Annotated in this window: 202 protein-coding genes, 2 tRNA genes and 1 pseudogene (2 of these 205 running past the window's edge); 124 read left to right on the top strand and 81 right to left on the bottom strand. The window is 55.5% G+C overall.

Features of this window, described 5'->3' with window-relative positions; genetic code table 11:
- The 6 genes from BHW66_RS12560 to BHW66_RS12535 form a co-directional block, all read right to left on the bottom strand.
- Nucleotides 1-8126, bottom strand: partial view of a hypothetical protein gene (locus tag BHW66_RS12560; protein ID WP_286689077.1) — the beginning only. It extends 8785 nt beyond the left edge of the window; the window shows 8126 of its 16911 coding nt (coding positions 1-8126); it begins with the start codon at nt 8124-8126; its stop codon lies beyond the left edge, outside the window.
- 19 nt (nt 8127-8145) lie between these two features.
- Nucleotides 8146-10200 carry a hypothetical protein gene (locus BHW66_RS12555; RefSeq protein ID WP_286689076.1) on the bottom strand — a complete coding sequence of 685 codons (2055 nt, stop codon included), beginning with the start codon at nt 10198-10200 and terminating at the stop codon, nt 8146-8148.
- A 32-nt stretch (nt 10201-10232) separates the two neighbouring features.
- The gene (locus BHW66_RS12550) at nt 10233-10571 is read right to left on the bottom strand and encodes a hypothetical protein (RefSeq protein WP_102727183.1); all 339 of its coding nucleotides are present in this window, start codon (nt 10569-10571) and stop codon (nt 10233-10235) included.
- Nucleotides 10568-11371: a hypothetical protein gene (locus BHW66_RS12545; protein ID WP_286689075.1), complete on the bottom strand. Its 804-nt coding sequence runs from the start codon at nt 11369-11371 to the stop codon at nt 10568-10570. Before BHW66_RS12545 ends, BHW66_RS12550 begins: the two co-directional genes overlap by 4 nt.
- Before the next feature lie 20 nt (nt 11372-11391).
- Entirely contained in the window at nt 11392-11952 is a 561-nt protein-coding gene (locus BHW66_RS12540) for a hypothetical protein (RefSeq protein WP_102727185.1), read from the bottom strand.
- A 71-nt stretch (nt 11953-12023) separates the two neighbouring features.
- Nucleotides 12024-12410, bottom strand: a complete 387-nt coding sequence (locus tag BHW66_RS12535) for a hypothetical protein (RefSeq protein ID WP_102727186.1) — start codon at nt 12408-12410, stop codon at nt 12024-12026.
- A 271-nt stretch (nt 12411-12681) separates the two neighbouring features.
- Here BHW66_RS12535 and BHW66_RS12530 point away from each other — a divergent pair, with 271 nt between their 5' ends.
- From BHW66_RS12530 to BHW66_RS12375, 32 genes are all read left to right on the top strand, one after another.
- Nucleotides 12682-12987: a helix-turn-helix domain-containing protein gene (locus BHW66_RS12530; RefSeq protein ID WP_286689074.1), complete on the top strand. Its 306-nt coding sequence runs from the start codon at nt 12682-12684 to the stop codon at nt 12985-12987.
- Nucleotides 12980-13435 carry a hypothetical protein gene (locus BHW66_RS12525; RefSeq protein WP_286689073.1) on the top strand — a complete coding sequence of 152 codons (456 nt, stop codon included), beginning with the start codon at nt 12980-12982 and terminating at the stop codon, nt 13433-13435. The genes BHW66_RS12530 and BHW66_RS12525 overlap by 8 nt, the downstream gene beginning before the upstream one ends.
- Before the next feature lie 26 nt (nt 13436-13461).
- Entirely contained in the window at nt 13462-14538 is a 1077-nt protein-coding gene (locus tag BHW66_RS12520; protein WP_286689072.1) for a hypothetical protein, read from the top strand.
- Nucleotides 14535-14936 (top strand): helix-turn-helix domain-containing protein, encoded by a 402-nt coding sequence (locus tag BHW66_RS12515; RefSeq protein WP_286689071.1) that lies wholly within the window; start codon nt 14535-14537, stop codon nt 14934-14936. Before BHW66_RS12520 ends, BHW66_RS12515 begins: the two co-directional genes overlap by 4 nt.
- A gap of 7 nt (nt 14937-14943) precedes the next feature.
- Nucleotides 14944-15435, top strand: a complete 492-nt coding sequence (locus BHW66_RS12510; RefSeq protein WP_284709698.1) for a terminase small subunit — start codon at nt 14944-14946, stop codon at nt 15433-15435.
- Nucleotides 15436-15569: 134 nt separating this feature from the next.
- Nucleotides 15570-16580, top strand: coding sequence for a DUF2971 domain-containing protein (locus tag BHW66_RS12505; protein ID WP_286689070.1), 1011 nt, complete (start codon nt 15570-15572; stop codon nt 16578-16580).
- Nucleotides 16581-17017: 437 nt separating this feature from the next.
- Nucleotides 17018-17251 (top strand): terminase small subunit, encoded by a 234-nt coding sequence (locus tag BHW66_RS12500; protein ID WP_250714915.1) that lies wholly within the window; start codon nt 17018-17020, stop codon nt 17249-17251.
- Between the two features lie 269 nt (nt 17252-17520).
- Nucleotides 17521-18183, top strand: a complete 663-nt coding sequence (locus BHW66_RS12495; protein WP_286689069.1) for a hypothetical protein — start codon at nt 17521-17523, stop codon at nt 18181-18183.
- Nucleotides 18184-18196: 13 nt separating this feature from the next.
- On the top strand, nt 18197-18982 hold the full coding sequence (locus BHW66_RS12490; RefSeq protein WP_286689068.1) for a hypothetical protein: 786 nt from the start codon (nt 18197-18199) through the stop codon (nt 18980-18982).
- Nucleotides 18979-19698, top strand: coding sequence for an N-6 DNA methylase (locus tag BHW66_RS12485; protein WP_286689067.1), 720 nt, complete (start codon nt 18979-18981; stop codon nt 19696-19698). Before BHW66_RS12490 ends, BHW66_RS12485 begins: the two co-directional genes overlap by 4 nt.
- 131 nt (nt 19699-19829) lie before the next feature.
- On the top strand, nt 19830-20540 hold the full coding sequence (locus BHW66_RS12480; RefSeq protein WP_286689066.1) for an HD domain-containing protein: 711 nt from the start codon (nt 19830-19832) through the stop codon (nt 20538-20540).
- Between the two features lie 225 nt (nt 20541-20765).
- A complete protein-coding gene (locus BHW66_RS12475) occupies nt 20766-21737 on the top strand; it encodes a PA14 domain-containing protein (RefSeq protein WP_286689065.1) in 972 nt (323 codons plus the stop codon).
- Between the two features lie 88 nt (nt 21738-21825).
- Complete coding sequence (locus BHW66_RS12470; RefSeq protein WP_102729293.1) at nt 21826-22389, top strand: hypothetical protein; 564 nt, start codon at nt 21826-21828, stop codon at nt 22387-22389.
- A gap of 188 nt (nt 22390-22577) precedes the next feature.
- Nucleotides 22578-23141, top strand: coding sequence for a hypothetical protein (locus BHW66_RS12465; protein WP_286689064.1), 564 nt, complete (start codon nt 22578-22580; stop codon nt 23139-23141).
- Nucleotides 23142-23301: 160 nt separating this feature from the next.
- Complete coding sequence (locus BHW66_RS12460) at nt 23302-25401, top strand: hypothetical protein (RefSeq protein ID WP_286689063.1); 2100 nt, start codon at nt 23302-23304, stop codon at nt 25399-25401.
- Between the two features lie 6 nt (nt 25402-25407).
- Nucleotides 25408-26181: a hypothetical protein gene (locus BHW66_RS12455; protein WP_286689062.1), complete on the top strand. Its 774-nt coding sequence runs from the start codon at nt 25408-25410 to the stop codon at nt 26179-26181.
- Between the two features lie 54 nt (nt 26182-26235).
- Entirely contained in the window at nt 26236-27081 is an 846-nt protein-coding gene (locus tag BHW66_RS12450; protein WP_286689061.1) for a hypothetical protein, read from the top strand.
- A gap of 25 nt (nt 27082-27106) precedes the next feature.
- The gene (locus BHW66_RS12445; protein ID WP_146019393.1) at nt 27107-27739 is read left to right on the top strand and encodes a hypothetical protein; all 633 of its coding nucleotides are present in this window, start codon (nt 27107-27109) and stop codon (nt 27737-27739) included.
- 23 nt (nt 27740-27762) lie between these two features.
- Nucleotides 27763-28830 (top strand): hypothetical protein, encoded by a 1068-nt coding sequence (locus BHW66_RS12440; protein ID WP_286689060.1) that lies wholly within the window; start codon nt 27763-27765, stop codon nt 28828-28830.
- Complete coding sequence (locus tag BHW66_RS12435; RefSeq protein ID WP_286689059.1) at nt 28827-29609, top strand: hypothetical protein; 783 nt, start codon at nt 28827-28829, stop codon at nt 29607-29609. The genes BHW66_RS12440 and BHW66_RS12435 overlap by 4 nt, the downstream gene beginning before the upstream one ends.
- Nucleotides 29610-29633: 24 nt before the next feature.
- Complete coding sequence (locus BHW66_RS12430) at nt 29634-30086, top strand: hypothetical protein (protein WP_102727207.1); 453 nt, start codon at nt 29634-29636, stop codon at nt 30084-30086.
- Nucleotides 30087-30134: 48 nt separating this feature from the next.
- Nucleotides 30135-30608, top strand: a complete 474-nt coding sequence (locus BHW66_RS12425) for a hypothetical protein (protein ID WP_286689058.1) — start codon at nt 30135-30137, stop codon at nt 30606-30608.
- A gap of 30 nt (nt 30609-30638) precedes the next feature.
- Nucleotides 30639-30872, top strand: a complete 234-nt coding sequence (locus tag BHW66_RS12420; RefSeq protein ID WP_102727209.1) for a hypothetical protein — start codon at nt 30639-30641, stop codon at nt 30870-30872.
- A gap of 2 nt (nt 30873-30874) precedes the next feature.
- A complete protein-coding gene (locus BHW66_RS12415) occupies nt 30875-31459 on the top strand; it encodes a putative peptidoglycan-binding domain-containing protein (RefSeq protein ID WP_286689057.1) in 585 nt (194 codons plus the stop codon).
- A gap of 23 nt (nt 31460-31482) precedes the next feature.
- Nucleotides 31483-31773, top strand: a complete 291-nt coding sequence (locus BHW66_RS12410; protein ID WP_286689056.1) for a hypothetical protein — start codon at nt 31483-31485, stop codon at nt 31771-31773.
- 28 nt (nt 31774-31801) lie between these two features.
- A complete protein-coding gene (locus tag BHW66_RS12405) occupies nt 31802-33469 on the top strand; it encodes a portal protein (protein ID WP_286689055.1) in 1668 nt (555 codons plus the stop codon).
- Nucleotides 33470-33500: 31 nt separating this feature from the next.
- A complete protein-coding gene (locus BHW66_RS12400; RefSeq protein ID WP_286689054.1) occupies nt 33501-33800 on the top strand; it encodes a hypothetical protein in 300 nt (99 codons plus the stop codon).
- On the top strand, nt 33787-35424 hold the full coding sequence (locus BHW66_RS12395) for a DNA cytosine methyltransferase (protein WP_286689053.1): 1638 nt from the start codon (nt 33787-33789) through the stop codon (nt 35422-35424). The genes BHW66_RS12400 and BHW66_RS12395 overlap by 14 nt, the downstream gene beginning before the upstream one ends.
- Before the next feature lie 28 nt (nt 35425-35452).
- A complete protein-coding gene (locus tag BHW66_RS12390; protein WP_102729308.1) occupies nt 35453-36229 on the top strand; it encodes a site-specific DNA-methyltransferase in 777 nt (258 codons plus the stop codon).
- 16 nt (nt 36230-36245) lie between these two features.
- Nucleotides 36246-36782 carry a DNA N-6-adenine-methyltransferase gene (locus BHW66_RS12385; protein ID WP_286689052.1) on the top strand — a complete coding sequence of 179 codons (537 nt, stop codon included), beginning with the start codon at nt 36246-36248 and terminating at the stop codon, nt 36780-36782.
- A gap of 37 nt (nt 36783-36819) precedes the next feature.
- Nucleotides 36820-37623 (top strand): hypothetical protein, encoded by an 804-nt coding sequence (locus BHW66_RS12380; protein WP_286689051.1) that lies wholly within the window; start codon nt 36820-36822, stop codon nt 37621-37623.
- A gap of 157 nt (nt 37624-37780) precedes the next feature.
- Entirely contained in the window at nt 37781-38179 is a 399-nt protein-coding gene (locus BHW66_RS12375) for a hypothetical protein (RefSeq protein WP_286689050.1), read from the top strand.
- 589 nt (nt 38180-38768) lie between these two features.
- Here BHW66_RS12375 and BHW66_RS12370 read toward each other — a convergent pair.
- Nucleotides 38769-39200, bottom strand: a complete 432-nt coding sequence (locus tag BHW66_RS12370; protein WP_022197567.1) for a copper resistance protein NlpE — start codon at nt 39198-39200, stop codon at nt 38769-38771.
- Nucleotides 39201-39576: 376 nt separating this feature from the next.
- Here BHW66_RS12370 and BHW66_RS12365 point away from each other — a divergent pair, with 376 nt between their 5' ends.
- Both BHW66_RS12365 and BHW66_RS12360 read left to right on the top strand, forming a co-directional pair.
- Nucleotides 39577-39858: a hypothetical protein gene (locus tag BHW66_RS12365; RefSeq protein ID WP_046437022.1), complete on the top strand. Its 282-nt coding sequence runs from the start codon at nt 39577-39579 to the stop codon at nt 39856-39858.
- A 58-nt stretch (nt 39859-39916) separates the two neighbouring features.
- A complete protein-coding gene (locus BHW66_RS12360; protein WP_143246985.1) occupies nt 39917-40897 on the top strand; it encodes an Amuc_1434 family mucin 2-degrading aspartic protease in 981 nt (326 codons plus the stop codon).
- Between the two features lie 109 nt (nt 40898-41006).
- Here BHW66_RS12360 and BHW66_RS12355 read toward each other — a convergent pair whose 3' ends face one another.
- Nucleotides 41007-42329, bottom strand: coding sequence for a UDP-glucose/GDP-mannose dehydrogenase family protein (locus BHW66_RS12355; RefSeq protein ID WP_046437026.1), 1323 nt, complete (start codon nt 42327-42329; stop codon nt 41007-41009).
- Nucleotides 42330-42513: 184 nt separating this feature from the next.
- Here BHW66_RS12355 and BHW66_RS12350 point away from each other — a divergent pair, with 184 nt between their 5' ends.
- From BHW66_RS12350 to BHW66_RS12330, 5 genes are all read left to right on the top strand, one after another.
- Nucleotides 42514-43503: a malate dehydrogenase gene (locus tag BHW66_RS12350; RefSeq protein ID WP_012420473.1), complete on the top strand. Its 990-nt coding sequence runs from the start codon at nt 42514-42516 to the stop codon at nt 43501-43503.
- Nucleotides 43504-43646: 143 nt separating this feature from the next.
- Nucleotides 43647-45797 (top strand): hypothetical protein, encoded by a 2151-nt coding sequence (locus BHW66_RS12345; RefSeq protein WP_065528877.1) that lies wholly within the window; start codon nt 43647-43649, stop codon nt 45795-45797.
- An 18-nt stretch (nt 45798-45815) separates the two neighbouring features.
- Nucleotides 45816-47726 (top strand): NPCBM/NEW2 domain-containing protein, encoded by a 1911-nt coding sequence (locus BHW66_RS12340; RefSeq protein WP_183164164.1) that lies wholly within the window; start codon nt 45816-45818, stop codon nt 47724-47726.
- A gap of 79 nt (nt 47727-47805) precedes the next feature.
- Nucleotides 47806-50193, top strand: coding sequence for an LPS-assembly protein LptD (locus BHW66_RS12335; RefSeq protein WP_102733568.1), 2388 nt, complete (start codon nt 47806-47808; stop codon nt 50191-50193).
- Between the two features lie 344 nt (nt 50194-50537).
- Nucleotides 50538-51185, top strand: coding sequence for an NAD(P)H-dependent oxidoreductase (locus tag BHW66_RS12330; RefSeq protein WP_102733566.1), 648 nt, complete (start codon nt 50538-50540; stop codon nt 51183-51185).
- A 13-nt stretch (nt 51186-51198) separates the two neighbouring features.
- Here the strand turns inward: BHW66_RS12330 and BHW66_RS12325 are convergent, their stop codons facing one another.
- Nucleotides 51199-51975 (bottom strand): RluA family pseudouridine synthase, encoded by a 777-nt coding sequence (locus BHW66_RS12325; RefSeq protein ID WP_102732510.1) that lies wholly within the window; start codon nt 51973-51975, stop codon nt 51199-51201.
- Nucleotides 51976-51989: 14 nt separating this feature from the next.
- Nucleotides 51990-52682, bottom strand: a complete 693-nt coding sequence (locus tag BHW66_RS12320; protein ID WP_102732261.1) for a pseudouridine synthase — start codon at nt 52680-52682, stop codon at nt 51990-51992.
- A gap of 136 nt (nt 52683-52818) precedes the next feature.
- On the opposite strand from BHW66_RS12320, the gene BHW66_RS12315 reads away from it, so the two are divergent.
- From BHW66_RS12315 to BHW66_RS12305, 3 genes are all read left to right on the top strand, one after another.
- Nucleotides 52819-54201 carry a tetratricopeptide repeat protein gene (locus BHW66_RS12315; protein WP_022197556.1) on the top strand — a complete coding sequence of 461 codons (1383 nt, stop codon included), beginning with the start codon at nt 52819-52821 and terminating at the stop codon, nt 54199-54201.
- A gap of 34 nt (nt 54202-54235) precedes the next feature.
- The gene (locus BHW66_RS12310; RefSeq protein WP_128220526.1) at nt 54236-54436 is read left to right on the top strand and encodes a hypothetical protein; all 201 of its coding nucleotides are present in this window, start codon (nt 54236-54238) and stop codon (nt 54434-54436) included.
- Nucleotides 54437-54604: 168 nt separating this feature from the next.
- On the top strand, nt 54605-55120 hold the full coding sequence (locus BHW66_RS12305) for a zeta toxin family protein (protein ID WP_022197554.1): 516 nt from the start codon (nt 54605-54607) through the stop codon (nt 55118-55120).
- 129 nt (nt 55121-55249) lie between these two features.
- Here BHW66_RS12305 and BHW66_RS12300 read toward each other — a convergent pair whose 3' ends face one another.
- From BHW66_RS12300 to BHW66_RS12290, 4 genes and pseudogenes are all read right to left on the bottom strand, one after another.
- Nucleotides 55250-55999, bottom strand: coding sequence for an amino acid ABC transporter ATP-binding protein (locus BHW66_RS12300; RefSeq protein WP_102733564.1), 750 nt, complete (start codon nt 55997-55999; stop codon nt 55250-55252).
- Nucleotides 55992-56642: an amino acid ABC transporter permease gene (locus tag BHW66_RS12840; protein ID WP_042449055.1), complete on the bottom strand. Its 651-nt coding sequence runs from the start codon at nt 56640-56642 to the stop codon at nt 55992-55994. Before BHW66_RS12840 ends, BHW66_RS12300 begins: the two co-directional genes overlap by 8 nt.
- 120 nt (nt 56643-56762) lie before the next feature.
- Nucleotides 56763-57377 (bottom strand): annotated as a pseudogene (locus tag BHW66_RS12835) (transporter substrate-binding domain-containing protein); the annotation flags it as partial.
- Nucleotides 57378-57912: 535 nt separating this feature from the next.
- Nucleotides 57913-57989 (bottom strand) — tRNA-Pro (locus BHW66_RS12290).
- Between the two features lie 102 nt (nt 57990-58091).
- Between BHW66_RS12290 and argC the strand changes: the two genes are divergently transcribed.
- Genes argC through BHW66_RS12275 form a run of 3 tightly spaced genes read left to right on the top strand, consistent with a single transcriptional unit; the run spans nt 58092 to nt 60934 of the window.
- Entirely contained in the window at nt 58092-59135 is a 1044-nt protein-coding gene (gene argC, locus BHW66_RS12285; RefSeq protein WP_102733562.1) for an N-acetyl-gamma-glutamyl-phosphate reductase, read from the top strand.
- A 9-nt stretch (nt 59136-59144) separates the two neighbouring features.
- The gene (gene argJ / locus BHW66_RS12280) at nt 59145-60422 is read left to right on the top strand and encodes a bifunctional glutamate N-acetyltransferase/amino-acid acetyltransferase ArgJ (protein WP_232051399.1); all 1278 of its coding nucleotides are present in this window, start codon (nt 59145-59147) and stop codon (nt 60420-60422) included.
- 11 nt (nt 60423-60433) lie between these two features.
- Nucleotides 60434-60934: a YkgJ family cysteine cluster protein gene (locus tag BHW66_RS12275; protein WP_022197548.1), complete on the top strand. Its 501-nt coding sequence runs from the start codon at nt 60434-60436 to the stop codon at nt 60932-60934.
- A gap of 83 nt (nt 60935-61017) precedes the next feature.
- Here BHW66_RS12275 and BHW66_RS12270 read toward each other — a convergent pair whose 3' ends face one another.
- The 5 genes from BHW66_RS12270 to BHW66_RS12250 form a co-directional block, all read right to left on the bottom strand.
- Nucleotides 61018-62205: a tetratricopeptide repeat protein gene (locus tag BHW66_RS12270; protein ID WP_022197547.1), complete on the bottom strand. Its 1188-nt coding sequence runs from the start codon at nt 62203-62205 to the stop codon at nt 61018-61020.
- A gap of 130 nt (nt 62206-62335) precedes the next feature.
- Nucleotides 62336-63361, bottom strand: coding sequence for a hypothetical protein (locus BHW66_RS12265; RefSeq protein ID WP_022197546.1), 1026 nt, complete (start codon nt 63359-63361; stop codon nt 62336-62338).
- Nucleotides 63362-63533: 172 nt separating this feature from the next.
- The gene (locus BHW66_RS12260) at nt 63534-66035 is read right to left on the bottom strand and encodes an excinuclease ABC subunit UvrA (protein WP_102733561.1); all 2502 of its coding nucleotides are present in this window, start codon (nt 66033-66035) and stop codon (nt 63534-63536) included.
- Nucleotide 66036: 1 nt separating this feature from the next.
- Nucleotides 66037-66675 carry a polymer-forming cytoskeletal protein gene (locus tag BHW66_RS12255; protein ID WP_161994084.1) on the bottom strand — a complete coding sequence of 213 codons (639 nt, stop codon included), beginning with the start codon at nt 66673-66675 and terminating at the stop codon, nt 66037-66039.
- 70 nt (nt 66676-66745) lie between these two features.
- The gene (locus tag BHW66_RS12250; RefSeq protein ID WP_232051400.1) at nt 66746-67333 is read right to left on the bottom strand and encodes a polymer-forming cytoskeletal protein; all 588 of its coding nucleotides are present in this window, start codon (nt 67331-67333) and stop codon (nt 66746-66748) included.
- A gap of 208 nt (nt 67334-67541) precedes the next feature.
- Between BHW66_RS12250 and BHW66_RS12245 the strand changes: the two genes are divergently transcribed.
- Nucleotides 67542-68555 (top strand): hypothetical protein, encoded by a 1014-nt coding sequence (locus BHW66_RS12245; RefSeq protein ID WP_128153882.1) that lies wholly within the window; start codon nt 67542-67544, stop codon nt 68553-68555.
- A 50-nt stretch (nt 68556-68605) separates the two neighbouring features.
- On the opposite strand, the gene BHW66_RS12240 is transcribed toward BHW66_RS12245, so the two are convergent.
- The gene (locus BHW66_RS12240; protein WP_128153510.1) at nt 68606-69115 is read right to left on the bottom strand and encodes a hypothetical protein; all 510 of its coding nucleotides are present in this window, start codon (nt 69113-69115) and stop codon (nt 68606-68608) included.
- Nucleotides 69116-69187: 72 nt separating this feature from the next.
- Here BHW66_RS12240 and hisA point away from each other — a divergent pair, with 72 nt between their 5' ends.
- From hisA to BHW66_RS12210, 6 genes are all read left to right on the top strand, one after another.
- Complete coding sequence (hisA, locus tag BHW66_RS12235; RefSeq protein ID WP_215489852.1) at nt 69188-69973, top strand: phosphoribosylformimino-5-aminoimidazole carboxamide ribotide isomerase; 786 nt, start codon at nt 69188-69190, stop codon at nt 69971-69973.
- On the top strand, nt 69970-70260 hold the full coding sequence (locus BHW66_RS12230) for a DUF167 domain-containing protein (RefSeq protein ID WP_022197539.1): 291 nt from the start codon (nt 69970-69972) through the stop codon (nt 70258-70260). Before hisA ends, BHW66_RS12230 begins: the two co-directional genes overlap by 4 nt.
- 134 nt (nt 70261-70394) lie before the next feature.
- A complete protein-coding gene (locus tag BHW66_RS12225) occupies nt 70395-70949 on the top strand; it encodes a nucleotide exchange factor GrpE (protein ID WP_022197538.1) in 555 nt (184 codons plus the stop codon).
- A 24-nt stretch (nt 70950-70973) separates the two neighbouring features.
- On the top strand, nt 70974-72131 hold the full coding sequence (gene dnaJ, locus BHW66_RS12220; RefSeq protein WP_046437058.1) for a molecular chaperone DnaJ: 1158 nt from the start codon (nt 70974-70976) through the stop codon (nt 72129-72131).
- A gap of 22 nt (nt 72132-72153) precedes the next feature.
- On the top strand, nt 72154-72891 hold the full coding sequence (locus BHW66_RS12215; RefSeq protein ID WP_046437061.1) for a 16S rRNA (uracil(1498)-N(3))-methyltransferase: 738 nt from the start codon (nt 72154-72156) through the stop codon (nt 72889-72891).
- 20 nt (nt 72892-72911) lie between these two features.
- Nucleotides 72912-73904 carry an HAD hydrolase-like protein gene (locus BHW66_RS12210; RefSeq protein WP_022197535.1) on the top strand — a complete coding sequence of 331 codons (993 nt, stop codon included), beginning with the start codon at nt 72912-72914 and terminating at the stop codon, nt 73902-73904.
- Nucleotides 73905-73916: 12 nt separating this feature from the next.
- On the opposite strand, the gene BHW66_RS12205 is transcribed toward BHW66_RS12210, so the two are convergent.
- The 5 genes from BHW66_RS12205 to BHW66_RS12185 all read right to left on the bottom strand — a co-directional run bounded on the left by BHW66_RS12205 (nt 73917) and on the right by BHW66_RS12185 (nt 80070).
- Complete coding sequence (locus BHW66_RS12205; RefSeq protein ID WP_180975789.1) at nt 73917-75707, bottom strand: right-handed parallel beta-helix repeat-containing protein; 1791 nt, start codon at nt 75705-75707, stop codon at nt 73917-73919.
- A gap of 84 nt (nt 75708-75791) precedes the next feature.
- On the bottom strand, nt 75792-76727 hold the full coding sequence (locus BHW66_RS12200) for a phytoene/squalene synthase family protein (protein ID WP_012420501.1): 936 nt from the start codon (nt 76725-76727) through the stop codon (nt 75792-75794).
- A 39-nt stretch (nt 76728-76766) separates the two neighbouring features.
- The gene (gene lepB, locus BHW66_RS12195; protein WP_180975790.1) at nt 76767-78050 is read right to left on the bottom strand and encodes a signal peptidase I; all 1284 of its coding nucleotides are present in this window, start codon (nt 78048-78050) and stop codon (nt 76767-76769) included.
- 55 nt (nt 78051-78105) lie between these two features.
- Nucleotides 78106-79482 carry an FAD-binding oxidoreductase gene (locus BHW66_RS12190; protein ID WP_046437067.1) on the bottom strand — a complete coding sequence of 459 codons (1377 nt, stop codon included), beginning with the start codon at nt 79480-79482 and terminating at the stop codon, nt 78106-78108.
- Nucleotides 79483-79485: 3 nt separating this feature from the next.
- Nucleotides 79486-80070 (bottom strand): DOMON-like domain-containing protein, encoded by a 585-nt coding sequence (locus BHW66_RS12185; RefSeq protein ID WP_022197531.1) that lies wholly within the window; start codon nt 80068-80070, stop codon nt 79486-79488.
- 92 nt (nt 80071-80162) lie between these two features.
- Between BHW66_RS12185 and BHW66_RS12180 the strand changes: the two genes are divergently transcribed.
- The gene (locus tag BHW66_RS12180; protein ID WP_128153884.1) at nt 80163-80816 is read left to right on the top strand and encodes an alpha/beta hydrolase; all 654 of its coding nucleotides are present in this window, start codon (nt 80163-80165) and stop codon (nt 80814-80816) included.
- Between the two features lie 15 nt (nt 80817-80831).
- On the opposite strand, the gene BHW66_RS12175 is transcribed toward BHW66_RS12180, so the two are convergent.
- Both BHW66_RS12175 and BHW66_RS12170 read right to left on the bottom strand, forming a co-directional pair.
- Complete coding sequence (locus tag BHW66_RS12175) at nt 80832-81554, bottom strand: EpsI family protein (protein ID WP_022197529.1); 723 nt, start codon at nt 81552-81554, stop codon at nt 80832-80834.
- Nucleotides 81555-81568: 14 nt separating this feature from the next.
- Nucleotides 81569-82519, bottom strand: a complete 951-nt coding sequence (locus tag BHW66_RS12170) for an exosortase/archaeosortase family protein (RefSeq protein WP_046437069.1) — start codon at nt 82517-82519, stop codon at nt 81569-81571.
- A gap of 82 nt (nt 82520-82601) precedes the next feature.
- Between BHW66_RS12170 and BHW66_RS12165 the strand changes: the two genes are divergently transcribed.
- The 3 genes from BHW66_RS12165 to BHW66_RS12155 all read left to right on the top strand — a co-directional run bounded on the left by BHW66_RS12165 (nt 82602) and on the right by BHW66_RS12155 (nt 85638).
- Nucleotides 82602-83531, top strand: a complete 930-nt coding sequence (locus tag BHW66_RS12165) for a ribose-phosphate pyrophosphokinase (protein ID WP_012420508.1) — start codon at nt 82602-82604, stop codon at nt 83529-83531.
- Nucleotides 83532-83664: 133 nt separating this feature from the next.
- Nucleotides 83665-84270 (top strand): 50S ribosomal protein L25, encoded by a 606-nt coding sequence (locus BHW66_RS12160; protein ID WP_012420509.1) that lies wholly within the window; start codon nt 83665-83667, stop codon nt 84268-84270.
- A gap of 141 nt (nt 84271-84411) precedes the next feature.
- Entirely contained in the window at nt 84412-85638 is a 1227-nt protein-coding gene (locus BHW66_RS12155) for a hypothetical protein (protein ID WP_046437071.1), read from the top strand.
- 97 nt (nt 85639-85735) lie between these two features.
- Here the strand turns inward: BHW66_RS12155 and BHW66_RS12150 are convergent, their stop codons facing one another.
- On the bottom strand, nt 85736-85924 hold the full coding sequence (locus BHW66_RS12150; protein WP_031931029.1) for a hypothetical protein: 189 nt from the start codon (nt 85922-85924) through the stop codon (nt 85736-85738).
- On the opposite strand from BHW66_RS12150, the gene hisB reads away from it, so the two are divergent.
- Both hisB and hisH read left to right on the top strand, forming a co-directional pair.
- Nucleotides 85923-86513, top strand: coding sequence for an imidazoleglycerol-phosphate dehydratase HisB (hisB, locus tag BHW66_RS12145; protein WP_012420511.1), 591 nt, complete (start codon nt 85923-85925; stop codon nt 86511-86513). The genes BHW66_RS12150 and hisB overlap by 2 nt on opposite strands.
- 5 nt (nt 86514-86518) lie before the next feature.
- Nucleotides 86519-87127, top strand: a complete 609-nt coding sequence (gene hisH, locus BHW66_RS12140; protein ID WP_046437073.1) for an imidazole glycerol phosphate synthase subunit HisH — start codon at nt 86519-86521, stop codon at nt 87125-87127.
- A gap of 413 nt (nt 87128-87540) precedes the next feature.
- Here hisH and rpsF read toward each other — a convergent pair whose 3' ends face one another.
- The 4 genes from rpsF to BHW66_RS12120 all read right to left on the bottom strand — a co-directional run bounded on the left by rpsF (nt 87541) and on the right by BHW66_RS12120 (nt 89980).
- The gene (gene rpsF, locus BHW66_RS12135; protein WP_012420513.1) at nt 87541-87825 is read right to left on the bottom strand and encodes a 30S ribosomal protein S6; all 285 of its coding nucleotides are present in this window, start codon (nt 87823-87825) and stop codon (nt 87541-87543) included.
- Nucleotides 87826-88259: 434 nt separating this feature from the next.
- On the bottom strand, nt 88260-89129 hold the full coding sequence (pdxA, locus tag BHW66_RS12130) for a 4-hydroxythreonine-4-phosphate dehydrogenase PdxA (RefSeq protein ID WP_022197523.1): 870 nt from the start codon (nt 89127-89129) through the stop codon (nt 88260-88262).
- A gap of 19 nt (nt 89130-89148) precedes the next feature.
- The gene (locus BHW66_RS12125; protein WP_046437075.1) at nt 89149-89409 is read right to left on the bottom strand and encodes a hypothetical protein; all 261 of its coding nucleotides are present in this window, start codon (nt 89407-89409) and stop codon (nt 89149-89151) included.
- A 160-nt stretch (nt 89410-89569) separates the two neighbouring features.
- Nucleotides 89570-89980, bottom strand: coding sequence for a hypothetical protein (locus BHW66_RS12120; protein WP_046437077.1), 411 nt, complete (start codon nt 89978-89980; stop codon nt 89570-89572).
- Between the two features lie 173 nt (nt 89981-90153).
- On the opposite strand from BHW66_RS12120, the gene BHW66_RS12115 reads away from it, so the two are divergent.
- Together BHW66_RS12115 and BHW66_RS12110 are read left to right on the top strand one after the other, a co-directional pair.
- Nucleotides 90154-91125: a serine hydrolase gene (locus tag BHW66_RS12115; RefSeq protein ID WP_102733555.1), complete on the top strand. Its 972-nt coding sequence runs from the start codon at nt 90154-90156 to the stop codon at nt 91123-91125.
- 44 nt (nt 91126-91169) lie between these two features.
- Nucleotides 91170-92249: an ATP-dependent 6-phosphofructokinase gene (locus tag BHW66_RS12110; RefSeq protein ID WP_012420518.1), complete on the top strand. Its 1080-nt coding sequence runs from the start codon at nt 91170-91172 to the stop codon at nt 92247-92249.
- Nucleotides 92250-92323: 74 nt separating this feature from the next.
- Here the strand turns inward: BHW66_RS12110 and BHW66_RS12105 are convergent, their stop codons facing one another.
- Nucleotides 92324-93478 carry a DUF805 domain-containing protein gene (locus tag BHW66_RS12105; protein ID WP_286689097.1) on the bottom strand — a complete coding sequence of 385 codons (1155 nt, stop codon included), beginning with the start codon at nt 93476-93478 and terminating at the stop codon, nt 92324-92326.
- Here BHW66_RS12105 and BHW66_RS12100 point away from each other — a divergent pair.
- On the top strand, nt 93370-93597 hold the full coding sequence (locus BHW66_RS12100) for a hypothetical protein (RefSeq protein ID WP_286689049.1): 228 nt from the start codon (nt 93370-93372) through the stop codon (nt 93595-93597). The genes BHW66_RS12105 and BHW66_RS12100 overlap by 109 nt on opposite strands.
- 70 nt (nt 93598-93667) lie before the next feature.
- On the opposite strand, the gene zupT is transcribed toward BHW66_RS12100, so the two are convergent.
- The 4 genes from zupT to BHW66_RS12080 are packed head-to-tail and all read right to left on the bottom strand — an operon-like array spanning nt 93668 to nt 97050.
- Nucleotides 93668-94480 (bottom strand): zinc transporter ZupT, encoded by an 813-nt coding sequence (zupT, locus tag BHW66_RS12095; protein ID WP_046437080.1) that lies wholly within the window; start codon nt 94478-94480, stop codon nt 93668-93670.
- Nucleotides 94481-94530: 50 nt separating this feature from the next.
- On the bottom strand, nt 94531-95550 hold the full coding sequence (locus BHW66_RS12090) for a thioredoxin family protein (protein WP_046437082.1): 1020 nt from the start codon (nt 95548-95550) through the stop codon (nt 94531-94533).
- A gap of 13 nt (nt 95551-95563) precedes the next feature.
- On the bottom strand, nt 95564-96568 hold the full coding sequence (locus tag BHW66_RS12085; RefSeq protein WP_031931038.1) for a hypothetical protein: 1005 nt from the start codon (nt 96566-96568) through the stop codon (nt 95564-95566).
- Nucleotides 96569-96588: 20 nt separating this feature from the next.
- The gene (locus tag BHW66_RS12080; protein ID WP_012420523.1) at nt 96589-97050 is read right to left on the bottom strand and encodes a hypothetical protein; all 462 of its coding nucleotides are present in this window, start codon (nt 97048-97050) and stop codon (nt 96589-96591) included.
- A gap of 108 nt (nt 97051-97158) precedes the next feature.
- On the opposite strand from BHW66_RS12080, the gene BHW66_RS12075 reads away from it, so the two are divergent.
- From BHW66_RS12075 to gmk, 3 genes are read left to right on the top strand one after another with little or no spacing between them, the layout of a single operon-like run.
- Nucleotides 97159-98433, top strand: coding sequence for a valine--pyruvate transaminase (locus BHW66_RS12075; protein ID WP_102758524.1), 1275 nt, complete (start codon nt 97159-97161; stop codon nt 98431-98433).
- A gap of 20 nt (nt 98434-98453) precedes the next feature.
- Nucleotides 98454-99329: a YicC/YloC family endoribonuclease gene (locus BHW66_RS12070; protein WP_046437084.1), complete on the top strand. Its 876-nt coding sequence runs from the start codon at nt 98454-98456 to the stop codon at nt 99327-99329.
- Nucleotides 99330-99334: 5 nt separating this feature from the next.
- Complete coding sequence (gmk, locus tag BHW66_RS12065) at nt 99335-99928, top strand: guanylate kinase (protein WP_046437236.1); 594 nt, start codon at nt 99335-99337, stop codon at nt 99926-99928.
- Nucleotides 99929-100454: 526 nt separating this feature from the next.
- On the opposite strand, the gene BHW66_RS12060 is transcribed toward gmk, so the two are convergent.
- Nucleotides 100455-102329, bottom strand: coding sequence for an SLC13 family permease (locus tag BHW66_RS12060; RefSeq protein ID WP_102737778.1), 1875 nt, complete (start codon nt 102327-102329; stop codon nt 100455-100457).
- 131 nt (nt 102330-102460) lie between these two features.
- On the opposite strand from BHW66_RS12060, the gene gluQRS reads away from it, so the two are divergent.
- Nucleotides 102461-103306 carry a tRNA glutamyl-Q(34) synthetase GluQRS gene (gene gluQRS, locus BHW66_RS12055; RefSeq protein ID WP_046437240.1) on the top strand — a complete coding sequence of 282 codons (846 nt, stop codon included), beginning with the start codon at nt 102461-102463 and terminating at the stop codon, nt 103304-103306.
- 56 nt (nt 103307-103362) lie between these two features.
- On the opposite strand, the gene BHW66_RS12050 is transcribed toward gluQRS, so the two are convergent.
- From BHW66_RS12050 to BHW66_RS12035, 4 genes are read right to left on the bottom strand one after another with little or no spacing between them, the layout of a single operon-like run.
- Nucleotides 103363-103842: a hypothetical protein gene (locus BHW66_RS12050; RefSeq protein WP_046437086.1), complete on the bottom strand. Its 480-nt coding sequence runs from the start codon at nt 103840-103842 to the stop codon at nt 103363-103365.
- A 5-nt stretch (nt 103843-103847) separates the two neighbouring features.
- Nucleotides 103848-104279 (bottom strand): hypothetical protein, encoded by a 432-nt coding sequence (locus BHW66_RS12045; protein WP_046437088.1) that lies wholly within the window; start codon nt 104277-104279, stop codon nt 103848-103850.
- Nucleotides 104280-104319: 40 nt separating this feature from the next.
- Nucleotides 104320-105246, bottom strand: a complete 927-nt coding sequence (menA, locus tag BHW66_RS12040; protein ID WP_046437090.1) for a 1,4-dihydroxy-2-naphthoate octaprenyltransferase — start codon at nt 105244-105246, stop codon at nt 104320-104322.
- Nucleotides 105247-105265: 19 nt separating this feature from the next.
- Nucleotides 105266-105973 carry a type I 3-dehydroquinate dehydratase gene (locus tag BHW66_RS12035; RefSeq protein WP_102732195.1) on the bottom strand — a complete coding sequence of 236 codons (708 nt, stop codon included), beginning with the start codon at nt 105971-105973 and terminating at the stop codon, nt 105266-105268.
- Nucleotides 105974-106302: 329 nt separating this feature from the next.
- On the opposite strand from BHW66_RS12035, the gene BHW66_RS12030 reads away from it, so the two are divergent.
- The gene (locus BHW66_RS12030; protein WP_146023910.1) at nt 106303-107127 is read left to right on the top strand and encodes a hypothetical protein; all 825 of its coding nucleotides are present in this window, start codon (nt 106303-106305) and stop codon (nt 107125-107127) included.
- Nucleotides 107128-107333: 206 nt separating this feature from the next.
- Here BHW66_RS12030 and BHW66_RS12025 read toward each other — a convergent pair whose 3' ends face one another.
- Nucleotides 107334-108254, bottom strand: coding sequence for a phage capsid protein (locus BHW66_RS12025; RefSeq protein WP_128153512.1), 921 nt, complete (start codon nt 108252-108254; stop codon nt 107334-107336).
- Nucleotides 108255-108479: 225 nt separating this feature from the next.
- Nucleotides 108480-109169, bottom strand: a complete 690-nt coding sequence (locus BHW66_RS12020) for a polyphenol oxidase family protein (protein WP_046437096.1) — start codon at nt 109167-109169, stop codon at nt 108480-108482.
- A 188-nt stretch (nt 109170-109357) separates the two neighbouring features.
- Between BHW66_RS12020 and BHW66_RS12015 the strand changes: the two genes are divergently transcribed.
- The 3 genes from BHW66_RS12015 (at nt 109358) to BHW66_RS12005 (ending at nt 113786) form a co-directional block, all read left to right on the top strand.
- Nucleotides 109358-110047 carry an outer membrane lipoprotein-sorting protein gene (locus tag BHW66_RS12015; RefSeq protein ID WP_215712055.1) on the top strand — a complete coding sequence of 230 codons (690 nt, stop codon included), beginning with the start codon at nt 109358-109360 and terminating at the stop codon, nt 110045-110047.
- Between the two features lie 146 nt (nt 110048-110193).
- Entirely contained in the window at nt 110194-111156 is a 963-nt protein-coding gene (locus BHW66_RS12010; protein ID WP_102734511.1) for a polysaccharide deacetylase family protein, read from the top strand.
- A 248-nt stretch (nt 111157-111404) separates the two neighbouring features.
- A complete protein-coding gene (locus tag BHW66_RS12005) occupies nt 111405-113786 on the top strand; it encodes a protein translocase subunit SecDF (protein ID WP_012420538.1) in 2382 nt (793 codons plus the stop codon).
- A gap of 286 nt (nt 113787-114072) precedes the next feature.
- Here BHW66_RS12005 and BHW66_RS12000 read toward each other — a convergent pair whose 3' ends face one another.
- From BHW66_RS12000 to BHW66_RS11990, 3 genes are all read right to left on the bottom strand, one after another.
- A complete protein-coding gene (locus tag BHW66_RS12000) occupies nt 114073-115209 on the bottom strand; it encodes an EF-hand domain-containing protein (protein ID WP_022197508.1) in 1137 nt (378 codons plus the stop codon).
- 279 nt (nt 115210-115488) lie between these two features.
- A complete protein-coding gene (locus BHW66_RS11995; RefSeq protein ID WP_022197507.1) occupies nt 115489-116604 on the bottom strand; it encodes an A24 family peptidase in 1116 nt (371 codons plus the stop codon).
- Nucleotides 116597-117721: a TIGR00730 family Rossman fold protein gene (locus BHW66_RS11990; protein ID WP_161994089.1), complete on the bottom strand. Its 1125-nt coding sequence runs from the start codon at nt 117719-117721 to the stop codon at nt 116597-116599. Before BHW66_RS11990 ends, BHW66_RS11995 begins: the two co-directional genes overlap by 8 nt.
- 209 nt (nt 117722-117930) lie before the next feature.
- Here BHW66_RS11990 and BHW66_RS11985 point away from each other — a divergent pair, with 209 nt between their 5' ends.
- The 3 genes from BHW66_RS11985 to fabD all read left to right on the top strand — a co-directional run bounded on the left by BHW66_RS11985 (nt 117931) and on the right by fabD (nt 120573).
- The gene (locus BHW66_RS11985) at nt 117931-119055 is read left to right on the top strand and encodes a DNA-directed RNA polymerase subunit alpha (protein ID WP_012420541.1); all 1125 of its coding nucleotides are present in this window, start codon (nt 117931-117933) and stop codon (nt 119053-119055) included.
- Nucleotides 119056-119091: 36 nt separating this feature from the next.
- Complete coding sequence (gene rplQ / locus BHW66_RS11980) at nt 119092-119502, top strand: 50S ribosomal protein L17 (protein ID WP_012420542.1); 411 nt, start codon at nt 119092-119094, stop codon at nt 119500-119502.
- Between the two features lie 144 nt (nt 119503-119646).
- Nucleotides 119647-120573 carry an ACP S-malonyltransferase gene (fabD, locus tag BHW66_RS11975; protein WP_031931055.1) on the top strand — a complete coding sequence of 309 codons (927 nt, stop codon included), beginning with the start codon at nt 119647-119649 and terminating at the stop codon, nt 120571-120573.
- A 463-nt stretch (nt 120574-121036) separates the two neighbouring features.
- Here the strand turns inward: fabD and BHW66_RS11970 are convergent, their stop codons facing one another.
- Complete coding sequence (locus BHW66_RS11970) at nt 121037-121732, bottom strand: HAD family hydrolase (RefSeq protein WP_087393177.1); 696 nt, start codon at nt 121730-121732, stop codon at nt 121037-121039.
- Nucleotides 121719-123113: an LptF/LptG family permease gene (locus BHW66_RS11965; RefSeq protein WP_022197502.1), complete on the bottom strand. Its 1395-nt coding sequence runs from the start codon at nt 123111-123113 to the stop codon at nt 121719-121721. The genes BHW66_RS11970 and BHW66_RS11965 overlap by 14 nt, the downstream gene beginning before the upstream one ends.
- 251 nt (nt 123114-123364) lie before the next feature.
- Between BHW66_RS11965 and BHW66_RS11960 the strand changes: the two genes are divergently transcribed.
- The 5 genes from BHW66_RS11960 to BHW66_RS11940 all read left to right on the top strand — a co-directional run bounded on the left by BHW66_RS11960 (nt 123365) and on the right by BHW66_RS11940 (nt 130198).
- Nucleotides 123365-124477: a hypothetical protein gene (locus BHW66_RS11960; RefSeq protein WP_046437103.1), complete on the top strand. Its 1113-nt coding sequence runs from the start codon at nt 123365-123367 to the stop codon at nt 124475-124477.
- Nucleotides 124478-124506: 29 nt separating this feature from the next.
- The gene (locus tag BHW66_RS11955) at nt 124507-125910 is read left to right on the top strand and encodes an OmpA family protein (protein WP_180975793.1); all 1404 of its coding nucleotides are present in this window, start codon (nt 124507-124509) and stop codon (nt 125908-125910) included.
- Nucleotides 125901-126776 carry an HAD hydrolase family protein gene (locus tag BHW66_RS11950; protein WP_102758529.1) on the top strand — a complete coding sequence of 292 codons (876 nt, stop codon included), beginning with the start codon at nt 125901-125903 and terminating at the stop codon, nt 126774-126776. Before BHW66_RS11955 ends, BHW66_RS11950 begins: the two co-directional genes overlap by 10 nt.
- A gap of 144 nt (nt 126777-126920) precedes the next feature.
- Complete coding sequence (locus BHW66_RS11945) at nt 126921-128864, top strand: M60 family metallopeptidase (RefSeq protein WP_179219155.1); 1944 nt, start codon at nt 126921-126923, stop codon at nt 128862-128864.
- 83 nt (nt 128865-128947) lie between these two features.
- The gene (locus BHW66_RS11940; protein WP_046437108.1) at nt 128948-130198 is read left to right on the top strand and encodes an MFS transporter; all 1251 of its coding nucleotides are present in this window, start codon (nt 128948-128950) and stop codon (nt 130196-130198) included.
- Nucleotides 130199-130346: 148 nt separating this feature from the next.
- Here the strand turns inward: BHW66_RS11940 and BHW66_RS11935 are convergent, their stop codons facing one another.
- Together BHW66_RS11935 and BHW66_RS11930 are read right to left on the bottom strand one after the other, a co-directional pair.
- A complete protein-coding gene (locus BHW66_RS11935; protein ID WP_046437110.1) occupies nt 130347-131984 on the bottom strand; it encodes a SpoIIE family protein phosphatase in 1638 nt (545 codons plus the stop codon).
- Between the two features lie 130 nt (nt 131985-132114).
- On the bottom strand, nt 132115-132801 hold the full coding sequence (locus BHW66_RS11930) for a sigma-70 family RNA polymerase sigma factor (RefSeq protein ID WP_022197496.1): 687 nt from the start codon (nt 132799-132801) through the stop codon (nt 132115-132117).
- A gap of 123 nt (nt 132802-132924) precedes the next feature.
- On the opposite strand from BHW66_RS11930, the gene BHW66_RS11925 reads away from it, so the two are divergent.
- From BHW66_RS11925 to BHW66_RS11845, 17 genes are all read left to right on the top strand, one after another.
- Entirely contained in the window at nt 132925-133935 is a 1011-nt protein-coding gene (locus BHW66_RS11925; RefSeq protein WP_102758530.1) for an endonuclease/exonuclease/phosphatase family protein, read from the top strand.
- Between the two features lie 308 nt (nt 133936-134243).
- Entirely contained in the window at nt 134244-134954 is a 711-nt protein-coding gene (locus BHW66_RS11920) for a prepilin-type N-terminal cleavage/methylation domain-containing protein (RefSeq protein WP_161994092.1), read from the top strand.
- Nucleotides 134955-135001: 47 nt separating this feature from the next.
- Nucleotides 135002-135787, top strand: a complete 786-nt coding sequence (locus BHW66_RS11915) for a prepilin-type N-terminal cleavage/methylation domain-containing protein (protein ID WP_046437118.1) — start codon at nt 135002-135004, stop codon at nt 135785-135787.
- A 30-nt stretch (nt 135788-135817) separates the two neighbouring features.
- Nucleotides 135818-136888, top strand: a complete 1071-nt coding sequence (locus BHW66_RS11910; RefSeq protein ID WP_102737770.1) for a prepilin-type N-terminal cleavage/methylation domain-containing protein — start codon at nt 135818-135820, stop codon at nt 136886-136888.
- A 91-nt stretch (nt 136889-136979) separates the two neighbouring features.
- Nucleotides 136980-137720, top strand: coding sequence for a lipoate-protein ligase A-like protein (locus BHW66_RS11905; RefSeq protein ID WP_022197491.1), 741 nt, complete (start codon nt 136980-136982; stop codon nt 137718-137720).
- A gap of 15 nt (nt 137721-137735) precedes the next feature.
- Nucleotides 137736-138725 (top strand): aldo/keto reductase, encoded by a 990-nt coding sequence (locus BHW66_RS11900; RefSeq protein ID WP_046437122.1) that lies wholly within the window; start codon nt 137736-137738, stop codon nt 138723-138725.
- Nucleotides 138726-138856: 131 nt separating this feature from the next.
- The gene (locus BHW66_RS11895; protein ID WP_180972160.1) at nt 138857-141085 is read left to right on the top strand and encodes a sodium-translocating pyrophosphatase; all 2229 of its coding nucleotides are present in this window, start codon (nt 138857-138859) and stop codon (nt 141083-141085) included.
- Nucleotides 141086-141328: 243 nt separating this feature from the next.
- Entirely contained in the window at nt 141329-142360 is a 1032-nt protein-coding gene (locus tag BHW66_RS11890; protein WP_102737768.1) for a hypothetical protein, read from the top strand.
- Between the two features lie 3 nt (nt 142361-142363).
- Complete coding sequence (locus BHW66_RS11885) at nt 142364-143284, top strand: hypothetical protein (RefSeq protein ID WP_128804820.1); 921 nt, start codon at nt 142364-142366, stop codon at nt 143282-143284.
- A gap of 16 nt (nt 143285-143300) precedes the next feature.
- A complete protein-coding gene (locus tag BHW66_RS11880; protein WP_046437128.1) occupies nt 143301-143588 on the top strand; it encodes a hypothetical protein in 288 nt (95 codons plus the stop codon).
- Between the two features lie 247 nt (nt 143589-143835).
- A complete protein-coding gene (locus tag BHW66_RS11875) occupies nt 143836-145242 on the top strand; it encodes an anthranilate synthase component I family protein (protein ID WP_164907719.1) in 1407 nt (468 codons plus the stop codon).
- Nucleotides 145226-146818 carry an anthranilate phosphoribosyltransferase gene (trpD, locus tag BHW66_RS11870; protein WP_215489869.1) on the top strand — a complete coding sequence of 531 codons (1593 nt, stop codon included), beginning with the start codon at nt 145226-145228 and terminating at the stop codon, nt 146816-146818. The genes BHW66_RS11875 and trpD overlap by 17 nt, the downstream gene beginning before the upstream one ends.
- A complete protein-coding gene (locus BHW66_RS11865) occupies nt 146808-147593 on the top strand; it encodes an indole-3-glycerol-phosphate synthase (RefSeq protein ID WP_012420569.1) in 786 nt (261 codons plus the stop codon). The genes trpD and BHW66_RS11865 overlap by 11 nt, the downstream gene beginning before the upstream one ends.
- Entirely contained in the window at nt 147590-148237 is a 648-nt protein-coding gene (locus tag BHW66_RS11860) for a phosphoribosylanthranilate isomerase (protein ID WP_215489870.1), read from the top strand. The genes BHW66_RS11865 and BHW66_RS11860 overlap by 4 nt, the downstream gene beginning before the upstream one ends.
- Nucleotides 148234-149406: a tryptophan synthase subunit beta gene (gene trpB, locus BHW66_RS11855; protein WP_215489871.1), complete on the top strand. Its 1173-nt coding sequence runs from the start codon at nt 148234-148236 to the stop codon at nt 149404-149406. The genes BHW66_RS11860 and trpB overlap by 4 nt, the downstream gene beginning before the upstream one ends.
- Nucleotides 149407-149428: 22 nt before the next feature.
- Nucleotides 149429-150208 carry a tryptophan synthase subunit alpha gene (gene trpA, locus BHW66_RS11850; RefSeq protein WP_286689048.1) on the top strand — a complete coding sequence of 260 codons (780 nt, stop codon included), beginning with the start codon at nt 149429-149431 and terminating at the stop codon, nt 150206-150208.
- A 381-nt stretch (nt 150209-150589) separates the two neighbouring features.
- Complete coding sequence (locus BHW66_RS11845) at nt 150590-160105, top strand: autotransporter-associated beta strand repeat-containing protein (RefSeq protein WP_215833417.1); 9516 nt, start codon at nt 150590-150592, stop codon at nt 160103-160105.
- Nucleotides 160106-160226: 121 nt separating this feature from the next.
- Here the strand turns inward: BHW66_RS11845 and BHW66_RS11840 are convergent, their stop codons facing one another.
- The 3 genes from BHW66_RS11840 to ykgO all read right to left on the bottom strand — a co-directional run bounded on the left by BHW66_RS11840 (nt 160227) and on the right by ykgO (nt 162250).
- Nucleotides 160227-160637 carry an OsmC family protein gene (locus BHW66_RS11840; protein WP_215833418.1) on the bottom strand — a complete coding sequence of 137 codons (411 nt, stop codon included), beginning with the start codon at nt 160635-160637 and terminating at the stop codon, nt 160227-160229.
- 198 nt (nt 160638-160835) lie between these two features.
- Nucleotides 160836-161999, bottom strand: a complete 1164-nt coding sequence (locus BHW66_RS11835) for a homoserine O-acetyltransferase (protein WP_046437137.1) — start codon at nt 161997-161999, stop codon at nt 160836-160838.
- A gap of 86 nt (nt 162000-162085) precedes the next feature.
- A complete protein-coding gene (gene ykgO, locus BHW66_RS11830) occupies nt 162086-162250 on the bottom strand; it encodes a type B 50S ribosomal protein L36 (RefSeq protein WP_065529996.1) in 165 nt (54 codons plus the stop codon).
- Between the two features lie 287 nt (nt 162251-162537).
- Between ykgO and BHW66_RS11825 the strand changes: the two genes are divergently transcribed.
- Nucleotides 162538-164463: a hypothetical protein gene (locus tag BHW66_RS11825; protein WP_046437140.1), complete on the top strand. Its 1926-nt coding sequence runs from the start codon at nt 162538-162540 to the stop codon at nt 164461-164463.
- Nucleotides 164464-164563: 100 nt separating this feature from the next.
- Here BHW66_RS11825 and pflA read toward each other — a convergent pair whose 3' ends face one another.
- Both pflA and pflB read right to left on the bottom strand, forming a co-directional pair.
- Complete coding sequence (gene pflA / locus BHW66_RS11820; RefSeq protein ID WP_022197052.1) at nt 164564-165343, bottom strand: pyruvate formate-lyase-activating protein; 780 nt, start codon at nt 165341-165343, stop codon at nt 164564-164566.
- A gap of 16 nt (nt 165344-165359) precedes the next feature.
- Nucleotides 165360-167627: a formate C-acetyltransferase gene (pflB, locus tag BHW66_RS11815; RefSeq protein ID WP_046437142.1), complete on the bottom strand. Its 2268-nt coding sequence runs from the start codon at nt 167625-167627 to the stop codon at nt 165360-165362.
- 738 nt (nt 167628-168365) lie between these two features.
- Between pflB and BHW66_RS11810 the strand changes: the two genes are divergently transcribed.
- Together BHW66_RS11810 and BHW66_RS11805 are read left to right on the top strand one after the other, a co-directional pair.
- Nucleotides 168366-169106, top strand: coding sequence for a GDSL-type esterase/lipase family protein (locus tag BHW66_RS11810; RefSeq protein ID WP_237970317.1), 741 nt, complete (start codon nt 168366-168368; stop codon nt 169104-169106).
- A gap of 84 nt (nt 169107-169190) precedes the next feature.
- A complete protein-coding gene (locus tag BHW66_RS11805; protein WP_046437144.1) occupies nt 169191-170978 on the top strand; it encodes a sialidase family protein in 1788 nt (595 codons plus the stop codon).
- A gap of 10 nt (nt 170979-170988) precedes the next feature.
- Here BHW66_RS11805 and BHW66_RS11800 read toward each other — a convergent pair whose 3' ends face one another.
- Nucleotides 170989-172341, bottom strand: coding sequence for an ankyrin repeat domain-containing protein (locus BHW66_RS11800; RefSeq protein WP_180975794.1), 1353 nt, complete (start codon nt 172339-172341; stop codon nt 170989-170991).
- Nucleotides 172342-172827: 486 nt separating this feature from the next.
- On the opposite strand from BHW66_RS11800, the gene BHW66_RS11795 reads away from it, so the two are divergent.
- The 5 genes from BHW66_RS11795 to BHW66_RS11775 all read left to right on the top strand — a co-directional run bounded on the left by BHW66_RS11795 (nt 172828) and on the right by BHW66_RS11775 (nt 177673).
- Nucleotides 172828-173727 (top strand): Cof-type HAD-IIB family hydrolase, encoded by a 900-nt coding sequence (locus BHW66_RS11795; RefSeq protein ID WP_022197045.1) that lies wholly within the window; start codon nt 172828-172830, stop codon nt 173725-173727.
- 617 nt (nt 173728-174344) lie between these two features.
- Complete coding sequence (locus tag BHW66_RS11790; RefSeq protein ID WP_012420587.1) at nt 174345-174725, top strand: NADH-quinone oxidoreductase subunit A; 381 nt, start codon at nt 174345-174347, stop codon at nt 174723-174725.
- 220 nt (nt 174726-174945) lie between these two features.
- Entirely contained in the window at nt 174946-176106 is a 1161-nt protein-coding gene (locus BHW66_RS11785) for an MFS transporter (RefSeq protein WP_046437149.1), read from the top strand.
- Nucleotides 176107-176474: 368 nt separating this feature from the next.
- Entirely contained in the window at nt 176475-177170 is a 696-nt protein-coding gene (locus BHW66_RS11780; RefSeq protein WP_237970316.1) for a hypothetical protein, read from the top strand.
- Nucleotides 177171-177208: 38 nt separating this feature from the next.
- Nucleotides 177209-177673: a site-specific integrase gene (locus tag BHW66_RS11775; protein WP_237970315.1), complete on the top strand. Its 465-nt coding sequence runs from the start codon at nt 177209-177211 to the stop codon at nt 177671-177673.
- Here the strand turns inward: BHW66_RS11775 and BHW66_RS11770 are convergent.
- Entirely contained in the window at nt 177642-178799 is a 1158-nt protein-coding gene (locus BHW66_RS11770; protein ID WP_146018668.1) for a hypothetical protein, read from the bottom strand. The two genes, BHW66_RS11775 and BHW66_RS11770, sit on opposite strands and share 32 nt — an antisense overlap.
- 311 nt (nt 178800-179110) lie before the next feature.
- Between BHW66_RS11770 and BHW66_RS11765 the strand changes: the two genes are divergently transcribed.
- The 3 genes from BHW66_RS11765 to BHW66_RS11755 all read left to right on the top strand — a co-directional run bounded on the left by BHW66_RS11765 (nt 179111) and on the right by BHW66_RS11755 (nt 181635).
- Nucleotides 179111-179431 (top strand): transcriptional regulator, encoded by a 321-nt coding sequence (locus BHW66_RS11765; protein ID WP_046437260.1) that lies wholly within the window; start codon nt 179111-179113, stop codon nt 179429-179431.
- Complete coding sequence (locus BHW66_RS11760) at nt 179424-180689, top strand: HipA domain-containing protein (RefSeq protein WP_046437155.1); 1266 nt, start codon at nt 179424-179426, stop codon at nt 180687-180689. The genes BHW66_RS11765 and BHW66_RS11760 overlap by 8 nt, the downstream gene beginning before the upstream one ends.
- 133 nt (nt 180690-180822) lie before the next feature.
- Nucleotides 180823-181635 carry a TIGR02391 family protein gene (locus tag BHW66_RS11755; RefSeq protein WP_046437157.1) on the top strand — a complete coding sequence of 271 codons (813 nt, stop codon included), beginning with the start codon at nt 180823-180825 and terminating at the stop codon, nt 181633-181635.
- Nucleotides 181636-181710: 75 nt separating this feature from the next.
- Here the strand turns inward: BHW66_RS11755 and BHW66_RS11750 are convergent, their stop codons facing one another.
- Genes BHW66_RS11750 through BHW66_RS11730 form a run of 5 tightly spaced genes read right to left on the bottom strand, consistent with a single transcriptional unit; the run spans nt 181711 to nt 183699 of the window.
- Nucleotides 181711-181842 (bottom strand): hypothetical protein, encoded by a 132-nt coding sequence (locus tag BHW66_RS11750; RefSeq protein ID WP_257227946.1) that lies wholly within the window; start codon nt 181840-181842, stop codon nt 181711-181713.
- Nucleotides 181829-182311, bottom strand: a complete 483-nt coding sequence (locus BHW66_RS11745) for a hypothetical protein (RefSeq protein WP_046437436.1) — start codon at nt 182309-182311, stop codon at nt 181829-181831. Before BHW66_RS11745 ends, BHW66_RS11750 begins: the two co-directional genes overlap by 14 nt.
- A 23-nt stretch (nt 182312-182334) precedes the next feature.
- The gene (locus BHW66_RS11740; RefSeq protein WP_215833372.1) at nt 182335-182493 is read right to left on the bottom strand and encodes a hypothetical protein; all 159 of its coding nucleotides are present in this window, start codon (nt 182491-182493) and stop codon (nt 182335-182337) included.
- Between the two features lie 9 nt (nt 182494-182502).
- Complete coding sequence (locus BHW66_RS11735) at nt 182503-182802, bottom strand: hypothetical protein (RefSeq protein WP_215833373.1); 300 nt, start codon at nt 182800-182802, stop codon at nt 182503-182505.
- Between the two features lie 45 nt (nt 182803-182847).
- Nucleotides 182848-183699 carry a DUF932 domain-containing protein gene (locus tag BHW66_RS11730; protein ID WP_286689047.1) on the bottom strand — a complete coding sequence of 284 codons (852 nt, stop codon included), beginning with the start codon at nt 183697-183699 and terminating at the stop codon, nt 182848-182850.
- 433 nt (nt 183700-184132) lie between these two features.
- Here BHW66_RS11730 and brxF point away from each other — a divergent pair, with 433 nt between their 5' ends.
- The 7 genes from brxF (at nt 184133) to BHW66_RS11695 (ending at nt 198413) form a co-directional block, all read left to right on the top strand.
- Nucleotides 184133-184648 (top strand): BREX-3 system P-loop-containing protein BrxF, encoded by a 516-nt coding sequence (brxF, locus tag BHW66_RS11725; protein ID WP_102758536.1) that lies wholly within the window; start codon nt 184133-184135, stop codon nt 184646-184648.
- Nucleotides 184645-188373, top strand: coding sequence for a DUF6079 family protein (locus BHW66_RS11720; RefSeq protein ID WP_102758537.1), 3729 nt, complete (start codon nt 184645-184647; stop codon nt 188371-188373). The genes brxF and BHW66_RS11720 overlap by 4 nt, the downstream gene beginning before the upstream one ends.
- A 22-nt stretch (nt 188374-188395) precedes the next feature.
- Complete coding sequence (locus tag BHW66_RS11715) at nt 188396-191179, top strand: DNA methyltransferase (protein ID WP_102758538.1); 2784 nt, start codon at nt 188396-188398, stop codon at nt 191177-191179.
- Between the two features lies 1 nt (nt 191180).
- Nucleotides 191181-192683 (top strand): hypothetical protein, encoded by a 1503-nt coding sequence (locus tag BHW66_RS11710; protein ID WP_046437432.1) that lies wholly within the window; start codon nt 191181-191183, stop codon nt 192681-192683.
- 83 nt (nt 192684-192766) lie between these two features.
- The gene (locus BHW66_RS11705; protein WP_046437431.1) at nt 192767-195664 is read left to right on the top strand and encodes a helicase-related protein; all 2898 of its coding nucleotides are present in this window, start codon (nt 192767-192769) and stop codon (nt 195662-195664) included.
- Nucleotides 195661-197652, top strand: coding sequence for a BREX-3 system phosphatase PglZ (pglZ, locus tag BHW66_RS11700; RefSeq protein ID WP_046437429.1), 1992 nt, complete (start codon nt 195661-195663; stop codon nt 197650-197652). Before BHW66_RS11705 ends, pglZ begins: the two co-directional genes overlap by 4 nt.
- Nucleotides 197652-198413 (top strand): hypothetical protein, encoded by a 762-nt coding sequence (locus BHW66_RS11695; RefSeq protein ID WP_046437427.1) that lies wholly within the window; start codon nt 197652-197654, stop codon nt 198411-198413. The genes pglZ and BHW66_RS11695 overlap by 1 nt, the downstream gene beginning before the upstream one ends.
- A 197-nt stretch (nt 198414-198610) precedes the next feature.
- Here the strand turns inward: BHW66_RS11695 and BHW66_RS11690 are convergent, their stop codons facing one another.
- The 4 genes from BHW66_RS11690 to BHW66_RS11675 all read right to left on the bottom strand — a co-directional run bounded on the left by BHW66_RS11690 (nt 198611) and on the right by BHW66_RS11675 (nt 202094).
- A complete protein-coding gene (locus BHW66_RS11690; protein WP_102758539.1) occupies nt 198611-199480 on the bottom strand; it encodes a PD-(D/E)XK nuclease family protein in 870 nt (289 codons plus the stop codon).
- Nucleotides 199481-199483: 3 nt separating this feature from the next.
- Complete coding sequence (locus BHW66_RS11685; RefSeq protein ID WP_146023914.1) at nt 199484-200065, bottom strand: hypothetical protein; 582 nt, start codon at nt 200063-200065, stop codon at nt 199484-199486.
- A gap of 460 nt (nt 200066-200525) precedes the next feature.
- Complete coding sequence (locus tag BHW66_RS11680) at nt 200526-200984, bottom strand: hypothetical protein (protein WP_146018665.1); 459 nt, start codon at nt 200982-200984, stop codon at nt 200526-200528.
- A 51-nt stretch (nt 200985-201035) separates the two neighbouring features.
- A complete protein-coding gene (locus BHW66_RS11675; protein WP_164917447.1) occupies nt 201036-202094 on the bottom strand; it encodes an XRE family transcriptional regulator in 1059 nt (352 codons plus the stop codon).
- Nucleotides 202095-202302: 208 nt separating this feature from the next.
- Between BHW66_RS11675 and BHW66_RS11670 the strand changes: the two genes are divergently transcribed.
- Complete coding sequence (locus tag BHW66_RS11670; protein ID WP_102737716.1) at nt 202303-202530, top strand: DUF2188 domain-containing protein; 228 nt, start codon at nt 202303-202305, stop codon at nt 202528-202530.
- A gap of 310 nt (nt 202531-202840) precedes the next feature.
- Here the strand turns inward: BHW66_RS11670 and BHW66_RS11665 are convergent, their stop codons facing one another.
- The 5 genes from BHW66_RS11665 to BHW66_RS11645 all read right to left on the bottom strand — a co-directional run bounded on the left by BHW66_RS11665 (nt 202841) and on the right by BHW66_RS11645 (nt 205821).
- Nucleotides 202841-203347: a hypothetical protein gene (locus BHW66_RS11665; RefSeq protein ID WP_286689046.1), complete on the bottom strand. Its 507-nt coding sequence runs from the start codon at nt 203345-203347 to the stop codon at nt 202841-202843.
- Nucleotides 203348-203374: 27 nt separating this feature from the next.
- Nucleotides 203375-204280: an ankyrin repeat domain-containing protein gene (locus BHW66_RS11660; RefSeq protein ID WP_102758540.1), complete on the bottom strand. Its 906-nt coding sequence runs from the start codon at nt 204278-204280 to the stop codon at nt 203375-203377.
- A 37-nt stretch (nt 204281-204317) separates the two neighbouring features.
- Nucleotides 204318-204902 (bottom strand): NINE protein, encoded by a 585-nt coding sequence (locus BHW66_RS11655; protein WP_102739270.1) that lies wholly within the window; start codon nt 204900-204902, stop codon nt 204318-204320.
- A 94-nt stretch (nt 204903-204996) separates the two neighbouring features.
- Nucleotides 204997-205236, bottom strand: a complete 240-nt coding sequence (locus BHW66_RS11650; RefSeq protein ID WP_046437183.1) for a hypothetical protein — start codon at nt 205234-205236, stop codon at nt 204997-204999.
- Between the two features lie 51 nt (nt 205237-205287).
- Nucleotides 205288-205821: a hypothetical protein gene (locus BHW66_RS11645; RefSeq protein WP_146023915.1), complete on the bottom strand. Its 534-nt coding sequence runs from the start codon at nt 205819-205821 to the stop codon at nt 205288-205290.
- A gap of 139 nt (nt 205822-205960) precedes the next feature.
- On the opposite strand from BHW66_RS11645, the gene BHW66_RS11640 reads away from it, so the two are divergent.
- From BHW66_RS11640 to BHW66_RS11630, 3 genes are all read left to right on the top strand, one after another.
- The gene (locus BHW66_RS11640) at nt 205961-206317 is read left to right on the top strand and encodes a hypothetical protein (protein ID WP_046437188.1); all 357 of its coding nucleotides are present in this window, start codon (nt 205961-205963) and stop codon (nt 206315-206317) included.
- Nucleotides 206318-206321: 4 nt separating this feature from the next.
- Nucleotides 206322-207422: a serine/threonine-protein kinase gene (locus BHW66_RS11635; RefSeq protein WP_046437189.1), complete on the top strand. Its 1101-nt coding sequence runs from the start codon at nt 206322-206324 to the stop codon at nt 207420-207422.
- A gap of 117 nt (nt 207423-207539) precedes the next feature.
- Nucleotides 207540-208715 (top strand): hypothetical protein, encoded by a 1176-nt coding sequence (locus tag BHW66_RS11630; RefSeq protein WP_046437191.1) that lies wholly within the window; start codon nt 207540-207542, stop codon nt 208713-208715.
- Between the two features lie 194 nt (nt 208716-208909).
- Here BHW66_RS11630 and BHW66_RS11625 read toward each other — a convergent pair whose 3' ends face one another.
- Nucleotides 208910-209995, bottom strand: a complete 1086-nt coding sequence (locus BHW66_RS11625) for a virulence RhuM family protein (protein WP_046437193.1) — start codon at nt 209993-209995, stop codon at nt 208910-208912.
- A gap of 248 nt (nt 209996-210243) precedes the next feature.
- Between BHW66_RS11625 and BHW66_RS11620 the strand changes: the two genes are divergently transcribed.
- A complete protein-coding gene (locus BHW66_RS11620; protein ID WP_046437195.1) occupies nt 210244-211413 on the top strand; it encodes a Fic family protein in 1170 nt (389 codons plus the stop codon).
- Nucleotides 211414-211597: 184 nt separating this feature from the next.
- Nucleotides 211598-212419, top strand: coding sequence for a hypothetical protein (locus BHW66_RS11615; protein WP_146018663.1), 822 nt, complete (start codon nt 211598-211600; stop codon nt 212417-212419).
- A 42-nt stretch (nt 212420-212461) separates the two neighbouring features.
- Here the strand turns inward: BHW66_RS11615 and BHW66_RS11610 are convergent, their stop codons facing one another.
- The 4 genes from BHW66_RS11610 to BHW66_RS11595 form a co-directional block, all read right to left on the bottom strand.
- Nucleotides 212462-213205 carry a VWA domain-containing protein gene (locus BHW66_RS11610; protein WP_180975800.1) on the bottom strand — a complete coding sequence of 248 codons (744 nt, stop codon included), beginning with the start codon at nt 213203-213205 and terminating at the stop codon, nt 212462-212464.
- Nucleotides 213206-213264: 59 nt separating this feature from the next.
- Nucleotides 213265-214209 carry a hypothetical protein gene (locus tag BHW66_RS11605; protein ID WP_215833422.1) on the bottom strand — a complete coding sequence of 315 codons (945 nt, stop codon included), beginning with the start codon at nt 214207-214209 and terminating at the stop codon, nt 213265-213267.
- Nucleotides 214210-214737: 528 nt separating this feature from the next.
- Nucleotides 214738-214822: transfer RNA gene (locus BHW66_RS11600), tRNA-Leu, on the bottom strand.
- Between the two features lie 281 nt (nt 214823-215103).
- Nucleotides 215104-215484, bottom strand: coding sequence for a hypothetical protein (locus BHW66_RS11595; RefSeq protein WP_012420590.1), 381 nt, complete (start codon nt 215482-215484; stop codon nt 215104-215106).
- 86 nt (nt 215485-215570) lie between these two features.
- Between BHW66_RS11595 and BHW66_RS11590 the strand changes: the two genes are divergently transcribed.
- The 6 genes from BHW66_RS11590 (at nt 215571) to BHW66_RS11565 (ending at nt 223510) form a co-directional block, all read left to right on the top strand.
- On the top strand, nt 215571-217718 hold the full coding sequence (locus BHW66_RS11590) for an excinuclease ABC subunit UvrB (protein ID WP_022198714.1): 2148 nt from the start codon (nt 215571-215573) through the stop codon (nt 217716-217718).
- A 517-nt stretch (nt 217719-218235) separates the two neighbouring features.
- The gene (gene rpmI / locus BHW66_RS11585) at nt 218236-218445 is read left to right on the top strand and encodes a 50S ribosomal protein L35 (protein ID WP_012420592.1); all 210 of its coding nucleotides are present in this window, start codon (nt 218236-218238) and stop codon (nt 218443-218445) included.
- A 149-nt stretch (nt 218446-218594) separates the two neighbouring features.
- Entirely contained in the window at nt 218595-218978 is a 384-nt protein-coding gene (rplT, locus tag BHW66_RS11580) for a 50S ribosomal protein L20 (RefSeq protein ID WP_022198715.1), read from the top strand.
- A gap of 618 nt (nt 218979-219596) precedes the next feature.
- Entirely contained in the window at nt 219597-221042 is a 1446-nt protein-coding gene (gene rseP, locus BHW66_RS11575) for an RIP metalloprotease RseP (RefSeq protein WP_046435797.1), read from the top strand.
- Nucleotides 221043-221074: 32 nt separating this feature from the next.
- Nucleotides 221075-222460 (top strand): DUF6056 family protein, encoded by a 1386-nt coding sequence (locus BHW66_RS11570; RefSeq protein ID WP_046435795.1) that lies wholly within the window; start codon nt 221075-221077, stop codon nt 222458-222460.
- Nucleotides 222461-222721: 261 nt separating this feature from the next.
- Entirely contained in the window at nt 222722-223510 is a 789-nt protein-coding gene (locus tag BHW66_RS11565) for a PEP-CTERM sorting domain-containing protein (protein ID WP_046435793.1), read from the top strand.
- 212 nt (nt 223511-223722) lie between these two features.
- Here BHW66_RS11565 and BHW66_RS11560 read toward each other — a convergent pair whose 3' ends face one another.
- The 4 genes from BHW66_RS11560 to BHW66_RS11545 form a co-directional block, all read right to left on the bottom strand.
- Nucleotides 223723-226887 (bottom strand): UvrD-helicase domain-containing protein, encoded by a 3165-nt coding sequence (locus BHW66_RS11560; RefSeq protein WP_046435791.1) that lies wholly within the window; start codon nt 226885-226887, stop codon nt 223723-223725.
- 1 nt (nt 226888) lies between these two features.
- A complete protein-coding gene (locus tag BHW66_RS11555) occupies nt 226889-229762 on the bottom strand; it encodes a PD-(D/E)XK nuclease family protein (RefSeq protein WP_046435789.1) in 2874 nt (957 codons plus the stop codon).
- Nucleotides 229763-229983: 221 nt separating this feature from the next.
- On the bottom strand, nt 229984-230412 hold the full coding sequence (locus tag BHW66_RS11550) for a DMT family transporter (protein ID WP_237970201.1): 429 nt from the start codon (nt 230410-230412) through the stop codon (nt 229984-229986).
- On the bottom strand, nt 230391-230686 hold the 3' portion of the coding sequence (locus BHW66_RS11545) for a DMT family transporter (protein WP_219723605.1). The gene runs 271 nt beyond the window's last position; 296 of the gene's 567 nt are visible here — the last part of the coding sequence; its start codon lies beyond the right edge, outside the window; its stop codon occupies nt 230391-230393. Before BHW66_RS11545 ends, BHW66_RS11550 begins: the two co-directional genes overlap by 22 nt.

Genomic DNA, 230686 nt, shown 5'->3' with positions numbered 1-230686 from the left:
GCGTAGGTCGTGCCGTTTTTGACATCTTCTTCCAGGATGTCGATCCATGTCTCCGGGGCGAGGTCGTTCTTGCTCCAGGAGAGGAGGCCTCCCTTTTGCGCAGGGTTCCCGGCTTTCCGGGAGGCGGCTTTAAGCGAGGTGAGGATTTTTCCTGTGATGCCGTTCGTACGGAAGGGGTGTTCCATGTGCAGGTAACAGGCGTAGACGCCCGGTTCCGTGTAGTCCGGGTCCCGGTACCAGGGAGCGATGGGAAGATCCAGTTTTGACAGTACGTCCAGGAAACGGGCTTCCTGTCCGAAGAGGGTGGCACTATCCAGCCAGTGGTAGACGAGGGCGCGCAACGCATTGCCGCGGGCCTCCTGAAGATGGAAACGGAAGCCGCCGTTGGCCTCGTCGGCGGACGGGTCCAGGATGATGGAGTCGTCCCCCTCCCAGTCGGTGCGGATGTGGCCCGCGGTGCGGGCGATGCGCTGGCGCTCCTCCGGGGAGAGGTAGTTCCAGTACCGTTCCAGGGGGATGTCTCTCCCGGAAGGAAGGGTGACGCGGAACTGCCGGTGGTAGTCATGGTAGTCCTCCTCCTCATAGTCGATGCTGGTATCGGTCTTATTCCTTGAATAGTTGGAGGCGATTTCCGGAGAATCCGTAAAGAAGGCCATGGGGCCGGAGGTGGCGCGCTCCGGGCGAAAGACGGTGCCCACCCTGTCCTTGCGGGCTGTGCCGTGGTAGACGATGACTGGTTCTCCGTGGGCGTTGACAACCTTGGATTGGCCGAACCATTTTTTGAAGGCGGCGGAGTTGACTTGCAGCCACTGGCGTTCCGTCAAGGCGGTGGGCGTGCCGTCCGGGGCTCGCAGGAAGGTGTCTTCCACCAGGGCCTGGGCGGCGGTGCGCTGTTCCCGCGGAGTGAGGGCGAAGGTGATGTCCGACAGCGTGATGTCGTAGGAGCCGCAGTTGCCGACGGCGGACTTGGCTTGTCCCGGGCGGAAGAGGCCGTAGGTCATGACGCCGCTCTCCTCCGTCATCACGGAGTCGTACCCGAGGCTGGAGAGAATGTCCTTGAGTTCCCGGTGACGCTCCCAAATCTTAAAAGCCTCGGTTTCTTCCGTACCTTGGAGGAGGGTTTCCAGCTTCCGGGAGGCCTCCTGAAGTTGTTCATCCGAAAAAAAGCCAAGTGCCCTGTCCTGCTCCAGTTGCCGCCGGATGTTTTCCCGGAAATATTCCGGACTCTGGCGGGTGAGGCTGTCGGGAAAATGGAACGGACGGCGGGTGGCAACGAAGAGGTCCAGCACGGTGCCGCCCGCGGCGTACTGCTCGCTCAGTTCCCGGCTGGAAGAAATCCAGGTGTAGTTTCGGCGCACGCCGGGGTTGTACGACTGCTTGAGGCCCCGGTAGCAGACGCGTGGCTCCCCGTTGTCATCCAGCACGACGGAGGAAGCGGACGGATCACGAAGCCAGTCTCCGAAGTAGCGCATGAAAGGCGCCGTGCGGACAAGATGCCACTGGTCCGGCGCGAGGCGGGAGGGCTGGCCGTTGGGAGCGCGGAAGGCTTCCGCGCCGCCCTTGTCAATGAAGTTGACAAATTGCTTGAGGGAGAGTAGCGTACGGACAGGGAGCGATCGCCCAGTTGCCCGACGGGTTGCACCGAAGTCCACCTGGGAGGATGCGCTCCCTGTTTTGTCGAGAGCTGCCGCCGCCGCTGTTTCCACTCCTTCCAGGTAGCAGCCGCGCGTATCTTCCCGGAATGTGAAGAGGACGTAGCCGGGACCGTGGAGGCTGTCCCTGATTTTGGCGAGGTAGTAGTGCCAGGATTTTGTCTGATCCGGCGAGGCGTTGTCGAACTCCGGGACGGAGTACATGTAGCGGGCCGAGGCCAGGAGCGGTTCCAGAGCGCCGATGGCCGCCAGGGTACGGGTCTCGGGAGAGGTTGCCATGATGTGCTTCCAGCCCCGGTTGCTCAGGTAGATGCGGCGGCCATCCGGCATGAGGAGAGGGGGCTTGAGCTGTTCCGCGGTTTTTTCCCTGCCATTGGCAAAAAGGGTGCGCTGGCGCGTTTTCTCCCGCAGGGCCGTGAAGGCCTGGCGGGCAAGCTTGGAGAAGCCCTGGGTTTTGTCTTCCCGTGCGGAGGCCGGAATGGCGAGCGTGACGGGGGAAGCCTGTTCAACGGCGTGGAAGGAGGAGGAGAGACGCACGGGGCTCAGGGCGAGGGGAAAGTCCGGCGAGGGAGAGGAGTGCGGCAGGAAGGCAGAGGGATCGTCCCGTTCTTCCGCACCGGAGAGGGAGAAGGAGATGTCATGGACCTCCAGGAAGCTGCGGATGGCTTCGTTGCGGCGCTCGTCCACCTCTTCCCGGAGCCAGGAGGCTTTGGCAAGTGTCCACGGGTTGCTCAAGGTGAGGGCTTCTTGCTCCGTCAGGTCATAGGTGTGGATGGGGACGTTATATTTTTCCAGCTCCGAGCGGAGGGATGGTCCCAAACTGGAAGGAAGGATGAAGCCGGAGAAGTCCGAGGGGAAGAGCCAGCCTCCGGGGGCGGCCTCGTAGTAGATTTTGGCGGAGGTGCGGCAGGCGTCGAGAAAGGCCCGGACTTCTTCGGCGATGTCGTCGTTGGAGGATTGCAGGTCATTGTATTCTTCCGGGTTTTCCTCCTCGTCGTAAACCGTGTCCGGGTCATCGAGGAGGCCTTCGCCGATCAGGGCATTCCGGACGTTTTCATGAGAAATATCCCGCCACCAATATCCTATCAGAAAATGTTGGAGGGAGCGGGGCTCGAAGTAGCAGGAGCCGAGCAGGGTTTTGAACTGGTCTTCCAGTTGCCGGGTGGCGGTTTCCGCTTCATGGCGGTCAAGCTGGAGGGAGAGGTTGTCCGTGCGCAGGGCTTCCTTCAGGCTGGGGAATTCGGCGGCGTAGGCCTGGGAGGCCATGATGATGGGAAGGGCTGCGCCGTCCGTGCCGTAGTTGTCGAGCACTTCGTCCGGGGTCATGTTATGAGGCAGGAAGGACTCCAGGTGCTTGGCTTTCATGTAGGCGTCCAGGTTTTCCCGGTTCCATTCCCGGAGGTCTCCGTGTTCGTCATAAAACCAGGGGATTTCTTCCGGACCGTGTTCGTACCCTTCCCATGGGTCGCCGTCTTCGGAGATTTTTTCCGGCATCTGGCGCGTCCAGGCATCGCCGCGCCAGATGCGTGCGCCGGGGGTTTTGGCAGGGTCGATGCGGTCCGGGTGCAGGATGCAGGCGATTTCCGCATAATAGGTGGGGCCGGAGTCGAGGTCCGCAATCTGGATGGCGGGGTTGGGCATGCCGCCGAGTTCCAGGACATGGCGCATTTTTTCTTCCGACAGGGTGTGGATGGCGACATGGGAACCGTTCAGGGAAAAGCTGACTTGCCCCCTGGCGTTGAGTTCCCTGGCCGCCTGGCCCCAGAGGGAGGGGAAGGTTGTTTCCAGGTCACGGGAGGGGGTTAGAGAGAAGGTGAGTTCGGGGGTGAGGGCTTCCGAGGCTTTGCGGTTTTCCTCATTCTCCAGGGCGGCGGCTTCCTCTTCCGCGCGGGCGCGCTCCGCCTGCATGTCCAGGCGGTGGTCCCCTATGGGGTCGGGCGGGGTGTGGCCGTCCCAGGTGAGGGCGCGGACACGGAGGTTTTCGTACAGGCCGATTTTTTCATACATGGCCTTGAGGAGTTCCAGCTCTTTCAGACGTTCGGCAGGGTCGGCGGAGAGGCCTGCGGTGATGCCTTCCGTGGCGAGGACATTGCCTTTTTTGGAGATGGTGCGCACGCCTTTGATGGCGTTGATGTGCTCGTTGATGGTCGTGATGCAGAGGGAGACGTATTCCGCCGCCTTTTCCATGTCCGCCTCAAAGGATTCCCCGAAGGAGATGAGGCCCTGAACCATCTGGCCGTCCGCCGAGGCATGGGCCATGAGCTGGATTTTTGCAGCGACGAATTCCAGGGATTTCCCCCTGGCGAGGTCGTTGGCCGCCGCCGTCTGCATGGCGTCGATGCGAGCCTTGTCCTGGATGTGCTGCGTCAGCAGGCAAATGGCTTCCGCGTCCTGCGCCCGGATGGCGCCGGACTTGAAGCGCGTCCAGAGGTCTTCCCGGGCTTCCCGCCCGATGAGGAGTCCGCGGCGGGATTTGGTGCCGGAGCGGGTGAGGCCGCGGCGGGTGAGTTCGGCGTCCGTGAGGTTGGTTTCCCTGACGTAAATGGCCGCCGTCAGCTCATCGGCTTGATCATCCTGCATGTTTTGCTCGTAGTCCAGGAGGCGCGCCCACTTGGCGTCATGGGCGGCGTCTTCTTCGTACACGTAGGCGGGGATGTTTTTTGTGCCGGTGCGCTGGGCGAGGTCGAGGCGGTGGCGCCCGGAGACGACTTCCAGCCTGCCGTTTTTCCGCTTCCAGACGTAGATGGGGGGAGCGTCCGCCCGGTAGTCTCCGACCAGGGGATTGACCACGCCTTTTTTGCCGGAGTTGACTTTGACCTGTGGGACTTCCGGGGAGAGGTGCAGCTTGTCCACGGGGACCATGCCAAGCCAGGTTCCGGCGTCGGGATTCCAGGAAGCGCCGTTGGCGAAGACGCCCTGCATGGAGGAGGGGGCCTCCGGCAGGGAGATTGTTTCGGGATGCCGGTAGACCTCCTTGGGAACGGAACGCTCCTTGCCTTTGTCCCCGGTGGTAATGTGCGCCTTTTCCTCCTCTGCGTCTTTTTGCTGCCGTTCCCGGATTTGTGAGGCGGTGGGCGTGCCGGACGGGTCGCGTCCATCAATAATGGCGCGGGCGTCCATGACAGCCTGGATGTCCGCCTGTTCGATTTTGGCCGAGTCAAAGACGGTATGGACCTCATGGCCGAGGTCGCGCAGGATGTCGGCCATGTCCTGCGTGATGGTCCCGGCCTTGCGCCCGGCGTTGTAGGCCTGGCCGATGTGCAGAAGGTAGGCGGCGTCCCCCAGGGTGTTGACGTGGTACTGGAGGAGGTCTTTCTGCCACTGTGGCAGCGGCAGGGAGTCCGCATTGGAAAGCATGTCCGAGAGGGCGAGCTTGGACATGGCCTCGACGATCTGCATGTCCGAGAGTTCCCCCTTTGGCTCCACGAACTGCCCCTTGAAGCCGAGCTGCCGCATGGAGGCCTGGGTGTCGCGCAGCAGGGAGGCGATGGCCTGAAGGCGGACCGGGTCTTTGAGCGTGATCTTGCCGAGCTTCCACTCAAAGAGGTCTTCCAGCAGCTCACGGCTGCCGATGTTGCCGCGAGCCAGAAGAAACAGGGTGTCCGCCGGGGTGGTGCCGGGAGCGGTACGCATTTTGAAGAGGCGCGTATATTTAAAATTTTCCTCTCCCGTGGTTTTGGCCCCAATGCGGAGCCGCTGTCCGAATTCCTGGTCGAGGGCCATGATGGAACTGAGCGGGACGTAGGGGGACAGGGCCGCAAACGGGGTGGCGGCGGCCTCCTGCTCCGACATGCCCGAGTCCGTGCGGCGCCTGTATTCCTGAGTGGCGATGCGGGTGAGGTGGGTAAACGCCGTCTGGGACATGGCCCCGATGGCGCGTACAAATCCGCCAAGTGTGGTCAGGGAGGCTGCCGTTTCTGTTTCCGTTTTTTGCGCCGGGGCGGAGTCTGCGGCGGCAGTCTCCTGCGTGTCCGTAGTGGCGGGGGCCGGTTTTTCCTGCTGTGCGGGTGAGGGAGTGTCCTGGACGGGGGCTTCCGTTCGTGGCTGCCGGGGAGTGGAGGCGTTTTCTGCTTCCGGCTTCCGCCCGTCTTTGTTGTTATCCTGTCCCCACTGGAGCATGTCCTGGGCCTGGATCTCACCGGTGGCTTCCGCCGCCCGAAGAAAGGCGTTGGCGGCGAATTCGGATTGGGTGCGCCGGACTTCCATCTGTTCCGCCCGGCTGAAGTACTGGCCGAAGAGTGCGACGAGCTGGTCGCCTGTCATGTCCTGGGTGAATTTTTTCTTACCGGAATCGCGGTCGTAAACGGTAACGGCATAGGTGCCGGGCTTGTCCAGCTTTTCTTCCACGAGGGGGAGGTGCATGGATTGCTGGAAGTATTTATAGGCCTCGGATTCGATGGTGGCCTGGACTTCTCCCAGATGGCGGAAGGCGGCCATGCCCGCCTTGGCATTTTTGAGAGCCTGGTCATGGTTTTCCCAGGCTTTGCCCCGCGCCTGCCGGGCGGCGGCGATGCGCTCCTTGTCGTTTTCAATGGCGGCGATGCGCCGGGCTTCCTCCTTCGGGATGCCCTGGGTCATGAGCATTTCCTCGTTTTTGGAGTAGGTGATGAGGGAGCGGTGGAGGGAGGGGGCCTGCATTCCGGCCAGGCCGCCGACGAAGAGGGCGGTTGCGGCAAACTGGTCGGGCGAGAGCATGCCCTGGAGTTCCTGCCAGTAGTTGTTCCAGTCGTAGTTCCCGCCGACATTGAGATTGACGAGGGGGGCCAGGTTGTTGCGGACAACCCACTGGATAATGGCCTCGGCGGTGGGCTCCGCGACGGTTTCCTCCGCGATCCCGGCCCCGGTCTCAAAAAGGACGTGCTTCCAGAGCGAATCCGTGAGGGCCTGCCGGGTTTTGTTCATGAAGGGGAGCTTGCCCATGAGCCAACCCGCGCCGGAGAGGCGCCCTATTCCCCCGTAGGAGATTTTTTCCACGGCGGTGGAGGCGGCGGCGTCTATGAAGGCGGACCATTCTGCCGTGCCGGGGGCCAGCCCTGCGTAGTAGGCGCGGTTGCGCTTATCATCAAAAGCCTCGGCCAAGGCGACTCCCCAGCCCGCATACGGAATAAAGAAGGGGAGAGTCTGCCCGGTGACGCTGCCCAGGCAGTTGACCGTGCGGGCGGCGAAAGAGGCCCGGTCGCTGGCCTGGTTGCCCAGGTCCTGCCCGGTGGAGAGGAGGCCCAGCACGCGGGCGTTTTCTTTGTCGTTTTTGACGTAGGTTTCGTAGTCCCGGACGGTTTGGGCCATGAGGCCGAACACCTGCTTATTGTGTTCCCTGGCAAAAGGGACGAGGAGGTCCTGCTGGCCGGAGAGCTGGAGGGCGGTTCCCAGGGTGGCGTCCCTCTTGATCGCGGGATTGAATAGCGCAATCTTGAGATTGTGGAGGAATTGGTACTTGTCTCCCGTTTCTTCCTTGACTTGTCCCATGAGGTTTTTAAGGGAACCCTCAAAAAGCTGGAAGGCCGTCTCGTTGATCATGAGCTTCCCGGAACCGTCGTCATCCGAGAGGGCGGAGGTGATCTTCATGGCGGTGCGTTCCGAGACCATGCGGCGCAGGCCCGCGTCCGGAGTGTCTGAGAAGGCCTGTTTCAAGAAGGAGAAGGCGGCGTGGGCTTTTTCGATAGCGGTGGTGTCAAATTCCTTTTGGTAGACGCCGAGCTGTTCCGGCGTCAGGCGGGCGGTCAGGTCGGAAGGAGACCAGAGTCCACTCACCACATGCGCCACGGCTTCCTCAACTTGCGCCCTGTTGTTCTGGTAGGCGGCGCGCCTCTTCCTGTTCTCCTGATACTGGTTTTCCAGCACTTTGGCATAATGGTCGTACACGGCGGCATAGGCCTCCTGCCGGGTGGCTGCCTCCGGAAGTTTTTCTTTCAGGGCCAGGAAGTAGAACCCGGGTTCCCCGGCATATTTCTCCCCCGCTATTTCCCGGAGGATCTGCTGGCCGAGCAGGGCGCGTGCGGGCATGGAGCCGTCATCCAGAGCGGCCTGGGCGCGGAACGCGGGATTGCGCTCCAGCAGGGCGGCAAGCTCCGGGTCCTGTTTGTTGTGGAGGATGAGGGCGTGGAGTTCTTCAATCCGCTGCGGGTCGGGCTTGTAGGCCGAAGCGGACGGAGCGGACGCGGGAAGGAGAGGACGCGTCAGGAGGGAATCGAACAGGGAACGGGGATGCGCGGGGGAAAGAGGCGTGGCCGACTGACGGGGAAACGCGGAGAAGAGGGAGTTTTCCCGGTCTTTTGCGTCCGTCGCGTCCTGGACGTTCCCGAAGGCTCCGAGGAGGGGGGCCGTTTGCTGGGCTTCCGCTCCGGGAGAGAGGAGGAACGAGGCGCGGGAGTCCGGTGCAGGGGGCGGCCCGGAGGCGGCCTCCGCGGAGTCTTGTGTTCCGGAGGGAGAGGGTGGCGGAACGTCTTTCCAGGCTTCTGTGAGGTTCAGGGACATGAATGAAAGGTGGCGAACATTAGAGAGGAGGCAGAAGACCTGCTTCACTGGCGGGAGTGGCGGTTTCCGGCTCTTCTCCCCCTTCCAGGGGGAGGAGGCCGTCGTCCGGTGAAGGGCAGGAAGCGTTGAACGGCGGCGGCAGGGAGGGAGCCTCTTTTTTCCTCTTCTTTCCTTCCACGTACTTTCCGCGTTCTTCGGCAGTAAGTATCTTGCTCTCTTCCGGGCGGCGGAAGCGCACCTCAAGCCCGTCAACGCGCCCTACGACGCCAAGCTGGCCGTGGCGCGCGCCGCGCGTGAGAAGAACCCCTTCCCCTTCGTGCCAGCCCAGGACAGGTACGCGGCAGCAGGAGCGACGGGAGCCGGTGCCGGGAAGGACGCCAATGAGTTCCGGCTTGTCTCCGTAGTATTCGATGACTTTTTCATAATCGTCCTTGGAGAGGTAGGCTCCCGGCTGCTCTTCCGGGATAGGGCGTATGTCCGTTGCCATGACGGCGGGGAGAGTGGGAGAGACTGTCTCTGTTTTTGTCTGCTGGGCGGTAGAGATGGACTGAGCGCGTTTTTCGCGGTGGGTTTTGTTGCGTTCCGCCTGGAGTTGGAGCGCCTTGTTAGCTTTTTCCCGCGTTCCGTCTCCGTAGGTGTGCTCCATATACTTGAACATGAGATCGTCCCGGGAGACGGCGTTTTCATCGTCCAGGCGGGAGGCGCTGGAAGCGATCAGGGCGCATGCCTGGCGGTATTGCTCATAGTAGGTACTCTTCGGGTGGCTCTGGCGCCAGAAAAGGTAGGCCGTGTAGGCGTCATGGCGGATTTGTCCGGCCCTGGCAAGGTATTCCTGGGCGGCGGAGCCTTCTTTTTCCTGGCGTCCCTTGTCCGTCCAGTACCAGGTCTCAGCCTTGTCCCGCCAACGCTGGTAGTAGACGGGGGCGATGTCTTTGGGATCGACAGCCTGAAAGAATTCGGAGGCATTGAGGTTGTCCTGAGCGGAGGAAAGGGAGAGCATGCTGGCAATCCTCTCTTCCGCGGCCAGGGACAGGAGCTCCAGATTGACGTCAAAGCCCGTCTTTTCATCGCACCATGTATGGATGAGGTTGTTCTTCCATGCGTTATACTGCGCGGCGGTTTTAAGGACGGGGGCGTTGTAGACATCCTCCTGCCAGGCGGCGTCGATTTCCGGCTTGTACTTGTGGAGCATCCCGAGGTTTTTTGCCTGGCGCCAGGCGACCATTTGCTCGGTGTCTCCGGGCTGGCGGTCGAATTTGGGACGGACGGAGACGCCTTTTTCCAGAAGTTTCCTTTCCTCTTCGGTGAAGGGGATTTGGCGCACTTGCTGGCGCAGGGCGGTTTGCAGTTCCCGTTCCAGCTTGCGGCGGGTGTCCGGGGCGATGTCGTCGTAGAGGCCGTCCTCGTACTGGGCGGCGGTGGCGAGAGGGTTTTCCTGGAGGTTGGACTTGAACTGCTCGATGCGGTCAAGCTGGTTGTATTTCCAATCCTCATATTCGTACTGGTTCTGGGAGATGACCTGGTTCTGGCGGGCGCGGCGCGTGATGTCTCGGGCCGAGGCGTAGTCCTTGCGGTCCAGGGCGGTCAGGAGGTTGTTCTGGTAGGCCTGGCGGGAGGTCTGGATTTCATGTTCCGCCGCCTTGCCGAAGGCGCGGATGCCGAGCTGCTGGCGGGTGTGTTGCAGGAGGGCTTCCGTCCGGAGGCGGGAGTCCGGGCTGATGTAGCCGGGACGGATGTCGGCCAACTGGTTGGAGTAGTCTTTTACCAGGGCGTCCAGGTGGCCGCGGTGGAGGCGGCCGTTTTCATCGTACAGGGCTTCTTCCGTTCCCGGCGCCAGGGAGGCGCGGCGGGTGAATTCTTCATCGAAGTCAGAGGTTGTCTGATGGATCAGTCCCTCAATGCGCTGGTCTTCCCCGAAGTCCTGGATGGCCTCGAATTTGCCGATGGCTGCGTCCAGAGCTTGTGCTCCGCGCTGAATGGCCTGCCGGGACGCCTCCCCGGCAAGGGTGGGCACGGAAACGGGTTGGGGCTGGGAAAGGCTGGCGCGCGCGCCCTGGTAGAGGGGAGAGTCCATGCGGGGGAGAGGGGGAAAAGTGAAAGGGGCTGTCAGGAAAGCCTCCGGGCGAGGGAGGATTTGGCAAGGAAGCGGTCGATGGGAAAGCAGTGTTCCCCGTAGTTGTTTTTGAAGTCTCGGCGGAAGCGGACGTGGGTGAACTGAGGGCGGTACATGCGGGCCAGGCGCCAGAGGGCGGAGAGGCGGGAACACTGGAAGATGATGTGGACGGTACGGGGGGATTCCTCATCCGGAACGGCCAGGCAGAAGCAGTCCGGAGCGGCGTGGATGATCCCGTCGTGTTCCAGGGTGTAGCGGATGAGGGAGGCGTAGGAACCGGGGGCGATTTGCTCCAGGTACTCGTAGGCCAGGGTGGTGCGGTTGTCGGTCATTGGCGGCGGGGAGGTGTGGTGCTGGAAGGAGAGGCGGACTGGCCGAGGAGGGCCACGAGAAGATCGTTCAGGGCGCTGCCCGCGTTGGTGGAAGATGCCCTGCTGGAGGAGATGGTGCCCGGAGACCATTGGAGGAAGTTCCCGGAAAGGTCATAGGCGGACTGGCCCGAGGAGAGGGCGCCTGTGAGCCAGGAGGGGAGCGTGGTGCCAGCCGTGGCCGCCCCTGCCGAAGCTCCGCCTCCAGCCGTCGCCTTCCCGCTTGTTCCCGCCGTGGCGGTGGGGGCTGCCGTTTCTTCCGGAGTGGCCGCGATGCCTCCGGCGGCGGCGGAAAGGAGGGTGGAAGCCCCCTGAATCCATGCGGCGTTCCGGGCGGATTTCGCCAGACGGTTGTATTGCCCGGCCTGGGCGTCCGCCTGCATCATGGAGAGGCGTCCCTGCTGGCGGGAGGCCATGGCTGCGGTGCGTTTACCGGAATCGGAGAGAGCGTTGGAGAGGGCCATGTCCGCAATGGATTTTTCAAAGACATCCGCCAGGGCGAGTTCGTTCTGCATGGAGGAACCTTCCGCCGCGAAGCCGGAGGAGGCTTGCCGGACACGGGCCGATGCCTGGTTGGAAGCCTGGTTTTCCCTCATGCGGGACATGTTGAGGGCAGCCAGGCGGGAGTCCGCCCGGGCTTCCTCCTCCAGGTTGTTGGCCTTGAGATTGTAGGCGGCTTGCTGGGCGCGGCCCTGGGAGCGGGCCACGGAAGCCATAGTCCTGTAGTTGCCGGAGGAAAGGGCGTTGCCGATAATTTGTCCCATGGGAAAAGGAAGGAAAAGGGTTATCCGACGATGGAGAGGCCGAGGATGCGCTCCAGGGGGTGCTGGTCATTGGAGTGCTGGGCGAGGGCGTCCTTGTGGAGAGCTTCCGCCAGGGCGGAGTTGGCCGCCTCCTCCAGCGTGAAGGAGAGCTGGGGCTGTCCGGTGATTTTGGGGGCCATGCGGGCAGCCAGCAGAAGAGACAAACCGCGCAGGAAGAGGGGCTGGGAGTCCGGCAGAATTTCAGCCTTGCCGAGGGCGTTGGTGATGTAGGTGAGTTCCAGCCCGTTGTCCGGCTCCGGCTGGTAGGTCGTGTGGAGGAGGATGTCCCGCCCGATCAGCTCAAAGGAGGAGTGGTTGATTTTCAGGGGGCGCAGGCAGTCCTCCGGCAGGCGGTAGACGCCGGGGGAGACGGGAGGGAGGATGCGGCGCAGGGTGGCGAAAGACCAGGAACCGAAGTTGAGGGCTTCCGCCAGGACGATGGGGAACCAGAGGTCGCATTCGCGGCCCGTGGGGCTCTCCCGCTTGTATTCCCGGTCCCCGAGGATATGCAGGGATTGTTCAAAGAGTGTTACCTTGTCCATCAGGGGGACACGGTAGCAGGAAGAGGAGAGTGTGGGAGGTGCTTACGGAATGAAGGGGGATGGGGAAAACATTATTTTTCCGCTTCTTCCAGGTTGCTGCATATGTCATTGCAAACTGAGTACACGGCCCATTTCAAAAAGGAACCCGGCGTCATGTCGCGGATGCTGGCCGCCAGGCGGATGGTTTCCCACTGCCGGGGCGTGAAGGAGGAGGGGCCGAGCTTGAAGCCGTTAAAGAATTCCAGGGATGGATCTGATGGTTCGGAGGCCGCCGCGAGGCGGTGTTCCAGAATGAGCACGCGGAGTTGCTGCTGGCGCTTTTTCCCGATTGACTTGTTGGAGCACCAGCCGTCCACCGTGCTTTTGGAAACGCCGAGGAGATCGGCCAGTTCCCCTCTGGAAAGGGCGAGAGAGGAGAGCAGGTTTTTCAGATCGTTGGGTGTTATTGGAGAATCCACGGGAAAAGAAATTTAGTAATTTCTAAATGATTTCTCAATGTTTTTTTGAGTCTATATGGTTAATTTGGATTTTTTATTGACCGTTTCTTCTTCAAGGAAAAATAATGCGAGAAGTATGCAACAGGCACCTGTTCCACCTGACAAATACAAGGATTGCGCTTTTTTCAGCGGACGTTTCATCCGAATCATGTCGCGTTTCCTGATCCGGAAGATCTTTCAGGGAGCGTGTTTGAAATACGCCAGAAACATCATTTCTGAAGAGGGGCGAGGGATGCGTGAATTCCCGCATCCCGCCAGAAAAGACAACCAGCATGAAACGATGAGCAGAAGGTTACAGCCGACAGAACGCAGGGAGTGGTATTCAACCAAGGATGTAGAGGAAGTGTATGGGATTTCCCGCAAGACCCTGGAGCGCATCCGGAAGAATGCCAAAGATGAAGGAAAGCCGATCAAGGTAAGCAGACTGCCTTTTCAAAACGGTTCCGAGACGACGCGCAGGAGGCCGTTTATCCGAATTTCAAAGAAGTCCCTGGATGAATACATGAACTCTCACGCGGAGCAGGACGACGATGAATAACGAGTATTTGACCGTAGTTCTGCCCCATGGGCCGAAAGTCCTTTCCGCTAACGCTTCCGTTCCTAAGACGGCCAAAGGACTCCAGGTGGCCGCCCGGAAAAAACAGAAGGCGAAGCGGACGGCCCGGACCCTGGCCTGGGCCCTGACCCTGCAATGCCTGGGAGGACGCAAGTTCCGCCCGAACCGCTACCTGATCCGCTGGTTTTACAAATACGGCGAGCCACCGGACGATGACAATGCCGTGGCACGATGCAAGGCCTACCTGGACGGGGCGGCCAGCGCCATGGGCATCAATGACGTGGTGTTGCGCTTGAGAGGAGTGGAGCGTGTCAAGGATATGAAACGATGGAAGGAGCTGGAACTGGTGTTCTGGTACGAGGAAGGGGACGGAACGGTTTTTCATGAAAAACCGGCACGGAATTGTGAGGAAAAAGAGAAGGAAATCTGAATGGAAAGCGAGGAAAAAGCATGCCAGTGCCGTGGATCAAAATTGAGGTGATTCTTCCCGATAAACAGGAGGTTGTTACGATGGCGCACCTGCTCAAAATGAAGGACCCGGACACGGTGGTGGGCAAGTTGATCCGGCTGTGGGCATGGGCGGACCAGCAGACTGTAAGCGGCGATTGCGTGGGGATTACTTGCGCGTACATCGACCGGCTCACTTTCTGCAAGGGATTTGCAAAGGCTTTAATGTCAGTTGGATGGCTCGGGGGAGAGGATGGCGCTTTACAATTCCTCAATTTTGCCCGCCATAACGGAGAGACGGCCAAGGCCAGGGCGGAGTCCGCCAGGAGGATGGCAAAATCCCGTGCGGACAAAGAGCAACAGAACGGCAACAGGAATGGGGCGCAGGACGCAACGGATGTGACGGAAAACGGGAACGGCTGTGCGAAAAATGTTGCGCTAAAAGCGCAACGAAAAGCGCAAACAGAGGGAGAAATAGAATTTAATAGGAATAAAGGAGGTGGGGGGAGAATTCCACCGTTTAGGGAGAAGGAGGCTCCGGGAGGGATTGCCCCCCCGCCCCCGGATGTTCAGGAATGGGAGGCAAGAAAAGATCCCCCGGATTTTGACGCATTTGTCCGGTGGGTTCAGAGCCTGCGGCCCGGCTGGGACGTGGGAGGCCTCAACGCCAGAGAGCGGCAGGCCGCCTTGAGGGCGTTTGGTGGGTTGAGAAGGCCCGTGAGCGATACGGAAAAGACCGCCCTGAAGGAGTATTTGAGCCACGAACCCGAGCGGAGCAGCAAGTTTGACTATCCACCTGACCGTGAGTTGTTTTTCACGATTTTTCAGGAGGTCGTGCAGAAGGCGATGGCGTGGTTCCGCCGTACGGGACGTAAAACGCCCGCCGAGAAGGAATTTGCCCGGAAACAGGCCGCGGAACGACGGTGGAAGGAGGAGGAACGCTCCGTCAGGCAACGGGCGGAAAGGTTCCGCAGCGGACCGGAAGAACTTATCGAGGAATTAACCGCCCTGCGCCTGGCGCAGGGTGTAAAACCATTGACAGACAAAGAACTGGAAAAAATAAGACAAGGAGACTACACACAATGAACCAGACTGAAGACATGGAAGAACTGGACCCGGTGGGCATGATCCATCAGTTGGCCTGTTGTTTCACCCAGCAACGGATGATGGCATCGCAGGTGGCGGTGTTGACGGCGATTGCCAAAAACCCGGCGATTACCTCCGGCCCTATCGTCCGAATGACCGGATTGAGCGTGCCCAACACCGGGCGCATCCTCAATTACCTGGCGGAGGTGGGGGACGTGACCTTTGTACGGGAAGAGCCGCCAAGGCCGGATTATCCTTCCACCCGGCGACATTTCTACATTACGCCGGAAGGGGTGGGCACGGTGAAGAAGCTGGTGCATCACCTGGGCTGGGGGGAGATCAACCGGTTCCGCATCGTGAAGGAGAACGATTCTTCCCAACTTTACAAGTTCCTTTGATAATGGCATGGCCCAGCGAGGATTAACGGAAAAACAGCGTGCGTTCGCCAGGTATTGCTTCAGCGGCATGAGCCAGCGGGAAGCCTACCGCAAGGCTTTTCCCAACAAGAAGTTGAAGGATGCCTCCTGCGACGTGCAGGCAAGCAGGCTGTTAAAAAATGTTAAGGTGCAGGAGTACCTGGAAGAATTGCGCCAGCAGGCGCAGAGCGACGCCGTGCTGACCAAGCGCGCCCGGATGGAATGGTTGAGCCGGGTGGTGACGACGGCTCCCAATGCGGTGGACGGGGAATCCGACCTGTGCCAGGAGATGACGACGAGCGAGTTCGGCGTAAAATGCCGGATGCCCGACAAGCTCCGAGCCGTGCAGGAACTTAACAAAATGGACGGGGCGTACACTCCGGAAGAGGTGAAGGTGACGACGGAATGGAGTTTCAGCAGTTTGCTCAAGGAGCTGAAGAGCAGTGAGCTGGTGAGATGGAAGAAGGAGAGTGGAGCATAAGGCCAGCCGGGAAGAAATTGGATGTGCAGGGCGGACGTGAAGCGGCTCTGTTGTTTGACGGGGCATGCAGGAACGGGCGGACAAGGGGGCTTCGACTTGTCAAGCTTGCCTGCGGCGGTTATTATTCTCTCTAGATGGCTTTTATTGTTTATAAGCGTGACGGGCTGGCAATAGCTTTGCTCGAAGGTCTGGCGGAAGATGAATTCCCCCAAGTGAGAATTAACCAGGTTGATGAGTTTTCTGACTGGGAGCTTGATGATTCGCAGTGTGAAGGGGAAAACTGGAAGGTATGGCCCGAAGAAGTGGTTTTTTACGAACTTCTGCCTTTGATGAGGGAGGTGGTGGAAAGGGTATCAATGTATAATTCATACGAGGAGTCCATTATAGGAAATAGTACAGGTGTGATGCTGATGAAAAAGGCTGTGGATGTTTGGGAAAAGAGAATGAGGGAAAAACGGGGGGTGCCAAGCTGCCTCCTTAAATGTTTTTCCGTTGAATCCGCCAAGGCTACCCTGAATTCCAGAAGAATCAGATTTTCCCATCCGGATGCCTACAATGATTTGATGGAAGGCCAGTGCGTATGGCAAAGAAACCCTGACGTTAAAGATGAACAGAAGGAACTGGACCGCGTTGTTGAGGAACATAAGAAATATTTGAACAGAGCCCGTATTTGCTGTTTTTCCGAAGGGGGAGCAGGGAGCATGCTGCCGCAATGGGCATATTATGCAAACGATGCAAAAGGTATCATGCTGGCGTTTAATGTCGATGCCGTCCTAAAAAGGTTTGCTCCCGGCGAGGGGAAGAAAGAGGCCATCGCCAAGAGGAGGGTATGGTATGTGAATAATGTGCAAAAGGAAGAATGCTTTCAAGACAACCTTCTTGATTTGTATTATGTTAAGCATGCTTCTTGGAGGCATGAACGGGAATGGAGGGTCGTGCTGGATGCAGAGGAGGATGTAAAAAGGCTTAGGTTGGATGTGAAGGCTGGGAATAATGAAGCTGGTTTTCCCGTGATGGATGTGGCCTTTGAGATGAAGGACGTAAACGCTGTATTCCTTGGGCCGCGGATGAGACCTTCTGATGCCGAGGAAATTTTCAAAATAATCCAGGGGGGTGGCGGGGAACGTGAAGGTGTATGTTATTGAAGTTGAACGACATGAGACTTATGGAAATTTCCGACCCTTTCCGATTAAGTCTTTGGAGGAGTTAAAAGAATTTTATGGTTGTCATGCTCCTCAGATGTGATTTTTGTGGGATGTTACAAACCGGTTTTCTGCTTTGGCAAGGAGGATAGACTCGTTCTTTAAATCTCGCCATTGGCAAGCGTGTTGCCAAAATATGCGATGCAGGGAGACTTTTCAATGGATGTCTGCACCGGAAGGATGTGTTTATTCCCCGTTTTGACGGAGAAAGGATGTGGTTGTTTTGTTCATTGGATGCGGGATGGGGTTTCCCCCTGCATTCCGTGAGGGGTTGGCCCATGGGCGAAAAGAGGGTTGTATAAAGGCCGACAAGGGAATGAAAGGTGTGCAAAAGCGTGCCGGACGTTTCCTGCAAGCAAAGTAAACTATTATTGAAACCAATGAACGAACAACGCTTTAAGACGAGAAGGGAGATTGCCGATGTGTTCGGCGTCGGGGTCAGGATGATCAGCCACTGGATGCGCGAGGGCTGCCCCGTCATTTATACGGGGAGAGTTCACCGTCCCGGCAAGGGATGCCACCCTCGTTTTGTCGTGGAGGATATGGAGCAGTGGTTGCGCAAACGCTCCGAAAAGAAAGGGGATATCATGGACTCCTTTTTCAAGAAGTCCTGATTTTTCGGAAGGAAGGCCGCTTCGTCAAGAGACACCGCAGGCGGGCCGGAACCCGCCCGCGGCGCTCCTGGACGCTTATTACTAAGTATAACAAGCGGCGGTACTTTAACTGATAAATTCCCAACTGGAAGAAAGGCAATGTGTCATATTGTGGAGAGAGCATTTTTATTTTTCTTGAATTGGTAAAGCATCTTTACTACAAAGGAATTGTTCACACAAGATTGGACGCCTTGTGCGGATTGATTAAAAAAACTAAGTATAAGAAGTATATGAATTATCAAACACCTCATGGTGCGATTGTCGCCAGACTAGATGAGAGAGTCAAAATATCGGGAGTTGCCGATGTGGAGCGCATGCGCAAACGGCGCATTTGGCAACGGAGGAATTTCACGGGCTTTCCCTCCCCGGAAACGGTGGGGGAAACCAATGCCCTGTACGTCTCCTATCCGCTCACGACTCTGGAAACCAAAAGGGAGATTGAAGCTTTGCTCATAGGCCTGGCGGAAATCATACGCCCGATTGCCGGTTACGAAGGATGTTTTATCCAGTTCGACCTTGAGGAGAAGAGGATCGCTGCCATTTTGCCGGACCATGCCGCCTTCAAGAATGAACTTCCCCGGACTGCACCGATGCGCTGGGAGTTGAAGCTGTGGGATCTCTATTGCGTAGCCACGGTACGGCTGGAGAGCTGCGAGCCGGAAAGGAAGACGCGTGCCGGGGCGACGGTTCTTTTCGGCTGGGAAGAACTGGTGTTGGAAGGCTCCTTTCAGGAAATGAAGGAACAGCTTGACCGGAGGATGCGGGAGAAGGCGGAAGTCTTCGGGGAAGGGGCAGCCTATGAGGGATGCCGGGAAGGTGAAGAGGGAGGACTGGATTTCATGTTTATCCAGGGAGCCAGCTTCCACATTTTCCATGTGGACGTGAACAATTAACGGAGGATGAACCATGCAGGATATTGTTTTGGAAAAACCGTGCGGGGATGGTGAGCGGAAGACTCCGGATTCTCCGTACCTTGACGACATCAGCCAGGAGGAGGCGCGTTCCGCGTTCGTCCGCAACAGTTCCAACCCCGAACGGTTCGGGGAAGGGCTGAGGAGGGCGTATGTGGAGGATCTGGAATTCTTCCTGGCCTCCATCAAGAAATGGATGGTAGGGAAGAACGCCTCCCGGATTCAGTACGAGCTGGAGGTTTTCCGGCAGGGATTGAAAAAGAGGCATCTTGATTACATCCATGCGAATGCCAGGTGCGGGAATTTTGTGATTTCCGACTCACCGGATCACGAGAAGGAAAGCCGCAAGCTGCGGATTGCGGAAGCAAAACGCAGGGAGATTCTGGATTACATGGAGCGAAAGCACGACGAGGTTTTCAACAAGTACCATAACAGGCCTTATGCGTGGCTGGAGCCTTACGGAGGGGAAGAGAGGAGGGAGCTGGAGTACAAGCTTGCCGTACTCAAGCGGATGCACCATTATATGCTCGACGTCAACGCCGCGCTGAACAGGGCGAAGGGCGACTGGAGAAAGCGGGAAGAGGAATTGAGAGCCATGGGGCTTTCCGAAGCGGAAATGGAGCCGCTGCTGCTTCCGGACGTACGGGGGCGTGTGGGCTTTTCCCCGGAAGGGCTTGCCAGAAGCAGGCGTTATATCCGGAAGACGGAGAAGTTGCTGATGGGTTTGATTGCTTCTGAGGAGAGCACGGGGGCTTCCGTCCATGGAAAGGAGGGCGCATGAGCAGCAGGAAAAAGAACCTCCCCTCCCCTGGCGAACGGAAAGGAGAGGCTTTCTGGCGGGAGTTGAACTCAGCGGACTGGGACGGGAAGTCCTGCTCCCAGGTGTTCGAGGAGTTTGTGGACGTTATGTTCTGTACTCTGAGTGCTGGGAAGGTGGAGTACAAGGGGCGCGCGATGTTCCAGAAAGACCGTGACCGGAAGATTGGAGTCTTCCAGCGCGCCATGCTCCTGCTGGGGGAGGAGATGGAACGGGAGCCGTACCGGGATTTGCTGGGCAGGGTGTACCAGGATGTTGCCGGAACGGCGGGGAAAAGAGCTCTTTCCGCAGTTTATACGCCCGATGCCATCTGCAAGATGACTGCCGGGATGGGAATGGACATTGAACTTGTCAAGGCCCGTATCAGGCGGGGGGAAACGGTTTCCCTGTACGAACCCGCCTGCGGGGCGGCGCGGATGGTGCTGGCTGTGGCGGAATTGCTGGGAGAGCTCCGCATGGGGCTGCGCGTCACCTGTGAAGAGATTGATTTGGTCGCATGCAAGATCGCTTACGTCAATCTCAGCATGTGGGGCGTGCCTGCGGTGGTTTACCATGCGGATTCCCTGTCGCGGAAGTGTTGGGAAGGGTGGAAGACCGCCGCCCTGGTTTTGATGGAAGCCCGGGAGGAGGAGGTGAGGCGTCTGCGCCGCATGGTAGAGATGATGATGTCGCTGAAATGAAACCGATTCCGTAGCTTTGAGGGAGGGCGTGCTCCCGCAGGAGGAACCCGGCAGGGAATGCCTCCTGCGGGAAGACCGGAAAAAAACCATTCGCAAAAAGATAAAAACAGCCTATATTGTCCAGAGATTGGATGACTGACATGACTCCTGAAGAATTTCTGGCATGGGCCCGGCACAAGCCCTTTGGCGATCCCTTTCCCAAGACGCAGACGGTCACGTTCCTGGTGCCCCTCCTTGGTGTAAGCCGGACGAATATTTTTACATGGATCTCCGGAAAAGTGAATCCCAGCAAGACGAGTCTTTTACTCATGGAAGCCCTGAAACGGGAAAACCGCATCCGCCTGGTGGAACGGGCGGAGGATTTTGCCCGGCACAAGCACGAGGGACAAACGAGAAAGTACACCAACGACCCCTACGCGAACCATCCGGAGGCGGTCGTTGGCCTTTTATCAGAGTACACGGATGACGAACGCTTGCTGGCCGCCGCATGGCTGCACGATACGATGGAGGATTGCGGCGTGAGTTATGGGGAACTTTCCGCCGAGTTTGGCCCGTATGTGGCGACTCTCGTGTATTTGCTGACCAATGACGAGGAGGAAAAGGAGAGGCTGGGCAAGGCCCGCTACATGAGCAAAAAACTTGCGGCCCTTCCACCGGACGCCCTGACGATCAAACTGTGCGACATGCTCAATAACATGAACGGTACGCGTTCCCGAAGGCAGGCGGAAACATATGTGGAAATTTTAAGGAGGGTGCGGGAAAAGAAACCCTCCGTCTGGAACGGGACGCATGAGGCCTTGGCGGAGAGGATCATGGAAACCTACCGGCAAAAGATTTTCTAAAGAGTAGTTAGTTTCCCGTTGTTTTCCCATGCCCGGCAGAGCTTGCACCTGCCGGGTTTTTTGATGCCCCGGTTCTTCCTCCCCCCTCATTCCATGAGCACTCCATGGGCGGAGTTCTTCCTGTTACCTTGCTGCCGATGGGAGGGCAGCGGCCCCCTCCGTGCGGAGACCGGGAAGAACCAGCCGCCGTCCCGTCACCAAAACATATATACATTAAATAACATTATGGCTATATCAACCAAACCGTTCCACCCGTTGGACGCAGAAAACAACCGCCGTTACAAGGTCAAGAAAAAAGACGCTCCCAAAATTGACTGGCATAAGACGGAGGAAACCGGGGCACACGACTGGGAAGGCTATATCCGCATTCCGGAAGATGGAACCTACAATTTCACGATTCAGATTGACGACAACGGCTATCTGGAGATCAACAGTGAAAAGGTAGTGGAACTGACTGGAAGCAATTCTTCCAAGAAAGCAACTGGAAGCAAGGAACTTAAAAAGGGCTTTCACTATGCGAAACTGCATCATGAAAACCTGGAAGTCCCGGAGGCTATTGCTCCTTATCCCAATGCGGAGGAATTTGTTCCTCAAATGGACGGAAAAGACCTGGAACTCTGGGAAATTGACGCACCCAAAAATCTGATGAAGGCTGCGGATGCCCAGAAGCTGCTTGGTTACTACAATGTCGTGGACTTTGCTACTATGAGCCAAGATCAAGTGTGGAATCATATTGGCGGGTGGTTCAATGAACAGCATCTGGCCGGTGTTGGAATTTACCAGGACAGTTGTGCTCTTCGTCTGAGTATTGCTTTCTGCTGCAAGGGTATTTCCCTATCTGGCGTGAAAGATTCCAGTGGTAAAACGGCTGCCAACAATATTACCCTGGTCACTCCCCCCGGCAATCTCTCAGCCCTCAATCCGGGAATGACGGGACAGGAAGATCCTTCTACACTCCAAAAGCACGTCGTTTTCAGCGCCGCCGCCATGAGCTTGTTCCTGCATAACACCTATGGGGAATCTGACTATGCGGACAAGGACGCGAAGACGGGGTACTGTACTCCCCAGGAGGGAGATATTGTTATCTTTGGACAAACCGGTCACGTCGGCATGGCTCCGGGAAATAATATGGAGAAGATCGGCAATTATGGAGGTCAGCCGATTTGGTTGCTCTATCGTTCGACTTTGGATGATTAAAACTCTTCCTTAGCATTCTTATGATTCACAAGGCGGATATGATTATATCCGCCTTGTTTTTTTGGAAGAATAGGATATAAAAGGGAACATGAACAAGCATGGGGTTTTTGAACGAAACATTTTCTTCATCCTGGTATTCCTGATTGCAGCGGGCACATGGGGCGCCATGGCGGACAGTCCGGATGCTCCGCTCATGGACAGCGAGCAAATCAAAGCTTGCCAGCAGGGGCATATGGAAGTCCTTTCATCCTATCTGGGTTCCGGGAATACGGTGGTCATGGCCTGCTCGTACAAGGCGGAATGGGAGCCGCCCGCTTCCCTAACCGGCAAGGGTATTCTGACTACGTATGCCGTCATTGTCAGGTCGGAACATCAGGATTTTCCTGTGGGAACCAAAGTGAAATGGGTAAATTATATCGAATCCCCCGGTTCCGTTGCCCAGGAAATCATCGACCGCTGGAAGTCACCGGACGGCGAGCTTGTTTATATCATTAACCCCATAAAAGGAAGTGATGGGGAAGGAGAGGACATCGCCAAGGTAAAAAATGACATTCCGGAACTCCTCGACTGTATTAGGTTTTCCATTGCAAATAAGAGTTTTTATAATAATTTACGAGCCATGCTTGATATTCCGGTTCGGAGGGAGCAATGATTCCCATTTCCCTTTCTCCTGGGGGCATTCTTCGTGTGCTTCGCTGAAGGTGCGCAGGGCGTCGGCGGTGTGGGAGCAGACATCATGGAGGGGTTCCGTTTTTTTGAACATGATGGACAAATGGATTATCTATTATTTCTATGGTAAAAATATCTCTCCTTTGTTGTTTTCTATCCGGTCTGCTAGCCGTGGCACTGCATGCTCAAGAGCCTTCCTCCTCCTCTTCTTCTTCTCACTGTGTAGCCACGCAAGAGGAGATTGACAATGACCATGATAACTTCCTTCGCGGAACGGCCCGGAAATTACGTCAGAACGACGTTGTTCTGGCGGTTATTCCCTATAAAACCGTAAAAACTGACCAGGGAACGGTGCATTATGCCCGTGTCGTCCAGTCATTGAGGGGAGATATTCCGGTGGAAGCCCTGGTCAAATGGCTCAATCTCTATAGTAAACTGCCTGCGGGCGGTAAACCGGAAACCAAATTGTTGTCCGGCAGTTCGTTCATGTATGTACTGGCCCCTTCAAAGAACGTCAAAGAACTGGGGAAAGATCCGGAAGACTTCACCCCTGCATCCACCGTATATTCCTCACAGGTTCTGCTGGGGGCTTACGACCTGGGTGATCATGTTGACTATTTTCCGATGACGGAGAGTGACCCTGGCCGAGCCATGAAAAAGCTCCTGCATATCGAGCCGGCAAAAATCACCGCCGAATCGCAAGCAGCCCGCTTTAAACCGGAATCCGGCAAGTAACCTGGTTTTCTTCCTTCTCCTTTCTTTTTGATTCACCAGGGGCTGTCTCACGAAAAAGAGGCAACCCCTTCTTCTTTTGCGCCCCCTGCTCATAACCTGATACTTCCCCTTCATTCCACAAGCCCTCCCCGTTTTTTCCGGATGGTTTTAGCATGCGGCCATGCTCAACTTTTTGGGAACCACGGAGAACTTCGCCGTTATCGAAAACATCCCGTATTCGATGACATGGAAGTTTTTTGATGCCTGGACCGGGGAACCGATACCGCTGGACGGCGTTACCTTCTCCGGGCGCATCTTCGTGGGGGAAAACGGGCGCGAACTGGAGCTGGACATCGCCAAGGGTGAAGAGTCCCACCTCCTTGTCGTCGGCTGTTCGGGCCTCCCGGAAGGCCGCTGGCCGTATGAAGTTTTTTGCGTATCGGACGAGGGGCTGCGGGAGCGCATGCTATCGGGCTGTATCGGCGTGATCGGTTCGCTGGATGCCAAAACTGTTCTGGATGCACGTCCCACGGCGGACCGGACGCTCTCCGTCCGCCTCCCCGGAGACACGGCCCGCGCCCTCAAGCTTGAATGGCTCTCCTCCTCGCTGGCCCAGACTGCCGCCGCTTCCGCCTGGAATGCCTGGGAGAAGACGAAGGAAACCGCCGACAACCTGAAGGAAGCGGACCGGAAACTGGACGGCCTCATGGAAACCACCCAGGAAGCCATGGACCGGCTCGGCCAGGTGGACGGCCTCATGGAAGGCATCCACGCTGAAGTGGAAAGCGCCCACCAGGCCGCCCAAAAAGCGCAGGACATCCTTGAAAGCGGCATCCTGCAAGGGGAAAAGGGAGACACCCCCGTCATCGGGGAAAACGGCCACTGGTGGATTTCCGGCCAGGACACCGGCATCCGGGCAGAGGGCCGGGATGGCCTCACCCCGCATATCGGCGCCAACGGTCACTGGTGGATCGGGGAGGAGGACACGCAGGTCCAGGCGGAAGGGACGGACGGCATGGACGCCGACTTCATCCGCCGCATTTATATTTCTTCCGCGGAGGAACTGCCGGAGGAAGGAGAACGCGGCGTCTTCTACTACATCCCCAGCCCAGACGGCAATTACGACGTGTACGCCTGGGTGGACTTCCCGGACGGGGACTCCGCCTGGACGCCCATCAGAGAATCCACCCTCCAGCAGGCTACCGTCCGCGCCCACGGCACGGTCCGTCTCAGTACGGGCACCATCCTGACGAACGGCGGCATTGTCGGCGTCAATGAGGCCGGGCAGCTTCTGGTGCGTGAAGCCCGGACGGACGTTCCCGGAACAGTCAAGCTCTCCTCCTCCAAGCCTTCCCTGATCTCCCCCGGCCTGGTGGGAGTCAATGCCAGCGGCCAGCTCATCGTGCCGGAGGCCACAATCAACCAGGCGGGAACCATCAAGATCAACAACTCCAAATCAGTCGAACGCGGAGCCCAGGTCCAGACGAACAAGAACAATCTCGCCATGGTCCCCATCGCGGGAAACCGCTCTTACGGAGTCGTCGCCACGGGCACCCAGTTTCCCGTCATCCCGCATGAACGGCCCTACATCGTCTCCCTTCCCATTGCTTCGGATGACACGCGCCTCAATTCCGCCGCCCTCTACGGCACCCTGACCATCAACCTCCACCGCAGGGGATTTCTACGTTATACCTCTGGAGCCAATGCTGAAAACGGACTGGACTTTGCCACGGGCCGCTATCTGTCGCTGGATTATGGCACGGGCCTGGAATCGGAAGAATACACCTCAACCATCGAGGGGTTGACGGACACCCGCTGCCGCCTGGCCGTCCATCGGTACGGAGACATCGTTTTCCATGACTCCTACGCCACCCCGGACAAGGGCGGCTCCGTCAAGCCCGGCCCCTCCTTCACCATGTCCGGTAAAGGAGTCCTCTCCCTGCTTCCCGCCGCGCCCGGCACGCTGGGAGGCATCAAGGTAGGAACGACGCTCTCCATTGCCAAGGATGGCACGCTCGACATTCAACTGGATACGGAAACCTTCCACGAAGCCAGCCCCCGCCCGGCCAGTTCCGCCGCCACCGCCGCCTGGATCAGAGGGAAGAACTTCGTCTCCCAGTCCGATTTGCAGGGCAAGGGCTTTGTTTCGGAAATCCGCGTCAAGGAACTGCTGGGCGGCTATCAGCCCCGCATGGGCATAGACGACCTCCTCCCTGTCACCCAGGAACAATACGAAGCCCTCCCCTCCCGGAGTTCCAAAACCCTTTACATCATTTACTGATCCCGCATGAAAATTTCCTATCACTCCATCACCGCCAGGCAGGTCTATGACGCCCGCCTGGGCGAGAACAAGGTAAAGGCCATCTACCGGGGCGACGTGAAAATCTATCCGGACAACGCGGCACGCATCAGCCAGATCAGGCTGGACATCTCAGCATGGTCGGGCACGCCGGACGGCTCCTTCTGGGAGCAGGCCATCGAGGCCGTCTCCGTCTACGCTTCTACTTCCCGCTACATTAAAATGACGGCGGACCGCACCTACATGGTCGGCAGCACATGGGGGAGCTACCCGCTTGCCTCCTACCGAGGAGCGGGACTGTTCGAATTCGCATACAACGAAGGCCCTCTGCTCCAGAACGTCCGTCTGGGGGACAGCGCATCCCTCCAGATCAAACTGCCTTCGCTGAAAAGTTTTTCGATTGGCGGCACGCAGGAGTTCGACCAGCCGGTCAGCCGCGTCTATCCGGCATGCCCTTCCGGCACGGAAGTCCGGGGGTACTTCGGCAAGGGCCAGAAGCGCGTTTCCACGGGAGTGCGCATCGTGATCGTGAGCCTCCCCTCCGGGCAAGTCCTTCTGGACCGCCATCAGCAGCAAAACGGCCACTGCCGGGGCAGCTATGACTGGAACTACGGCTGGGTCGGCTCCGTCGCCGGGGACACGCAGGCCCGGCTGGAGGTCTACCCCCACCAGCCGCGCGGAGGCTGGGGCGGGTACTTTATCTATCCTGCCGCTTCCTGTTCCCTCACTGCCCGCATCATCCAGATCGTCCCGGAAGCCTGAAACTTATTCCCCTCTCCCTCTACGATTAACTCCTCACTTTTGATGACCTCTGCCATGCAAATAGCCACCATCCCCGGAGAAACCTATGCCGTTACGGTCACCTCCCCCTGTACGGTCTGTGCCGTCATGCCCAAATCCTCTCCCCTTCTTTTGATTACCATTGAGGACCCCGGCCAGTATCTCGTTGTGGCTCCTACCACAGCCCTGTACATCGACGACGATTCCGCCCTTGTCACCCGGTCTTTTAAGTCCGCCCCCGTGGGGATGTTTTCCCGCAAGGTTCCCTCCGGGGGCGCCATCGGCCAGGAATCCATCGAACTTTCCCTGGCTCCGGACGGCCCCAGGGACAACCTCAACTCCTGCGGCTTCGCGTTCGCCGTGGAAGAAGCGGGCATTCTCCGCTCCATAGCCATTGAAGGCCGCACGGGCTACGAATTCCACAAGAATCCAGTGTGGATGAAGCTCTGGCGCGCCGTTCCGGGGGCGGTCCCGGTGTGGCTGGCCGTTTCCCTTAACTCCGTCATCCAGCAAAACGACGCCCTCAACACCTGGGAATTTGAAGAAGGAGTGCCGCTCCGTGCCGGAGACCGCCTCGTTGCCACCACCCACCGGGAGGAGGGGAAGGAGAGCCGGGAGTTTTCCGTGGACGGGACGGACGGCAAGCTTCTTGCCCGCGTGTGCGCCATCCCCGCCACAGAAGGTATCGGCTGTCTGGATGATTCCGGCAGCGTCGCCTGGAATTACCTTCCATCGGGAACCATCACCCTATCCAGGGAAGCCAACCTGGCGGATTACGCGCAGGTGGCCGTTCTTGATGAGTCCGTATTCGGCTCCACCCGCAAACGCCCCCAGACACTTTATGTCCTCCGGGCGGCCTCATCCCCTTCCAACTACCCGTAACCGCTAACCAAAACCATATAACACCATGGCTTCAACAACAACAAAACTCTATTTGGGCTCCACCCTCCTCGTGGACCTGACGGCCTTTGCCCTGGCAAGCAGCCTCACGGCTCACGCGGACAACGGTTCCATCCATGTGACTGACGGGGAACGTTCTTCCTGGAACGCCAAGCTCGACGCTTCGGCGCTGGCTTCATACGTCCAGTCAAGCACTCTCACAACCACCCTTGCCTCTTATGCCACGCAGGACTGGGTAACGCAACAAATCGCGGCAAAATCCCATATCCGCATTACGCCGGTGGAAACACTTCCCGCCGAAGGCGTACCGGATGTCATCTATCTGGTTCCCCCTGCCGGTGCGGGAGACTCCCATCTCCGGGAGCAATACGTCTACCTGAACGGAGAGTGGATCAAGGTAGGGGACACAGGAGTTTCCCTGGACGGCTACGCCACCGAGTCGTGGGTGAAGGGCCAGCTTGAACCCTACGCCAAATCTTCCGACGTGACGGACTCCATCGCCACGGCGAAGGAGGAAGCCGTTTCGGAGGCTGCCACCCATGCCGAGGGCATCTACGCCAAAATCACCTCCATCACTCAGAGCGCCTATAACGCCCTGGCGGCAAAGGACATTCACACCCTCTACGCCATTACCGACTAACGATACTCCCTTTCCCCCCTTCCATGATCCGTGAACTCAAACTGGGAGACATCCCCCTGCTGCAACTCGCCTCCGGCATCACCGCTTCAGAGCCGGGTCTCGTCTCCGGCCAGCAGGTTGTTTCCTATGTCGAGGGGAGGCTTTCCTCCCTCGGCACCGGAACATGGAATGGGGGCACCGTTTCCAACGCCACCACCTTTGACGCCCCTGTCTGCATCAACTACGGAAACTGGCTGACTTACGGCAACTCCTCTATCCCGTGGTCTTCCATCCCTGCCGCCGCCGCGCCCAGCAAGCGCCAGATTGAGAGCTACACAAGCGCGGCTGCTCTCGCGCGTCCGGCCACCGGCCAAATCGGACAGGTTCTCCACCTTACCGCCAGCGGTCCCGCCTGGACGGATCTTCAACCCTCCGGAAGCACATCTTCTGCCGGGCCCAGCGTTCACCAGAACAGTCTTTTTCTGCTTACGGACTGGCACAGGTCGGAGAGCCTGCCTCCCGGATGGTACAAAGTGGAACTCGTTCTTTTTGCTTCCAGGGCTGCCACGACTCTCGGCTTGCTTGACTCGCAGGCCGTCCAAACAGGCCGCGTCAAAAACGTGATGGGCATGGCGTGGCACAACGAGTCCATCCCTTACCTCTCCCTAACGGGGACATCCTGGCTTGGCTACCAGGGCTCCCCGCAAGAGGGCATCTTCGCCTGCGTCCTTCAGATGAGCTTCTTGTATGAGCACATCCCGGGTGAGGCGGCATGGATGGGCTCCGGCCTGGTTGAGGGCAAGGCCGGATGGATAAACGGCTCCCTGCGCTACACCTCAATCCAGAAACCGGAGGAAGTACACAACGCCACTACCCTTCTTCCGGACGACCCTCCCACGGAACCGCCTACGGAAGGTCCTACCGATCCTCCTACGGAAGGCCCCACCGAAATACCTACGGAAATACCTACGGAAGTACCTACGGAAGTACCTACGGAAATACCCTCGGAAATACCCTCGGAAATACCCTCGGAAATACCCTCGGAAATACCCTCGGAAATGCCGGAAGGCTTCTCCCATAATCTTCTTCACCCAGCCACTGACGCGCCATGATTTACCTGCATTATTTCACTTACCGCGGCCACGCCGACCTGCTGACCTGGACGTGCCGTGCCACCCTGGAAACCCTTGCCCATTCCCCTTATGTCCTTGGCAGGGATATTTCCATCGTTGTCGTTGACGATGCCAGCAATCCGTGTCCGGAAGCAGCCGTCTCGGAACTCAAGGCCATGGGTGCAACCTACCGCACCTCCACCTTTAAACGCAGAGGCAACCTCAACGGCCAGGACTGCATCATGGGGATTCTTTCCGAATTCAAACGCTCCATGCGCCGCAAAAAGGATATTGCCGTCAAGCTGGACTGCGACACATTGCTCCTCGGCACCACCTGGCTGGAACAATTCGTGAAGGACAGCTCCGCCCTCGTCACCGGCGCGGATGACCGGGGGTGCATTTACGGCATGTGCTATGGGCTCAAGGCCGTCCTCATAGACGCCCTCATCGACCTCTTCACTCGTTGCCCCGTCGGGGACCGGTCTCAGGAAGACATCTACCTCGGCTACCGCGCCCGCAGGCTTGCCCAATCCCTTTCCGGGGACGGAAGCTTCCTGCCCATCCCCATCTGGCTCAACAGTCCGGACACTCCCGGCGACAACGGCCCCCACGGCCAACTCATCATCTACAACTGGTCGCGCGGCCTGGACATCGCCCCTCTCTATACAGGCTTCCAAGTCATCAACGTCTGTAACGGCATACACCAGGGCAAAACCGCCATGGCGGATGTGCGGAAGCTGGTTGAGCGCCTCGTCTCCGGCAAATTCTCCGGTTCCTGATCCCATCTCCACCTGTCTTTGACCATGAAAATTGCGACGCTTACCGGCCACTCCTACGCCATTACCGCTTCCCGGCCCTGCACGGTTTCCGCCGTAGCGGGGGACGGTTCCCTCATCCCGCTGCTCTCCATCACCGTTCCCGGCCAGTACGTGCTGGTGGCCCCTTCCACCATGCTGGACATCAACGAGGATCACACTCTGGTGACTCCCATGAAGGGCCGCACCGGCATCACGGGGGGATTGCTCCAGGCCTCTCTGGGCATGCTGCAATCCCATTTTGAGGATAACTACATTCACGTCAACCGGGGAGACCGCAACAAATGGGACGACACGATCAGCTCACAGAATTTCGCCGACCATAAATACAACATGGACCTCCACCTCTATTCAGAAGAACACGCGTCCCTCAAGCAGCTCCTCGCAAACAAGGATGCCCTTCTGGCCCTCCTCAACCCGGACCAGACGCAAACGGCCTGACCTCTCCCTTTCCCCTTCTCCTGATTAACCCAAACCAAAAACAAAACCATGAATAATGCAACCAATACATGCAACCACCACACGGAAGAAATCGCCCACGCGATTTACAGCCAGCACCACAACGAACTCAATCCCGGCATTCCGCCGGACTGGGACGCCTTGCCTGAAGAAGAAAAACAGGCATGGCGCAAGGTTGCGGGCAATATCCTGCCCACGCTCGGGCAGCACGCCTTGGGCGACCTTCTGGCTTACGCCAAAAGGAAAATAAAAGAATCCTCCTCTACAGGGAAAAAAATCCTCTGGGGCCTTGTCAGCGCCGCCGTCCTGGCCGCCTTGAGCTGGCTGGCCTCCCTCGGGCTTACTTCCTGCGGTCACACGGTGGATATTTCCCAAGAAGGAGCCGCCATTTGCAAAGACGGAACCTGCCTGATCGTCAAGGACGGCCACGTCATCTTCAGGCCCGCGCCGGAAAAGGCTTCCCCCCGGGAGGAAGAAACTGCCGTCATCCGCCAGCAGAAATAATAACCTCCGAACCCAAATAACCGCCGCGATATGTGCCAGCCCTACGATTGGATTATCCGCCTCGTCAACACCCTCAAAGTCGTCTTTGCGACCAAGGACGGCGTGTTCGCTGTTCTTATTGCCGTGATGCTCGTGAGCATGGGCGTCCTCTACCACGACATGCGCCAGTACATGACCGAGCAAACCCGCGCCCAGGTGGAAACCGTCCGCGTGCTCACAGAACTCAAGGCGGAAATCTCCTCACTCAAACAAGCAGCCAAATAACCATGACCTCGACAGAACAAAAAATCGCCGCCCAGATCCTCTATCTGGAGGACAACCGCGCCACCGGGCCGGACTCGCTGCGCGTCACCCGCCTCCCCGCCGCCGACAAGGGCGGCGACTGGGAGATCTGCGGCATCTGCGACGGCATCGAACCCGCCGTATTCCGCCATCTCAAGTCCTTGCTTGACGCCGGGAAAAAGGAAGAAGCCTGGGAAGCCTCCCTCCAGTACGTACTGGACAACACGCAGGCCGTCCGCACCTGGCTCGGGGCGCAGGACTGCCCCGCCGTGGAATTCTTCCTGCGCGACTTCTTCTTCAATGCGGGGATCAAATCTGCCTCGCTTGCCGTCCAGCGGGCCGTCAACGCCCGCAACGGCTCATTAAAGGAAGACGGCATCGCGGGCCCCGCCACGCGCTCCGCGTTCCAGGCGGCTCTCACCGCCAATGGGGAAGCCGTCATGCTGATGCTCCTCCACCGGTTCCGTGAACAGCACTACCGTTCCTGCAAGCAATGGGGCGCCTTCGGCAAAGGCTGGATCAACCGCCTGGACGCCGCCGCGAGCTTCGCTGCCGGTCTTCTCCGCTAACCATATTCCCACCGACACCCGCCATGGCTACCGGAGCTCTCATCGCTGGCACTCTCGCCTCCATCGGTTCGTCTTTCTACCAACAAAAAAAGGCGGCTAAGGAACAAAAGCAGGCGGCGGCAGCCATGGCCTCGGCCATGGAAAAACAACCCACCGTCCAGGCTGCGGATATAGCCGCCCAGCAAACGCAGGACACCCGGGAACAAAGCGAGCAGGCCGTCAACGTGGCGGCTAAACGCCGCTTCTCGCTGAACCGCACCGTCAATCCCTCCGCCGCGTCCTCCCTGATGGGAGGGCGCAAGACGCTGGGCTGATATACCACCAAGCATACCCTGCATCCTCATGGTCCGTCCCAACACACGCCTTGCCGCCCGCTACATCGACACCGCAGAAGCCCTCCTTGGAGACATGAGGGGGTACAGCGGAGACTGGGACTGGCTGCGCAAGCACATCATGCCCCGCACACAGGCCGGGGCGGACCGTGAGGAACGACCGTCCCCCACCGCCAAGCGGCTGCATTCTACTGTCGCTATCAAATCCCTGCGCATCCTGACGGGTGCGCACATCATGTACATTACTCCGTCCAACCAGCGCTGGTTCTCCCTTCAGAGCGGGCTTCGCGGCAAGGAGAAATCCTCACGCGTGGACGAATGGTTTGCGGAATCCACGGAAATCATGTTTGCGGAGCTGGGACGCTCCAACTTCTACACGGAAATCCATGAAACATTTTTAGACCGCTGCCTGACGGGAACCGGGTGCCTCTTCTGTGATACTTTGCCGGATGGCCGGTTGAACTTCCGGCATATCCCCTCCGGCACGTATGCCATCGCGGAGGGGGAAAACGGCCAGGTCAACACGCTCGTGCGCCAGTTCAAGCTGACGCCCCACCAGGCGGCGGAAAAGTTCGGCTACAAAAAACTCCCGGAAAGCGTCCGCAAGGACTTTGACGACCCCCGGAAGCGCTTCACCATGCGGCATGAATTCCTCCACCTGGTCTTCCCCCGGCAGAACTGCGACTTCGGGCATGATCTCGTGAATGCCAAGCGCATGAAATGGGCCTCCGTCTACCTCGCCTGGGGAGTGGAAAAACAAGTCATCCGGGAGGAGGGCTACAACGAATTTCCTTTTCTTGTTACTCGTTTTTTGCGCTATGGCGACGGCCCCTACGGCTACGCTCCCGGCCTGGATGTCATGGAGGAAATCACCGCTACCCTCAAGCTGGAACGCGTCATGGACGTACTGGCGGAAGTGGCCGCTTTCCCGCGGATTATTCAACTGGCCGAACAGGTCGGGGAAGTAGACTTGCGGGCAGGGGGCGTCACCACCGTCAAGGCGCAGGCGGCCCGTGAAAAACTCCCCCGCGAATGGGCTACTTCGGGCCGTTACGATGTCGGCAAAGACCGCATTGCCGACAAGGAGGAAAAAATCCGGGAGGCCTTCTTTGTGGACATGCTGATGCCTCTAGCCAACGTGGATCGGCAGATGACGGCAACCGAAATCAACGCCCGCCAAGAAGAGCGCGTCCTCTCCTTCTCCCCCTCCCTGACCCTCTTTATCAGCGATTGCAATGTTCTCATGCACCGCATCTTCTCCATCCTGTTCAGGCAGGGCAAATTCCCCAAGGACGACGTGCCCGCGGAACTCATCGTGCCGGACATGGGAGGGAGTGAAAACTATGAAATTGAAATCCCCAACGTCCAGTACCTCGGACGCATCTCCCAAGCCATCGCCAACGCCCAGCAGCAGGGACTCGAATACTTCATGCAGGTTGCCATGGCTTATACCCAGGCAACCAAGGACACCTCGATGATCGAATACGTCAATCCGCGCAAATTCGCCCAATTCCTCTACGAACGCACCGGGGCTCCCACCAGTTGCCGCCGCACCGCCCGGGAACTTTCCGAGCTCGACAAGCAGAAGGAGCGAGACGCCGAGATGCAGCGCAAGCTGGCTGCCGCAGAGGGCGCACGGAATCTTGCCGGAGCCCAGAAAGACCTGACTCCCGCCTGACGCACCGGCACGCACGCCATTCCATTTTCTTATGCAACCCATAGAACAATACATAACAACCGAACAGGAGCTGGCCTACAAACGCTATGTAGAACGCCGCCGTTCCCACCTGGCCCGCCAGATTACGCCGGAAACCCTCGCCTACATGGAGGAGGAGTTCCAAACGGAGCTTCCATGCTACCAGACCCGCGATCCCATGACCGGCCAAACGCTCAAGCCCGATCCCATCCTCGCCGCCATCCGGGACGGACAGAGGGAAGTCGTCCTTTGGCTGCGGCGTGAAATCGCCCTGGGCCTCCAAGCCGCGAAACAAAACGATGAAGACGCCTGAACAACCGCCACGATGGGGGAGCGGTCCCCCTTTTCCCCGAACCGGGAAAAAGCTCTCCTACCTCTCCGTCTGCTCCGGCATTGAAGCCGCCAGTGTCGCCTGGGAGCCCTTCGGCTTCCAGCCGGTCGCTTTTTCTGAAATTGAACCTTTCCCTTCCGCTGTGCTGGCCCGGCACTATCCGGACGTACCCAACATGGGCGACATGACTCAATATGCAACCTGGAACATCCCAGCAATCGACATTCTGGCCGGAGGAACGCCCTGCCAGTCCTTCTCCGTCGCGGGCAAACGCGGCGGCCTCTCCGACGAACGCGGCAACTTATGCCTCACTTTCTGCCAAATGGCCGATCACTTCGATCCAGCCTGGGTACTCTGGGAAAACGTACCCGGCATCCTTAGTTCAGTGGATAATGCGTTCGGATGCCTGTTGGGAAAACTATGTGGCTTTGGTTCCCCCGTCCAACCGGCAGCAGGACGGAAACACCAGCCTTGCGGCGTGGTGGCCGGACCCAGGCGAACCGTGGCATGGAGGATCATGGACGCCCAATGGCACGGAGTACCCCAACGCCGCAGACGTGTCTTTGTCCTTGCTTCAAGAGGTGCTGGAAACTGGGCCGCTGCCGACGCGCTACTTCCTCTCGGAGACCGCCTGCCAAGGCATCTTGAGGCGCGCCGCAAAGCGCGGCAAAAAGCTTCCTCCGGCTCTCGAACGCGCCCTGAAGGCTCGCATTGGGACGGCGGCCCCCATCCCACCCTCGGAGCCATCGCCACCGGCATCGGCATGAGCGACCAGGAACTCTTCGCCCAGCGCGGAGCCAACCTCGTCCCCGGCATCTCCCCGACCGTTACATCCAAATGGGCCAAGGGCACCGGAGGACCGTCCGGAGACGAATGCCAGAACCTTGTCATCCAGTCTCTCCCCGGCTACGTCCAAACGGGGGACAAAAGCGTCCTTTCCACGATTTGCTTTGGCCTTTATGAAAACCATCCGCAGGATTCCCGCGTTACCGGTCCCCGTGAGGTAAGTCCGGCCTGTACGGCCCAGTGGGGAACGGGAGGGGGCAACACCCCGCTCGTTCTCCAGTCCGAAGCCCCGGAAACCTTCCTTTCTCAATCGTCCAACACCGTCCAGTCCTGCTGGTGCATGCCTATCGACATGCGTTCCCTCTGCCGCAGGGATTCCGCCCCCAATGCGGGGCACGGCCTGGGGGATGACGGAGATCCGTCCTGCACCCTTACGGCACAGGGTCACACGCCCGGCGTCTGCTATGCCATCCAGGGGGAAATGGCGGACGGTCGCCGCCTTTCCCAGAATGGCTTGGGAATTTCGGAAAACCTCTCCTACACCCTTGCCACCTCATCGCCTCCCGCCGTCTCCTGGACAGGAGCCGTCCGCAGGCTCATCCCCGTGGAGTGCGAACGCCTGCAAGGTTTCCCGGACGGCTGGACCGCCATAGAAAAATCCCCCGGCAAGCCCTATGCCGACTCCCACCGCTACAAGGCGGTGGGCAACTCCATGGCCGTCCCCGTCATGTGCTGGCTGGGCCGCCGAATCCTGGAAGTAACCGCCGACTGTGAACTCCGCCAGGAAGAAGAAGACGCCTTGCGGGCACTCCAGTCATAACATACCTCCTCCTGACATTCTTCCCGCCATGAAACAGAACACCATTTATACAGGCGATTGTCTGGAACTTATGAAGGACATTCCGGAAAAAAGCATCGGCCTTGTCCTGTGCGACCTGCCGTATGGCATCACGCACAATTCATGGGATAAGCCTCTTGCTCTGGATGTTCTCTGGGATGAATACCGCCGTATCGTATGCCCTTCCGGCTACGTTATTCTTTTTGCCCAGGGACTCTTCATTGCCGATCTCATGGCTTCCAATCGCAAACAATTCTCCCACAAGCTTGTCTGGGTTAAGAGCAGGCCCCGTAGTTTTCTCAACGCCAACAGGATGCCGCTTAAACAGCATGAAGACATTCTCGTTTTCCGTATGGGGACAGGCGCCCCCTATTATCCCCAATACACCTTCGGACATGCTCCTTACACAGACAGACACATCGGGATTTTTCCTTCGTTCAACTATGGCAGACATGAAGTCACGAGGGGAATTCCCCTCATCCACCATAATGACGGAAGGCGTCATCCAGTTGATGTCATCCAGGTTCCTGCCTCCGTCTGGGATAAATCCCCCATTCATCCTACCCAGAAACCTATAGAGCTGGGACGTTACCTCATCCGCCAATACTCCAATCCCAACACCGTTGTTCTCGACAACTGCTGCGGCTCCGGTTCCTTCCTGATCGCCGCCATGCTTGAAAACAGACCTTTTATCGGCATTGAGGCCGATCCTTCCTTCTCCTCTGCCGCCTTTCAAAGAAAGGAATCTATCCGTCTTGAATTGGAAACACATCTCATCCAACCCTAACCCCAACTCCAATCCTATGCTGAACTTCAACACCAACACCATCAACAAAGACGAATGGCTGACCCCTCCCTGGCTTCTCTCCAGGCTCGGTTCCTTCGACCTTGATCCCTGCGCGCCTGTCAACAGGCCCTGGCCCACCGCCTCCCGCCACTACACCGTTCTGGATGACGGCCTTTCCCGGCCCTGGAAGGGCCGCATCTGGCTGAATCCTCCCTACGGCAGGGAAACCTTCCGCTGGATGGACAGGCTCGCCGCCCATGACGGGGGCGGCATGGCACTCGTCTTTGCCCGGACGGAGACGCGCGGATTCGCCCGCTCCGTCTGGAACCGTGCGGAATACGTCTTCTTCTTCCACGGCAGGCTTCGTTTCTGGACGGTGGAGGGGAAAGAGGCCAACGCCCCTTCCTGCCTGGTTGCCTACCGCAGGGAAGAACGCCCCTTTCTGACCGCCTTGCAGCAGGATGGGAAAGGAATTCTTGTGGAACGTGCCCGTCCCGGCTTGATGTCCCTGGAAACCGATACCTTGTTCCAATACCAGCCTTTGGCTGCCTGACCACCACTTCCAACCAACAAAAATAACAACAACAAACATGAACACTACATTATTCAATCCATTCCTACGCATCTGCCGCGCCGCCGCCGAAGAAACGCCGGAAGGGGGCGGACCTCCCGCCACCCAGCAGCCGGAAGACACGCCTCCGGCCCAGCCGCCCGCTCCCGGAGAAGAACAGGCTCCGCCCAATCCGGACAATCCGGGGGAGGCCACTCCGGAATCCGGCGAGGTTGACTTCTCCCTGGATGCTCCACCTCCGGACGGAAAAGAGCAACCCGGGGACGAAACTGAACCAGGCGATACGGAGGACAGCAAGGAGCCGGAAAAGCCCTATGAACTCGAATTACCAGATGATCTGGACGTAACGGACGACTTCAAGGCTACCCTCAAGGAACACGCCAAGGCTTCCGGTCTGGAAGGCAAGGCGGCGGGGAAATTCGTTTCCGGCGTCATCAAATCCATGCAGGAGGCGGAACAGGCCAACATTGCTGCCACCACGAAAGAACTCCGGGAAGACTGGGGCAAAAATTTCAACTCCAACATGAAATCGGTGAAGGAATTTGCGGGCAAGCTCAAACAAAAGTCCGGCCTCACCACGGAGGACCTGGCGCCCCTTCAGTCGCCCAAGGGCTACCGCCTTCTCTACGCCTTGATGAAATCAGTAGGGGAAGACTCCTTCGTTTCCGGGAAGGAAGCGCAGCCGGAAGACCCGCAGAAGGAGGCACAACGAATGCTGACCGATCCGGCGCACCGCTACTTCCGAGCAATTCAGGACCCCAACGACCCCCTCTTCAAGGAAGCCAACCAAGAGTACAACCGCCTTGTCGGTTTTTCGCAATAAAGCAGGCGGAAAACACAGCAGCCTCCGCTTCTTCAATCCCTTTCCGGCATCTTCCGGAAAGGGATTTTTTGATGCTTTTTTTCCCCGAAACGGACCGACAAAAGACTTACTTTCCGGAAACCGGAGTGCTAACATCCCGCCCATGCCCTCCTTCTCCATGTCCAACTCCGATGCCAATTCCCTGGAAGCGGAACGGCTGATGGAAGCCTTCGTTCCTTACGTCCGGGAAGAACAGGAACGCCGCCATCCGGGATGGGCGGCCCTGGTGGAGAAAGTCAAAAAGGCAACATCCCTCCTCAAGCACTACGAAAACCGCACGACCTGGAGCGGCCTTGGAGTCGTGGAATATGCGGACTGGTGTTTTTACCCGGAAGAGAACGGGGACATTTGCCGACTAGTGATTCATGCGGACTTGCTCCCGGCCCGCACCCCATCGGACCGGGCTTCCCATGACAGGATGCTTCAAGAGCTACAAGAAATTCTTCGTCCTCTCCAGTACACCATGAGCCAGGAAGAATACACCCTCACCATCCTGATTCCCCTTTCTGAAAATTGATCGGAAAATCATAAAAAGATAAATTTTCACCGTGTCACATTGCACGAGAAAAGACTTTTTCGTTGTTTCTCATTGCACCCCATTGTTTATATGACACATTTTTCTTTCTCCCCCTCAATCTCCATAATTGCTATACATATTACAAAGCATACACACCTTAACTCTTTAATTATAAATCATCAAAATCCTGTCTTCCCGACCATTTTAAAGCCTGTGGATCAAATGATTTACGGGTTTTGTTTTTTGAGCTGTTCCCTGGTGGTTGTCCGTAAAATAGATGGAGTGGAAGCGGGGTATGCCTGGAAAGATGAAAAACACCCCTGTTGCGGCGGGGCGGCCGAACCTGCAGCCAGTTAAAAAAGCCGGAAATCTTTTGTGTCCGAAACAACGCGGACAGAAAGGCGATGCAAAGTTCTTGTAACACCCGTGTGCTGACGAAAGCCTGGTCCCGGCGGCCCGGATTTTTTCTGACGGCGGGGCGGATGAATAAGATTTGTTAATGTGCCGGGCTGAAAAACGGTGTAAAGAAAACCGCCGCGGGGTGGGAGGTGCGGCGGAATGGAGAAAATGATAGATGATAGAAATAGTTTTATTTCTTTTTTAGTATATAATATTCGGCCAGGACGCCCTGATTGACTGTGCCTTCTTTGTCTGACAGCATTACTTTGCTTCCATCAAGTATTTTATAATAAGATTTTTCATTGGAAGAGGATTGGGCCAGTTCCATCAGGCGGCCATTGATGAAATGATAAGAGCCTTTTGATTCGAAAATAGCGTCTTTTTCTCCTATGTATTCGCTTCTCAACACATAAGTGTTATCGTTGTTTAATGTTAACGCCGTCCTGATTCCTTCACAATCGGCAGCAGGAAGAATTCCTTCATAAGTGCCGTAAAAATTTAAATTCTCCAACTGTTTTTCTGTTTTTGTTTCGCCGCTCTCAATTCGAGAATGATGATTTTGGGGGGAATCACAGCCGGTTATGGCAACTAAACATGCGGTCCATAAAAAATTTATTTTCATGACAAGTTTTTTTCAGCTGGTGGTTTGTGACGTGCGATGCTTGATCCAATGGGGCAGGGAAGGGAGTACGTTCGTTTCCTGTTTTTCCGGTTTTGCCGTAATATAATGAAAGTCTATGGAAGGGGCAAGATATTTTCTTTTCATGGAGCCCGCGAGTATTGATGAATGCCGGATTAAGTAATTTATCCCGTTTTTATTCAACTTTGCCGGAAGAAGAGTTTTCCAACCGGGATTGAGTGTTTTGCAGTCCGTTTTGCGAAGATGTTGTTTTTTTTGAGGGGAGCCGAGTGTCTGGGGAAGCCCCCTCTTTGCAGATATTGCCGAGAAGGCTGGATTTTTTGCTTGAGATTAGGAAGAAGGATTGCAGAGTGGCTTGATGAGGCCCGGCCGACAAAAGACATTTTCCGTTTCCTGGCTGGCGGGGTTGGGGTGGTCGTTTGGCGGGTATGTGACGGGAACACTTCTGGCGGCGGGTGCGGGGGCGCTGGATTTTCCCTTGCTGGCGCAGGTGATGCTTTTGGCCGCGGCGGTTTGTTTTGCTGCCTCTCTTGTTTGTGCGGGAGCGTGTTTCCGGGGCAGCAAGATTGCCCGGTGGTACTTGCTTCTTGTCCTCGTGATGATTATGGTTGCGGTTCTGTTTGGGAATGGAGGCGGTTAATTAGTCATTTGTATATCTTTTGATTGACCGCGTGCGCGCGTATGTATACTTTCCGGTCATGCTCCTTCGATTCTTATCGAGTCTCTTTTTTGCGTCCGGCATTGTTTTGACCGCTCAGGCGAATACCCAGCCTTATCCGGATTCCGATTCTTCTGACGGATACGATACCGGTTTTTATGCAGAGGCTTATTCCGGCGGCTACGACAGCGCTCCGGCTCCGGCGGGGGAATCCGCCTCCAGGCCTGTTTTCCCCACGCAGTCCTATTTTGAATTGCTTGGCCCCATGGATTCCAGAAACGGGCGCGGAAGCGTGGATATCCAGAATTGGATGACGGATTTGAATTTGTGCAGGATGTCCAGCGGTTCCTGGAATTTTTCTTCTACGGCGGCCTTGCGTCTGAGCTGGTTTAATGGAAAAGGAGCGGATGAGATGGATGTGGACCGGCTGTACACGATTTGGCTGAATGTGAACGCCTCCTATGCCATCACGGGGAAGACGCGCCTGGTTTTCGGTGTGACGCCCCAGATTTCCACGGATTTCGATACATGGACGAGCCATAATATTTTCTTGGGAGGCCATGTTCTTCTGGCAGGCCCCTTGAACGACCGGTTCAGCTATGGAATCGGCATCGGCTGTTATCCGCAGCTTGGGGATTATCCTTTCCTGCCCCTTATCCAGTTTAAATGGGAAGCTTCCCGCAATTGGACGCTTCAGCTGGAAGGGGCCCGCCTTTCCTATATCAACAAGGTGAGCGATGGGTTGAAGTGGGGACCCTTCGTTTCCGTGGCGTCCGGCACATGGACGATTCACCATGACCGCCGCGTCCGCCAGTTTGCATGGATTTCCGGCGTCGCCGGCATAGGCGCCGATGTGGGGTTGGGTCACTGGGGCAGCGTGCGCCCCAGGCTGGTGGCGGATGTCGGTTTTTCCTTCGGGAATTCCGGCACTATCAAGACAAGCAACGGAAGCCATGATTTGGAAAAGTACCATTATGACCCCGGTTTTTATTTGCGTGCGGGGCTGCTATTTGAGTTTTGACCGGCCAACAGGATTAGCGAATACATGACAAAGGCCTCCGGTGCGTTGAATGTGCCGGAGGCCTTTTACATATGGGGACGTTTGAAGCCGGGACGGTTCCCGGAGGCAGTCAGGCTTCTTCAACGGAGGGTCTGCCCACGGAGTGGTATTCAAATCCTACGGCCCGGAGGTTTGCCGGGGAGAGGATGTTTCTTCCGTCAAAGATGATGCGGTTGTGCATGACTCCGGCGAGTTTCTGCAGATCCGCATTCGCATATTCGCTCCATTCCGTGGCGATGACCAGAACTTCCGCATCCCGGGCGCATTCGTACATGTCTTCCACCAGTTTGACCCCCATAGGGTTCAGAATGGGGGCCGCCGTGTGCATGGCTTTGGGGTCCGTAGCGGTGACAATGGCTCCTTCCCCGCAGAGTTTTTCACATAGTTTCAGGGCGATGGATTCCCGGACGTCGTCCGTGTTCTGTTTGAAGGCAAGGCCCCAAACGGCTATCTTTTTGTCCTTGAGGACCCACAGGCGGTCCCGAATTCTGTCCAGGAAGTGGATATGCTGGGTATCATTGATGTGTTCCACTTCCTCCAACAGGGTGAAGGGAATGCCCAGCGTGCGGCTGATGTTGATGAAGGCTTTGACGTCTTTCGGGAAGCAGGACCCGCCGTAGCCCAGCCCCGCGTTGAGAAAGTGGCGTGAGATGCGTTTGTCCATGCCGATGCCTTCCGCCACCAGTTCCACGTCTGCGCCCGTTTTTTCACAGACCTTGGCGACAGCGTTAATGTAGGAAATTTTCAGAGCCAGGAAGGAGTTGGCTGCGTGCTTGATGAGTTCCGCGGAGTTGACGTCCGTTTCCAGAATGGGGGCATGAATGGGCTGGTAAACGCGCTTGATGACGTTCATGGCCTGTTCCGAGTTGGCTCCAATGACAATGCGGTCAGGGTGCAGCAGGTCGTCCACGGCGCATCCTTCCCTCAGGAATTCTGGATTGGAGACAATGTCGAACTGAACATTCGGCCCCGCATAGTGCTTGATGGTCTGGCTGACTTTTTCCCCGGTTTTGACGGGTACGGTGGATTTGTCCACAATGACCTTGTATCCCATTTCTGGTTGGAGCGCCTGGGCGATTTCCCTGGCCACTTTTTCAATGTAGGTCAGGTCCACGGAACCATCCGTATTGGGCGGCGTGGGCACGGCGATGAAGATGACTTCGCTTTCCGCAATGGAAGCGGCGATGGAAGGGGAAAATTCCAGCCGCCCCACGGCTACGTTTTTTTTCACGAGCTCTTCCAGCTTGGGCTCGTAAATGGGGATGGCCCCGGATTGAAGAGTACGTATTTTTTCCGTATTATTATCCACGCAAATGACGTGATGGCCCATTTCGGCAAAACAGGTGCCTGTGGTCAGCCCCACGTAACCACTGCCGATAATTGTTAAATTCATAGTGTTAGCGTAAATATTGGTAAAAACTTAACTGTATGGAAAAGTAAGAGCAGTCAACCCCTGAGCATTATGGGATAGGGAATTTTTTCTGTCAAAATAAAAAGTTCCTGATTGAGCGCCTCCTTTCCTTGTGGTATAACCGTGACCAGACAGGAAAATATCTGTTTATTTTAATTTGAACGTTATGAAAACACCTATCACCGTTACCGTTACAGGAGCCGCCGGCCAAATTGCCTATTCCCTTCTGTTCCGTATTGCCTCCGGCAGCATGCTGGGGCCGGATCAGCCGATCAACCTGCGCCTGCTGGAAATTCCCCCGGCCATGAATGCTCTGGAAGGGGTGGTGATGGAGTTGCGTGACGCCGCGTTCCCGTTGGTTAATGAAATTGTCCCGACCAGCGATCCTGATGAAGCGTTCGCCGGCGCCAACTGGTGCCTGCTGGTAGGCTCCGTTCCCCGCAAGGCCGGTATGGAACGCAAGGACCTACTGGATATCAACGGCAAGGTGTTCATCGGCCAGGGGCAGGCCATTGCCCGCAGCGCCGCCAAGGATGTGCGTGTGCTGGTGGTCGGCAACCCCTGCAATACGAATGCCCTTATTGCCATGCACAATGCGAGCGGCGTTCCCTCCGACCGCTTTTTTGCCATGACTCGCCTGGATGAAAACCGTGCCAAGAGCCAGCTTGCGGAAAAGGCCGGCGTCCATGTGACGGAAGTGACCAACATGGCCATCTGGGGCAATCATTCCTCCACCCAGTACCCTGATTTCACCAACGCCAGGATTGGCGGAAAGCCTGTGACGGAAGTCATCAAGGATACGGAATGGCTTAAGGGCGATTTCATTACCACCGTGCAGCAGCGCGGTGCCGCCATTATCAAGGCACGCGGCGCTTCTTCCGCCGCTTCCGCCGCTTCCGCAGCCGTGGATACCGTCCGCAGCCTGGCTACCCAGACTCCGGAAGGCGACTGGTATTCCGTGGCCGTTTGCTCCGACGGTTCCTACGGCATTGAAAAAGGTCTTATCTGCTCCTTCCCGGTCCGCACCACCAAGGATGGCGGCTGGGAAATCGTGCAGGGGCTGCCGGTTGATGCGTTCTCCCGTGAAAAAATTGACGCTACCGTTAATGAACTGAAGGAAGAACGTGACGCTGTTTCCTCTTTGTTGAAGCATTAATGTTGATTTGCTCTTGCGCCGGGTTTCCCGTTTTCGGGAAGCCCGGTTTTTTATGTCCTGAAGATTCCATAAACCTCATTTTCTGCGGGACAGAAGTTTTCTTCCGTGTTAAAAAAAACGATGGATGCAGCATCCGCTAGTTTATGGATCAGGACCGCATATTATACAGAGGAGAGGCTTTTACGCTGACCGGAAATTCCTTGCGCCAGGATGCCGCGCATTGGGCGGAGGTACAGCCGGACGGTCAGGTGAAAACCATGAAAAACGGCCGCTATTCCGAGTGGAGCATTGTTTCGGAAGCCGGGAACGCCCCGCATTACCGGGGAAATTTTGAAGTGCTTAATCAGGCTTACGGCCTGGCGTTGCATGAGGCTGGAGCCCTGCTTAATGAAGAAGGAACGTTCCGGACGGGAGCCAACTGGCCTACTGTGTGGACCCGGGATATTTCCTATTCCACCCATCTGGGATTGGGGTTGTGGAATGTCCGTGCCTGTATGAACAGTCTAAATGCACGGGTCCGGAACGGGGAGGTGGAGCAGGATACCGGCACGGGCGGTTCCTGGCCCATTTCTTCCGACCGTGTGGTGTGGGGGATGGCTGCGTGGGAAGTTTACTGCCTGACGGGGGATGCCGACTGGCTGTCCCTTTCCTGCCGAGTGATGGAAAAGACATGCATGAGGGATGAACAGGTGCTTGCGGCCACGGGCGGCTTGATGAAGGGGGAATCGTCCGTGCTGGACTGGAGGGATCAGAGCTACCCTGCGTGGATGACTTCTGCCGATATTGGGGATTCTTGCAGCCTGTCCACCATGCTCCTGCATGCGGAGGCCCGCAAGATTCTGGCGCGGATGTTCCGGGAGCTGGGGCTGGAGGAGAAGGCCCGGGAGTGGGAGGAGAAGAGCGTTTCCCTGGCCGCGGTTATTGAGCGTTTTTTCAGGATTCCGGAACATGTCCTGTACGGGCAGTACCTGTACGGACGCGGGTATCCCGTACTGTCGGAGAAGGTGGATTCCCTGGGCAATCTGCTTTGCGTCCTTCTGGGGCAGGCTGGCGGTTCCCATGCCGCCGGGATGGTTGCCTCCCTTCCTCATGGCGTTTATGGCATTCCCTGCATCCATCCCCAGATGCCTGATAGCGTGCCCGCCTACCATAACCGCGCCATGTGGCCTTTCCTGGAGGGCTATTATGCGCAGGCCGCGGCGGCGGTGGAGAATGAATCTGCCCTGGCGCTGGCGGTCGCCTGCATGGTCCGTGCCGCCCTGTTGTGCGGCACGAACAAGGAAAATGTCCTTCTGGAAACGGGGCTGGATGAGGGGCTGCTGCTCAGTTCGGATAGCCAGCTCTGGAGTATTGCCGGCATGCTGGGCTGTTTTTACAAGGGATTGTTCGGCATCCGTCTGTCTCCGGATTCTCTGGAATTCCGTCCTTGCGTTCCAAAGTCTTTTGAAGGCGTTCATGAGTTGTCCGGGCTGGAATACCGCGGCATGACGGTAGATGTGTTTCTGCAGGGCTGCGGGCACCGGATAGCGCGGTGCCTGGTCAACGGGCAGGAGGCCCCTCCCGTCCTTTTGCCGGGCATGAAGGGGCGCGTTTTTGTGAAATTGGAGCTGGACGGCGGAGAAGAGGATGAAGGGGCGGTGAATTTAACCCGCATGGGCAGCAGCCTGGAGTCTCCTGCGTGGAAGGCGGCGCGCCATGGTATTGCATGGGAGTCTGTGGAAGGAGCCGATTATTACCGTGTTTACCGGAATGGCATCCCTGTATCTCAAACGGAGTACTGCCATTATATCCCCGCACCCGGCCGGGGGGACGTGTCTTTCCAGGTGATGGCAGTCGCTCTGGATGGGAGGGAGTCTTATCTTAATGAACCCAATGATTATCCTTCTGCGGATTCCCGCATGGAGACGCGCCCCTGCGGCTTGAGCGGGGATGAAGTCTGGTTTTCCCGCGTCACGGAATCCCCGGACGCTCTTTGTTACAATGTCAATATAGATAAGCCCGGAGTGTACCGGGTGGACGCCTTTTTCGCTAACGGCACTTATGATGTTTCAGACGGGAATACCTGCGCCCTGCGCAGTCTGTACCTGAACGGCAGGCGCGCAGGCACGCTGGCTTTCCCCCATACGTCCCGTTCCGGAAACTGGGAGTATTTTATTTATTCAACGGCAGTGGAAACGGTGATGACGCCCGGTCCCTGCCGTGTGGAAGTGGTGTATGATTCCTTTTCCGAAAATATGAATCGTCTGGTGAATGATATGGTGATAAAACACCTTCGGTTTACCCGTATATCCTGATATTAGTTCATGAATGTTATGTCGAAACGTTTTTTTGCCTTGTTGCTGATCCTGGGGTCCGGGATATGGAGTGTTCCTGCCATGGGGATGGATGAGGAGTCAGCTTCCAGGGCATCTGTTCCTGCCTCCTCGGACAGGGAGGGAGCGGAGTTTACCCGTCTGCCCGTCAGCTGGACGGTTAATCCCAGGGATGCCGCCAATGCCCGTGCCGCCTGGAAAACGCTGAGCGCCTATCATCGGGGCAAACCGAAGTCTTCCAGAAAATTGCATGTGGTTTACGTAACGTTCAAGGACAGGCCTGCCCTTGAAGGATACCGGGAACGGTATGATCATATTCTGAAGAATATTCAGGCATATTATGCGGACCAGATGCAGGCCAACGGTTTCCCTCCGCTCACATTCCAGCTGGATTTGGATGAACGGGGCAAGCTGGTTATTCATGATGCCTATGTGGATAAACCCATGAGCGAGATGAGCGTGCAGAGCTCCGGCCCCGTCTCCCGGGAAGCCGCCAGGAAGGTGCTGGCTTCCAAGGGGATTGATATTGAGAAGGAACATGTGCTGGTCGTTTGCCAGCTTCCGGACGGCGTGGGTCCTTATTACGGCGGCGGCTTCAGCCACCAGGGCACGGGGTGGACCTGTGACCAGGAAGGGCTGGATCCCGCCAGCTTTCTGGATACGGAAATGATGCAGGGCGGCCGTTTCAAGGTGACCAGGGGAAAGAACGCCACCATTTACATAGGCGGTACGGCCCATGAATTGGGGCATTCCTTCGGCCTTCCCCACACGGGCGACGGATGGAATTACCCCGACGCCGGAGCTTCCCTGATGGGCCATGGCAATTCCACCTACGGCGACGAGCTGCGCCATGAAGGGAAGGGCGCCTATTTGGCGCCGACGGATGCTTTGAAACTGGCCAGTGTTCCCCTGTTCAACGGGGTGGAGACGGAACTTCCCGCAGACGCCTCCTTCGGGCGTATGCTCGGCAAGTATGTCCCGGGGTCTTTTGAACGGCTGGAGGCCATTCCCGTTAAAGACGGATTGCGGCTGAAAGGGAGGGTTCATCTGACGCGCCCCGCGTATGGCATTGTTGCCCATTTGGATCCGCCCGGAGGTTCGGATTATGATTCCAATGCCGTGGGCGCTTCTCTGGATGAAAAGGGAGAGTTTGATCTCACCATCTGCAGGCCGGGATATAAGGGTGGTTTTATAGAAATGCGGGTGGCCGTATTGAATTGCGACAGCACGCGCAGCATGATTACTCTGCCCGTGTGGATGGATGCCCGGGGAGCCAAGGCCCCTTCTCTGGCCCAGATCGTTTATTTCGGGGATGTTCAGAATCTGTGGATACGGGGCCGCACGGAAGAAGCCCGGAAGGCGCTGGCGGAAGTGGAACGCAGGCATGGTTCCCGTTCTGAAGTGAAAGAATGGCTCCCTGTCTGGAAGCGCGCTCTGGGGCGCCAGGAGCCCGCGCTGGAAGTTGTTCCGGCGCAGATTCCTGCGGCAACCGCCAGTATCAGCCTGAATGACTGCAAGCCTTCCGTAGCCCAGGTGGGGTGGGCCGTTCCGTTGTGGGATGTCCTGTTCCCGTCGGATTTGGGGCCCGTGCCTTTCTTCCGGACAATCGGAAGGCCGGAACGTTTCATTCTGGCTCATGCCCCGGCTGTTTTTGCCTATGACCTGGATGGGCGCTGGAAAGAGTTCCGCGCTGATGTGGGGCTGCCCTTCGGCTCCCGCGGCAGCGTCAAATTCAGCGTGTATTTGGACGGCAGGAAGCTTATGGAATCCCTTGTGCTCAAGGACGGGGACTCCATTCCCGTGAAGACGGCGGTAGAGGGCGGCAGGAAGCTGGAAATCCGCGTGGATGACGCCGGAGACGGCAATGCCGCCGATTGGGGCATTATAGCCAACGGCATGCTGACCCGGTAAATTTTCTGCCCCCACTGGCGGAGAAATGTGACATTAGGCTTGTCTTTTGCCCTTTCTCATAGTGTTCTGTGGGCTAGCCATGATTGGGACGATTGCAAAGCTATGGGGTGCGGCGGCGCTGGTTGCCGGGGCTTCCCTGTTTGCAGAAACGGCTGCGGAGCAGCCGCCCGTCCCTTCCTCTGAAACCGGGCAGGAAAATGCCGGAGGGAAAATGGCGGGCAATCTGTTTTCCGGCACTCTCATGCCGCAGATTCCCTCCAATATTTCCATTACCAATGAAGGCGCCATCAGGGTGGAGGAATCCAGGAAGGTTATTTTTGAAGGACCGCATGTCCACATGGTGACGGATACCGGGGTGGAGGTATTTGCGGATTATGCCCAGGCGGATATGGACCAGGGCAAGGTGTTTCTGAAAGGGAACCTGGCCATTTACCAGAGTGACGGCAGGACAAGGACCAACAGCCTGGTACGCGCCGACAGCGCGGAGTTTGACTGGGAGAACGAAGTGCTTCTTACGGATGCCATCCGTGCGAAGATGGAGGGATTGATTCTGCGCAGCGGAAAGTTTGAATCCCGGAAGGATGCCGCCGGCAACACTTACCTGGAAGCCTGCAATGCCTCCGTCACGGCGGAAGACATCAGCGAGCCTCTCACCTGGATTTCCGCCGACAGGATACGAGTGTATCCGGAAGACAGGTTTTCTTTCAAGAACCTGACCCTTTATTACGGTGGCGTTCCCTTCTTTTATTTCCCCTACCTCAGCCATTCCCTTAATCCGGAAGTTGGCTATCTTCCCATCCCCGGCATGCGCTCCATCTGGGGGCCTTACCTCCTGAATGAATACGGGTTCCTGATGGGGAAAAAATGGTCGGACAACGGCATGCCTTCCGCGGATTACCTGGGAACCCTGCATGCAGATTACCGCACCCGGCGCGGTTTCGCCTACGGATTGGACATCCGCGACGTGCTGCTGGAAAAGGATTGTCCGGACATGACGGGGCTGTCCTTTTACAAAACCCATGACAAGGGGGTGAAAATCAACGCCGGTGATGATGAGTACCGTGAGCATCTGGACCCGGACCGGTGGAGGTTCGCGCTCCAGCAGATGTGGAGCCACAGGGTGAATCTCCGCACGGACTGGCGGTTGAAGGCCAACATCAACATGTTGAGCGACGAGTACATGCTCCGCGATTTTTATCCGGAAATTTATCAGCGCAATTCTTCTCCGGACAACACGGTGCTTCTTTCCCGTACGGACGATACGAATGATTTTTCACTGTTGCAGCGTTTTGTCCCCAATAATTTTTACATAGCGGACCAGCGGACGGAGTTCAGTTATGAGCGCATCAAGTCTCCCGTATTCCGTTCCCCCGTCATGTATGAAAGCCGCACCAGCTTCGCTTTCCTCAAGCAGTACGTTCCTCCGTTCATGCGGACGGAAATCCGGAACATGCTGGACGGGATGGACCCCGGAACTTCTTCCTATGATTACTGGGCCCGAATGCTGATGACGGACAGCTACAGCAGGTTCCACTCCTTCCATGAGGTTTCCGTTTCCAAGAAAATCATGGGATTCCTGAACCTGACCCCCAAAGTGGGCGGAGGCTATACGGGATATTACGGCGTGGAGGACTACAAACCGCTCAACCAGGGAATTTTTTACGCCGGAACGGATGCCGATTTCAAATTCTCCCGCCGTTATTCTTCCGTATATAGTGATTCCTTTGGGCTGAACGGCATGAACCATATTGTTCAGCCCCATTTTACGCTGGCGTATGTCAAAACCAACCGCCTGAGCGAGCTTTATCCCCAGATTGACGGCGATACCCCCACGACCAATCCCCCATCCTTGAGCATAGGCAGATACACGGAGATTGATTCCCTGTCCACGGGGCTTGTCTTCCGGTATGGATTGCGCAACATGCTGATGACCAGCCGGGATGCTAATTCCCACCGCTGGTTTTCCTGGGATGTGTTCATGGATGCCTATCTGCATGATCCCGTCAACCGTCGGGATTTTTCCAACCTTTTTTCGTTCATGCGCTGGAATCCCGTTCCCTGGATGGAATACCGGTCGGAAATGCAGGCTCCCGTTTTGGGTAAGGACAAGATTTCCGGCTGCCGTGAATACAACAACTCCCTGCGTTTCATGCCATGGCGTTCCACGGAACTCGTCGTGGGGCACCGTTATTTGAACCAGCATTCCCTTCTGGAGGACAGCAGCCAGCTGGATTTGCGTATTTTACAGCGCTTTTCGGAAGCCTGGGCTTTCAGCGGCAAGTGGCGTTTTTCTCTGTTGGACGGCAAGCTGGACATCCAGGAATACAATGTGTACCACAATATGGGATCCTGGTATTTGGGCGTGGGCGCTTTCGTTCGCAAGAACGGGAACAAAAACGAATTCGGGCTGGGCATCAGCTTTACCATCCAGCAGACCGGGGATTATATGCCGGTCAAATTCCTTTGATATCCGGAAAGGACACGGTTTTTTGCGGGGTTTTTCCCGGAAGCTTTTTCCTTTTTCAGAGGATTCGCGTTTTGAGAATGGGTTCTGCCCGGTGTGGGGTGTTGTTCCGGAGATGGAAAGATATGTAGCTGGTCAGCAAGAGGCGGAAAGGCTACGGTTGGAAGGATGGAGAGCGGCCTGTTTCCGGCGTGCCGGACAGGAAGAAAGGAAGAAGAGGTAAGGAGCCGCTGCCGCGTTTGTGCCGGAACCTTGGCTTGCATTCCGGCAGGGAAACGGGGAAAATGCCAGGGCATGGAGCAAGCTGCGGCGGAAAACCGTCCGGCTTCCTGCACGAATAATCATACATGAATATGAACGCACAGGAATTGATCGAGACGCTGGAATGGCGTTACGCCACCAAGGTATTCAATCCGGACCGCCGCATTCCGGCGGAGGACTGGGAAGCCCTTTTGGAATCCCTGCATTTGAGCCCTTCCTCCCTGGGGCTTCAGATGTGGAAGTTCCTTGATGTCCGGGATCCCGCCGTGCGTTCCCGGCTTCGGGAAGTTTCATGGGGACAGCCCCAGGTTACGGACGCTTCCCATCTGGTGGTTTTCTGTGCCCGCAGGGATTTCAAGCCGGAAGACGTGCAGCGCTATCTGGAACGTATTGTGGAAGTGCGCGGTGTTGCCATGGACTCCCTGGACCAGTACCGCGCCCGCATTTTTGAACTGGTGGATTCCAAGTCTCCGGAAGTGCTGAAAGCCTGGCTGGAACGGCAGGTGTACATCGCCCTCGGGTTCATGATGAGCTGCGCCGCGGATCTCCGCGTGGACACCTGCGCGCTGGAAGGGATGGATCCGGCCGCCTATGACCGCATTCTTTATCTGGAAAATTCCCCTTATTACACGCTTTGCGCCCTAGCTCTGGGTTACCGGAATGAAGAGGAGGATAAGTACGCCCGTCTGGCGAAAGTACGTTTTGACCGGGATGAAGTCATTCCGGTCATATGACGAAGTTTTTTTACTAATCCCCGGTTTCAAGCAGTCGCCGCATGTCTTCCGGCAGGGGAGCTTCCGCGGTGAAGGTTTCTTCATCAAACGGAAATTCCAGCCGGCAGGCATGCAGCGCATGGCGCGGCAGAACCAGCTGCTCCTCCAGTTCCCGACTCCATCCGTGCTGGATGTATTCCAGATAGCAATGTTCGGACGGACCGTAAATTTTGTCACCCAGGATGGGATGTCCCAAGTGCGTCAGATGTACGCGTATCTGGTGCATGCGTCCTGTTTCCGGAATGCACCGGACCAGCGCCAGGGGGCCCCGGCGTGTATTCCATGTCCGTTCTTTTCGGAAAACGGTAGTGCATGCTTTTCCGGCTGGGTGCACGGCCTGTTTGACCCATATGCGGCTTTCCGCGACTTCCCCCTGTCTTAAAATGGGGGCGGTGCATGCTGTTTCCGTCCATTCAGGCCATTCCTGCACGATTGCCAGATATTCCTTGTGTATCAGGCGCCGCTGCATGGCTCTTCCCAGCTCCCTGGCCGCCCTTTTGTTTTTGGCGACCAGCGTCAGACCGCTGGTTTCCCTGTCCAGTCTGTTGACCAGGGAAAGGGCGGCTCCGTTGGCTATTTCATAGCTTAGCAGGGCTTCCACGCCTTCCAGGAGGCAGGGTTCCTTTTTCCCGTTGGACGGGTGGACGATGAGGGGCGCTCCCTTGTCCACCACAATCCAGTCCCCGGATTCCGCCGCCACCTCAAAGTGCGGAAAACAGGCAATTGGTGCTTCGGAAATGGGAATCCACATGGCGGATGGGTGGTTTACAGCGCATCCGGACGGATAGGAGCCCATTCCCCCGGTTTCAGGTTCAGGCTGTCCAGATGCAGGGAGCCGATGGAAACACGGCACAGAGATAAGACGGGAGCGCCTACGGCAGCCAGCATGCGGCGAACCTGGTGGTATTTTCCTTCCGTAAGAGTCAGCAGGGCGCGTCGCGGTTCCCGGATTTCCAGCAGGGCGGGGGCGCAGGGGCGGGTTTCCCCGTTCAGCGTGAGGGTTCCGGAGGCGAACAACTCTACGGCTTCTGTCGGAATGTCCTCCTCCGTGACGGCTTCGTAAACTTTGGCGACGTGATGGCGGGGGGAGGTCATGCGGTGGATGAATTTTCCGTCGTCCGTGAGGAGAAGCAGGCCGGAAGTTTCCTTGTCCAGCCGTCCTACGGAAGAAACCGCAGGGTTCCTGTTCCGCCACTGGAAGGGCAGCAGGTCGTAAATCAAATCCCCCTCCCCGTCGTCATGGCTGCAGGTGTACCCTTCAGGTTTGTAAAGGGCGGCGTACAGGCCGTCCGGGAATTCCACAGGTTCTCCGTCCAGTAGGATGCCTTCCGCCTGCACCTTGTCCGTGGGGGAGGAGCATGGTTTTCCCTTGAATGTAATGGAGTGGCGTTTGATCCAACCCGGCGCTTCCCTCCTGGAACAATATCCGTAGCGGGATAAAAGGGCATCCAGTCTCATGCGGCATATTTTTTCCTAATGGGAACAAAAAACAAGGTTGAAGTATGCCTCCCCGGCTGATAGCATTAAACTATTACATGCGGGGCCGCCCTGGTGGGGCGCTGCCGTTGTTCACCATTTACGCTTATATAGTTCCATGATTGAAACGATTACAGAAGAACAGTTGACTCCCCAGCAGGCCGAATTTTGGGTGCGCGCCCGCCAGGCGGTGGACATGAACAATTATCCCTATGCCGTCAGCTTGCTCAAGGCCCTGGTAAAGCAGCTTCCCGGTTTTCTGGAAGGCCGCAAGGCGTTGCGCGCCTGTGAAATCAAATTGAATCCGGAGGCCAAGAGAGGGGGGCTGTTCAGCGGCATGAAAATCAGCACCAGCAAGCTTACTTCTTCCAAAAAGGACGCGGCTACCCAGCTTTCCGCTTTGGAAGACGAATTGGAAAATGATCCTTACAGCATTCCGGTAAACGAGGCCCTGTACACGGCTGCCATGGAAGTAAATTTCCCAGATCTGGCCGCTTTTGCTCTGGAGACCGTTCGCCAGGGGCATCCCGGCAACAAGAAAATGCTCCACATGCTGGCCTCCCATTACGTTTCCCGGGATATGCCGGCCCAGGCTGCGGAAGTGTACCATGACCTTGTGAAGCTGGATCCCACGGACAGTGTGGCCGTAAAGAGCGAAAAGGACTGCATGGCGCGCGCCACGATGCAGCAGCAGAAGTGGGAGGAGGCTAAAAGCTTCCGGGACGTGATGAAGAACTCGTCGGAAACGAACACCCTGGACAAGAGCGACAAGAAAGGGCTCACCCGTGCGGAACTGGAAGAGCGCCTGGGGCTTCTCTCCGCCCGTTACGCCCAGAACCAGCAGGATCTGGCCGTCGTGCGCGACATTGCCGGCGTTTATGAACAAATGGAAGATTGGGCCAATGCCTATTCCTTCTATAATTACGCGTTCAGCCTCAGCAACAATGATATTTCCCTGGAAAACAAGGCCTCGGAAATGAATGAGCGATGCCGCAAGGCCCAGGTGGAGGAAATCCGCCGCCGCGCTGCCGCGGAGCCGGATAATAAGGAACTTCAGGAACAGCTTGCCCAGTTTAGCAAGGAAGCTGCGGAGCAGCAGGTGGCTTTGTGCCGCCAGCGTGTGGAAAACAACCCCACGGACCCGCAAACCCGTTTTGAGCTGGGCCAGGCCCTCTTTGACTGCGGCAATTACACGGAAGCCATTCCGGAACTCCAGCGCGCCCGCAACAACCCCCATATCCGCATCCGCGCCATGCTGTTGCTCGGCAAGTGCTATGACGCCAAGAACATGCATGATATGGCCCTGCGCCAGCTGGAGGAAGCCAATAAGGAATTAATAGAAATGAATGACACCAAGAAGGAAATCCTTTACATGATTGGCTTGCTTTATGAAAAGCAGGGCAAGAAGGGGGAATCCCTTGCTGCATTCCAGCAGATTTACGACGCCGAGTACGGCTACCGCGACGTAGCCAGGCGCGTGGAATCCTCTTACGGCAATTAGGGCGGTTCCCGTTTTGTGCCCGTAATGGGACGCCGTGTTCAAAGCCTTTGCCGGAAACGGCAAAGGCTTTGCTGTAGGAAGGTTATTTTTATTTCTGCGGACGAGAACCGTAACAGCTTTTATTCCGGCGGGCAACGGAGAGGGGCGGGAGACCTTGTGTTTTTTCTTGTCCGTTCCGGAAGGAACTGAAAAAATGAAGAGAGAGCAAGCTGATGCAGGCATTGCTTACGATTGATGTTCAAGGTGATTATTTTACGGAATGCACTGCATGCAGAGAATCCTGTGAGTATGTTGGCAGCTGGTTAAGTATGGATATCACCAACGAATATGAGAGGATGCCGGATATTGGCTGCATGGGAAAGATTGGGGTTCTTTCTTATGAAATGCCAGGGAGGGAAGTCTTATGATTCTTTTGATTGGCGGCAGCACGCATACAGGGAAAACACTCGCGGCGCAGCGGGTGCTTGAAAAATATTCCTATCCCTATTTATCCATTGACCATTTAAAGATGGGGTTGATACGCAGCGGGATATGCCCTTTCTCCCCTGAAAGCCCCGATGAAGAGCTGACTCCCTTCCTCTGGGGCATTATCAAAGAAATAGTAAAGACCGCGATTGAAAACGGCCAAAATTTAGTGGTGGAAGGTTGCTATATTCCCTTTGACTGGAAGAAGGATTTTACGCAGGCCTGCCGGGAACGGATACGGTATGTATGCCTTATTTTTTCAGAAAATTATATTCAAAGGCATTATCATGATATCCTGAACCATGAGAATGCGATTGAACGGCGCATGGAGAGTTCTCCCGTTACGCAGGAAGAGTTGCTGCGTGAAAACAGGGACAATCTTGAAAAATGCAGGTTCTATGGCTGTGACTATCTGTTGATTGACGAGTCTTATAACGTGGAGATCATGTTGTAGAGAACAGAGGCTTCCCGTTGTCCGGGGAAGGAAAGAGAAGGTTATTCTAAATTGCTTGGTTTATAGGCGCAGGCGGTAAGAGAGAGGTTCTTCCTCTCTTCCTCTGTATTTTTTCCAGAACTGCCCGTGTCAGAGCACCTTGGAAAAAAACTCCTGCAGTCTGGGATTGGCGGGGCGGTCGATAACGCGGTCCGGAGGCCCTTCTTCCACAATTTTCCCTTTATCCATGAACAGGACGCGGGAAGCCACCTCCCGCGCGAACCCTATTTCATGGGTAACCACTACCATCGTCAGTCCTCCCTGCGCCAGCTCCTTCATCAGGGAGAGCACTTCTCCCACCATTTCCGGGTCCAGGGCTGATGTCGGCTCGTCAAACAGGATGACATCCGGATTCATGACTAGGGCGCGCACGATGGCGATGCGCTGCTTTTGGCCTCCGGAAAGCTGGAGGGGATAGGAGTGCCTCTTGCCGTACAGCCCAATGCGCTGGAGAAGGGTTTCCGCCTGGTCTGCTGCCTCCTTTCTGCTGGAGCGTCCCGTTTTAACCGGGGCGATGGTGATATTTTCCAGAATGGTCAGGTGCGGGAAAAGATTGAAATGCTGGAAAACCATGCCTACATGCTGGCGGAATTGATTGACGTCCGTTCCGGGAGAGGTAATCAGCTTTCCCTTGAAACGGATTTCTCCGGAGGTCGGTTCCTCCAGCAGGTTCAGGCAGCGCAGGAAGGTGCTTTTACCGGAACCGGACGGGCCTACGATGAAGACCACTTCACCCCGGTCAATTTTCGTGGTGACATCGTTGACTGCCGACACGGAGTTGAATTCCTTAACCAAATGGCTGATTTGGAACATGGGAGTGTTTCCAGGATGTTCATTCATTGTTTTTCAGTTTTCTTTCCAGTTTGCCGAGCATCCAGCTGAACAGCATGACCACGGAGAGGTAAATCAGGGCCACGGCCGTCAGCGGCATGAAGGCGGTATAAGTCTGGCTCCGGATGATGTCGCCGCCCTTGGTCAGGTCCTGGAGGGCGATATAGCCGGAGACGCTGGTCTCCTTCAACAGTACGATAAATTCGTTTCCCAGAGAGGGAAGTACATTTTTAAAGGCCTGGGGCAGGATAATGTAAATCATGGTTTGGGCATATCCCAGGCCGAGACTGCGCCCGGCTTCAAATTGTCCTTTGTCAATGGACATAATGCCGCCTCTGATGATTTCCGCTACATAGGCTCCTGAGTTGAAGCCGAAGGCCACCACGGCCACCAACACTTTGCTGACATCCACGGAGCCGAAGATGACAAAATAGATCATGAGCAGTTGAACGACCACCGGCGTGCCGCGGATGACTGTCAGGTACAGTTTGCAGAGGGCATTCAGGAAACGGAGATTGCCCGTTTTGTCATGCGTGGCGCGGATGACGGCCACCACAAAGCCCACCAGAATGCCCAGCAGAACGGAAAAGAAAGAGACCTCCACCGTCACCAGAAAGCCGTTGGTCAGGTATTTCCAGCGGCCTTCCTGCATGAAATTGACATAAAAGGATTCTTTCAGGTCCAGCCATGTATTTTCCAGCCAGCCTCCTCCGGAAGCGTGTTGTTCGGGACCGGCAGCGGATTTAACCTGCATGGCCGCATAAGCGTTCCGTATTTCCTCCAGCTTTCCGGAGGCTTTCAATGCTGCAATGGTGTCGTTAATATCCTGAAGGAGAACCGTATCTCCCTTGCGGACGGCAATGGCGTAGGATTCGGAAGTGAGGGGTTCCGGCAGAATTTCCAGCCGTTCATTGCCCGCTACGTACATTTTTGCCGGATCCTGGTCAATGACGGCGGCGTCCACCTTGCCTGCCGCCACGGCGGCCACAGCCAGCGCTCCGTTAGGGAAGCGTTCCGGCTGCTGGATGTTCCGTGTGACGTAAATGTCTCCCGTGGCCCCGTGCTGCACTCCGATTCTTTTGCCGCGGATATCTTCCCGCTTCCGGATGGGAGAACCTTTGGGAACGATGATAACCTGAGCGGCTTCCACATAGGGAATGGAGAAGTCCACTTTCCTCCTGCGTTCCGGCGTAACCGTGATTCCGGAGGCGGCTACGTCCGCCTTCCCGGAAACTACAGCCGTAATCACGGAATCAAAGCTCATGTCTTCAATGACCAGCTCCCTGCCGGTGCGCCGGGCTACCTCCCGCATGATTTCCGGGTCAATGCCCAGGATGGTGTTTCCGTCCCGGAATTCGTAGGGAGGGAAAGTCGCTTCCGTCACCATCAGGATTCTGCCGTTTTCCGCCGCTGGTGCGCCGCAGCATAGGAGAAGCCAAAGCGTCAGCAGGGCTCCGAGATGATTCAGAAAGGAAATGGATGGCATGAAAGCAAGGGGGAAAAGGTGAAGTCTGAACCGGCGGGGTATATGATTTACCTGCCTGCAACGCAATAAAAAACTGTTTCTTCCCGGTTCCGGTTTGTCCTGTCTCACGGCAGGGAAGCGGAGTAGCGGGCCGGTCGGAGAGGAAATGGCAATGAATATGAATGGCATGAACCCGGCAAATACCCAGGATTTTTTTGTTTATTAGCAAGAGGGAGGAAATGTATCTTGTGATAATTTTCCCGATTAATTTTTCCAAAGGGAGGGAGGATCAGACTTCCTGCTTTGAGGGCGGTGTATGTTTGGTTTTGGAAAATTGTCATGCATTCAGAATGTGATGCATGGCAGAACCATAGGACCGGGTGGAATACCGCGCAGAGCAAAAAAGTTTGAGGCCTTGCAGAATACTTCATTCTGCAAGGCCTCACGAATGGGAAAATGGTCGGGTTGACAGGATTCGAACCTGCGACCCCCTGCACCCCATGCAGGTGCGCTACCAGACTGCGCTACAACCCGATGAACTCGGACCGACCGGGGTCGTGTCGCGTGACGGCGAGGTGTATATAGGAAAACTTTAGTGTTGGCAAGAGTCTTTTTTCATAGCATACCTTTTTTGTCATGAAGCAAGTTCAAGTTGCAGTCGTCGGGGCCAGTGGCTACACCGGGCAGGAATTGTTGCGCATCCTGCTGAACCATCGCGGGGTGAAGCTGGTGTGCGCTACTTCCCGCCAGTATGCCGGGCAGCCGTTGTGGGAGGTTTTTCCCCGTTTCCGTCAGGTTCCGGGTTCCGGTCTGAAGTTTACGGATTCCGATGTGGAGGCGATTGCCGCTACTGGGGCGGAGGTCGCTTTTCTGGCCCTGCCTCATGGCGTGGCTGCTTCCTATGCCCGCGGCCTGGTGGACAGGGGCCTGCGCGTGATTGACCTGAGCGCGGATTTCCGTCTGGACAGCCCGGAGGTGTACGAAGAGTATTACGGGAACCCCCACCCGGATACGGCCCTGATGCAGGAAGCCGTGTACGGCTTGCCGGAGTGGCGCCGGGAGGAGATTGCCCGGGCGCGCATTGTGGCTTCTCCCGGTTGCTATCCCACCAGCATTCTTTTGCCTCTCATTCCCTTGTTCAGGGCGGGCATGCTGGAGCCGGAGGACGTGGTGGTCTGTTCCGGCAGCGGCGTGAGCGGAGCGGGGCGCAAGGCGTCCATTCCGCTGCTGTTCTGCGAGTGCAATGAGAGTTTTCATGCCTACGGAGTGCCGAAACACCGCCATTTGAGCGAAATTGAACAGGAGCTTTCCCATGCCGCGGGGGAAACGGTGGTGATGTCCTTTACCCCCCATCTGATTCCCGTTAATACGGGCATCTGCTCCACGATTACGGCCAAAGTGAAAAAGGGGGCGGACCCTGAATGCGTCGGCCGCCTGCTGGAAGAAGCTTATGCCGCGGCCCCGTTCGTCCGCCTTCTGGGGCGCAACCAGCCTGCGGATACCAAGAATGTAACGCGGACGAACTGTGTGGACATTGGCTGGGCTTATGATCCCCGCACGAACCGCGTGATTCTGATGAGCGCGGAGGATAATGTGGTGAAGGGAGCGGGGGGCCAGGCCGTTCAGTCCTTCAATATCATGTGCGGATTTGATGAAACGGAAGGCTTGTGGGTTCTGTAGCTTTTTGATATGTTGAAAGACACTTTCAAGACGATGAATGATTCATCCTATATTCCGGTTGACGGGGGCGTTTGCGCGCCCCGGGGATTTTTGGGGAGCGCCGTAAGCTGCGGCATCAAGAAGCCTACAGACACGCGTCTGGACCTGGCCCTGATTTATTCCACGGAACCCTGCGTGTCCGCAGGAACGTTTACGACCAACCGCGTGCAGGCCGCCTGCGTGAAGGTGAGCCGGGAGCATCTCCGGAAAGGAAATATCCGCGCCATCGTAGCGAACAGCGGGAACGCGAACGCCTGCACTGGAACCCGTGGGGTGGAGGACGCCAGGGGCGAATGTCGCAGCGTTGCGGAGCTTCTGGGGCTGAAGCCTGCAGAAGTGGCCGTATGTTCCACCGGCGTGATTGGCCTGCCAATGCCTATGATGCGCATTTACCCGAAGTTTCCGGAATTGGCGGGGGGGCTTTCCCGTGACAAGGGGCATGAGGTGGCCCAGGCCGTGATGACCAGCGACACGAAGGAGAAAATCATTGCCATTGAGTTTGTAGTGCAGGGTAAACCCGTGCGCATCGGCGCCTGCTGCAAGGGGGCGGGCATGATCAATCCCTGCATGGCGACCATGTTGTGTTTTATCACGACGGATGCGGGCGTTTCCCGCGATGTGCTGGAGCTGTGCGTCCAGTCCGGAGTGAAGAGTTCTTTTAACTGCATCACCATTGATGGAGACATGAGCACGAATGACACGGTTCTGGTGATGGCGAATGGGGCATCCGGCGTGAAGCTGGAAACTCCGGAAGATATTTACGCATTCCAGCAGGCTTTGGCCCATGTGATGCTGGAACTGGCCAAGCACATCGTGCAGGACGGAGAGCGGGTGACCAAGTTCGTCACCGTGCATGTGACGGGAGGCCGCACGGAGGATGAAGCTAAAAAAGCGGCGGAAGCCGTAGCCAAGTCTTCCCTGGTGAAGAGTTCCTGGAACGGGAACGATCCCAACTGGGGGCGTATTATTCATGCTGTGGGCTACTGCGGAGCAAAGGTGGACGAAGAGAAGATAGACATCGACATCGCCGGTTTGGCCGCCTGCCGCGGCGGCGTGCAGGCGGATACTCCGTCCGACGATTTGCGGCAGGCCGTGCAGGTTCCCGCGTTCCAGGTGGATATCAATTTGAATCGGGGCGAGTTTTCCCATACGGTGTATACCACGGATTTGTCTCCGGAATACGTGGATTTCAACCGTTCCGAGTATGCGTACTGGAACCAGGCGAAGGCGGACGGCCTGACCTGTTAACCGGTTCAGTCATGGCGCGTGGCAAATGCCGCCAGGGAAAGGCGGGGGGAATGGCTCCCTCCGCCGGGATGCTGATGGAGGTGCGGCGCCTTCTGGATGAAGGCGCTTTCCGCGCTTCCCGCGCCCAGCGTTTCTGTACCGGCGCTGCGGATTGCTGCCGGTTCCGCCTGACCGGGGAGACGCCGCATGTAACGCTGGGTGAGGCATGGGTGGCCTGGAAGGCGTGGCGCGCTTCCGGACGTACCCGGCTGGAGCTGCCTCCGGACGGGAGCTGCCCTTTTTTAAGCGGGCAGAGAAAATGCATGATTTATGAAGGCAGGCCGTTAGCGTGCCGCACTCATTTCTGCGTGCCGGCCGGGGGCGCCTTGCCCCGCCGGGAGGTCATTGACCTGATTCATGCGCTGGAAGATATTGACGCCGCGCTGGGCGGCGATGGCGCGTCCCGGCTTCCGGAGGCCGTGGAACGGCTGTCCCGAAAAGGCCCGGCGGACGGAAGGAAGAGGCGGCGATGACTGTCCGGGGTTTTGACGGCTGTCAGGTATCTATTTCCGGGCGGGGACATGTTTTCCCGCATGTGTTGATGACCGGATCCACGTCAAGGAGATGGGATTTCCCGGGGAGGCAGGCAGGAAAACGACTTTTCAGTCCTCCGAGTCCGTTTTTTCTCTTTTTCCTGTTTGGAAGCCAGATGGCGCAGGGCGCTGGCGGCCTTTTTGTTGCCGTGCCGGACGGCTTTCAGATACCATTCTTCCGCCTGTTTATCGTCCTGCTCAATGCCGTAGCCGTGGGCGTAGCAGTTGCCCACATTAAACATGGCTGTGGCGTTGCCCTGTTCTGCCGCCTTAAGGTACCATTTCAGGGCTTCTTCCCGGTTGACGGGCGTTCCTTTTCCGTTCAGATGGCACCACCCCAGGTTGAGCTGGGCTGTTGTATGCCCCTGTTCTGCGGCTTTGGTGTACCAGTGGACGGCTTTGGCCATGTCCACTTCCATGCCCCGGCCGTTGCCGTAGCACCATCCCAGCGTGTATTGGGCCGTAATCTGGCCCTGAAGGGCTGATTTGTGATACCACACCAGCGCTTTGTCCAGATCCGGCTCCACGCCGAAACCGTTTTCATAGCACCAGCCCAGATTGTATTGGGCCGTAGCGTGGTTCTGCATGGCGGCTTCTTCATACCAGTAAGCGGCTTTCCGCGGGTTTTTGGGGGTCCCGCTTCCGTTGCCATAGCACCAGGCCAGGTTATACTGGGCGCGGGGGTCTCCCTGTTCCGCGGCCTGCTTGTACCAGTATACGGCCTGTTCCCAGTTTTTCCGGCTGGGGCTGTTGGCATAAATCCAGCCGAGGTTGAGCTGGGCTACCGCATGGCCCTGTTCCGCCGCTTTTTTGTACCACCCGATGGCCTGGTGTTCGTCTTTTTCCACTCCCAAGCCGTTGACATAGCAGAACCCAAGGTCAAATTGCGCGGTGGGGTGCCCCTGTTCGGCGGCTTTCCGGTACCAGTAAAAGGCCTTGTCGTTGTCCTGAGGGGCGCCGATGCCGTTGGAATAGGCCCATCCCAGATTGAGCTGGGCGGTAACGTGACCCAGTTCCGCCGCCTGCTGGTAGCAGTAGAAAGCTTCCTGCTGGTTTTCCGCCACCCCGCGCCCCTGTTCGTAGTTGATTGCCAGCTGGAACAGTGCCTGGGCGTCTCCTTTCAGAGCTATTTGCTGAAGGGTTTCTACGTCGACGGAATAGGTGGAGACGGTGTTTTCCTGCTCGCCGTGGTTGTGGGAAGCGTCATTCATTTCACAGGTAACCGCACTGGGGAACACTGGGACAATTTTTGCTCTCCTGAACTTGTGCGCTCGCCGATTCTGCACATTTCCCCCATAAGAATCAAGACCCGTTTTTATTGGGGCCGGAGTTCGGAAAGCGTTACCGTCCAGCGCGCCTGCGGCGGGACAGGGCAAGGAATGAACCGCAGAGGAAGAGGATTCCGGCGCCGGGTTCCGGGATTCTCAGATCTCCCAGCGGAGCGGTGAAGCTCTGTATTTCCCCCAGGCGGATGCCCGACAGTCCCGCTTCCTCGTAATTATAACTGTACACGTCGTTTTCTCCATCCAGGCTGGTCAGATAAATATCGCAGTGGGAGGAGCCGTATTCGTCCGTATAGTCGTTCACGACTACTTTCTGGCGGAACATTTCCACAGCGTAGTCGTCCGAATCCGTCAGGTAGATAATCAGATTGCCGTCTTTGTCCGTGTCGTAGCCCCACATGGTGATGGCGTGGCCTCTCCCTTCTTCCCCGACGGTCAGCGTGGTTCCCCAGTTGTTGTTGATGCTGTTTGTCAGTTTCTGGTAAACGCCGCTTCTGGTGTCTCCTTCCCAGAAGCTGTATGCGGAAAATAAGGGGTTGTCAACAGCTCCTCCGCTTGAGGACTGCGGGACTGTCAGTCCCAGCTCTTTCCAGTATCCTCCGGGAGCTGTCGTCGTAGAAAGGCTCGGATAGGCGGTGGTATCCAGCATCCCGCCGTTGACCCACCAGTTGTAGGCCTGTTCCACGGAGCCTCCGCTGTTTGTCCAGTTCGTGGAGATGGTTTGGTAAATGGCCAGCTGGGCGACCTGCGGCATGACATCGTAAGTGGCGGATTTCCCGTTGGGCGTGGTGGATTTCAGGTCGCTTCTGGTATCCTGCCACCATTGGAGAACGTTGGATGCCGCCGCCGCCCAGCAGATATTCTGGTCATAAGGAAGGTACAGCCATTCTGTGGGCCGTGCGGAAACCGGAGGATTTAACGGGTTGGTGGGGTGGGGCTTGGTCCCCCATGTCCATTTGGTTTTTTTATTGCAATCATACCATCCGCCGGATTCGGAGACGTTTTCAAGGAATACGGGCGCGGCATGAAGCGTTCCGGGAAGTAACAACGCCGCCAGAGCCGAAGAGAGGAAACGGAGAGTCATAGGAAAAAGGAATACGTAATTCCTTTTTTTGTTAAAAAACAGGGAGGTCGTCAAGATAATAAATAGGGGAAGGAGACGAATAAACTCCGGGAGGCAGATTTTTTCCCGAAGACGCCGGGAACGGGATGTCCGGAGGACAGGACAGATGAGTGATTTTCAGGGGCTGCCGTTGTTAACGGGGGACGAGCCAGGGAGAAGTGGGCGATTCCGGATTGGACGCTACATCTGCGGGGGAGCCCTCGGCCACGATATTGCCGCCGTGCCTGCCGGCTCCGGGGCCCATGTCCACCAGGTAGTCCGCGGCATTGAGCAGGTCCTTGTGGTGTTCCACGCAGAGGATGGTGTGCCCGGCATCCCTCAGACGGAAAAGGGCTGCCAGGAGAAGGGCCACTTCATTGAAGTGAAGGCCGCTGGTGGGTTCGTCCAGAATGAACAGGGCCCTTTTCCCGTCTTCCGCCAGTTTCCAGGACGGGGCTTTGGCCAGTTCCGCAGCTATTTTTATGCGCTGGGATTCTCCGCCGGAAAGGGTGTCCGCCCTGCGGTTGAGATTGAGGTATCCCAGCCCTACGTCCTGCATGCTTTTCAGGATGGCGGCGGCTCTGGGCAGGGAGGAAAAGAATTCCGCCGCTTCGTCCACGGTCAGGGCCAGCGCCTGGGCAATGGATTTCCCTTTCCAGGTGACTTCCAGCGTTTCCCTGTTGTAGCATTGCCCGTGGCAGGCGTCGCAGGGCATGGCCACATTTCCCAGGAAGTTCATATCCACTTCAATCATGCCCGTTCCCTGGCACCGTTCACAACGGCCTCCGCGAATATTGGGGGAAAAGCGCGCCGCCGTGTATCCCCTCTGCTTGGAAAGGGGGAGCTGTGCGTAAAGGGGGCGCAGCACCTGGAGCAGGCCGGTAGCGGTGGCCGGCGTGGAACGCGGCGTTTTGCCGATGGGCGACTGGTCGATGACTACAAGGCGGTTGAAGTGCTCCGTTCCCTGCACGCGGCGCGGAATATCCTTTTTCCCGGAAAGGGCTTGCCTGACCGCGGGGATGAGACAGTCCCGGACAAGGGTGGATTTCCCTGAACCGGAAGGGCCGGAGATGCAGGTCAATGTACCAACCGGGATATTCAGAGTGACATTGTTGAGGTTGTGTTTGTCCGCTCCGGTCAGGACCAGACGCTCCGCAGGAGCTGTCTTGTGTCCGGAGGCGGGCATGCTCCGTTTGCCTGAAAGCCATTCCCCAGTGGGGCTTCCGGCATTTTCCAGTATTTCCGCAAGGGAGCCCTGCGCCAGAATACGGCCTCCGTTGGTCCCGGCTCCGGGGCCCATGTCCACCAGGTAATCCGCCGCGGTTAGAATTTGCTCATCATGCTCTACGACCAGGACTGTGTTGCCCTGGTTCCGTAGCGTCCGGAGAGCGCGGAGCAGGCGGTCCGTATCGGCGGGGTGCAGTCCGGCCGTGGGTTCGTCCAGGATGTAAAGAACTCCGGAAAGGCCGCCTCCCAGCTGGGAAGCCAGGCGCGCCCTTTGCAGTTCGCCTCCGGAAAGGGTGTTTGCCTGGCGGTCCAGAGACAGGTAGGAGAGCCCCAGCTCATTCAGGAAGCGCACGCGTTTGTTGATTTCCTCCATGAGCGGGTTTAATGCCGCCGCCAGGGAAGGGGGCGTTTTCAGGCGTTCCAGTTCTCCAGCCATATCTTCCAGCGGAAGAGCCGTCAGTTCCGCCAGATTGTAGGCCCGGTCCGGCGCAGACATGGTGACGGCCAGGGCCAGAGGGGAAAGACGCTTGCCTCCGCAGGCGCGGCACGGACCGTTTTCCTGTTCATTCAGGCCGGTTCCCCGGCAGGAGGGGCATGCCCCCAGCGGGGAGTTGAAGGAAAAATGGCGGGGAGTAAGCTGGGGCAGAAGGAAGCCTGTTTCCGGATTGCGGTAGCGGGTGTGGAAGGCCCGGGTTGAAACTTCCTCTCCCGGTATGGTGATGATGGCCCGCACCTCGTCCGGATTGATACGGAGAGCTGTTTGCAGGGAATCCGCAATGCGCGAGGCCGTATTTTCTCCTCTGACGATGAGGCGGTCAATGACCAGGGCCGCGTCCGGAGGCGGGGGGGCGGGGGAGCTTATTTCTTCAATATCCCGCATTTCTCCGTTCCAGTAAACCCGTAGGAAGCCCTGCCGCTGGAAGTCGCCAAGCGTTGCTGCGGGGTCCTGGGACAGCAGGTTTTCCGCCGGAGCGGCCAGAACCAGGCGCGTGTGTTCCGGCAGGGAAACGAGTTCCTCCGTAATCCGGTCCGGGCTTTTGCGTTCCAGTTTCTTTCCTGTCTCCGGATCATGGGGCGTGCCGGCGGCTGCGTAAAGGATGCGCAGGTAGTCCAGAATTTCCGTGATACTCCCCAGCAGGGTGCGGGAACTCTGCTGCCTGGCGGATTGCTCCAGGCACAGGGCCGGGGGCAGCCCGGTAATGCTGTCCACTTCCGGTTTTTCCGGTTGATCCATGCCCTGTCTGGAGCGTGCCGACAGGCAGTCCAGAAAACGCCTGCGGGATTCGGAAAAAAGCGTATCGAACGCCAGGGATGATTTTCCGGAGCCGGAAGGGCCGCAGAATGCGATGAGCTTGTTGGACGGAAGGTCCAGATCCAGATTCCGGAGGTTGTGCTGGCGCGCGCCGCGGATGGAGATGGGAAGATTCATGTTATGCAAGGCGTGTAAAGGCTCCCTGGTGTGAGCCGCCTTCCTCAATGATGAGACGGCGCGCCGTGATATCTCCCAGGAATTTGGCGTGCCGGTGGATGGTGACGGTTTCATCCGCCCTAAGCGTTCCTTCCAGAGAACCCTGTATCCAGATGTTCTCCACGCGGATGGTTCCTGTGACCAGCACCGTCGTCTTTTTTTCCACCACCATCCTGCGGGCGGAGATGGAACCGGAGATGTGCTGGTCCGTTTTGATTTTGCAGACGCCGCGGCACAGGAAATCACCGGATGCCCTGCCGTATAAGACCATGTCACGGCATTCGATGTTCAGCCCTTTCAGGGCTGCATTGGCCTGTACGGTAACGCTTCCGCAGGTTTGCACCTTGGTCCGGTGCGTTCTGCTGTGTAAAATGACGTCGTCCAGTTTGATATACGCGGAGCAGTGGCCGCACCTGGCGGAAACTGCCGTGGCGGGGACGGAAGTGATTTTGCGGCAGGAGAAGCATTCCACCTCCCGGGCAGGCGCCGGGTTGCTTTCCGCAGTTGGCGGGAGTGTCCAGGGCGGCGCCGGGGAGGGGTGGCTGATTTTCCCAGAGGGCGCGGCGCTGATCCGGGGGACGGGATGGAAGATGGGGTTCATGGAACAAAGAGGGCGGCAAAAGAACGGACCGTTCTTTTGCCGCCCTTGAAAGTAGCAGGCGGAGAGTTTTTTATTCCGCGTCAATATCCAGCGTGCTCTGGCTGGCCGGAGCAGGGGGGGCCGGCTCCGGAGCGAAGGCATGGACGGAAGCCGCCTTCTTGGCGGCGGAAGCTCCTGTAGCTCCTACCGTGGGGGCGCCTACGGTAGAATGGCCGATGAAGATTGCACCGCCTTCAATAGCCAGGGAGGCGGCCTGGATGTCACCTACGAGTTCCGCCGTGCTTTTCAGTTCCACGCGGTCCGTGACTGTTACATTGCCGATGACCTTGCCGTGGATGATGACGGATTTGGTGTTGATTTCCGCCCGGATGACGGCGTTCTGGCCTACGGAAAGCACCCCTTCGGAGGAAATGTCGCCTTCCACGGTGCCGTCAATCAGCAGGTCATCGGAAAAACGCAGAGAACCGATTACCTCCACATCGGAGTTCAGCACATTGCGGGTCAGCTGCTGGACACGGGTGGTGGGGGCGTAGGAAGGCACGGCTTCCGCAACCGGTTCGGGAATGTCCTGGCTCTTGGCTACATCCATCCAGCTGGGGGTGGATTCAGGATTTTTATTGCCCTTGGGGGCGGGAACGGTAGTGAATGATCCAAACATGGCGTTAAAAAGAGGGGGTGAAAGGTAAGATGGGAGCTCTTGAAACTCGTCCGGTTTAATGTACATCACCCGCATGTGGATGTGAAACAATTTTCTCCGGCAGGGATAAAAAAATGTGTCTGTTTTTTATCGTTGCGCTGCCTTGGGCGTTCCGGTAGTGTGTGACCGTCTTTCCGCGATTGTTTTCTGTGGATATTTCCGTTTTGAAATGAGTGATTTATTTGAAAAAAAGCTGTTCCTTTCTCCGGCCGCGCGCAGGCGCGGCGGAAAAGCGGGCTTTGCGCTGGGCCGCATTCTTTCCGTCATCTTTTTCGTGATCGCGCTGGGAATGTTTTTCGGCGGTCTTTTCTTCTGGCTCCAGAAGCGCCAGGCATCCCTGGATTCCGGAGCGGCCGCGCGGATTTGCGCCACGCCGGAGATGTTGTCCGGAGAATTGAAAGCCGCTCTGAAAGACAGGGTGGACTATAGTTTCTGGCCTCCTTATCACATTTCTCCGATGGAAAAGCAGGACCTGCTGCGCAACTGCCTGGCGGAGGCACAGAAATATCTGAGCGCCGCGGATGTGGTGCAAAAATCCTCTTTTGTGTGGAAGTCCCTGCAATCGCTTCCTTTAATGGTCAGGCATTACGCCATGTCTCCGCCTGAGGCGATTGTCAGCAGGCCTAAGGGGCCTAAAAGCTTTGCCGTGTTTGAGGTGGAGGGGCATCCCTGCGCCCAGCTCCTGGTTGGTTTTGAAAAGACTCCCGATATGGAATTCTGTTTTTTCAAGGATGAACAGGATGGTTCCTGGAAGCTGGACTGGCAGCAGTTTGCCCGCTTTCAGCCGATGAACTGGGAGGATTTTGTACGGGGAAAAGGGGAGGATATTGCGGAATTCCGCGTATGGATGGTTCGGGAGCGCATGTCGGAAAATAAGGATGACTACGCATTTAAGCTGATTGCTCCCGGGATGAACGGTTCCGAAGAGCGCAGCATTGCCCGGCCCATGGTGTATGTCCCCAGAAAATCGGAAATGGGCAAGCGTTTGTTCATGTTGTTTAAGATCAATGAGGAGATGGAACATTCCCCATACCGGGTGTTGAACGCCAATGACGAGGCTGACATGCTCCGCGCGCGGGTTCTCCTTTCCCGCAGCAAAGAGCCCAACCGCAAGGGGGAATATTCCTTTACGCTGGTCAGGCTGCTGGGGGAAGGCTGGTACGGCCTTTCTTTCCCGGAATAAAAAGGAAGGATTGGGCCGGCCTCTTGCTTTGCGGAGGATGGGGATGCGTTTTACCGGCGGTGGAAACGGGGAGGGGGCCCTTCATGTGGGCGCCTGGGGCGGTGGGGCCGGAAAGGGGGCGGGCATGGCGTAAGGCGTGCGGCATGATGTCTGCGGCAGACGCCCGCCGGCCAGAAAGGGCCGTGGTAATGCGGCCTGGGGTTCCATGCAGGAACATGGCAGCCGCGGTAGATGTCCCTGATGACGTAAATGGTTGCGCCTGCAGGGGTATAGGCGTAAATGGGCCGTCCGCATGGGGAATATCCCCAGATGGGGAATCCGGAGGGGTCATACAGGAAAACGGCCTGCCCTGCCGCAGGTACGCGGATTTCGCCATGCAGGTGAATTCCGGCTTCCGCGACGGGGGAAGAAAAGGCCAGGAGGGCAGATATGGCGCTTCCGGCGCAGCAGGCAAGAAGATGGTTTCCGGCAGGGTTGTTGTTCATCGGTTTTTTGAATGGTGGTTGACGGCAGTTATCCGATAGAGCGGAGTCCCCGTCCCGTTTTGTGTAATTTTCCATGCCCGTCATTCAGGGAAGGGGTAAAGGGAATACCGTCTTGACCTGGAGGGGCGCCCCGGGCAAAGTGACCGCGTGACGAGATTCAGACCATGCATTGATTTACACGGCGGGCGCGTGAAGCAGATTGTGGGCGGAACCCTGACGCAGGATGGCGTTTCATTGCGCACCAATTTCGTCTCCGACCGCGGCGCGGCATGGTATGCGGATTTGTACCGCAGGGACGGTCTGAGCGGAGGGCATGTGATCAAGCTGGGCCCAGGGAACGACCATGTGGCGCGGGAGGCCCTGGCGGCATGGCCGGGAGGCCTTCAGGTGGGCGGCGGCATGACGCCGGAAAACGCGGAGGAATGGATTTCCTCCGGGGCCAGCCATGTGATTGTTACTTCCTGCCTGTTTGATGCGGAGGGAACGCTGCGGATGGACAGGCTGAAGGATCTTGTTTCCGCAGTGGGCGCGGAACGGCTGGTGCTGGATTTGAGCTGCCGCAGGGTTCAGGGAGGCTGGGCCGTGGCCATGAACCGGTGGCAGACTTTGACGGAACTCCGGGTAACGGCGGAGACGCTGGATGTTCTGGCGGAATATTGCGCGGAGTTTCTTATTCATGCGGCGGATGTGGAAGGGCTCTGCACCGGCATTGACCGGGAACTGGTGGAAATGCTGGGAAACTGGCGCCGCCTGCCCATGACATATGCCGGAGGCATCAGCCGCATTCAGGATATTGACGAAATAGATGCTTTGAGCGGCGGAACCATGGATGCCACGGTGGGGAGCGCTTTGGATTTGTTTGGCGGCGGTTTAATCAGGTATGGGGATCTGGTGGTCAGGCAGCACGGGAAGTCCGGCATGGAAACGGTATGAAACTGGCTCTGAAAGTTATTCCCAATGCGAAGAAGAGCGAGGCCGTGGGATGGGAGGAAGATCCCCGTGCCGGCCGCGCGCTGAAGCTGCGCATTGCCGCGCCTCCCGTGGAGGGAAAGGCGAACAAGGTCGTCGTCCTTTTCCTGTCCGCATGGCTGGACATTCCCCGTTCCTCCATCAGCCTGCTGCGCGGGGAATCCTCCCGGCTGAAAGTGGTGGAACTGCCGGACGGATGCGAGGGAAAACTTGCCCGGCTGCTTTCTGCGGAGGATATTTCCGGAGCTTAGGAAAGCCGGGCGGAAGGCAGGCATTTTCTTTATGCGTAGAAGGGTTGCATCAGGCGCGGTCCATTACGCGTCAAACGTCATCCATGTCTTAGCAGGCCGTTGACGCATCCGGTAAAAGAATTTACATTGCCCGCATGAGCGACGAAGAGAAAGAGAAAAACGCGGAAGCGGAAGAGCTGGAGGTGCAGGAACAGGTGCAGGATGCTCCTGCCGAGGAGAAGGTGGCGGAACCTTCCCTGGAAGAGGAATTGCTTAAATGGCGGGATACCGCCATGCGCACTGCTGCGGAATATGATAACTACCGCAAGCGCATGGTGAAGGAAAAGGAGGAATGCGCCAAGTTCGCCAATCAGCGCCTGCTGGAAGAACTTCTACCCGTCATTGATAATTTTGAAATGGGCATGGCCGCCGCCAGCGCAGATGCCTCCTCCATGATTTACATCGGCATGAGCATGGTGAAGAAGCAGCTGGACGAATTTCTCGCCGGCAATGGCGTGAGCGCCGTGGAGCCTGTGGTGGGAAGCATGTTTGACCACGCCACGGAGGAAGCTCTTCAGCGGGAACCCTCCGACCAGCCGGAAGGCACCGTTCTGCGCGTTATCCGCAAGGGGTATATGCTGAAAGACAGGCTTCTGCGCCCGGCGAACGTGGTTGTCGCCCATACTCCGGACCCCGAACCGCAAGTCTGACCGTTTTTTTAACATTCACGCCACATGGCTAAAAAAGATTATTACGAAATTCTCGGCGTTTCCAAGGACGCTACTGACGATGAGATTAAGAAGGCCTATCGCAAGCTGGCCTTAAAGTACCATCCGGACCGCAACCCGGACGACCCGTCCGCAGAAGAAAAGTTCAAGGAGCTGGGAGAGGCCTATGAGGTGCTTTCCGATGCGGACAAGAGGGCTGCCTACGACCGCTTCGGCCATGCCGCCTTTGAACAGGGCGGTCCCGCTGCGGGCGGCGGTTATGCCGGGGGAGGGTTCCAGGATCCGATGGATATTTTCGCCCAGATGTTTTCCGGAATGGGCGGTTTTGCGGATATGTTCGGAGGCGCCGGCCGCGGCGGCCAGAAAAGGTCCACCAAGAGACCCGGTTCCGATTTGCGCTATGATTTGGACATCACGCTGGAAGAGGCTGCGAAGGGATGCACCAAGAAGCTTGAGATTGAGCGTCTGGTGACTTGCAAGACCTGCCACGGTACCGGGGCCAGGGATGGAAAGGAAGCGTTCAAGTCCTGTCCTACCTGCCAGGGGCGCGGCATCATTACCCAGCAGAGCGGCTTTTTCGTCCAGCAGTCCACCTGCCCCACCTGCCACGGCACCGGGGAAATCATCTCGGACCCATGCCCCGTCTGCCGCGGGGAAGGGCGCGTCAGGGAGGATTCCCACATCACCATCCGTATTCCTGCGGGCGTTGCCACGGGCAGCCAGCTCCGCATCGCCGGGGAAGGGGATGCCGGGGTGCATGGCGGCCCTACCGGGGATCTGCACGTGTTTATTGACGTCAAACCGCACGATATTTTCCAGAGGGAGGGCAACGACCTGAGCTGCACGGTTCCGGTTCCGCTTTCCCTGGCTGTTTCCGGCGGCAGGCTGAAAGTGCCCACGCTGGAAGGCGCGGCCACCATCAAGCTGCCGGAAGGAACGCAGAACGGCATGATCTTCCGTCTGCGCGGCAAGGGGGTAAAGGCCCTTCGCGGTTCGGACGTGGGGGATATGCTGGTGGAGGTGGAGGTGGAAATCCCCTCCCGGCTTACCAAGGAGCAGGTGGATAAGCTGAACGCGTTTGCCTCTGCCCTGGATGAAAATCGGAACCAGCCGGCTTGCGTGGAGTTTGCCGACAAGGCGGCGCGTTACCTGAAGGGCAAATAAGGTCCGTTTCCCTTTTTCAGACATGGCCCGCTTTTTCCTCCCGCCTTCCGAATGGGCTGCTCCCGCCTGGGAGCTGCGAGGGGATGAAGCGCACCATGCCGCCAAGGTTCTGCGCCTGCAGCAGGGTGACTCCTGCATCGTGTTTGACGGTTGCGGCCGTGCGGCCCACGCTGTGGTGGCGGAACCTCCGCGCAGCTCCGGCGTGCTGCTGGTTCCGGGGGAGGAATGCCCTCCTTCTCCCCCCGTGGCCCATTTGACGTTGTGCCAGGCTGTTCCCAAGGGGGCCAACATGGATCTCATTATCCAAAAGTCTGTGGAACTGGGGGTTTCTGCTATTGTTCCGCTCGTGACGGACCGCACGATCGTGCGCCTGAATGCCCGGGAGGCTGAGGCCAAAAGGCAGAAATGGCAGCGCATCGCCTTGGAGGCCTGCAAGCAGTGCGGCCAGAACACGCTGCCGAAAGTGGCGCTTCCCGTTCCCTTTGCGGAATGGCTGCGCGGAGGAATTCCGGAAGGACTGAATATTATCGCCTCTCTGGCGCCCGGAGTGCGGCCGGTCAGGGAAGTGCTGGAGGCCGCTCGTTCCCGTTCCGTCCGTCACGCTTCTCTGCTGGTGGGGCCGGAGGGGGATTTTACGGACCGGGAGACGGCCATGGCGTTGGAAGCGGGGTTTGTTCCCGTCACGCTTGGCCCTATCGTTCTCCGGGTGGAGACGGCCGCCTTTTTCGGCCTGGCCGCCATGCGGTACGCCCTGGACTGAGTTTTTTCATACGCATTCCCATGTTTAAAAATATCATTTTCGACTGGTCCGGCACCCTGGTGGACGACTTGGCCCTGACGTTGGACGCCTCCAACTACGTCTTTTCCCAATACGGGAAACCCTGCATGAACAGGGATGAATTTCGCGCGGAATTCCAGCTTCCCTATCCGGACTATTATGCCCGGGTGCTCCCCCACGCGGATCTGGATGAACTGGAAGACCATTTCCGGTACGCCTTCCGCGTTTCCAATGCTCCGGTGGAAGTGCTGCCGAATGCCCGGGAATTCCTGGAGTTCTGCCGCGCGCGCGGCGTGCGCTGCTTTATTCTTACCAGCGTGGACGCCAAGGAGTTTGATACCCAATGCAGGGAGCTGGGCATGATGGAATATTTTGAAGCCATTCATGCGGGCATCCGCCATAAGGATGCCCACATTCATACCCTGCTGGCCCAGCATGGGCTGCATGCCCATGAAACCGCATTTATCGGGGACATGCAGCATGATGTGGAAACGGCCCATCACGCAGGCATCACATCCATTGCCGTCCTGACCGGCTATAATGACGCTGCGCAGCTTTCCAAGGCCAAACCGGACATGATTGTTCCGGACCTGCTTGTTCTGCGCACGCTGATGCGCCGTTACGCGCTCCCTTCCGATACGCAGGATTCCATTAACATCAACGGTCTTGAACTGGATACCTTCATCGGCGTTCCGGACGAGGAGCGCGCTTCCATGCAGACCCTGAAAGCGGACATCACTTTTTATCCGGAGGAGGCCTTGTCCGGACTGAACGATGATTTTTCCAGAACCGTCTGTTATGATTCCATGGCCCGTGCGCTCCGGGCGGAGGCCATGGCGCGCCCGCGCAAGCTGGTGGAAACGCTGGCGGAGGATATGGGAAAGGTTTGCCTGAAGGAGTTCGGCGCGCGGCACGTGGTTGTTACTCTGCGCAAGTTCATCCTGCCGCGGACGGACAGCGTTTCCGTAACGGTGCATGTTTCCCGTCACCGGTAGGAAAGAGGTTTTCTACCGGATATCCACCGCCTTTTCTTCAGGGATCTTTTTTCCGTCTTTGGTGAAAGTGTTTTTCTCCGCCTTGACGCTGCCGGTATGGCGAGTGCGGATGGCGGTTCCGTTCTTGAGGTCAAATGTGTTTCCGGTAATGGTGATGTTCCGGTGAACTTCCCCTTCCGGCCGTGGGGCGTGCGGCACGATCTGGATGACGGCTTCTCCGCATTGAATAAAGGTATTGCGGGAAATGGTCATATTCCTGACCACGCCGGATTCATACCAGCCGGAGGCGTCATCTTCCACCAGGATGGCGGGCATGCCCGTTTTCTCAAACCGGCACCGTTCAACCAGCACCGGCTTCCTGGTGGTAAGCAGGAAGCCCCGGGTGGGAATGTGGCGGCATACCGTGTTGCTGATATGGACGGATGGCGTCCATGTGACGTTTTCCACAACATCATCAGGCTGGATGTTTCCGGGATTGGGATGTTGCAGCGTAAGTTCTATTTCCTTTTCATTGAGTTGGTTGACGCCGGAAACGGTATTGGATGCATAAGGCACCAGCGTGTTGCTGGAAACATAATCGATCCGGTCTCCTGGGGCAAAGGCGTCAAAGCCGAAGGTCTGGGGATGCATGAACCGGACGGTGATTTTGTTGGGGGCCGGCCTGCCTACAATGCGCAAGTGGGTGCCATGAACATTGATGGCGTCGTCATGGGAGGCTCCCAACACGCAATCCTTGACGATGATTTTTCCCCTGCATCCGGAAAAGTGCAGATTATCCGCCCAGGAGGAGCTGGTGCGGAGGGAGCGGGGGCGCGGAGCTATGTTCAAGTGGCTGAACATGATGTTCTCGCAGAACTGGGAAACGACGCCCATGCCGTGCATATAGTAAATATGACAGTTATTCCAGAGGATGTTTTTGCTTCTGTATTGAAAGAAGCCGCAGCAGTCCCTCCGGGTATTGCGGTTCTGGTAGGATTGGCCCGGTTTCATGGTTGGGGAGCCTTCCTTGAACGTGACGCTGATTTTTCCGGGAGACAACTCTCTGATGACTGTTTTCCCGGGGTCGAAACGGCCCTGGAAAGTGCCGGAGGCGGAATCAAAAACTTTGGAATACCCTCCCATGCGGAATTCCCATCCGGGTCCGTGCCAGGTCAGGTTCCCATCCTTCACTGTGTACAGGATTCCGTCCGGAATAGTTGCTTTCATGGTATCCCCTTCAACTTCCGTGACCAGAAATTCCCCCATGGTCGGATGCAGGTAATCAAACCCCAGGCCGTTCAGGGAAACGTTTTCCGCATGTTCCATGCAGACAAAGATGGCTTTTCCTTCCAGCAGGATGTCGGTGGCTCCCGGCTTTCCCTCCAGGCGTATGTTTTTGGCTTCCATCAGGCGGATAGCCATGGCCTTGGGCTCGTTGGGCGCATCGTTGGTGTTGGAAATCTGCGGTTTTCCGGTCATCAGGGCACCGTGTTTGAAGATATGCCTGCCGGGCATGAACCGGATGGTGACCGGGGCCTGTTTGGAACCTTCCCCCATCAGCGCCAGGGAGACGGCATGTTCCCCCGGATGGATGACGAGCGTATCTCCCCGCGCCATGATGAGACGGTTGGCCGGCGCCATGCTTTTCCACGCCGTGGATGGGGCCGTTCCCGGATTGCCGTCATTTCCCTTGTCCGGGTCTATATGCCAGACATGGTTTCCTGCGGATTGCGTGCGCTCCGTCCGTTCCGGATAATCCGCTGCCGGGCATGGCCCTGTCAACATTGCGAGAATAAAAAGCAGGGAGGCCACGGGGTTTTGCATGCTGCAACTCCTACAGGAACACGGTTTTCGGGACAAGGATAATTCTTGCAGGGCCGGGAGAAAAATCCGCAGCTTTTCCATGGCTCACCTGGGAGGCCCCTGTTTTTCATCCTTTCTGCCGGGGCGGGAAAGAAAGCCTACCAGCTTGTCATAATACGCTTTGGATTTGTCGTAGTAGGATTGAGGGTCAATATCCAGTTTGGTGCGGAACAGGAGCCAGAGCTTGTGGAAGGTGTTGACGCGGTAGCGGATGTCGAAAATACGGAAGCCGCTCGCCTTCATTTTGTCCAGAATGGTATGGTAAATGAGCGCCATGGCCTGCGCCGGAATAAGGGCGGCTTTGTCTTCCGGGCTGAGAAGGTTGTATTCCCTCTCCGCTTCCGCAAAGAAAGTTTCCGCCAGATCCGCTTCATATTTCAGCAGCTCCTGAAGCCGGGGGGAATACACCCTGCAGCGCAGGTCTTCCAGGGTGTATCCAAAGCGGTCCATATCCTCCTTGGGCAAATAAATGCGGTTGGACTTGCCGCAGTCTTCCGCCACGTCCCGGATGATGTTCACCATTTGAAGGGCATGCCCCAAGGCAATGGCGTACGGATAGGAGGCTTCTCCCGCCCCCATGATGCGGGCGGAGGTGAGGCCCACGCAGCAGGCTACGCAGTAGGTGTAGTCCAGCAGTTCATCGCGGCTGCGGGGCTGCTGCTGGCAGATATCCGAACGGCAGCCTTCAATCAGGTGCAGCATGGGAGTGGTGTCCAGCTCCAAATCCTGGATGAGGGCTATGATGTCCTCCTCCAGTTCCGTCAGTTCCAGGCCTTCTCCGCCGTTGATGACCTCCACCCAGCGGTTCAATGCGTCGTGGCGTTCGCGGGGAGTCATGCCCGGTTCGTCCACGATATCGTCCACCGTGCGGCAGAAAGCGTAAAATTCCGCCATATGGCGGCGTTCTTCTTCAGGAAGATCAATGAGGGCAAAGGCCAGGTTGGACTTGGCCTTGCTGGTGATGGTTTGGGCTTGAGTCATGTCTTGACGGAAAAAACGTGCCTGCGAAAGGGATAAAAATCATGGAATAAGGCCCCAGTGGGAAGTAAAGGGCCACAGGCAGAAGCTGGCGGGGCCTACGATGTTGTACTGGCGGACGGGGCCCCAGTACCGGGAATCAAAGGAATTTTCGCGGGTGGAATTGTCCCCCAGCGCCACGTATTCACGCAGATAGGGGCGTTTGCTGTCGTTGGACAGATGAACGGTTCCCCCTTCCGTGATGTAAGCTCTGCCGTCCAGCAGGCTCAGGGGGGCGGGAAGGGCCACGTAGCCGCAGGGCTGGTAGGGGGGCTTGCCGGAAGCGACCCTCTGGATAGTCCATTCCGTGGCTGGTTTCCCATTGACGATTAGCTGGGAGTTCTGAATGGAGAGGGTATCTCCCGGAATGCCGCAGAGGCGTTTGACGTAGTGGGTTCCTCCTTCCTGGCCGGTGCTGCTTCCCTTATTGGCGATGCCTTCGATGCCGCGTGTATCAAAGACGAAGACTTCCCCTCGTTCCGGCTTGCGGAAGTGGTAGGCCATTTTATTCACCACGATTAGGTCCCCGGCGTCAAAACGGGCATTGACGATTGTGTCTCCGGGCAGGTAGCTTCTGAACGGGGTGTGCCGTTCGGCTTCAAAGCGCGGTTCCTGATTGAGGAAGTAGCGGCGCGTTTCCGCTTCCGCTGCCGGAATTTCCAGCTTGGAGCCGTCATCGAAAATCACGTTGGTCACCGTGAGCAGAAGATACTTGGTGGCAGGTTCGAAACGGACGATTTTCTTTTCCTTGGAGGCCGTTTCGTGCACATAGGAGCCGCCGTACAGGATCATGTCCCCGATTTTCTGCATCAGGGTAGGATCCCCTTCCTGGGGAAGGGCGCGGATTCCGTTCAGGGAGGGCTGCATGGAACCGGTCGGGATGCGGAAGGGCTGGACTACATAACAGCGCAAACCCAGGAAAATGGCCAGAATCACGAACAGAACTTCCACGTTTTCCGCCAAGGCGGAAGGAACCGCTCCGGGGATGGATTCCAGCGTGGATTCCAGTTTGGCGGTAATGGTTTCCGCCTGCTGCCTGTCACCCCGGTAAAGGGCCGTTTTCAGCAGGTCGCGGCTTTCTTCAAACTCCGCCAGGCGTTCGGGAGGCAGAAGATCGCGATTGTAGTTGATGTAGCGGCGCACTGCTTTCAGGGCCATACGTCCTTTCCGGCGCCATTTGGGCGTGAACCAGGCCAGAGGATGATCCAGAAGAAACACCAGAACGGCGTTTGCAGCCGGAAAGCAATCGTAAAGGGCAGCTAGGATGGACTTGTGCGGGCTATTCATGAAGTACGGCATTCATGATGCCCCGTCCGGAGGCGTCATGGAAGTTTATTTTACGTTACGGAAGCCCCATTTTTCCAGGATTCAGCAAATTTTTTGGGTCCAGGGCGGATTTGACCAGTTCGTGCAGGTGGTAGGCGCCTTCCCCCACGGCTTTCCGGAACCATTTGGCCTTCGCCAGGCCGATGCCGTGTTCCCCGGTAATGGCGCCTCCGTGTGCCAGCACCCAGTGGAACAGCCTGTCCACACAGGCGTCCGCCAGGGCTTTCTTCTCTGGATTCGCATAATCGTCCACCATGATGTTGGTATGGATGTTGCCGTCCCCGGAATGGCCGAAACACGCGATGTCCAGCCCTGTTTCCCGGTTCAGGGCCTCACAGAATTCCACCAGGGCCACCAAGCGCGATCTGGGGATGACGATGTCTTCGTTGAGCTTGGTCATTCCGGTTGCTTTCAGGCTGTAGGAAAATTCCCGGCGGAGTTGCCAGATGGCTTCCGCCTCCGCTTCCGTGTCTGCGCGCAGAATTCCGGTCGCGCCGCATTCTTCCAGCAGGGTGCATAGGGAATCCAGTTCCTCACGCACGGCGGGCCGCCTGCCGTCCACTTCCACAATCAGGTGGCCGCGGCAGCCGGAAGGCAGGGCGCTGTCCCCCAGATAGTTCCGGGCGGCGCGGAGAGTGAAACTGTCTGTTATTTCCAGGGCGGAGGGAAGATGCCCGCTGTTCAGGATGCGCTGCACGGCGGCAGCTGCCAGCGGGAATTGCGGGAAGCCGGCGCTGAGCGCGCCGAATGCTTCCGGGTGGGGGATGAGCCTCAAAACGGCCCGCGTGATGATGCCCAGCATTCCTTCCGAACCGATAAAAAGGTCCCCGATATCGAACCCCGTCTTGTTTTTATGGGTGCGTCCTCCGCATTCCACTACCTCTCCGCTGGCAAGCACCACGGTCAACCCCAGCACGTAAGCTCTGGTGACTCCATATTTCAGGCATCTGGGGCCGCCTGCGTTCGTGGCGATATTTCCTCCGATGCTGCATTCCTTTCTGGAGGCCGGGTCCGGCGGGTAGAACCATCCCAGAGCACGGGCTTCCCGCTGGAGATCCGCTGTGATAACGCCGGGTTCCACCACGGCAACGCCGTCTTCCGGGGATATCTCCAGGATACGGTTCATCCGTTCCAGGGAAAGGCTGATGCCTCCGCGCACGGGAACGCACCCTCCTACGTATCCCACCCCGCCGCCGCGGGCCGTGACGGGGATGTTCATGGAGGATGCGTAGCGCAGCAACAGGGAGACGTCCTCCGTACTTTCCGGGAAAACGACTGCCTCCGGCAGCACGGAGGCGTACCATTTGTCCCCGGCGTGCGCCGCCAGCACATCCGGGGCTCCGGAAACTTTTTCAGGCCCCAGAATGCGGGAAATGTCTTCTTTCAAAGACATGGATTATTTGAGAATGGGGGTGCAGAAGCAGTCCGGGCGGTGGAAATCCGGATTGCCGGAAAGGTCGTCCGCCGTAGTCAGGAAAATCTGGTCCGGAGTGTCCAGGATGAACGTGGCTGCCAGCTTGCAGTCGCGGATGTCCACGCCGCGCAGTTCGTTCAACGGAATCCGGGCCATGGCGCACCATTCTTCGTCCGTCAGAATGCACTTGGTATCCACGGCCAGCGGAGCGGGAATATCTTCATTGGCGCGGCGGGTGTCGGAAAAGGCGCAGGCCCACCATGCGCCGTTGGGAGCAAGGTTGAATTCCCAGTAATTGGTGCCGTCTCCCGCGGCCATGAACCATTCCGCCAGGTCGTACCGCCATAGTTCCGGCTGGAACTGGCCGGGCCGGGCTTCCGGATGGATGGTGGCTGCCTTGCTGCGGGAAGCCAGAAACCAGAGGAATTCCCCGTCCGTGGCGAAGGCGAATTCCGCACTTGGCTCCACATCATAGCCGAACCAGTCGTTGACGAGTTCCTGGCGGGGCAGGGAGGCAAGCTGGTCAAAGCTTCCGTTGAAGGCCCATTGGTGAATGATTACTTGCATACCACCACATTTGGACAGTTTTCAGGTTTTATCAAGCCAGAACGTCTTACAGGCTTGGATATTGACGTGATTTCTCCATCATGGGGGCCGTCATGCATTTTCAAAGGACGCTGAATCGGTTCTCCCGCGAAAACGTTCCCGGGTATCTGGCTGTGTTCATCGGCGGTTTCGGGGACATGTTTGCGGGTTGTTTGAGCCGTGTGGAGAAAGGATTTCCCGGTTTTTTGCCGGGTGTGGCGTACGCAACGGCTTATTACCACTGGGACGGAGGCGGCTGCGGCGTGTTTTTTGACAGGTGCGGAAAAATAGCGGTGGAGCTGGAAGAGCTGAGACGGAGATATCCCGGGCTGCCTGTCGTGTTGATAGGACACAGCTACGGAGGCTCCTGCGCGGTGGAAGTAGCCAGGCGCCAGTCGGTTCAGGCTGCTCCCCTTTGCCTTCTGACGATAGACGCCGTGGCGCGCAGGCAAAAGAGCGTGCGTCCGGCCTGTGCGGAATGGTGGGGGAACGCTTACCTGCGGGACGGCGGCGGCTTCATGGACGCGGTGCCCAGAATAGGCGGACGCTGGGGACATTGCGCCGGGGCTGATGCCAATCTTGCTTTTTCCGGCTACAGTCGTGACCGGAAGGGCCGCCTTTATTCCCATCGGCGTCCTGCGCCCATGCTTTATGAACCGCCTGGGGAAGAAGCATGCAGCCTTTTTCAAGCTGCTGCCTCCTGGCTGGAAAGAAATCTTCCGGACTGAACTGCCGGAGCCGTGCTACCGGTTCAGTTCATCCCACTTCACCAGTTGGGAAAGAAGTTGGCTGATAAGGCGTTCCGTCTGTTCCCTGGCTTTCTCTTCCGGCACTCTGATCTTGTCCCCGTACGTGGTGGAAATCTGGAAATAGCACCAGCGTTGGTCCATGCCGTGCAGAACCCTGTCTTTCATATCCATCAGGGTGCGGATCAGGTGGTCTTCCGTCATGTGGCGGTGGCCGATAAATACGTAATAATGCATGTTGTCCAGAATGACTGGCTGCGGATGGTCCGGAGCGATGTTCTGCTGGGATTTCAGCTTGGTCATCCTGATGGTTCCGCGGCCTTTCACGGGAACATCCACCGTGGTTCCCGTCAGGTTAAAATGGCCCTGGGCCGGGAGGCAGCGTTCCGGGCGGTGGATGGAGTTGTTTAAATCATGACCGGATTTAACGATGGAAACGCGGCATAGAACGGGTACGGTTTCCGTCGCATCCAGGCTGATGGGGAGTTCCTGCACGTAATCCGCTTTGGAAAATTCCGTATCCGGGGCCAGGATGCCCCGTTCCTGCTCGGATTCCTGCCGGCGCGTGCCGTGCCAGCCGGACGGATTCATGCCTGTGGGGAGATCCATGCTGATGGAGGAGTCCTGCACTTCCCCCCTGCGCGGCATCAGGTAAGTGCCGCCGAGCATGACGGCCAGTAGAAAAGGGATGATGAGAATTTTGAGCGTTTTAATATTCATGGCGGCGGAAACGCTTAATGGGACTTGTTCATTTTAACAACCAGCTTCTTGCGCTGTGACGGCTTCCAGATGAGCTCCCCGGCCAGCAGGGAGTGGACGGCTGCCAGGCCGAAAAGGCTGATGGGGAAAAAAAACAGCAGGCCGGACCAGTCATGCCAGGTTTTTGACGCAAACTCGGGATTTCCGTATTCCGCCATCACCACGATGCTGGTGATGCGGACACCGTTGCCGATGACGGCCAGGGGAATCGCGCTGAGGAAGAGCACGCATTTTTTCCAGAATTTCAAGTCGGACAGGTAGGCCCAGGCCGCGGACAGCATGAGCAGTGCCATCAGGGAACGCATGCCGCTGCACCCTCCTGCAATATTGAAGGCATCCCAGTGTCCGCCGGTAGAGCGGATATTGGTGCCCTGCAGATAGGTGTCCACCCCGAAGATGGTTGCCCCCCAATGCCCCAGCTCCGTCGCAATGATTTGAAGCCCCACCGTAGCCTGCTGGAAGGAGGGCAGGGGGATGCACAGCCAGAAAAAGAGCAGCGGGAAGGCGCACAGCCTGCCGGTCTGCGGTCCGGCCAGGTACCAGGCCCCGCCCAATAAAATCAGGGGAAGAGCGCCTACGGCCACGCGAGGCTGCCCCACGCGGAAGGAAAGCATCAGAAGCATGATCGCCGGGATGAAAAGAATCAGGCCGCGCCAGTCCATGCGTCTGGGTGCCTGGGCAATTTTCTTTCTGGCATGGTATAGCATGAAGACGATGATGGGCACCACCAGCCAGCCGTGTTCATAATCCGTTTGCTTGTTCCAGGAGGAAATGAGCCACTGGATGCTGTTTTCGTTTCCGAATGAACCGAATTCCGGGAATGCCAGATAGTTCAGCGCCAGCAGCAGCGTGCTCACGGCCAAGGCGGCGATCATGGGGGCGGTCAGAAATCTCTCTTTGCCGTCAGGAGCGGGGGAATCCATCATGGAGAAAAATCAAATTGTGAGAATTAAGTATTGCGATTATGCGGACCTGTGTTCAGAATGCGTCCGCTTTTCAGTTTCCGGTATGAAGATTATTAGCGGTACAGCACACAGAGAACTTGCGGAGCGCATTGCGCAAAGCGTAGGCATTCAGTTGACGAACGTCACGGTGAATACTTTCCCCGATGGGGAAAGTTTTGTAAAGATAAATGAAAACATCCGGGGCAAGGATGTTTTCCTCATTCAGCCCACCTGCCCCCCCACTAACCATAATATCATGGAATTGTGCGTGATGGTGGACGCCGCCCGCCGCGCCAGTGCCGGACGCATCACGGCTGTTGTTCCTTTCTTCGGGTATGCCCGCCAGGACCGCAAGGATCAGCCCCGCGTTCCCATTACCGCCAAGCTGGTGGCCAATCTGCTGACGGCCGCCGGAGTGGACCGCGTGCTGACTATGGATCTCCATGCCGCCCAGATCCAGGGATTCTTTGATATTCCGGTGGATCACCTGTACGCCGCCCCCGTTTTAATCCGTCACCTGCGCGAACATTATGTTAAAGACCTCAAGAAACTGGTCGTCGTCTCCCCGGACGTGGGCGGCGTGAAAATGGCTCGCGCGTATTCCGACGCTCTGGGTGCGGAATTGGCCATTGTTGCCAAGCACCGCGTCAACGCCACCCATGTGGAAGCCATGAATGTCATTGGTGACGTGGAAGGGCGCGATGCCGTTCTGATTGACGACATGACGGAGACCGCCGGCACCCTGTGCGCTGCCGCCAATATCCTGAAGGAACGGGGAGCTCAGCGCGTGTTCGCCTGCGTTTCTCACGGCGTGCTTGGGGACATGGCCCGCGAACGGATTTCCGGTTCCTGCATTGAACGCGTTCTTACCTCCGACACCGTTCCCATGGCCTATGGCCCCAAAGTGGACTGTGTCAGCGTGGGAGACCTGCTGGGCCATGCCGTGCAGCGCATACATGACGGAGAATCCGTATCATCATTATTTGACATTTAGACAATTTTAGTGCAGAGTCCTGCGCCCTGACCTGAGTACCGGTTTACGCGGGTTCGGAAATCCCGGCGGGGCCTCTGCCTGAACCCGATTAGGAAACATCATCAATCAACACTCAATATTGCCTCTATAAAACATGGCTACATCCCATTCCCTCAAGGCCGAAACGAGAGCCTGCGGCTCCGGTAATCTGAAGCAACTCCGCAGCCAGGGCCTGGTTCCCGGCGTGGTTTACGGTCCCGGTTTTGACAACGTCAATATCCAGGTTGACGCCCGTGAATTTGCCCGCATGCTGGCTTCCGCCGTTTCCGAACACATCCTCGTGGCCCTGGATATCAACGGCAAGATCGTGAAGGTTCTCCTTAAGGAAGTGCAGCACAACCCCATCACCAACGCCTGCCTGCATGTGGATTTTCAGGCTGTGACCGATACCACGGTCATCCATTCCATTGTTCCCGTCATTCTGGAAGGCGATTCCGCCGGCGTGGCCCTGGGCGGCGTTCTGGACCAGACCATTCACGAACTGGCGATTATCTGCCAGGTGAAGGATCTGCCGGAAGCCATTACCGCTGACATTTCCGGTTTGAAACTGGGTGAAAGCCTGCGCATTACCGATCTCAAACTCCCCTCCGGCGTAACCACGGAACTGGCCGGGGATGTGATTGTGGCTATTGTGGAAGCTCCCCGTGTTTCCGGCGAGGAAGCGGCTCCGGCTGCTGAAGAAGCTGTTGCCGAGAAATAAGTTTGATACGCCTGTTTCTTCTTTTACCGGGTCCGGAGCCGTTTTTGCGGCTCCGGGCTTTTTTTTGTCGCCAACAGGGCATCTTTTGGTAAAGTGCAGGATACGTATTTGCCTGATCAATCTGGAAAAAGCCTTAGATTTATGAACAAGTCCCTCATATTGGTGTTGACCGCATTCGTTCCGCTTGCAGCTGCAGATGAAGTAAAACTCAAGGATGGAACCGTTTACAAAAATTGCACGGTAGAAGTGGAAACGCCGGAAAGCGTCAGCCTCCTGGTTCCCGTGTCCGGAGGTATCAAGGATTCCGTAACCGTGAAGAGGGATTTGATTGAATCCATCAGGAAGGCAACTCCTGATGAACTGGAGGCTGCCCGAATCGGCAAAATGTATGCCAAACCGGAAACTATGAATGCCGGGGATTTGGAAAAAGCCTTGGCGGACCTGGACAAGACCATTAAGAAAAATCCCCAGGGCCTTGCTCATGACGCCGCCGTCAAGGCAAGAGCCAGAGTAGTGGTTTTGCTGGAGGAAAAGAAATTGACGGAGGAAGCCCGGGCCGCCCAGAATGCCAGGGAGGAGGCAGAAGTGACCGTGCGCACCAAATACGACCATGAGGCCAATAAGCTGCTGAAGCGTTTCAAGGCGCTTGCCGTGCGCAATCCATACCAGGCCATGGCCGTGTATGACCGCTTGCGCGACGGTTATCCCGGTTCCGCCGCCCTGGCGGATGCCTATCCGGATGCCGCCAGAATCGCCGGACAGCTCAACCGTAAGCTGGAGGTCATGATCGCCGCCAAGGAAAAGTCCTTGGAGAAGGAACGTGAAGCCCTGAGAAAGGAGGAAGAGAAGCGCCGGGGAAATCCCAAACTGACCAAGGAACAGCGCCAGGTGTTGATGGATGCTTTCCAGAAAAGGCAGACTGCCATCCGGGAACGTGAAAACCAGCTCACGGAAGTGTACCGGGCTTTGCGCAAGAAGGTCAAGGAACGCGGGGACCGGTGGTTTGAACCTACGGCAGGTTCTTTGGAAGCCATGAGAGACCTTAAGCTGGTAGCCGCTACGGATGCGGAACGCTTAAAAAAACAGGACCCGGAAAACGGAGCCGGTTCCGCTGCGCTGGAAAAGGCCTGGGATCTGTGTGACGAGAAAAAATTTGACGAGGCTATGGAGGTTCTGACGGAACTCCGGACCGCCCAGGTTCCCAGGGAATACTATGAGGAACTGACGGAAACGGTGCGCGTGGGGTTGCGGGAACAGCGCGCCCGTGAACGCGCCGAACGTGCGGAAGCGGCGCGCAAAGCCCGTGAAGACCGGGATAAGAAACGCCAGGAGGAAAGAGAGGCGGCCGCCAAGGCCAAAAAGAAATAATTCTGCCGTTTTCCGGAGAAAACGCTCCGGAGGAATATGGCGGAAATGGCGTTTACGGACGGGATGGATTAAGTATGTGTTGATTCCATCCTGCCCGTCAGGCTTTCCGGCCGTTGATTTCGCGCAATTCGTTGTCAGAGATTCCTGAGGTTTTTCTGTCGGAGCGGGGCCGGAGGCGTGTTCCTTTGACGGTCTGCATGTTTTTGCGGGGAGAAGAGGGCAAATCTTTCCCCATGCGATATTTCCTGCTTTCTTCCGCCGCGTCTTCAGTATAGAAGTGTTGCATGAGGAACGCTTCTTGCAAACGGGTCACGGGTGAAACGGACATCAGCATGGAACTGAACCTGGACGGCACGGGATGCGCCGCCGTCGCAACGGGGCATGCGTTTTTTGACCATATGCTGGATTTACTGGCCCGCCATTCCCTGATGGACCTGACCCTTCAGGCCCGCGGAGACCTGGAAGTAGACGCCCACCACACGGTGGAGGATGTGGGAATCGTTCTGGGGGAATGCATTAAAAATGCACTGGGGGACAAAAAGGGCATTGTTCGCTACGGCTGTTCCTACCTGCCCATGGATGAAACTCTTACGCGCGTGGTGATGGATTTGAGCAACCGTCCGTATGTAGCTTTCCGTATTCCGGAAGGCGGCTTGCCGGATGCCCCCAACTTTCCGCTGACCCTTTGCGAGGAATTCTGCCGTGCGCTGGCCAATAACCTGCGTTGCAACCTGCATGTGGAAGTGCTTTACGGCAGGGATGGCCACCACATTGCGGAATCTGTCTTCAAGGGCATCGCCCACGCGTTGCGGCAGGCTGCGGCGATTGACCCCCGGGCCGCCGGGACGCTGCCTTCAACCAAGGGAATGCTGTAAAATACATGAAACTTGGCGTGATTGATTACGGTGCGGGCAATCTCCGCAGTGTGCTGAACACCTTTGAGGCCGCCGGCGTGACCGGTCATCTGGTGCGTACTCCGGAAGATGCGGCGGGCGTAACCCATTTGGTTCTTCCCGGCGTGGGCGCCTTCGGCGACTGTGCGGAAAAGCTGCGCCGCCAGAATCTGGTGCCCCTGGTCCGGGCATGGATAGAGCAGGACAGGCCTTTTCTGGGCATCTGCGTGGGCTATCAGGTTCTTTTTGAAAGCGGGGAAGAAAGCGGGCAGGTTCCCGGACTGGGCATCCTCAAGGGGCGCGTGGTTCGGTTTTCAGAATCGGAACTCAAGGTGCCTCACATGGGGTGGAACAGCGTGGCTCTCACTGATCCCGCCGATCCCATCTGGAAAGGCATGGGGAAGGAACCGTACTTTTATTTCGTGCATTCCTATTATCCCCAGCCGGAGGATGAATCCCTGATTGCCGCTTTCTGCACCTACGGCGTGCGTTTTGCTGCCGCTGTCAGGCGCGGCAATCTGGTCGCCACCCAGTTCCACCCGGAAAAAAGCCAGAAACTGGGCGTGAAACTGCTGAAAAACTTTATTTCCCTGTGAGCCGGAAATTGCCGGCTCGCAGACTGACGGCTCTTTCTTCTGACAGCAGAAGGGCAGGAGGAATGATGAATCAAATGAAGCGTGATTCTCGAAAAGCAGCCTTATTAAAAAGACGCCGGGATTAATTCATTTAAGTTATTAGGACGGCGTTCCCCCGTAGAGCTCCATGAATCAGTTTTTCCCCTGTATGGGGAAAGGAAAGTGGTCGGGACATGCGGAGCGGCCAATTGGCCTCTTATCGCCGGTTCCTGATCAATATTGCTTTAGAGGCGGGGGAATATTGGTTGAGCCGGCAGCTTTTCCTCCAGAGGGGAAGGGAGGGTAGTACATAAGAAAAAAGAACCGCCCCTTCACGGGAGCAGTTCTTTTTGGTGAAAAGCAAGGAGCGGAAACTTCGTCCGCATGGGCCTGATTTAGCCGAGCACCTTGTAATACTGAAGGTGAATCTGGGGATTCAGGCGAAGGCGTTCGCGGATGGGCCTGATGGCGGAAGGTTCCGCAGAGAACGTGTAGGTCACATACTGCCCGGCGGAAAGGTGGTTGGATTCGTAGGCGAATTCGCGGCGGCCGGCGTTTTCCGTGGCGGTGATGTCGGCGCCTTCTTCCTTCATCGCGGCGGCTACGGTGCTGATCAACTCTTCAACGGGAGTTTCCGTACCCTTCATGTTGAATACGATAAGAGCTTCGTAATTTCTCATGGTCTTGTGATAATTAGAAATGTGTCGTGCGAACGGTGCGCACCTTGCGGGCAAGTAAGGTGCAATGATTGCCTTCAGAAAGCAAGCCTATTTTTTACCTTGTTTCCGGGAACATGCCGTTTCCTGCGTTTTACTCTCCCCACGGCGCGGAAGAATTGTTCTGCATGGCGTTTCCTGCCGGCGGCCTTTGCTGTAGGAGAGACGATTCCGGCGTTCGCTTGGCGGGTGCCGTACGGAAAAGAGTGGACGCCGCAACTTAGGATATGAGCTTTTCCCGGGTAAAGGATTCCTTTTCCTGCAAAAAAAGGGAGGAACTGGCGGGAGGCAGATCCGCTGGAGCGGTTGCTGCCACGGGCTGAAGGGCTTTGTTCCCCTCCGGAACAGCTTTGTCTTGCGCAGGGTATGGCGGGAAGAGCTCCGAAAGAAGAAAAACGTTAACGCGTCTGCGCCATCTGTACGGCCAGCTGGAAAGCGTGGATGGTGCTGGATGGATTGGCCTTTCCGGTTCCCGCCAGGTTGAAGGCGGTACCATGGTCCGGACTCAGCCGGGGGCGGGGAAGGCCCAGGGTGACGTTGACGGCGGTATGGAAGTCCACCAGCTTCAGCGGAATCAGCCCCTGGTCATGGTAAGGGGCCAGCACGGCGTCATAATTCCCTTCCACGGCATCCCGGTACACGCAGTCCGGGACGGAAGGCCCGTCAAATGCGGCATCCGGATGGATCGCCCTCAGCCGTTCCACGGCCGGGGCAATGATGCTCCCGTCCTCATCGCCGAAAGCGCCGTGTTCCCCGGCGTGGGGGTTCAGGGCTGCCAGGGCGATACGCGGGCGCATGATTCCCTTGCGGATGCAGAAGTCTTTCAGCAGGGTTCCAATGCGGACCAGTTCCTCCGTTTCCAGCAGGGAAGGCACGCTTTGGAGGGAGGTGTGGATGGTTGCCAGCCCCACTGTTAACCGTTTCCCGGTCAGGCACATGGCGTAATTGTCCGTTTCCAGGCGTTCTGCAAAGAATTCCGTCTGCCCCGGCCAGCGGAAACCTGCCTCATGCAGGGTTTCCTTGCAGACGGGGGCGGTGACGACAGCGTCAACCGTTCCTTCCCGCAGGGCATGGGCCGCCTGTTCCAGATGGTCGAAGGCGTGTTTGGCGGATTCCGCGTTAGGCCTGCCCAGGGGAAGCTCCACTCTCTTGCCGATGAGGCGGTATTCCGCGTCTTCCGGGAGTTCTCCGGAGGCAAGCGCGGCGAAAATGACTTCAGGGCCTATGCCCGACTGGTCGCCCAGCGTGTATCCAATGACCGGTTTCATAGTGCGGCAACAGGAGGGATTATAATTCCGCGGGTTCCGGCATTCCGGCAGCGGAAGCGGGAATTTCTTCCGCGGGGGAAACTGGAGTTTTTTCCCCCGGAACAGCCTGCAGGGCTGCCGCCCGTTTTTCCATGTTGATGACCTGTATCGTTTTTTCCGGTTCGTCGGGGTTGCGGAGTTCGAATTCCAGGTGGGAGTTGGTGGACCAGTGGTAATAAATGGTGGCGCCGAGGGCTGCCAGCACCAGAATCAGGAGAATGGAACCGAAGAAGGAGCGCATGCCTCTACTGTGTGCCGGAGGAAAGGGGAATTCAAGAAATTATCAAGACCGCCTGCGTGGGCGGGCAAACGCCGTTAACTACCGTGCATCTTCATTTCCTGAAAGAGGAAGGAAGCGTAAGTAAAAAGAGGCAGCCCGGCATGAGAAGATCCGGGACAGTTCAGGACAGGATTTTCATCGCGAAGAACAGGAGCATGAGCAGGATGGCAAAGCCGATGATTCTGCCCGCCATGCTGCCGTCTTTCCCGTCCTGGATGCACATCGGGCAGTTTTCCGGGCTGTTCATGCCGCTGCATCCCATGCCGCACGCGCCGCAGGGAAAATCCGCTTCCCGCTCCTGTACTCGGTCTTGGAGAAGGAGTTCCAGCTCGTGCACGGAAGGTTCCACGCCGTAGACGACGATTTCCCCGTCAATGGCGAGTGCGGGAAGCGGCGTCCCGGTCTGTTCCGGAACGGTCTCCTCAACCTGCATCTCCGGATTGACACCCAGATGGGCCAATGCCTGGAGAGTATTGGCGCGCAGGGTGTTTCCCGGGTAGGCCCGGCTGTAAAAAAGCTGAATCCTGGTCATGGAGCTGGGTATGTCAGGAACGCTTCCGTTTGGGAAGACTCTTCTTCCAACAAATAGGACGGGCCCCCAAAGGTCAATGCGTTTTTCCGTGTCATGACATATAAGTGTTGTACGGAAAACATTTTAGACTTTTCAAATGAGGAGGGAACGGGCACTATCCCGCCGGTCCCGCCATGAAAAAGCTATCTCTATTCCTTTTGACCCTGGCCTGTGTATTCCAGTTTTCCGCCCAGGCACAGGAACGGCCCAGTTATATTGCCATTGAGGCCAATTCCGGCAAGCTTCTTTTCAGTTCCAACGCAGAAGAAAAAAGGCCCGTGGCCAGTCTTTCCCAGGTAGCCACCGCCATGGTGGCTTTGGATTGGGTGGCCCGCACGCGGTTGCCTCTGGATACTTTCATTGCCGTGCCCCAGGAAGCGTTCGGCCTCCGTGCGGGCAATCCCATGGATCTCCAGCCGGGAGACCGGCTGACGCTCCGGGACGCTTTGTATTCCACCCTGCTGGGTTCGGACAATGTTTCCGCCCTGACTGTTGCCTCCTTTGTGGGGCGTGACCTGGTGTCCCGCCGGGGCGGCGGCGCCCCCATTGCCGCTTTTGTGGCGGAAATGAACAATTTGGCCCGTTCCCTGAGGATGGCCAAAACGCACTTTACCGCTCCCCACGGGCTGGACGCCGGCAACTCCGTTTCCACTTCCTGCGCGCTGGATATGGCCTTGTTGGGCGTTTACAGCATGCAAAATCCGGCTTTTTGCTACATTGTTTCCCAGGCGAGCCGGCGCATTGAAGTGCAGTCCCAGACCAAGGGCAGGACGATGTATGATATTTCCAACAACAACAGGCTCATGAGCGCTTCCGGCGTGGACGGCATCAAGGCGGGCACATCCCGCGCCGCCGGCTCCTGCCTGCTGCTCAGCGTGACGCGCAACGCTATTTCCCGCCGGAGCCCCCAAACGGGGACGGAGGTGATTTATCCGCAGCGCATGATTATTGCGGTGCTTGGTTCTGCGAGCCGCTATTCCCTCGCCAGGGAGATGATGAACACTGGCTGGCGCGTTTGGGAAAACTGGCAGGCTTCCGGCATGGATATGAAGGACCCCAAGGAATTTGTCCAGCTTCCTGTGAAATCTGCTCCACAAAGGAGATAGGAAGTAGACGGGGAAGGATTTTTCTGCTATAAGGAACGCCGAATATGAACATCGGTGTTTTGAATAGCGGGGGTGACTCCCCCGGGTTGAATGCAGTTATTGAAGGTGTTGTGGGCGCGGCTTCCCGTCGCGGCTGGAACGTTGTGGGTTTTTACGACGGTTTTGAAGGGCTTTTGTCCGAGGAAGGGGACGAACGGTTTGAATGGCTGACCCCTGCCGCCTGCCGCGGATTGCGAGCCAAGGGGGGCACCATTCTGGGAACCGTGAATAAAGGCAACTTTGCCATCAAGGTGGGCGTGGACCAAAAGGGGGCTATCGAACCCGCAGTGCTGGAAAAAACGAAGGCCACTGTCCGCCGGCTGGGGCTGGATGCCCTGATCGTCGTGGGCGGAGACGGCTCCCAGTCCACGGCTCTTTTGCTTTCCGAGATAGGGCTCCCCGTAGTTGGCGTGCCCAAAACCATTGATAATGACCTGGGCGCAACCGATGTCACTTTTGGCTTCTACAGCGCCGTTTCCATTGTTTCCGAGTCTTTGGACCGTCTGGAAACCACCGCGAACGCGCACCAGCGCATGATGGTGGTGGAAGTGATGGGTCGGCATGCGGGATGGATTGCCTTGGAAGGCGGCATCGCAGGGAGTGCTGATGTTATTCTTCTGCCGGAAATTCCTTTTTCCCTTGAAAACGTGGTGGAATGCATCAAGGCGCGCAAGGCTGCCGGGCAGCGGGAAATCCTGGTAGTGGTATCTGAAGGGGCCCGTCTGGCGGACGAACTGGTATTGCTGGATGAAAAGACCCAGGGGGAAGTTCGCCTGGGAGGCATCGGCAAGGTGATTGCCAAGAAACTGGAAGAAGCTACTGGGATTGAAACTCGCTCCTGCGTGCTGGGCCATATCCAGCGCGGCGGTTCTCCCTGTTCCTATGACCGGATTCTGGGAACGCGGTTCGGCAGTTATGCCGTGGAACTGGTGGAAAAGCGCCAGTTCAGCTGCATGGTTGCTCTCCGTGGGACGCAGATGACTGCCGTACCCATTGAGGAAGCTGTGAAAACCTTGAAGCTGGTGGATCCCGATTGCCAGCTGGTGCGCACGGCCCGCGATTTAGGCGTATGCTTCGGGGACTGACGTTCTCCGTCTGAGTCACGGGAAATTGATTGTACCCGATAGGGTTTTGATTGCCTTTCAACCGTATCCTGGAATCAGGATACGGTCATTTTTTGCGGAAGCACGCCGTATTCATTGGGGCCTGGCGAGCTTTTAAGAAGCATCATGGACAGGAAGAGGATGGAAAGCAAATCCATCAGGCTGGACACCATTCCCAGGTAGTCCAGATAGGGGGCCATATCTTCCGGTACCAGGCGCAGCAGGAAAATCAGCAGGAAAGTGACGATGAAAATAAGAATGGGAATCAGGATGAATTTTCCGCTCAGATTGCTGTCATGCAGGCGGCGCACGGCGACCGGCAGATTGAAGAGGATATTGAGCCCCGCCACGGCTGCCAGAAGCTCCAGGGAAAGCATGCTCAGCTCTCCGGATTGGTAGAAAAAGTAAAAGGTGGGATTGAAGCAGGAGTGAGCCAGCAGGATTAGAGCGTCTTGCGGATGGGCGGCATATAACAGGATTTGGAGGGAAGGAGAGACATAAAAACCCGCCGGCTGGCTGTCAACGTCTATCATGCTGTAGCCCAGCGGAAGGAACAGGAGGACGGAAAGGAGGAAAAAGGACCAGAATTCCGTCCGGGACGCGCGGCCTGCCACCGTATTCAATTTCCGCAGGCTGATGAGCCAGTAAAGGTAAAACGGAGTCAATGGCTGTTTTTTCAGTTCTCCGGCAGGGGAATCAGCCGGTTGGGGCTCCGGACGGCGGCTGTATTTGTTGCCGTCCGCCTTGCTTTCTCCCAGTGTCAGATAAAAAAAGATCAGATGCCCCAGCCCGAAGGGAATGAAAAGGGAAAAAAGCCAGAGTCCGCTCCTGCCAGTATCATGCAGGCGTCTGAACGCGGCTGATATGCTTGGGATGAACAACACCGCCCACAAGAGGATGGTTAAAGCGTCTCCGTAGATGCTCAGTCTTGTATCAGGGATGTGCAGCCAGTCCGTCAGGATATACCCCGCCAGGGCTGGAATCAACGCCAGGAGGGGAAGAGCCATGAACCACCAGAATTCCGCACGGGAAGCGCAGCCCCGAAAGTCCGCATAATGACGAAAACCTTTTTTCCAGCAGGAGAGGGGAGAAGGGAGGGAAGATGCCTGCGTGGAGGTTGGAGGAACGGAGGAAACAGCAGGAGAAGCAGGAGAAGCAGGAGAAGCAGGAGAAGCAGGAGAAGCAGGAGAAGCAGGAGAAGCAGGAAGCAGGAGAAGCAGGAGAAGCAGGAGAAGCAGGAGAAGCAGGAGAAGCAGGAGAAGCAGGAGAAGCAGGAGAAGCAGGAGAAGCAGGAGATTCCGGCATGGATGAGAAGGGGGTTTCCGTTTAGACTCCCTGATGCCGGGGAATGCTCAATGCGTCTGTGCCCAGGACATGGAAATTTTCCTCCTGCAGCCGGTTCAGATCAGGACAATCGCCATCAGCAGCATTCCGGCGATGATGCCCATGATGGAAATGTGATGGTGCCCCCAGCGTTCCGCCATGGGCAGCAGTTCGTCAAAGGAGATGAAAACCATAATGCCCGCGACGGAGGCAAAGAGAACCGCAAGTACGGTAGGTGTGAGGAAGTGGAACAGGAAGAACATGGCGATGGCTGCGCCCACCGGTTCAGCCAGACCGGAGAGAAAGGAATAAAAGAGGGCCTTTTTACGGCTGCCTGTGCCGTAGTAAAGAGGTACCGCCACGGCGATTCCTTCCGGAATGTTATGGACGGCTACGGCCAGGGCGATGGAGGTGCCCAAAGTCAGGGAGTCCAATCCGGCGGCAAAGGTGGCGATTCCTTCCGGGAAATTGTGGATGCCGATGGCCAGGGCGAACAGAATGCCGGACCTTTTAATTCGGGATGAGGAAAATTCACCGCTGGCCTGTCCATGGATGTCTTCCGGGCCGCGCGCTTCGTGCGGGTTTTCGTCTTCCGGAACCAGGTAATCAATCAGAGCCGCCACGGCAATTCCCCCGAAGAAGGAAGCAATGGCGATCCAGGAACCTGCCGTATGGCCTTCGAACTCTATCAACCTGTGCTGGGCTTCTCCCAGCAGTTCCACCAGGGAGATATACACCATGACTCCGCCGGATAATCCCAGGGCAAAAGTAAGTGTCTTTGTATCCGTCCTTTTCATGAAGAAGGCGATGAAGCCTCCTATGCCGGTAGCAAGACCAGCCAGCGTGGTGAGCAGGAAGACAACGAGGATGTGATCGGCGGAAAGGTCCATGCGTGCACCTGCCGGGCAGGGATGACCCCGGCAGTAAAGAAAGGGGTGTATTATTTTGCGGGAGCCGTGGGAACGATCATCTTCGTGGCCCGGATGGCGCCGGGGGGAAGGGGGGGCTCTTCCCCCGGCTTCAGGAGGCCCCGTTCCTTCTTGATTTCAGGCAGCTTGTCCAGAAGTTTGCTGAACGCTTTTCCTTCAAAACTTTTTGGGAGGAGCGCAACGCCTTCTTTGAGAGGCTGTTCCAATTCATTGACCCTGTTTTGCTGCATGAGCAGGTACACTTTTTGCATGAGAACAGCTTGTTTGACTTCCGGAAGAAGCCCGTTCTTTTTCAAGTAGCTGTCCATGATGGAAAGCGCTTCATCAGGATTTTGATCCGCCAGAATGTGGATGTTTTTCTTCCGGAACGTATCGGCCCATTCCAATTTCTGGGCATGGAGCAGATCGTCCCTGTGCAGTTTGGCGAGAATTCCGGAAGCGTCCTGCGGGTCCAGTTTTTCCAGTTCTGCCAGAGCCGGCTTATAGAAAGTGCGGATGCTGGATTGGGGAACCGTTTTCAGCAATTGAACCAGCGTGTCCCGCCGCTGCTGGTCAGTGAGCTTTTCCGCCAGATTGTTTGTCAGGGACTGCTGCGTGTTGAGTGCTTCCGCCGCTTTTTTTGTATCCTGCATGACCTGGGCAGGATTGGCGTAACCTACGACGGTGTGGACGGGCCGCCCCTGGGCATCCGCAAACACCAGCGTGGGGAATCCGGTGATGCCGTAGGATTTTTTATAGGTTTCCAGAGAAGTTTTTGTCTGCGCGTCCTGCTGCTTTTTACGTGGGTAGTCCAGTTCCACGGGAATAAAGGAACGGGAAATGGCTGTCTGGATTTCAGGAAGGGAAAGAGCCTGCTTTTTCTGCATGATGCAGGCTCCGCACCAGTCGGAACCGGTGAATTCCAGCATTACTCCCTTATTCTGTGCGGCGGCTTGCTGCATGGCTTCCGCAGGGCTGGTACTCCATGTTTCGGAGGCGCCGGCACTCCAGGCGAGGAGTATGGCTGCGAGGGGATGTATGATTGTTTTCATGGCAGGAATGTCATTATTGCATGGGGGGAAGCGGAGAATGGGCGGGGGGAACCCACATGTTTCCGGAAGAGGAGCTGCCGGAATCTCCGGTGTGGGTAGGTGTTTCAATTTTCGGTTTTCCGGCGGGCGGGTCCAGATCTTCCACCACCACTTTCTTTTTGGCGGGCTGGGGCACGGGGGCGGCAGCCGGGGCCGGTGAGGGCGCCCTGCGGATAACGGGGGATTTGAGGGAAGCATCCGTCTGGTTCATGGCCGTAATATTCAGCGGGTCGCCGTAGGCCAGCATTTCCCGGATGTCGTCAGGAAGATCTCCGGCAGGAATGGAGGTGCTTCCCTGTTCGTGCATGATACGCACGAATTCATTTTCCACGCGGGTGATTTCCACATTCAAATAAGTTTTGCCTGAATGGGATGTCTTCAGAATGTCGAACTTGCGGCCGCGTGCCTTGGCTCTGGCGTGTTGGCGGTAGCGTTCGAAGTAGGAGCGGATTTCTCCCCGGATGCCGGCTACGCGCATTTTCTCTTTCTCAATGGATTTTTGCGTCTCTTCCAGGTCGGAGGCCGTATGTTCAAAGATATCCAAAAGGCTGAGCAGCTGTTCCTTGGGAGCGGTCCTGTTCCGTATTTCCCTGAGCTGTTCCTGCTTCTTCAGCAGCTGGGCATGATTGTCCTCCAAAGCTTCCCGAGCATCTTTGACAGGGTCTGGAAGCTGGGAAAATTTTTCATAAACAATATAGCCGGCACTGATGACGATAAGGGCGAACAGCCCCAGGCAGAGGTTCCAGAAAAGAGCGTCTCCCCTGGCTTTCCGTTCGGAATCCTCCTGCCGGGCGGATTCTTCTTCCGCAGCGTGTTCCGAGACGACGTCCAGGGAGGTTTTCAGACGTTTTTTGGCTGCGGGGGCGGAGTTTTCATCCTTATGTTCTCCTCCGTTCTCCTTCGGAGCAAAGCGGGTTTCGTCTTCCGCAGGGGGGAGAGTTTCGCCGGACGGCTGTCTGGGAGCGGGGGCGTCGGTCATGGGATGCGCGGGAATGGAGGTTAGTCTACCGGGTGGGTTTGTTTGAATTCAGCCAGTTTGGCCGCATACGCGTTATATTGATATTGCAGGGCATGGAATTCCTGCTTGCGCTGCGCCAGCGTTTTGCGCATGTCTTCAATGTCAAAGCACAGGTGCTCGAAGTCGCGGCGTTTGGAAGGCAGGACATCTATATCCTTCACCGTGAAGGGCGTCGTGATTCTTCCCGGGTTGGAAAGCCTTTTCTGAAGATTGTAATTAACGCGGGCATCGTGGGATTCCGCCTGGCTTATTTCCTGTTCCGTCTGGGCCAGTGCGTTTTTCATTTGCTGGAGTTGGGCCTGGAGCTGCTGGTGTTCCTGGGATGAATTCCCCGTCAGGAAGGAGGTCAGGGCTTCATTCGTACTGCTGTCGCACGAAGTAAGGGCCAGCGTGAGGGCCAATGCCGGACAGGTACGCCTGGTGAATCTCACGATGTTGAACATGCCGGGGATTATGAACCTTAACGGAGGGGAAAGTCAAACTGTTCATGCGCCCTCCGGAACAATGATTTTTCTCGCATAAAACGCGTATGCGGCTACAATGCCCGCGGCATGATGCAATTATCGGAGATTGGAGGCCATCTGACGGCCAGAACGGGTATTGATGATTTGATGGAGGATTTATTCAAGGCCCTCCATTCGGGAGACGCAGGCTTGTGCCAGTTGAACGGCGGGAGCCCCGCCGTTATTCCTGAAGTGACGGAACTTTGGCGACGCAGCATGGAGGAACTGGTGCGAAATGGCAAATTTGACGTGCTGGTGGGCCATTATGCCCATCCGGGCGGGGATCCTGCCTTTATCCGTGCCCTGGTGTGTTTTCTCAATGAACGTTGCGGATGGAACCTGACGCCGGAAAATGTGGCGATTACCCAGGGCGGCCAGATGGCCTGCTTTACACTGTTCAACATGCTGGCGGGCCCGTGCCCGGACGGTGCTGTGCGTGAAATCCTTTTTCCCCTGTGCCCGGATTATGTGGGATACCAGTCCCAATCCCTGTGCGGCGGCGTCATGTTCCGGGGCATCCGGCCCGGCATCCGCATGCTGGACGGGCACACGTTCAAGTACGTGATTGATTTTGACCGTCTGGACATACGTCCGGAAACGGCCGCCGTCTGCATGTCCCGGCCTACGAATCCCACCGGGAACGTGGTGACGGATGAGGAATTGGGGCTTCTGCGGGAAATGACTTCCCGCGCCGGGGTTCCCCTGATGATTGACAATGCTTACGGGCCTCCGTTGCCCAATATTTGTTTTGTGCCCGTAACCCCGGCCTGGGATGAGAACATGATCCTGACCATGAGCCTGTCCAAGATCGGGTTGCCCGGAACGCGCACCGGCATTGTCATTGCGCGCCCGGAGATCATTCGTGCCGTCGTGAGCATGGTGACCACGTCATCCCTGTGTCCGAACAATCTGGGCCAGGCTCTGGTGACGCCCTATCTGGAAGACGGCACTCTGGAGAGAGTCTGCCGTGAAACCCTCACGCCGTTTTACCGTGGCCGGGCGGAATTCGCCCTGTCCCTGCTGCCGGAACTTTTCGGAGAATCCATCCCCTGGCGCGTTCATAAGAGTGAGGGCGCCATGTTTCTGTGGCTGTGGTTTGAGGGATTGCCCATCACGTGCCAGGAGCTTTACGAACGGTGCAAGTCACGGGGCTGTTTTGTAAATCCCGGCCATCACTTTTTCTTCGCCCTTCCGGAGGTGGGGGAACCCTGGCCGCACCGTCATGAATGCATCCGCATCAGCTTCACCCAGACGGAGGAACTCCTGCGCAAGGGGCTTTCCATCGTGGCGGATGAAGTGCGCAAGGCCTACTCCCGTTCTTAATCCAAACCTGACCCGTATCCATGAACAGCATGACCGGTTTCGGCAGAGACGCCGCCCAGACAGACCGTTATAATATCCTTGTTGAAATATCAGGCGTAAACCGCAAACAAACGGAAATTGCCGTCAATGTGCCGCGCGGCTATGCGGAATGGGACGCCTCCGTGCGTTCCATCGTGCAGGGGGCTGTTTCCCGCGGCCGTGTAGGCGTCTCCATTTCTGTGGAGCGTCTGGAGGAAGCGGATGGCTCCCTCCAGCTTGATGAGCAGAAACTGGCCTCCCTGGCGGAGCTGCTGAACCGTGCGTCTGACCTGACAGGTCAACCGTTGCCCCTCCAGGCGTCCGACCTGCTGAGGCTGGATATCGTTACTTCCGCAGCGGAAGCATCCCTTTCTCCGGAAGAAGCGTGGCCGATGGTGGAAAAGGCGCTCAAAGCCGCCCTGAAGGATTTTATTTCCATGCGTGCGGCGGAAGGCGCCAACCTGAAAGCGGACGTTCTTGGCAAGCTGGATGTCTTGGAGCAATTCCGCCTCCGTATTGCGGAACATGCCCCTTCCGTGCCTGTCAGGCTTCGGGAGGCCATGCTCAAGCGCTTGGCTGATGCCGACCTGTCCGTTTCCGCGGACGATGAACGCATCATCCGGGAAGTGGCCCTGTTTGCGGACAAGTGCGACATTTCCGAGGAAATTACCCGTCTCTCCTCCCATTTTGACCAGTTCCGCACCTTGTGCGGTTCCTCCGCTCCTGCGGGCAGGCCTCTGGATTTCCTTTGCCAGGAAATCTTCCGGGAATTCAACACCATCGGCTCCAAGGCGAACGATTCCACGCTGGCCCATCTGGTTGTGGCTGCCAAGACGGAGCTGGAGAAGATCAGGGAACAGGTTCAGAACATCGAATGACAGCCATGAAACAGCCATTGGGAACATTGCTGGTGGTATCCGGGCCTTCCGGTTCCGGGAAGACGACGTTGTGCCGCCGCGCGACGGAAAACGGTCTGTGCGTGTACAGCATTTCCTGCACGACGCGCCAGCCCAGACCCGGGGAAGTCAATGGGGTGGATTACCATTTCCTGACTCCCGCCGAATTTGACGCCAGGGTGGAGCGGGGGGACTTTCTGGAATATGCGGAGGTGCACGGCAACCGCTACGGTACGCTGAAAGCGGATATTTTGACTCTTCTGGAACAGGGGAAAAACGTGGTGATGGATATTGACGTGCAGGGGGCTGGGCAAGTCCGTTCCTGCCGGGAGGGCATTCTTCCCCTCTGCTATGCGGACGTTTACATTTATGTTCCGCAGGAGGAGCTTAAAAGCCGCCTTTGCGGACGGCAGACGGATGGCGCTGAAACCATCGCCCTGCGTCTTCGCAATGCGGAACAGGAAGACGCCTGCCTGCCGCAGTACCGGTACTGCCTGGTTTCCTCCGACCGCGAAACGGATTATGCTTCCTTTTGCGCCCTGCTCAAATGCCAGTCCATGCGGGTGGGACTGATGCGGTGATAAGGTCTTGCCTGTTTATCGAGAGGCTGCGTTCTCTCGTCTCGTCCCCCGTCGCATGGCATTCGGGATGGCGGCTCCAGTTCCGAGACATTTGGAATTGGTTCTCTTCCCGTGCCTATATGGTATGTGATTACCTTTCCTCTGATCCGGCCTACGTGAAAAAACGCGGGTTGAAATTCTTGACGTGCAGGGTACTCATAGGCTCTTTGAATAATTCAATGTTGAAATTATCTTCCAGGCAAAGAACCTCAAAAGAAGTGCCCTGGTAGGTCAGATACTGTCCCGTTTCCTTGTATCCGTTAATTGTCTTTTTTGGCTAAATTTTTGACTGTCAGTTGAATGTGGATGGATGAAACTACTGTTTTCCGTTGTTCTCTTCTTAAGGAGAAGGATAATGTAAAAGAAGAGCCCTGCTTTTAGACGAAACAGGGATATTGTTTTTTGTTCCCATGGGAATGATGGCGCCTTTGACCAGTCGCTTTGGTTTCCTTTCCGTTGACCGGGGCCTTCCAAAGCTATTATCGCTCTACTTGAGCGGATACAACCAGCCGATGGCGCAGGTAAAAATGACCCAGAGGAGCAGGTTGAGGGGGAGTCCCACTTTGACGAAGTCCTTAAATTTGTAACCGCCCGCATTGTACACGTAAGTGTTGGTCTGGTAGCCGATAGGGGTGGAGAAACTGGCGCTGGCGCCAAACATGACGGCCAGAATGAAGGGAACGGGGTTGGCGTCGAATTGCAGGGCCATTTCATAAGCCAGCGGCCCCATGACGGCGGCTACGGCATTGTTGGAGATCATCTCCGTCAGAATGGAGCAGAGCAGATACAGACCGGAGATGGCGACCAGGCACCCCAACGGGCCTATGTTATCCACTACGCCGAACGCGATGGCTTTGGCAAGCCCGGTTTTGCTCATGGCTTCCCCCACACACAGCATTCCCAGGATCAGGAAAATAATGCCCCAGTCCACCGACTGGTAGGCTTCCTTCGGCTTGATGCAGCCGGAGATGATGACGATGAGAGCTCCGATGAAAGCGAGATAGAAGGGATTGAAGCGCGCGAAGAATTTGAAGAATTCCCCGTATTGCTCAAAGGACCCCAGCAGGCCGATAAAAATGAACAGCCCCATGGCCAGGATGGCCCAGCCCTGTTTGCTGCGGTTGTGCGCTTCCGCGGGGCGCTGGCTCAGGGGGATGATGCGCTGCTTGGTCAGGATGCGGTTCATTCCTTCCTGCGGTCCTTCCAGAAGAAGCGTGTCCCCTGCCGCCAGCTTGGTATTCGGCCCCATGTCCGTAATGTTTTTGCCCTGCCTGTGGATGGCGAGCACGAAGATGTTGAATCGCTGGCGCAGCTTGAGTTCGGACAGGGACAGCCCGGCGAATTCGGAATTGTTGGCGATCATGCCTTCCACGATTTGCACATCGCGCTGTTCCAGCGTTTCCAGCCCGCGGCTGTCATCCCAGCCCAGGTCCACGCCTTTGGCTTCCCGCACCTGGTTGACTTTTCTGGCGTTGCACAGGAAAAGAATGCGGTCTCCTTCTTCCAGGTTGATGTGCTGCAACTCTTCCTGCATGGAGAACCCCCTGCGGCGCACTTCCACGATTTTGGTGCCCAGCAGTTCGGTTTGCATCAGGTTGATGGGAGTGGTGCCGATGTGGGGGGAATCCGCGGGAATTCTGACTTGGAGCAGGAAATCGCGCTGGATGCCGCCCGGAAGCATGGTGGACAAAGTGGGGCGGGATGGAAGCCATTTGCGGCCTAATGTCCAGAGGTAGAGCAGGCCTGCCGCCGCATAAATCAGGCCCATGGGTGTTACCGTGAACATCTGGATGCCGTCATAACCCAGTTTCTGCACCTGGCCGAGCACAACTACGTTGGTGGATGTTCCGACCACGGAGCAGGTGCCTCCCAGAATGGTGGCGTAGGAGAGGGGGATGAGCAGCTTGGAGGCCGCGATGTTATGGTCCCTGCAGAAGGCCAGCACGATAGGCATCAGGATGACGACCACCGGGGTGTTGTTGACGAAGGGGGAAACCATGAACGCTCCCAGAGTGATGACCAGCAGGGCGGTCAGTTCCCTTCCCTTGGCTACCTTGTTGAACAGTTTGGAAAGGTCTCCTATTAATCCTGTTCTTTCCAGGGAAGCGCTCAGAATGAACATGCACACTACTGTCAGCGGTCCGCTGTTGGCAAAGCTGGACAGCACATCACGCGTGCTCAGAATTCCCGTGAGCATGAGGACGGCGGTGCCTGTCAGGGCTGTGATTTCCACGGGCATCCATTCCTTGATGAAGCTGATGAATAACAGGACCAGCAAAATGCCTACAATCCATTGCTGGGCGGCCGCTGATTCCAGCCAGCCTATGACGGAGGCGGAGTTGATGTTGAGAAGAGGAAGCATGGCTTGAAAGTTGAAGGTGTGGGGAAAGGGTCCAACTCTCCTACTTTCCCGGCTTCTATCTGTCAAGCCGCAATAATTTTCCGGAAAGGGTTTGAAAAGGTTCCTGCGCTTTTTTATTGTTGGTGCGCCGCATGGATTCCCCCATAATAACAAGGTTCGCTCCCAGCCCTACAGGCAATCTCCATTTGGGGCACGCCCTGGCTGCGTGGGAAGCCCGTTCCCTGGCGAACCGTTTTTCCGGGAAGTGCGTGCTGAGGATAGAAGATATCGATCAGACGCGGTGCCGTCCGGAGTTTGTTCAGGGCATATTGAAAGATCTGGAGTGGCTGGGCATCCGCTTTGACGGTCCCATGATGGTTCAGTCTTCACGCTTCAGCGCTTATGAACACGCTCTTCAGACGCTGAAGGACCGGGGCGTGTTGTACCCCTGTTTCTGTACGCGCCGGGAGATTGCGGAGGAGGTGGCCGCCATGGGTGGGGCGCCGCAGGGGGGCTGCGTGGACGTATATCCGGGAACTTGCCGGCTGCTTGACAAGGGGCGCAGGAAAGAGCTTCTCAAATCCGGCAAACCTTTTTCCTGGCGGCTGGATTGCCGTGCTGCGGCGCGGATTACCGGTCCCCTGCTATGGAGGGACATGCGGTTCGGAGATCAGGTCTGCCGTCCGGAAGAACTGGGGGATGTGATTCTGGGCCGCAAGGACTGCGCCGCCAGCTACCATATTGCCGTGGTTGTGGACGACGCCGCCCAGGGAGTCACCCATGTAAGCCGTGGTGAGGATTTATTCCCTGTGACGGGCATCCACCGGACGCTCCAGGCCCTGTTGGGGCTTCCTGTTCCGCAGTGGTATCATCACCGGCTGGTGAAGGATGCTTCCGGCAAGCGGCTCGCCAAGAGGGACAGGAGCCTGAGCCTTCAGGAAATGCGTGCCGCCGGGATGCGGCCGGAAGATGTGTTCCGGCTGATGCGGGAGAGCTGAGGGATTTTCATTCCCTTATAGGCGGGGGTGCGTTGTTCCGCCGGGAAAGGCAGGGTTCAGGCTGTGGCTTGCGTTTTTCCAGCAGCCGGTCGGGTGGTTTTCTTTCCGATGCAGAGCAGGCATGCATAAGCCGCCGCCAGGGTCAGCAGGAGAAGGGAGCTCAGGATGGCCAGCAGATTCAGATGCCCCAGGGGGATGAGCCATGCATGCGGCATGGCTGCCGTTCCTGTCAGTATCTGGGGAAGCCAGATGAAGGCCGCCTGGGAAAACAGGCTGACGGCTGTGAAGGCCAGCCCCGCGGCCAGGGTGAGCCATACCGCCGGAAGTACCGGCAGGAATGTTTCATGGATGTTTTTTTTCATGGCCCGTGCCGTTCCTGCGAATATGGAAACGAGAAACAGGGGGGCCAGCAATGCGGAGGCAGGGAGGGTGTCCCAAAGGAGCCATGTGCAGAGGGGGGAGATGGCCGTCAGGAGGCCCGCGCTCTTAATCAGGAGGCCCCGGGGCGGCGGGGCTGGTGCCGCATCGTGGTTCATATCCGTTAATCGGGCCAGACATTGCCGGGAGTGCTTCCCTGGGTAATGACGACTTCCTGGCCTATTTTCAGGGTGAAGTTGGGCGTTACTTCCTGCTGTACTTCCACTAGTTCGTTCGTATCCTTGAGCTTGACGCGCACGCGGATCATTTTGACGGCTTCCACCCTGCCGTCCACGATGGAGCCTGTGGCGGAAGCCAGTTTTGAGGTCCCCATGCCGATGATACCGGGAGTCATGGCCTCCGCCGCCGTTCCGGCCATGTTGGCAAAGGTGCCGTCGTCCGTGGAGGTAAGGACGTTGATTTCCTTGATGCGGACCACGTTGCCCAGCTTGATGGTCGTCACTTTGCCGGTGGCGATTTCCAGATTGCTTTTTTGGGTGCAGGAGAAAAGGACAGGGAGAATAAGAAAAGCGGGAATTAATGGAAGCGGATTCATGATGAACGTAGTTAACTACGCTGGCAGGGTTAAGCGTTTTTCATCGTGTGGGAAGAATTGTGTAGGTAGCCAGATATAGGAGCAAATGGAGGGAGGAGAGTGCCAGTACCCTGTTCATGCGGCTGTCCGCAGGCGTTTTGCGGATTAGGAGCATCAGATACCCGCCGAAGAGGATGGAGGGTATCCACATCCACCACGTGTGGGACAGGTTCAGGTGAAGGGCCCGGCTGGATGTAGGCAGCGTGATGTAGGCAGCCAGGATGAAAGACTGGGCCATGGCGCGCGCCTTTCCTTCTCCCAGCCGCACGGCCAGCGTGCGCTTGCCCGTAGTGAGGTCTTCCTTTCTGTCGCGGATATTGTTGACGGATATCATGACGGCGCACAGGAGGCCGCATTGAATGCCTGTTACGATGCCGGCATTGTACACCGCAAGCGATTCCACCAACGTGCCGGGCACGACGGGTGCCGTGCCTATCTGTACCAGAATGGTTCCCAGTACGGCAACCAGTCCGAAGAAGAGGATGACGAATATTTCCCCCAGGCCCTTGTAGGCCAGCGGCCACGGCCCTCCCGTATATCCATAGGTGAAGTAGAGGGACGGGATGCCGATGGCGAGGATGGGCCAGCCGCGCAGTTCGATAAGGGGAAAGGCCAGCAGGCACGCTCCCAGCAGGAAGAAGAGGCCAATGAGCATGACTGTTCCGTGGGAGAGGGCTCCGCTGGCCGTCATGCGCACGGGTCCGGTCCGCTGTTCTGTATCGGCGTGCTTGGCATGGTCAATGGCGTCATTGAAAAAATTGCAGGCAATCTGGAGGCACAGGCAGGAAGCCAGCGTCAGGAGGGCCAGGGACGCATTCCAGCTGCCGGTCAGTTTCTGCACCACCATGCAGCCTGCCCATACTGGAATCAGGGAGGCGGTGAGCGTCTTGGGGCGTGCCGCCAGAAAGGCGGAAGTAATGATATTCATGTGAGGGAAGGCTCCGTAATCAGCGGAGAATGGGGCCGAGGCGGCGGAGGGTTTCCTTAATGAGTGAGACGTGCCATTGCCCGGGGGCCGTTTCCTCTTCTCCCAGGTAGCCGTATACCAGGCAGGAGCCCAGTTGAGAGTAAAGCAGGCGGGAGACGGGGCCCATGGGCCCCATTCCCATGACGGCGATCGGTCCCTTGGGCTTGGTGAAAAGCTGTACTCCTGTCTGGATGTCCGAGGCCAGGCAGGGCGTGAATGCAAATTTGACGATATCCGCCTTGTAGGAGCGCGCCTTTTTTTCCTGTTCGCGCAGGTAATCCACACCCGGCGTGATTTGGAAATCATGGGTGGAGCCGATGATGATGACGTCCCGATCCCGCGCTTCCATAATCAGTTCCCTGGCGTGGCGCATGGCCTTGATTTCAATGTCCATGGCGGCGGCATATGGCATATAGGCCCGGAGCAGGGCAAAGCGCTCTTCTTCCGGGATGCGGCGCAGTCCTCCTTCCTCATGGCAGCGCACGGTGACCAGCAGGGGCATCTCCGGCCGGAACTCCATAACCTGTTCAGTGGTGAGTTCCGGGGGAAGGGCATCCACGCGCAGTTCCACTAGATCGCACTGGTCTGTTAAATCTTTTCCTTTCAGCGTTTTCCATAGCTCCCACGAGGTAACGGACGCAACGATTTTCGGCGGATAGGCCTGATGTTCACGTACAATCTGCTGCATACATCCTACTATCCCAGCAAAGGAAGGAAGGTCAATCTTCTATTGATGAGTTCCACTTCATTTTGGGACCGAGTATGTCAGTTCGCCTGCCTTTTCCCTTTTGGAACTGTGTTTTTCTTCCTGTGCCAACCCTGTTGGCCGGTTTCCCGGCAGACGGATTGACGGATGTTGGCGCCGGCTGCCGTTCAGGATGTCGGCAGGGCTGTTTCGTATGGCCCGTTTCCTTGTTGTGGCGGAGGGCGTTATTTTCCTGCCTCTGCACGTTAAAAACATGTTGAGAATGGAGGTCCGGCTTGAAAAGGGAGTTCGGATGGAGCTAGGTGAAAGCCATGAATATGCTTTGGTCAAGGTTATTGCGGATGGGGCGGAATCCCTTTTGGGCGGCTTTGGATGCCGTGCTGGTGGTAAGGACGGAAAAAGATTCGTCCGGACATCCGGAATGGTCCTGGAAGGCGTATGTCCCTCATGGCGTTCCGGTTCATGAATTGCCTCCGGTGCCCGTTCCTCTTCCGGAAGGGGATTGGGATAAGGAGCGGTTTCGTAAGGAAAGACGGAAAGCTGCCCGGGTGCTGGGTCACCAGGCCGCTTTAACGCTGGCTTCTTCCCTCCATTTCTCCCGTTTCATGATTGTGGAGGAAGAGTGCCGTTTTAGGCTGCCGGTAATAGGTTCCACGGCGCGGATGCTTGGGCAGCTGCTGAAAGGCTGCCGGGAAAGAACTGCTCTGTTTTTAAGTGAGCCGCGTTTGTCTCCCCATACGGCCTGCTCCGTGGCGAAAGGGGAAAAATCCATCCTGTTGCGCGTAACGGATATGGCGGCATCATCTGCGTATGTGATGGACCTTTCCTTATGTGAACGCATTCTTTTATCTCTTCCGTCAGATCAGCGGGTCTGGCCATGGCTGAGGTATTATGGTTCTCTGGAGGAATGGTTTGCCCGGTATCTGGGACGTTATGGTGATTTATATGCTCTTTCCCCTGCGTTCGTTTCCTGCGGAGAGGGCGCTCCCATTCCCTCCCTCTGCAAATCCCTGGGCCATTTCAATAATGCACGCACCAAATATACGGATCTGTCTTATCTGGTGAATCCGGCGGTCAATTCATGGCGCTGGCTGAAAAACGTGAACATTTTTTCCGGCAGAAAAAGGCTTGGGTGAGAACCCCGGGGATGCGTTTTGCTCCGGCTTCGCCGGATTACCGTTTGCGGGGGATGAACGCCTGCATGGCTGGGGCTGCCGTCTTACGGCAGAGCTTGAAATAAGATGTTCCGTGCGCCCATCATCTCAAAAGCAAAACCCCGGACCGCAGGCGGTCCGGGGCGGCTCCCTTTTTCCGGAGGGAGGATGCCGTGATATTAGAGGGGTTAGCTGGCTCCTTCGTCGCACAGGATCTTGACAAAGCCTTCCTCCTGGAGGCGGGTGGCGCCGCAGGCGAACTTGGCCCGGATTTGCAGGGCTTCCTCCATATCGTCGCGCACGGAAAGCTTCACTTTGAAATCATTCCATATGCCAAACTGGGCCTTGCTCTTTACCCAGGCCAGGCAGGAACGGACTCCCTCTTCTGTTTTGGGAAGCCTCTGGGTGCGGATGAATTTGAATCCCATGAAGGTGTCTATTTTCCCTTCCACCAGGGCTTTTACATTGTTGAAGTCATAACTGCTGACCTCCGTTTCCCGCAGCAGGTTCATGATTTGGGAACTGGTTACCGCAATGACGAGCTGGTCTCCGAACTGCGGGGCATCCTGGTTCCAGGCTTCGTTTTCCTCAAAAAGCTGGAGGGCTGCGCGCAGCTTGGCCACGGTAAGGTTGCTGGCGGATTTGGTGCCGCTGTCCACGTGATCCACGGCTATTTGCTGGCTTTCCTTGAACGGAACGGCGGTCATGCCGTCTTCTCCCACGTAGTTCGTATCCAGAAAGCCGGAGATCATCACGTCGTCCATGCGGCGGCCTGCTGCGGCCTGGAGACCTTCAATCGTCTTGCTGACGGGAAGGTCCATGTCTCCCAGGCGGGTGGCGTCAAATTCATCGTAGCCAATGGCTTTGGTGAACGTGCGCGGCCGCATGGACCGGCGTGTGGTGGGAGCCTCGTTCAAAACGGTCTGCCCCACCCGCGTGGTTTTTTCCGTGAAGTCCAGAATGCCGAATTGATCCAGAAATACTACTTTGCCGCTCAAGTCGCGCATGACGCTGACATACTTGTCCAGCCGGGAGGCGTGCTGCTGGAGCAGGGTGCCCCATTTTCTGGTGTATTTTACCTGATAATTATCGCTGATAGTTACTGCCATGATTGCAAATATAATGATAGTTTGAATGCAGGAACGGCAATTTGGATTATCGGGTCCGGAATAACCGGAGCGGTCCTGCCGCAAGCGGGATGCGGCCATGTCCCCTGCGGGATTGCGGGCCGGTCCCATCCAGCGCTAACGTATATGGACTACAAGGCAGAAAAGCGCACCACGGCAGAATCGTGATGCGCTGTATAAGGAATGAAAGGCTTCGCCTTCCCGCTGTTAAAGAATAATCGCGTGCGTCCGCGTAGCGTGATCCGGGCCGAAAAGAGCCAGCATGCGGCCCGTTTGCCCTTTTTCCATGCGGTAGGAGTAAAAACGCTTGGTATCCGCCGCCGTGTCCAGCCCGGAATCATGAATCTGTTCTTCCGGTACCCCTGCTTCAATGAGCTGTGCCTTAATGGCTGTAGGAATGTCTTCCTCATAATGAGGCGGGCGGATACAGGGGGAAATGACGGCAATCAGGTTGGACGGTTCCACCCCAAGGCATTTTTTCATGGACTTGATGGTGTTGGAAACGATGTTGCCGGCGATTCCCGCCTTGCCTGAATGAATCAGGGAACGGTGGCAGTTTTCCTTGTCGTACAACCACACGGCGGCGCAGTCCGCCACGTAAATGGCAAGCACGCAGTCGGAAACTCCGGAACAAATCAGGCCGTCCGCGCCTTCCACAGGATAATTGGAGCCGATGTCCCCCACCAGGGCAACTTTCGTGCCGTGCACCTGTTCGGCGCGGCGCAGGTCTTTCCACCGCCAGCCCAGGGCTTCCACTTCCGCCTTATGGTACGGTTCCAGCCGTTCCAGCACGGTTTCGCGATCTCCGGCGACGTCTACTCCCGGAATTCTCTCAATGAATTGGACGATTTCTCCGGGATAGGACTGGATAGGCTTCAAGAATGCTGGCGTTTCCATAATTGATGGATCAATAAATGTCGTTGGGGACATCTTGTCGTTTTGTATTACCTAGTCGAGCAAAATTTGGCGTAAAATGTCACGGACGCCGCCCGGTGACTGAGAAAAGGTTTTTTTCCGCCTTTCCGGAGTGATATGAGCAATTCATGCTGCGCAGGTATTCTTTACTTTCCACTTTTTTTGCGGGAATGACCGCCGTGTTTTTTTCCTTTGCCGCCTCCTTGGCCCAGGAGGCTTCTCCGGATGCCGGGCAGCTGCTGAAAAGGGTGCGCCAGGGGGCAACTCTTCAGGAAAACAAGGACATTAAGGGGCAAATACGCAAACGCAGCGTCAAAATTCCCTTTTCCATGAGTCTGCGCGGCAATCTGATAGCCTTCCAGTACCAGCTCAATAATGTCTGGAACAGGTTCGATCTGAAATTCAAGGACCGCGGCCAGGAGATCCTTTCCTGGAAGGACGGGAAAGCCGGTGTTTTGCCGGTTGCCCAGTATACGGTGCCCATTGCGGGGACGGACGTAACGTACGAAGATCTTTCCATGCGCTACCTGTACTGGCCCCAGGCAAAAATTGTCCGGGATGATGCGGCGAGCACCGTCAAGGGGCGGGATTGCTGGATTGTCCAGATACCGAATCCTAATTCCGGGGTGGGGCAATATGCCTGGGTGCGCGTCTGGATTGATAAGGAGAACGGCGCCATGTGGCAGGTGGATGGCATTGACCGCCGCGGGGAGCTGGCTAAAAGGTTCATGATTGATTCCGTGATGAAATTGAAGGACGGATCCTGGTTTTTCAAACGGATGAAGGTGGAGGTCCGGGATCCTTCTAATCCGCGCAGAACGGTCTCCGTCAGCTACATAGATATGGACAGCCCGGAATAGCCTTCCGGTTCCCGTTCCATTCCCCGCGGAGCTTTCGGATTATTCTTTCCGGGGCATGGGGGCGGATTCCTTTTCATGCCGCACGGATGGATGATTTAGGACGTGACAAGAAGGCGGGATGGGCGTAAATCCTCCAAAAACCTGTTATGAAGAAACATTTATTCCTTGCATGTGCCCTGGCGTTCGGCATGTCCGCCTGTTCCCAGCACCAGGAGCAGCCGGCGGAGTCCGGTTCTCCGGTGAAAACGACCATTTCTCCCGTGACTGCTCCTGGGAAAAAGCCGGACCGGCCGGCCGTGAAATTGCCTCCCAAGTCCGTTCCGGTGCCTTCCGTAAGCCCGTCCTATAATAATACTCCTCTTTCCCCGCGCATTCCGGGGGTAACGGTCAACCGTGTGGCTGTGCCGGACAAGGTGGTGGCCCTCACCTTTGATGACGGTCCCCATGGAACGCTGACCCCCAGGGTGCTGGACATCCTGCGCGACAATAACGTCAAGGGTACTTTCTTCATGCAGGGCTGCAATGTGAAGGCTCATCCCCAGGTAGTGCGCCGCATGGTCAATGAGGGGCATGAAGTAGGCAACCATACATGGAATCACGTTTATCTGAGCAAAGTGCCCCGCGAAAAAGCGGAATCCCAGCTCCAGAGCACTAATGAAGCCATCCGCAACGCCTGCGGCGTTGTCCCCGTGGTCATGCGCCCCCCCGGCGGCTATACGAATGCAGGCGTGGCGTCCTGGGCCCGCCAGCGCTTCGGCTTCACCACGGTCATGTGGGATGTGGACACGAATGACTGGCGCAAGCCCGGCTCCTCCGTGGTGGCCGCCCGCGCCGTGAACGGCGCCAAACCCGGCTCCATCATTCTGGTGCATGACATTCACGCTTCCACGGTGGCGGCGGTGGACGCCATTGTGAAGGGATTGAAAAACCGCGGCTATGAACTGGTGACCGTTTCCGAACTTATCAGGAGAGGACGTGCCGCCGCCGGCCATGCTCCTTCCATGCCCGCGGCTCCTGCTGTCCCGGATTCTTCTCCTCTTGCCGTTCCCTCGATTGTGGCTCCCGCGGAGCCTGTTCCCGCTCCGGCGGAGACGGTGGCCGGCATGTAATCCCCGGTGTTTTTCCTTTTCCTTTCAACCCGGTTTCCCTGCGGAAACCGGGTTATTCATTGCCTTTCCGGAGCATTTTTCCCACCGCCCCGGAAAGGAGGCTTTCCCCTTAACGGGCACACGCACAGAAGGCTTGACCTGCTGGTGAATTTCTCCACAATCCTTTGCCGTATTATTCACACCCAATCCGGATTGAAATGTCTATGAATCTCCTGGCATCTGCCGATACTCTACCCGCACCTGGCGGAATGTCCGCTCCTCTCGCCTTCATCTACGATCTCTTCAATAACCCTCTTTTCATCTTCATTGGCGGTCTGGTGTTGCTGGGTGTGTTTTTCTGGTACCTGGGTTCCGACCAGGACAAGGTCAAGCGCAATGCCGGAACGATTTTCATTATCGGCATTGCGTCTTTTTCCCTGTTCTCCCTCTTCCAGCAGGGGTTGAAATACGGCATTGACATTGCCGGGGGCGTCTCCTTCACGTTGAGCGTGGAACCGAATATCGGAGACGACGGCAAGCCCATTCCCCTGACGGACCAGGCCATGGAACAGGCATGCGTGATCCTGACGGACCGCCTTAACAGTACCGGGGCCAATGACGTCATTATCCGCCCGAAGAAAAAAGACAACCTGAATCTTATAGAAGTTCAAATCCCCGCTGCGGATCCTGCCAAGCGCGAGGAAACCAAGGCCATCCTGACCAAAGTAGCCAAACTTCAGATTCTCCCTGTCCACCCGCGTAACAACGAACTGGTGGCGGAGGGGCGCATCCGCGTTCCCGGCTACAGGATGTATGAATATACCTTCAAAAACGGCAAGGGTGAGGACGTCACGGAAAAAATATTCCTGGAAAAGCGTGAATCGCTGACAGGCAGGGATATCGTGCGCGCCGGAGTGGATCTGGCCCGTCCCGGCCACGTCAACGTCACCCTGAGCAACGAAGGGGCGGACAAGATGTATAACCTGACTTCCCGCATGCAGCTGGGCCACGACCGCATGGCCATTGTGCTGGATGATGTGGTCAAGAGCGCTCCAACGGTCCAGGCCATTCTTTCGAAAAGTTTTGAAATCAGCGGGCTGGATGCTCCCGGAGAGGCTGAAGCCCTGACGAAGGTGCTTTCCAACCCCCTTACCAACAAGCTCAATTTTGAGTCCGCCAGTGAAATTTCCGCCTCTTTGGGGCATACGGCCCTCCTTCAGGGGGAATACGCTGGCATTACGGGATTGATCCTCTGCTTCATCATGATGATCATCTACTACCGCTTTGCCGGTTTGGTGGCTATCATGGGTCTGACGATCAATGCCCTGCTTCTTCTGGGAGCCATGTCTATCTTCGGGTTTGAGCTGACGCTGCCGGGTATTGCCGGTATTGTGCTGACTCTGGGCGTGGCGGTGGACTCGAACGTGTTGATTTATGAACGCCTGCGGGAAGAAAAGGAAATGGGGCGCCCCTTCCGCGTGGCTATCCGCAACTCCTTTGACAAGGCGTTCTCCGCCATCTTTGACTCCAATATCACCTCGCTCATTACCGCCGTCATCCTGTACTGGATGGCAACCGGCACCATCAAGGGGTTTGCCGTCACGTTGACAGTAGGCGTCATCACTTCCATGATTGGGGCGATTCTCGTTACCCGCGTCCTGTTCTACTGGGCGGATACCGTCGGCATGATGAAGGATCTTAAATTCCTCAACCTCTTCAAGAAAAAGACGAACATCGACTTCATGAGCCAGAAAATCTGGTCCTGCTCTCTTTCCGCCATTCTGCTGATGATATGCATTGTATTTGGCGCCGTAAAGGGCAAGGATTGCCTGGGCATGGACTTTACGGGCGGTTCTTCCATTTCCTATCTGGTGAACAAGGGTGACATCTCCTTCCGGGAAGTGGAAGGCGTGGTCAACAAGCTGTCCCTGACCCAGAAGGCTACGGTGCAGGAGGTGGCGGAGTCCACGGACAGCAGCAAAGTGAATATTCTGATTAATTTCTCCGACCATGCCCAGGACAAGGAGGCTATCACCACGGCATTGGACAAGGCGTTTCCGGTTCTGGACAACGCTCCGTTCAGTGAAGAAACCATCGGGCAGTCCATGGGGTACGATACGCTCATTACTTCCGCATGGGCCCTTTTCTTCGGCATTCTGGGAATCATGGTTTACCTGACGGTGCGGTTTGAATGGACCTTCGCCATTGGTGCGGTCATCGCCCTGACGCATGACGTCCTGCTGGTGCTTGGCCTGGTGATTGTCAGCGGAACGGAGCTGAATGTTATTCATATTGGCGCGTTGTTGACGGTGGCGGGGTACTCCATCAATGACAAAATTATCGTATTTGACCGCATCCGCGAATTCCTCCGCTTCTCCGACCCGAATGAAAGCGCTTCACAAATCATGAACGAAGCCATTAACCAGACGCTTTCCCGTACTATTTTGACCTCTCTTTCCACGCTGGCCGTGCTGGTGTGCCTGTACTTCTTTGGAGGTCCTTCCATGGAAGACTTCGCCTGGACGATTTCCGCAGGCATTTTGATTGGTACGTACTCCTCCATCTTCATCGCTTCTCCGGCGGCTCTTTTCTTCTCCCGGAAGCATGGGTTGCATGAAGAAGTCAGACAGGCCATGAAGGCCGGAGCCTGAGGTTTGGCGTTGAGCCGTTAAATCTCTGACCGGGGAAGGCTGAATGCCTTCCCCGGTCTGTTTCTTGGAAAGAGAGGGAAAGGCTCTGTATGGAATAACCTCCGTGTTCTTTTCCCGTCCGCCTCTTTCGCTTTTCCTGTTTCCACCATATGCGGCTACGGCTTCCGCATGGCTCTTCTGTCTCGCATTCCTCCCTCTTTTATTTCAGGCATAAGAAAACCCCGCCTGCCGTTAGGCAGACGGGGCCGTATCTCTGGTTTCCTGCTATGTATTTCTGCGGGTGAGATTATTCATCATCCCCTTCCTCCTGTGCCGGGGCGGGAGGGGGAGGCATGTCGTTGTTGCCGCGGGCTGCCTTTCTGGCTTCCCTGCGCGCTTCAAGAGCCTTGGAAGCGTCAGCGTTGAGCTGGGCCATTTCAGCCTCATTCAATTTTCCGTCCTTGTCGGCGTCATACTTTTCTTCAATCAGGATCCATCCGGCAGCCATGATCGGGGCGCGGTTGGGGTCAAGCTGGGGACGGGGACCGTTAGGGCGGTTGCCGTGGGGGCCCCGGTTACCGTCTTCCCGGCGTCCTTCACCGCCTCTGCGGCCTTCCGGTCCTCTGGGAGCGCGGGGGCCTTCAGCTCTGGGGCCTCCCGGACGCCTCGGACCGTCCATGTTGGGCATTCTCGGTCCTTTGGGGCCACCGGGAACGGCATGGTGCGGGCCGGGCTGGCCGTGATGAGGGGGAATGGACTGCAATTCTTCCGGGGAGAGCTTCCCGTCGCCGTCTTTGTCAAATTTTTTGATCATGGCGGCGGCGTGGGCTTCCTGGCGGGCTTTCATTTCTTCCATGCGCTTGGCAGCTTCCGGATGGTTTTTTGCCCAATCTTCCCGCATGGCTTTCTTTTCCTCGTCGGAAAGCTTGCCATCGCCATCCTTATCGTACTTCTTAAGAATTTCGGCTTTCCTGGCTTCCTGGCGGGCTTTCATTTCTTCCATGCGTTTGGCAGCTTCCGGATGGTCCTTAAGCCATTCTTCCTGCATAGCCTTTCTTTCCTCCTTGGAAAGCTTGCCGTCCCCATCCTTGTCAAATTTCTTCAGGATGGCGGCTTTCTTGGCTTCCTGGGCCTTCTTGACGTCGGCTTGCAGAACGGCTATTTCCTCGTCGGAAAGCTTTCCGTCCTTGTCGGTATCGTATTTGGCCAATACCAGTTCTTCTCCGACAATCATGATACCGGGATCGATTCTCTTCATCTGAACTCGTTTTGGCCCCTGGCGGTCTCTGCCTCCGGCATGGTGGCGATGACCTCCCCTTCTTTCAGGGGGGGGCTGCATTTCAGGAGCATCGGAAGGAGCCTCCGGAGCGGGAGGCGGCGGAGCGTCCTGAGCGAACGCGGAACATGCGGCGAAAGCCGCGGCGATAATCATTTGCTTGGTCATATCTTTGAATGGTGAGGTTTGATGCGTTTCGGAAAGGAGCGTGCGCTGCGGTGTTTCAAACAGGCGGAAACGTCTCCCTTTGCTAAAAGGAACCCCTGGAATTCATTCCGGTTGCAAAATAAAAAGGCAAATGCGTCGGAGAGGGGGTGCGCCGCTGTTTTTATGACACCTGTTTTCTTCCGGGGTAAAGAAGGGTGAACCCATTGAATATGAAGGAAATCAGTGAGGGGATACGCAATCGGGTGCGAGTGCGTGCCGCCCGTGTCATAGCGGAAAAAATTATTCGCCGGAAATAAAGCGGATGTAGGCCTGCCACCACTGGCTGCCGCCCAGCAGCCAGATCAGAGCGGCGCTGAGAAGAGCGGGGCCAAAGGGGAGGTTTCTGCCGAACCCCATGCGTGAGGCGGCAGCCTGTACAATCCCCAGCAGGGAGCCGAGGAAAAGGCTGAACAGGGCGCCCTGCCAGCCGCACGCGCATCCGGCCATCATCAGAATCCAGGCGTCGCCTGATCCCATGGCTTCCCTGCTGGCATGGATATCCGTCAGATTTCCCTCCACGCTTTCCAGTCTTTCCAGAAGAAAAACGTCCCCGTTTTCCATCTCTATCCTGTCGTACCGCAGCGTGACGGAGCAGGCAGGGTGCGTTTTGCCGTCAATGGTGACGGAACCTCCGGAAAGGACGGCCTTGTCCGTAGACCGGTGGAAAAGCATGGACCAGTCGTGAGGCTGGCCGTTGACGATGAGCTGAAGTTCCTCCCGCTCGGATTCCGGTTCCCTCAAACTCCACGGGGCGGGAACGTCAAAATGCTGTTTCCAGGTGCCGAACAGAAGCTTCCCCAATTCAATCACCAGCCTGATGACCGCATACCCTGCCGCTCCTCCCAGCACGGATGCCGTGAAGGCGTCCGTCCAGGTCATGACATGGCTGTCCGGCAGGAGGAAAGGGTAAAGGGCGCAGGCCCCCGTTCCGGCCAAGGCGCCGATAAATGCCTGAGAGCGGAAGACAATCAGATGTTCCGCGTCAATGAACATGATGACAATGGCCATGGCAGTCCACAGGCAGAGCAGGACGGCTGCTCCTGTGGAAGCGTCCGCGTATTTCCAGCCAATGGCCGCGAAGAGCAGGGCCGTGAGCAGCTCCACAAAGCAATATCGGAAGCTGATGCGCGTTCCGCAGCAGGCGGATTTACCCCGGAGAGCCAGCCAGCTCAGAACCGGAATATTCAGGAACCAGGGAATGGGTTTTCCGCATTCCGGGCAGAAAGAACGCGCCGGATCGTTGACGGAGACGCCCCGCGGCATACGGTAGATAACCACGTTCAGGAAGGAACCTATGCAGGCCCCCATCAGGCCGAAAACCACGGGAATCACCCATGCGGGAAAGGCGTCAGGCATGGGTGGGCGGGGAATAGGTTCGGCTGGGCGTCTGGTTGATGCGGTCAATCAGCAGCCTCAGCCTGCCGTAGTTGCCGCGTTTGATGGGGAAGACGAGCCGGGGCAGGCGGTCCAGGTGTGGTTCGTCCGCTTCATCCGGCAGGGGGCCGCTCTGGATCATTTTCCCCCCAGGCAGAATCAGGTCTGAAAAGTCCCGTTCCAGATGTTCCACCCACTGGGCGGGAAGCTGCGCATTCAGCCGGATGACGATGGAATCTCCGACAAAACGGTAGGAGTGGAAAATCCGGTAAAAACGGTCGATGTGTTCCATGGCTTCCGCCGGATTTTTAGTGACATGGATGAGATGAAGATCGTCTGCGGAAATCAGTCCGGAATCCACCAGTTCCACGCGAATGAAGGCCAGCCAGTTCAGCCAGAAGGTTTTGCCGGGGGAATCCAGAAGGACAATCGGGTAAATGGTCGCTTTTCCCGTCTGGATCAGAGTGAGCGTTTCAAACACTTCATCCATGGTTCCGAAGCCTCCGGGGAATGCCACCATGGCGTCGCTTTCCGCCACGAAGTTCAGTTTTCTGACGAAAAAGTAATAAAAATTGATGAGTTTGTCGCTGTGGGCCACCACATGGTTGGAGGTTTGTTCATACGGCAGGGTGATGTTCAGGCCGAAGGAGCGTTGTTCTCCCGCCCCTTCATTGGCTGCCTGCATGATGCCCGGTCCGCCTCCGGTAATGACCATGTAGCCGTGTTCGCTGGCTTCCCTGGCGAATTCCCTCGCCGTTTCATACGCCGGTTCGTCATTCCTGATGCGGGCGGAGCCGAAGACGGAAATCTTGCGGATGTGGCGGTACGGGGCGAAAACGCAGTTGGCGCGGTACATCTCCCGCCCGGAGCGGATCAGGACGGTAAAATCATGGTCCGAGGCGGCGGACTGGGCCATGTTGATTCCCGTTTTGATATACTCTTGGAGGTAGCGGGGATCGTGCCTGGTGGAGGCTATTTCGGAAAGCTTTTTAACGGCGCCTTCCAGAGCCTGGTAGCTGGAATCCATGGACATGGTGGAGGGACGTTTCTTGTCTTCACCTGTAAAATCCCTGTTGTCCAAAAAATCAGGATGCTTCATGAGTTGGTATGATAGGTTTGCCCTACTATGCCAGATGACGCACATTAAGTCACAGAAAATTTACCGGCGGGCATGAAAAGAGTTGATTGTTGAAAACAGATCGTTACATTGCTCCCCGCACGGGCGTTCCCACAACATGCCGTTGGTCCTTCAGGCGCATTGGCCGCCATGTCCGTGTTGAGGGGAAACCCGGTACATTACATACGATTATGTCGGAAAACGAAACCACTACTGCAGAAGAAACCGCCGTTACCACGCTGGCCCGTTTTGAGGTTCCCAGCCGTCTGGAAAAAATTGAAGATCCGAATGATGCGAATCATTTGACCTTTGTGGCGGAACCGTTTGAAAACGGTTACGGCCATACGCTTGGCAACTCCCTGCGCCGCGTTCTTCTGGGTTCTCTTGAAGGCGCCGCCATTACCTCCGTCCGCATCGCCGGTGCGCAGCATGAATTTTCCTCCCTGCCCGGTGTGGTGGAAGATGTGACGGAAATCGTGCTGAACCTGAAAAAGGTCAAATTCAAGCATAACGGCAAGGAACCGCGCCTGCTCTCTCTGCGCGTGCATAAGCAGGGCGTTGTGACTGCTGCCGATATTGCCGACGACACCGTTTACCAGGTGGTCAATCCCGATCAAATCATTTGCACTCTGGACCAGGACACCATGTTCGAATGCGAATTCCAGGTTCGCGTGGGCCGCGGTTTTGCCACCGGCGATGAAAACAAGGTGCCGGATATGCCCATCGGTGTGATTCCGATCGACTCCATTTTCTCTCCGGTTACCCGCGTGAAGTATTCTGTGCAGAATACCCGTGTGGGGCAGATGACTGACTACGACAAGCTGATCCTTGAAGTCTGGACGGACGGCCGCATCGCCCCCGCAGACGCCATGCTCCAGGCTTCCGCCATTCTGCGCCATCACCTGGACGTATTCGTCAACTATGACGACAAGCAGGTTAACTTTGAGGAAGCTCCTTCCGCCGTCCAGGACGAGGAAACGGCCCGCCTGCGCAAGTTGCTCAACATGAGCGTCAACGAAATCGAGCTTTCCGTGCGTGCCGCCAACTGCCTCAACAATGCCAATATCACGACCGTTGGCCAGCTTGCCATGAAGAGCGAAAGCGAAATGCTCAAGTACCGCAATTTCGGCAAAAAATCCCTCAACGAAATCAAGGACAAATTGCTGGAACTGGGGCTCTCCCTGGGCGTTCAGGTGGATCCCTCCCTGCTTACCGGTCCCGTGCCGCAGGCCAAGCCGCGCCTGGGTCTGGAAGAGGAAAGCCCCGTGGGCCTGGCAGACCTGATTGCCGCCAACATCGAAGACGACGACGACTAAATCTCACAAAACCAACACACATAGAAAAATATCATCATGAGACACGGTGTAAAAACCTCCAAGCTTCAGCGCAACGCTTCTCACCGCAGGGCTCTGCTCGCCAACCAGGCATGCAGCCTCATCCTCAATGGACGCATCACCACCACCCTGGCCAAGGCCAAGGCCCTGCGCCCCTATGTGGAAAAGCTGATTACGCTTGCCAAGCGCGGTGACGTGCATTCCCGCCGCCTGGCTACCGCCACCATTCATAATACGACCGCCGTTAAGCGGCTGTTTGATGAAATCGCTCCTCTTTGCGCGGAACGCAAGGGCGGCTATACCCGCATCGTCAAGCTGGGCCAGCGTCTGACTGATTCCGCCCTTGTGGCCATGATCGAAATTATCGATCTGCCCCGTGAGGCTGCCGAAAAGGAAGAAGCTCCCGCCACCACGGAAGCCACCGCCTAAAACGCACCTCTGGAACATCCTGTTAATACCCCGCTCCGGCCTTTTGTGAGGCCGGAGCGGATTTTTTATTGGCAATAAGGAAGTTATGGTGATGATATCGCTCTTGCTTCTTTCCTGCCGGAACGTTATAATCCAGCTTTAACTATGGACGCAGTATTATTGTTTTCCGGACAAGGTGCCCAAAAAGTAGGCATGGGCAAAGATTTGTATGACCAGTATCCCGTCGCCAAAGCCCTGATTGAACAGGCGGACAAGGCGCTTGGAGAATCCCTTTCTGCCGTCATGTTTGAAGGCCCCGGCGAAGAACTGACGCGTACCTGCAACTGTCAGCCTGCCCTCTACGTACATGGCCTTGCCTGCCTGGCCGTCTTGAAGGAGCTCGTTCCCTCCCTGAATCCCGTGGCTGCCGCCGGCCTTTCCCTGGGGGAATTCACGGCTCATGCCGCTGCCGGGACCTATTCTTTTGAAGAAGGCCTCCGCCTTGTCCAGAAGCGCGGCGCGTTTATGGAGGAAGCATGCAACGCCACGAAAGGCACTATGGCCGCCATGATCGGCGGCACGGATGAAAACGTCATTAAGCTGGCGCAGGAATGTGACGTGGATGTTGCCAATTTCAATTGCCCCGGCCAGACAGTCGTTTCCGGTACGGAGGAAGGTGTGGCCAAGGCTGTAGCAGGGGCGAAGGCCGCCGGCTGCAAGATTGCCAAGAAGCTCAATGTGGCGGGCGCCTACCATTCCCGTCTGATGCACAGCGCTATGGTAAAGCTGGCGGAAGAACTCAAGAATATTTCCTTCGGTACGCCGTCCATGCCTGTTTATTGCAATTATGAAGCCCGGGTAGTGGAAGGTCCGGACGACATCCGCAGCATGCTGGAACACCAGGTATGCGGATCCGTGCGCTGGACGGCTTCCATGCAGAAGCTGGTGGACCAGGGCCACCGCCTTTTCATTGAACTGGGGCCGGGCAAGACGCTGGCCGGCATGATGGCCCGCATCTGCAAGGAAGCTACGGTCATCTCCATTGAAGACGTGCCCAGCCTGGAAGCCGCCGTTGCGGAGCTGAACAAATAATTTCCCTGAATAAAAGGGGGTAAGCCGCCGGCCCGTTGGGGAGCCGGCGGTTTTTTGTTGGCGTGTTCATGGCGGGGTTCCGTCAAATAGGCAATATCCCATGGAACAGGGGAAATGCCTGCCTCCGTGCCAGCGGCCCTGCTCCTGCGCGGGCATTTTCCTCATGCCGCCGGTGGGAAGATGCATGAACATCAGCATCGTTCCCATGAAAACGCGATGGCGGGCACGAACAGCGGTTTCCATATAAGGAAAAGTGCGGGCATGATGGAATGCGCCGCTCCTCAGGTCAGAAGAATCAGGGCAATGAGGTAAAACAGGAGGCCGCTTTTAGGAGGCCGGCAGGAGAGCATGAAAGCCGAGGCTCTGAGCCGCGCCAGGCGTTCCTGGCGGCGCAGCCCCCTGCATCAGGCATGAAAGGAATTCCGTCAGGAAACAGGCGTTATGGAATAGAAATTCCTGATTTCTAAAGAAGTTCCGTCAGAGAGCGGATGATACTGGTCGCCAGGGAAAAATCCGCCTGCTCCGTTACCCTGTTTGGAACCGAGATGACTGGCATTCCTGCGCGGTGTGCGGCTGTAGTGCCGTTCTGGGAGTCTTCCAGCACCAGGCATTCAGACGGAGATTTACCCAGGTTTTCCGCGGCTTTCAGGAACAGGGCCGGATCCGGTTTGACGGGGAGGCCGTCGTCGCGGCAGACGACGGTTTGAAAATAGGGCATGATGCCCAATCTGTTCAGCCAGCCGTCCACCCAGCGGTGGGAAGAACTGGAGGCCACTCCCATAGGGGTTCCGGCTTCCCCCAGGTTCCGGATGAGTTCTCCGGCGCCGGGCAGGAGGCCGGCATGTTCCAGATCCCGGACGATTTCCTCCTGGCGGCGGCTGTTGACGGTTTCCCAGTCGAAAGTGCGCCCCGTCAATTTCTCCAGATGTTCTCCGGGATTCCAGTGGGTGTAGCCGCTGCCCAGGCATTGGTTGAACAAATCCAGGGGAAGAGGGTGGCCGCAGGACGCGAAAACCCGTTCCCAGGAGGAATAAATGGCATATTCCGTATCCACCAGCAATCCGTCAAAATCAAAAATGACGGCGTGTGCCCGCCGGAGCAGTTCACGGGCTTTCAGAACGGCTTCCCGGGAATCGGCAAAGTGATCAGGAATGGTCATGGACGGGAGTCTTTTTCAAGCCTCTCAATAATTCCGAGAAGCTTCTGTGAGCCAGCTTGGTTTGAAAAAGGCGGATGGCGATGATGGTGTAGATAATGTTGGGCATCCATGCTCCCAGCCAGGTGGGGAGGTAGCCTGCGGAGGCCAGGGTGGGGAAAAACTCATACAGGAACAGCATGGCTGCCGCCAGGAACAACGCAATGCCGATGCCGGACATGGCGGAGCGCCTCTGGAACGTGATGGCGGAGGGGATGGCAATAAATGTCAGGATAATGCAGGAAAATATGCGGGCGATCCTGACGTGCCATTCCGTCTGCAGGCTTCTGAGGTACCTGGCGTTTGTCGTGCCGGACTTGATGAGTTCCTGGAGAGCCGGGGTTCCCTGTGTATCCACGCGGACGTTGGGTGAAATCAGTTGCCAGGGTGTTTCGGGATAATGCTCTTTCAGCGTTTGGTATTCCTGTCCGGCAAAAACGGGAACATCATGGAGCTGGCGGGGTTCCTCCTGGGAATAATTTCTTTTGATGGCCTGCCGGAAGGTCCATGTCCTGGAGGCCGGATCCCAGGTGGCTTCATCGGCAAACAGCTCGTATTTCATCTTTCCGGGGGCGCTGAACTGTTCCACCCGCACCTGCCGGAAAGGATTGCCGGGGGAATCAATTCCGGGAGGATTGCCCAGATACCAGATGCGGGATTCCGCATCATTTTTGTAGATGGTGCTCTGGGAAGCATGGTTATTTTTGTTCTGGCTCAGGGAGGAGAACATCAGTTTCCTGTACAGGGCGGAGTTGGGTGCCCAGTGGAACCCGAAGATGCCGAAGTAGATGGAGGCAAAGACGGCACCGATGATGATGGGGGTGTTGATTCGGAGCAGGGACCGTCCGGACTGCAGCATGCCGGTGATTTCTGAGGATGAGGAAAGTTTGGTAAGCGCCCAGAGTGTTCCCAGGAGAAGGGTATAAGGCAGAATCAGGTTCAGGATCATGGGCAGCTGGCTCAGGTAAAAGCGGAACGTGCCCATGAGGGGTGCGTCCAGGTTCATCAGGTCTCCCACATTGTCCGCAAAATCTCCGATAATGTAAATCAGCGTCAGGATGGCCGTACACATGATGAAGGCCGTGAACCAGGTGCGCGCCACATACTTGTCCAGGATGCTCGAACGGTTGTACAGGAACATTCCCAGCGCGGGGAGAAAGCAGCCCAGAAGGATGAGCCAGGGCCGCAGGAGCTGGGAAAGGGGATATTCGGACGGCGTACCGGGAATTTCCCATTGCATCTGGGACCATTCCCGGGGCATCAGAAACCAGGCTGCCGCTCCTCCCAGCGCAAGCAGGAGGAGAAATACGGACCATTGGCGGAAATGTCGGGCCTGGATTGCCATGAAAAAAGAAGGTGGGGCAAGAATGCCAGATCGGGAGCGGGAAATAAAGCGTTATTTGGCCGCCGGACAGGGATAAAAGGCTGCCTGAACCGCATGTCCGTGCTTGCTTCGTGAACCTCAGTGCGGTTCCGCTCCTTAAAGGGAGGAAGTGGCTGCGGGAGATGTTCCGCCTGATAGAAGTTGGCTGTTGTCAACGTAAACTGGATGAGATAAAATCTTCCTGACAACTGTTTCCCGGCAACAGCCTTTCCATGTTCAAACGTCTTGTTCAATTGTTTCTTCTGTTTTTTCTGGCTGCTGCGGGTGTTCTGGCGTGGTTTGCTTGGTACGTCTCCACTCCCCTGCTCATTCCCGTGGGAGGGGAGGACCCCGCCTCTTCTCCCGTCGCGGGTTCCCTGGTGATGGAACCCGTGGAAGCCGTTTCATCCGATGGCACGGCTATTGAAGGTTATCTGGTGAGCCCGGGGCGTCCGGAGGCTCTGTCTCCGCGCCAGAGCCGCGTGCGGGATACTCTGAAATTGCGCGGGAAAATGCCGCATTTGGAGGCAAAACCAGAGCTGGTTGTGATAGCCGCCTCTTGGAATGAGGGAATGGAAAGTTCCCTCCCTCTGGCGGAAGGGCTGGCAGGAGCCGGTTACACGAGCCTGATATGGAATCCGCGCGGGAAGAACAATACCCGTCAATTCTGCACGTACGGATTAAGGGAATATGCGGATGTAACGGCGCTTTTGGACGCCGTATCCCGGAAGCAGGGCGGATTGCCTCCCGTGGCTGCCGTGGGGCAGGGATTTGGTGCGGCCGTGCTGTTGAAAGCCGCGTCTGAAGATCCCCGCATCCGCTGCATGGTCAGCATGGACTGCTTTCCTTCCCTGAAAACCGTGGCTGTCCGGGAGATGGAGCAGGATTGGGGCAAGCCTTTGTGCTATGCCGCTTATTGGCTGCTGGATGCCGGGGTGGATTGGCGTGCGGGGTTCAGTACGTTTGACGTGGCTCCCGTGGATGATGCCCTGAAATTGGATTATCCGGTCATGGTGGTTTGTACGAACCAATATTTTTTCTCCACGCTGGAAGATTGCCTGAGCATTTACGATTCCCTGAAAAATGAGAAAAAACAGCTTTATGAATCCATCCGGGAAGGGGAACCGTATGGCACCCGGGAACGGACTTTCCTGCATTCCATTGAAGGAAAGAAGGGGGAAAAATTTGAAAAGATTTATAAGGTCAACGTCTATGCGGGGGATGACGAGCTGCAGGCTGGCATTGCGGAATGGATTCATGAGAATACGCGCATGCCCATGCCCAGGGTGTTGCCTCATGAGTCTTACAGTGCGCCCGTTACGGGTACCGCTCCTTCCGGTTCATGAATTGTTCCTTTCCTTTTGCTGATGATCCCGTGAGTGCGAATCAGGACAACAACCGAGAACTCCGCGAAAACCGCCGCAGGCGCAGCCGTTTTATTCTGCCCGCGCCTCGCCATCTGGCAGCTGTGGCGGCAGGGGCTCTCCTTGCCGCCGTGCTGGTGCATTACCTGGGGTTTATCGTTCTGAGCTGGTTTGATCTGGGCATTCATGTGCACAAAGCCCCCACTGTCCAGGAGGACAGAAAGCCTCTGCCTGAAAAAATAGTTCTGAAGGCGGACGACCGTCCTGCTCCGGATGTAGCGGAAGCCGTTGAAAAACCGGATATTGAGCAACTTGAAGAGATTCCCCCGGAATTGCCGGATTTAGAGGATATGCTTCCGGAGCAGGTAGTGATTGCTCCGGGGGAAACCAGCTTTTCCGCGGATCCGGTAAGTCCTTCCCCCCCGGAATCCCTTTCCCCGAAAATGCCGCAGGTGAACATGAATGCCGTCGCAAAGGGGTTGCCCGAACCCTCTCCGCCTGAGATGCTGAAATCTTCCGCCAGTCCGGTTACAATCAAGACGGCTGAACCGGACATGGTGAATCCGGATGAATGGTATAACAATAAGCTCAAAGGGGCGGGCGGTCAGGATGATTCCCATTTGCCGGATGGGAGCAAATCTCTTTCCCAGCTCATGGCCCAGTCCTCCTTGGGCAAGGACAGCGGGTACAGCAGGCTGGGAGCGGATCTTCTTTTTGAATACAACAAGGCGGTGATGAAAAATTCCGCCAGGCTGAGCATGCTTCAGCTTGCGGGGCTGATGATGAAAAATCCGGATACGATTTTCATTGTGGAAGGTCATACGGACAGCTTTGGTTCCGAGGAATATAATGCCGTGCTTTCCCTGATGCGTGCTAATGCCGTCCGGCAGTGGCTGAAGGATAACGGCATAGCTCTGACGCGTCCGAATGGGGAATGCAGGTTGTACATACGCGCTTGCGGCGCTTCCCGTCCCGTCGTTTCCATCAGGGGGGACCGGGATGCCCAGGCCGCCAACCGGAGGGTGGAAATCCACATGCGCAAGCCGGGAGAAGAAATACCCGCCGGGAGCCTGCCCCTTACGTATGCGGTGGATATGAACACCCCTGTCGCCCGCCAGGTGCGGGCCGGCGTGGGTGCCCGCGCCGGAATCCCCGCCTCCCCGGCAGAAAGGAAAGCGCCCCCCGCAGTGCGTCCATCTTCTGCCGCCCCGGAACGCCGGGAAAATCCTGTGCCGCGTCAGGAAGTAATTCCTGAGGCGGAACCCATTCCGGAAACGATTCCTTCGGCAGAGCCTGTGGAGGAACGCATCCCTTCGGCAGAGCCGGTAGAGGATGACATCCCGCTGGCTGAACCCGTCGTGTGTGCGGGGAGCCGCGCCGTAGTGAAGGGAGGTGCCGGATTGAGATGGAATTGATGCGTTTCCTTCCGGTCCGGGCGCTGCCGAAACCCGAACGGCTCCGGTATCTTTTCTCCTTTGATTTTGACGATACTCTGTTCACTCTTGGCGGCCCTGCGGAAGAAAGGAGCATTTTTTTTAGAACCATGCGCATGCTCCGGTCGCAGTATGGTGTTCTCTGGGGCGTTAATACGGGGCGCGACCCTGTTTACCTGAGGGAAGGTCTGGCGGATATGTTCCGGGATGATGCGGAAGCGTTTGCCCCGGATTTCACGGTGACGATGGAACGGAATGTTCATCTGGCGGATGCGGAGGGCAGACTGATGCCCGGTGTCGCGTGGAACGATGACTGCGCTGTTGCCCATGACAGCTTGTTCACCCGTTACGGCGGCATGCTGGAATCATTGATGAGCCAGTTGGAATGCCGGTTTTCCGGGCTGGGACTACGCAGGCAGGACAATGACGCTTTTTCCCTGGTGGTGGATGATGCCTGCGGCCTGGATGAAGTTTCCTGCGTCATTCAGGATACGGTTGGTCCGTATGAGGAAATTGTCACGCAAAGGGCAGGTCCCTACCTGCGTTTCAGCCACCGTGATTACAATAAGGGAACATCCCTTTCCTTTGTTGCCTCCCGGTTCGGCATTCCGTCTTCCCATGTCGCCATTTTCGGCGACGGGCATAATGATCTGGACGCCATGCGGCACTTGCCGGAGGCATTCCGGTGCTGCCCTTCCAATGCGGCGCAGGAAGTGAAAGACATGGTTGCCCGCGGCCATGGATACATTAGCCCGGAACCGCGCACCCGGGGCGTTCTGGACGGCCTGGCGCATGGAGTGTTTCCCTATTTCGGGATGAAGGCGGAGGTTTTGAAGGAGGATATTTGAAAACGGGGGAGGGCCGGATGCTGACGGGAGATCGGCTTTCAACATGTTTCTTTCATCAAGGCGCTCCCGGAAGGGGAAGAATCGTATTGACAAGGAATGCCTTCAATGCAGAAATGGGAAAGATTCTTTCCCAATCCCGATTACATGAACATTCCCTCTTTTTCCCGTAGCGTTTCCAGAGGTTCCGCCGTGGGCTGGTTTTTAGTGTTGCTGCTGGTTTGCGGTGCCGGAGCCGGATATTATCTTTACCAGGATAACCTGGCAAAAAGAAAAGCGGCCCAGGAATTGACCGCTGAACGTAAATTGAAGGAGAAAAAGGCCAGGGAAGCTGCGGAGAAACAGCGAATAAAACGGGAACGGGAAATCAGGGAGAAGAAGGAAAAGGAACGGCTGGCGGCCCAGAAGGCTTATGAGGAAGCGCAGGAAGAGAAGGCGCGGCAGGCGGCGGAAGCGGCCCGTAAGCTTCAGGAGCAGGCCGAACGCGAAGAACGGGAAAAAAGGAGAAGGGAGGAGCTGGAACGGCGCGAACGTGAGGAAGAGGCCCGCAGGCAGGAGGAAGATATTCCTGTGGAGGAAGAGCCTGAACCGGAAGGGCGTTTTCCCCAACCCGTGAAAAACCGGATGCCGGAGCTTTCCGTTTATTCTATTCCTTGCAGGGATGAAATCCAGACGGAAAAAGATAAGCCGCTGGAAACATGGTCCTGGGACAAGGCGGAAAAAATGGAGGGGATGGAGGAATTCCCCACGAGTTCCTCTCCGTGGAAAAAAGGGAAAGACGCCGGACGCATGCAGGCGCTTCTGGAAAAATGCCGGGAATGGAAGGATGCCAAACTTGCCTCGCTGAAGGCGTGCCCGGCGGCGAAGGATTTTCCCGGCGTTCCGGAGAATGGGGCCCAGACGGTCAGGCGGACGGTGGAGATAGATTCCAATATTGGAGGCTGGCATAGTACGGGACTGTATGCGCCGCCCGGGGCGGAAATTTCGTGTTCCCTGTCCGGCGCTCCCAAAGACGGTTCGATCAGTGTCCGCATAGGATGCCATACGGACAGCCTTCATAAGCTGGATGAATGGAAAAGAGTGCCGGAAATAACCATGCAGGTTCCGGCTGGCCGTGGGCGCGTGAAAATGGTGAATCCGATGGGCGGCCTTGTTTATGTGAATGTAGGCCAGCGTCCCAGACGGGGGAAGGTCTTCAAGGTTCAGATTTCCGGAGCCGTGCCGTCACCTCTGTTCGTAATGGGGAAGACCACTCCGGAACAATGGGCCGAACAATTGGAAAATACCAAGGCCCCGTGGGGGGAAATCCGCATGCCCCGGCTTATTGTCACGATGCCCGTGGAACAGCTGAAACAGTGTCCGGATGTTCAGAAGACGGCGGAATTTCTGCAAAAAAACATGGCTCTTCAGGACTGGATTATGGGATGGGATACCAAGCCGGACCGCCTGCATCATCCGATGCGCTTTGTCGTGGACAGGCAGATATCCGCCGGGGCCGGGCATTCCGGTTATCCCGCCATGGCCACAAAGGACTGGACGAATTCCATCGCCACCGGTTCCATCATCCATTCCGGAAGCTGGGGTTTGTGGCATGAACTGGGGCATAACCACCAATCCCCTCCCTTTACGATGGAAGGCCAGACGGAGGTATCCGTCAACATATTCTCCATGGTGTGTGAAGTGATGGGAACTGGAAAAGACTTTGAATCCTGCTGGGGCGGCGGCATGGGGCCGTACGGCATGAGCGCGGAAATGAAAAAATATTTTTCAGGCACCCAGACTTACAATGAGGCTCCCAACAAGGTGCAGCTCTTCTTCTGGGTGGAGCTGATGTACTATCTGGGGTTTGACGCCTTCCGCCAGGTGGCTCTTCAATTCCATGACAAGCCTTATGACAACGGCGAACTGAGTGATGAAAAGAAATGGGAATGGGTCATGAACGCTTTTTCCAAGGTCACGGGAAAGAACATGGGGCCTTTCTTTAAGATTTGGCGTACGCCGGTTTCCGAACGCGCTGCGGGCAGAATGAAAGACCTTCCCGCCTGGCTTCCTTCCAAGGATTATCCGGCCTGTTATACCGCAGAGGAATAAGAAGGTTCCGGAACAGGGGGGAGGAGGCGTTGCCGCACTCGCTTCTGGACGGTTCCGCCGGCTGGGGCTAGGATGGCGGAGCTGTGAAATGGCTGAATGACTGGCTGGGCTTTTTCAAGCCCCTTCAGGTGCGGAACCTGCAAATATTCTGGTCAGGGCAGGCTTCGGCCCTGATTGGAATGTGGTTGCAGGTGACGGCCATGGGTATTCTTGTGTACGATATTTCCGGAGGCTCCGCCACGGCAGTGGGGGTGTTGGCTGCCTTGAACGCTCTTCCTTTCTTTCTGGGCGGCATGCTGCTTGCCGGGCTGGGGGACCGTTTTGACCGGAGGAAACTCCTCATAGCCGTGCAGTGCGTCCAGTGGCTGGTGGCTGTAGCCCTGTTTCTGCTGACTGTGCTGGATATGCTCCAGCTGTGGCACTTATACGCCGCCGGGCTGGTGATGGGCGTCAATCAGACGGTGGGTTTTCCCACACAGCAGGCTTTTGTGGGAGACCTGATACCGCGCCGGCAATTACAGGAGGCCGTGGGCATGTACTCTCTGGTATTTAATACGTGCCGGGCCATAGGGCCGGCGCTTGCCGGCTATATCATTGCGGAATGGGGCGCCGGAACCGCTTTTGGCGGCAATGTGGCGGCAAGCCTGCCTCTCGTTGGCTGCTTGGTTGCCTTAAAGGGATGCGTAGCGGATACCTCCGCTCCCAGAAAGCAGCGCGGCGCAGGAAGGAAAGCATCCGGCCTCAAGACGGTGCTTGCCACGCGCAGTCTGCTTTTTATTATGATCAGCGCTCTCATTCAGAATATCTGCGGGCAATCCCTCTATCAGATTGTTCCGGCATTGATGCACGGAAATCCCAGGAATACCGGCCTCATTCTGAGTGCGGTCGGAGCCGGGGCCATGGTGAGCATCCTCTTTGTTCTGCCGTTTGCACGCAAAAGCGACAGGGTGGGGGCCAAACTTTCCTCAGGTACCCTGTGGATGGGATGCGCACTGTGTGTGGCCGGTGTCGTCCCGGTGGTGGAAGTGCAGGCCCTCTGTTTCTTTTTTGCCGGTTTGGCCACTTCTTCCCTCTTCGTTACTTCTTCATCCGCTGTGCAGCTTCTGGCTCCCCCGGAACGCAAGTCGGCCATTCTGGGGCTGTTCAGCATTGTCACCATCGGTGTGCAGCCGCTGGCGGCCATGGGGTGGGGAGCTGTGGTGGATGCCTGGGGTGTTCAGACAACGATTGTCCTGGCGGGAGGGTTGGAAGCCTTGTTTTCCATTTGGATGCTGAGCGTTCCATCTTGGCGTCATTTCAAATTTTCTCCGGATGACTGTCCGGAGACGACATAGCGCCTTTCCTCCATTTACGGCAGGTGAAAAACGCCGGTCCGCATTCTGCGGAAAAGGGAGTGCATGGGGGCTTTCCCTCGTGGAAATTCCGGAATGCGGCCGGATGAGGGAAGAGGAAGCAGGTTGCAGAAACGTCAGGAACCGGCTGTTAACCGTCCGTTTTTGCTTCGTGTTCGGAATAGCTGATGCCCAGCATGCAGATATCGTCGGCCTGATTGGTGCAGCCGGTAAATTTGGCTACGCAGGTAAGGGCCTGATGAACGAAATCCTTGGTGCTGTGAGGGGAAGAATTGTTGAAATAGTCAATCAGTCTTTCCACGCCCATTTCTTCCCCGTCCTGGTTGGCGGCTTCCGTCAGGCCGTCCGTGTACATCAGGATGCGGGCCCCCGCCAGGAGCGAAAACTGGGCATTATGGTACGTAGCGTCATCCAGCAGTCCCAGGGCGATGCCTCTGGGCAGAGGCATTTTGCGGGCGACCCCGTCCGGCCCCAGAATGATGGGATGCGGATGTCCGGCTGTGGAGGCTGTCATGACCCCGGTTTCCAGATCCAGGTAAATATAAACGGCGGAGGCGAACATGGTGGTGTTCGCCCGTTGCAGGATTTTGGCGAGCTGGTGGTTGAGGGAAGTAAGGAAAGCCGCCGGATTATCCGCCAGGTGGGACAATTGTTCCATCAGGCCGCGGAGCATGGAGGCGATCAGGGCGGCGCGGATGCCGTGGCCCATCACGTCACAGACAATGGCGCCAACGCCGGAATTGCCTACGGGAAAAGCATCGAACCAGTCTCCTGCAACACCCTCCGAAGGAGTGAAAATATGGTGAAAATCCGCATGGCGGGTCAGGCCGTGTTCCGTATGGGAGCGGGAGGGAATTTCGTAGGGAAGCAGGGCGAACTGGATTTCCCTGGCCAAATCTATTTCCTTTTCCAGAGTTCTGTTGCGTTCCTCCAGGATGCGGGCCGTTTCCGTGGCCTTGATTTCTGTCTTCACCAGTTTGGTGACATCACTGGAAATACCTACAATTCCCTTTAGCTCTCCGTTGCGTCCGTACCACGGGAACTTGCTGATCTGGCTCCAGGAATCATCCTTGTGGAGCCATGTCTCATGATGAAGGCGGGCGCGGATGGGGCGTCCGGTAACCATGATGTCCATTTCCTCCTTGCGGGAAATATCGGACATCGTTTGGTCAAAAAAGTAATCGTCCGTGCGTCCGGTCAGGTCTGCCGGCGTCGGTACGCCCAGCTTATTGGCTGTGGCGGTATTCGCCAGGACGAAACGTGATTCCCGGTTCTTGAAATAGATGCTGTCGGGAATGTGTTCAATCAGGGTATGAAACAGGTCCCTGTCCTCCGCAGCGCGCAGTTCCGCCGTTTTCCGCCGGGTAATATTGACCCATACGCCCACCAGCATAACGGGCCGGCGCTGTTTGTCCCTGCGGGCGAGGCCGTTGACGCGGACCCAGCTCCAGCTTTTGGAGTTCAGCTTCTTCATCCGGATTTCAATGCGCATGGGCACATGGGAGTGGCCGTCCAGATAACGGCGCACTTCCTGGGAAAAAAAAGCCTGGTCTTCCTCGTGTATGGTAAGCTCCGGCTGGGTGAAGATATTGGGAGCTTTCTCCTTGCGGCTGGCCCCCATCATGGTCAGGCAGCGGTCCGTGTAATGAATGACGCCCGTTTTAATATTCCAGATGTAAAATCCTTCTTCCGCCGCCGCCAGGGCCATTTTGATTTTGTCCCAGGTAAAAACTCTCTGGGCGGAATGTCTGTTGCGTGAGGGCGGCATTGCAGTTGCCGTTAATCTAACGACAAAACCGCTGTCTTGGCAAGAGGCAAAATAAAGGAATCCTTTCTGAAAGGAGGTCTGGCCGGAGGGATGCGTATCAAGGACGCCGGCTGGTTTTTAAGATGGGCTCCTATTTTTCTTTTTCCTTTTCCTGGGATTGAAGAAATTGCAGCTCTTTCTTCAAAGCGCTTCCTACGCGGTGCTTTGCCAGATAAACTTGGGCAATCGTGACTCCGAGCTGCCGGCGGACCTTGGCCGCGTCCCACTCCCGCAGGACATAATAGTCAAAAATTTGGAACTGCTTGGGCGACACTTTTGCCTTGACGCGTTCCAGAGCCGCCTGAAGAAGGTTATTCTGCCATTCCCGTTCCCATACCTGGTCAAAATTATTCTTCCCTTCATCCGGGATTTTGTCGATGGGGTGTTCCAACGTGCCTGGGGCATCCGGATTCATCAGCATGGCCGTGTCCTTTTTCCTCTTGCGGAACTGGTCGTTGATGCGCCAGCGGGTCATGTTCCAGAGCCAGAGTTTGAAGGAGCCCTGTTCCGGTTTGTAAATATTTTTCCTGCTTTGCTTGGCGATGGAAAGAATGGTTTCCTGTACCACGTCCCAGGCCTCGTCTTCCCTCAATCCGGCCTTGAGGGCAACGGAATAGATAAGGCGCCAATACGTCCGGTAAAATTCATCCCAGGTGCGCTGATCTTCCCAGTTTTCCAAACGCGCGATCAGGCTTTTCCTGGTATGTTCCGCGTATTGGGAAAGTGTCTGTTCGTCAGGCTGGGATTCGTTATGGGGTTGCAATGGGGACACATTCATGGTTTATCATGAACTACGGATGGAAGTGAAGCGAAAGCCGAGTAATAGGCCGGAAAATTCCATACGGTCCGGCTTGTTCATTCACTACGTTCGCCATGGAGAAAATCTTTCAGGGAAACGGACATGATCAGGAAAACGTCAAAACGCAGGGGAACCTCCGTCATCGCGGCCCTGGTTGCGTTGTGCGCGGTGGTAGGGTACGGTTTGACGGAGTGGGCGCCGCTGGATAATGAACCGCAGGCGGTTCCTGCCCTCCAGAGGGAAGGGCGGCAGACGGTTCGGGAGAAGGTGGAAATCCCCGACAAGGGGGAGCCCGTTCGTCTTCTGACCATGAATGCCGGCAACTACTTTGTTCCTGAAGACCCCAGGAGAAGCAATTTTCAGGTAAAATACAAACCTGTGGAAGCCCGTGAAGCCGTGGCGGAGCTGGTTCGCCAATCGGGGGCGGAAATCGTGGGGCTGTGTGAAATGGGCGGGGAGGCTGCCGTTCGTGACTTGCAAATGCGGCTGAAAAGAAAAGGAGTTCATTTGCCGTACAAAGTTCTTGTCATGCGGGACGGGGAGGACCGTGGTTTGGCCCTTCTTTCCAAATACCGCATCGCGGATGACCGTTCCGTAGCGGACATGCCTGTATCCGGAGAGGCGAAACGGAAAAAGACGATGCTGCGGGGCATTCTGGACACCACGGTCAGCATGCCGGACGGACGGCTGTTCCGCCTGGTGGGCATTCACCTGAAATCGCGCCTCAGCCGTGACGGTTCCGCAGAGGATACGCGGCGAAGGGAAGCCTACGCCCTGCGGGACTACCTGAATGAAGCTCTTGCCTCTCAGGACGGCATGCCTCTGCTTCTGTACGGAGATTTTAATGACGGCCCGTCAGACAGCGCCGTGCAGGTCATCCAGGGACCTGCCAAAACGGAATACCGCCTGAACCGTTTGAAGCCCAGGGATTCTCGTGGTGAGACCTGGACCATTTACTACGAAGACGGTGACACCTACCATTCCTTCGATCATCTTTTCCTGAACAATACTCTGAAAAAGCGCCTCGGCCGCAAGCCTCCCATGGGCATCCTTGACTCTCCCCCCTCGCTCCAGGTCAGCGACCACCGCGGCGTGTGGGTGGAATTAAGATAAGCAGGGCCTGATGTTTTTTCAGCAGGGGAGATGGAAAGGGAAAAAATGAAGGCTTTGGAAAAGGAGGACAAAAAATTCTTTTCTTGTCGTTCCGGCCTTATCCTTCTTGAAATGCGGGAGTTGGACCGACCGGATGTTTTTCTTTTCCGGAAGGATGGCGGAAGCAGGGATTTCCGCATGGCGATTCCTTGCCGGAATTTTGTTGGACAGGAACATATCAGGCATTCCAGTTCCTCAAAAAATGATTGCCGTGTCCGTCTGAAACGGGTAGCATGCCAAAAATCGTTGTTCAATCCTGCATCATCTGTATGAGATATTTTTCCAAGCATTCCGGAATGGCTCCGCGCTGTTCCTCGCCGGGGAGCAAGGGGTTTACCCTGGTGGAATTGATTGTTGTCATTACCATTATGGTTGCCATGATGGCCTTGGCCGCCAGCATGTTAAGAGGCGGAGGCAGAGGGCAGGGCCTTCAGGCCGCCGTTGAAATGGTGGACGGCATGGTGCAGGAGGCGCGGCTGGATGCCATGGGCAAAGGAACGTGGAGCCGCCTGATTATTGTGAGCACTCCTGATGACGAAGCCCGCAATATGCGCACTTTGGGCGTGATGTCCAAAAATACCCGCACCGGGAAATGGCATCTGGTGAACCGTTTGCAGACTCTTCCCGCCGGTTTTTACGTCAGTCCGACCTACAGCACCCTTCTGGAAGGCGCGAAGAAAGCCAGGGGCGAGAAATCCACGGCCCGCGATTTTGCCAGTCGTGACGGGCAGGATACCGTCAACCTTCCCGGCAACAGAATGACGGATATTTACTTCATTGAATTTGACGAGGAAGGCCGCATGTCCCAGCCGAACGCCCCCACCCGCCTGGTGGTGGTTGCCGGTTCCGCCGGGAACGGCAAGGAGGAGAGGCCAACCCCGATGGTGGACGGCAAACCGGGCCTGGCAGGCGGCATTGTGATTTATCCCAAAGGCAATATCAGCCGTCTGAGGACGACGGAGCAGGTGATTCCCAATTAGTTTCTGTGATATAATACCGGATTTCCCATTTTATGTTGACCAAGTGTATGAAACAGTCTCGTTCCAAGGGGTTCACCCTGACGGAAGTGGTGCTTGCGATCGGCGTGGTGGCCGTGCTGATTGTAGTGTTCATGGCCATGTTTATTCCTGCCAGAAGGACGGTTCAGTCCGCCCTGACTATTCGTGAAGCGGACCGCATCGTCCACGCCCTGACGGCGGAACTGGGAGAACTCCGCAATTCCGAGCGTGCCGCGTCCAACGCCAGAAAGTCTTCCTCCTCCAAATATGTTTCTGCTTTTGACAAGGCGTTTTACTGGATGCAGTTCACGTCCAGGCCCGCTACGACCATTCTTGTTTACAATTACAGGGCGGATTTGACCAAGGGGGCCCGCAAAGACGGAACTCCCCAGCCCTGGCTGGAGGATGGCGGAAGCATTCCCGGCAAAAATACTGCGGTGGTGACAGGGGTCTGCCTGGCGAACAACAAAGAGCGTTGGGATGATTTCAAGGCCCTTGTCGGTCCCGTCTTCGCCGTGCGCATGACCCAGCTGGTAGTGGAACGTATGGATTCAAGCTCCTACGGGTACAAGCTGGCTCCCAAGTACGGAACGATTTATAATCCTTACAACCGCGGCAAGGTGATTAAGGAACCTTCCCTGTATGTTTATACGCCGGAGAAAGGCGGCGGCCTGAATTTGCCGTGGGGGGCGGAAGTCCTGTATCAGGCGGAGTTCTTCCAGCTGTTGAATACGGACCCTGAGCGTTTACAACATCTGACGTGGGAAAATTTAAAGACTCCCGTGTTTACGCGCAATCTCGCTTTCCGCCGTTAGCGGGCATTATCTGAAGACCTCTGAAAAAACATGAAGACATTTGCCAAAATCAAATCCGGCGCGTTCACCCTGATTGAGCTCCTGGCAGCCATGACCATCACTACCGTGCTGGTTCTGGTCATTGTGGCCCTGACTTCCCGCGGGGTAGATATCTGGAGATGGGTGCTGCAGGATGTGCGGACCACGACGCTTGCCCGCACGGCCATGGATACCATGACCAAGGATTTTGAAAGCATGCAGTTCCGTCCCGGGAATCCCTTTGAGTGGATGCTGGTGCAGCGGGACAGCGATTTGGTTTCCCGTGCGGAAAAGACCAAGGTTTCCAGGAAAAAGGGCCGCTCTTCCTCCCTGAATGAGGCCCGCGTGAACCTGATGACCATGGGGCCGGAAGGCGCCAAAATCACAAATGCCTCCCAATTGGTTTTCTTTACCACGGCTACGGACCGCAATCCGGCCAAGTCCAGCATGGACATGCGGAATGACCGCATCATTGGTGATGTGAATTGCGTAGGATACAAGCTTCTTTACCGTGACCAGATTCTGGACCAGGACGCTACGGCGGAGTCTGACGGTTTTCCCGTTTATTCCCTGTACCGCAACTTAATCAGCGCGGAGGATACCGTGCGGAATCTTCTGGGCCAGCAGGATCTATGGTCCGCTTATGCACGGTACCAGCAGGATGAAACCGTCCCTTCCAACTTCCTGGTGGAGAATATTGTGGAAATGACGCTGATTTTTGAAGTGGATTACCAGAAGAAGATCGGCAATTCCGGCAGCAACAAATCGGACAAGGATGCTTCGCAAAGAGCATCCGTGCTGGTTCCGGTCATGACTACGGGCGCCAACCGTCTCGGCTCCTGCACCCAGATGGATGTGTATGGCAATCGCCTGAACATCATAGGCAGCAGCGTGAATATTGATGATTTGAAATCCGGCCGCGTTACTGCCGTGACAATTTCCATGACGGTGGTGACGGATGAAGGCATGGCTCTTGTGGACCAGATCCGGCAGAAAAAGCGTCCCGCTCCCTCTCCTGAGGAATTTTTCGAACGTTATACCCGGTCTTTCACCCAGAGGATTGCATTGCCGATGAACCGTTAGGCTTGTATCCGGGAAACCGGGGAGGGCGGAATCGGCCGCTGTTGCTTTTTGTCTGGAGCGTTCCTGCCGTTAATTGTTCTGTAGTTGCCATATGTTGGGTTTCACAAATATCGTCGGCAATTTATCCCCTCTGCCGGAATTAGTGCTGTGGCGCGATCCTGTCGCCAGAAGCGGGGAGGAAGCCATGGCCGTGGACGAAGCTCTGCTGGAATGGGGCAGGAAGCCTGTGCTGAGGGCGTACCGCTGGGCGGAACCGACCGTGACTTACGGTTATTTTGATGAGGAAGCCACGGCGCGCGCCATTTTCCCAGGTGAGGAGCTTCATTTTGTCCGCCGCTGGACAGGGGGGGGGATTGTAGACCATCGGCAGGATATCCCCTTTACTCTGGCCATGCACCGCAAGGGAGAAAAAGAGCGTCCTTCCAGCGCGGTTTTGTACCGTTGGATTCATGGGGCGCTGGCCCGCGTCCTGAGGGATTGCGGGGTGGAGTGCGTGATGCTGGACGGGGATGCCCCGGACGGAGGGCGGGCCTGTTTTTCCAGCCCCGTAACGAGTGATCTTGTCTTTCCCGGCGGGGAAAAACTGGCTGGCGGCGGCCAGAGAAGAGTCCGCGGAGGCGTTCTTCACCAGGGGAGCATACAGAATTGTCTTCTCCCTTCCGGATGGGATGAATTGCTGGCTGCCCGCCTGGCGGAAAAGCATTCCCTGTGCGTGGACGCGGAATTGTTCCCCGGCATGAATGCCCGCGTGGAGGAACTGCTGGCTTCCAAATACCGTACGGAAGCATGGCGTTCCGGCGTACGGCATGGGCGTCCGTCTCAATCACGGTAATTTCCCTTTTTCCCGATGAACTATCTTCCAGATCCCGGCCGCTACAGCCACGCAGCCTACCGCCGTTGCGGGCGCAGCGGGCTGCTGCTTCCTCCCGTTTCCCTGGGTCTCTGGCACAATTTCGGCGCAGCGGATGATTTTGAGAACGCCCGCCGGCTTATTCACGGCGCGTTTGATGCCGGTATCACGTATTTTGACCTGGCGAATAATTACGGCCCTCCTCCCGGTTCGGCGGAAGAATGCTTTGGCCGTATTTTCATGCAGGATTTGTCCCGTTTCCGTGATGAACTTGTTATTGCAACCAAGGCGGGGCATTTGATGTGGCCCGGCCCGTACGGGGACTGGGGATCCCGCAAACACATGCTTGCCAGCCTGGACCAGTCCCTTTCCCGCATGAAGCTGGAGTATGTGGATATTTTTTACGCGCACCGGCATGATCCGGAAACTCCCCTTGAAGAAACGGCGGGAGCTCTCATTACGGCGGTTCGCTCCGGAAAGGCCCTGTATGCCGGTATTTCCAAATTCCCGGCGGAACAGGCCAGGCAGATGTGCTCCATGCTCGGGGAGGCCGGCGTTCCGTGCCTGGTGCATCAGGTTCGTTACAATATGTTTAGTCGGGAACCGGAAACATCCGTTTTTCAGGCTGTCCGGGAAACGGGTATCGGGTGCGTCGCTTTTTCTCCCCTGGCCCAGGGGATGCTGACGGACCGTTATCTGGAGGGTATTCCTGAAGATTCCCGCGCGGCGGGTTCCTCCGTCTTTTTAACAAAGGAGCGGGTTCTTCAGCATGGGGATAAGATTCGCCGTCTGGGCGCCCTGGCCCGGAGCCGGGGCCAGAGCCTTGCCCAGATGGCCCTGGCCTGGGTGCTGAAAGATCCCGTAGTGACCACGGCTCTGATTGGAGCCAGCCGCCCCTCGCAAATCAGGGATTGCCTGAAAGCTCTGGATAGTGCGCCGTTTACGCCGGAGGAGCTCTCTTTTATTGACGCAAATGCGGATAGATAGGCGCTGCTTTTCCCGTGGCGCTGGTCTTTCTGCAGGAAGGTGAATTTTCTCGTTCCGGACACAGGTTTTTTCTTGGAGTAAAGTAGAGCTGGTGTTATGTTTTTACCACTTTAATTTAAAGTGTACTGACAATGATAACCATCCAGGATTTATTTTGGCTCATCCCATCGGCTTCCGTGCTGGCCCTCATTTTTGCGGGCATCTTTTTTTACCGCATGAAAGCGCAGGATGAGGGGAACGAGGTCATGAAAATGATCGCCCGGCATGTCCGCAGCGGCGCCATGGCCTATCTGCGGCAGCAGTATAAGATTGTCGCCATTTTCTTTGTGCTCATTACTGTTGTTTTCGCTTTTCTGGCCTACTGCCTCCACATTCAGAACCCCTGGGTTCCCTTCGCTTTCATTTCAGGCGGCTTTTTCTCCGGTCTGGCCGGCTATATCGGCATGAAGACGGCTACGTACGCTTCCGGCCGCGTGGCGAATGCCTGCCGCCATTCCCTGGATGCCGGGCTGCAAATAGCTTTCCGCTCGGGCGCCGTGCTCGGCCTGACCGTCGTGGGCCTTGCCATGCTTGATATCGGCGCCTGGTACTGGGTGCTGAATTGGTTTTACGGGGACATGGAGCTTTCCATGCGCCTGGTCGTCATCACTACCACCATGTTGACGTTCGGCATGGGGGCTTCCCTACAGGCGCTGTTTGCCCGTGTGGGCGGCGGCATTTTCACCAAGGCGGCGGATGTGGGAGCCGACCTGGTGGGGAAGGTGGAGGCCGGCATTCCGGAGGACGATCCCCGCAACCCCGCCACCATTGCGGATAACGTGGGCGATAACGTTGGGGACGTGGCCGGCATGGGTGCGGACCTTTACGAATCTTACTGCGGTTCCATTCTGGCTTCCGCCGCTTTGGGCGCGGCTGCTTACATGGCCGTTCCTGAAATGGCGCTCAAGGCCGTCCTTACGCCCATGCTGATCGCCGCCCTCGGCACTATTCTTTCTCTGTTGGGCGTGTACGCGGTGCGCGTGAAGCGCGGCGCTTCCCAAACGGAGCTGATGGCAGCCCTGAACCGCGGCATCAACTTGAGTTCCTTCCTGATAGCCATTGCTTCCGCTTTCCTGCTCCAGCTCATCGGCCTGGATAACTGGGCCGGCATCTGGGGGGCTATCGTCACCGGCCTGGCGGTGGGCATCGTCATCGGCAAGAGCACGGAGCATTACACCTCCCATGATTCCTATCCCTGCCGTAAAATCGCCCACAGCGCGAAGACGGGGCCGGCCACCGTCATTATTTCCGGCATCGGCATCGGCATGATTTCCACCTGCATTCCCGTAATTACTGTCGTCGTGGGCACTGTGCTGGCTTACGGCCTGGCTTCCGGGGACTGGCATTTCACCGGGGCGGAAATGAGCAAGGGGCTGTATGGCATCGGCATTGCCGCCGTCGGCATGCTTTCCACGCTGGGCCTGACATTGGCGACGGACGCTTACGGCCCCATTTCCGACAACGCCGGGGGTAATGCGGAGATGAGCAAACTGGATCCGGAAGTGCGCCGCCGCACGGATGCCCTGGATGCCCTGGGCAACACGACTGCCGCCACGGGCAAGGGGTTCGCCATTGGTTCCGCCGCTCTGACGGCATTGGCGCTTCTGGCCTCCTATATTGAAGAATTGAAGATTTCCATCCTTCACTGGAGTGAGGCCACGGGCAATACCATTTACAAAATTAATGACGCCGTAAGCGTGGAGGTTTCCAAAATCGCCACTGCTTCCCTGTCTGATTTCATGGGCTATTTCCAGGTAACCCTGATGAACCCGAAGGTGCTCATGGGTCTCTTCGTGGGGGCCATGATGTCCTTCATGTTCTGCGGGCTGACCATGAATGCCGTCGGCCGCGCCGCGGAAAAAATGGTCAAGGAAGTGCGCCGCCAGTTTAAGGAAATCAAGGGAATCCTGACTGGGGAGGCGGAGCCGGATTACGTGCGCTGCGTGGAAATTTCCACGGCGGGAGCGCAGCATGAGATGATCTGGCCGTCCGTGCTGGCGGTCATCACCCCCATCTGCATGGGCATCGTCTTCGGCGTCCCCGGTGTGTTCGGCCTGCTGGCCGGCGGGCTGGCTTCCGGCTTTGTGCTGGCCGTATTCATGGCGAACTCCGGCGGCGCGTGGGACAATGCCAAGAAATACATTGAGCAGGGCCATGTGGGCGGCAAAGGCTCGGAAAGCCATAAGGCAGCCGTTATTGGCGATACGGTGGGCGACCCCTTCAAGGATACGTCCGGCCCGTCCCTGAACATCCTGATCAAGCTCATGAGCATGGTGGCCATCGTCACCGCCGGCGTGAATATCGCCGTGACCCTGTTTTAAGCAGGAAAAATTTTTTTACGGTTAACGAAGGGAGTCCGCAAAATTGGCGGGCTCCCTTTTTCCGGTTGGTGGGAATCGCCTACTGGTTGGGCGGCCTCCTTATGGACGCTTCTTTCAAAGGTTTCCCAGAAGACTGTTCCTAATCGGGATTGGTTGAGGCAAGCATGGTTTTTTTACCATATTTTTATTTGCATTAGGTTTTATTCTGGTTTATATGGAGAATAACAAACTGACTGACAGAATATGCAGGACCGATTTTTTCCGTTTCTTTCTTTCTTCCGGTTTTTATTATGCTGTCTGGCAATTTTTTCTGGCGTTGCTCCCTTGTTGGCATCAAATGGCCAGAATGATGACATGAAGGAGACGGAAGAGGAATCCTATGGCCCTCTCCGGATTAAATCCCAGACACGGCTATGTTCCGCAGATTATTACATCAAGGGAGGAAAAGAAGAGTCCAGGGAAGAAGACAGAAAGAGGAAAAACATAGGAATCGGGGAGAACATTTCTTTTCTTCTGATCGGCAAACCCAAGGGAAATATCAAGGAGCTTACCTGGAGTATCAAAGGAGACGGTTTCCAGCAGACAGATACTGAATCATTCAAAGGTTCGCAACAGATCACTTTGACTGCCAAGGAAGATTTAACCAAAGATGCCCGTGTCACCATTACAGCCAGAACCAGTGAAGACAAAGAAGCTAAAATCACCGTCAATATCAGAATCCCCAAGAAGATAACGAAGGAAAAATATGAGGGACAAATGGATCTGGGAGATGGCTTTTCCGCCAATACGGCTGATTTTAAAATACCCAAGGGGGAACACGGCGTCTTTGGATTTGTTAAGGTGACCATTTTCCCTACTGATGTCAGTTTTAAGGAAGTCAAGGTGATTGAGCGGGATGGGGGACTCATGTGGGAAGGAAAGAACGGGACTCCCCCGCGGCCTCAACCGGAACTGGCAGCCGAGCATGTAACCTGCAACATGGCCGCTCCCATTCAGGATAAAAATAATTTTTATGATATGGTAGGGGACAATCGCAATATTGAGGAAGTTCTTGAAACGATTCGCCGGTCCAAACATAATCCTCAACAATTTTGGTTTGTATGCAACTTCCATATTCATTGGGGAAAAGGAGGGAAAGGCAGCGAACAACAGGATTCCATCTTTTTAGGAACGACAAATCAGAAATACCATATTGAAGCCATTGATCAAAATACCACAAAAACGGTTGTTGAGAAATTCGGCATCACCTTTACAAGAACCAGCAATGAAGACTGAAAAATGATGAACCGGTTATTGACTATATGCATGGGCGCCATCTGCCTGATGATCGGGGGGGGAGGCAATGGGTTCTGTTCCGACGCATTTCTGGAGAGTCCGGCGTGTCTTGAGCAGTACAAACAGCCCTCTGCAACCATCCGGGAACTCTCCGGGTTTCTGAAGGACATGCGGCTCAAATCCTTCTATAATGAGGCCAGAGAACACACGCTCACTTTCGGTTTGACGACGGAGGATAATGCGGATACCGAACTGAAAGAAAAAATATGGCATTGTTATCTGGTTTCTTCGGCTCCCCTCTTTACCTACAAAACGTACCGGGAAATCGAACCGGATATTGATATGCGGGATATGGAAGATATCGACCGCAAATCCAGGGTATGCCTCCTCATGGAAAAATATATCGGCCTGGTCCGGGATACGCCCAAAATCAAGGAACCCGTTAAAAAGCAGATCATCCGTCGCCTGTTTCTTCCCTATTATGCGCGCATCCTGAAACAGTACAAAAACGCGCAGGAGCCCAATCCCTACCAACGGGATGCCGAAGGAAATCCTGTCCCCCCTCTTTCCGACAAGGAAAAGGAATTCCGGAAGCGTGAGATAGAAAGAATCAAACGCCTTCCCGTTCATGAAATTCTCAAGACTGTGCGGGAAGGATCGTTCCGCCGTTCCTTTATTGAGACAAGAAATGACGTATTTAAGGACGAAGTCAAAGGACTTGAAAAGTCCTTCATGAAGCTGCTTGTTTCCGAATTCCCCGGCCAATACGGCAAGGTAGAGAATTTCATTCTGGAAGCCGGATATTCAAAAGAAGACATTCCCGGTCTGATTGACCGCACCGTGGGCAGGGACGAAAAGACGGATTTCCTTTATAAAGGGAAACATCGTCAGAAACATGACAAGCTCTACAAGAAAAAGAAGTGATGGTATCCAGCCCCGAATGTTCAAGACGCTCTTTCTCCCTTTTCTTTTTGTGAAGAAATACGCCGGAACCGGGGGGAGCGAAGAAGGCTCGAGTCCGATGACAAGGCTTGCCATAACCGGTTTCTGGAAAGGGAATTCTGGATTCGTAAAGAAGGAAAAGAAAAACGTGCTGCGCCATGTTCGCAGCTCTGTTCCGCCGGTGGGAGTGGGGGCGGGCGGTTCCTGGGGAAGTTTGGATGCGCCGGAGAGGTGTCGTGTTTTCTCTGGGCCGATTGAGAAGCCAATACGGTTTTTTCGCCATTGACGGAAAGTTTTTTTGACAAAGAAGGGGCAGAGGAGTAATAAACGCGCAGATGCATTTCAGCACTGTACAGCCCTTTTTTAGCGAGAACCGTTATTACGGCAACGGCTATTGGTGGCGCGTACCCATGTCCGGACGGGGGAATCCCGAGGTGCAGTAATAGCATTCAGCTATGACCATTTTTCAAGAACTGCTTTGATTCCTCCGAGAGTCAAAGCAGTTTTTTTATTTTCAACTTACATCATCATCCATGCAAACACCATCCATGATCACTCTCCAACAGCGCAGCCGCCGCCTGAGCGCCGATCTGGAGACCCCTATCAGCCTGTTTCTGAGCCTGACTCAGAACAAAATTCCCGGACTTCTGCTGGAAAGCGCGGAAGTGGACGGCAGATGGGGGCGCTACAGCATCATCGCCTGCGATTATCTGATGACCGTTTCCTGTGTAGACGCCAGGCTGTCCCTTTCCATCAAAGACGACCGTCTGGCTTCCCTGAAGGAGCTGGAAGGCATGCCTTACCTGGATGGACTGCGCTCTCTGATGCAGCGTCTGGAGCTGGTGGGGGACGATATGAGGCAGGCTCCTATCACGCGGGCTCTGTACGGCTATTTCGGGTATGAAACCGCCGCTCTGTTCCAGCCCAGGCTGGCGCAGGCCATTCCTGCCTCTTCCGCAGAGTCCTGCCTGGTGCTGGCCGGCACCGTGATTGTTTTTGACCATTTGTACAATCGCCTTACCCAGCTCAGCCTGGGCGAACACCGTGATTTGTCCCATGCCCCGCTCCATGGGGCAGAGGAACCTTCCATAGGGGAGGTTTCCCGCACGCCGGACCAGGCGGCTTACATGAAGGGGGTGGAGCATATCAAGGAGCTGCTGCATGACGGAGAAGCCATCCAGGTGGTGCTTTCCTCCCAGGCTTCCGCGGAGTTCCGCGGAGACGCTTTCATGCTGTACCGCCGCATGCGCAGCATTAATCCGTCCCCATACATGTTTTTCATGCGCCTGCCGGAGGTGACTTTGTTCGGATCTTCACCGGAACTGATGGTGCGCTGCACGGACGGAAAACTTCAGCTTTCCCCCATTGCCGGAACGCGCAGGCGCGGCAGGGATGATGAGGAAGACGCCGCCCTGGCCGCCGATCTTCTGAAAGATCCGAAGGAATGTTCGGAACATGTCATGCTGGTGGATCTGGGCCGCAACGACCTGGGCCGTGTCGCCAAGCCCGGTTCCGTGAAGCTGGAACGCCTGATGGAGATTGAACGTTTTTCCCATGTGATGCATATGACTTCCCGCGTGACCGCCCAGGTGAACGACGGGTTGGGCGTCTTGGACATTCTCGGCGCTGCTTTCCCTGCCGGGACGGTTAGCGGGGCCCCCAAGGTGCGCGCCATGGAAATCCTGGCGGAGGAAGAGCCTTTGCCCCGCGGTCCGTATGCCGGATGCATCGGGTGGCTGGGATTGGACAAAAACGGCGTTCACATGGATTCCGGCATTACCATCCGCAGCATGTGGGTGAAGGATGGGCGCATCCACTGGCAGACGGGAGCCGGCATCGTATACGATTCCGATCCGGCAGCCGAATGGCAGGAGTGCATGAACAAGGGCAAAATTATTGACGTTATTTTGAAAGGAGAAGACCATGTTTCTGTTCATTGATAATTACGATTCTTTTTCGTGGAATCTGGTGCAGGCGTTTTACGCCCTGGGACGCAAGCCCGTGGTGCATGCGAATGACGATCCGCGTATCTTGGAACTGGCGGCCAGCCCGGAGCTGGAAGCCGTATGCATTTCCCCAGGCCCCAGTCATCCGCGCAACGCCGGGCTGTGCCTGGAGTTCCTGAAACGCCTCCCCGCTTCCGTTCCCGTGCTGGGCGTGTGCCTGGGGCACCAGCTCCTGGGCTATTTCGCCGGAGCGGAGGTTTCCCGCGCCCCTTATGTCATGCACGGCAAAAGCTCCGACATCATCCATGACGGCGCGGGGCTGTTTGCCGGACTTCCCAACCCCATGACCGTGGGCCGTTACCATTCCCTGGTGGTCCAGTCCAAGGAGGACGAGCCGAATCCCCGTTTTACCGTTACTTCCCGCGGACCGGAAGGGGAAGTCATGGCCCTGCGCTATAATGACCGTCCGTGGGTGGGCATCCAGTTTCATCCGGAATCCATCCTGACGCCGAACGGGCTCCAGCTTCTGGGCAACTTCCCGGATAACGTCGTGCCTTCGGGGCAGAAGGAAAAACGCATCAGCCGCATTCTGGACGCCCTGGCCGCCGGACAGGACCTGACGGCGGATATGGCTGCCGCAGGCTTTGCGGACATCATGGATGGCCGCATGACTCCGGCCCAGGCGGGCTGCTTTTTGATGGGGCTCCGCATGAAAGGGGAAACCCCGCTGGAAATGGCCCACGCCGTGGGCATTGCCCTGGGCCGCGCCAACCGGGTGGAAGGATTGGAGGGCGACTGCATTGACGTGGTAGGCACGGGCGGAGACGGACGCAATTCTTTCAATTGCTCCACAGCCACGGCTCTGACGCTGGCCGGAATGGGGTACAGAGTGGTGAAGCACGGCAACCGCGCCGTGTCCTCATCCTGCGGTTCTGCGGACGCTCTGGAAGGCCTGGGGTTCCCGCTGGACGTAGCTCCGGAGGATGTCCGGCGCCTGTTGGACGAGCGGAACTTCGCTTTCCTGTTCGCGCCCAATTTTCATCCTGCCTTCCGCAATGTTGGCCCCATCCGCCGGGAGCTGGGCATTCGCACCCTGTTCAATCTGCTGGGCCCCCTCATCAACCCGGCGCGTCCCACGCATATCCTGCTGGGCGTGGCCCGTCCGGAACTCGTTGAGCTGCTGGCGGAGACGCTCCGCCAGTCCCACATCCGCAAGGCTGCCGTAGTATATGGCGCCGGGGGATATGACGAGGTGACGCCGCTGGGGCCCACCAAGATGATGATCATCCACAACGGCAGGCTGACGCCCATGTCCCTGGATCCTTTGGATTACGGCATCCAGCCCTGCAACCCGGAGGAACTGGCCGTTCATTCCAAGTCGGAAGCCGTGGACGTGCTGAAAAACATTCTGGCGGGGAAAGGCCCGCGTGCCATGATGGACATGGTGATTCTGAATGTGGGGGTAGCCATGTTCCTGCTGGAGGAGCACATGGACCTGTCCGTCTGCATGGCGAAAGCGCGGGAAGCCGTCTGCGCCGGCATAGGAAGGAGAACGCTTCATGCTGCTTGACCGGTTCCGGGAAGCCAAGGCGGAGGAGATAGCCCTGCTCACGGACATGGCCTCCCGCCGGGAACTGCCGCGCCCGTGGAAGGGGCGCCGGCCGGATTTCCTGAAAGCCATTGCGGAACCGCCGGACGGGCAGCCCGTGGCGGTCATTGCGGAGTTCAAGCAGTCCTCTCCGTCGCGCGGCGTCATCGCCACCGGGCTGAAACCGGAGGAAGTGGCTGAACAATACGCTGCGGCAGGCGCCTCCTGCATCTCCGTGTTGACGGAAGAACAGTTTTTCGGCGGCCGCATCGGATATTTGGAACGCATGAGCCGCGCCGGGCTTCCGCTTCTCCGCAAGGATTTCATTTTTCATCAGCTTCAGGTGATGGAGACGGCTTCTACGCCGGCTTCCGCGTTGCTGCTCATCGTCCGTCTGACGCCGGACGCGCGGACGCTCCGTGTTCTCAGGGAGCAGGCGGAGGCTTACGGCATGCACGCCGTTGTGGAAGTGTTTGACGCGGCGGATCTGGAAATTGCCAGGGACTCCGGCGCGCGCATCATCCAGGTAAATGCCCGTGACCTGGATACCTTGAAAACGGACAGGCAGGCCTGCCTGGACATGGCGAAATTCCGCCGTGAGGGGGAGGTGTGGATTGCCGCCAGCGCCATGAGCGCCGGGGCTCATCTCAGGGAAGCCGCGGAAGCGGGCTTCCAGGCCGTACTGATGGGAACAGCCCTGATGGACGGAGGAAGGCCGGGTGAAAAACTGGCAGCAATTTTAGAAGAAACAATATGAAGAAGCATTCATTTGCAATCAAGGTGTGCGGAATTACCCGCCAGAGCGATTTATCAACCGCCATGGGGATGGGGGCCCATTTCTGCGGCTTCATCTTTCATCCCGGAAGTCCGCGTTATATTGCGCCGTCGCGCGCGGCAGCCCTGGACTCCGCCCTGATCCGCCGCGTGGGCGTTTTCGTGAACCAGAACGCGGAGGAAATCATGGATATCATGAAAACGGCCCGTCTGGAATTTGCCCAGCTTCATGGCGCCCATTCTCTGGACTGCGCGCGCCGCATCGGTCCGGGAAAAGTGATCCGCGTATTGTGGCCGGACCGGTATGAATCCGTAGATGCCCTGCAAAGGGAAATGGAGCTATGGGCGGACAGCTGCGCCTGGTTTCTGCTGGATGCCGGCAGCCAGGGCGGCGGCCACGGCGTTTCCCTTGACTGGTCCTCCCTGGCGTCTCTGAGTTCCCCCCGGCCCTGGTTCCTGGCGGGCGGCCTTTCCTCCGCCTCTCTGAACAGGGCGCTGGAACAATGCTCTCCGGACGGCATAGACCTGAACTCCGGCGTGGAAGCCATTCCCGGCCAGAAAAGCCCGCAAAAACTGCTGGCGGCCCTCAAACCACTCACCCCTTACACTCCTTACCACATCGCATGAAAAAAGAAGGATATTTCGGCAATTTCGGCGGCCGCTTCGTACCGGAAGCGCTGCGCCCCCCGCTTATGGAGCTGGAGGAAGCCATGGACTCCATCATGCCGTCCCGCGAGTACCGGGATGCGCTTCAGGATCTGCTGGCCAATTACGCGGGTCGTGAAACTCCCCTCACGTTCTGTCCCCACCTTTCGGAAAAACTGGGCTTCCGCCTGTGGCTGAAACGGGAGGACCTGCTGCACACCGGAGCCCACAAAATCAACAACGCCCTCGGCCAGGCCCTTCTGGCCAAAATGATGGGGAAAACGCATCTTATTGCGGAAACCGGGGCGGGGCAGCACGGCGTGGCTACGGCTACGGCGGCCGCCCGGCTTAACATGGACTGCACCATTTTTATGGGCGCAGAGGATGTAGAACGCCAGTCCATGAACGTTATGCGCATGAAATTGCTGGGAGCGACGGTTTTTCCGATTGAGAGCGGTTCCCGCACGTTGAAGGATGCCATTAACGAGGCTCTCCGCTACTGGATTTCCCATCAGGCGGATACCCTGTATTGTTTCGGTACGGCGGCGGGTCCCCATCCGTTCCCCACATTGGTCAGGCAGCTTCAATCCGTCATTGGGCGGGAGGCCCGCGCCCAGATGCTGGAACGCGCAGGCAGGCTGCCGGATGTGGTGGTGGCATGCGTGGGCGGCGGCTCCAATGCCATCGGCATGCTTCACCCCTTTGTGGAGGATGAAGGCGTCCGTCTGGTGGGAGTTGAGGCAGGAGGCACCGGTGAGCCCGGCTGCTATAACTCCGCCCCCATCAATCTGGGCAGCCCCGGCGTGCTGCACGGCCATGTGACGATGCTTTTACAGGATGAAGACGGGCAAATACAGCCGTCCCATTCCATTTCCGCCGGGCTGGACTATCCCGGTGTAGGCCCGGAACATGCCTATCTGGCGGAAACGGGCCGTGTTCATTACGGTGTGATTTGCGACGCCTCCGCTTTAAACGCTTTCCAGACGCTCACCAGGGAGGAAGGAATCATTCCTGCGCTGGAATCCTCCCATGCCGTGGCCTGGGTGCTGGACCATGCGGAGGAACTGCCGCAGGGGGGGGACGTTCTGGTCAATCTCTCCGGCCGCGGAGACAAGGACCTGGGAATCGTTAAAAAATATTTGAATCTTTAAGCCGCATTCTTCCATGAATAATATGCAGAAATCACCGTTGCAGAAAGCCGTGGAGAGGGCCCATGCCCTCGGCAGGCGTGCCGTTATCCCTTTCATTACCGCCGGATTCCCGGACAAGGAATCCTTCTGGACGCACTTGTCCCGTATTGACGAAGCCGGGGCGGATATTATTGAGATAGGAGTTCCCTTCTCGGATCCCGTAGCGGACGGCCCGGTTATTGAACAGGCATCCCGGGATGCCCTGGCCCGCGGCGTCAGCCTGAAATGGATTCTGGACGGCCTGAAAGCCCGCAAGGGCGGTTTTTCAGCCGAACTGGTGCTGATGGGATACGTAAATCCCTTTTACCAGTATGGCCTGGAACAGCTTGCCCGGGATGCGGAGGAGGCGGGCGTCAGCGGTTTCATCGTACCGGATATGCCGCTGGAGGAATCCGGAATGTTCCGGGAGGCTTTCAGCCCCCATGGCCTGACGCTCGTCACTCTGGTGGCTCCCAATACTTCCGTGGAACGCATGCGGGAATACAAGCCTTATACTTCCGGCTTCGTTTATGTGGTCTCCGTGCTGGGAACCACCGGAGGGAAAACCAACCTGGAGCGGAGCGTGACGGAAACCATGCGCCGTGCCCGGTCCGTTTTTGATGTGCCGCTGGCGCTGGGCTTCGGGCTTCAGACGCCGGACCAGCTGGAGACGCTGCCTGAAGATGCCCGTCCGGATGCCGCCGTGCTTGGAAGCGCTCTGCTCAGGCACATTGGAGAAGGGAAGGACGCCGGGGAATTTTTGGAAAAATGGACCAGAGGTTGAACTGCACGTTTTTCCGCGGCTTTTAAGGATGGGCCTGCACAACCTATTGTGCAGGCCCTTTTTATTTTATCTGGTAATGGACGACGAAAATACGGATTCGCAATCCGCTTCGCTTTTATTCATATATTATTCAATTTTTTAACAGAATAATTGCATTAATAATTAATATGTTACATATTTTTAACATAATCTGCTGGCGGGAATCCCGGATTTTTTTGACGGAGGGAACGTTCCGGGTATTCCGGAAAACCGTTGTAACTGATTCTTTTCCTTTGACAGCGGATTGCGAATTCCTTATTTATATTCACAATCATATTTCCCTTGCCGTGTTGTGGGAAAGAGCCTTATTTGTTTATTAAAAACCTAATTATCAAACGTTTCATGAAATTACACCTCCCTTTGAATTTATTGGCTGCCCTGATGACCTCCTTTTCCGGAGTAACGCTTGGAACAGCCACATTTGTCGGCATTGCTGGAGTCTCGGTAACCATGTCCGCAGCTTATGCGGAGGATATCGCTTTTGACGGAACGCAGGTCGACGTCTCTTCCGGTGGCTCCGTGTCTTACGATGCCGCAACTGTTAACGCGTCAACGGTGCTGAACTTTAAGGGATCAGGCACGGTTACAATTGCTTCCCTTAATGGGGATGCCTCTGACGCCGTGTTGAAGGTAAACAGAGTCGCTAATGCCGGCGCGGCTCTGTCCACGCTGAATTTGACCGGAGAAGGCAACTTCAACGGCACGATTTACCTTTACTCTGAAACAGTAGGCGGTTCTCGGAACAATATTTTGACGCTGAGTCACGCGAAGGCCGCTCAGAATGCCACTGTAAAGATGGGGGGGCACAGCTACGAAAAAGGCGCGTCCGTGTTGAAGGTCGCCGTGGACTCCTCCATCAGCAAGTTGGCTTATGACGGCAGTTCCAACGACAAAAACGCCGCCGTCATCACAGGGGAGGGAACGACCCTGACCGTTACGGGGAACTCCTCCTCTTACGGCGGCAGCTTGCAGGGAACGGTGACGGTTGATTATACCGGAGGCGGTACGTTTACTTTGGGCTCCGGCGCTAAAGGCACTGCGCTTTCTCCTCGTTCCGCTTCTTCCGCCACGTTGAAAATCAGCAATGGGACGCTTTCCCTGTGTTCCGGCAACGTCACCTGGGCTCAGAAGCTGGTCATGGGGAATAACACCACCCTGAAAATTGAGGATGGTCCCGTTGTGGCGGGGAGCGGCAGTTACAACGCTGCTTCCGTTGGCAGCGAGGGGTTCAACTTTACCGGGGAAACGACGTTTGGCAGTGGAGTTAACCTGACTTCCTACTGGGGCAAGAATCTTAAGTTCTCCGGCGTGCTCCATGCGGCAAACGGTTTTACCGTCAGCGGCAGTGCAGGTGAATACTCCTACTTCAACCTGCTCAATGTCGGCAATGATATTGAGGGGAATATTACGCTGACGCGCAGTTTGTTGTCTTTGGGGATCAGTTCGTCCGGTTCTCTTGGGAGTGCCGCTGTTGTGACGGACGCGGAAAACAAGTCCCAGCTGATTACTTACTACGGAACAGCCGGTGAAGCTGCCGATGTGATTAACAACTCCATGACCGGGGCAGGGCATTTTGTCGCTCAATCCGGTTGGGTTCACTTATCCAGTAACGTAGCCCTTACGGGGGAATATACCGTTAATGCCGGCGCGGTGCTTTCCCGAACAGGAAATATTGCGGCTATCCTTGGCGGGGGGCGTCTGGATGCCGGCGTTGCCGGGGAGACCATGAACGTGCTGAGCATAAGCGGCAGCGGAACCATTTCCGCCACCGCCGGCACCATGCTTTTCCAGGATGAAGCGACATTGGGCAGCTCCGTCAGTATTCTGGTCAACGGAACGGGTTCGATTACCGGCAATGTCACTGTGGCCGGCGGTCGCCTCGTGTACACCTCCATGGACAATGTGAGCAGTGTTTTGCAGAATCTGACGTTGACTTCCGGTCTGATTGACTTTTCCGGCTTTGAAGAGTTCATGGACATTGTGGGATCCGATGCGCTGATTGGCAAGACCTATGACCTGGGGGTCAATCTGGGCGACGGCTTTGTCCTGGATGGGATGTCCGCCGATGCGTACACCATTGATAATTCGAGCGGTAAATCCGTGATTAAGTTCACCGGAAGCGGAAGCGTCAATACGGCCTGGGCGGCAGGCTGGCGTCTGGACAGCGCTCCGTCTTCTGCTGTTGCGCTGGATGCGACTTCTGCCACGATGGAACTGTACGGCGTTCGTTCTTCTTCCATACAGGAAGGCTTTGGCTCTGTGAATGTGGTGAGCGGAACAGGTGATTTGACGGGCGTGGTGCTGATTGGAGGGTACAACAGCATTAACGAGAATGGACCGGCAAAGAATATTGATACGGATATTTGGACATATGTCACCGGGGGGGATTTCAGAAGGATTGTCGGCGGCAGCGTGTCCGATGCTTGGGGTCATAGTTCTAACACCAGAAATATCACAGGCGATGTTCATACGCAAATGACCGGAGGCTCTGCGGATTTTCTGATTGGCGGCATTTACAATGATGCCCAGGCGCCCGTTCTTACGGGTGACGTTTATGTTGCCGTGACCGGTGACGCCCTCATCAGGGGAACTGTTGTAGGGGGAGGCGTTGGCTCTCACTCAAGTATTAATACCATTAGCGGCAGCACATTCGTTGTGGTGACGAATGTGCAAAGTTCTACGACTGCTGCCAGTGACAACGGTTTGTTGTCCGGTTATATCATCGGGGGAAGTCTGTACAGAAACAACACTACTACAAGAACTTCAATTGCCGGTGATACGAATGTGACGATAGATTTGGCTGGTGCGGAGACAGGAAGCTTTGTGAAGAACATCGTCGGCGGGTCTTTCATTGATGCTTCTGCAGGCGGCTATGCGGGCAACAATACCAACAGCGTCGGCGGTGATACCTGCGTGTCGATAACCGCTCCGGGCGGTGTTGTATTTACCGGGAATATTTATGGCGGTTCTTACGCTACCGGCAATTCAACTTCAAGTGCCAAAGTGACCGGCAATTCTTCTCTGACTCTGAACGGGGGGGCTTACAGCGGCGCTTTGTATGCCGGCAGCGGCGGCGAGTATGGTTCCACCGCCGGCGCGGCTTCCATGATCGTGAAGGGCAATGTCGCCTTTAAGTCCGGCAGTTCCCTGAATGCCGGGAATGCGGCAGGGGACACGTCCCTGTCCCTGGGGAGTGATGGGGGAACGATTGTCTTTGACGCCACGGATGGCACGAACCTGAGCGGATTCGACATCGTCACCATGTTCCAGGATGCCGTATTCACGGGCAAAGTGAATCTGGATGGAGTCGGCTCTTTGGCCCTGGCCGGAGGGGGCGGCAGGGCTGTTGCCCTGGATGGCGCGTTCTCTCTGTCATCCGCCGGCGTGTTGAATTTGGATCTGACCGGGTTTGGCGAGTTGACGGACGGCATGACTGTGTTGAGCACGGAAGGCCTGAGCAATATTTCTTCCGTCGTCGCCACGTTTGCTGACGGAGTAGGCGGTTTGGTTTCCGTCTCTGAAGATGGTAAAGGCCTGGTGTATTCCTCCAGGGCTCCGTTCTTGTGGAACGGCGGCGAAAGCGGAAACTGGAAGCAGGAAAATGTTTGGCTGAATGGTGACACTGCCGTTACTTACGCGGAGGATACAAGCGTTTCCTTCGCTGATCTGGATGGCGTCGCTTCTTCCCGGGTTCAGATAGATACGGAAGTTTCTCCTGGTTCTGTTCTGGTGCGTAATGCCGATACCCGTTACGAATGGACAGGTGAAGGCTCTGTCAGCAACACCGTCATCACCAAGGACGGCACGGGCGCTTTGGTTCTGGGGTCGGCTTCCATCCTGGGAGAGGGGTCTTCCATCATCGTCGCCGGCGGCACGTTGGCGTTCGGCTATAATACCGCGCTGCCTACAGAAGGCATTGCTTGGGGGGAAGGTTCCTGTCTTGGCGCGGCTAACGGCGCTACGGTGACGATTGACCTAGGTGCGGTGACAAACCCGGTCTTTAACTTCAATCCGGAGACCGGATCCACCATTAGCCTGACGACTCCATCCAATATTACCCTGGCCAACAACATTGCCGGAGCCGGAACTGTAGCGAAGACGGGTACGGGCACATTGACCCTGACGGGAGCCAATAATGGTAATCTTGTGGTGAAGGAAGGCACGGTTCAGATAGGAAACGGTTCTGCCCTTAATTGGGGTGCGGGAGGTTCCGTAACGTTGGAAAACGGAACAACTCTGGTTCTTCATGGCAAGGGAGCTCACCACACGATTGGCGCGGACTTGATCCTGGGTCTTGCAGCTTCGGACGCCGTTTTCGTGAAATGGTATGACGCAACTGCTGCAAACGATACTGACTATCAGTATAATTTGACAGGGAATGTTGTTGTCAATGGTCAGGTCGACTTGACGACTGATTCTCATAATTATGCCAAGGAAGCGGCATTTACCGGCACGCTCAGCGGCGCAGGCACCATCACTTACAGCCGCGGAGCAGGCGACGGTGAGTACAACTCCAACGGGAAGATGGTGATCTGCGGCGATGCCTCCGGCTTTACCGGCACGCTCGCGTTGGACTCCAGCAATAACTACAGCACCGGTCTGGACTTGTTCTCTTCTGTCGCCAATGCCACGGTTTCCCTGACTTCCGGCACGCACGAACAAGGATTCGCCAGTATGCGCGTGCGCGGCGACGTGGCTGTAGGAACCCTGAACGGGACGGCCAATACGTGGGTAGGCGCCGTGGGCGGCGCCCGGACCCTGACGGTAGGCGCCGGCGTCTTTAACGGGACGATTACAGACAAGGGCTTGGCATCGTCAACGAATACGAGTTTTTCCTATGATGAATCCGGCGTCCTGTCTTTGACCAAAGTTGGCGACGGAACCCTGACGCTGGCGGGAACGGTCAGCTACACGGGATTGACGAATGTGCAGGGCGGTACGCTTGCTCTGACCTCAACGGGGACGACGTCTTTGACGAACATCACCCTTGGAGCTGCTTCAAGAATGACGGTGGCGGGCGGATTGAACTTGACCTCCGGTTCTGCGTTGTCTTTGGATGCTTCTTCCTCCCTGAGCGTTGCGGGCGCCTTTGGCGGCGGCGTGTACAATCTGACCCTGACCGGCCTGGGAGACATCACGGATGAAGGCGAATATACCCTGATTTCCGCCGCAAGCGGCCTGGGCACGAGCAGCGCGACGTTCAACTGGGACGGATATGAGGGTGACGGCACCTTGCTTTACACGCTGGAGCGTTCCGATACCGCGCTTAAACTGCTTATCACGCCTGCCGGCGGGGTATGGGTCTGGCAGGGTACGGAAGGCTTGAACTGGAGTGATGAGAACACGGGAGTCCAGTGGGGTGTTGAGGATTCATCGAGCACGGCCGGAGGTCAGACGCTTGTCTTCAATTCTACGGGGCTGGGGGATTCTTCTGCCGCAACCGTAACCGTCAGCGGAACGGTGACTCCCGCTTCCATGAAGGTTACGAACGGGGAAGGTACGGAATATATCTTCACAGCGAAGGATGATTCCTCCAGGATTGCGTCCGGAACGTTGATCAAGTCCGGATCCGGCAAATTGACGATGAATCTGAACAACAGCGGCTGGTCCGGCGCCATTGCCGTGGCCGGAGGTGAACTTGTCGGCGCAGTTGCCGGTTCTCTGGGCAGTGGCGCTGTCACGGTCACGGATGGAAAGCTGACTCTGGCCACGGCGGATGTTCAGACGGGGATGGGCATGATTACGCTGGAGGGCGGAATCCTGAATCTGGCTTCCGGCGAATATGCCGCTTTGACTGTGGATAATATGACCTGGTCGGCAGGTTCCCTGATTTTGGGAGAACAGGCCACGGTAACCGCTGCCAAGGCTCTGGCCAATGGAAAAACCGTGGAATTGGCGGCCGGTTCTGTTTTGACGATCAGCGGCAGTGACGATAATGCTGCGCTGAATTTGAGCGCTTCCGGCGCCGGGACGGTCGCCGTGGCGTTGAGTTCCCGGACATTCGGCAACAACGTATTGAATTTGAGCGCCGCGTTCCAGGGCGCCTTGGCTGTCAGCTCGGGCAACTTCCAGCTGAACAAGGTCACGATGGGCGCAGACGCCGTTCTGAAACTGACGAATGCTTCCGTCAGCGCTGAATGGAACGGAACGGCCGGTGGAACATTTGCCAATGACATTGTCTTTGCCGGAAACCATCTCTATGCGACCAAGGACGTCGTTCTGAGCGGCGACTTGAGCGGGACGGCGTTCGCGGCGGAACAGAAGAGCACGAACATCACTCTGACGGGCGGCGTGAACATGGACGGGCAATTAAAAATCAGCACGACCACGGTTACGGTGAATTCCTCTAATGTGGTCAAGCTGGCTGACAGCATTGACATCCAGAACAACGGCAAGCTGGCTTTTGCCCGTGACTTTTCTTACAGCGGCGTCATCAGCGGCACGGCAGGCAGCATGGTCATGGCGAATGGCGGAACCCTGACTTTGACCGGCGCGAATACGACGCTGTCCACCCTCAACATCTCAGGCGGCGCAACCGCCGTGCTGGGTGAGGGCGGCTCCTGGATGGGCGCTCTGTCCGGCGTCGGCTCCCTGATCATTAACAATTCCGCGGACATGACGCTGGCTGCGGGCAACACTGCGTTCACCGGTGAGACGACACTTTCCGGTACGGGGAAAGTGTCTTTGTCCGGGGCTGATTCTCTGGGTACGGGACAAATTACCGTGAACAACGGCGTTTTGGATATGGGTTCCAGTGATGTAGCCAATACCATCCTGATTACCAGGGGAAGTCTGGCCAATGCCGGAGCGAAAACCTCCGGCGTGGTGAATGTGGCTGCCGCAGCAGGCGCGCAGGGTCATCTGAATACCGTTGATCTGGGTAATGTTTCCGGTTCTGTGGTCGATTCCATTGTCATGGAAGATTACTCCCGCCTGACCGGCATTTCAGGTAATCTGGACATGACGGGCAAGACCGTCACGCTGAAGCTGGATTCCGGCAGCATTACCGTCGGCAGTACAACAGGTGCGGGCGTGATTGCGGCTGACAGCCTGACGCTTTCCGCCGCCGCCACAACCATCAACCTCAGCAACCAGGGCGTTCTGGACCTGCTTGCCGCCAACCGGGATTCCACTGACGGCGTAGGGCTTGTACTGACAACGGGAACCCTGGCTGTGGACAATTTCAAGCAAATCGGATTCTCTCCTCTCCTGGCTTCCCTCGGCTATACCGTGACGGAAGTCCTGGGTGCGGACGGGACGCTGATGGTCAGCGGCAATACGGACCTTGTCTATCTGGTGGACACCACCCCCAATTCAGACGACCCCAATATCAGCGATTACGCCGCGCTGGATCCCTACAAGGCTGTCGGCATTAATGGCACCACGCTTCATGTGAGCTTGAATGGGGCTCCGGAAGCCTCCCGGAACGGGGACGGCCTGAAAGTCAGCAACCTGGTTGGCAGCGACGGTGCGCTGGTCGTGACGAATACGGCGGATGATGCGGCCTCCAACCACGCCGTGGTGGATCTGGTTCAGAACGTTGACGCCGGCGGCAACAGCTACGGCGGAACCATCAGCGGGGACCATGTGGATTTTGTCAAGAAAGGTGCGGAAACCCTCACCGTGGAAGGCAACTTCACCGGGAATGATTCCATGCTCAGTTCCGCGGAAGGAAACATCGTCCTGAACGGTGCAGGCAATAGCCTTACTGCGCTGGAACTCGCGGGCGGAGACATAACGCTGGGCGGACGGAATGACGGCGCCTCCCGTGTAACCACGGTGGAGACGCTGGCTGCCGGCGCGGGAGGGGGAACCCTGAATTTGGGTAACGGAGCTCAGATGGTTCTTACCGGCCAGCAGGCCGGCAGCCATGTCAAGGAGGTGACTATCTCCGGGGACGGTACGCTGACCTTGGGAGGTACGGGAACGGACTCCTCCCTGACACTGGGCAACGGCTCTTCCCTGAACGGTGTCCTGCTGGATATCCGTGAAGGGTCCGCCCTGTCCGCCGCAACCGGTTCCGTGAATACCGTTTCCGGACTGGCGGGCGGCGGAGCTCTGAAGCTGAGCGGTGCGGAAATGACGATCAATTCTTCCGCCTCCCATGCCTTTACCGGTACGCTGGACGGGGCATCCGGAACGCTCAACGTCAAATCCGGCAATGGAAGCGTCCAGACTATCAAGGGTGCAGGCAATGCAGGTTATCACCTGAATGTGAGTGACGGCGGCGTGCTGACCCTGGCCGGAGCGGCAGGGGAGGGCGGCAATCCCGCCCAGGCTTCCTATCAGGGGATTACCGTGAATGGCGGCACGCTCAATATCGGCAGCGCGGACGATCCCAAAACCCAGCTGACGCTTGGCTCGGACGGCTTGAGCGTGACGGGGGACAGCACGGTCGCCATTACCACTTCCTCCACAACGGTGGACGGCCTGGGCAATCCCTTTGTCACCTCCAGCGGAAATATTACGCTGGGAGACGGGACGGGAGAAGTCACGCTGGTCATGAACAATCTGGATACCCTGGTTTCCGGGAGTTCGGAAACGCTGAATATGGAATTGTTCAAGACAACGGACGGCGTGCTTGTGTCCCTGGGTGACAATGTCACCCTCCAGGATATGATTCTTGGTTCCATGTATGAAAACCTGGAGCTGACCACCAATGACAGCATGACGGCCATCATCCTCACCGGTACGGCGCGCACGGAAAACATTTTCCGTGACTCTTCCCTGACGCGGAATGCCGCCACTGGAGCGGACATCCTTTGGAATTCCCGCTATCACATGGAAGAAGGCACTGCCTTGCGCGATTTCTATACCTCTGTTCTTCTTTCCCAGAATTCAGGCGACTATTCCGGCGCCGCCCGCAAACTGGCCGCCGCCGCCGGCAGCACGGTTACCAGCCTGGGCATCGCCCAGCGCGACTCCCTGCGCGACCAGATGGGCTGGATACGCAACCGCGTGGCGCAGATGGGCGTTAACCCTGCATATGTCCATGAAGACATGCCCTACTTCCATATGTGGATGCAGGGAACCGGGTCTTATGCCAAGCTGGACACCAGGGGGGATGAAAGCGGCTACGAACTCACCACCTGGGGAGGCACGGTAGGCATGGACGTGGATATCAACGACCGCTTCACTGCGGGAGCTGCGTTTACGGCCAATTACGGAAGTCTGACGGCCAGCGCGGCGGATACGGCGGACGGAGACCTGGACAGTTACTATGTCAATCTGTTCGCCCGCTACCAGTACCGTAAATGGTCCCATCTGCTGATTCTGACGGGCGGCTGGAATGATGCCTCGCTGACGCGCACGGTGGATTACGGTACGGGGTCTTACCAGGCCCGCGGCAATACGACGGGAGCCGGTTTCGGCGCCATGTACGAGTTGGCGTATGACATCGCTCTCAATGAAGACAGGAGCGTGATTCTCCAGCCTTTGTTCAACGCTTCCATCGTGACGACCCGCATGGACGGCTATCGGGAAAGCGGTTCTGCAGGAAATGCCGGACTGAAGGTGGAAGACCAGGAACTGACTACGGCTGCTGTCGCTGTGGGCGCCCGGCTCTCCGGACTCATGGGGTCCAACGTCTTCGGGCGTGAAGCTCTGGGAGAAGTACGGGTGAACGTTTCCCAGGATATGGGAGACCGCCGCGGGCAGGCCAATGTGGGCTTCCTGGCGGATCCCTCCTATACGCGTCCGGTGTATGGCGCCAAGGTCGGAAGCACGGCCTTCCAGATTGGCGCGGGGCTGAGCGTTCCCGTGGGCACCCAGGGCGTCATTTTTGTGGACGGCAACGCGGATATCCGCAGCGGTTCCAGCTCCATCAACGGGAGTATCGGCTACCGCTACAACTTCTAAAGGAAAAAACGTCAGCCAATTGGAAAGCCGCTGCGGATGATTCCGCAGCGGCTTTTTTCATGAATGGACGGGATTTCTTTAAGGATAACTTCAAGCTTGGGTTGACTTCCCTGACGGCTGTTTACTTCCATTCCCATTCAATGGGCGTTTCCAGATCGGGCCGCAGCGCCTGGCGCACAGGGCAGGACAAGGCGGTTTTTTCCAGCATGGCGCGGAGAGGGTGGCTGCCTTCCAGGGGCATGATTGCCTTCAGTTCAATTTTTTCAATTCCCCTGGATGATTCCGCCGCACGCGCCAGAACGCGCATGCCTTTCAAATCCACTCCTTTTCTGGCCGCGACCACGGAAACCAGGCTCATCATGCAGGAGGCGAGCGTGGAACCGAGCAAAACTCCGGGGGAGGGGAATTCTGCGCGGCCTTCAAAAGAAGCGGGCAGGTCCGTGGCAAACGTGACGTTGGAAGGGATAAAGGTGGTTTCGCAGCGGAATTGTCCGACGTTTTCCGTTTCGGAGGTGTAATAATGATCAGTCATGAAGATGTGACAGCGAAAACCCTGTTCGGGTTCATCCGGCTCAGGTTATTTTCACGTTGAAGAGCCGTGAAGTTCCGCTTTGCAAGGAACCTGGCCGTTCCTTCATGACATGGTTGATTTTTCCCTCTCGCTTCCGGTTCCCGGCATCATTTCTTTTTAAGCGCTGCTCCGCCGTGTCTTCTTGCGGCGGAAAAAAGCTTACGCCGTCCCCTTCGGCTTCCTTGCGGCCAGAATGCGCCGGATGGGTTCCGCATAAAGCTCCGGCTCCAGCAGGAAGGAATCGTGTCCCTTGGTGGAAGCGATGGTATGGAACTCCGTGGGAATATGGGCGGCTTCAAGCTGCGCCGCGAAATCCTGCTGTTCCGCCGGGCGGAAACAGCAGTCTGTATCAATGGAAAAGATAAGCGCGGGAATCCCTGCGCGGCGGAAGCCTTCCAGGGCGGTTTGAAATGTTCCGTCCGGGGTGTGGTCGCGGATGTCGAACTCCGCCCACATATCCGCAATGCGGATATAGGAGTTGGCGTCAAAACGTTCCGCGAACTTGGTCCCCTGGTGAAGCATGTAGCTTTGCGTGCTGCGGGTGGGGGTCATCCACGTGAGCAGGCCGTAGTTGCCTCCCACGTCTTTTCTGGCGCGCTGTTCCAGCCCCGCCTGGTAGACAAATGATTTGTGGCCGATGATACGGGCGAATGCCAGCCCTTTTTTGGGCGCCGGCCCCCGGTAATAATCCCCGCCCTGGAAATCCGGGTCAAGCTCAATGGCCAGGATTTGTTCAAACAGGGACAGGCGGTGTTCAATGGAAGCCCGGTAACCGGAGCCGATGGAGATGAAGCTCCGGACGCGTTCCGGGAACTGGCACGCGAAGCTGAGGGCGATCAGGCCGCCCACGGAGGGGCCCACAAGATGAACGCGTTCTATGCCCAGGCTGTCCAGCAGAAGGGCCTGGAGGCGTGCCTGGTCTGCGATCTCCACGTGAGGGAAACGGGAAGCGTAGGGCCGGCCGTCCGCAGGGCAGGGGGTAGCGGGGCCTGTGGTGCCGTAGCACCCTCCCAGGTAATTGGCGCAGATGATACAGAAGCGGTCCGTGTCCAGCGGCTTGCCGGGGCCGATGATGCTGTTCCACCAGCCTTCGTGGTTTTCCGGTTTCCAGAGGGAGCCGGTGCCCGGGACTTCCGGATTGTAGCCGTAGGCGTGCTGGCTGCCGGAAAGGGCATGGAACAGCAGGATGGCGTTGTCTTTTTCCGGCGTCAGGGTTCCGTACTGTTCATAGGCGACGCATACCTTGTCAAGCGTAGCTCCATTTCTCAGGGAGAAGGAGTTGGGAAGATCCAGGAATTTGGTTTGGACGGCAGGAAGCTGCATGGATGTACGGAAAGGGGCTTGGTCAGCAAAAAAAGACCGGCACCCGGCGGGCGGCGGTCTTCTTGAAATCTGTGCTGGGCCAGGGATTACTTGACGCCCTTTTTAGAAAGGCGCGTGCCTGCCGTAGCGCCCTGGCGGGCCTTGAACTTGGGATTGCTCTTGCAGATCACATACAGCGTGCCCTTGCGCTTCACGATTTGGCAGTCTGCGTGGCGGCGCTTCATAGAGGCTAAGGAAGAAAGAACTTTCATGGTGTATAACTCCGGTTTGGTGTTCGGTTCGGGAGACGAAATATACCGTTTAGTTAAGAATTGTAAAGTCATTTCTTTGCCAAAAGTAAGATGCCGTCTCGGCAGAGATGCTTTTATGAGGAAGATGCAGTAAAGCATGGGATGGCTTTGGATTCCGCGCCGGCGGAAAAATTTAGGGAAGACGTCATTTATCCGAGAAAATAAAATGCGAGAAGGGAGCTCAGCCGGGGGAATAAAGGGTTTGTGGACCGGAGGGGATTCGTATAACATCTTTTCCGGTTTTCCTTATGACTGATTCTTCCTCTCCTGATTCCTCCCCGGCTTCCCGGAATACGTTTGCCCATCATTTGGGAATGAAAGGGTTTCTGCTCATGGAAGGGCTGTTGAAGCTCGTGGGCATGAAAACGCTGTACCGGCTGGGGCGCGCGGCAGGGGCCGTGGCGTGGTATCTGCTTCCCCAGCGCCGGAACATTGTGGAAAGGAATCTGCGCATCGTTTTGAATCCGGCCCTGCGCGGAAAGGAACTGCAGAAATTAAGCCGGGAAAATTTCAAAAGGACCATTGCCAATTTCCTGTGTTCCGCGAAGACGGCCACCCTGACGGATGAGCAGTTGAAGCATTGCGTGACGGTCGGAGGGCACGAACAGTTTGCCGCGCCTGTGCTGGAAGGGCGCGGGCAGGTTTGCGCCATAGCCCACTCCGGCAACTGGGAGGCGCTGGCGAGAATACGCGCATTTTACCCGGAGGTGGAGCGTTACGGGTCCATGTACCGCCAGTTTGACAATCCGCTGATGGAGGAATACGTGTACCAGCGGCGCACGGAACGTGGAACTCAGATGTTCTCCAAGGAGGGCGGCATCAAGGCTCCCATGAAAATGCTCAAGGAAGGGGGGGCCCTGGGCGTGCTGAGCGACCAGTTCGTATGGGAGGGGGTGTATGTCCCCTTTTTCGGCAAGGTGACCGGCACGACTCCGCTGCCCGCTCTGCTGCGAAAAAGGGCTGGCGCGGACATGGTGGCCATAGCGGTGCGTACGGATGCTCCCGGCCACTGGATAGCGGATATGGGGAATGTGGTGGATTTTTCCGGGTCGGACGGCTCTCTGGCGGGGGATACTATTGAAGTGAACAGGGGGCTGGAAACATTGATCCGGGAATCCGTGCTGGATGTGTTCTGGATGCACCACCGCTGGAAATCCGTTGACCGTTTTGCTCCGCAGGATAAAAAAACGGCTGCGCTTCTGGAAAATATGGAGCTGAAGCCGTACCGCATTCTTGTAGCCGTTCCCGGGGCGTTGGATGAAGCCCTGGCGACCGTTCCCCTGATTCGTGCCCTGAAAACCGTCCGGTGCGACATGCAGGTGAACGTTATCTGCCCGTCTGCCCAGATGGGAATATGGAAGACGGTGCCGGAGGTTACCCATGTGCTGCCGCACGATTCCCTGAAGCAGCTTCGGGAAGCTTTGGTGGCAGATGAATTTTACAATGACGGCCCGCTGGATATGGGCGTCATGCTGGATGGAGATATGGAAACCCTGAAAGCGCTGGAACCGTATGGCCCCATGATGTTCTCCGGGCTGGACACGCATCCCGGCGTCCGGAAATACAAATTCCGGGTAAAGGCCCCCGTCCTGCGCGCCGCCCCCCCGGCGCACCGGGTGCAGCTTTATCTGCAATTGGGGGGGCTGCATGGGCTGGACGTCGGTAAACCGTCTTTGTTCCCTGTGAAAAAAGCGGCCCCGGCGGAAGGCGCCCCCATTTTAATTGCTCCGTTTTCCCGTCTGGGAAGCGCCAGTGAATGGAGCCGGGAGCAGTGGACGGAACTGGTTTCCCTTTTGCCGGGACGGACGGTTCTGGTGGCTCTGGAAGAAGACCGGGAGCGCGCCGCCGCGCTGGCGGAACATTTGAATGTGGAACTGGCTGTGGGTGCGCCGGAGGCTCTGTTTTCCGTCATGGACGGCGCTTCGGTGGCGGTAGCCGTGGATGGCGATTTCCCGTCCCTCTGTTCCTTCCGCGGGCTTCCGGTGGTGACTCTGTTTTCCACCCGGCTTCCGGATGTGTACCGCCCTATGGGTACATTCAACCGTTCCCTTTACAGCCACCAGTGCTGTTCCCCCTGCTTCCGGAAGGATTGTGACCGGGATGTCCCCTGCAACCGCCACATTGCCGTGCGGGAAGTGCTGGATGCTTTGCGGGAAATTTCCGGAAAGGAATAATTTGGGAAAGGGGAGAAGGGCCTTTCATCCGGAAGATGAGGAGGGGAGATATCTGTATTCGGTTTGCTGCGGTTGATGGCGCCAAGGCGCGAAAATCCGGTTAATGCACGCAATCCGGAAAGCCTTCCCGCCGGAAAATGCCGCGGACCTGTTCCGCCAGTTTTGCGGACGCTTCCGGGGTGCCCTTCAAGGTATAATCCAGCTTCAATTCATCCCATTTGAATCTCCCCATCTGGTGGAAAGGGAGCACGTCCACGCGTTCCACGTTGCCCAGGAGCGCCGCATGGCGGGAGAGTCCCTCAATTTCTTCCAGATTATCCGTAACGCCGGGTACCAGCACATACCTCAGCCACACGGGCTTGCGGAGGGAGGCCAGGCGTTCCGCAAACTCCAGCGTAGGGCGCAGTTCCCCGCCTGTCAGGGAGCGGTACCGTTCCGGATTCCATGCCTTGATATCCAGCAGGACCAGGTCCGTATCCGCCAGCATTTCTTCGCCCGCATTCACGCCCAGATGGCCGGAGGTGTCCAGGCAGGTATGCAGTCCCAGTTTCCGGCAGCCTTTCAGCACGGCGCCGGTAAAATCAGGTTGGAAGAGGGGGTCCCCGCCGGAGAGGGTGACGCCGCCGCCCGCCGCCTGCAAAAAATCCCGGTAACGGGCTATTTCCCTGAGGACATCACCCGCGCTTCTGAGCCGGCCCCGCCGAACGTAGGAGGTATCCGGATTGTGGCAGTAGCGGCAGCGCAGGCTGCAGCCGGACAGGAAAAGGACAAAGCGGATGCCGGGACCGTCCACGGTGCCGCAGGATTCCACGGAATGAACCAAACCGGTGACGGAGCTTTCTCCGTCCGGATCATGGTTTTGTGGAAAAACCTGCGGCATCCGTGTGTCGTCCGGGTTAGCGGGTGTGGAAGGTGCGGTTGATGACCTCCTGCTGCTGTTCCCGGGTCAGCTTGATGAAATTCACGGCATAGCCGGAAACGCGGATGGTAAGCTGCGGGTATTTTTCCGGGTGATCCATGGCGTCGAGAAGCGTTTCCCGTTCCAGTACGTTCACATTAATGTGGTGACCTGTAGCGGCAAAGTAGGCGTCCAGCAGGGAGACGAGCTTGACGCGGCGTTCCCTTTCCTCCTTGCCCAGGGCCTGCGGAACGATGGAGAAGGTGTAGGAGATGCCGTCCAGGGAGTCGTCATAGGACAGCTTGGCTACGGAGAGCATGGACGCCACGGCTCCGTTCCTGTCCCTTCCGTGCATGGGGTTGGCGCCGGGGGCGAACGGTTCCCCGGCTCGGCGGCCGTCCGGCGTGTTGCCCGTCTTTTTGCCGTACACCACGTTGGAGGTGATCGTCAGGATGGACTGGGTGGGCAGGGAATTGCGGTAAGTGTGGAGCTTGCGCAGTTTTTCCATGAAATTGCTGACCAGGCTGCATGCTATGTCGTCCACGCGCGGGTCATTGTTCCCGTAACAGGGGAATTCCCCTTCCGTCTTGAAGTCCACAATCAGCCCCTCTTCATTGCGGATGGCTTTTACGGTGGCGTACTTGATGGCGGACAGGGAGTCCGCCGCCACGGAAAGCCCGGCGATTCCCGTGGCCATCGTGCGCAGGATTTCCGGATCATGCAGCGCCATTTCAATGCGTTCATAGCAGTATTTGTCGTGCATGTAGTGGATGATGTTCAGCGCGTCAATGTAAGTTTTGGCGAGCCAGTCCTGCATCTTGTCGTACAGGGCCATCACTTCATCATAGTTGAGAATTTCTTCCGTGTAGCGGGGGGAGGGCGGGGCCACCTGTTTGCCCTTGAGTTCATCCACGCCGCCGTTCAGGGCGTAGAGAAGGCACTTGGCGAGGTTGGCGCGCGCTCCGAAGAACTGCATCTGCTTGCCGATGCGCATGGCGGACACGCAGCATGCGATGCCGTAGTCGTCGCCCCAGTGCGGGCGCATCAGGTCGTCGTTCTCGTATTGGACGGAGGACGTTTCAATGGAAACCTTGGCGCAGAAGCTTTTGAAGGCTTCCGGCAGGTTCCGGGACCACAGAACGGTCAGGTTCGGTTCCGGAGCCGGCCCCAGGTTGTACAGGGTCTGCAGCATGCGGAAGGAACTGCGGGTGACGAGGGTGCGCCCGTCCTCTCCCATGCCGCCGATGGATTCCGTCACCCAGGTGGGGTCTCCGGAGAACAGGTTATTGTAATCAGGCGTGCGGATGAAACGGACGATGCGCAGCTTCATCACGAACTGGTCGATGATTTCCTGAACTTCCTCTTCCGTGATGAGCCCCTGTTCCAGGTCGCGGGTGAAATAAATGTCGAAGAAAGTGGAAACGCGGCCCAGGGACATGGCCGCTCCGTTCTGTTCCTTCACGGCGGCCAGGTAGCCCAGGTACGTCCATTGCACGGCTTCGCGGGCGTTTGCGGCGGGGCGAGTGAGGTCGCAGCCGTAGGAGGCGCCCAGCTGGGCGAGTTCTTCCAGGGCGCGTATTTGTTCGCTCATTTCTTCGCGCAGGCGGATCAGCTCATCCGTAAGGGGGGAATGTTCACGGTTTTTGAGGTCCTTGCGGCGTTCGGCAATCAGTCTGTCCGTGCCGTACAGGGCCACCCGGCGGTAGTCCCCGATGATGCGGCCGCGGCCATAGGCGTCCGGAAGGCCGGTAATAATGCCGGCGGAACGGGCCGCCCGGATATCGGAAGTGTAGGCGTCGAAAACGCCTTCATTGTGCGTCTTGCGTATCTTTTTGAAAATATCCGCGGTTTTCTCGCACATCTTGAACCCGTAGGATTCCAGGGCCTGCTGGGCCATGCGCAGGCCGCCAAAGGGCATCAGGGCCCGTTTCAGGGGGGCGTCCGTCTGGAGGCCTACGACCACTTCCAGTTCCTTGTCAATGTAGCCGGGCTTGTGGGAGGTGATGGAGGATACCACTTCTTCATCAGCATCCAGAACGCCGCCGTTGTCTATTTCCCTTTTCAGCAGGACTTTCAGTTCATCCCATAAACGGAGCGTGCGCTGGGAGGGGCCGGAAAGAAATTCTTCATTGCCGGAATAGGGCGTGTAGTTATGCTGGATGAAATCCCGTACGTCAATGGACTCCGTCCATGCTCCCGGCTTGAATCCCTGCCATTCCTTCGGAAGGGCGGTGGACTCCTTCAAGTCTTTTACTATGCTGATCATAAATAGGATGTAGTGAAGAAGACCGGAGAAAAACGTTCCGCAGCCGTTGAAAGGCCGGAAACGGCAAAACTCCGCGCCACGTAATTATATCGTGAATTCCGGGAGACAACAAGGCTAATTCTTTGCGAAGAGAACGCGGGTGCGCTGGCTTTGGCATGTTTCACCTGTCTGTCCGTTGCGGAGCGGAAAATGAGGGGAACATGCGATTGCGGAAAAGTGACGGAAGATTATTTCTCTTTACTTTCCTAATCTCTATTGCAGTATCTCAACGCTTACCGTTATGAAATCTTATGCATGCCTTTGTTTATTGCTGGCGGGAGTTTTTTGCGTTGCTTGTTTCTCCGGTGCCTGTGCTGATGAATTGCCGCCCACGCTGAAGCCCCAGGAGAACCAGCGGGCCGTGCATGACTGGAAAAACGCCATGAGGCAGTGATGGAACGGACCCGGACCGTCAAACGGGGGTATGTCGTTTTTGGTGAAAGCATTACCCTCCGTTGGGGAGTCGAGCTTTCCTGGGGCAACAGGGCTCTCGGAACAGGAAAGGCCGGATGCGGTGTTCGCCTGGCCGCTGTTGCGGCGGGATTTGCCGGACGGGCAGTGGTCTTTTTTACTCTGCCGGCAAAAGTGGCGCCTGCGATCTTGATGCACGGCAGGATTTGCTTAAACTGGAAACCGGTTTCACTTTTTTATCATGAATTTCTTCTCCTACATGCTCGCCATATTGCTGGGGGGGCCAGTGTGGCGTTTTCCGCACCTTCCATCCCTCCCTCCGCGTTGCCCGCAACCCTGAAGCCGGAGCCCCATCAGCGGGATCCGTATGATTGGAATGCCCGGCATGAAGCCGTTAAAAAAAGAAACCGGACCGTCAAGCCTGAATATGTGATGATAGGGGACAGCATTACCCACCACTGGGGAGGGGAGCCTTCCGGGGACGGAAAAAACACGGGAGCGGGTTCCTGGGAGAAATTATTCCGTCCGCATACTGCGACGAATATGGGCTTTGGATTTGATTATGTGGATAATGCCTATTACCGTGTGCAAAACGGGGAGCTGGACGGCATTTCTCCGCGGGTCATCATCGTGCTGCTGGGAACCAATAATCTGGGGCACCGCAAGGATACGCCGCAGGCATGTGCGGACAATATCAGGGCGTTTGTCCGCCTGGTGCGCCGGAAATGCCCCTCTTCCAAAATTCTGTTGCTGGGCGTTCTTCCAAGGAAGGAGAAAAACCTGGCGGAACCGGTGAAGCAGACGAACAGGCTGCTGGCGGAGCTGCATAACGGAAAGAACATTTTCTTTGCCGATCCGGGAAAGGCTCTTCTTTCCGCAGACGGTGCTTCTCCTCAGAATGAATTTATGAAGGATGTGGTGCATCCCAATGCCAGGGGATATGAGGTTTTGGAAAAGGAACTGGCCGTACTTTTGAAAAAGCTTGATGCAAAATACCGGGGAGGGAAGCAGGCGGGAAAGCATTCCTGATGATCGTCTTCTGATGGAAGGCAGGATTTTGCTTGAAGGGAAAGCCCCGGCTGAGGAAAATATACGGCATTTGATATTTAGTTTATGAAAAACCTGTTGTTTGCATTGTTGACCGGTTCCTTTTGTTGCTGTTATGCCCAACAGAAGGCAGCACCCGTTCCGGAGCCTGAAGTTGTCGCCACTCCGCCGGCTGATGCGGGGCGCGGCCTCATCCGTGTGGACTCCCGTGAAATACGCCATTATTCCGGTACCCGCAAGGGACCGGATTACCTGGTCAGCAGGGATAACGGAAAAATATGGGAAATGAAGGCCGCTCCGGCTGGCTACCCTCCCAACTACGGCGGCATTCCCAAGGAATCTCCGGCTATTGTGCGCAACCCCCTGACCAGGGAATTCATTCGTGTGCAGCCTATCGGAGGCTTTGTATTTCTTTCCAAGGGGGGGCTGGACGGCAAGTGGTTTGCCGTCACGAATGACGGCAAGCTGGAAGAAGACTGGAAAGATCCGGAAAAGAGGAAAAATCTGAAAAAACTGGGCGGCATCATGCGCACCCCTGTTTTTGTGAACAAGGGCCGCAGGGTGATTGTTCCGTTCCACAACATGGGCAGCGGTACCAAGTTTCATATTTCCGATGACGGGGGACTGACCTGGCATGTATCCAGGAACGGTGTTACTTCCCCCAAACATGAAGCCAGGCCCCCCCACCAGGGTGTCAGATGGTTCAACAATGCCGTGGAAGCCACGGTTTTGGAGATGAAGGACGGTTCGTTGTGGGCGCTTGTCCGTACTTCCCTGGACCAGGCGTGGCAGGCTTTCTCCAGGGATTACGGTGAAACATGGAGCAAACCGGAACCTTCCCGCTTTTTCGGCACCCTGACCATGAATACGTTGGGCCGCCTGGATGACGGAACCATCGTTTCCCTGTGGACGAATACGATGGCTCTGCCTGAAAACGCCACAGCCGGCAACGGAACGTGGGAAGACGTGTTCACGAACCGTGATTCCCACCACATTGCCATGTCCGGGGACGAGGGTAAAACCTGGTACGGATTCCGGGAGATTATCCTGGACGAACACCGCAACCATCCCGGCTATGCTACGCTGGATGGTCCGGAAGACCGCGGCAAACACCAGAGCGAAATGGTGCAGCTGGACAAAAACCGCATCCTTATTTCCCTGGGGCAGCATAAAAACCACCGCCGCCTGGTTATTGTGGACCGCCGCTGGGTAGGGGCCAAGACGCGTGCTACGCAGACGGGGAAAGATTCGGATTCCCAGTGGACCATTCATACTTATATTCCCCAGAAAAAGGGCCATTGCAGTTATAACCGCAAGCCTTCCGCAGAGCTGGTTCCGGATCCGTCCGGAAGTACGAAAAAGGTGCTGCAAATCAAGCGTCTGAATGATCCCGAACTGGTCAATGAAAAATCCAATGTGGATTACCGGAACGCTGGAGCTGCCTGGAACTTTCCGAACGGGACCACAGGGCTGGTCAAATTCCGCTTCCGTGCAGCGGACGGGGATCAGGCGGATGATTCCGGCCTTCAGGTCTCTCTGACGGATCGGCTTTTCAATGCCTGTGATTCCACTACGAAGGATTATGCCCTGTTTACCTTCCCGATCAGGCTGAGACCTGCGCCCCATCTGCTGCTGGGGATGAAAAAAGTGCCTTTCACGCCCGGCGCGTGGCATGAAATTTCCCTTCTGTGGCAGGGGGGGCAGGCTGTGGTGTCTTTGGACGGAAAGAAGGCCGGAACGTTGAAAATGGCTAATAAGTCCCCCAATGGAGCCAGTTATATTCATTTCATCAGCACCGGTTCCCAACCGGATGCCGGCATTCTGCTGGATACGGTGAATGCCCGTGTGAAATAAACGGCGGTATTCAACGGTTTTCCTTCTTCGGAAGCGGCGGAGCGCTCAATTCCGGCAGGTATTTCAGCACCATTTGGAGATGTTCGTTTGACCGGTTGCCTATCCGCTGGAGGGCTGTGCGTCCGTATTTGTCTCTCAGGGAGGGGTCTGCGCGGTGGTCCAGCAGAAGACGCGCAATACCCAGTTTCAGCCGGTCCAGGGAATCGTCTCCCAGCAACATTCCTCGGCAGCACGCCATGAGGGGAGTCTCTCCGGCGGCGTTTTGATGGTTGACGTCCGCTCCCTCGCTGATGAAGAGACTGACCAGCTCCCTGATTTGAGGGAGCTGGGACACATCAATGAAAGCCAGCTGGCGGCACAGGTTCAGCAGGGCCGTGTCCCCCGTGGTTTCCGGCAGGGTTGTGGACGCGGGCATGGCCGCATTCACGTCCGCACCGTATTCCAGCAGAATATGTGCGATTTGCAGTGCGGTGTTCGGAGTGTTCAGGTTCAGGGAAAGAAGGGGCGGGACCATTTCCCCGCGGAAATTGGGATCGTACCCGGCTTCGCAAAGCTTGCGGACCAGCAGGGGGTATCCGGCGGCCGTGGCCCATGTGAGCAGACTTGTTTTTTTACCTTTCAATTCAGGCTGGAGGGAAATATCCGCACCGCATTTCAGAAGAAACAGGGCTGATTCCTCATAGGGTGCTCCTCCAATACCGGCCACACAGGTGATGACGAGGGGCGGCCAGCCCAGCGGCCCCGGTTTATTCACATCCGCACCGTATTGAATCAGGAGATTAAGGCAGGAGATCCTGTTATGCACCGGCAGGGGCGTGGAGTCGTCCATGCCTGGCTGGCAGGCGTAAGTCAGGGGGGTATTTCCCTGTTCGGAGTCCGGAATGGAGGGAAAGGCCTGTTGCGGCAGGATGATCTGGACGTTCGGGTCCGCATGGCGCTGTAAAAGGCGGTTCAGCAACTGCACTTCTCCGAGCCCGGCGGCAAGATGCAGCAGGGTTTCATGGGATGGAGTGATGCAGCGTCCGTCTGCGCTTTCCGCCGTGTCCCGTATCATCTGAAGCCGTTCCCTGATTTCGTCCTTCATATATTGGCGCATGGAAACTTCGGAAAACATGTGCCAGTCAATATGGCGTGAATTGAGGGAAAGCCCGCGGTAAATGAAACGTTCCGGGCTTCGATGGGCTGTGAAATTCGCTACGGTAAGAATTTGTTCTTTTTCCGCTTTTGTCCAGATAGGGTTGAAATTCCATTCCGCGGGAGAAGAATCATTCCTGTTCAGCCAGAAAACGGCGAAAATCGCGGCAAGAGAGGCAAAAAAGCTCAAAGCTCCAAGAAACCAGAGAGTTTTCTTTCTTAAAGTCATGTGTATCATAAGCAGGGGTACTGCGAAAGGCCATGATGCAGGAATCCATAACTCCGGGCAATGAAAAAATAGTATGAGCAAAGAATGCCCGGGGCAAACCATGTGGGAATTCGGGTGGCGGATTGCAAATTCGGAGGAGAATTTTTTCCTCTTCATCTGGGAAAAAAGCTCGTAGATAAAGAGAATTACGAAGGAAACGGAAAATATGGTGTCATGGGCCGGACTTCACAAAAATTATGGAGTTTATGGCGTGGATCATTTAACTCCAATTATTTGAATTGTATCCGAATTTGCAATTCGGTGTGATACGCTAAATATTGCGGATGTGCGGATGGTTTCAAATTATTTGCATTTGCCGCTGCTGCACTCACGGTAGAATGAAGGAAGCTGAAACTTATGGAAGAAATGGAGATTCTCCCGTAAAATGATGGAGAGAACTGTATCCTTGCTGCTGGCCTCCTGGTCTTTCCTTTCGCTGTCCGCTCCATGCTGTCTGAAGCCGCTCTTGCCCTGGAAGTAAGGATAAACGATGATTCTGGCAGCGTTATGGATTCCGTCAAACTTATTGCGTCCGATATGGATGGGACGCTGCTTAATGGAAAAGGTGAATTGGACCCTGCGTTTTTTCCCTTGTTTAGGGAACTTGAGCTTCGCGGCATTCGTTTTGCGGCAGCAAGCGGCCGCCAGTATGACGGATTGCTCCGGACCTTTGCCCCCGTGGCGGACCGGATGCTGTTTATTGCCGAGAATGGCGCTTATGCGGCGGCGGGTAGAAAAGAATGGCTGCTTCTGGACATGGATCATGAAACGGTAGCCGGTTTGATTGCCGGGATCAGGTGCATTGAAGGAACCTGCATCGTCCTCGCAGGGCGGGATTCCGCATATATTGAGGACAAACAGCCGGAATTCGTCCGGGAGGCCCGCAAATATTACACACGCTGTCAAGAAGTGGGGGACCTGCTGGACGTGCGGGGAGACAAACTTTTGAAAATAGCAGTATATGACTTCCTGGGAGCCGGGGAAAACAGTTATCCCCGGCTGAAGCATTTGGAACATGGCTTCCAGGTGGCTGTCTCCGGAGAGAAATGGATGGATATCAGCCGGAAAGGGGCCAATAAGGGGGCCGCTCTGGAATTGATTCAGAGGAAACTGGGAATTTCTTCGGAGGAAACGATGGTTTTCGGAGATCAGATGAATGACGCTTCAATGATACGGCAGGCGCGTTTCAGTTATGCCATGGCGAATGCCGTGCCGGAAATCCGTTCCATGGCCGCATTTGAGGCGCCGTCCAATGAGGAAAACGGAGTGATGCAGGTGCTTGGAAAGATGTTGGACGCCCATTCTCCGCAGGGAAGGGCCGGGAATTGCAGGAAACCCCGTCTCTAATTGCCGGGTAATGGAATAAAATCAGGGTTATGTTGATGTTATTGTCAGATTTTTTTAATATGCTGGCGATGGCCGTGTTCGCTTGCATTGGCGGTGTTTTTCTGGGAATGGGCTTTCTGCTGCTTAAATTGGCGGGAATTTTTTTCGGAATATTGGCGGGGTGTATTATTCTGATGGAAGCGGCCGGAAGGTGGATTTCCCATTTGATGGGGGCGTGAGTCCGTTATTCCCGGCAATGAAGGGGATTCCTGTACGCTTTCCGTGAGGGGAGAGCTTTCTGATGGCTGGGCCATTGCCGGCTGCTGTTGTTGCCGGTTCATTGCCGAATGCTGAAGTGGAAGGCTGCATCCTGCCTGGATTCTGCGTGTTAAAACCGGATAGCGGAGTTTTGTGATAAACAGACGTTTGCCGTAAGATGCCCTGGAAGACAGAGCCCCGCAGAAAGGAAGTCCCAAGGATATGAAATGCCGGGCGTCCCCATGGAAGGGACTGTTGCCTTTGTACTATTTGACAGGGCGGGAGACGGAATTTTACCGTCCCTCCCGTCAGCATGAAAGCTGTTGTCCTTTTTAGTTTTGCTTTTCCGCAATGTCTGTGGTACACCCGTGCCAGACGTCATGAATCAGGAATTTTTTTCAGTGCTCGTGCAGGTGGCGGCCGCCCTGGGGCTGGCCGGCATGATCTTGTTGCTCAGTATCTTGATGGGCAAGCGTTCTTCCGTGCGTAAACCGGCGGACATTCCCTACGAATGCGGGATGATTCCCATGGGGGAAGGTGCCCCCATGTTCTCTGTAAAATTCTATATGGTGGCCATGCTCTTTGTCATTTTTGACTTGGAAGTGGTATTCCTCTACCCCTGGGCCGTCAATTTCCGGGACTATATTATGATGAATCCGGAATCGTTCACGGCCATGTGCATTTTCATTGGCATTTTGCTGGTGGCCTACCTGTATGCGCTGGGCAAGGGTGCCCTGAACTGGCACCACGATCCCCGTTGACCGTTTTTGTTCCCTTTTACCAACGCCGTGTTCCATGAGGAATACGGCGTTTTTTATGTGAAAGAAAAATTGCCTTGGAAAATGGCGGGGGAGAAATATCCGTAAATCCTGTCCTTTTTCCGGATGCCTGTTTGCGTGTAAAATCATATTGTACAAAAGATGATTTCTCTTGCCAGAAGAGTGGAATAGGGATAGCGTTTGCGCGATCAGGAAATTCATCATGAATATGCCTCTTCCTAAAACGACGCAAGGTGTTTATCGTCTGTCGGTCAGTACCTTTTATTTTCTTCAGGGTTTGGTGTTCGCCAGTTGGGCATCCCGCATCCCGGACATCAAAAGTGCATTGGGGTTGAACGATGCCGACTTGGGGTCCGTTCTCTTTGCCGTCCCGGTGGGGCAGATGTCCGCCATGGCGCTATCCGGTTACCTGGTTGGCCGTTGCGGCAGCCGGAAAATACTGATGGCGGCATCCGTCTTTTATCCTGCCGTGCTTGTATGCCTGGGTATGGCGGGGTCTTTCTGGGAACTGGCGGCCGGGTTATTTTTCTTTGGGGTAGCCGCAAATCTGACGAATATATCCGTCAATACGCAGGGAGTGGGAGTGGAACGGCTGTACCAGTGCAGCATCATGGCCCGGTTCCACGGTTTATGGAGCCTGGCGGGTTTTTTCGGAGCTTTGCTGGGAGCTGCCATGGTGGACTGGCATATTTCTGCGGAAACGCATTTCATCGCCATTTTCCTGATATGCATGATTATTCTGGCCGTTTTTTCCCCCTCTCTTCTGCCGAGGGATGCCCGGCGTTCCTCCTCCCAGGGAGGCGGCATGTTCCGGAGCATGGATGCTTATGTACTGGTCATCGGGCTGATCGCCTTCGGAAGCATGGTGAGCGAAGGAACCATGTTTGACTGGAGCGGCGTGTACTTTGAAAGCGTGGTAAAACCCGGTCCGGGGCTGGTGCAGATGGGATACGTGGCATTCATGAGCACCATGGCCCTGGGGCGTTTTACGGCAGACCGCCTGGTGATGCGCTTCGGGCCTGTGCGGGTTCTGCGCGCCAGCGGCATCCTTATTGCCTCCGGATTGCTCGTCTCCGTCCTGTTCCCGATGCTGTGGTCCGCCACGCTGGGCTTTCTGCTGGTGGGTTTTGGCACCTCTTCCATTGTCCCGCTCTGCTACAGCATGGCCGGGAAATCCCGGAAAATGATTCCCAGCATGGCGCTGGCTTCCGTCTCCACCATTGGCTTTCTGGGGTTCCTGATGGGCCCTCCGGTCATCGGGCATATCGCCCATGCTTCCTCCCTCCGGTGGTCTTTCTCCCTGATTGCCCTGATTGGACTGGGGACGGCTCTTATCGCTCCTTTACTCAAAAAATATAGGTAACCACTATTAATGATATGCCTCTATTATGAAATGGTGCGCCTGGCAGGACTCGAACCTGTACGCCTTTCGGCACCAGATCCTAAGTCTGAATCAGTATTTTAATTATCAATTAGTTAAATTTCTGTACACAGTTTGTACACACTTTCGATTTGTCAATGAAAATGAGCTATGGGATACTTTCAACCGTGAGGAGATCCCGGAAAAAACATTATGGTTCACATATCTCTCTTACCTGTAGAATGCACCGGGGAAAGAAAAAATGGCTGGTGCGCAATATGTCGGTACGTCCGCATATTCATCGGCTCTTTGATACCTATGAAAAGGCATGAGAAGCCTATCAACGGCTTCTGCATCAGTCCTTGGAGGATATGTTGCCGGAATACTTGCGAAAGCAGGAGTGGAGGGAACATGTTGATGAACATGATTACAATGCCATTCTTTTATGGCGGGAATTTAGGAACATCTATGATGAAGTGACCCAACAATCCTCCCTTCCTTTGTATTTGGTAGTACGGGAAGCCTTGAAAAACCTGAAGCAGGAAATAGCCAACGGTGCAAGTTATGGCCGGAAAGACGCTGATGGTAACTGGATTGTAACGCGAACGGACCAGGAAAATCTGGATCGACTGGAGGAACTGACAAATTTGTTTTCTCTGACCAGATTCCTTGCCAATAAAACAGAACAGGTTAAGGTCGATTTTAAAAGAAAGTTTGGTCTTCTTGCAGAACAATATCGAGAGGTTATCGACAAAAAACTTGAATCAAATCTGGTCAAGAAAGCCCATCATGACAGCATGGTCATGGAACTGCAAAAATGGGCACAGGGATGGGAAGACCTTCCGCTCAATCAGATTACATCGGACATGATCGAAGAAAAGCTGGCTTCTTCCGATATCGAAAACAACCGCTCAGCAACGCCACTAGACGACGTTACCGCACAACCCTGCATGGATTTTTTGTCTGGGCGCAGAGCAGGGACCTCATTGCATATAACCCGGTCAAAAGGACTCTTGCCCCGAGAGCTGAATCTGTCGAGATTGGCATTATCTCCCCGGGCGATCTGAAGAAACTTCTACAGGCAGCGCTTGATCATGACAAAGGCATGTTGTTTCGTTTGGTCTTGGCCGCCTTTTGTGGCCTGCGGCGCTCCGAATGTGTCAGAATAACGCCAGACGCCATTCTTGATGAAAAGGATGAAGTATTTGTCTCGGCATCTATAGCCAAAACTGGGAAGCAGCGTTTTGTACCACTTCCCACAGCAGCCAAAGCATGGCTCGCTTTGGCGAAATATGAACCACCTCCTGACGAAATTGACAGATTACATGAGAACCGCCATGGGCGTTGCCTCAAAAAACTGGCAGAAATTGCAGGAATTGTTCTGCCTCATAACGCCCTGCGCCATTCATTCGCTTCATATGCTGCCGCCAAGACACACGACATTCCCCGGGTGTCCATGTGGCTGGGACACACGAGCTCCAACATGACGGAGAAGCACTACCGGGAAGGTGTGCGAGCAGCCGAGGGCGAGGCATGGTTCAACATTTTTCCGGAAGAAGAAACGAAATAAATGCGATGTAGTCGACGACATAGGCTTGCTTTGCCTGCATGTCCAGGGCTTCATTAGCGGCTCCCTGAACTTTGTTGGCAATCGTCTCAACGCCGCCAGTGGGAGGGGCTCCGGCTTTCGCCGCCGCAGGAGCTATGCCTGGTGATGGCGGCAACGTAGGTCCTACGGGACGCCGGGCAAGTTGGTTTGGCGGCATCTTTGGTGGCTGCTGTGGAGGCATTGAAGCAGTTTTATTCCAAGGCTGTTGAGTTCCCCATACTAATCCGCCAGAAGAACGTGCGAGAGGCTGAGGCGAAGGCGCTCCTTGAATCTTGGGTTGTGCGTTTGCAGTCCTGTAAGATGACAAGTACTGCTGAGCCTCACGACGTTGTTGTACCTCTTGCTGATTGAATTGTTTAACCTTATTTACCGCAACCATGGGGCTAGCAAGAGCCGCACCGCCGGGAATCATGGTCGCCAAATTAGTAACAGCATTACTAGCCGCATCCTGCCACGACGCATACTTGTCGAGATCCTCGTCGCTGAAATCTTCATCCGGGTCAGCGGTATACCCGGCTGGAGCTGAACCTGTATTCGCGTATGAAGCTTGAGCTTGAGCTTTCGGATCTCCTTCGGTGACAGCAGGTGGTGCGACAACGTTTGCAGCAGAAGAACCGATTAGAACGCCTCCGAGGCCGCCAGCGCCCATTCCCAGAATGCCAGTCAGAGCTGTTGCTGTGTCCCCGGCTCCGAGATGGCGTGCTAGGTGAGCTGCACCTGCGCCGCCGCCCAGGGCACCTACGGTGCCTCCTACGCCAGCACCGAGAGCTTTTGCCAACAAATTGGCAAGACCGGGAGATGTGGATGCTGCTTTTGTCAAAGCGGGAAACTCGACAACATTGTCAGACTGTTGAGCCTTCGCCGTCTGCTGGGCCTTCCATTCCTCGTACGGAACAAGCTTGCCTGTTTCAGGGTCGCGCTTGAAGGAGTTGGCTCGTACGTTCTTCCGGGCCTGGAGACGTACGCCCCGGTTGAGTCCTTCGATGAGGGTGGGGCTCATTCCGGGCATGTCGATGGGCAGTTCGACTTCGGCGGCCGTGTTCGGATCTTTTTTGGAACCGGGCAGCTTGAGCTTGATTTTGCCCATGTCGGACTTGGGGTCTTTGCGGGTGAGGTACTTGCCGGTGGCAACGGCTCCCGTTGCGAGGGCTCCGGCTCCCAGGAGGCCAAGGAGAAGGTTGAGATTTCTGGAGTTGGAGGCTAAGACTAAGTTGGTCTTAGCTATAGAAGTGGCCCAAGTAGTGCGCTGTATCATAACGCTACGCGTATGATACAGCGCACTACTTGGTAATGGGAGAAAAATTATTTTGGGTTGGAATGAACTCTATATTTCTCATAATGACTCATATATTGTTCATATTTCTTGTTTTTGCTTACTATATGATACATATTTCTCTCATGAAAACCACATCCCCATTGCCGGGGCCAGTGAAAGTGGCACTCAAGAAGCTGGGAGCAGACATTAGCGATGCCCGTAAGAGGAGGCGTGTCCCCACGACGCTTATGGCAGAGAGAGCCTTTATCTCGCGTTCCACGCTTGGACGTATAGAAAAGGGCGATCCAAGTGTCTCCTTGGGCAACTATGCCGCTGTTTTGTTTGTGCTGGGGCTGACTGACCGTCTCAAAAACCTTGTCGATGCCAATAACGATCCTGTAGGCCGAGCTCTTGAAGAAGAACGTCTGCCCAAACGTATCCACCTTCCCAAGACCCATGAGTGATACTCCCATCGACGTATTTATTGACCTGCCTTCCTTCCCGGGGCCGGTACAAGCGGGCAGGTTATGGTCGCACTTTCGCAAAGGGCGTGAATCTGCCTCCTTCGAATACAACAAGGAATGGCTCGCAAATCCGCACAGATTTGCTCTTGAACCACTCCTCCCCCTGGCTGACGGCACTTTTCATACCAATCCCGGGCAAAGTGTATTCGGAGCGATTGGCGATTCCACTCCTGACAGGTGGGGGCGCATTCTGATGCGGCGGGCTGAACTGGCTCGTGCACGAACAGCCAATGAAAGCCCCCATACGCTCTCCGAACTGGACTACCTGCTCAGGGTAAACGACGAGGCAAGGCAGGGAGCGCTGCGCTTTTCACAGGATGGAGGACAATCGTTCTGCGCTCCTCCGGGATCAACACCAATTCCGCCTCTGGTCAACCTGTCCCGTCTGCTGCATGCTGCTGATCATTTCTGCCGGGACGATGAAAATGCAGAAGACCTGCGATTGCTCCTCGCTCCCGGTTCTTCTCTCGGAGGAGCTCGGCCGAAGGCATCGGTAAAAGATAAGAAGGGGAATCTCTGCATTGCCAAGTTTCCCCGGTACGATGATGAATACAACGTTGTTGCATGGGAAGCAGTCGCCTTGACTCTCGCCTCCAAAGCCGGGCTTCAAGTCCCGCGTTTCGAACTGGAGAAAATAACTGACAAGGATGTCCTGATCGTCTGGCGTTTTGATCGCACCCGGGAACAGCGAAGAATCTCCTACCTGTCGGCCATGAGCATGTTGGGAGCTAGGGATAACGAGCAACACAGTTATCTTGAAATCGTAGACGCCATACGCCAGTATGGTGCTGCGCCCAGACAAGACTTGCGCCAGCTATGGCAACGGGTCGCCTTCAGCGTCATGATTTCCAACACGGACGATCATTTGCGGAATCACGGATTTCTTCAGACGGGAGGAACAGGCTGGTCTTTATCGCCACTGTTTGACGTAAACCCGACTCCTGAAGATATACGCCCTCGCTACCTCAATACGGCTATCGACTGGGAAGATACATCCGCATCTCTGGATGTCCTTCTTAGCATCGCTCCCGAATGCGGGATTAAGACCTCTGAAACGAATGACCTGTTGGAACCGATTGCCCGGGCTGTCAGTCAGTGGCGTCAGGTTGCGGAATCATTCGGCATCAGCAAACAGGAGCAGGATCGCATGGCGTCTGCCTTTGAGCATGCAGATGGTTACTCTGCGGTATTAACGTAGGAATCTTGTCGGTATAATTGTCCCAGCCCCCGTGAATGTAGTATCAAGATGTATCAGGATTTCAGCGTAGATTTCGTTGCGATAGTTAACAGATTGTCCTTCTCAGGCTGGCAAGGGCATTGTAAAAATAAGTATGCTAATTACGGATAAATTTTCGTCCAATACAATTGAAGAGATCGCCAAAATATTGGGCGAAACTTTGACTGGAGGAGAAATTGCCCGGTTTCTTCGGGAAAGTAACATTACAGAGATTGATTGCTTGAGTACGACCAAGTGGCGCAGGTTAAATGCCAGTTTTCTTGGAAGTCAGATTTCCTTACAAAATGCCTCGGCTATTTGCAGCTGTATTGAGAATATTTTGAGTCCAATACGCTTTGTATCCAGACAGGATAATTTCGAGGAATACCAAAAAGCAATTAATGTTGTATTAGCTTTTGAAGGTCTCATGCTTTCTTTGGAAGGAAGGCTATCGCCAAGGCCAAAGGTAGCAACATTGACAGAAGCACAGAGACGAGAAAAAAGACTCCATGAAAAACTGGTTCAACGTGGGGCTCATGACAATATATTCAAGTATTGTCGTGCGGAGCTTCTTGAAGAAAACTATTTTCATTCAATTTTTGAAGCAGCCAAAAGCATTTTTGACCGCTTACGCGAATTGACAGGATTAGAACAAGATGGAGCGAAGCTTATAGACACTGTATTTAGCATTGATCGCCCTCTACTTGTGATCAATGGATTATGTACAGATAGCGAAAAATCCGAGCATAAAGGCTTTGCTACCCTTTTAAAGGGAATCTACGGAACATTCAGAAACCCTTTTGCCCATGCGGCAAAAATTAAATGGGCGACAAGCGAAACAGATGCTCTCGATATTCTGAGCACGATTTCTTTTGTTCATAGGAGATTGGATGAGGCACAGAAAACATGCTTTGCCTCCATCTCGTAAATCCGGAATCTTCATATGACAGATAAAAAACAGCTCTCCTTCATCATCATGAAGAAGAGCTGCTGAATGTCGGTCTTAACCGTCCCTGGCTTCCAGCGTCTTGACGATCGCCTCGGCTCCGCGCTTGTACACGGTCACGGCCAACAGCTCTCCGTCGCGGAAGACGGCCCAGAAGCGGGTGCCCTTGTACTTTTCAATCGTCAGCATCAGGCAACACCTCCTTTCCGGGATGATGGCGGGACTTGAGCAGATGTCTCAGTACGGCCCCGATATTGGCTTCATACATGTCACGTGTGTGCCTGTTGCAGGCGACAGCATAAAGGCACCGGACATCAAGGATGTCGATGCTTTCACCACAGAGCCGGATGCAGCTTTCGAGTGCATCCAGTTCCGTTTCCGGAATCGGCGAAGCCAGCAGGATGCTTTCGTCTTCGTCCAGAGACTTCTGCTGTTCTTCCGTCAGTTCCGGGAGATTCGCCAGAGCCGCCATGGACGGCCCGTGAATCGTCAGCTTGCTCAACCCCAGTGAAGGATCGTTCTGATGACTGCTGTAAAGCGACACCGCCTTCTCGATCCGGGCCAGTAGCTTCTCGTCCAGTTCCAGATACACGTACGGAGCGTCCGTATCGTATTCGCTCGTGGAACGCAGTTGCGCGATGATGGGAATCGTCTTCATATCTCATTCCTTTCCTGTCAGGGTTACTTGCGGAAGAAGGCGATGACGCCCAGGATCAACAGCACGGCGAACAGGTATGGAGCTACGGCCACCAGAGCCGACAGGATGCTGACGACGACTGGTCCCAGCAGACACAGCAGTACGAGCGCCATCAGGGCGATGATGATGCCTTTCATGTTCATGGCGGTGTCTCATGCGTTAACCCTTGTCCGTGATGATCGACGAACCGGAGCGGCAGCGGACACCCATTGCCTGAGCGCCTGCCGTCCGGCATAGGTAATCAGCCAGCAGTCGGGACGAAGCAGGAATTCCTCTTCCTTCGTGCGGATGTTGAATTCACTGCCGGCCAAACCACGGACGGCATGCCTGACACTTTCCTGCTCGATGCCATGGCATTCCAGCATGATCTCCTCGTCACTGCGTTCAAAGTCGCTATGAAGGTACAGGAGAATGGACAGTTCCAGCCCTGTCAGGGATGGAGTCCGTCTCATGCGCATCAACCGTAGATGATGTTTTCTTTTCATGGTCGTCTCGGGTCAGTTGTTCAGGGTATAGCTGTCGGCCAGATCCCAGAGTTCCCGGTTCAGGCGCGTATTGCCGTCAAGACCGTTGAGAGCCCTCAGGGAACGACGACGATAAGCACCTTCCTTCTGTGGCTTCAAGGGAACGCCTCCCCGGATCAGGTTTTCCTGAACCCGGTTGAAGCACTGCCAGACGGTAGCTGGGCCTCCCGCCGTAAAGCCGATGTCGTTCCATCGCCGGGGCGACAGAAGAGCTTCGGGACGTATCCTGTCTTCGTAGTCGTCTCCCAGGCGCAGCCGGGCCGCTTCATGAACGAAATCCACCTGACGCTTGTAGGGTAGTTCGACTCCCTGCATGCGGCGAATGTCGTCCATGATACGGGGCGTTTCTCCGGCCAGCCGGAGACTGGCTGCAATCACATCCTCCCCGGTATGGCCCATGTGGCGGATGTTGATGGCGGCGATGCGTGCTCCGACAATCAGGCCGTTGGTGCAGACCAGCCGGAAGATGCCTGCCATGAGCTGGTAGGAGCAGCTGCCGTTGTGACTGTTGATCATGACCACTTCGATGCGCTGGTCACGGTTGTGTTCCAGCACATCTCTATGGGCGAAGCGAATCAGGTGCTTGCGGGTAGGAGTTCCGTCCGGTTTCCGGGTACGCTGTTCCTGAGCCCCGACAACGAGGAACCCGGCTTCTTCCATCTGGTCAAGCAGGGAATCGGAGGAGACGAAGCGATATTTTCCCGAACGACTGTCGTCCTCGCGGCCGGCAAAGACGGAGGGGGCGACACGCCGGATCTGGAATTTGTCCAGAGGACTATTATCGCGATTGCGATAGAGTTCGCGTGTAGATGTACGAGTATTCATGTTCATTGATGGTTGGTTTGTTGCAACAAAAAGCCCGCCTCCCGGAACAAGGTCGGGAGGCGGGCACAGACAGGAAGCAGAGAATCTACTTCCTCAGGAATATATGACGCAGGGAGAGCGGGATTTTCAGAGTAAAGAGCTCAAAATTGGAGGCCTCTTTTATGATGCATTGATTTACTGATATATTCTCACAACGTAAATCATCACGGTCCGTCTTTTTGCCTGCAAATCCACTTGATTTCGGTTATCCATCAATGTAGTTTATGGGAGCCAGTTTAGTGACATTGTGTTCTGTTTTTTCAGTAATCTTCTGGCTCTTACTGAAAACATAATGATCGAAAAACAGCTGATAATCAATGCTATTTGAAAATATCCGAATGTGAGCAATAGACGATCTATAAGGGTATCGAACACCAAATAGTAAGGAGCTACTATGGCCGAACCAGTACATGAAAAAATCAAACGATCACTCCAAGCTGCCGAAGGTCTGTATCATCGCCTTGTGCTACTTGTAGGTGAGACAGGTTCCGGCAAGACCGATGTTCTTAGAGAGGTCGCCAATGAGTTCGCTTCGTCTGTCGTCAATGTCAATTTGACTCTTTCCAGAGAATTGCTTGAACTGTCAGCAAGGCAACGATCGCTTCGGTTGCCGGGCATCCTTGATCAAATAGTGAGCCAGTCACAATCACCCGTGATACTGGATAATCTTGAGATTCTTTTTGACAAGGACCTCCAACAGGACCCTTTGCGCCTGCTACAGTCGATTTCAAGAAACCGATCCGTAGTCGCTTCTTGGAATGGGACCTCCCATTCGGGGAAACTTTTATACGCCGAACATGGACATCCCGAGTACCGCTGCTATGACTCGGTTGATGCGCTGATCGTAAGTATGGATGGCACGGCAACGATCGACTCGGCAATAAATAAAAAAGAATCAGAACAAGCATGAAATACGGAGATCTTATTCAATTCGACCCGATTGAATCGGTCGTTCAGTTACGTGACGCGGACAAATCAAACGCCGCACACACTCTCGTGAGCACTTATGTCATTTCCGACGAAATGGCAGAACGGCTCACGCAGCTTGTCATCCCTCAGATGCAGTTTGACCAGCCTGTCGACAACAAGGGCCTGCTGGTCGTCGGTAACTACGGCACCGGCAAGTCGCACTTGATGTCGGTTGTTTCCAGCCTTGCCGCTGACGCTTCCCTGCTGGCGGACCTGAACCATGTTGGCGTTCGCGACGTTGCCTCTCAGATAGCAGGGCGTTTCAAGGTCATCCGTACCGAAATCGGAGCCACCACCATGTCCCTGCGTGATATCCTGGTCTCGGAGTTGGAAGAACACCTTGAGAAACTCGGCGTGGACTATGTGTTCCCAGAAGCCGGCACCATCACCAGTCACAAACGAGCCTTCGAAGATATGATGGCCAAGTTTGGAGAGGTCTTCCCGGAGCATGGACTGTTGCTGGTTGTCGACGAGCTGCTCGACTACCTGCGCACTCGCAAGGACCAGGAGTTGATCCTTGACCTCAACTTTCTTCGCGAGATTGGCGAGGTCTGCAAGGATCTGCGTTTTCGCTTCATGGCTGGTGTTCAGGAAGCCATTTTCGACAGCCCGCGCTTCGCCTTTGTCGCCGACAGCATCCGCAGGGTAAAGGATCGCTTCGAGCAGATTCTCATTGCTCGTAACGATGTGAAATTTGTCGTGGCCGAGCGCCTGCTCAAGAAGACGGCCGAGCAACAGGCCAAGATCCGAGACTACCTGATGCCCTTTGCCAAATACTATGGAGGGCTCAATGAGCGGATGGACGAGTTTGTCCGGCTTTTCCCGGTACATCCCGATTATATCGATACCTTCGAACGTGTCACCGTGGTGGAAAAACGCGAAGTGCTCAAAACCCTGTCCCTGGGCATGAAAGGCATTCTCGACAAGGATGTACCTCAAGACGAACCCGGCCTGATCGCCTTCGACAGCTACTGGAACACGCTCAAGCAAAATCCCTCTTTCCGAGCTATCCCTGAGATCAGGGAGGTCATCGATTGCAGCCAGGTACTGGAATCTCGCATTGAAAATGCCATCACCCGCAAGCAATACAAACCGATGGCTCTGCGACTGATCCATGCGCTGTCCGTTCATCGTCTCACCACCGGCGACATCTATGCCCCCATGGGCGCATCTGCCGAGGAGCTGCGTGACCGTCTCTGCCTCTTCGATCCGTTGATCGCCGAACTAGGGAGCGATGAGCCAGACAAGGATCTCCAAACCCATGTGGAAACAGTTCTGCGTGAGATCCACAAAACAGTCAGTGGGCAATTCATCTCTTTCAATGCCGACAACCGCCAGTTCTATCTTGATTTGAAGAAGACCGACGACTTTGATGCTTTGATCGAAAAACGGGCTGAAAGCCTGGGCCACGCTCAACTCGACCGGTTCTATTATGAAGCCCTCAAACGGGTGATGGAATGCCAGGATGCCACCTACGTGACCGGCTACAAGATCTGGCAGCACGAACTAGTTTGGCAGGAACACAAAGCGGCTCGCGCTGGGTACCTCTTTTTCGGCGCGCCCAACGAGCGCTCTACCGTCGTGCCGCAGCGGGATTTTTATCTTTATTTTATCCAGCCCAACGACCCGCCACGTTTCAAGGACGACAAGGCTAACGACGAGATCTTCTTCCGCCTGAAAGGTATCGACGAAGAATTTCAAACCTCGCTAAAGAACTATGCCGCTGCACTGGATCTTGCAGCCACTTCATCCGGGCACGCCAAGGCCACTTATGAATCGAAGGCCAACGGCTTTTTGAGAAAACTGGTTCAATGGTTGCAGACGCACATGAGCGAGGCTTTCGAGGTGACCTATCAAGGCAGATCCAAGTCCATGACCGAATGGGCCAAGGGGAAATCGATCCGCGACCTGTCTGGTTTATCACCACAGGAGACCATCAACTTCCGCGACCTGGTTAACACCATTGCCGGACTTTGCCTGGCGCCGAACTTCGCGGACCAGGCTCCGGACTATCCGTTCTTCTCAGTCCTGATCACCGGCAACAACCGCGCACAGGCCGCGCAGGACGCTCTGCGAGCCATCGCCGGGCAGAACCGCACCAAGCAGGCCACGGCAGTACTGGACGCTTTGGAACTGCTTGATGGGGAGAAAATTGCTCCCTCCAAATCGAAGTACACCAAGTTCATCCTTGATGCCTTTAAGGGCAAGGGGCACGGCCAAGTGGTCAACCGTAGCGAAATCATTCAGGATGACCACGGGGTGGAATACATGAATCCGGGCGGTTCGCGTCTGGAACCTGAATGGGGGATCGTCCTGATGGCTTCTCTGGTTTATTCCGGCGACATCGTGATTTCCATTCCGGGCAAAAAATTCGACGCCACCGGGCTACAACAGCTCGCCGCGACCGACATGGATGAGTTGGTCCGATTCAAGCACCTCGAACAGCCCAGGGAATGGAACCTGCCTGCGCTCATGGCTCTGTTCGAGTTACTCGGCATGACGCCGGGCATGGCCCAGCTTGTCACTCAGGGCAAGGACGAACCGGTGCAGAACCTGTTGCAGGCGGTGAATAAGGTAGTCAAACGCATCGTCATGGCCCGGCAAACCCTGCGTGAAGGGCTTTCCTTCTGGGGGCTGGATCTACTTGCGAGTACCGACTTGACAAGCCAGGCTAGCGGATGGGACGAAGCCAAGGAATTCTTTGAATCCCTCCAAGCTTACTCTTCTCCTGGTAAATTGAAAAACTTCCGTTACAGCGCTTCCGAAGTGCTGGCCCACAAAAAGGCCGTAAAAGCCTTGGATGAGCTGGATGCTCTGCGTGAGTTCATCATGGATCACGGCCCGACGGCATCCTGGCTCTCCTCCGCTGAAGCAGCGTTGCCTGAGGATCATGATTGGGTAAACCGTATAAAAGCCACCCGGCAGGATGTGTTGGATACCCTCAGGCAGGCGGACCTGACGAAGTTGGCGGGTCTGTCCCAGTCAATCGGCGCTAATCTGCAAAAGCTGAAGAAAGATTATATCATTGCCTACATGGGGCTGCACACCAAGGCCCGGTTGGGAGTGAACGATGATAGACGCAAAGCATCTCTGCTTAACGACCGGCGCCTGCAAATTCTGCTCAAACTGGCAGTCATCGACCTGATGCCCCGGCAGCAGCTCACCGATTACCAAAATCACTTGGCAGACTTGAAGAGCTGCTTTGAGCTGACCGAACAAAATCTCGAAGTTTCCCCCATTTGTTCGCATTGCCGATTTCGTCCTATGGAGAAAATTGTGGGCTCTGCTTCACAACAGATCGACTTGATGGATGAGCAGTTGGATCATCTTGTGGAACAGTGGACCAAGACTCTGCTCAACAACCTTGATGATCCGATGACCCAGGCTAATGTGAAGGAACTGTTGCACGAGGGCGACAGGCTGATCATTCAATCATTCATAGATTCGAAAGAACTGCCCGACCCTGTTGATGGTCATTTTGTGCAGACACTAAAGACTGTTCTTTCCGGTCTGCAGAAGATGCCAATCAAAAAAGAAGAATTTTTGAAAATCATTTCAATCCTTGGGCCATCTACTCCAAATGAAATCAAACAAGCAGTCAATGACTACATCGATAAACTGACCAAAGGCACAGATCAGGCCAAGGTAAGGATTGTGATAGAATGATAGCAGAAGAAGTTAATTGAAAATGAAAGAACAAGCCACAATAGACTTCCCTGATGAGTCAAATACGCATCCCCCGCAAGAGCCTGTTACTTGTCTGGGATTAACGTTTGAAAATGACGAAGCCCGCCGCACCCACTTTACCGAGCAACTGCGTAAGAAACTTCAGGATCCAGAGTTCCGTAAAATCGAAGGCTTTCCTATCGGTAGTGACGACGACATCCTGAACCTGAGTGATCCGCCGTACTACACCGCCTGCCCGAACCCGTGGATCGCCGACTTCATCGCTGAATGGGAAACCCAGAAGCCGGAACTGCCCAAAGGCTACCACTACCACCGTGAACCCTTTGCGGCTGACGTAAGCGAAGGGAAAAACGACCCTATTTACAACGCCCACTCATACCACACCAAGGTGCCGCATAAGGCCATCATGCGGTACATTCTCCATTACACGCAGCCGGGGGATATCGTGTTCGACGGTTTCTGCGGAACCGGTATGACAGGCGTGGCCGCGCAGATGTGTGGCAATCGTGAAGTAGTTATGTCTCTTGGCTATCAGGTGAAGCCGGATGGTACCATTTTGCAGGAAGAGACGAATGAAGATGGAGAAAGGGTTTGGCGACCGTTCTCGAGGTTGGGCGTTCGCAAAGCAGTTCTGAACGACCTTGCGCCTGCTGCGACTTTTATTGCCTACAACTACAACACGCCTGTCGATGTTGTTGCATTCGAGAAAGAGGCCCAGCGCATTCTCAAGGAGGTAGAAGATGAATGCGGCTGGATGTACGAAACGAAACACTCTGACGGTCGAATTGGAAAGATCAGTTACACGGTTTGGTCGGATGTATTTGTCTGTCCGGAATGTGCAGGAGAGGTTGTTTTCTGGGATGAAGCAGTCGACGCCGAAAATGGAAAAGTTCACGACGACTTTCCGTGCCCCCATTGTTCTTCTATTTTAACGAAACGTAGAATGGATAGGGCATGGGTAACCCAATATGACCCAGCCCTTCAGCAGACCATTCGTCAAGTTAAACAGATTCCCGTACTAATCAATTACTCAGTATCTGGTAAAAAATTCGAAAAAAGACCGGATGCATTTGATATCGCTTTGATCGAAAAGATTGACGACAAAGAAATACCTTACCATTATCCATGTATCAGGATGATTGATGGAAAGGAGACAAGGCGTAACGATCCTGCCGGGATAACGCATGTTCATCATTTTTATACGAAAAGAAATTTATGGATATTAGCTGCTATAAAGAATAGAATAACTTATCCGCAGATGCTTTTATGGTTTAACTCCCAACTTGTCAATATTAGTAAATTAAATCGCTACAGACCAGGAGTTTCGTTTCCTTATAATCCTCTAAGTGGGACATTGTATATTGGATCACAAGTATCCGAATCTTCGGTTTTCATTGCTTATAAAAATAAGTTAAAAAAACTAATTACAGCTTTTAAAGAAATTAGTAAACAAACAACAAGTATAATCGAAACAAAATCTTCAAGTTGTTTAAATTCAACATTTGTTGATTATATTTTTATAGATCCACCATTTGGAGCTAATCTTAATTATTCGGAATTGAACTTTCTCTGGGAGTCCTGGTTAAAAGTTTTCACAAATAATGAACAAGAAGCTATTGAAAACAATATACAAGGTAAAGGACTGAATGAATATCGTCAATTAATGACAAAATGCTTTATAGAGGCGTACCGTATATTAAAGCCCGGGCGTTGGATGACAGTCGAATTTTCCAATACCAAGGCGTCGGTATGGAACAGTATTCAAACAGCCCTGACTGAAGCTGGCTTCATCGTAGCAAACGTATCTGCTCTCGACAAGAAGCAAGGCAGCTTTAAAGCAGTAACTACACCCACAGCGGTTAAGCAAGATCTCGTTATCTCAGCCTACAAACCCAATGGAGGTTTTGAAGAGCGCTTTCTGAAAGAGGCGCAAACCGAAGAAGGCGTGTGGGATTTTGTCCGCACGCATTTGAAGTATCTGCCAGTCACAAAGCAGCAGGGTGCTTCGTTGCAGTTCGTTGCGGAGCGTGATCCCCGTATCCTGTTCGACCAGATGGTGGCCTACTACGTGCGAAAGGGCTACCCCGTACCGATCTCCAGCCAGGAGTTTCAGAACGGGCTATCGCAACGTTTCATTGAGCGTGACGGCATGTATTTCCTGCCGGATCAGGTGGCAGAATACGACCGCAAGAAGATGACCTCGGGTGAACTCAAGCAGATGTCTATGTTTGTCTCCGACGAGGCATCTGCCATTCAATGGCTTCGTCAGCTCATCAAGGAAAAGCCCCAGACCTTTTCCGACATCAACCCGCAGTTCATGCAGCAGCTTGGCGGCTGGAGCAAGAACGAGGCCCAGCTCGACTTGCGCGAACTGTTGTGCCAGAACTTCCTCTGTTACGAAGGCAAAGGCCCCGTGCCTGAGCAGATCCACTCTTATTTGTCCACCAACTGGAAAGAGCTGCGCAACTTACCTAAGGATGATCCAACTCTAGTAGCCAAAGCCTGCGACCGCTGGTACGTACCCGATCCCAACAAGGCGGGCGACCTGGAGAAGTTGCGCGAGAAGGCGCTGCTCAAAGAGTTTGAGGAATACAAGGAGGTCAAAAAGAAGCTCAAGGTCTTCCGCCTGGAAGCCGTCCGCGCCGGGTTCAAGAAAGCCTGGCAGGAACGCGACTACGCTGTCATCGTCGCCGTCGCCGACAAGATCCCCAACAACGTCCTGGAAGAGGACCCCAAACTGCTCATGTGGTACGATCAAGCAGTAACAAGAATAGGAGAGGCATAAAATGGTTGCTACAGTTGACCTTAGTCATTATTCGGAGCAAATCCCTGCCGCAGAGGACCGTCCTTTATTCGATGAAGCAGTCGATACAGGAAAAGCGGGTGCTCTCCGTGCTACTTTCGTGATGATATGGCTGGCCTGTGCTGAATCGTTGAAACGGCGCTTCCGTGAAGCTCAAAAACGGGATAGTACTGCGGGTAAAATCGTTGGTGGGATCGCAACCAAGGAAAAAGCGCATCAAGCCGTGGATAAATTTGTTTTAACGAAGGCTTGCGAGTATGGTTTCATTTCCGATTCTGAGTATACCGTTCTCAACCATATCTATGAAATGCGCTGTTTATATGGTCACCCTTATGAGGAGGCACCCTCAGAGGAACAGGTCATACATGCTGCTGCCATGGTTGTTGAACATGTCCTATCTAGGCCTGTTAAGCTACGACATGGTTTTGGAAAGCAACTACTCACAAATCTCTTGGGAAGCCCCAATTTCCTCGATGATCAACAAACCGCTGTCTTGGCGTTTACCAAAGATATTCTTCCAAGACTTGATGATGACATATATGGTTGGCTGCTCGATAATTATTGGGGGGAGCTGGAAAAAATTTCCGACGATTCATCTATGGCAATCTTCTTTCGCCGAGGGACTTGGTTCTCTTGCACCATGTTAACCGAAATAGGTATCGATGTTTTTTCCCACGATGATTGGCATGACAGGCTCAGTAAATTTCCGAAGATACTGATGCGGGTATGCAGCATCGCTGACATATTCAAAGAGATAGGTGATCGAGCACAGGACTCGTTAGTTGGTTTGATTATCGCCGAGTCCGCTACGCGTGCCAGTGTCCTTACTTACCTCGAACAACTCATTATTAATGGTGCGTTGACTAAGCGACAACGGGAACGGTTTGTTGAATGCGTCTCGGAAATGTCATTGGACCTGCTCATGTCCGCAGGACTTAGTACAAAGACCTGTTACAGGAAACTGATCGATGCTATGAAATCTCACAACTGGTATCTGCAGAATCCCGCTATAGATATCATTGTTTCTAATGGACCAGAACAAGCTGCTGACCTCGATGAGAAGCAACAGGAAAATTTGGGACGAAATTTGCTTCAAGCAGGTGAAGGTTCGGCTGCGTCTGCCGATGAATTTCTCGAGAAGCTTTCACAAGATAAAATATCTTGGCCGTTTCCTGTTATTAGTGGGATTGCCATGGAATCATTCACCAACGAGAATAACCAAATCCGATTTAAGAAACGGCATTGGGAGCGAGTCCTGTCTATTATCGATCATTTGCCACAAGAACTACAGGGGCGACTCATACACCAGATTTCTGAGTCCGTTGACGCAGGTGCCCCAAAATATTTGGGGGGTCGGGACAATTTTAGAAACGTTATCGATTCTTTGAATGCTTACTCATGGGCTACTCCATTATTAGAGAGCCTCGAAGCGAAATCAGCAGAGATTTTGACCGAGGAGGAAGAAGTATGGCCTCTCAAATCCTGAAGTTCGATAGGAAATGGACTAAGTTGGCAACGTTGCATTCAAAATTCAGCAGACAACAGATCAAGCTAGAAGATAATTAGCGGATGGAATCGCTTTGGCAATACAGCACCGTTCATAACAGCGCCTGCAAGGTCATCGAAGAACAGACCTTGTGGGGGCAGACGGTGTGTCGTGTCTGGTTGCCGAACCAAGACGCGGTTGTGCACATACCCCACTCCACCTTGCGCCCGCTGAGCGCCGGTTTGCAGCCGCAGATCGAGGCTGGACGCATTGCCTATGTGGCCGCCGCAGCCAAGGTAGCCGAGGTGCTCGAAGGCTCCACCAGTGTTACCGGTGATCATGTATTGCTGGCTCCCATGGAGTCCAACGTTATTCCGCTGCCGCACCAGATCCACGCCTTGTCCCGGGCCATCTCTGGTGACCGCGTGCGCTACCTGCTGGCCGACGAGGTAGGGCTTGGCAAGACCATCGAGGCTGGCCTGGTCATGCGCGAGCTGAAGCTGCGCGGACTGGTTCGTAGAATTCTGGTCGTCGCGCCCAAAGGCATCGCTACCCAGTGGGTGTCGGAAATGCAGACCCACTTTAACGAGACGTTTCAGCTCGTCCTGGGCGATGATCTCGGTACTTTGCAGCGTCTTGTTCCGGGTGGCGATCGGAGAAGTTCTGCATGGTCTCTATTCGATCAAGTCATTGTGTCTCTCGATTCAGTAAAACCCATGGACAAACGGCGGGGCTGGACTGCCGAACGCATCGCCGAATACAACCGCAGCCGGTTCGAGGATCTGATTACTGCCGGTTGGGATCTGGTGGTAGTGGACGAAGCTCACCGCCTGGGGGGAAGCTCTGATCAAGTCGCCCGCTACAAACTAGGCAAAGGACTGGCGGAGGCCGCCCCCTATGTGCTGCTCCTCTCGGCTACGCCCCACCAGGGGAAGACCGATGCCTTCCATCGCCTCATGAACTTGCTGGATGACGACGCCTTCCCTGATATGGACAGCGTTTCTCGCGAGCGGGTTGCTCCGTACGTTATCCGTACGGAGAAGCGCAAGGCCATCGACTCCGAGGGCAAGCCGCTCTTTAAACCCCGGCGCACACAGATGGCCCCGATTGCCTGGGAGAGCCCGCACCATTTACAGAAACTTCTCTACGAAGCGGTGACCGACTATGTGCGTGAGGGGTACAACCAGGCCATGCGCGAACAGAAGCGTCACATCGGTTTTTTGATGATCCTGATGCAGCGCCTGGTTGTCTCCAGTACCCGGGCGATCAGAAGCACGTTGGAACGACGGCTCGCGGCGCTCAAGGAAGGCGAGCAACAAATCAGACAACGCCTGGGGGTACGTCAAAATGACGTTGAGGAATCAGAAGGAACTGACGATGAAAGTTTTGAACCTTATGACATGGACGGACAGGAGTTGCTCGATGAGCTGTTAAAATCCCATGTGTCGGCTTTGCAAAGCGAAAGTAGCCATGTTGAGATTCTGCTGGACGCGGCAATTCGTTGTGAACAGGCTGGTCCGGATGCCAAGACTGAAGCACTGATCGAGTGGATCTATAAGCTACAGTCTGAGGAAAACGAACCGGATTTGAAAGTATTGATCTTCACCGAATTCGTACCTACCCAGCAGATGCTGAAAGAGTTTTTGGAAGTCCGGGGCATTTCTGTCGTTACCTTGAATGGCTCCATGGATATGGAGGAACGCAAGCAGGCTCAGGATGCTTTCCGGAAAACGCATCGCGTACTCGTCTCTACTGACGCCGGCGGCGAGGGATTGAACTTGCAGTTTGCTCACGTCGTCATCAACTACGACATCCCCTGGAACCCGATGCGGCTGGAACAGCGAATCGGCCGAGTGGATCGGATAGGACAGCCCAAAACGGTGCGGGCGATCAATTTCGTGTTTGAGGATTCGGTCGAGTTTCGTGTCCGCGAAGTGCTGGAACAGAAACTCTCGGTGATCTTCGATGAGTTCGGCATCGATAAGACGAGCGACATTCTCGATTCCTCCCAGGCAGGCGAGTTGTTCGAGGATATGTTTGCCTCGGCTATCCTTGATCCTGACGGTATCGAAACCTCTGTTGAGCAAAAAGTGGCCCAGATCCGTGGGGAAATCCAGCGTGTGCGGGAATCCTCGGCTATCTACGGTATCTCGGAAGAACCTGATGTACAGACAGCTGAACGTCTGCGCTCCCATCCTCTGCCTTACTGGGTGGAACGGATGACGGTAAGTTATCTCACCTCCCACGGCGGTTTAGCCAAACGCAAACGTTCCTGGTGGGATCTGAATTGGCCGGACGGGCAGGAACATCGTAAAGTTGTCTTCCACACTCGGGAAGCTGATCGTCTCGCCGGCACTACCCTGCTGAATCTTGAAAATAGCCGCATCCGAGGGTTGGCACTGAATCTGCCCCATATCGTACCAGGTCAACCACTGCCTTGCGTCACCGTGAACGGGCTGCCCACTGGCATTTCCGGACTCTGGGGACTCTTCGAGATCCGACTTCAGGCAGGAATGCACCAGAAAACACAGCTTCTGCGCATCCCCATGGTGCGGCGTGGTTATGTCAGTGTATTCTTGAGCGAGGAAGGTAAACTGTTTCTACCCACAGCCCGGCATATCTGGGATGCGTTGCAGACAGCGGAAGTCAGAATACAGTCAACACTTGGTCAGGATGATTCCATGAAAGCCTATCAATGTTTGCAGGAAGCAGCAGAACACGCCGGGCAGGAATTGTTCAACTCCTTACAGCATGCTCACCTCGCCTCTGTAGCTCACGAAGAGGAACGTGGGATCACCTCCTTTGCCTCACGCCGTAAGGCGATTGAGCGCGTGGGCTTGCCGGAAGTTCGCCAGTTCAGGTTATCCCGTTGCAATGCGGACGAAAGCGAATGGCGGCAAGAATTGCAGGCCGCGAAGCAGATTGTACCGGAAATCAGACCGTTACTCATGCTACGAATGATGAACGGATGTATTCTATGAACAGTTGGCGAGACACCATATTAAAAGATTTTGTACCCAACGTCAGCAAGCTGACACTGGTTGCCGATCCGGATTGCCTGCTGAGCGAAGAGAAGCTGGCCTTGAAGCTTCGTGAACGTGGATTTGATCTGATTGAGTTCCATGATCCTGTCGAATTCAGATATGCCTATGAATCCAAGTACCGCTTGATATGGGACCGGGGTGAACACACCGATTTGGTTGTTATCCTTCGTTTGCAGGATACAGAACTGGATTCTCTGCCTTATGATCTGCTCGGAGCTGGTCGAAAACTCTCTTTCAATATGGGAGATCTTTTTCCCAACATGAGCTATCCGGTCATTGAACAGCTTGACAGAAGCTTGCTGGACTCTCTCTTTGAAGCCCAATGCAAATCGTTGCCTGATCGAATGGGCGACAATGCCACCAAGGATTACATTCTCCGCCATGTGTTTGGTATTGCAGCTGAGTTGATCGTCAACGATGTAGAATTACTTCGCACCTTGCTTCGTTTGCACTATGGCAATCTTCAACTTCCGTTGATGCTGTCTGAACGACTCATTCATGTTCTTAAAGACCACCAGGGATTTAAAGACTGGCCGCTTTCAGAGATCATTCCGGACGCTGAAGCCTTTTTCGATTTCTTGCAGGAACGCTGGCCTCTCTTTCTTTCCAGACAGGGCAAAGAGAATCTGGTGCAGGAGGGAACATCAGGATACGGTCTCAAGTATCCGGGTTTGGAGTGCCTGCCATTTGACCATCAAGACATCAAGGTCTACATCGATAACTTGTTCCTGGAAGGGAAACTCACTCCTATCGAAGTCCAAGACTTTGAAGTAGATGCCAACTCTTGGATTCGAAGCGGTATCTCCACATCTGGCGGGGATGATAAGTTACGGGTTTCCCGCCTGTTTGACCTTATCAAGAAAGGACTGCCCACCCGGGACGCCCGTTACTCGGATTGGACCTCCTTTGCCTTGAAATGGGCCGAATTGTCTTCTCTGGTTTATTGTGGAGAGCACGCAGTGTATCAGGCTCGTCTCAGAGAAATGGGTGATACGTTGAATACAGCATTTGCAGCCTGGCTGGCGGATCACTATTCCAGCCTGATGAACTTGCCTCCAACCAATCCGGCCATGTTGCACCATGTACCGCGCCGTTTGGTTCGAGATAGGGAAGACTCAGCTAATGGACTGGTAGCATTGATCGTAGTTGATGGTCTCTCCCTTGATCAGTGGGTGACTGTCCGTCAGATTCTGCAAAAACAGAACGCCCATTTAATGATGCGAGAATCTGCGACCTTCGCGTGGATTCCTACGCTGACATCAGTATCACGGCAATCGATTTTTTCGGGCAAGCCGCCTCTCTATTTTCCATCATCAATTAACTCTACCAACAGTGAAGGGAAACTCTGGACACAGTTCTGGGAAGGCCAAGGTCTGTCTCGGCTGGATGTTGCCTATCAGCGAGGTTTGGGTGATGGCGATGCGGTCGACATCCTCGATTCCGTAATACATCCAGGGAAAACCAAGGCGGTGGGGCTTGTTGTGGACAAGATTGACAAGATTATGCACGGCATGCAACTGGGCTCCGCCGGAATGCACAACCAGATTAAGCAGTGGTGCCAGGGAGGGTTCTTAACTTCGCTCGTTGCTCAACTGTTGGCATACGGTTACGATGTCTGGCTGACGGCCGATCATGGAAATATTCAATGTAACGGCAAAGGGCGTCCATTAGAGGGGGTGATTGCTGAAACCCGTGGAGAAAGAGTTCGTATCTATCCTTCGTCTGAACTCCGTTCTCAGGTAGCAGCATCTTTCCCGTTTGCTCATGAATGGTCGCCTATCGGATTGCCTGCTGATTATTTCCCCCTAGTAGCTAGTGGTCACGATGCATTCGTGAATCAAGGAGTTACCATCGTAGGACACGGCGGTATAGCCATTGAAGAAGTCATAGTCCCTCTTGTGAAATTTGAAAGGAGAACACCGTAATGGGTAAGAGGCACGAAACAATAGGAATCAAGCAGGCTATTCGTTTCGAGTGGATGCAAAAAGCAGCCAATTTGTTACTGGCAGGGCTTGATGCCAAAACTATCCGGCAGGAATTACATGAGTTCCTGGCAGACAGAAAGGTCAGTAACCCAGAATACGAGCAAAGCGTCCAGACTCGAACTTTTGTTGTTAACAATCTAATGAAGATCTGGGTATCTCCAGATCCGGAACTGATTCCATTCCGGGATGCCTCGCTTGAGTTTTTACGGAGAAATCCGTCTAAGGCCATTGCAATTCATTGGGGACTTATCGCAGCTACTTATCCTTTCTGGTTCAATGTGGCACGCCAAACAGGGCGTCTTCTGGCCTTACAGGATCGGGTAACCCAGATGCAGATCATTAACCGCCTCAAGGAACAATATGGTGACCGGCAGACAGTGAGTCGGTATGCCAGGTATGTAATCCGTTCCTTTGTAACCTGGGGTGTATTACAGGATTCCGAAGTCAAAGGGTGTTATGAGAAATCAACGTTAGTGAGCAATACAGAGCCAAACTTAGCTATCTTAATGTTCGAGTCTGCGCTCTTGGCTACACCTGAGGCCAAAAGCGTGTTAGGGTTTCTTCTAAACAATCCGGCGTTCTTTCCCTTCCAACTCCCGGTGATGACTGGTGATTTTATAGCCCAGCGTAGCGAACGAATCGAAGTAGTGCGCTATGGATTGGACGACGTGCTATTGAAATTGACAGCGAAGAGTAGCTGAAAATAGCTATCGACAAAAGATCGAGTCTTGGCATTTCTCTTATCAGAGAGATATACTTGATAAATTGTACTCCAGTAATCTAGCAATACTTTCTGCATGTAATTTTGAAACTTTGTATGCAAAAAGTATAAATTGCATCATCCCCAAGTTAAAAAGAAGCCTACCGTATGGTTGGCTTCTGAATAGACTGCATTCCTTTACTGCCTGCACCATCCGGAGCATTCCTTCCTGTACTGGCACCAGGAGCACTGTATCTCGGGTTGAGGATGGAAACGTTCGGTAGTGATGCCTTCGTAGGCAATCCTGTACAGGTCGGTGATGCGCTGCTTGCGCTGATCGTCAGCGGGTGGAATCTTGACCCGGATCACTTGGGGAGTCTTCGTCTTGACCAGGTAGATCAAATCCAGTGATGGAGGAGCGTCTCCCGTGGCTTCTTCGACCATCATCTGGTAGGTGACCAGTTGAAGCTCGTGATCAAAGGCTGCATGCCCGGTGTCCGGTTTGGCGGCAGCAGACTTGTAGTCCACTGCCGTCAGGTCGTGCTGGACGAGGTCGATGACGCCTCGTACGGGAACCGGCAGACCGGGGATGGTAGCCGACAGTCCTACTTCCACTCCCAGAGGCATCTGTGAAGTAACCTCGTCGGAGGCCATGTAGGCCTTGACGGTGTTCCAGGCGCAGGAACGGACTTTTTGTCTCGTTTCTTCGTCGGCGTAGTCCACCGGACCTTCCGTCTTCTCCAACTCCAGAAAGTGGGTGGAGAAGGCTTCTTCCATGGCCGTCTCACTACTGTCCTCTCCCCGCCACCGGGCGAGGTTGAAGGACTGGAGTGTTGCATGGATGGTCTTGCCGACATGCAGGGCGACTGTCGTCGGCTTCCGTATCTGCGCTACCCTCTCGAAGAAGAAATGAAGGGAACATAACAGGTACGATTTGACCGACGAGGGAGACAGGTAGTCCGGGCGTATGGCAGGGGGAGAAGAAGCCTCCGAAGGGAACTTCTTCACCAATGCGATAGCCGGGTGCAGGGAGGATGAACGTATTGGCCGGGTTACGGGAGCAATCATAGGTCAGTACGGGTTGGAGTTGCCGGCATAAGTCGCAGCGGGACGGCGGGTGTAGTTGTTCCTGCCTGATGCCGAGCGTTTGGATGTCGCACCGGAGCGGTTCATCAGCTCGTCGATCAGCCCGGAGGCTTCCATGCGGTTGAGCATGGCAACGACCTTGTTGAATCTCCGGGTAGCCAGTTCGTTCAGGGCAGTGTCATCCAGCCCGACCTTCCCGGCCAGTTCCAGGATGAGCGCCTGTTGCTTTTCCGAGCACTTCCATGCGGGAACGGTTGCAACAGAGGTCTCGGGAGCGCTTGCAGGCGGAGTTTGTCTTATGGATGATGTGGATATCATCTGTAAGCAGGAAGCCCCGGGAGCAGACATTTGAGCAGTTTGTGTGCCGTAATGTTCGTCTGGGACGAATCCGACTTGTTGGATTTGAGCATCGACGGCAGCCTGAAGGGAGCCGTAGAGTCGTTCCGTTTCCGCAGCCAGTTCGGATATGTGGGTGATTTCCGTTTCGATAGAAACTTCGAACTGGTGGGAGGAATACCCCGGCAGTCCGAGGCGTTTGCTGTAGTTGGCGATGAGTTTGATAGCCATGATGGTAGTTCTTTCGTTGTTGATGGGTGGATACAGAAAAGCCGCCATGCCCCGGGATGGGAGCATAGCGGCTTTGTGAAGAATGACAGGCAGGTAAATCCCTGTGTCTGATATATATGACGGGAGGGAAGGAGTTATTTCAGATGAGAATGACTCAAAATACTCACCAATAGCTATTTAGATGAAATGAAATCCTTCATCCAGACAGTTGACAATCTGTATACTTCCTCATACCCGGTTCCACCAAGAGGTCATTCTCCGGGAGTTCTGCAAACAACATTCCGGTTACATCTCCTCCGGTGTACATTCCGACAGGCAGGATAAACCTGATTGATTCACTCAAACAAATCCTGGATGGCAGGCAGTATTATGACAAGGTGGCTGTCCTGTAAGTAATACGGGGGGATGGTATAAGAGCTACGACAGCAGCCTGTTTCCCATAGGAAGAAACCGACTGTTCTTATTTTCCCCAGCGCTGTCTTCTTTCACCGCATTCTTCTGAGGGGATACGACCACCAGCCTCAAGAATAGCTTCTAGGGCATTCAATGCACGTTGTGGAATCAATAGCTTCCTCTCTACAATCATATCCAGAACCCATAAAATCCCTTTGACTTCGATCCCGGCTTCAGCAGATTTTGTCCGTAGCCTTTTATCACCGGAAAGCAAAATACCACCATGCCTTTTGGCCAGATGGGCTACCGATACATCCTGCAAGCTTACTTTCCACTCTTTCGCTTGCGCATTAAGAGCAGGAAGATCTGATTCATCAATGGATTCCAAAATCAATTTGTCAGCATCCACATAGGTTTGAAGCAAAGAAAACTGTTCCTCTTCCAGAATCTCCTGATAGACAAGGTGTGTCGTCCGGGTCTCAAACCCCAGCTGAAACCATAAATCAAGGAGATCGCCTTCTATCAAGTCTAGGAGCACGCAGGCGTCATGAATATAGATCCTATCCACGGATAACAGTTAGATAAGAGTTGCAACAAGTCTGCGCAGTTCGGAAAGAGAATGTCCCCATAAGCTCGCGCCCTTGGACATGCTGATTTCACCATCTATAACAGCAGTGGAAATTAATTGCTCAAAACGTCCGCTGCTTTCCGTTCCGCAATAATCTCCGGGTTCATCCTTCTTGTACCCCATTTTATTATAATAAATGAAAAAGCGCTGTTTGAGATTATTGCCTATCAAATGCAGGCGATGAGCCCTCATGACGATTGCCGGCAAAGAGACGCCAAAATACGATTTGATCGGGAACAGATTACGAATAAGGATCCTATCCCGTTTGCCGCCAAACATTTCAGAAAATGGTGCTTCAGGCATCAGAAACGCGCTCGCGAAGACATTAGCGCAATCTTCATGTTCCTTTTCCGACAGGTCTTCCGGAAGGTCTAAAACCAGATGGGCCAACTCGTGGGCAAGGGTCATTCTCATTCTGGGCAAATTACCTTCTAACCATGAAGCAATGACAACCATGGCAATCTTGGAGTAGACCGCAGAAAATCCGTCAAAAGCTTCATTGGCCGTATTGTAAATGAAGATTTTGATACCCTTGTTTTCCATAAGTTGGAGAAGGTTGACTACGGGATCTTCTCCCATGTTCCACATGTCGCGTAATTTGTATGCAGCCTGTTCCGCTTCATCGACCGTTGACGCCTGTATCCGGGTATCAAAGAAAATCGTATTGTTCGTAATGTCTTCAATCTCCATGAATCTGGCAAAATAGTCCTTTGCTCGTTCTTCAATCGCTTCACGAGCGGATTTGGACAACTTGGAGCGCTTGCGAAAATGAATACCGTCCAGAGACACGGAGGAGGCGCTGTAGAAAAAGTCAGGAGATACTTCCAATATATGAGCCAGACGAGCCAGCATTTCAGAATTGGGCGCTGCAATTCCTTTTTCATATCTCGCCAGAATGGTATGTGACGGAGTATTACCCAACTTTTCAGACAAGGCCCTCAATGAGAGCCCTGACATCTTACGTGCCTGGGTCAGGCGCTGGGGAATAAAGGGCATGGTCGCGGACATGTTTACAAAATAGTTCTTTACATTCCGGATGTAAACAGTAAAAGTCGTCTTAGCCAAAAAAAGGATGAGAGTCTGATTCACTCTCATCCTTTCAAACCCGGTCACACACCACAGGGGGAGACAATCAGGTCATTTGCATAGTTGCTAATGACCTTGTGAGGCAAGGGGCTTCTTTTGTCAAGGCGAAGTGGTGTCTATTCCAAATAGAATGAATAGAAAGAACATACATGTAGTGCCTTCTCCAAGTGGAGGATGGCAGGGCAAGAGAGAAGGAGCAACTCGTCCTTCTTTCACAACTTCGACGAAACAGGAAGCCATTGATAAAGGAAGAGGGTTATCCAAACGTGAAGGAGGAGAGCTCTTCAGTCACGGAAAAGATGGCAAAATCCAATGGAGAGACAGTCATGGAAACGATCCTTATCCACCCAGAGGTTAATTCGTGATTTCATCTCAATCCATCGCCCCTTTGCTTATTGGTGAAGGGGCGTTTTTTGTCGAGGATCAAGAGAGAAAACATGGGAAATCTGTTATTCCAAGTCACTCGCGTTTGCCACAGACCCGGCGAATTTTGGATCTTTCTCGACTTGAGGAATCTGCCCAATATAAGTTCCGCTCAGATTACTGGAAGCAGTGGATGCAAGCTTTCTGAAATAATTTATGTCCATATTTTATGAGTGATCATACGGACACTCAAGAGATAAAATAGAAGGCTACTCTCGGCCTCTGCGTGAGACCGGGAGTAGTGTTTATTTGCTGAGAAAACCGTAACGCCAGGGATTTGACGTTGCGGCTTTATACCTTTGCATGTGTGCCTCCAGCAAATCAGCTCCATTTTCCGTAAGAAGCCTCCCACGGTACACCATACTTCCATTGCGAGTTATGGCTATACGGTCCCCATTAGGCAACTTCCGAAACCTTACCGGTGATACTGTCATACGACACTCAGGTCCGTATACAAATATCTTCTTCTCAAGTTCAGGACGCATGCGAGTCATGAACGCTTCTAGGAATACGGACTCAAGCTGCCATTCCAAGGTTAAGGTATGTGTTTTCACAGGAATGTCCTCCTCTTTTGGCAGTTCTTCTATCGGCAAGTATTTTACCGAATCACACTTGTCAGACCACTTCTGATATGGCCCATACCATTGCGAAATAGTAATGATATTAACAATAGCAGAAGCGGCGATAATGATATCTAACACCCACACAGTGATCTTCGCACTCCGGGGCCACGGTTGTTTAGCTTCTTTCATGATAATAGAGTAGAAATTATTCCAACGCTACTCTTTGGCCCCGGCTTCCCGTAGCAATTTCTCGCATTTCGTACAGTTATGTCTGGTAGCCAGCATGAGAGCCGTGTTCCCTTCCTTATCTTTCATATTCACATTTACCCCAGCCGCTAACAACTCTTTCATGCATTCTCCACGGTCATGGCCAGAATAAGGACCAATCGCATACATGAGAGCCGTACGCCCGTCATTATCCTTAACATTCACGTTTGCTCCCGCTCCCAGCAATGCTTTCACACTGTCTGTAAGCTCATTATAAGTAGACCTCATTAAAGCCGTTTTTCCATCTTTATCCTTCACGTTTACGTCTGCACCAGCTTCCAGTAATGTTTTCACACAGTCCGGATACTTATCCTCAGTAGCCCACATGAGAGCTGTTCTTCCATCCTTATCCTGGGCATTCACGTTTGCTCCTGCTTCCAGCAATGCTTTCACACTGTCTGTACGTCCATTATAGGCAGCTTCCGTGAGAGGCATTTCTCCTTTTTTATTCTTTCCGTTTACATCTGCCCCGGCTTTCAGCAATACTTTTACACAATCTGTATATCCTCTATTAGCAGCCAATATGAGAGCCGTATCCCCATTCTTAGCTTCCATGTTGAGGTCTGCCCCGGCGTCTATCAATGCTTTCACGCATTCCGTATGCCTGCTATCAACAGCCCATATTAGAGCCGTCTTCCCATCTTCTCCCTTCGCATCTACACGCGCTCCGTCCTTGATCAATTTCGTCACCCAATCGATGTTCCCCTCTTTGACTGCCTTCATGAGAACCGTATTTCCTTTCGAATCTCTTTTATTGGCTTCGGGATTATCGGTTTTCCCACATGAGAGAAAAAGTAAGGTGGGAATCAACGCAAGAACGGCAATGCGATCGATTCGATATATCTTAGAATTCATATTTATGTATTAATTCGTATTATCAAATACATATCTACTACTTCATCGGAGCAGGCGGTGTCTCATTGTACTTTAGATTGTATTTCTGTACGTTTGTTAAGTACATGATTCCTTCGATGATAGAAGATATGACAATTATCCAGTGTAATAATACAAAAGGAAGAGCGATGAGTCCTAGTGGAGCAAAATCGCTATTCGAACTAATTAAGACATTGCCGACGAATGAGACAATTAGAAATATAATACACAATGCCAAATAAATAATGCCTAGCCCCCAGCTTCCATTGTAAAATTTATGAACACCTAGCGGTCCTAATACTATTGCGAACACACCTGCTGTCACATTGCTTCTTTTATTGGTAGGATTTGGAACGGGAGGAATAGCGGCAGGAAGAGGAGGTGTATTCGGTTTGCAATCGGTAATTCTCCTCTCATCATTTGTTATTCTCTCTACGTTCTGCATCATTGTTTCAATGAGTATCCAGCTATCCATTCCCTCATGCCATACAAGCGTGCCTTTTGGGTATTTACCCGCTTGATACCGGGTAATGAGATCTTTTTCATCATATGGCCCTTTCTGTGTTTGATCCGGGAGGGTGATATAATATTGTTTACTATCCATATATTTCGATGATTGTTATGCGATTAGTATGTAAAAAGAGGATGCGAAAGGTATCATTTGGAGTTAGAAGCAATACCTTTCTCACTAATGCCTCTTAAAGAGGCATACCGTTCGACTTGAGAATGCCACGGCCCTTACAGCGCTGGCATTTCTGCCCTCCGATATTACCCTTGCCCTGGCACCCCGGACAAACGATCACTCCCTGATTCTGCTGATGGCAAATGGCGTCCCCCACAGATTGCTGATGGGAGGAGGTCTGTGACTGACCAGTCATCATGCAAATAGCCGTCAACGTAATAAGTGCAGCAATGCCGCCTGTAATGTATTTCTTCATGTTGTTTCCTTTCGTTTATGTAGCTGTTGAACCGGAGCCACAAAATCCGGCTTACTCCAGAATGGACGAAGATGGTTGCAGAACATACTTTTTGACCCGCTTCCAGTTGCGGCAGGCCAATGTTCGAATACCGGAGTCCGACTGACTGATCAGGATGCCATGGGTGGCCCGTTCTCGTTCCAGTACAAATCGGCGCTCCTTCTCGCTGAGAGATCCGGGATGAGAGACCTCGACGATCACCGGGATCATCTTCCCGTCGGGGAAACAAACCATGCACCGGTGCTCTACCGTCTCCATCCCGCCCGGCCAGACAATGGCCCCGGCGCTTTGCACCTCTTCCAGAGAATACCATTGAAACCCTTCCGATGAATCATGATTATGGCAATCCGGGTGTCGACAGTCCGCACAGCGATACCCCAGCGGCTCCCCGCACAAATCGTCCACCAGAACCTTGTGCCCGACAACCAGTCCTCCCTGCCTGTCAGTCTCCAGACTCTGGACGACATAACGATGCATGGCCCGTTCGACGAGCATCAGTTGGTGACCTCCGCATTGAGGGCAGGTGAACTGGATGATACTTTTCATTGCTGGCATCTCGTTTACATTGCCTGTATATCTCCTTTTTACGATTTTAGTCAACGTAAAAATCTCACTTTAATCTCAAAAAGAGGAATGTTGTATAACCATATTGCCATTACTGAGCGATAGTGATACATTCCGAAGCATGGCAGGAGTGAATCAGGATGAGCTGAAAATGAACGTCAAGCTGTGGCTCAAGGCCAACAACTTCGACTACGCATGGCTCGCCGAACGATGTTTCGTGACGGAAGCGACCGTCCGTAACTGGATGGCTCAGAAACCCATTCCCGCCGCCAAGGAACACATCATCCGGGAATTGATCAAACAGCTCCCGCTGACTCTCCCAAGCCGGGTGCAGGTGGAAGAGGAAACGTTGATTACCCTGAAGCTTGATCCGGATACCCGCAAGGTTCTTGAGAAGAAGGCTTTCTCCCAGGGCAAGACCTTGAAGGAATTTCTGGCCGACGAAGTGCCGAGGCTCGGCAATCCCCCGCTTGCCTGAGCTTATGGAAGCTCCCGACTTTGCTCTCCCTCCGGGAACCTTGCTCGGTAATTACAAACTTCTCAAGGTACTGGGCCGGGGAGGTTTCGGCATCACCTACATTGCCTGGGACAATCAGCTCAGACGCAATATCGTTCTCAAGGAATGCTTCCCTCTGGGGCTGTGCAGCCGGGATTCGAATACGGGAGAGATTATCCCGTTACCGCACGCACCCCGGCACACCTACCGGGCAGCCATGGATTCCCTCCGCAAGGAAGCACAGACCCTGGCTTCCCTGAACCACGAACGAATCGTCCGGGTCTACGATGTCTTCGAATCCCATGGCAGTATCTTCTATGTGATGCCGTGGCTGGAAGGAGGTTCCCTGCGGGAGCGTATGGACGAAGCCGCCACAGGAGGAAAAACCATTTCTGCGGATCAAGCCCGGGAGTGGCTACTTATGGTGCTGGATGGCCTGGATTATCTGCATGGCAGGGGGATCTACCACCGCGATATCAAGCCCGGCAACATCCTCTTTGACGAACGGGAGCTGCCTGTGTTGATCGACTTTGGTGCGGCGCTCAACAAGCCGGAAGTGACCTGCACAGTTACACAGGGAGAGTTCTCGTACGCCTACGCCTCCCCGGAACAAATCACGGGAAAGGGAGAGATTGGCCCATGGACGGATCTCTACGCCCTGGCCGCTACCTGGTATGGACTGATCTCCAGCATCCCGGTAGAGCCAGCTGATCGGCGACTGATGCAGGATGATGTCGTCCCCTTTCCAGGCATGACGCTTCCCCTGCCATGTCCTCGGGAACTACTGACATCCATCGACCGGAATCTGCGGCTCAAGCCTCAAGAACGTTGCCAGGCCGCCGGGGAGTGGAAAGAATGGCTGCAACAGGGGAAGCCGCTCAGAACATCACCCAGATTGGTTCTTCTCACACGCTTGCTAATCGCAGCTGTCGTTGTCTTACTGGTTGGCGTTGCCGCCTGGGGAATATGGGGGACCATACAATCCTCCCAGCCAATAAACGCCTTGCCGAAGACGCACGAAGCAGCCATGGGAAAAACAGATCCAGCCTCAAAGTCGCCAAAGGAACTCAAGGATGCACTTTACTAAAAAGTACGTGCCCATTATAAGCTGGATGATTATCTCTCCCGGTTCCCTGAATTTACACAAAAGGCTCATACTATTCAATCCGAGTGCTTTAAGGAATTAGATGAGTTAAAACAAGAGTTGGAAAAGAAAATTCCAACTATTGCCACACATCATGAGGCCTCTTCCTATTCAGTCGCCATCAGCAAACGATATGAGGCTTTGTGTAATAAATGGGCCACAGCACACCAGACACTATCCACCAAATTCCTCAATGAGCTCATCCTCCCTCTGGCTCAAATAACCGGTCACGTCATCGAAACCTATCCTGCCGCCAACATGGAAGAAGAAGCCCTCCTTCCCGCCATGGAAGACCGAATTTACAAAGAATGTAATGATCCTCTCGTGGAAATGAATATTCTTTTGGACGGCTTGAACGAAAAGATCCATGACAAACGCACCGAACAGGAGCTTTCCCTGTTGGATCAAGTGCAAAAGCGATCCAATGAGTTACTCCAAAAGGAGGAAGAAAAAGCGTCTGTAGCTAGCCCTCCCTCGATTGAAAAGGAAATCCATCCTTCCTTCTCCGATAATGGTTTTGCTTCATATTCCACTAAAAGCCTCAAGCCTGGCGCCATCCTTCAATTCGATGGGTTAAAAGTCATCTACACAGTCAATATCGGTCACAACATGACGATAGATGACAAAGAGGTCAACGATTGGCTAACTGCGCGAGCCCATCTTTTACCTATTTCACAATGGAAATATCCTAAAAAAATAACCAATGAGACGAACCTGTCGTTTCTCTGGCTGAGTCAGGACGAAAACTATTTCACCCCATCAAAAGGAAGCAATTACCAGTACGATGGACAATCCATGTTGAAACAGTATTATCAACATGTTTCTGCCTATACTTACCATGATAAGAAAGCTACGAGATTCCTCATGTTACTGGGTATGCTCAAAGGATTCTACGTCGATCAAAACAGCCAACAGGCCTTCCCTGGATTTTGGTTGCCGTTAAGCCAGGGGATTTATTCCAAATGGACAACACTACCCAACGGTCTCCCCTGTAACTTTCTTAATGACTTCCCCATAGCTCTGTTGGAATACCTATGGGAACCTACCCATCGGATCAACTATTGCAAGGGATTCCCCAAAGGGGCCTTTAGCAAAGAGGATATGAACCTCAACTACGAATTTGACATCAAGTGGCAAGATGATTTCCCTACAAAGGTAACTATCACACTGGATCTCACCCCTCTCGAAAAAAAGTTGTATCCGGTGACTCAAAAAAAAGAAACAATTGAGCTATAAAGCCATCGAGTTGTAGGGTTTTCCATAAGATAATCACGGCAAAAAGAAAGCCCTCCAAGGAACGGGTAAACGAGAAACTGTTTTGTCCAGGAGCGTTTCTTCTCTATTGGCGGGAGGCCTGGAGGGGAGTCAAATGGAGAGAACGACATGCAGTCAATACCCTGGAGAAAAAACTAGAGCATATCCAAAAACTTTTAACGACCTGGATTTGAAGATGGCTTGTGTCCCTTCTTGTTCTCCAGCTTTTTGATATCTCGCTCCAGTTCTTTCACATAGTCCTGTTCCGCCTGACGTTCCGTTTTCAGCCTGCGGCGTTCCTCATAAAGTCGGTATTGTCCCCGGACATGCTCTTGAGCCTGCTTCTTTGACCGTTGCCCCTTGCCTTTCAGTACACGCCTTCCCATGAGACGAAGCAGTTCGTTAAGCTTGTCTTCCCACTCATGCAGGAATATCTCACGGCGGTTCTTTGCCTGATCCTCGACAAAGTCCAGGCACAGGGAGGTCAAACGATTGAAATCGCTGATTTCTTCCTCATTAAGGTAGTTCTTTGCGACCGTAACGTCGCTGATATGGATTCGGTCGCCAGCCCAGTTGGTCAACCCCATGTTGGGCGCTGATGCGTTAGCCCGCATCATCATCAATTCTGCGGCACTATGACCGGTAATGGCATAGTGCAGTTTGTTCTGAATCGAGCTGAAAAACTCCGTCGTTTCCTTTCCGGACGGTATATAGTCAGCCGCCATGGCAAAAACATCCTTGATGCGCAGGTACATGCGCCGTTCGCTGGCACGAATGTCCCGAATACGCTCGAGCAATTCATCAAAGTAGTCCGGCAACGGTGTTGTTCCAGGAATCGACGGATTCTTCAAGCGTTCGTCATCAATGGCAAACCCCTTGATCATGTATTCCTTCAGACGCTGGGTCGCCCATATGCGAAATTGAGTGCCCCGTATGCTATTTACCCGGTAACCGACGGAAATGATCATGTCGAGGTTGTAGAAGATGACAGAACGTTTCACCTGTCGTTCCCCCTCCAATCGAACTGTAAAGAATTTCTTTACAGTTCCATCCTCTTGAAGCTCACCTTCTTGCAGGATATTCGCAATATGTTGTCCGATGTTCTGTTTACTTGTCTGAAACAGCTCGGCCATCATCTGCTGGGTCATCCACAACGTCTCATCATGGATGCGAAGATCCAGACGGATGTTGCCATCCGGAGAAGTATACAATAACAGCTCTCCGGGAACCGGGGTTTCATCTTCTGTCGGCAGATGGGTCATACCTTGTCTTCTTTTCGATCAATCCATATTGCAACCCGAATAACAGCAGTCATTCTGGAACAACAAGCCCAATGGAGCATAGCAAAACCGGCATGCATGCAAAGCTCAAAGCTCACATCGTCCGACGACTTTCATCAAGAGGCATCATTCCGATGAGAAGATTTCTTGAAATAACTACAGCCGCTATTTTATGAAAACGCATAAACTTGAAATAGACAAGCAGGTTATTTTAGGTTAATCATAGCCATATGAAAAGGGAGCATACGGGAGACTACGAGATTACGGCGGTAGCGGGAGAACAGGTGAAGGCGTTTATTCCTTCGCCGTTGCCGCCCGTCCCGGGAATAGATATCAGTCCCGAATTGCAGCAATCGCATGACCAGGCTCTGATTGCGGTCGGTGAACTCAATTCCCTGACCTCTCTTTTGCCGGACTATTCACTTCTGTTGTATTCCTACGTCCGCAAGGAAGCCGTCTTGTCGTCAAGAATTGAAGGCACCCAGTCTTCACTGTCGGACTTGTTGGTGTCGGAAATGGATGGGATTCCCGGAGTTCCCCTGGAAGATGTCACGGAAGTCAGCAATTACGTTGCCGCCATGCAGTACGGCCTGGACAAGATCCGGGAAGGCCTGCCCCTGTCGTTGCGGTTGATCAGGGAGATGCACGAAGTCTTGCTAAGAAAGGGCCGGGGAGAAGGCAAGAATCCGGGAGAGTTTCGTACAAGCCAGAACTGGATCGGCGGAACAAGGCCGGGCAATGCCGTTTTTGTGCCGCCTCCTCCTCACCGGGTTATGGAATGCATGGGTAAGCTGGAACTGTTTATTCATGATCCCGCGCACCCATTGCCCGTTCTCATCAAGGCGGCGTTGGTGCATGTGCAGTTCGAGACCATTCACCCATTCCTTGACGGAAATGGTCGCTTGGGACGTTTGCTGATCACCCTGATGCTTTGTGATTCCGGCATCCTGAAAGCCCCAATTCTATACCTCAGCCTGTTCTTCAAAGTCCACCGCCAGGAATACTACCGTCTTCTCAGCGACGTAAGATCAACAGGGGACTGGGAAGCGTGGCTCTCCTATTTCCTCGAAGCCGTAACACTGACATCCCGGCAGGCCGTGACGACCGCCAGACAGATTGCCCGGCAAATATCCGATGACCGGAAGATCATCGAACAAACAGGCCGTTCCTCGGCAACGACATTGCTTATTTTCGAATGTTTTACACGAAAGCTGATTGCCGACAGCAAATACATTGTTGCGGAAACCGGCCTGAGCCCCGCCACCGTTAACAGCGGTTTGGCTCGTCTTCAGGAGCTGTACATCGTTTCGGAAATAACAGGAAAGAAGCGGGACAAGATTTACAGCTATGCCCGATGCATGGAGGTGTTGAACCAGGAACTTGATTACGATACGGAATAGTAATATTCATTTTCCGGCAAACGTTACGGAAAATGTAGTTACCTCATATGCGAGAAAGGAGAATTGTTACTCGCTATGATCAAAGATAGTATCGAAAAGAATACAAGACACTAGAACAAAAAATTTATTTATGAATATTAAAGATATAATATATTATGAGTTAGATTGAATTATTTTTTAAAAAATGAAAAACACTTACAAATCAATTAAAGAATCAAAAGAAATACTTAGTGCTTTATTGAAAAATAATACAACATTAGCTATTCATTATGCGTGCTTAAGTTTTACTAGCGAAAATAGTACGAAGACTCCAAATGTTATTGCTATTTCAATAAGAAATGTAAAAACAGGAAGTAATCGAATATTTTCCTTATTGCATTCCGCAGAAAAACTTCATCGAGATCCAACATTGGATTTAAATTGTATTGAAGAATTTGAAAAACATATGCTTCGTTCATTTTTTAGATATATAAAAAAATTCCCAGAACATGATTGGCTTCATTGGAATATGAATAGCGATACATATGGATTTTATGCCTTAGAGCACCGAGCGCAAACTCTTAATATTACGCCGACAGTAATAAAAGATAACCATAAATATAATCTTGTTGGTATTCTTTGTGGCATATATGGAGACAAATTTTCTCCACATAAATTACATACAGAAAATGATATTATAATTTACGGACAGTTATCAACCCTTCTACTTTTGAATAAAGATATAAGTACAAAAGATCTGATTCCGGGAGCATTGGAACCGCAGAAATTTCAAAACCTACAGTGGAAAGAAATAAATCTTTCTGTACAAAGAAAAACTGCATGTATCGGTGCTATCGCGAAGCAGGCAGAATTAGATAAACTACATACACAAGCTTCTTACTGGCGTAAACATGGAGGTTTCTTTTATGGCATCAGAAATTTATTATCTAATTTTTGGTTTAGGCTTATAGGTTTGATCATAGGGATAATTTCGGGAATATTAACTATATATCAGTATCTCAACTAAAAGAAAGCCCCTCATGGGAGAGACTTCCTGATGTTGCCAGTCCTACACCTGCCACATGTCATCCGGGAGAGGAGTCAACGATACCCCGTCTCCCGGCATGGACATACTGGCCATGCGGACGCTCCGGCTCAGCCATGCGAACAGTTCCGGGAACTTCTGATCATTGACCCGCATGGGAGGACGCCCCGGGCTGATGCTGCAAAGCTCCGACAGATCGGCACGGCCGATACCGAAGACGAACACACTGAGCTTGCGGGCAGCCATCAGTTCCTTCAATCGTCCCTCCAGCTCCCGGTGCCGGGCGCTGGTCGGAACCCCGTCCGTCATCACGACGAGCCAGGGTTGGTAGTATTCCACCCCGTGTGCCCGATAGGTACGTTTACGACTGTCAAGTTCAGACAAAGCCAGTTCGACGGCTTCGCCAAGGAACGTTTCATTCTCCTGTGACGTGGAGATCTTCAGGCCTGTGTCAGATTCCCGGATCGGACCGAACTCCTTCACCGTCGCCACCGTCCGGGCGAATGTGATCACCGCTACGTCGGCGGCCAGCTTGGCCAGAGGATCGGCAAGAATGTCGCTGACGAACCGCTGAAGACCAGTATTGAGCTCATCCATCCGGGTGACCATGTTATCTCCCGTGACGATATTCCAGTTGATCCCGTCAGCGTATTCCTGACGGACGATGTGTTGGTTGTCGCCCCGGATAATACCGTTCATACTGCTGCTGGTATCCAGCAGGAAGAGAACGGGAAGCCGGGCGTTGGTGTTGTTGCTGAACTCGCGCATGGCGGCGAGTTGTTCCTGTCTGGTTGGGTGTGTTGATGATGTAGACATTATGGTTTTTGTTAATGGTTGATGGTAGGATTCCGGGATGACTGATTCAATGCGCTACGACGCCTGATGCAGAGCCTGCACAGGGGACGGGCATGAGATTGCCGTAAACGCCGTGCGACATCGTCAGGAGCCTCCCGGAAGCGAATACCGCAGTCTGAGCAGATGTTGGGTGTCATCTTCTCCAGCAAACTGGGGGGTGGGCAGGAACTGTCGTGCAGAAGATCCCGATACATGGGATGATTCCTCCTACCACCCGGTTCCATATCCCTGAGGTATTGCTGCAAACAACGCGCCAGATACCCCGGCATGACGCGTGGACGCAAATCGCGACGCTGGACACAGGTAAGATTGTGACCGAGATCATCGCGGAGCTTGCGTGGGAGATACGACCAGACATAGCGTCCGGGGGTATCGGGCGGGTAGATTCCCGCAGGTGGCTTGTACGAAGCAAACGCATACGGCGGTTCTCCCTTTCTGGCGGATTCCCGCATGTCTCCTTCTTCCCCTTGTCGGGAGAACGGAGACAGACCGAGCGTCAGCGTCATGAAGAGCAGGACGGACAGGGCGTAGGCATCGTGACTGCAGGTGCGGAGGAAACCTCCGTAATTGCCGTGGAGCTCCGGAGCCCGGAACCGTTCCGTGCCGACAGTACAGGGATAGTCTTCGATCTGCATACTGTCGACATCTACCCAGCAGACGGAGTCATTGTCTGACACTATCACATTGCCTGGATGTAGATCACCCAGGATAACGCCATGACGGTGCAGCGTGTGGACTGATTCAGCCAAATGCAGGCACAGTTTGATGAGGTCGTATCGAGTCCATAATGGAAACTGTTTCTTCAGCAGTTCCGCATGAGAAGTAAATGCCCCGAGAGGAACACCGTCCACCCGGGGAATCAGTACGCCGACAAAGCGTCGTAGTTCGTCGTACAGCATAGCACGAGGCCACGCCACGCACGGAGAACGAATAGGCCGGGAACATATCAACCGAAGCTTCTGCTCTCGCCAACGCATCCGTTGCGCTGGATGATAGAGCTTGGCAACGAGAGTTGTTTCTGATGGCAGATGAACGGTAAAGACCGATCCTTCGCCGCCTTCCGCAATAGGGGTATGCAGAACGATTCGTTTCCCCTGGCCTGAGAATAAAACATCTCCAGTCGAATACTTCCCGCCATTGCCGCAGAACGTTTTATCCAGTTGCCTCACCTGACGGTGGAGTGTATAGATAGACATAAATTAACGCAATATATTGGCATTGCATCGATTATATATAACTCACAAGATTTCCGTTTTACAAAGCGGCCAAATGTGCCGTTCATTGTGTGAATCGTATGACAGAAATAGCTTATGAAATAAGGCTATAAACAGCCTGAAAGTGTACACACTTTGTACACAGATTGGGGGCGTTTTATGAAATTTGCATCTATTGCAACACTCAAAAGAAACCCTCTTCAAACTATTCGTTTAAAGAGGATTATGAAATGGTGCGCCTGGCAGGACTCGAACCTGTACGCCTTTCGGCACCAGATCCTAAGTCTGGCGCGTCTACCAATTTCGCCACAGGCGCAACGAATGGGCGGACGCACTCTGCCATACCAGGCTCTGGCGTTCAAGATTAAACAGGAGTTTTTACCTTTGACGCGCTTATGGGAAGCACCTGTGGTGAGAACCCATAGGAAAGTTAGCTGTCCTGTTGGGTGTCTGCTTTCTGGCGGCATTTTCCATTCATGGGCGGATGTCTGGTTCCCCAAAGGCACATTTACTCCGGATTAGAAGGGGGGCATTGAATACGTCTTGGTTTGTCTGCCGGTAAAGAATGGAATATCCCAGATATTTTCCCGGGCAGGCTTATCCCATGATTTGTGCCGGAAAAGGAAATAGTTTCACGAACAGAAAGTCCAGCATCCCCAGGCACAGGGCGATGCAGACGGCTTTTTTAGGGGACAGGAGAGGCGTTGTTTTCAGCCAGGCGACGATGCCGGCATGAACCGCCAGAGAGATGCCCACAGACCACCAGAAGAACGGAATGCCCGTCATGGCGAAGAGGGCCGCCAGCGGGTAGGTAAATGCCAGAAAGAGTTTCATGACAGCTTCCCATTCATGCCCGCGTACCATCATCAGCTGCTTGGACAAAAGAGAGACATACAGGCAGGAAGGGACTACAACGCACAGGATGAGGGAAACAACCCCTTTTTTTGCATACCGTTCTTCCTGTGTGGGAATGTACATGCCGCATATACTGGGTCAGGAGGGGAAAATTGTCAAACATTGTCCTAGCCCGGCGGGGCGGGAGCAATATACTGACGGCATTGCGTATGTCGTCTTTTGAGTTGAATTCCTCCTTCAAGCCTTCCGGAGACCAGGAGCAGGCCATCGGCAAGCTGCTCAAGTCTCTGGAGGCGGGTAACAAGCACCAGGGGCTCCTGGGAGTGACCGGGAGCGGCAAGACATTCACCATGGCGAATTTGATTGCCCGGATGAACAGGCCCACGCTGGTGATTTCCCACAACAAGACGCTTGCCGCACAGCTTCATTCGGAGCTGAAGAGTTTTTTCCCGAATAACGCGGTGGATTACTACGTTTCCTATTTCGATTATTACCAACCGGAGGCGTATATCGCCAGTTCCGACACCTACATTGAAAAGGATTCCGCCATTAATGACGAGTTGGACCGCCTGAGCCTGAATGCCATGAATTCCCTGATGACACGGAGGGATGTGATTGTGGTGGCATCCGTTTCCTGCATTTACGGCCTGTCCACTCCGGAGGATTACAGGAACCTGACGCTGCGCATGCGCGAGGGGGATGTCATGGACCGGGACGTGTTTTTGAAGCAACTGGTGGAACGCCTGTTCGAGCGGCAGGATTTTGATTTTACCCGCGGCACGTTCCGCGTGCGCGGTGAGGTGGTGGAGGTGTTTCCCGCTTATTCGGAAGGTGAAGCAATCCGCGTAGAGTTTTTCGGCGACGAGGTGGAACGGGTTTCTTTGATTGACTCCGCCACCGGGCGTGTGAGGGAACGGCTTGGGAGCTACACTTTTTTCCCGGCCAAGCAGTATGTGGCCGCTCCGGAGAAAAGGGCGGCGGCGTTAAAGGCTATCCGGGAAGAGCTGGAGGACCGCGTAGGCTGGTTTGAGAAGCATGGGCGCCTGCTGGAAGCGCAGCGGCTTAAATTGCGCACGGATTATGATTTGGAACTGATTGAAGAGCTGGGTTTCTGCAAGGGGATTGAAAATTATTCCCGCCATTTGTCCGGCCGCCTGCCCGGAAGCGCCCCATCCACCCTGCTGGATTTCTTTCCCAAGGATTCATTGACCCTGATTGATGAAAGTCATGTGGCGGTGCCGCAGCTGGGAGGCATGTACGAGGGGGACCGAAGCCGCAAAAATATTCTGGTGGAGCATGGGTTCCGCCTGCCCAGCGCTCTGGATAACAGGCCTTTGAAATTCCATGAGTTTATGGAAAGGCAGAACCAGATTGTGTATGCTTCCGCTACTCCGGGGCCATTTGAACTGGTAAATTGCCGTGCGGATAATAAGACGTATATTCCCGTGCGCCGTGCCGCCAGATCCGGAGAAAAGGCTCCGGAAGGGTTCAAAGGAATTTTGTTTACCTCTCCCAAGGACATTCGCGTTGCTCCCAGCCCATCCACGGAACCGGTAGAAAAATTTGACCCAACCAGGCGTTCTACACCCCTGATTGTAGAGCAGATTATCCGGCCTACCGGGCTGCTGGAGCCGAAGATTACCATCCGTCCATTGAAAGGGCAGATTGACGAGACGATCGCCATGTGCAATGAACGCGTTGCCAAAAATGAACGCGTGCTGGTCACGACGCTGACCAAGAAGACGGCGGAAGATTTGACGGAGTACCTGAAAGGGGTAGGATTGAAGGTGTCCTATATTCACGCGGATGTGGATGCGATTGAGCGTGTGGAGATTTTACGTGCTTTGAGAGCCAGGAAGATAGACGTTCTGGTAGGCATTAACCTGCTTAGGGAAGGTTTGGATTTGCCGGAGGTTTCCCTGGTGTGCATTCTGGATGCGGACAAGGAGGGGTTTTTGCGCAATGAGACATCCCTGGTGCAGACGGCGGGCCGCGCCGCGCGGCATTTGAATGGAGAGTGCGTCTTGTTTGCGGATGTGATGACGGATTCCATCAAACGGCTGGTTGAGCTGACGGATTACCGCCGGGGTATTCAGGAAAAATACAACAGGGAACACGGTATTGTCCCCCAGACGGTGAGCCGTTCCGAACAGGGGCAGTTGAAGTTGTACGCAGAGGATGATGAAGAGTCCTTCCGCGTAGCGGAGGATGAAGCCGGGTATGGTTTGGAAGAGCGCATTGCCAGGCTGGAGGCGGAAATGAAGGAGGCTGCTTCCCATTTGGAATTTGAACGCGCCGCCTTGATTCGGGATGAAATCAGGCAGATGCGTGGAGAATATGGAAAAGGCAGGGGATAATATCCGGCGTGATGAATTGGGGATGAGCTTTCTGGTAGGATGGCATGCTGTTTTTTCGTGATATTTGTCCATCTTATTCTTGGCCGTCATTTGACGGTGATTTGGATATTGGGTTTAACAGTTAATTGCTTAAAGAATTCTGCTGATGTGACGTCAGTGTTCCGGACCGGAGTCCGCTGTCAACGTGAAATATTCTAAGAAGGCCTTACACCGATGGGGAAGTATATGAAGGGCTCTTTGTTCCAGTCTTTTCTTATATATAAGAATTTCTCATGATAAGCACTTGCCGAAGTGGCAAAGGGTATGGCGGATGACAGAGGATTCCCAGGCTGGCAGCAGTAGCTGTCTGATTATCCTTTGCCGGTTATGTTCCCCATTTTATTTCTTGATGCAGCCGGCTGCGTCAAAGGCGCCGGGCAATGTATGGTCAGGAAGGGCCCATTTGCCATCGTCTGAAGAAAAGATTTGCATAAAAAATACTTGCGTATTTGGAAAAAGCCTGTAATCTCCTTCCACCATGACCCGCAAAGGTGGTATCAATAAAACCCGCAAGGCAGTCGCCAAGCGTTTCAAGGTAACCGGCACGGGCAAGGTACTGCGCCGTAAACAGGGCAAGCGCCACATCCTCCAGAAGAAGTCCAGCAAGCGCAAGCGCCAGCTTGGCAAGGTGGCTCTGGTGGACGAGACGCAAGTCTGGGCAGTCAAGCAGAACCTGCCTTTCGCCTAAACCGCGGAAACGCTCGACTAATGCCGAGCTTTCCCCCCGCTGAACGGGGGGCCTTCATGCAGCCTTCTTCCGATGAGAAGATAAGAACAGGCGAGACTGCAGGGAGGTGAGGAAGAACAGTCTGTTCAAGATAGAAATAGAAATAAGCTATGCCACGTGCCACTAATGGACCGGCCTCTCGCAAGCGTCGTAAGCGCATTCTCTTGCGTGCCAAGGGTTTCCGCGGTTTCCGCAGCAAACTCTTCCGCTACGCCAAGGATGCTGTTTACAAGGCTTGGCAGTATGAATACCGCGACCGTAAGCGTCGGAAGGGACAATTCCGCCGTCTTTGGATCGCCCGTATTTCCGCTGCCGTCCGCGACCGCGGTCTGACCTATTCCCGCTTTATGGAAGGCTTGAAAGCCGCCAATATCGATTTGGACCGCAAGGTTCTTGCCGATTTGGCCGTCTCTGACGAAAAGGCTTTTGACGCTATCTTCGCTCAAGCGAAGAAGGCCATTGAAGCCAAGGATGGCGCCGCTCTCCGCGCCTGAATGTGCGGGAGTTTCCATCTGTTCAGTAAACGTTAACCGACAGCCTCCGGAAATAATTTTCCGGAGGCTGTTTTCATGTCCGGATATGACAGTTCCGGCCGTTGGCATTTTCCTGTAAATGCCTTATGGAGCAGGTGTTCGCACGTTCATCATTTAGTGCGCCAGCCAGTTTCTCTTATTGCAGCGTCGATTTTCCCATGCCGGCTGGGAAAAATCCTGTTTCCGCCAGTGCGCATTTTTGTTAAGAACACAATGGCTCTTTAATCATTGCTTCCAATTCCGGAGGCATTTATTGCAAAGGCTGTTCAGGGATTCGGACAGAAAAGCGGGCTGCGGCGTTTGATGCCCCGCCGGTTTTTCTCCTGGTAAAAAAGGCGCTTTTATTCGTCCAGGTTCCGGGGCGGGATGATGCCGCCTCTCCCAGAGGCACCGCTCGAAAAAAGGGGACGCGGTCTTTTACTTGCGGCTTCAGAATTCCCGGAAGGTAAAGGCTGTTTTCTGGGCTGTCAGGCACCTTTTGAAATCCATTTGGAATATCAGCATCCACTTTGTCATTAGGACATCTTTGAAGCTTGTTCTCCGGAGAGGCCCGTGGTAAGTTAGACGGCAAAAACTACCATGGATAGCATTCTTTCCGTCCTTGCCACCATCGCCATTATTTTCGGCGTGGTGATGTTGTTTAACTTCATGATTTTTATTCATGAACTTGGTCATTTTTTCGCTGCCCGCTGGCGTGGTCTGTATGTGGACAGGTTTCAAATCTGGTTTGGCCGTCCCATCTGGAAAAAAACGGTTAACGGCGTGCAGTGGGGGCTGGGGTGGATTCCGGCCGGAGGTTTTGTATCCCTGCCGCAGATGGCTCCTATGGAGGCCATTGAAGGACGTGCGGAGCTTCCCAAGGATTTGAAGCCGGTTACTCCCTTGGACAAGATTATCGTGGCCGCCGCCGGGCCTGCCGCTTCTTTTCTGCTGGCTGTGTTGTTTGCCGTGGCTGTCTGGATGGTGGGCAAGCCGGATGTGGAGATGGGGGTGACTACGGTCGGTTTTGTTGCTCCGGACAGCCCTGCGGCTCAGGCCGGCATTCTTCCCGGCGACAAGATTGTGAAAGTGGACGGCCATCCTGTGGACAAGTGGGCGGGCAATATGGAAGGCGTGCGGGAATTGATCATGCTGGGCGAGCATGACCGGGTGGTTTTTACGGTGCAGAGACCTGGACATGAAGGAGAGATGGAAATTTCCTGCGGATTCCGGATTCCGGAAACGTCCTGGTGGCAGCGCTCCGGCATGCGTCAGGTGGGGTTGATGCAGGCCATGCCCTGCGTGATTGGGGAAGTGATCCCCAATTCTCCTGCCGCCCTGGCCGGATTGAACCCGGGCGATAAGATTACGGCCGCCAATGGAGAACGCCTCTGGAACCCTGCCGCACTGGATGTTCTGCTGAAGAAGAATGAACCGCTCTTGCTGGATGTGACGGACGGGGCCGGAGTTGCAAGGCAGGTGAATATCCAGGGGAAACTTCCGGAGAATTGGCACAATGGTGCGGACGGTTCCCTGCTCAAAGGGGCCCAGCCTATTCTGGGCGTGAGCTGGGACCTGAGTTCCGTGGGCCGTGACGTCACCGTCCATCCTTCTCCGTGGGCGCAGATCAAGCAGAGTCTGAAATGGATGGGGGATACCCTGGCGAAGGTGGTAGCTCCCGGCAGCAGCGTGGGAGTGGAGCATCTTTCCGGACCTGTGGGCATTGCCAATCAGTTTTATAAGATGTTCTCTCTGGATGAAGGGTGGAAGCTGGCCCTGTGGTTTTCCGTGGTGTTGAACGTGAACCTGGCAGTTCTGAATATTCTGCCTCTTCCGGTGGTGGATGGCGGCCATGTGGTCATGAATGCCGTTGAATTGATTTTCCGGCGGCCCCTGAATACAAAAGTCCTGGAATTCGTCCAGTTCGGCTTTGTGTTCCTGCTGATGGGGTTCTTCCTGTTCGTGACATTCAAGGATGTGGGGGATTTCTTTGGCAAGAAGCCGGACAAGCTGCCCACCCCGGTATTCAAGGCCGTCGCGGATTAGTTGCGGACGGCGTTTTTATTCCGGCCTGTTCCATGAAGCAGTCACTGGCGGCGCGTTTCCTGTTCCGGGTGGTGGTGCTGGCGTTTCTTGTGTATGCCATGCTGCTTACCTGGTGGACTCCTTTCACCGGGGACAGCTTGATGCATTCCGTGTTCGGGGCGGACCACCGCCTTGCCTTTCAGCCCGTGCTGGAGCGGTGCTGGTGGTCATACATGCACTGGAATCCCCGGCTGGGGGAATTCCTCGCTATTTTTACGGCTACGGCGGGAAAATGGCTTTTTCTGGCCGTCAATCCCTTCGTGCTTCTTTCCCTGGCGTTGATGATGTTTTTCCTGGCGCAGGGAAGAAGGGTCAATTCCGGAAACTGGCGGGATGTGCTGCTGTTTGCCGCAGGGGCGCTTCTTTTGCTTACGTCTTCATCCAGGCCGGGCATCACGATGTTCTGGCTGTCCGGAGGGACCAATTACGCATGGTCGGCCGCCATCTGGCTGGGTTTCCTGTGCCTGTACCGCTCCTTATGGGCAGGAACTTCCCGGATTCGGGACACTCCTTTTTCCTGGTTCTGGATAGGCGTCACGGCGTTTGCCGCCGGCATGACGAATGAGAACCAGATTCCCGCTTCCCTGGGCATGCTGTTCGTGTACTGGTTTTACGCTCGCAGCCGGGGAATGGTTCTCCCCCGCTGGTTCTTCATTGGCTGGGGATTCCATGCGTTGGGAGGGGCCTTTCTTCTGCTGGCTCCGGGCAATGCCGCCCGCCTTCATTCGGAAACGGCGGGCGGCGCTGCCGTCCTTCATTCCTGGGGAGAGCGTTTCGGCGCTATTCCAGAACTGGTAAACGCCTTTTATGAATTCATGCCGATTCCTAAAATGTTGCTGGCCGTTGCCACCGCCGCTCTGATCCTGCTGACTGTGAAAGCGGGGATGAAAATCTGGCGGGGGGAGGCCGGGCGGCGCATGTGCGCCTCCCTGCTGTTTATTCTGGTGGCTCATGCCATGGCAATCAGCTTTTTTGTACGTGTGATTCCGGCATGGCACGCCATGTTTTCCGCTACGGTGTTGATGATGACGGGCATTCTGGGGTTGTACGGAGTATGGATGGAGGCTGTGCAAAGGCGCTGGATTCCATTCTGCGTGCTGCTGGCGGCGGCTGGCGCGGCCCTGTGGATATGCTCCGGATATCTGAAGGCTTTTCCCCGTATCCACCGCCAGTGCGAGGAACGGAACATGTTCATCCGCCGTGAATTGGAACAAGGCAAGAAAAACATTACGGTTCCTCCTTATGATTCCGTGCCGTTGGCTCCTTATGTTTCCGTGATGTGGCGCATGAGCAGCGGGGATCCGGATGAATTTATCAATCGTTCCATGGCCCGGTATTTGGGGATTGAAAGCATCCGGGTGGCTGTTCCTGAACCTTGACGGCTTATTTTTTGCCGTTTTACTGATCCGTTTCCGGGCGGCCTTTTTTATTTAGATACCGGCTAATGTCCGCGGATCAACAATCCGGTGAGTGCCGGGTTGTCTCAATAAAAATCCATTTTATTCTCATTAAACATGTTATATATTTCTATCATCTTGATGGAAGATGACTGATGCCATAAAAAATAAATGTAGTATATGATTAAGTTTTCATGATTTCCATTGACACCGGATTGTTGAACCGGTTTACTCTCTTTTGTCATGAAGAAATCCTTATTTTCTTTAGCTTTGATCGCGAGTTCCCTGCTTGCAGTACAGGCGGCGACGGTACAGATTGATTTCGGACGCAGTGACGCCACGACGGAAGGCGCTCTCAATATGAATTATGATAACGCCTCCGCCTCTTTGGGCAGCATGCCGGGAAGCGTTTCTTTGGCGTGGAGCACGGCCGGAGGATATGTATCGGAAAACGGTTATACCACCACCAAGACGGCTGAGGAAGAAGCAGATTGGAAAAATCCTTTCAACGGCAGCATGCCTTTCAGTCTGGGGGACACCTTTCGTGACGGTCTTTTAACGCAAACGGCCGATGGTTCCGGTTATTTCACCGTAACGTTCAGTGGTCTTGCCGCCGGGGAATATGCCTTGTCCATCTTTGGAGGTTTCACAGGCAAGGACGTGTTTGCCGGTCAGACTTGGACGATCGGAAACGCCGATGCTTCCAATGCCGTGTGGACAAGCTTCGGTACAGATGCCAGCGGGAACTGGGCCGAAATTTCTTCCGTGACGGGAGATAATTCCGGCGTTCTGACTCCGGGAAATGCTGGAACTTCCAGCGCTACCGCCAATAAAGGGCTTTATTCCTCGGTGGAGAACATTGTCGTGGGGGAAGACGGAACGCTTACCCTTACGATTCAGGGGAATGGTTCCAGCTCTTACGGCCGGACGGCCCTCAATTATCTTGCCCTGACGCAGGTTCCGGAACCCGCTACGGCAGCATTGAGCCTGCTGGGCGCTGCTGCTCTGTTCCTGCGCCGCCGCAGGGCCTGATCCGGAAAGCAACAAAGCCTTGTTATCAACGCCGCTCCTAATTCACACGGAGCGGTTTTTTTATTTGGCGTTTTTCCTCTTCCTGTCTGTGCGGCAGGGCATTTCTATTCCAGCCTGTTTTCCGGGTTCCCCTTTCCCATACTGGAAATGAGCAGGAATAGGAGTGAAGCGCGGGAAAATACAGGGAAACGGATTTGTCCGGAAAGAAAGGCTTATTGGATGGGAACGGTTTCCTTTAAGCAAGTGGAAACAATGATGCGCGTTATGCGTTCCAGCGGTATTCCGGTGATTCTGGACACAATGCGGGCATAAGCATTCAATTGGTTTGAGTGGCGCTCGCGCAGTTGTTCCGGGGATTCGGCATGATCCGTCTTGAAGTCCACGATGACGGCGGCTCCGTCATCAAGAATCAGCCTGTCAATGATGCCGGAAATCCAGTTGTTCCCGTCAATGGCTTCAATACGCTGTTCCTTCATGATGCGCGCCGTTTCCGGAGACGTGAAAAGTCCGCGGATGGATGGGATTTCCATACACTCCGCTACGATGCGTTCCGCCTCCGTAGCAGGGTGGAGAGCCCACTCCGGCTTGTTTTCATCATCCCAGCGGGTAATCCGTTCAAACACGGCATGGACGGCGGAACCAAGCGCGGCGGCCTTCCCTGCGCCCGCGTGTTTTTCTCCCCGGAGCGGGGAGGCTTCCTCCGACAGGCCGGAGGGGGATATCCGTTCTCTGGCCAACGGTTTTTGCGTCGGCCATTCCAGCGCGCTTTCCTCCGCGCGTTTGTGTATGATTTCCGGGAATTCCGCGTACCACCCTTCAAGACCGCGGGAGTACAGGCATGACGCTCCGGATTCCGGAAGTATGTCTTCCGTTCCCCGGTTGAGGGACCGGATAGAGGAACGGACCACTTTCCACATGGAATCTGCCGTCTCTTCTCCCTTGTCTTCCCGGTACGGGAGGATAACGTAGGTAGCCCGCTTGGCCCGGGTAAGCGCCACATACAGCTTGCAGAATCCGTCAAATTGCTGTCGGGCGCGCCATTCCCGGTAAAGTTCCCGGAATTGCGGAATTTCTTGATAGATTTCTTTGGGCGGTTTGATGACGATTCCTTCTATTCCACCATCCCTGTTTTTTTTGACGAAGTGAGTCAAATGCGTGGCGTTTGCGAAAGGAGTATCCCTGCCGATCTGGGGCAGGATGACGATGTCAAATCCCAGCCCTTTGGATTTGTGGATGGTCATGATGCGGACAATTCCCGCGGCGGGATCTTCCCGCCGGGTCAGGTCCTCCATGCGCCTGATCCATTCATCCAGGGAAACGCTCTGTTCGTCCACCTGTTCCGCCTCATTCTGCCAGACGGCCAGTCGGTCGCGGTGGAAGTCCGTCAGTTCCGTTCCTCCCCGGAGCAGACGCCGTTCCAGTTCCTCCATGACGGCGGCGTAACCGTCCCGTTCCAGCAGGAAGCGCCATTCTTTCCACTCCATGCTTTCCGGGCATCCCGGCGTGATGAGAGGCCGGAGAGGGGAGTGGGTGAGCAGGCCGACGACAAAGGGATCTCCCGGCATCAGCAGCCAGCGGAAGAAGTACAGCAGGTTTTTCCCCAGCGGAGAGTCCACGCCTACCGGAACGTCGTCACACACTTCTGCGGGGATGCCGTGATCCGTCAGCCATCCCTTGATGACAAGAGCCTGGTTCTTCGTACTGACCAGTATCGCTGTTTCCAGGCCGCGACGCAGGGCTCCTGTACGCTCCAGAATATCAGCCGCCGCCTGGCATACCAGGTCATTGGCAGAGACGTTTTCCGTCTTGGGCGCCTGCCAGATTTGGGAGGCGCCGGGGCGGCCTTCCAGATGGGGGGCGCACCGGTGCTCCGGATATTCCCCCCATTGTTCCAGGGCGGCGGGTTCGCACCCGGGCGCTGTCCGGGCATAGTCGCAAATATCGTTGACCAGATCCAGCACAGGCTGGACGGAGCGGTAGGAAGTGGACATGCCGCGTTGTTCCAGTTGAAGCTGTGAAGAAACGGAGCGGAACAGCTCCGGGTCTCCGCCGCGCCACTGGTACACGCTCTGCTTGATGTCCCCCACCACGAAAATGCTGCCTTCATTTCCGGCCTTGGATTCCGCCAGATCATCCAGGAAAGGCTTGATGACGCGCCATTGGGGCTGGGACGTATCCTGGAATTCATCCAGCATCCAATGGTCGTAACGGCAGTACATGCGGTATTGCAGATCCCGTTTAAGTTCCGGCGTAATGGTGCCCCCTCCCAGCATGCGCGTAACGTCGTGGAACAGGAACCTCCCCCTGTTGCGGACCAGGGAGGAGTATTTGCCCTCAAACAGGAGCATCAGTCCGTGCGTGGCGCGTGTGCGGCGCAGCGTGTGCAGGGCTTCCATGCGCAGCCAGCTTTGGATGAGTTTTTCCAGAGCAGGCGTCCAGAAATCCCGGAATTTTTCCCGCGCCTCTTCCACGGTAATGGCCCAGGGGGAACCTCCCTCTGTGCGGAAGCGCACGCGGCCCAGCCTGGCGTATTGGGAAAATCCGTTCAGGAAGCGCAGGAACAGTTCTTTGTTTTTTACGCCGTTTTTCCCTTCCGGCGCAGGAGTTTGCTGAACCTGGAAAACCAGGGAATGCAGTACGGAGTCAAATTGTTCCAGGGGAACGGGAGGCGCTAGCTCCTCCAGTGTGAAGCCCAGTGTGACGGGGTTTCCCCACATCCCGGCATCCGGCACATCCAGAAAAAGTTCGTGATAGGTGCTCAGGCGGCGCATCATGGAATTCTCCGCGTCCGCGGCTTCCGCGTCAGAATCCGCCCCGGAAAGGAAGGCATCTTCAAAGTCCTTCCTTCGCTCCCTGTTTACGGAGCATTCCCGGTACAGGGAGAGCAGGGCTTCACGGCGCGCCAGTTTCTCCGCCGTGGGGTCAATCATGCTGAAGCCGCTGACTCCCAGTTCAAAGGCGCTGGCGGAGGCAATCTGGGCAAACAGGCTGTCAATGGTGCAGAGGTTGAGCCGCGCCAAATTCTGCACCAGAATGTGCAGTAAATGGAGGAAGCGTTCCCGATGCAGGTTTTCCTCCTTCCATGCCTCCGGAGCGCCGGGCCAGAGACCGGGTTCCCCGTCCGTTCCTTTGATAACCGCCCATAGCCGTTCTTTCAGCCGCGCCGCGCCTGCCTCATCCGTGGCCCCCGCGGCCAGGTCTGTCAGAATGCGGTCCTTGAATTCTCCCGCCGCTTTTCGGGTGAACGTAATGGCGATGAGGCGTTCGGGGTGGTTGCCGCCGTTCAGCGCCAGCAACCCCAGGAAACGCAGGGAGAGCTGGTAGGTTTTTCCCGTTCCGGCGGAAGCGGAGATCAGCATGTTGGTCAGGGGCGGCATCTTAGAAAGGCAGGTGGGGGGTGAGGCGGAGGCCCAAAAGATCCTGCAGGCTTTCCCTCCGGGAAGTCATCAGGTCCTTGAATACGTCATAAGAGGGCGGTGGCCAGCCCAGTTCCTCCGCGGTGATGAGCCCGCGGCCTTCATAAAGAAGCTTCATCAGTTCCACCGCCCAGGAACGGGCGCTGTCCAGCGCGCATTCCTCATATCCGGGCATGGTGTCGTGGAGGGTGTCCCAGGAGGAGATTCCGATATCCATGGGATTGGCGGGAAGGTTGTAATAGGCCGCTGAGGGAGCGCCGCCGTAGGTTTCCGAGGCCCACAGCACATAAACGGGAAGCTGCAGGTCTTTCCAGCGCGCGTGCGCCAGCTTCCCGTTTTTCCGTCGTTTGGTGTAGGGATGCAGGGCTGGGGAAAGCAGGGACAGGGCGTCCGGCCGTCCGAGCGGTTCTAGATGCTTTTTTTCACAGGAGGAGGCCGCTCCGGTTTTGTAGTCAATGACCCGTATGCGCCCGTCCGCATGGCGGTCAATACGGTCAATACGGAATTTCATGGGGAAGCCGCCCAGTGTCCAGTTCTCTACCTGACGCTCAAAGGCAATGCAGGACCATCCTTCCTGAAGGGCCTGCAAGTGCTGAACGGCGTAAACGGAAAGCCTCTGTTCCATGGAGCGTTTTTGCAGCAGCAGGGGCATGAGGGGGGAGGGGCCGTATTGTTTCCGGAAGGTTTGTTCCAGTATTTCCGTGATGGCGGCCTGAAGGGAAGCTGCGTTCATGCCGTCTTTCAGGACGGCGTGTTCCCGGCAGAAGCATTCCAGCACGTCGTGCAGCATGGTGCCCAGTTCATTGGCGGCCATATCTTCTTTGTCCGGCAGGAATTCTTCCTCATTCATGTGCAGAGCCTCCTGCGTCCAGAAACGCATGGGGCAGGACAGGAACCTTTTGAGGACGGAGGGGGAGAAGGGCTTCCCTCTTTCCTTCCACGGGTTTTTGTAGCCGGGCGCCATCGCGCCGATGTCCGCAGCGGTCTTCCAGCCTTCCTCGGGTTGGAGGTGCCAGTTTCCTCGCTGGTAGGGCAGGGGTGCGGGCGCATCGCTGATTTCCTGGAAAAGCAGTTCTACGCGGTGCGGCAGCTCCGCCTCCGGGCAGCGCATGAGCAGGGAGGATGGGGTCAGAGGATCATTCCTGCTGCTGGTCCGGGAGAGAAGGATGGTGAGGCTGCCTTCCCGTTCGCGGGAATGGAGCAGGGCGGTCAGCAGAAAACTGTCCCGGGCTTTCTTCCGGTTAAAGGAATCAATGCCCAGGGTTTCCCGTAGTTCCTCCGGCATGAACTGGTCGGAAACGCCTCCTTCCGGTACGGTCCCTTCGTTTAGTCCCGTGAGAATGAGGTTTTTTTCCGGGCGGAAGTGAACTTCCATCCAGCCCAGGGAATCCAGCGCCGCATGAGCTTTTCTCCTGTTTCTGACGCGCAGCGGCTGGAGGCATTTCATCAGGAGCAGGAGAGCCGTCTCCGGGCTGGAAAACGCGGTGGAGCGCTGTTGCAGACGCATGAGTCCGGAAAGGCAGGAATGGAACATTTCCATGGCTTCCGTCTCCGGGCCATAGATGGCTGCCAGGGCCGGGAACCATTCCATCAGCCGTTCCCCCAGCATTCCCGGTTCCGCCATCCGGTTCCGCCATTCCAGAATGGCCTGGATGGAAGGAAAGGCTTCGGGATAAGCCTCTTTCAGCCTGGAAAGCAGGTATTCTTCCGTTTCCGGAAGGTATTTCTGCTGGATTTTGTCCAGCGCGGCGCAGCAACTCTGCTGATTCCTTATCCCTAGGGAGGCGCAGAGCAGGGAGGAGCGCGCCAGGGAATAGACGGGGCGCGCCGTCCCTTTTTCCTCCAGCGCCCGCTGGAGATTGCGGAGCAGGTCCATGACGCCGCTTCCGGCAAAAGGCTTCCCTTCCGGATTGTGGAGGCCCCAACCGTATTGGCGCAGGGCTGCGTCCAGGGCGACGTTCATGTCAGGATCGCAAACGCCCAGGGCGATGTCCGGCGTTTCTCCTTCCGCTGTGCGGGCGATGATGCGGCACGTTTCTTCAGCCAGCCGTGCCGGATTGGCCGCAATTTTGATTTGGTCGTCGCGGATTTTGATGGGGCGCCGGGACCACTCTTCCGGCAGAGGGCATCCCCAGGAATCAAAGGAGGCGGCTTCTTCCTCCGGCGCGTGGATCCATATCTGGACGGGTACGCCATTGCTTTCCGCATGCCGGAGGGCATGGCGCAGAGGGGCCGGAACCTCCGCTGCGCAGGCCAGAATAATATTTCCACCTGTTTCCCTCAGGGAGTTCAGTAGCCGGGGCGGGGCTTCCGCCTTCATGGAGGTTCTGTTTTCAAGCTTCCAGCTTTCCAGTTGTTGCGTGCATTGTTCTTCCAGCCTTTCCATGTCCGTCCAGCGTTCGTCTCTGCCCGCACAGGCATGGTGGGCCATGATGCAGGAGACGCCCTGGTTCGCCATGGCGTGCCTCAGGTTTTGCAGGCTGCCGGCCATTTCCAGCATGCTGGAAAAATCCTCCGGCATGGGGCGGGGAAACAGGCGGGGATAAAGGCGATGGGGAGAGTCCCCCAGAGCCAGGAGCCACCCGGCCAGTTCTTCCGGAGCGGACGCCGTTTCTTCCTTTTCTTCCATCCGGGGAAACTGGTCTGCCGGAATGACCTGGGGAGCGAAGATTGCCTGTGTACGGGAAATGGAGGCGAGGAATTCCCTCAGCTGCCTCCCGGATTCCCGTGTGGGAACCAGCACCAGATGCCGGTGGAAGTCATTTCCCAGGGAAAGCAGGCGTTCCGCCACGGCCCGGCAGGCCGGTTTGTCCCAGGATAGAAAGAATCGGTTCATGGCAGGGAAGCAGGAATCCCCGGAAAGGGGAAAAGTTGAGGGCTACATGGGAATGCTATATCAGAATGGCTGAATTTCCCATCTATTTTTTCATGATTAACGGGGCGGCGCATAGCGGGCCGTGAGGTGAGCGGGCTTTGGCCGCATGTTGGCGGAGAAGGGAGGAACTTTTTTGCCTTTCCGGTAGGGCGTGGCGGCGGAAATCCGGAGGAATGGCGTGTTTATTGTTCCTGGACGGCCCGTTTTCCCCCGGTTCCGGTGACCAGAAGCACGCCTGTAAAGACCAGCAGGACGGAGAGGACTTTCATCCATCCGAAGTGGTCCATGCCCCACATCACCGCCACGGATGAGGCAATCACCGGCTGGCAGTAATTGTACATGCTGACGGCGGTGGGTTTCAGCCGCTGCTGGGCGAAAGACAGGCAGATATAGCTGACAAAGGTAGCCAGAGCCACCACGTAGGCAATGCCCAGCCATGTTTGTGCGGGGAGGGCGGAATAGTGGATGGACCCCACTTCCCGGAAGGTGAAGGGGAGGCAGACGGCGGCGGCATACGTAAACATCCATTTCAGCAGGGTGACGGGCGAGTATCTGCCAATCAGGTTCTTAAAGAAGACAAAGTAAACGGCTACGCTGCACTGGGAAGCCAGGCAGAGAATGTCCCCCAGCAGGTTGTTGTCTCCCGGGAGGGCCGCCGCATGCCCTCCGCTGCCGGAAACCAGCAGAATGGCTCCGATGGCGCTGGCGCAGACCCCGATGATTTTTTCCCCGTGACCATTTCCCGGAGGACGAACGCCGCCAGAATCATGGTCAATACCGGCGTAATGGTGATGATGATGGCCGCATCCGCCGGGGAAGTGAACCCTACGCCCACCGTGAAAGCCATCTGATTGAAAATGATTCCGAACAGGGAGGCGTAAAACA

Origin of the sequence: Akkermansia sp. 54_46, from assembly GCF_001917295.1 — a bacterium.
In the GTDB taxonomy this organism is placed as follows: Bacteria; Verrucomicrobiota; Verrucomicrobiia; order Verrucomicrobiales; family Akkermansiaceae; genus Akkermansia; species Akkermansia muciniphila.
Note: the sequence above shows the minus strand (reverse complement) of the source record. Positions and strands in the feature narration are given on the sequence as shown.

Bases quoted from the DNA above. Each gene is read 5' to 3' on its own strand.
- BHW66_RS12555 (WP_286689076.1), bottom strand. From the start codon at position 10,200: ATGGACTCTCCCCTCTACCAGGGCGCGCGCGCCAGCCTTTCCCAGCCC.
- BHW66_RS12550 (WP_102727183.1), bottom strand. From the start codon at position 10,571: ATGACCGACAACCGCACCACCCTGGCCTACGAGTACCTGGAGCAAATC.
- BHW66_RS12545 (WP_286689075.1), bottom strand. From the start codon at position 11,371: ATGGGACAAATTATCGGCAACGCCCTTTCCTCCGGCAACTACAGGACT.
- BHW66_RS12540 (WP_102727185.1), bottom strand. From the start codon at position 11,952: ATGGACAAGGTAACACTCTTTGAACAATCCCTGCATATCCTCGGGGAC.
- BHW66_RS12530 (WP_286689074.1), top strand. From the start codon at position 12,682: ATGCGTGAATTCCCGCATCCCGCCAGAAAAGACAACCAGCATGAAACG.
- BHW66_RS12525 (WP_286689073.1), top strand. From the start codon at position 12,980: ATGAATAACGAGTATTTGACCGTAGTTCTGCCCCATGGGCCGAAAGTC.
- BHW66_RS12515 (WP_286689071.1), top strand. From the start codon at position 14,535: ATGAACCAGACTGAAGACATGGAAGAACTGGACCCGGTGGGCATGATC.
- BHW66_RS12510 (WP_284709698.1), top strand. From the start codon at position 14,944: ATGGCCCAGCGAGGATTAACGGAAAAACAGCGTGCGTTCGCCAGGTAT.
- BHW66_RS12505 (WP_286689070.1), top strand. From the start codon at position 15,570: ATGGCTTTTATTGTTTATAAGCGTGACGGGCTGGCAATAGCTTTGCTC.
- BHW66_RS12500 (WP_250714915.1), top strand. From the start codon at position 17,018: ATGAACGAACAACGCTTTAAGACGAGAAGGGAGATTGCCGATGTGTTC.
- BHW66_RS12495 (WP_286689069.1), top strand. From the start codon at position 17,521: ATGAATTATCAAACACCTCATGGTGCGATTGTCGCCAGACTAGATGAG.
- BHW66_RS12490 (WP_286689068.1), top strand. From the start codon at position 18,197: ATGCAGGATATTGTTTTGGAAAAACCGTGCGGGGATGGTGAGCGGAAG.
- BHW66_RS12485 (WP_286689067.1), top strand. From the start codon at position 18,979: ATGAGCAGCAGGAAAAAGAACCTCCCCTCCCCTGGCGAACGGAAAGGA.
- BHW66_RS12480 (WP_286689066.1), top strand. From the start codon at position 19,830: ATGACTGACATGACTCCTGAAGAATTTCTGGCATGGGCCCGGCACAAG.
- BHW66_RS12475 (WP_286689065.1), top strand. From the start codon at position 20,766: ATGGCTATATCAACCAAACCGTTCCACCCGTTGGACGCAGAAAACAAC.
- BHW66_RS12470 (WP_102729293.1), top strand. From the start codon at position 21,826: ATGAACAAGCATGGGGTTTTTGAACGAAACATTTTCTTCATCCTGGTA.
- BHW66_RS12460 (WP_286689063.1), top strand. From the start codon at position 23,302: ATGCTCAACTTTTTGGGAACCACGGAGAACTTCGCCGTTATCGAAAAC.
- BHW66_RS12455 (WP_286689062.1), top strand. From the start codon at position 25,408: ATGAAAATTTCCTATCACTCCATCACCGCCAGGCAGGTCTATGACGCC.
- BHW66_RS12450 (WP_286689061.1), top strand. From the start codon at position 26,236: ATGCAAATAGCCACCATCCCCGGAGAAACCTATGCCGTTACGGTCACC.
- BHW66_RS12445 (WP_146019393.1), top strand. From the start codon at position 27,107: ATGGCTTCAACAACAACAAAACTCTATTTGGGCTCCACCCTCCTCGTG.
- BHW66_RS12440 (WP_286689060.1), top strand. From the start codon at position 27,763: ATGATCCGTGAACTCAAACTGGGAGACATCCCCCTGCTGCAACTCGCC.
- BHW66_RS12435 (WP_286689059.1), top strand. From the start codon at position 28,827: ATGATTTACCTGCATTATTTCACTTACCGCGGCCACGCCGACCTGCTG.
- BHW66_RS12430 (WP_102727207.1), top strand. From the start codon at position 29,634: ATGAAAATTGCGACGCTTACCGGCCACTCCTACGCCATTACCGCTTCC.
- BHW66_RS12425 (WP_286689058.1), top strand. From the start codon at position 30,135: ATGAATAATGCAACCAATACATGCAACCACCACACGGAAGAAATCGCC.
- BHW66_RS12420 (WP_102727209.1), top strand. From the start codon at position 30,639: ATGTGCCAGCCCTACGATTGGATTATCCGCCTCGTCAACACCCTCAAA.
- BHW66_RS12415 (WP_286689057.1), top strand. From the start codon at position 30,875: ATGACCTCGACAGAACAAAAAATCGCCGCCCAGATCCTCTATCTGGAG.
- BHW66_RS12410 (WP_286689056.1), top strand. From the start codon at position 31,483: ATGGCTACCGGAGCTCTCATCGCTGGCACTCTCGCCTCCATCGGTTCG.
- BHW66_RS12405 (WP_286689055.1), top strand. From the start codon at position 31,802: ATGGTCCGTCCCAACACACGCCTTGCCGCCCGCTACATCGACACCGCA.
- BHW66_RS12400 (WP_286689054.1), top strand. From the start codon at position 33,501: ATGCAACCCATAGAACAATACATAACAACCGAACAGGAGCTGGCCTAC.
- BHW66_RS12395 (WP_286689053.1), top strand. From the start codon at position 33,787: ATGAAGACGCCTGAACAACCGCCACGATGGGGGAGCGGTCCCCCTTTT.
- BHW66_RS12390 (WP_102729308.1), top strand. From the start codon at position 35,453: ATGAAACAGAACACCATTTATACAGGCGATTGTCTGGAACTTATGAAG.
- BHW66_RS12385 (WP_286689052.1), top strand. From the start codon at position 36,246: ATGCTGAACTTCAACACCAACACCATCAACAAAGACGAATGGCTGACC.
- BHW66_RS12380 (WP_286689051.1), top strand. From the start codon at position 36,820: ATGAACACTACATTATTCAATCCATTCCTACGCATCTGCCGCGCCGCC.
- BHW66_RS12375 (WP_286689050.1), top strand. From the start codon at position 37,781: ATGTCCAACTCCGATGCCAATTCCCTGGAAGCGGAACGGCTGATGGAA.
- BHW66_RS12370 (WP_022197567.1), bottom strand. From the start codon at position 39,200: ATGAAAATAAATTTTTTATGGACCGCATGTTTAGTTGCCATAACCGGC.
- BHW66_RS12365 (WP_046437022.1), top strand. From the start codon at position 39,577: ATGAGGCCCGGCCGACAAAAGACATTTTCCGTTTCCTGGCTGGCGGGG.
- BHW66_RS12360 (WP_143246985.1), top strand. From the start codon at position 39,917: ATGCTCCTTCGATTCTTATCGAGTCTCTTTTTTGCGTCCGGCATTGTT.
- BHW66_RS12355 (WP_046437026.1), bottom strand. From the start codon at position 42,329: ATGAATTTAACAATTATCGGCAGTGGTTACGTGGGGCTGACCACAGGC.
- BHW66_RS12350 (WP_012420473.1), top strand. From the start codon at position 42,514: ATGAAAACACCTATCACCGTTACCGTTACAGGAGCCGCCGGCCAAATT.
- BHW66_RS12345 (WP_065528877.1), top strand. From the start codon at position 43,647: ATGGATCAGGACCGCATATTATACAGAGGAGAGGCTTTTACGCTGACC.
- BHW66_RS12340 (WP_183164164.1), top strand. From the start codon at position 45,816: ATGTCGAAACGTTTTTTTGCCTTGTTGCTGATCCTGGGGTCCGGGATA.
- BHW66_RS12335 (WP_102733568.1), top strand. From the start codon at position 47,806: ATGATTGGGACGATTGCAAAGCTATGGGGTGCGGCGGCGCTGGTTGCC.
- BHW66_RS12330 (WP_102733566.1), top strand. From the start codon at position 50,538: ATGAATATGAACGCACAGGAATTGATCGAGACGCTGGAATGGCGTTAC.
- BHW66_RS12325 (WP_102732510.1), bottom strand. From the start codon at position 51,975: ATGTGGATTCCCATTTCCGAAGCACCAATTGCCTGTTTTCCGCACTTT.
- BHW66_RS12320 (WP_102732261.1), bottom strand. From the start codon at position 52,682: ATGAGACTGGATGCCCTTTTATCCCGCTACGGATATTGTTCCAGGAGG.
- BHW66_RS12315 (WP_022197556.1), top strand. From the start codon at position 52,819: ATGATTGAAACGATTACAGAAGAACAGTTGACTCCCCAGCAGGCCGAA.
- BHW66_RS12305 (WP_022197554.1), top strand. From the start codon at position 54,605: ATGATTCTTTTGATTGGCGGCAGCACGCATACAGGGAAAACACTCGCG.
- BHW66_RS12300 (WP_102733564.1), bottom strand. From the start codon at position 55,999: ATGAATGAACATCCTGGAAACACTCCCATGTTCCAAATCAGCCATTTG.
- BHW66_RS12840 (WP_042449055.1), bottom strand. From the start codon at position 56,642: ATGCAGGAAGGCCGCTGGAAATACCTGACCAACGGCTTTCTGGTGACG.
- argC (WP_102733562.1), top strand. From the start codon at position 58,092: ATGAAGCAAGTTCAAGTTGCAGTCGTCGGGGCCAGTGGCTACACCGGG.
- argJ (WP_232051399.1), top strand. From the start codon at position 59,145: ATGTTGAAAGACACTTTCAAGACGATGAATGATTCATCCTATATTCCG.
- BHW66_RS12275 (WP_022197548.1), top strand. From the start codon at position 60,434: ATGGCGCGTGGCAAATGCCGCCAGGGAAAGGCGGGGGGAATGGCTCCC.
- BHW66_RS12270 (WP_022197547.1), bottom strand. From the start codon at position 62,205: ATGAATGACGCTTCCCACAACCACGGCGAGCAGGAAAACACCGTCTCC.
- BHW66_RS12265 (WP_022197546.1), bottom strand. From the start codon at position 63,361: ATGACTCTCCGTTTCCTCTCTTCGGCTCTGGCGGCGTTGTTACTTCCC.
- BHW66_RS12260 (WP_102733561.1), bottom strand. From the start codon at position 66,035: ATGAATCTTCCCATCTCCATCCGCGGCGCGCGCCAGCACAACCTCCGG.
- BHW66_RS12255 (WP_161994084.1), bottom strand. From the start codon at position 66,675: ATGAACCCCATCTTCCATCCCGTCCCCCGGATCAGCGCCGCGCCCTCT.
- BHW66_RS12250 (WP_232051400.1), bottom strand. From the start codon at position 67,333: ATGTTTGGATCATTCACTACCGTTCCCGCCCCCAAGGGCAATAAAAAT.
- BHW66_RS12245 (WP_128153882.1), top strand. From the start codon at position 67,542: ATGAGTGATTTATTTGAAAAAAAGCTGTTCCTTTCTCCGGCCGCGCGC.
- BHW66_RS12240 (WP_128153510.1), bottom strand. From the start codon at position 69,115: ATGGAAAATTACACAAAACGGGACGGGGACTCCGCTCTATCGGATAAC.
- BHW66_RS12230 (WP_022197539.1), top strand. From the start codon at position 69,970: ATGAAACTGGCTCTGAAAGTTATTCCCAATGCGAAGAAGAGCGAGGCC.
- BHW66_RS12225 (WP_022197538.1), top strand. From the start codon at position 70,395: ATGAGCGACGAAGAGAAAGAGAAAAACGCGGAAGCGGAAGAGCTGGAG.
- dnaJ (WP_046437058.1), top strand. From the start codon at position 70,974: ATGGCTAAAAAAGATTATTACGAAATTCTCGGCGTTTCCAAGGACGCT.
- BHW66_RS12215 (WP_046437061.1), top strand. From the start codon at position 72,154: ATGGCCCGCTTTTTCCTCCCGCCTTCCGAATGGGCTGCTCCCGCCTGG.
- BHW66_RS12210 (WP_022197535.1), top strand. From the start codon at position 72,912: ATGTTTAAAAATATCATTTTCGACTGGTCCGGCACCCTGGTGGACGAC.
- BHW66_RS12205 (WP_180975789.1), bottom strand. From the start codon at position 75,707: ATGCAAAACCCCGTGGCCTCCCTGCTTTTTATTCTCGCAATGTTGACA.
- BHW66_RS12200 (WP_012420501.1), bottom strand. From the start codon at position 76,727: ATGACTCAAGCCCAAACCATCACCAGCAAGGCCAAGTCCAACCTGGCC.
- lepB (WP_180975790.1), bottom strand. From the start codon at position 78,050: ATGAATAGCCCGCACAAGTCCATCCTAGCTGCCCTTTACGATTGCTTT.
- BHW66_RS12190 (WP_046437067.1), bottom strand. From the start codon at position 79,482: ATGTCTTTGAAAGAAGACATTTCCCGCATTCTGGGGCCTGAAAAAGTT.
- BHW66_RS12185 (WP_022197531.1), bottom strand. From the start codon at position 80,070: ATGCAAGTAATCATTCACCAATGGGCCTTCAACGGAAGCTTTGACCAG.
- BHW66_RS12180 (WP_128153884.1), top strand. From the start codon at position 80,163: ATGCATTTTCAAAGGACGCTGAATCGGTTCTCCCGCGAAAACGTTCCC.
- BHW66_RS12175 (WP_022197529.1), bottom strand. From the start codon at position 81,554: ATGAATATTAAAACGCTCAAAATTCTCATCATCCCTTTTCTACTGGCC.
- BHW66_RS12170 (WP_046437069.1), bottom strand. From the start codon at position 82,519: ATGATGGATTCCCCCGCTCCTGACGGCAAAGAGAGATTTCTGACCGCC.
- BHW66_RS12165 (WP_012420508.1), top strand. From the start codon at position 82,602: ATGAAGATTATTAGCGGTACAGCACACAGAGAACTTGCGGAGCGCATT.
- BHW66_RS12160 (WP_012420509.1), top strand. From the start codon at position 83,665: ATGGCTACATCCCATTCCCTCAAGGCCGAAACGAGAGCCTGCGGCTCC.
- BHW66_RS12155 (WP_046437071.1), top strand. From the start codon at position 84,412: ATGAACAAGTCCCTCATATTGGTGTTGACCGCATTCGTTCCGCTTGCA.
- hisB (WP_012420511.1), top strand. From the start codon at position 85,923: ATGAGGAACGCTTCTTGCAAACGGGTCACGGGTGAAACGGACATCAGC.
- BHW66_RS12150 (WP_031931029.1), bottom strand. From the start codon at position 85,924: ATGCAACACTTCTATACTGAAGACGCGGCGGAAGAAAGCAGGAAATAT.
- hisH (WP_046437073.1), top strand. From the start codon at position 86,519: ATGAAACTTGGCGTGATTGATTACGGTGCGGGCAATCTCCGCAGTGTG.
- rpsF (WP_012420513.1), bottom strand. From the start codon at position 87,825: ATGAGAAATTACGAAGCTCTTATCGTATTCAACATGAAGGGTACGGAA.
- pdxA (WP_022197523.1), bottom strand. From the start codon at position 89,129: ATGAAACCGGTCATTGGATACACGCTGGGCGACCAGTCGGGCATAGGC.
- BHW66_RS12125 (WP_046437075.1), bottom strand. From the start codon at position 89,409: ATGCGCTCCTTCTTCGGTTCCATTCTCCTGATTCTGGTGCTGGCAGCC.
- BHW66_RS12120 (WP_046437077.1), bottom strand. From the start codon at position 89,980: ATGACCAGGATTCAGCTTTTTTACAGCCGGGCCTACCCGGGAAACACC.
- BHW66_RS12115 (WP_102733555.1), top strand. From the start codon at position 90,154: ATGAAAAAGCTATCTCTATTCCTTTTGACCCTGGCCTGTGTATTCCAG.
- BHW66_RS12110 (WP_012420518.1), top strand. From the start codon at position 91,170: ATGAACATCGGTGTTTTGAATAGCGGGGGTGACTCCCCCGGGTTGAAT.
- BHW66_RS12100 (WP_286689049.1), top strand. From the start codon at position 93,370: ATGCCTGCGTGGAGGTTGGAGGAACGGAGGAAACAGCAGGAGAAGCAG.
- zupT (WP_046437080.1), bottom strand. From the start codon at position 94,480: ATGGACCTTTCCGCCGATCACATCCTCGTTGTCTTCCTGCTCACCACG.
- BHW66_RS12090 (WP_046437082.1), bottom strand. From the start codon at position 95,550: ATGAAAACAATCATACATCCCCTCGCAGCCATACTCCTCGCCTGGAGT.
- BHW66_RS12085 (WP_031931038.1), bottom strand. From the start codon at position 96,568: ATGACCGACGCCCCCGCTCCCAGACAGCCGTCCGGCGAAACTCTCCCC.
- BHW66_RS12080 (WP_012420523.1), bottom strand. From the start codon at position 97,050: ATGTTCAACATCGTGAGATTCACCAGGCGTACCTGTCCGGCATTGGCC.
- BHW66_RS12075 (WP_102758524.1), top strand. From the start codon at position 97,159: ATGATGCAATTATCGGAGATTGGAGGCCATCTGACGGCCAGAACGGGT.
- BHW66_RS12070 (WP_046437084.1), top strand. From the start codon at position 98,454: ATGAACAGCATGACCGGTTTCGGCAGAGACGCCGCCCAGACAGACCGT.
- gmk (WP_046437236.1), top strand. From the start codon at position 99,335: ATGAAACAGCCATTGGGAACATTGCTGGTGGTATCCGGGCCTTCCGGT.
- BHW66_RS12060 (WP_102737778.1), bottom strand. From the start codon at position 102,329: ATGCTTCCTCTTCTCAACATCAACTCCGCCTCCGTCATAGGCTGGCTG.
- gluQRS (WP_046437240.1), top strand. From the start codon at position 102,461: ATGGATTCCCCCATAATAACAAGGTTCGCTCCCAGCCCTACAGGCAAT.
- BHW66_RS12050 (WP_046437086.1), bottom strand. From the start codon at position 103,842: ATGAACCACGATGCGGCACCAGCCCCGCCGCCCCGGGGCCTCCTGATT.
- BHW66_RS12045 (WP_046437088.1), bottom strand. From the start codon at position 104,279: ATGAATCCGCTTCCATTAATTCCCGCTTTTCTTATTCTCCCTGTCCTT.
- menA (WP_046437090.1), bottom strand. From the start codon at position 105,246: ATGAATATCATTACTTCCGCCTTTCTGGCGGCACGCCCCAAGACGCTC.
- BHW66_RS12035 (WP_102732195.1), bottom strand. From the start codon at position 105,973: ATGCAGCAGATTGTACGTGAACATCAGGCCTATCCGCCGAAAATCGTT.
- BHW66_RS12030 (WP_146023910.1), top strand. From the start codon at position 106,303: ATGAATATGCTTTGGTCAAGGTTATTGCGGATGGGGCGGAATCCCTTT.
- BHW66_RS12025 (WP_128153512.1), bottom strand. From the start codon at position 108,254: ATGGCAGTAACTATCAGCGATAATTATCAGGTAAAATACACCAGAAAA.
- BHW66_RS12020 (WP_046437096.1), bottom strand. From the start codon at position 109,169: ATGGAAACGCCAGCATTCTTGAAGCCTATCCAGTCCTATCCCGGAGAA.
- BHW66_RS12015 (WP_215712055.1), top strand. From the start codon at position 109,358: ATGACCGCCGTGTTTTTTTCCTTTGCCGCCTCCTTGGCCCAGGAGGCT.
- BHW66_RS12010 (WP_102734511.1), top strand. From the start codon at position 110,194: ATGAAGAAACATTTATTCCTTGCATGTGCCCTGGCGTTCGGCATGTCC.
- BHW66_RS12005 (WP_012420538.1), top strand. From the start codon at position 111,405: ATGTCCGCTCCTCTCGCCTTCATCTACGATCTCTTCAATAACCCTCTT.
- BHW66_RS12000 (WP_022197508.1), bottom strand. From the start codon at position 115,209: ATGACCAAGCAAATGATTATCGCCGCGGCTTTCGCCGCATGTTCCGCG.
- BHW66_RS11995 (WP_022197507.1), bottom strand. From the start codon at position 116,604: ATGCCTGACGCCTTTCCCGCATGGGTGATTCCCGTGGTTTTCGGCCTG.
- BHW66_RS11990 (WP_161994089.1), bottom strand. From the start codon at position 117,721: ATGAAGCATCCTGATTTTTTGGACAACAGGGATTTTACAGGTGAAGAC.
- BHW66_RS11985 (WP_012420541.1), top strand. From the start codon at position 117,931: ATGTCGGAAAACGAAACCACTACTGCAGAAGAAACCGCCGTTACCACG.
- rplQ (WP_012420542.1), top strand. From the start codon at position 119,092: ATGAGACACGGTGTAAAAACCTCCAAGCTTCAGCGCAACGCTTCTCAC.
- fabD (WP_031931055.1), top strand. From the start codon at position 119,647: ATGGACGCAGTATTATTGTTTTCCGGACAAGGTGCCCAAAAAGTAGGC.
- BHW66_RS11970 (WP_087393177.1), bottom strand. From the start codon at position 121,732: ATGACCATTCCTGATCACTTTGCCGATTCCCGGGAAGCCGTTCTGAAA.
- BHW66_RS11965 (WP_022197502.1), bottom strand. From the start codon at position 123,113: ATGGCAATCCAGGCCCGACATTTCCGCCAATGGTCCGTATTTCTCCTC.
- BHW66_RS11960 (WP_046437103.1), top strand. From the start codon at position 123,365: ATGTTCAAACGTCTTGTTCAATTGTTTCTTCTGTTTTTTCTGGCTGCT.
- BHW66_RS11950 (WP_102758529.1), top strand. From the start codon at position 125,901: ATGGAATTGATGCGTTTCCTTCCGGTCCGGGCGCTGCCGAAACCCGAA.
- BHW66_RS11945 (WP_179219155.1), top strand. From the start codon at position 126,921: ATGAACATTCCCTCTTTTTCCCGTAGCGTTTCCAGAGGTTCCGCCGTG.
- BHW66_RS11935 (WP_046437110.1), bottom strand. From the start codon at position 131,984: ATGCCGCCCTCACGCAACAGACATTCCGCCCAGAGAGTTTTTACCTGG.
- BHW66_RS11930 (WP_022197496.1), bottom strand. From the start codon at position 132,801: ATGAATGTGTCCCCATTGCAACCCCATAACGAATCCCAGCCTGACGAA.
- BHW66_RS11925 (WP_102758530.1), top strand. From the start codon at position 132,925: ATGATCAGGAAAACGTCAAAACGCAGGGGAACCTCCGTCATCGCGGCC.
- BHW66_RS11920 (WP_161994092.1), top strand. From the start codon at position 134,244: ATGAGATATTTTTCCAAGCATTCCGGAATGGCTCCGCGCTGTTCCTCG.
- BHW66_RS11915 (WP_046437118.1), top strand. From the start codon at position 135,002: ATGAAACAGTCTCGTTCCAAGGGGTTCACCCTGACGGAAGTGGTGCTT.
- BHW66_RS11910 (WP_102737770.1), top strand. From the start codon at position 135,818: ATGAAGACATTTGCCAAAATCAAATCCGGCGCGTTCACCCTGATTGAG.
- BHW66_RS11905 (WP_022197491.1), top strand. From the start codon at position 136,980: ATGTTGGGTTTCACAAATATCGTCGGCAATTTATCCCCTCTGCCGGAA.
- BHW66_RS11900 (WP_046437122.1), top strand. From the start codon at position 137,736: ATGAACTATCTTCCAGATCCCGGCCGCTACAGCCACGCAGCCTACCGC.
- BHW66_RS11895 (WP_180972160.1), top strand. From the start codon at position 138,857: ATGATAACCATCCAGGATTTATTTTGGCTCATCCCATCGGCTTCCGTG.
- BHW66_RS11890 (WP_102737768.1), top strand. From the start codon at position 141,329: ATGCAGGACCGATTTTTTCCGTTTCTTTCTTTCTTCCGGTTTTTATTA.
- BHW66_RS11885 (WP_128804820.1), top strand. From the start codon at position 142,364: ATGATGAACCGGTTATTGACTATATGCATGGGCGCCATCTGCCTGATG.
- BHW66_RS11880 (WP_046437128.1), top strand. From the start codon at position 143,301: ATGTTCAAGACGCTCTTTCTCCCTTTTCTTTTTGTGAAGAAATACGCC.
- BHW66_RS11875 (WP_164907719.1), top strand. From the start codon at position 143,836: ATGCAAACACCATCCATGATCACTCTCCAACAGCGCAGCCGCCGCCTG.
- trpD (WP_215489869.1), top strand. From the start codon at position 145,226: ATGTTTCTGTTCATTGATAATTACGATTCTTTTTCGTGGAATCTGGTG.
- BHW66_RS11865 (WP_012420569.1), top strand. From the start codon at position 146,808: ATGCTGCTTGACCGGTTCCGGGAAGCCAAGGCGGAGGAGATAGCCCTG.
- BHW66_RS11860 (WP_215489870.1), top strand. From the start codon at position 147,590: ATGAAGAAGCATTCATTTGCAATCAAGGTGTGCGGAATTACCCGCCAG.
- trpB (WP_215489871.1), top strand. From the start codon at position 148,234: ATGAAAAAAGAAGGATATTTCGGCAATTTCGGCGGCCGCTTCGTACCG.
- trpA (WP_286689048.1), top strand. From the start codon at position 149,429: ATGCAGAAATCACCGTTGCAGAAAGCCGTGGAGAGGGCCCATGCCCTC.
- BHW66_RS11845 (WP_215833417.1), top strand. From the start codon at position 150,590: ATGAAATTACACCTCCCTTTGAATTTATTGGCTGCCCTGATGACCTCC.
- BHW66_RS11840 (WP_215833418.1), bottom strand. From the start codon at position 160,637: ATGACTGATCATTATTACACCTCCGAAACGGAAAACGTCGGACAATTC.
- BHW66_RS11835 (WP_046437137.1), bottom strand. From the start codon at position 161,999: ATGCAGCTTCCTGCCGTCCAAACCAAATTCCTGGATCTTCCCAACTCC.
- ykgO (WP_065529996.1), bottom strand. From the start codon at position 162,250: ATGAAAGTTCTTTCTTCCTTAGCCTCTATGAAGCGCCGCCACGCAGAC.
- BHW66_RS11825 (WP_046437140.1), top strand. From the start codon at position 162,538: ATGACTGATTCTTCCTCTCCTGATTCCTCCCCGGCTTCCCGGAATACG.
- pflA (WP_022197052.1), bottom strand. From the start codon at position 165,343: ATGCCGCAGGTTTTTCCACAAAACCATGATCCGGACGGAGAAAGCTCC.
- pflB (WP_046437142.1), bottom strand. From the start codon at position 167,627: ATGATCAGCATAGTAAAAGACTTGAAGGAGTCCACCGCCCTTCCGAAG.
- BHW66_RS11805 (WP_046437144.1), top strand. From the start codon at position 169,191: ATGAAAAACCTGTTGTTTGCATTGTTGACCGGTTCCTTTTGTTGCTGT.
- BHW66_RS11800 (WP_180975794.1), bottom strand. From the start codon at position 172,341: ATGACTTTAAGAAAGAAAACTCTCTGGTTTCTTGGAGCTTTGAGCTTT.
- BHW66_RS11795 (WP_022197045.1), top strand. From the start codon at position 172,828: ATGCTGTCTGAAGCCGCTCTTGCCCTGGAAGTAAGGATAAACGATGAT.
- BHW66_RS11790 (WP_012420587.1), top strand. From the start codon at position 174,345: ATGAATCAGGAATTTTTTTCAGTGCTCGTGCAGGTGGCGGCCGCCCTG.
- BHW66_RS11785 (WP_046437149.1), top strand. From the start codon at position 174,946: ATGAATATGCCTCTTCCTAAAACGACGCAAGGTGTTTATCGTCTGTCG.
- BHW66_RS11780 (WP_237970316.1), top strand. From the start codon at position 176,475: ATGTTGCCGGAATACTTGCGAAAGCAGGAGTGGAGGGAACATGTTGAT.
- BHW66_RS11775 (WP_237970315.1), top strand. From the start codon at position 177,209: ATGTTGTTTCGTTTGGTCTTGGCCGCCTTTTGTGGCCTGCGGCGCTCC.
- BHW66_RS11770 (WP_146018668.1), bottom strand. From the start codon at position 178,799: ATGGGCAAAATCAAGCTCAAGCTGCCCGGTTCCAAAAAAGATCCGAAC.
- BHW66_RS11765 (WP_046437260.1), top strand. From the start codon at position 179,111: ATGAAAACCACATCCCCATTGCCGGGGCCAGTGAAAGTGGCACTCAAG.
- BHW66_RS11760 (WP_046437155.1), top strand. From the start codon at position 179,424: ATGAGTGATACTCCCATCGACGTATTTATTGACCTGCCTTCCTTCCCG.
- BHW66_RS11755 (WP_046437157.1), top strand. From the start codon at position 180,823: ATGCTAATTACGGATAAATTTTCGTCCAATACAATTGAAGAGATCGCC.
- BHW66_RS11750 (WP_257227946.1), bottom strand. From the start codon at position 181,842: ATGCTGACGATTGAAAAGTACAAGGGCACCCGCTTCTGGGCCGTCTTC.
- BHW66_RS11745 (WP_046437436.1), bottom strand. From the start codon at position 182,311: ATGAAGACGATTCCCATCATCGCGCAACTGCGTTCCACGAGCGAATAC.
- BHW66_RS11740 (WP_215833372.1), bottom strand. From the start codon at position 182,493: ATGAACATGAAAGGCATCATCATCGCCCTGATGGCGCTCGTACTGCTG.
- BHW66_RS11735 (WP_215833373.1), bottom strand. From the start codon at position 182,802: ATGAGACGGACTCCATCCCTGACAGGGCTGGAACTGTCCATTCTCCTG.
- BHW66_RS11730 (WP_286689047.1), bottom strand. From the start codon at position 183,699: ATGAATACTCGTACATCTACACGCGAACTCTATCGCAATCGCGATAAT.
- brxF (WP_102758536.1), top strand. From the start codon at position 184,133: ATGGCCGAACCAGTACATGAAAAAATCAAACGATCACTCCAAGCTGCC.
- BHW66_RS11720 (WP_102758537.1), top strand. From the start codon at position 184,645: ATGAAATACGGAGATCTTATTCAATTCGACCCGATTGAATCGGTCGTT.
- BHW66_RS11715 (WP_102758538.1), top strand. From the start codon at position 188,396: ATGAAAGAACAAGCCACAATAGACTTCCCTGATGAGTCAAATACGCAT.
- BHW66_RS11710 (WP_046437432.1), top strand. From the start codon at position 191,181: ATGGTTGCTACAGTTGACCTTAGTCATTATTCGGAGCAAATCCCTGCC.
- BHW66_RS11705 (WP_046437431.1), top strand. From the start codon at position 192,767: ATGGAATCGCTTTGGCAATACAGCACCGTTCATAACAGCGCCTGCAAG.
- pglZ (WP_046437429.1), top strand. From the start codon at position 195,661: ATGAACAGTTGGCGAGACACCATATTAAAAGATTTTGTACCCAACGTC.
- BHW66_RS11695 (WP_046437427.1), top strand. From the start codon at position 197,652: ATGGGTAAGAGGCACGAAACAATAGGAATCAAGCAGGCTATTCGTTTC.
- BHW66_RS11690 (WP_102758539.1), bottom strand. From the start codon at position 199,480: ATGATTGCTCCCGTAACCCGGCCAATACGTTCATCCTCCCTGCACCCG.
- BHW66_RS11685 (WP_146023914.1), bottom strand. From the start codon at position 200,065: ATGGCTATCAAACTCATCGCCAACTACAGCAAACGCCTCGGACTGCCG.
- BHW66_RS11675 (WP_164917447.1), bottom strand. From the start codon at position 202,094: ATGTCCGCGACCATGCCCTTTATTCCCCAGCGCCTGACCCAGGCACGT.
- BHW66_RS11670 (WP_102737716.1), top strand. From the start codon at position 202,303: ATGAATAGAAAGAACATACATGTAGTGCCTTCTCCAAGTGGAGGATGG.
- BHW66_RS11665 (WP_286689046.1), bottom strand. From the start codon at position 203,347: ATGAAAGAAGCTAAACAACCGTGGCCCCGGAGTGCGAAGATCACTGTG.
- BHW66_RS11660 (WP_102758540.1), bottom strand. From the start codon at position 204,280: ATGAATTCTAAGATATATCGAATCGATCGCATTGCCGTTCTTGCGTTG.
- BHW66_RS11655 (WP_102739270.1), bottom strand. From the start codon at position 204,902: ATGGATAGTAAACAATATTATATCACCCTCCCGGATCAAACACAGAAA.
- BHW66_RS11650 (WP_046437183.1), bottom strand. From the start codon at position 205,236: ATGAAGAAATACATTACAGGCGGCATTGCTGCACTTATTACGTTGACG.
- BHW66_RS11645 (WP_146023915.1), bottom strand. From the start codon at position 205,821: ATGAAAAGTATCATCCAGTTCACCTGCCCTCAATGCGGAGGTCACCAA.
- BHW66_RS11640 (WP_046437188.1), top strand. From the start codon at position 205,961: ATGGCAGGAGTGAATCAGGATGAGCTGAAAATGAACGTCAAGCTGTGG.
- BHW66_RS11635 (WP_046437189.1), top strand. From the start codon at position 206,322: ATGGAAGCTCCCGACTTTGCTCTCCCTCCGGGAACCTTGCTCGGTAAT.
- BHW66_RS11625 (WP_046437193.1), bottom strand. From the start codon at position 209,995: ATGACCCATCTGCCGACAGAAGATGAAACCCCGGTTCCCGGAGAGCTG.
- BHW66_RS11620 (WP_046437195.1), top strand. From the start codon at position 210,244: ATGAAAAGGGAGCATACGGGAGACTACGAGATTACGGCGGTAGCGGGA.
- BHW66_RS11615 (WP_146018663.1), top strand. From the start codon at position 211,598: ATGAAAAACACTTACAAATCAATTAAAGAATCAAAAGAAATACTTAGT.
- BHW66_RS11610 (WP_180975800.1), bottom strand. From the start codon at position 213,205: ATGCGCGAGTTCAGCAACAACACCAACGCCCGGCTTCCCGTTCTCTTC.
- BHW66_RS11595 (WP_012420590.1), bottom strand. From the start codon at position 215,484: ATGTACATTCCCACACAGGAAGAACGGTATGCAAAAAAAGGGGTTGTT.
- BHW66_RS11590 (WP_022198714.1), top strand. From the start codon at position 215,571: ATGTCGTCTTTTGAGTTGAATTCCTCCTTCAAGCCTTCCGGAGACCAG.
- rpmI (WP_012420592.1), top strand. From the start codon at position 218,236: ATGACCCGCAAAGGTGGTATCAATAAAACCCGCAAGGCAGTCGCCAAG.
- rplT (WP_022198715.1), top strand. From the start codon at position 218,595: ATGCCACGTGCCACTAATGGACCGGCCTCTCGCAAGCGTCGTAAGCGC.
- rseP (WP_046435797.1), top strand. From the start codon at position 219,597: ATGGATAGCATTCTTTCCGTCCTTGCCACCATCGCCATTATTTTCGGC.
- BHW66_RS11570 (WP_046435795.1), top strand. From the start codon at position 221,075: ATGAAGCAGTCACTGGCGGCGCGTTTCCTGTTCCGGGTGGTGGTGCTG.
- BHW66_RS11565 (WP_046435793.1), top strand. From the start codon at position 222,722: ATGAAGAAATCCTTATTTTCTTTAGCTTTGATCGCGAGTTCCCTGCTT.
- BHW66_RS11560 (WP_046435791.1), bottom strand. From the start codon at position 226,887: ATGCCGCCCCTGACCAACATGCTGATCTCCGCTTCCGCCGGAACGGGA.
- BHW66_RS11555 (WP_046435789.1), bottom strand. From the start codon at position 229,762: ATGAACCGATTCTTTCTATCCTGGGACAAACCGGCCTGCCGGGCCGTG.